General features: G+C 64.6%; 220 protein-coding genes, 5 tRNA genes, 2 rRNA genes, 1 pseudogene and 1 riboswitch (2 of these 229 cut by a window edge). Of the genes and pseudogenes, 129 read left to right on the top strand and 99 right to left on the bottom strand.

Annotation, left to right across the window (positions count from 1 at the left end; genetic code table 11):
• Positions 1-397, bottom strand: the start of a protein-coding gene (gene hemA / locus AAFG50_RS39440) for a 5-aminolevulinate synthase (protein WP_028173690.1). Its footprint begins 833 nt before the window's first position; only the first 397 of its 1,230 coding nucleotides appear in the window; the start codon lies at positions 395-397; its stop codon lies off the left edge, out of view.
• A gap of 270 nt (positions 398-667) precedes the next feature.
• Here hemA and aroQ point away from each other — a divergent pair, with 270 nt between their 5' ends.
• The gene (gene aroQ / locus AAFG50_RS39435; RefSeq protein WP_028173689.1) at positions 668-1,105 is read left to right on the top strand and encodes a type II 3-dehydroquinate dehydratase; all 438 of its coding nucleotides are present in this window, start codon (positions 668-670) and stop codon (positions 1,103-1,105) included.
• Between the two features lie 176 nt (positions 1,106-1,281).
• Here aroQ and AAFG50_RS39430 read toward each other — a convergent pair whose 3' ends face one another.
• From AAFG50_RS39430 to AAFG50_RS39415, 4 genes are all read right to left on the bottom strand, one after another.
• Positions 1,282-2,343 carry an MBL fold metallo-hydrolase gene (locus tag AAFG50_RS39430; protein ID WP_011084020.1) on the bottom strand — a complete coding sequence of 354 codons (1,062 nt, stop codon included), beginning with the start codon at positions 2,341-2,343 and terminating at the stop codon, positions 1,282-1,284.
• A gap of 219 nt (positions 2,344-2,562) precedes the next feature.
• Positions 2,563-4,716, bottom strand: a complete 2,154-nt coding sequence (locus AAFG50_RS39425; protein ID WP_028173688.1) for a HAMP domain-containing methyl-accepting chemotaxis protein — start codon at positions 4,714-4,716, stop codon at positions 2,563-2,565.
• 165 nt (positions 4,717-4,881) lie between these two features.
• Complete coding sequence (locus AAFG50_RS39420; protein ID WP_011084022.1) at positions 4,882-5,607, bottom strand: outer membrane protein; 726 nt, start codon at positions 5,605-5,607, stop codon at positions 4,882-4,884.
• Between the two features lie 223 nt (positions 5,608-5,830).
• Positions 5,831-6,151: a hypothetical protein gene (locus AAFG50_RS39415; protein WP_011084023.1), complete on the bottom strand. Its 321-nt coding sequence runs from the start codon at positions 6,149-6,151 to the stop codon at positions 5,831-5,833.
• A gap of 192 nt (positions 6,152-6,343) precedes the next feature.
• Between AAFG50_RS39415 and AAFG50_RS39410 the strand changes: the two genes are divergently transcribed.
• A complete protein-coding gene (locus AAFG50_RS39410; protein ID WP_028173687.1) occupies positions 6,344-6,631 on the top strand; it encodes a hypothetical protein in 288 nt (95 codons plus the stop codon).
• Between the two features lie 19 nt (positions 6,632-6,650).
• Here the strand turns inward: AAFG50_RS39410 and AAFG50_RS39405 are convergent, their stop codons facing one another.
• The 7 genes from AAFG50_RS39405 to AAFG50_RS39375 all read right to left on the bottom strand — a co-directional run bounded on the left by AAFG50_RS39405 (position 6,651) and on the right by AAFG50_RS39375 (position 12,990).
• Positions 6,651-7,103, bottom strand: coding sequence for a PaaI family thioesterase (locus AAFG50_RS39405; protein WP_053815139.1), 453 nt, complete (start codon positions 7,101-7,103; stop codon positions 6,651-6,653).
• A 132-nt stretch (positions 7,104-7,235) separates the two neighbouring features.
• Positions 7,236-7,445, bottom strand: a complete 210-nt coding sequence (locus AAFG50_RS39400; RefSeq protein WP_011084026.1) for a hypothetical protein — start codon at positions 7,443-7,445, stop codon at positions 7,236-7,238.
• Complete coding sequence (locus tag AAFG50_RS39395; protein WP_166466026.1) at positions 7,442-7,618, bottom strand: hypothetical protein; 177 nt, start codon at positions 7,616-7,618, stop codon at positions 7,442-7,444. Before AAFG50_RS39395 ends, AAFG50_RS39400 begins: the two co-directional genes overlap by 4 nt.
• Before the next feature lie 192 nt (positions 7,619-7,810).
• Positions 7,811-9,430, bottom strand: a complete 1,620-nt coding sequence (locus AAFG50_RS39390; protein ID WP_028173685.1) for an ABC transporter ATP-binding protein — start codon at positions 9,428-9,430, stop codon at positions 7,811-7,813.
• Positions 9,431-9,432: 2 nt separating this feature from the next.
• A complete protein-coding gene (locus AAFG50_RS39385; RefSeq protein WP_028173684.1) occupies positions 9,433-10,272 on the bottom strand; it encodes an ABC transporter permease in 840 nt (279 codons plus the stop codon).
• Entirely contained in the window at positions 10,269-11,240 is a 972-nt protein-coding gene (locus AAFG50_RS39380) for an ABC transporter permease (RefSeq protein WP_011084029.1), read from the bottom strand. Before AAFG50_RS39380 ends, AAFG50_RS39385 begins: the two co-directional genes overlap by 4 nt.
• A 199-nt stretch (positions 11,241-11,439) precedes the next feature.
• Positions 11,440-12,990 (bottom strand): ABC transporter substrate-binding protein, encoded by a 1,551-nt coding sequence (locus tag AAFG50_RS39375; RefSeq protein ID WP_028173683.1) that lies wholly within the window; start codon positions 12,988-12,990, stop codon positions 11,440-11,442.
• Positions 12,991-13,205: 215 nt separating this feature from the next.
• On the opposite strand from AAFG50_RS39375, the gene AAFG50_RS39370 reads away from it, so the two are divergent.
• From AAFG50_RS39370 to AAFG50_RS39360, 3 genes are all read left to right on the top strand, one after another.
• Entirely contained in the window at positions 13,206-13,853 is a 648-nt protein-coding gene (locus AAFG50_RS39370; RefSeq protein ID WP_028173682.1) for a TetR family transcriptional regulator, read from the top strand.
• A gap of 254 nt (positions 13,854-14,107) precedes the next feature.
• Positions 14,108-14,770, top strand: a complete 663-nt coding sequence (locus AAFG50_RS39365) for a DUF3313 domain-containing protein (protein WP_028173681.1) — start codon at positions 14,108-14,110, stop codon at positions 14,768-14,770.
• A 32-nt stretch (positions 14,771-14,802) separates the two neighbouring features.
• Entirely contained in the window at positions 14,803-15,372 is a 570-nt protein-coding gene (locus AAFG50_RS39360; RefSeq protein WP_028173680.1) for a DUF2147 domain-containing protein, read from the top strand.
• 3 nt (positions 15,373-15,375) lie between these two features.
• Here AAFG50_RS39360 and AAFG50_RS39355 read toward each other — a convergent pair whose 3' ends face one another.
• Positions 15,376-15,687, bottom strand: coding sequence for a hypothetical protein (locus tag AAFG50_RS39355; RefSeq protein WP_028173679.1), 312 nt, complete (start codon positions 15,685-15,687; stop codon positions 15,376-15,378).
• A 182-nt stretch (positions 15,688-15,869) separates the two neighbouring features.
• Here AAFG50_RS39355 and irr point away from each other — a divergent pair, with 182 nt between their 5' ends.
• Positions 15,870-16,349 carry a Fur family transcriptional regulator Irr gene (gene irr, locus AAFG50_RS39350; RefSeq protein WP_028173678.1) on the top strand — a complete coding sequence of 160 codons (480 nt, stop codon included), beginning with the start codon at positions 15,870-15,872 and terminating at the stop codon, positions 16,347-16,349.
• A gap of 235 nt (positions 16,350-16,584) precedes the next feature.
• Here the strand turns inward: irr and AAFG50_RS39345 are convergent, their stop codons facing one another.
• Positions 16,585-18,135 (bottom strand): winged helix-turn-helix domain-containing tetratricopeptide repeat protein, encoded by a 1,551-nt coding sequence (locus AAFG50_RS39345; RefSeq protein WP_028173677.1) that lies wholly within the window; start codon positions 18,133-18,135, stop codon positions 16,585-16,587.
• Positions 18,136-18,268: 133 nt separating this feature from the next.
• On the opposite strand from AAFG50_RS39345, the gene mddA reads away from it, so the two are divergent.
• Both mddA and AAFG50_RS39335 read left to right on the top strand, forming a co-directional pair.
• Positions 18,269-19,057: a methanethiol S-methyltransferase gene (gene mddA, locus AAFG50_RS39340; RefSeq protein WP_028173676.1), complete on the top strand. Its 789-nt coding sequence runs from the start codon at positions 18,269-18,271 to the stop codon at positions 19,055-19,057.
• Between the two features lie 230 nt (positions 19,058-19,287).
• A complete protein-coding gene (locus tag AAFG50_RS39335) occupies positions 19,288-19,710 on the top strand; it encodes a GFA family protein (RefSeq protein WP_028173675.1) in 423 nt (140 codons plus the stop codon).
• 50 nt (positions 19,711-19,760) lie between these two features.
• Here AAFG50_RS39335 and phnF read toward each other — a convergent pair whose 3' ends face one another.
• A complete protein-coding gene (gene phnF / locus AAFG50_RS39330; protein ID WP_011084038.1) occupies positions 19,761-20,492 on the bottom strand; it encodes a phosphonate metabolism transcriptional regulator PhnF in 732 nt (243 codons plus the stop codon).
• A 107-nt stretch (positions 20,493-20,599) separates the two neighbouring features.
• Between phnF and phnG the strand changes: the two genes are divergently transcribed.
• The 11 genes from phnG to AAFG50_RS39275 all read left to right on the top strand — a co-directional run bounded on the left by phnG (position 20,600) and on the right by AAFG50_RS39275 (position 29,298).
• The gene (phnG, locus tag AAFG50_RS39325) at positions 20,600-21,064 is read left to right on the top strand and encodes a phosphonate C-P lyase system protein PhnG (protein WP_028173673.1); all 465 of its coding nucleotides are present in this window, start codon (positions 20,600-20,602) and stop codon (positions 21,062-21,064) included.
• Between the two features lie 4 nt (positions 21,065-21,068).
• Entirely contained in the window at positions 21,069-21,677 is a 609-nt protein-coding gene (gene phnH, locus AAFG50_RS39320; RefSeq protein ID WP_028173672.1) for a phosphonate C-P lyase system protein PhnH, read from the top strand.
• Positions 21,678-21,680: 3 nt separating this feature from the next.
• Positions 21,681-22,784: a carbon-phosphorus lyase complex subunit PhnI gene (locus tag AAFG50_RS39315; RefSeq protein ID WP_028173671.1), complete on the top strand. Its 1,104-nt coding sequence runs from the start codon at positions 21,681-21,683 to the stop codon at positions 22,782-22,784.
• Entirely contained in the window at positions 22,781-23,677 is an 897-nt protein-coding gene (locus AAFG50_RS39310) for an alpha-D-ribose 1-methylphosphonate 5-phosphate C-P-lyase PhnJ (protein ID WP_011084042.1), read from the top strand. The genes AAFG50_RS39315 and AAFG50_RS39310 overlap by 4 nt, the downstream gene beginning before the upstream one ends.
• A complete protein-coding gene (phnK, locus tag AAFG50_RS39305) occupies positions 23,670-24,467 on the top strand; it encodes a phosphonate C-P lyase system protein PhnK (protein WP_011084043.1) in 798 nt (265 codons plus the stop codon). The genes AAFG50_RS39310 and phnK overlap by 8 nt, the downstream gene beginning before the upstream one ends.
• Positions 24,468-24,475: 8 nt before the next feature.
• On the top strand, positions 24,476-25,174 hold the full coding sequence (phnL, locus tag AAFG50_RS39300) for a phosphonate C-P lyase system protein PhnL (protein WP_028173670.1): 699 nt from the start codon (positions 24,476-24,478) through the stop codon (positions 25,172-25,174).
• Positions 25,175-25,185: 11 nt separating this feature from the next.
• Positions 25,186-26,343, top strand: coding sequence for an alpha-D-ribose 1-methylphosphonate 5-triphosphate diphosphatase (locus AAFG50_RS39295; RefSeq protein ID WP_028173669.1), 1,158 nt, complete (start codon positions 25,186-25,188; stop codon positions 26,341-26,343).
• Positions 26,340-26,936 (top strand): phosphonate metabolism protein/1,5-bisphosphokinase (PRPP-forming) PhnN, encoded by a 597-nt coding sequence (gene phnN / locus AAFG50_RS39290; RefSeq protein ID WP_028173668.1) that lies wholly within the window; start codon positions 26,340-26,342, stop codon positions 26,934-26,936. Before AAFG50_RS39295 ends, phnN begins: the two co-directional genes overlap by 4 nt.
• Positions 26,937-26,962: 26 nt before the next feature.
• Positions 26,963-27,574, top strand: a complete 612-nt coding sequence (locus AAFG50_RS39285; RefSeq protein ID WP_028173667.1) for a pyridoxamine 5'-phosphate oxidase family protein — start codon at positions 26,963-26,965, stop codon at positions 27,572-27,574.
• A 515-nt stretch (positions 27,575-28,089) separates the two neighbouring features.
• On the top strand, positions 28,090-28,323 hold the full coding sequence (locus AAFG50_RS39280; protein WP_028173666.1) for a hypothetical protein: 234 nt from the start codon (positions 28,090-28,092) through the stop codon (positions 28,321-28,323).
• Between the two features lie 21 nt (positions 28,324-28,344).
• Positions 28,345-29,298, top strand: coding sequence for an aliphatic sulfonate ABC transporter substrate-binding protein (locus AAFG50_RS39275; RefSeq protein WP_342714107.1), 954 nt, complete (start codon positions 28,345-28,347; stop codon positions 29,296-29,298).
• Positions 29,299-29,305: 7 nt separating this feature from the next.
• On the opposite strand, the gene AAFG50_RS39270 is transcribed toward AAFG50_RS39275, so the two are convergent.
• The 3 genes from AAFG50_RS39270 to AAFG50_RS39260 form a co-directional block, all read right to left on the bottom strand.
• Positions 29,306-30,088 (bottom strand): alpha/beta hydrolase, encoded by a 783-nt coding sequence (locus AAFG50_RS39270; protein WP_028173665.1) that lies wholly within the window; start codon positions 30,086-30,088, stop codon positions 29,306-29,308.
• Positions 30,089-30,092: 4 nt separating this feature from the next.
• Complete coding sequence (locus AAFG50_RS39265; RefSeq protein ID WP_011084053.1) at positions 30,093-31,388, bottom strand: O-acetylhomoserine aminocarboxypropyltransferase; 1,296 nt, start codon at positions 31,386-31,388, stop codon at positions 30,093-30,095.
• A 301-nt stretch (positions 31,389-31,689) separates the two neighbouring features.
• Positions 31,690-32,499 (bottom strand): IclR family transcriptional regulator, encoded by an 810-nt coding sequence (locus AAFG50_RS39260; RefSeq protein WP_028173664.1) that lies wholly within the window; start codon positions 32,497-32,499, stop codon positions 31,690-31,692.
• A 128-nt stretch (positions 32,500-32,627) separates the two neighbouring features.
• Here AAFG50_RS39260 and AAFG50_RS39255 point away from each other — a divergent pair, with 128 nt between their 5' ends.
• From AAFG50_RS39255 to AAFG50_RS39230, 6 genes are read left to right on the top strand one after another with little or no spacing between them, the layout of a single operon-like run.
• Entirely contained in the window at positions 32,628-33,593 is a 966-nt protein-coding gene (locus AAFG50_RS39255) for a tripartite tricarboxylate transporter substrate binding protein (RefSeq protein WP_028173663.1), read from the top strand.
• A 3-nt stretch (positions 33,594-33,596) separates the two neighbouring features.
• A complete protein-coding gene (locus tag AAFG50_RS39250) occupies positions 33,597-34,214 on the top strand; it encodes a flavin reductase family protein (protein ID WP_028173662.1) in 618 nt (205 codons plus the stop codon).
• A gap of 51 nt (positions 34,215-34,265) precedes the next feature.
• Positions 34,266-35,126 carry a fumarylacetoacetate hydrolase family protein gene (locus tag AAFG50_RS39245; protein ID WP_028173661.1) on the top strand — a complete coding sequence of 287 codons (861 nt, stop codon included), beginning with the start codon at positions 34,266-34,268 and terminating at the stop codon, positions 35,124-35,126.
• Between the two features lie 3 nt (positions 35,127-35,129).
• Positions 35,130-35,933, top strand: coding sequence for a 2-oxo-hept-4-ene-1,7-dioate hydratase (hpaH, locus tag AAFG50_RS39240; RefSeq protein ID WP_028173660.1), 804 nt, complete (start codon positions 35,130-35,132; stop codon positions 35,931-35,933).
• A gap of 25 nt (positions 35,934-35,958) precedes the next feature.
• Positions 35,959-36,342, top strand: coding sequence for a RidA family protein (locus tag AAFG50_RS39235; protein WP_011084059.1), 384 nt, complete (start codon positions 35,959-35,961; stop codon positions 36,340-36,342).
• Between the two features lie 13 nt (positions 36,343-36,355).
• Positions 36,356-37,231, top strand: a complete 876-nt coding sequence (locus AAFG50_RS39230) for an amidohydrolase family protein (RefSeq protein ID WP_028173659.1) — start codon at positions 36,356-36,358, stop codon at positions 37,229-37,231.
• A gap of 30 nt (positions 37,232-37,261) precedes the next feature.
• Here AAFG50_RS39230 and AAFG50_RS39225 read toward each other — a convergent pair whose 3' ends face one another.
• Positions 37,262-37,990, bottom strand: a complete 729-nt coding sequence (locus tag AAFG50_RS39225; RefSeq protein ID WP_028173658.1) for a LuxR family transcriptional regulator — start codon at positions 37,988-37,990, stop codon at positions 37,262-37,264.
• Between the two features lie 171 nt (positions 37,991-38,161).
• Positions 38,162-39,169, bottom strand: coding sequence for an LLM class flavin-dependent oxidoreductase (locus tag AAFG50_RS39220; RefSeq protein WP_028173657.1), 1,008 nt, complete (start codon positions 39,167-39,169; stop codon positions 38,162-38,164).
• A 262-nt stretch (positions 39,170-39,431) separates the two neighbouring features.
• Here AAFG50_RS39220 and AAFG50_RS39215 point away from each other — a divergent pair, with 262 nt between their 5' ends.
• The 4 genes from AAFG50_RS39215 (at position 39,432) to AAFG50_RS39200 (ending at position 41,660) form a co-directional block, all read left to right on the top strand.
• A complete protein-coding gene (locus AAFG50_RS39215) occupies positions 39,432-39,608 on the top strand; it encodes a hypothetical protein (protein ID WP_166466027.1) in 177 nt (58 codons plus the stop codon).
• A gap of 234 nt (positions 39,609-39,842) precedes the next feature.
• Entirely contained in the window at positions 39,843-40,346 is a 504-nt protein-coding gene (locus tag AAFG50_RS39210; protein ID WP_028173656.1) for a twin-arginine translocation pathway signal, read from the top strand.
• A 35-nt stretch (positions 40,347-40,381) separates the two neighbouring features.
• Positions 40,382-41,002 carry a ferric reductase-like transmembrane domain-containing protein gene (locus AAFG50_RS39205; RefSeq protein ID WP_028173655.1) on the top strand — a complete coding sequence of 207 codons (621 nt, stop codon included), beginning with the start codon at positions 40,382-40,384 and terminating at the stop codon, positions 41,000-41,002.
• A 181-nt stretch (positions 41,003-41,183) separates the two neighbouring features.
• Entirely contained in the window at positions 41,184-41,660 is a 477-nt protein-coding gene (locus AAFG50_RS39200) for a cyclic nucleotide-binding domain-containing protein (protein WP_028173654.1), read from the top strand.
• 1,026 nt (positions 41,661-42,686) lie between these two features.
• On the opposite strand, the gene AAFG50_RS39195 is transcribed toward AAFG50_RS39200, so the two are convergent.
• Positions 42,687-42,761 (bottom strand) — tRNA-Thr (locus AAFG50_RS39195).
• A gap of 318 nt (positions 42,762-43,079) precedes the next feature.
• On the opposite strand from AAFG50_RS39195, the gene AAFG50_RS39190 reads away from it, so the two are divergent.
• From AAFG50_RS39190 to AAFG50_RS39170, 5 genes are all read left to right on the top strand, one after another.
• Complete coding sequence (locus AAFG50_RS39190) at positions 43,080-43,280, top strand: hypothetical protein (protein ID WP_028173646.1); 201 nt, start codon at positions 43,080-43,082, stop codon at positions 43,278-43,280.
• 40 nt (positions 43,281-43,320) lie between these two features.
• The gene (locus AAFG50_RS39185) at positions 43,321-45,027 is read left to right on the top strand and encodes an FAD-dependent oxidoreductase (RefSeq protein WP_028173645.1); all 1,707 of its coding nucleotides are present in this window, start codon (positions 43,321-43,323) and stop codon (positions 45,025-45,027) included.
• A gap of 125 nt (positions 45,028-45,152) precedes the next feature.
• Positions 45,153-45,461: an EthD family reductase gene (locus AAFG50_RS39180; protein WP_028173644.1), complete on the top strand. Its 309-nt coding sequence runs from the start codon at positions 45,153-45,155 to the stop codon at positions 45,459-45,461.
• Positions 45,462-45,652: 191 nt separating this feature from the next.
• Positions 45,653-46,162, top strand: a complete 510-nt coding sequence (locus AAFG50_RS39175) for a hypothetical protein (RefSeq protein ID WP_028173643.1) — start codon at positions 45,653-45,655, stop codon at positions 46,160-46,162.
• A 124-nt stretch (positions 46,163-46,286) separates the two neighbouring features.
• The gene (locus AAFG50_RS39170; RefSeq protein WP_028173642.1) at positions 46,287-47,111 is read left to right on the top strand and encodes an alpha/beta hydrolase; all 825 of its coding nucleotides are present in this window, start codon (positions 46,287-46,289) and stop codon (positions 47,109-47,111) included.
• Positions 47,112-47,149: 38 nt separating this feature from the next.
• Here AAFG50_RS39170 and AAFG50_RS39165 read toward each other — a convergent pair whose 3' ends face one another.
• Positions 47,150-47,791 carry a TetR/AcrR family transcriptional regulator gene (locus tag AAFG50_RS39165; protein WP_028173641.1) on the bottom strand — a complete coding sequence of 214 codons (642 nt, stop codon included), beginning with the start codon at positions 47,789-47,791 and terminating at the stop codon, positions 47,150-47,152.
• Between the two features lie 88 nt (positions 47,792-47,879).
• On the opposite strand from AAFG50_RS39165, the gene AAFG50_RS39160 reads away from it, so the two are divergent.
• The 10 genes from AAFG50_RS39160 (at position 47,880) to AAFG50_RS39115 (ending at position 55,835) form a co-directional block, all read left to right on the top strand.
• Entirely contained in the window at positions 47,880-48,818 is a 939-nt protein-coding gene (locus AAFG50_RS39160) for an SDR family oxidoreductase (protein WP_028173640.1), read from the top strand.
• Between the two features lie 26 nt (positions 48,819-48,844).
• Entirely contained in the window at positions 48,845-49,504 is a 660-nt protein-coding gene (locus tag AAFG50_RS39155) for an NAD-dependent epimerase/dehydratase family protein (protein WP_028173639.1), read from the top strand.
• A gap of 82 nt (positions 49,505-49,586) precedes the next feature.
• Complete coding sequence (locus AAFG50_RS39150; protein WP_028173638.1) at positions 49,587-50,030, top strand: DUF2948 family protein; 444 nt, start codon at positions 49,587-49,589, stop codon at positions 50,028-50,030.
• Between the two features lie 276 nt (positions 50,031-50,306).
• Positions 50,307-51,602 (top strand): histidinol dehydrogenase, encoded by a 1,296-nt coding sequence (gene hisD / locus AAFG50_RS39145; protein WP_028173637.1) that lies wholly within the window; start codon positions 50,307-50,309, stop codon positions 51,600-51,602.
• The gene (locus tag AAFG50_RS39140) at positions 51,599-52,096 is read left to right on the top strand and encodes a UPF0262 family protein (protein WP_011084075.1); all 498 of its coding nucleotides are present in this window, start codon (positions 51,599-51,601) and stop codon (positions 52,094-52,096) included. The genes hisD and AAFG50_RS39140 overlap by 4 nt, the downstream gene beginning before the upstream one ends.
• A gap of 6 nt (positions 52,097-52,102) precedes the next feature.
• Positions 52,103-52,570: a low molecular weight phosphatase family protein gene (locus AAFG50_RS39135; RefSeq protein ID WP_011084076.1), complete on the top strand. Its 468-nt coding sequence runs from the start codon at positions 52,103-52,105 to the stop codon at positions 52,568-52,570.
• 155 nt (positions 52,571-52,725) lie between these two features.
• On the top strand, positions 52,726-53,355 hold the full coding sequence (locus AAFG50_RS39130; RefSeq protein ID WP_011084077.1) for a Maf-like protein: 630 nt from the start codon (positions 52,726-52,728) through the stop codon (positions 53,353-53,355).
• Positions 53,356-53,521: 166 nt separating this feature from the next.
• Entirely contained in the window at positions 53,522-53,704 is a 183-nt protein-coding gene (yacG, locus tag AAFG50_RS39125) for a DNA gyrase inhibitor YacG (RefSeq protein WP_011084078.1), read from the top strand.
• Between the two features lie 197 nt (positions 53,705-53,901).
• Positions 53,902-53,977, top strand: a tRNA-Phe gene (locus AAFG50_RS39120).
• An 85-nt stretch (positions 53,978-54,062) separates the two neighbouring features.
• Positions 54,063-55,835 (top strand): recombinase XerD, encoded by a 1,773-nt coding sequence (locus AAFG50_RS39115; protein WP_342714106.1) that lies wholly within the window; start codon positions 54,063-54,065, stop codon positions 55,833-55,835.
• 628 nt (positions 55,836-56,463) lie between these two features.
• On the opposite strand, the gene AAFG50_RS39110 is transcribed toward AAFG50_RS39115, so the two are convergent.
• The gene (locus AAFG50_RS39110; RefSeq protein ID WP_342714105.1) at positions 56,464-57,051 is read right to left on the bottom strand and encodes a hypothetical protein; all 588 of its coding nucleotides are present in this window, start codon (positions 57,049-57,051) and stop codon (positions 56,464-56,466) included.
• Positions 57,052-57,653: 602 nt separating this feature from the next.
• On the opposite strand from AAFG50_RS39110, the gene AAFG50_RS39105 reads away from it, so the two are divergent.
• Complete coding sequence (locus tag AAFG50_RS39105; protein WP_342714104.1) at positions 57,654-57,830, top strand: helix-turn-helix transcriptional regulator; 177 nt, start codon at positions 57,654-57,656, stop codon at positions 57,828-57,830.
• Positions 57,831-58,444: 614 nt separating this feature from the next.
• Here the strand turns inward: AAFG50_RS39105 and AAFG50_RS39100 are convergent.
• The 8 genes from AAFG50_RS39100 to AAFG50_RS39065 all read right to left on the bottom strand — a co-directional run bounded on the left by AAFG50_RS39100 (position 58,445) and on the right by AAFG50_RS39065 (position 68,757).
• Positions 58,445-59,737, bottom strand: a complete 1,293-nt coding sequence (locus tag AAFG50_RS39100) for a hypothetical protein (RefSeq protein WP_342714103.1) — start codon at positions 59,735-59,737, stop codon at positions 58,445-58,447.
• 347 nt (positions 59,738-60,084) lie between these two features.
• The gene (locus AAFG50_RS39095) at positions 60,085-60,735 is read right to left on the bottom strand and encodes a hypothetical protein (protein ID WP_342714102.1); all 651 of its coding nucleotides are present in this window, start codon (positions 60,733-60,735) and stop codon (positions 60,085-60,087) included.
• Between the two features lie 131 nt (positions 60,736-60,866).
• Complete coding sequence (locus AAFG50_RS39090; protein WP_342714101.1) at positions 60,867-61,688, bottom strand: hypothetical protein; 822 nt, start codon at positions 61,686-61,688, stop codon at positions 60,867-60,869.
• A complete protein-coding gene (locus tag AAFG50_RS39085; protein WP_342714100.1) occupies positions 61,685-62,098 on the bottom strand; it encodes a hypothetical protein in 414 nt (137 codons plus the stop codon). Before AAFG50_RS39085 ends, AAFG50_RS39090 begins: the two co-directional genes overlap by 4 nt.
• Positions 62,099-62,171: 73 nt before the next feature.
• Entirely contained in the window at positions 62,172-62,882 is a 711-nt protein-coding gene (locus AAFG50_RS39080) for a recombinase family protein (RefSeq protein WP_342714213.1), read from the bottom strand.
• A 357-nt stretch (positions 62,883-63,239) separates the two neighbouring features.
• Positions 63,240-66,872 carry a DNA methyltransferase gene (locus AAFG50_RS39075; protein WP_342714099.1) on the bottom strand — a complete coding sequence of 1,211 codons (3,633 nt, stop codon included), beginning with the start codon at positions 66,870-66,872 and terminating at the stop codon, positions 63,240-63,242.
• Between the two features lie 148 nt (positions 66,873-67,020).
• Entirely contained in the window at positions 67,021-67,437 is a 417-nt protein-coding gene (locus AAFG50_RS39070; protein WP_342714098.1) for a hypothetical protein, read from the bottom strand.
• Positions 67,438-67,818: 381 nt separating this feature from the next.
• Entirely contained in the window at positions 67,819-68,757 is a 939-nt protein-coding gene (locus AAFG50_RS39065; protein ID WP_342714097.1) for a phage exclusion protein Lit family protein, read from the bottom strand.
• A 704-nt stretch (positions 68,758-69,461) separates the two neighbouring features.
• Here AAFG50_RS39065 and AAFG50_RS39060 point away from each other — a divergent pair.
• The 5 genes from AAFG50_RS39060 to AAFG50_RS39040 all read left to right on the top strand — a co-directional run bounded on the left by AAFG50_RS39060 (position 69,462) and on the right by AAFG50_RS39040 (position 72,882).
• On the top strand, positions 69,462-69,947 hold the full coding sequence (locus AAFG50_RS39060; protein ID WP_342714096.1) for a hypothetical protein: 486 nt from the start codon (positions 69,462-69,464) through the stop codon (positions 69,945-69,947).
• The gene (locus AAFG50_RS39055; protein WP_342714095.1) at positions 69,934-70,353 is read left to right on the top strand and encodes a hypothetical protein; all 420 of its coding nucleotides are present in this window, start codon (positions 69,934-69,936) and stop codon (positions 70,351-70,353) included. The genes AAFG50_RS39060 and AAFG50_RS39055 overlap by 14 nt, the downstream gene beginning before the upstream one ends.
• A 12-nt stretch (positions 70,354-70,365) precedes the next feature.
• Entirely contained in the window at positions 70,366-71,058 is a 693-nt protein-coding gene (locus AAFG50_RS39050; protein WP_342714094.1) for a hypothetical protein, read from the top strand.
• The gene (locus AAFG50_RS39045; protein ID WP_342714093.1) at positions 71,051-71,791 is read left to right on the top strand and encodes a hypothetical protein; all 741 of its coding nucleotides are present in this window, start codon (positions 71,051-71,053) and stop codon (positions 71,789-71,791) included. Before AAFG50_RS39050 ends, AAFG50_RS39045 begins: the two co-directional genes overlap by 8 nt.
• A 218-nt stretch (positions 71,792-72,009) precedes the next feature.
• Positions 72,010-72,882 carry a hypothetical protein gene (locus AAFG50_RS39040; protein WP_342714092.1) on the top strand — a complete coding sequence of 291 codons (873 nt, stop codon included), beginning with the start codon at positions 72,010-72,012 and terminating at the stop codon, positions 72,880-72,882.
• Between the two features lie 49 nt (positions 72,883-72,931).
• Here the strand turns inward: AAFG50_RS39040 and AAFG50_RS39035 are convergent, their stop codons facing one another.
• The 8 genes from AAFG50_RS39035 to mdcA all read right to left on the bottom strand — a co-directional run bounded on the left by AAFG50_RS39035 (position 72,932) and on the right by mdcA (position 79,785).
• Positions 72,932-73,552: a hypothetical protein gene (locus tag AAFG50_RS39035; RefSeq protein ID WP_342714091.1), complete on the bottom strand. Its 621-nt coding sequence runs from the start codon at positions 73,550-73,552 to the stop codon at positions 72,932-72,934.
• A gap of 215 nt (positions 73,553-73,767) precedes the next feature.
• Positions 73,768-74,688, bottom strand: coding sequence for an acyltransferase domain-containing protein (locus tag AAFG50_RS39030; RefSeq protein ID WP_028173636.1), 921 nt, complete (start codon positions 74,686-74,688; stop codon positions 73,768-73,770).
• A complete protein-coding gene (gene mdcB, locus AAFG50_RS39025) occupies positions 74,688-75,536 on the bottom strand; it encodes a triphosphoribosyl-dephospho-CoA synthase MdcB (RefSeq protein WP_028173635.1) in 849 nt (282 codons plus the stop codon). The genes AAFG50_RS39030 and mdcB overlap by 1 nt, the downstream gene beginning before the upstream one ends.
• Positions 75,533-76,180, bottom strand: coding sequence for a malonate decarboxylase holo-[acyl-carrier-protein] synthase (gene mdcG / locus AAFG50_RS39020; protein ID WP_028173634.1), 648 nt, complete (start codon positions 76,178-76,180; stop codon positions 75,533-75,535). The genes mdcB and mdcG overlap by 4 nt, the downstream gene beginning before the upstream one ends.
• Positions 76,173-76,913: a biotin-independent malonate decarboxylase subunit gamma gene (gene mdcE, locus AAFG50_RS39015; RefSeq protein WP_028173633.1), complete on the bottom strand. Its 741-nt coding sequence runs from the start codon at positions 76,911-76,913 to the stop codon at positions 76,173-76,175. The genes mdcG and mdcE overlap by 8 nt, the downstream gene beginning before the upstream one ends.
• On the bottom strand, positions 76,900-77,814 hold the full coding sequence (locus AAFG50_RS39010; RefSeq protein WP_028173632.1) for a biotin-independent malonate decarboxylase subunit beta: 915 nt from the start codon (positions 77,812-77,814) through the stop codon (positions 76,900-76,902). Before AAFG50_RS39010 ends, mdcE begins: the two co-directional genes overlap by 14 nt.
• Positions 77,811-78,128 (bottom strand): malonate decarboxylase acyl carrier protein, encoded by a 318-nt coding sequence (gene mdcC, locus AAFG50_RS39005; RefSeq protein ID WP_028173631.1) that lies wholly within the window; start codon positions 78,126-78,128, stop codon positions 77,811-77,813. The genes AAFG50_RS39010 and mdcC overlap by 4 nt, the downstream gene beginning before the upstream one ends.
• 10 nt (positions 78,129-78,138) lie before the next feature.
• The gene (mdcA, locus tag AAFG50_RS39000; RefSeq protein ID WP_028173630.1) at positions 78,139-79,785 is read right to left on the bottom strand and encodes a malonate decarboxylase subunit alpha; all 1,647 of its coding nucleotides are present in this window, start codon (positions 79,783-79,785) and stop codon (positions 78,139-78,141) included.
• Positions 79,786-79,978: 193 nt separating this feature from the next.
• Between mdcA and madL the strand changes: the two genes are divergently transcribed.
• From madL to AAFG50_RS38960, 8 genes are all read left to right on the top strand, one after another.
• The gene (gene madL / locus AAFG50_RS38995) at positions 79,979-80,413 is read left to right on the top strand and encodes a malonate transporter subunit MadL (RefSeq protein WP_028173629.1); all 435 of its coding nucleotides are present in this window, start codon (positions 79,979-79,981) and stop codon (positions 80,411-80,413) included.
• Entirely contained in the window at positions 80,410-81,174 is a 765-nt protein-coding gene (gene madM, locus AAFG50_RS38990) for a malonate transporter subunit MadM (protein WP_011084096.1), read from the top strand. The genes madL and madM overlap by 4 nt, the downstream gene beginning before the upstream one ends.
• Positions 81,175-81,894: a GntR family transcriptional regulator gene (locus AAFG50_RS38985; protein ID WP_028173628.1), complete on the top strand. Its 720-nt coding sequence runs from the start codon at positions 81,175-81,177 to the stop codon at positions 81,892-81,894.
• A 224-nt stretch (positions 81,895-82,118) separates the two neighbouring features.
• The gene (locus AAFG50_RS38980) at positions 82,119-83,438 is read left to right on the top strand and encodes an aminotransferase class V-fold PLP-dependent enzyme (RefSeq protein ID WP_028173627.1); all 1,320 of its coding nucleotides are present in this window, start codon (positions 82,119-82,121) and stop codon (positions 83,436-83,438) included.
• Positions 83,439-83,572: 134 nt separating this feature from the next.
• Positions 83,573-83,752: a hypothetical protein gene (locus AAFG50_RS38975; RefSeq protein ID WP_028173626.1), complete on the top strand. Its 180-nt coding sequence runs from the start codon at positions 83,573-83,575 to the stop codon at positions 83,750-83,752.
• A gap of 218 nt (positions 83,753-83,970) precedes the next feature.
• On the top strand, positions 83,971-84,639 hold the full coding sequence (locus AAFG50_RS38970) for a heme-binding beta-barrel domain-containing protein (RefSeq protein WP_028173625.1): 669 nt from the start codon (positions 83,971-83,973) through the stop codon (positions 84,637-84,639).
• 19 nt (positions 84,640-84,658) lie between these two features.
• Positions 84,659-85,369 carry a dihydrofolate reductase family protein gene (locus AAFG50_RS38965; RefSeq protein WP_028173624.1) on the top strand — a complete coding sequence of 237 codons (711 nt, stop codon included), beginning with the start codon at positions 84,659-84,661 and terminating at the stop codon, positions 85,367-85,369.
• Between the two features lie 10 nt (positions 85,370-85,379).
• On the top strand, positions 85,380-86,651 hold the full coding sequence (locus AAFG50_RS38960) for an NAD(P)/FAD-dependent oxidoreductase (protein WP_028173623.1): 1,272 nt from the start codon (positions 85,380-85,382) through the stop codon (positions 86,649-86,651).
• Between the two features lie 49 nt (positions 86,652-86,700).
• Here the strand turns inward: AAFG50_RS38960 and AAFG50_RS38955 are convergent, their stop codons facing one another.
• The 3 genes from AAFG50_RS38955 to AAFG50_RS38945 form a co-directional block, all read right to left on the bottom strand.
• Positions 86,701-87,021, bottom strand: coding sequence for a hypothetical protein (locus AAFG50_RS38955; RefSeq protein ID WP_028173622.1), 321 nt, complete (start codon positions 87,019-87,021; stop codon positions 86,701-86,703).
• A 164-nt stretch (positions 87,022-87,185) separates the two neighbouring features.
• Positions 87,186-87,755 carry a cysteine hydrolase family protein gene (locus AAFG50_RS38950; RefSeq protein WP_028173621.1) on the bottom strand — a complete coding sequence of 190 codons (570 nt, stop codon included), beginning with the start codon at positions 87,753-87,755 and terminating at the stop codon, positions 87,186-87,188.
• 143 nt (positions 87,756-87,898) lie between these two features.
• Complete coding sequence (locus AAFG50_RS38945) at positions 87,899-88,246, bottom strand: DUF3088 domain-containing protein (protein ID WP_028173620.1); 348 nt, start codon at positions 88,244-88,246, stop codon at positions 87,899-87,901.
• Positions 88,247-88,356: 110 nt separating this feature from the next.
• Here AAFG50_RS38945 and AAFG50_RS38940 point away from each other — a divergent pair, with 110 nt between their 5' ends.
• Both AAFG50_RS38940 and AAFG50_RS38935 read left to right on the top strand, forming a co-directional pair.
• On the top strand, positions 88,357-90,168 hold the full coding sequence (locus AAFG50_RS38940; RefSeq protein ID WP_342714090.1) for an AMP-dependent synthetase/ligase: 1,812 nt from the start codon (positions 88,357-88,359) through the stop codon (positions 90,166-90,168).
• A gap of 268 nt (positions 90,169-90,436) precedes the next feature.
• Positions 90,437-91,996 (top strand): oleate hydratase, encoded by a 1,560-nt coding sequence (locus AAFG50_RS38935; protein ID WP_028173618.1) that lies wholly within the window; start codon positions 90,437-90,439, stop codon positions 91,994-91,996.
• A 41-nt stretch (positions 91,997-92,037) separates the two neighbouring features.
• Here the strand turns inward: AAFG50_RS38935 and AAFG50_RS38930 are convergent, their stop codons facing one another.
• From AAFG50_RS38930 to AAFG50_RS38900, 7 genes are all read right to left on the bottom strand, one after another.
• A complete protein-coding gene (locus AAFG50_RS38930; RefSeq protein ID WP_028173617.1) occupies positions 92,038-93,894 on the bottom strand; it encodes an ATP-binding protein in 1,857 nt (618 codons plus the stop codon).
• 141 nt (positions 93,895-94,035) lie between these two features.
• Positions 94,036-94,614 (bottom strand): hypothetical protein, encoded by a 579-nt coding sequence (locus tag AAFG50_RS38925; RefSeq protein WP_028173616.1) that lies wholly within the window; start codon positions 94,612-94,614, stop codon positions 94,036-94,038.
• Positions 94,615-94,817: 203 nt separating this feature from the next.
• The gene (locus AAFG50_RS38920; RefSeq protein ID WP_028173615.1) at positions 94,818-95,561 is read right to left on the bottom strand and encodes a CoA transferase; all 744 of its coding nucleotides are present in this window, start codon (positions 95,559-95,561) and stop codon (positions 94,818-94,820) included.
• Entirely contained in the window at positions 95,561-96,379 is an 819-nt protein-coding gene (locus AAFG50_RS38915; protein WP_028173614.1) for a CoA transferase, read from the bottom strand. The genes AAFG50_RS38920 and AAFG50_RS38915 overlap by 1 nt, the downstream gene beginning before the upstream one ends.
• A gap of 33 nt (positions 96,380-96,412) precedes the next feature.
• Positions 96,413-97,726, bottom strand: a complete 1,314-nt coding sequence (locus tag AAFG50_RS38910; protein ID WP_028173613.1) for a tetratricopeptide repeat protein — start codon at positions 97,724-97,726, stop codon at positions 96,413-96,415.
• Between the two features lie 15 nt (positions 97,727-97,741).
• Complete coding sequence (locus AAFG50_RS38905) at positions 97,742-98,752, bottom strand: aldo/keto reductase (RefSeq protein WP_028173612.1); 1,011 nt, start codon at positions 98,750-98,752, stop codon at positions 97,742-97,744.
• 338 nt (positions 98,753-99,090) lie between these two features.
• Positions 99,091-99,516, bottom strand: a complete 426-nt coding sequence (locus tag AAFG50_RS38900; RefSeq protein WP_028173611.1) for a PaaI family thioesterase — start codon at positions 99,514-99,516, stop codon at positions 99,091-99,093.
• A 68-nt stretch (positions 99,517-99,584) separates the two neighbouring features.
• Here AAFG50_RS38900 and AAFG50_RS38895 point away from each other — a divergent pair, with 68 nt between their 5' ends.
• Both AAFG50_RS38895 and AAFG50_RS38890 read left to right on the top strand, forming a co-directional pair.
• Positions 99,585-100,214: a CoA pyrophosphatase gene (locus AAFG50_RS38895; RefSeq protein WP_028173610.1), complete on the top strand. Its 630-nt coding sequence runs from the start codon at positions 99,585-99,587 to the stop codon at positions 100,212-100,214.
• Positions 100,215-100,270: 56 nt separating this feature from the next.
• Positions 100,271-101,485 carry a hypothetical protein gene (locus tag AAFG50_RS38890; RefSeq protein WP_028173609.1) on the top strand — a complete coding sequence of 405 codons (1,215 nt, stop codon included), beginning with the start codon at positions 100,271-100,273 and terminating at the stop codon, positions 101,483-101,485.
• A gap of 189 nt (positions 101,486-101,674) precedes the next feature.
• Here the strand turns inward: AAFG50_RS38890 and AAFG50_RS38885 are convergent, their stop codons facing one another.
• Positions 101,675-101,977, bottom strand: coding sequence for a hypothetical protein (locus AAFG50_RS38885; protein WP_028173608.1), 303 nt, complete (start codon positions 101,975-101,977; stop codon positions 101,675-101,677).
• A gap of 196 nt (positions 101,978-102,173) precedes the next feature.
• Between AAFG50_RS38885 and AAFG50_RS38880 the strand changes: the two genes are divergently transcribed.
• From AAFG50_RS38880 to AAFG50_RS38860, 5 genes are all read left to right on the top strand, one after another.
• Positions 102,174-102,653, top strand: coding sequence for a hypothetical protein (locus tag AAFG50_RS38880; protein WP_028173607.1), 480 nt, complete (start codon positions 102,174-102,176; stop codon positions 102,651-102,653).
• A 193-nt stretch (positions 102,654-102,846) separates the two neighbouring features.
• Complete coding sequence (locus AAFG50_RS38875) at positions 102,847-103,794, top strand: TAXI family TRAP transporter solute-binding subunit (RefSeq protein ID WP_028173606.1); 948 nt, start codon at positions 102,847-102,849, stop codon at positions 103,792-103,794.
• A 216-nt stretch (positions 103,795-104,010) separates the two neighbouring features.
• Positions 104,011-106,119, top strand: a complete 2,109-nt coding sequence (locus AAFG50_RS38870) for a TRAP transporter permease (RefSeq protein ID WP_028173605.1) — start codon at positions 104,011-104,013, stop codon at positions 106,117-106,119.
• A complete protein-coding gene (locus AAFG50_RS38865; protein WP_028173604.1) occupies positions 106,116-106,493 on the top strand; it encodes a DUF1850 domain-containing protein in 378 nt (125 codons plus the stop codon). Before AAFG50_RS38870 ends, AAFG50_RS38865 begins: the two co-directional genes overlap by 4 nt.
• A gap of 57 nt (positions 106,494-106,550) precedes the next feature.
• On the top strand, positions 106,551-107,357 hold the full coding sequence (locus AAFG50_RS38860) for a glucose 1-dehydrogenase (RefSeq protein ID WP_028173603.1): 807 nt from the start codon (positions 106,551-106,553) through the stop codon (positions 107,355-107,357).
• Between the two features lie 169 nt (positions 107,358-107,526).
• Here the strand turns inward: AAFG50_RS38860 and AAFG50_RS38855 are convergent, their stop codons facing one another.
• Together AAFG50_RS38855 and AAFG50_RS38850 are read right to left on the bottom strand one after the other, a co-directional pair.
• Entirely contained in the window at positions 107,527-108,297 is a 771-nt protein-coding gene (locus AAFG50_RS38855; RefSeq protein ID WP_028173602.1) for a hypothetical protein, read from the bottom strand.
• A 140-nt stretch (positions 108,298-108,437) separates the two neighbouring features.
• A complete protein-coding gene (locus AAFG50_RS38850; RefSeq protein ID WP_011084124.1) occupies positions 108,438-110,015 on the bottom strand; it encodes a sodium:proton antiporter in 1,578 nt (525 codons plus the stop codon).
• Between the two features lie 70 nt (positions 110,016-110,085).
• Here AAFG50_RS38850 and AAFG50_RS38845 point away from each other — a divergent pair, with 70 nt between their 5' ends.
• The 5 genes from AAFG50_RS38845 (at position 110,086) to AAFG50_RS38825 (ending at position 116,056) form a co-directional block, all read left to right on the top strand.
• Positions 110,086-110,850: a tetratricopeptide repeat protein gene (locus AAFG50_RS38845; RefSeq protein ID WP_028173600.1), complete on the top strand. Its 765-nt coding sequence runs from the start codon at positions 110,086-110,088 to the stop codon at positions 110,848-110,850.
• 230 nt (positions 110,851-111,080) lie between these two features.
• Positions 111,081-112,457, top strand: a complete 1,377-nt coding sequence (locus tag AAFG50_RS38840; protein WP_028173599.1) for a tetratricopeptide repeat protein — start codon at positions 111,081-111,083, stop codon at positions 112,455-112,457.
• A gap of 303 nt (positions 112,458-112,760) precedes the next feature.
• On the top strand, positions 112,761-114,671 hold the full coding sequence (locus tag AAFG50_RS38835; RefSeq protein WP_028173598.1) for a propionyl-CoA synthetase: 1,911 nt from the start codon (positions 112,761-112,763) through the stop codon (positions 114,669-114,671).
• Positions 114,672-114,847: 176 nt separating this feature from the next.
• Complete coding sequence (locus AAFG50_RS38830) at positions 114,848-115,117, top strand: hypothetical protein (RefSeq protein WP_028173597.1); 270 nt, start codon at positions 114,848-114,850, stop codon at positions 115,115-115,117.
• Between the two features lie 192 nt (positions 115,118-115,309).
• Entirely contained in the window at positions 115,310-116,056 is a 747-nt protein-coding gene (locus tag AAFG50_RS38825) for an OmpW family outer membrane protein (protein WP_028173596.1), read from the top strand.
• 69 nt (positions 116,057-116,125) lie between these two features.
• On the opposite strand, the gene AAFG50_RS38820 is transcribed toward AAFG50_RS38825, so the two are convergent.
• Together AAFG50_RS38820 and AAFG50_RS38815 are read right to left on the bottom strand one after the other, a co-directional pair.
• On the bottom strand, positions 116,126-116,311 hold the full coding sequence (locus tag AAFG50_RS38820) for a hypothetical protein (protein WP_027546983.1): 186 nt from the start codon (positions 116,309-116,311) through the stop codon (positions 116,126-116,128).
• A 219-nt stretch (positions 116,312-116,530) separates the two neighbouring features.
• Complete coding sequence (locus AAFG50_RS38815) at positions 116,531-117,223, bottom strand: cell cycle transcriptional regulator TrcR (RefSeq protein WP_028173595.1); 693 nt, start codon at positions 117,221-117,223, stop codon at positions 116,531-116,533.
• A gap of 255 nt (positions 117,224-117,478) precedes the next feature.
• Here AAFG50_RS38815 and ispH point away from each other — a divergent pair, with 255 nt between their 5' ends.
• The 3 genes from ispH to rnhA are packed head-to-tail and all read left to right on the top strand — an operon-like array spanning position 117,479 to position 119,898.
• The gene (ispH, locus tag AAFG50_RS38810) at positions 117,479-118,447 is read left to right on the top strand and encodes a 4-hydroxy-3-methylbut-2-enyl diphosphate reductase (RefSeq protein WP_011084132.1); all 969 of its coding nucleotides are present in this window, start codon (positions 117,479-117,481) and stop codon (positions 118,445-118,447) included.
• A 6-nt stretch (positions 118,448-118,453) separates the two neighbouring features.
• On the top strand, positions 118,454-119,437 hold the full coding sequence (locus tag AAFG50_RS38805) for a homoserine kinase (RefSeq protein WP_011084133.1): 984 nt from the start codon (positions 118,454-118,456) through the stop codon (positions 119,435-119,437).
• Complete coding sequence (rnhA, locus tag AAFG50_RS38800; protein WP_028173594.1) at positions 119,434-119,898, top strand: ribonuclease HI; 465 nt, start codon at positions 119,434-119,436, stop codon at positions 119,896-119,898. The genes AAFG50_RS38805 and rnhA overlap by 4 nt, the downstream gene beginning before the upstream one ends.
• A gap of 119 nt (positions 119,899-120,017) precedes the next feature.
• Here the strand turns inward: rnhA and AAFG50_RS38795 are convergent, their stop codons facing one another.
• The 6 genes from AAFG50_RS38795 to AAFG50_RS38770 form a co-directional block, all read right to left on the bottom strand.
• Positions 120,018-120,503, bottom strand: a complete 486-nt coding sequence (locus AAFG50_RS38795; RefSeq protein ID WP_011084135.1) for a peroxiredoxin — start codon at positions 120,501-120,503, stop codon at positions 120,018-120,020.
• A gap of 108 nt (positions 120,504-120,611) precedes the next feature.
• Positions 120,612-121,166 carry a DUF924 family protein gene (locus tag AAFG50_RS38790; RefSeq protein WP_011084136.1) on the bottom strand — a complete coding sequence of 185 codons (555 nt, stop codon included), beginning with the start codon at positions 121,164-121,166 and terminating at the stop codon, positions 120,612-120,614.
• Between the two features lie 15 nt (positions 121,167-121,181).
• Positions 121,182-122,867, bottom strand: coding sequence for a long-chain fatty acid--CoA ligase (locus AAFG50_RS38785; RefSeq protein WP_011084137.1), 1,686 nt, complete (start codon positions 122,865-122,867; stop codon positions 121,182-121,184).
• 193 nt (positions 122,868-123,060) lie between these two features.
• Positions 123,061-124,524, bottom strand: a complete 1,464-nt coding sequence (locus AAFG50_RS38780; RefSeq protein WP_028173593.1) for a D-alanyl-D-alanine carboxypeptidase family protein — start codon at positions 124,522-124,524, stop codon at positions 123,061-123,063.
• A gap of 190 nt (positions 124,525-124,714) precedes the next feature.
• Positions 124,715-126,523: a glucan ABC transporter ATP-binding protein/ permease gene (locus AAFG50_RS38775; RefSeq protein WP_028173592.1), complete on the bottom strand. Its 1,809-nt coding sequence runs from the start codon at positions 126,521-126,523 to the stop codon at positions 124,715-124,717.
• 85 nt (positions 126,524-126,608) lie between these two features.
• Positions 126,609-127,658, bottom strand: a complete 1,050-nt coding sequence (locus AAFG50_RS38770; RefSeq protein WP_028173591.1) for an ABC transporter substrate-binding protein — start codon at positions 127,656-127,658, stop codon at positions 126,609-126,611.
• A 229-nt stretch (positions 127,659-127,887) separates the two neighbouring features.
• Between AAFG50_RS38770 and AAFG50_RS38765 the strand changes: the two genes are divergently transcribed.
• The 7 genes from AAFG50_RS38765 to AAFG50_RS38735 all read left to right on the top strand — a co-directional run bounded on the left by AAFG50_RS38765 (position 127,888) and on the right by AAFG50_RS38735 (position 133,795).
• Positions 127,888-128,265, top strand: a complete 378-nt coding sequence (locus AAFG50_RS38765) for a hypothetical protein (protein ID WP_028173590.1) — start codon at positions 127,888-127,890, stop codon at positions 128,263-128,265.
• Positions 128,266-128,423: 158 nt separating this feature from the next.
• Positions 128,424-128,828, top strand: coding sequence for a phosphoribosyl-ATP diphosphatase (gene hisE / locus AAFG50_RS38760; protein WP_011084141.1), 405 nt, complete (start codon positions 128,424-128,426; stop codon positions 128,826-128,828).
• 45 nt (positions 128,829-128,873) lie between these two features.
• Positions 128,874-129,476: a YqaA family protein gene (locus AAFG50_RS38755; RefSeq protein WP_161533195.1), complete on the top strand. Its 603-nt coding sequence runs from the start codon at positions 128,874-128,876 to the stop codon at positions 129,474-129,476.
• 128 nt (positions 129,477-129,604) lie between these two features.
• Positions 129,605-130,135 (top strand): hypothetical protein, encoded by a 531-nt coding sequence (locus AAFG50_RS38750; protein ID WP_028173589.1) that lies wholly within the window; start codon positions 129,605-129,607, stop codon positions 130,133-130,135.
• A 36-nt stretch (positions 130,136-130,171) separates the two neighbouring features.
• The gene (locus tag AAFG50_RS38745; protein WP_028173588.1) at positions 130,172-131,572 is read left to right on the top strand and encodes an aspartate ammonia-lyase; all 1,401 of its coding nucleotides are present in this window, start codon (positions 130,172-130,174) and stop codon (positions 131,570-131,572) included.
• Positions 131,573-131,822: 250 nt separating this feature from the next.
• Positions 131,823-132,791, top strand: a complete 969-nt coding sequence (locus AAFG50_RS38740) for a nitronate monooxygenase family protein (protein WP_011084145.1) — start codon at positions 131,823-131,825, stop codon at positions 132,789-132,791.
• Positions 132,792-133,021: 230 nt separating this feature from the next.
• Positions 133,022-133,795, top strand: a complete 774-nt coding sequence (locus tag AAFG50_RS38735) for a thioesterase family protein (protein WP_028173587.1) — start codon at positions 133,022-133,024, stop codon at positions 133,793-133,795.
• A gap of 425 nt (positions 133,796-134,220) precedes the next feature.
• Here the strand turns inward: AAFG50_RS38735 and AAFG50_RS38730 are convergent, their stop codons facing one another.
• On the bottom strand, positions 134,221-135,783 hold the full coding sequence (locus tag AAFG50_RS38730; RefSeq protein ID WP_028173586.1) for an AMP-binding protein: 1,563 nt from the start codon (positions 135,781-135,783) through the stop codon (positions 134,221-134,223).
• A gap of 108 nt (positions 135,784-135,891) precedes the next feature.
• Here AAFG50_RS38730 and AAFG50_RS38725 point away from each other — a divergent pair, with 108 nt between their 5' ends.
• The 4 genes from AAFG50_RS38725 to AAFG50_RS38710 all read left to right on the top strand — a co-directional run bounded on the left by AAFG50_RS38725 (position 135,892) and on the right by AAFG50_RS38710 (position 138,959).
• Positions 135,892-136,857 (top strand): nitronate monooxygenase, encoded by a 966-nt coding sequence (locus tag AAFG50_RS38725; protein WP_028173585.1) that lies wholly within the window; start codon positions 135,892-135,894, stop codon positions 136,855-136,857.
• A gap of 168 nt (positions 136,858-137,025) precedes the next feature.
• Positions 137,026-137,274, top strand: a complete 249-nt coding sequence (locus tag AAFG50_RS38720) for a hypothetical protein (protein WP_028173584.1) — start codon at positions 137,026-137,028, stop codon at positions 137,272-137,274.
• Positions 137,275-137,411: 137 nt separating this feature from the next.
• The gene (locus AAFG50_RS38715) at positions 137,412-138,131 is read left to right on the top strand and encodes a hypothetical protein (protein ID WP_028173583.1); all 720 of its coding nucleotides are present in this window, start codon (positions 137,412-137,414) and stop codon (positions 138,129-138,131) included.
• A 138-nt stretch (positions 138,132-138,269) separates the two neighbouring features.
• Positions 138,270-138,959 (top strand): hypothetical protein, encoded by a 690-nt coding sequence (locus AAFG50_RS38710; RefSeq protein WP_028173582.1) that lies wholly within the window; start codon positions 138,270-138,272, stop codon positions 138,957-138,959.
• A 3-nt stretch (positions 138,960-138,962) separates the two neighbouring features.
• Here the strand turns inward: AAFG50_RS38710 and AAFG50_RS38705 are convergent.
• Both AAFG50_RS38705 and AAFG50_RS38700 read right to left on the bottom strand, forming a co-directional pair.
• Positions 138,963-139,136, bottom strand: a pseudogene (locus AAFG50_RS38705) (GMC oxidoreductase); the annotation flags it as partial.
• A gap of 121 nt (positions 139,137-139,257) precedes the next feature.
• Entirely contained in the window at positions 139,258-139,482 is a 225-nt protein-coding gene (locus AAFG50_RS38700; protein ID WP_028173581.1) for a cysteine rich repeat-containing protein, read from the bottom strand.
• A 233-nt stretch (positions 139,483-139,715) separates the two neighbouring features.
• Here AAFG50_RS38700 and AAFG50_RS38695 point away from each other — a divergent pair, with 233 nt between their 5' ends.
• Positions 139,716-140,006: a hypothetical protein gene (locus AAFG50_RS38695; RefSeq protein WP_028173580.1), complete on the top strand. Its 291-nt coding sequence runs from the start codon at positions 139,716-139,718 to the stop codon at positions 140,004-140,006.
• A 139-nt stretch (positions 140,007-140,145) separates the two neighbouring features.
• On the opposite strand, the gene AAFG50_RS38690 is transcribed toward AAFG50_RS38695, so the two are convergent.
• The 6 genes from AAFG50_RS38690 to AAFG50_RS38665 form a co-directional block, all read right to left on the bottom strand.
• Positions 140,146-142,071, bottom strand: coding sequence for an ATP-binding protein (locus AAFG50_RS38690; RefSeq protein WP_028173579.1), 1,926 nt, complete (start codon positions 142,069-142,071; stop codon positions 140,146-140,148).
• Positions 142,068-142,739 (bottom strand): response regulator transcription factor, encoded by a 672-nt coding sequence (locus tag AAFG50_RS38685; RefSeq protein WP_028173578.1) that lies wholly within the window; start codon positions 142,737-142,739, stop codon positions 142,068-142,070. The genes AAFG50_RS38690 and AAFG50_RS38685 overlap by 4 nt, the downstream gene beginning before the upstream one ends.
• A 112-nt stretch (positions 142,740-142,851) precedes the next feature.
• Entirely contained in the window at positions 142,852-145,578 is a 2,727-nt protein-coding gene (locus AAFG50_RS38680; protein WP_039186634.1) for a DUF2235 domain-containing protein, read from the bottom strand.
• Positions 145,579-145,904: 326 nt separating this feature from the next.
• Positions 145,905-146,138 carry a hypothetical protein gene (locus AAFG50_RS38675; protein WP_028173576.1) on the bottom strand — a complete coding sequence of 78 codons (234 nt, stop codon included), beginning with the start codon at positions 146,136-146,138 and terminating at the stop codon, positions 145,905-145,907.
• Positions 146,139-146,288: 150 nt separating this feature from the next.
• The gene (locus AAFG50_RS38670) at positions 146,289-146,591 is read right to left on the bottom strand and encodes a hypothetical protein (RefSeq protein WP_028173575.1); all 303 of its coding nucleotides are present in this window, start codon (positions 146,589-146,591) and stop codon (positions 146,289-146,291) included.
• Between the two features lie 172 nt (positions 146,592-146,763).
• A tRNA-Leu gene (locus tag AAFG50_RS38665) sits at positions 146,764-146,848 on the bottom strand.
• Positions 146,849-147,004: 156 nt separating this feature from the next.
• Here AAFG50_RS38665 and AAFG50_RS38660 point away from each other — a divergent pair.
• Positions 147,005-147,547 carry a disulfide bond formation protein B gene (locus tag AAFG50_RS38660; RefSeq protein WP_011084158.1) on the top strand — a complete coding sequence of 181 codons (543 nt, stop codon included), beginning with the start codon at positions 147,005-147,007 and terminating at the stop codon, positions 147,545-147,547.
• Between the two features lie 118 nt (positions 147,548-147,665).
• Here AAFG50_RS38660 and AAFG50_RS38655 read toward each other — a convergent pair whose 3' ends face one another.
• Together AAFG50_RS38655 and AAFG50_RS38650 are read right to left on the bottom strand one after the other, a co-directional pair.
• Positions 147,666-148,751, bottom strand: a complete 1,086-nt coding sequence (locus AAFG50_RS38655) for an AbrB family transcriptional regulator (RefSeq protein WP_028173574.1) — start codon at positions 148,749-148,751, stop codon at positions 147,666-147,668.
• Between the two features lie 93 nt (positions 148,752-148,844).
• Positions 148,845-149,132: a PsiF family protein gene (locus AAFG50_RS38650; RefSeq protein ID WP_028173573.1), complete on the bottom strand. Its 288-nt coding sequence runs from the start codon at positions 149,130-149,132 to the stop codon at positions 148,845-148,847.
• A 201-nt stretch (positions 149,133-149,333) separates the two neighbouring features.
• Here AAFG50_RS38650 and AAFG50_RS38645 point away from each other — a divergent pair, with 201 nt between their 5' ends.
• Positions 149,334-149,831, top strand: coding sequence for a hypothetical protein (locus AAFG50_RS38645; RefSeq protein ID WP_028173572.1), 498 nt, complete (start codon positions 149,334-149,336; stop codon positions 149,829-149,831).
• A 147-nt stretch (positions 149,832-149,978) separates the two neighbouring features.
• On the opposite strand, the gene AAFG50_RS38640 is transcribed toward AAFG50_RS38645, so the two are convergent.
• Positions 149,979-150,527 (bottom strand): TetR/AcrR family transcriptional regulator, encoded by a 549-nt coding sequence (locus tag AAFG50_RS38640; protein WP_028173571.1) that lies wholly within the window; start codon positions 150,525-150,527, stop codon positions 149,979-149,981.
• A gap of 111 nt (positions 150,528-150,638) precedes the next feature.
• Here AAFG50_RS38640 and AAFG50_RS38635 point away from each other — a divergent pair, with 111 nt between their 5' ends.
• The 5 genes from AAFG50_RS38635 to AAFG50_RS38615 all read left to right on the top strand — a co-directional run bounded on the left by AAFG50_RS38635 (position 150,639) and on the right by AAFG50_RS38615 (position 153,441).
• The gene (locus tag AAFG50_RS38635; protein ID WP_028173570.1) at positions 150,639-151,067 is read left to right on the top strand and encodes an acyl-CoA thioesterase; all 429 of its coding nucleotides are present in this window, start codon (positions 150,639-150,641) and stop codon (positions 151,065-151,067) included.
• A gap of 3 nt (positions 151,068-151,070) precedes the next feature.
• The gene (locus AAFG50_RS38630; RefSeq protein ID WP_028173569.1) at positions 151,071-151,547 is read left to right on the top strand and encodes a PaaI family thioesterase; all 477 of its coding nucleotides are present in this window, start codon (positions 151,071-151,073) and stop codon (positions 151,545-151,547) included.
• A gap of 44 nt (positions 151,548-151,591) precedes the next feature.
• Entirely contained in the window at positions 151,592-151,975 is a 384-nt protein-coding gene (locus tag AAFG50_RS38625; protein WP_028173568.1) for a CidA/LrgA family protein, read from the top strand.
• The gene (locus AAFG50_RS38620) at positions 151,972-152,694 is read left to right on the top strand and encodes an LrgB family protein (RefSeq protein ID WP_011084166.1); all 723 of its coding nucleotides are present in this window, start codon (positions 151,972-151,974) and stop codon (positions 152,692-152,694) included. Before AAFG50_RS38625 ends, AAFG50_RS38620 begins: the two co-directional genes overlap by 4 nt.
• Positions 152,695-152,781: 87 nt before the next feature.
• Positions 152,782-153,441, top strand: a complete 660-nt coding sequence (locus AAFG50_RS38615) for a DsbA family protein (protein ID WP_028173567.1) — start codon at positions 152,782-152,784, stop codon at positions 153,439-153,441.
• Between the two features lie 81 nt (positions 153,442-153,522).
• Here AAFG50_RS38615 and AAFG50_RS38610 read toward each other — a convergent pair whose 3' ends face one another.
• From AAFG50_RS38610 to AAFG50_RS38600, 3 genes are all read right to left on the bottom strand, one after another.
• Positions 153,523-153,729: a hypothetical protein gene (locus tag AAFG50_RS38610; RefSeq protein ID WP_027544339.1), complete on the bottom strand. Its 207-nt coding sequence runs from the start codon at positions 153,727-153,729 to the stop codon at positions 153,523-153,525.
• An 85-nt stretch (positions 153,730-153,814) separates the two neighbouring features.
• Positions 153,815-154,882 carry a phospholipase gene (locus AAFG50_RS38605; protein WP_028173566.1) on the bottom strand — a complete coding sequence of 356 codons (1,068 nt, stop codon included), beginning with the start codon at positions 154,880-154,882 and terminating at the stop codon, positions 153,815-153,817.
• A 28-nt stretch (positions 154,883-154,910) separates the two neighbouring features.
• Entirely contained in the window at positions 154,911-155,882 is a 972-nt protein-coding gene (locus AAFG50_RS38600; protein WP_028173565.1) for a S1C family serine protease, read from the bottom strand.
• 293 nt (positions 155,883-156,175) lie between these two features.
• On the opposite strand from AAFG50_RS38600, the gene AAFG50_RS38595 reads away from it, so the two are divergent.
• From AAFG50_RS38595 to AAFG50_RS38570, 6 genes are all read left to right on the top strand, one after another.
• On the top strand, positions 156,176-157,594 hold the full coding sequence (locus AAFG50_RS38595) for a M20 family metallopeptidase (protein WP_028173564.1): 1,419 nt from the start codon (positions 156,176-156,178) through the stop codon (positions 157,592-157,594).
• Positions 157,595-157,856: 262 nt separating this feature from the next.
• Positions 157,857-159,647, top strand: a complete 1,791-nt coding sequence (locus AAFG50_RS38590) for a peptide ABC transporter substrate-binding protein (protein WP_028173563.1) — start codon at positions 157,857-157,859, stop codon at positions 159,645-159,647.
• A 29-nt stretch (positions 159,648-159,676) separates the two neighbouring features.
• The gene (locus AAFG50_RS38585; RefSeq protein ID WP_011084172.1) at positions 159,677-160,636 is read left to right on the top strand and encodes an ABC transporter permease; all 960 of its coding nucleotides are present in this window, start codon (positions 159,677-159,679) and stop codon (positions 160,634-160,636) included.
• Positions 160,602-161,519, top strand: coding sequence for an ABC transporter permease (locus AAFG50_RS38580; RefSeq protein ID WP_028173562.1), 918 nt, complete (start codon positions 160,602-160,604; stop codon positions 161,517-161,519). Before AAFG50_RS38585 ends, AAFG50_RS38580 begins: the two co-directional genes overlap by 35 nt.
• Positions 161,519-162,514 (top strand): ABC transporter ATP-binding protein, encoded by a 996-nt coding sequence (locus AAFG50_RS38575; RefSeq protein ID WP_028173561.1) that lies wholly within the window; start codon positions 161,519-161,521, stop codon positions 162,512-162,514. The genes AAFG50_RS38580 and AAFG50_RS38575 overlap by 1 nt, the downstream gene beginning before the upstream one ends.
• A complete protein-coding gene (locus AAFG50_RS38570) occupies positions 162,511-163,479 on the top strand; it encodes a dipeptide ABC transporter ATP-binding protein (protein WP_011084175.1) in 969 nt (322 codons plus the stop codon). The genes AAFG50_RS38575 and AAFG50_RS38570 overlap by 4 nt, the downstream gene beginning before the upstream one ends.
• A gap of 24 nt (positions 163,480-163,503) precedes the next feature.
• Here AAFG50_RS38570 and AAFG50_RS38565 read toward each other — a convergent pair whose 3' ends face one another.
• Positions 163,504-164,094: an HAD family phosphatase gene (locus AAFG50_RS38565; protein ID WP_049832497.1), complete on the bottom strand. Its 591-nt coding sequence runs from the start codon at positions 164,092-164,094 to the stop codon at positions 163,504-163,506.
• A gap of 143 nt (positions 164,095-164,237) precedes the next feature.
• On the bottom strand, positions 164,238-165,257 hold the full coding sequence (locus AAFG50_RS38560) for a helix-turn-helix domain-containing protein (RefSeq protein ID WP_161537180.1): 1,020 nt from the start codon (positions 165,255-165,257) through the stop codon (positions 164,238-164,240).
• Positions 165,258-165,661: 404 nt separating this feature from the next.
• Here AAFG50_RS38560 and AAFG50_RS38555 point away from each other — a divergent pair, with 404 nt between their 5' ends.
• The gene (locus tag AAFG50_RS38555) at positions 165,662-167,767 is read left to right on the top strand and encodes an autotransporter-associated beta strand repeat-containing protein (protein ID WP_028173558.1); all 2,106 of its coding nucleotides are present in this window, start codon (positions 165,662-165,664) and stop codon (positions 167,765-167,767) included.
• Here AAFG50_RS38555 and AAFG50_RS38550 read toward each other — a convergent pair.
• Positions 167,689-169,593 (bottom strand): sensor domain-containing diguanylate cyclase, encoded by a 1,905-nt coding sequence (locus AAFG50_RS38550; protein WP_028173557.1) that lies wholly within the window; start codon positions 169,591-169,593, stop codon positions 167,689-167,691. The genes AAFG50_RS38555 and AAFG50_RS38550 overlap by 79 nt on opposite strands.
• 179 nt (positions 169,594-169,772) lie before the next feature.
• Complete coding sequence (locus AAFG50_RS38545) at positions 169,773-169,994, bottom strand: dodecin (RefSeq protein WP_011084181.1); 222 nt, start codon at positions 169,992-169,994, stop codon at positions 169,773-169,775.
• Positions 169,995-170,456: 462 nt separating this feature from the next.
• On the opposite strand from AAFG50_RS38545, the gene AAFG50_RS38540 reads away from it, so the two are divergent.
• Both AAFG50_RS38540 and AAFG50_RS38535 read left to right on the top strand, forming a co-directional pair.
• Positions 170,457-171,458 (top strand): glycoside hydrolase family 16 protein, encoded by a 1,002-nt coding sequence (locus tag AAFG50_RS38540; RefSeq protein WP_028173556.1) that lies wholly within the window; start codon positions 170,457-170,459, stop codon positions 171,456-171,458.
• 2 nt (positions 171,459-171,460) lie between these two features.
• Positions 171,461-172,921 carry a GH1 family beta-glucosidase gene (locus AAFG50_RS38535; protein WP_028173555.1) on the top strand — a complete coding sequence of 487 codons (1,461 nt, stop codon included), beginning with the start codon at positions 171,461-171,463 and terminating at the stop codon, positions 172,919-172,921.
• A gap of 15 nt (positions 172,922-172,936) precedes the next feature.
• Here the strand turns inward: AAFG50_RS38535 and AAFG50_RS38530 are convergent, their stop codons facing one another.
• From AAFG50_RS38530 to AAFG50_RS38510, 5 genes are all read right to left on the bottom strand, one after another.
• Positions 172,937-173,494, bottom strand: coding sequence for an HNH endonuclease (locus AAFG50_RS38530; protein ID WP_028173554.1), 558 nt, complete (start codon positions 173,492-173,494; stop codon positions 172,937-172,939).
• Positions 173,495-173,709: 215 nt separating this feature from the next.
• A complete protein-coding gene (locus tag AAFG50_RS38525) occupies positions 173,710-174,684 on the bottom strand; it encodes a peptidyl-alpha-hydroxyglycine alpha-amidating lyase family protein (RefSeq protein ID WP_028173553.1) in 975 nt (324 codons plus the stop codon).
• Positions 174,685-174,807: 123 nt separating this feature from the next.
• Positions 174,808-176,586, bottom strand: coding sequence for an NAD(P)/FAD-dependent oxidoreductase (locus tag AAFG50_RS38520; protein WP_028173552.1), 1,779 nt, complete (start codon positions 176,584-176,586; stop codon positions 174,808-174,810).
• 139 nt (positions 176,587-176,725) lie between these two features.
• Positions 176,726-177,811, bottom strand: a complete 1,086-nt coding sequence (locus AAFG50_RS38515) for a DUF2855 family protein (RefSeq protein WP_028173551.1) — start codon at positions 177,809-177,811, stop codon at positions 176,726-176,728.
• Entirely contained in the window at positions 177,808-178,548 is a 741-nt protein-coding gene (locus AAFG50_RS38510) for a DNA-3-methyladenine glycosylase (protein WP_011084189.1), read from the bottom strand. Before AAFG50_RS38510 ends, AAFG50_RS38515 begins: the two co-directional genes overlap by 4 nt.
• 178 nt (positions 178,549-178,726) lie before the next feature.
• Between AAFG50_RS38510 and gluQRS the strand changes: the two genes are divergently transcribed.
• Both gluQRS and AAFG50_RS38500 read left to right on the top strand, forming a co-directional pair.
• A complete protein-coding gene (gene gluQRS, locus AAFG50_RS38505) occupies positions 178,727-179,632 on the top strand; it encodes a tRNA glutamyl-Q(34) synthetase GluQRS (RefSeq protein WP_028173550.1) in 906 nt (301 codons plus the stop codon).
• A gap of 72 nt (positions 179,633-179,704) precedes the next feature.
• Positions 179,705-180,979, top strand: a complete 1,275-nt coding sequence (locus AAFG50_RS38500) for an ATP-binding protein (RefSeq protein WP_028173549.1) — start codon at positions 179,705-179,707, stop codon at positions 180,977-180,979.
• Here the strand turns inward: AAFG50_RS38500 and AAFG50_RS38495 are convergent.
• Entirely contained in the window at positions 180,906-181,799 is an 894-nt protein-coding gene (locus AAFG50_RS38495) for a YihY/virulence factor BrkB family protein (protein ID WP_011084192.1), read from the bottom strand. The genes AAFG50_RS38500 and AAFG50_RS38495 overlap by 74 nt on opposite strands.
• 334 nt (positions 181,800-182,133) lie before the next feature.
• Here AAFG50_RS38495 and AAFG50_RS38490 point away from each other — a divergent pair, with 334 nt between their 5' ends.
• From AAFG50_RS38490 to AAFG50_RS38465, 6 genes are all read left to right on the top strand, one after another.
• Entirely contained in the window at positions 182,134-182,328 is a 195-nt protein-coding gene (locus tag AAFG50_RS38490) for a twin transmembrane helix small protein (protein WP_028173548.1), read from the top strand.
• Between the two features lie 2 nt (positions 182,329-182,330).
• Positions 182,331-182,903 (top strand): cob(I)yrinic acid a,c-diamide adenosyltransferase, encoded by a 573-nt coding sequence (locus AAFG50_RS38485; protein ID WP_011084194.1) that lies wholly within the window; start codon positions 182,331-182,333, stop codon positions 182,901-182,903.
• Between the two features lie 126 nt (positions 182,904-183,029).
• Positions 183,030-183,779: an electron transfer flavoprotein subunit beta/FixA family protein gene (locus AAFG50_RS38480; protein ID WP_028173547.1), complete on the top strand. Its 750-nt coding sequence runs from the start codon at positions 183,030-183,032 to the stop codon at positions 183,777-183,779.
• The gene (locus tag AAFG50_RS38475) at positions 183,779-184,723 is read left to right on the top strand and encodes an FAD-binding protein (RefSeq protein WP_011084196.1); all 945 of its coding nucleotides are present in this window, start codon (positions 183,779-183,781) and stop codon (positions 184,721-184,723) included. The genes AAFG50_RS38480 and AAFG50_RS38475 overlap by 1 nt, the downstream gene beginning before the upstream one ends.
• 207 nt (positions 184,724-184,930) lie before the next feature.
• The gene (locus AAFG50_RS38470; RefSeq protein WP_028173546.1) at positions 184,931-185,812 is read left to right on the top strand and encodes a 3-hydroxybutyryl-CoA dehydrogenase; all 882 of its coding nucleotides are present in this window, start codon (positions 184,931-184,933) and stop codon (positions 185,810-185,812) included.
• 165 nt (positions 185,813-185,977) lie between these two features.
• Complete coding sequence (locus tag AAFG50_RS38465; RefSeq protein ID WP_028173545.1) at positions 185,978-186,172, top strand: hypothetical protein; 195 nt, start codon at positions 185,978-185,980, stop codon at positions 186,170-186,172.
• A 5-nt stretch (positions 186,173-186,177) separates the two neighbouring features.
• Here the strand turns inward: AAFG50_RS38465 and AAFG50_RS38460 are convergent, their stop codons facing one another.
• Positions 186,178-186,843, bottom strand: coding sequence for a TlpA disulfide reductase family protein (locus AAFG50_RS38460; protein ID WP_011084198.1), 666 nt, complete (start codon positions 186,841-186,843; stop codon positions 186,178-186,180).
• 105 nt (positions 186,844-186,948) lie between these two features.
• Here AAFG50_RS38460 and argH point away from each other — a divergent pair, with 105 nt between their 5' ends.
• From argH to lysA, 3 genes are all read left to right on the top strand, one after another.
• Positions 186,949-188,346 (top strand): argininosuccinate lyase, encoded by a 1,398-nt coding sequence (gene argH / locus AAFG50_RS38455; RefSeq protein WP_028173544.1) that lies wholly within the window; start codon positions 186,949-186,951, stop codon positions 188,344-188,346.
• Between the two features lie 94 nt (positions 188,347-188,440).
• Entirely contained in the window at positions 188,441-188,731 is a 291-nt protein-coding gene (locus AAFG50_RS38450; RefSeq protein WP_011084200.1) for a lipoprotein, read from the top strand.
• A 23-nt stretch (positions 188,732-188,754) separates the two neighbouring features.
• Positions 188,755-190,020 (top strand): diaminopimelate decarboxylase, encoded by a 1,266-nt coding sequence (gene lysA, locus AAFG50_RS38445; RefSeq protein WP_011084201.1) that lies wholly within the window; start codon positions 188,755-188,757, stop codon positions 190,018-190,020.
• A 215-nt stretch (positions 190,021-190,235) separates the two neighbouring features.
• Here the strand turns inward: lysA and AAFG50_RS38440 are convergent, their stop codons facing one another.
• Positions 190,236-191,144, bottom strand: a complete 909-nt coding sequence (locus tag AAFG50_RS38440) for an NAD(P)-dependent oxidoreductase (protein ID WP_028173543.1) — start codon at positions 191,142-191,144, stop codon at positions 190,236-190,238.
• 214 nt (positions 191,145-191,358) lie between these two features.
• Entirely contained in the window at positions 191,359-191,742 is a 384-nt protein-coding gene (locus tag AAFG50_RS38435; RefSeq protein ID WP_008567285.1) for a carboxymuconolactone decarboxylase family protein, read from the bottom strand.
• Positions 191,743-191,922: 180 nt separating this feature from the next.
• Between AAFG50_RS38435 and AAFG50_RS38430 the strand changes: the two genes are divergently transcribed.
• Positions 191,923-193,869 carry a TIGR02302 family protein gene (locus AAFG50_RS38430; RefSeq protein WP_028173542.1) on the top strand — a complete coding sequence of 649 codons (1,947 nt, stop codon included), beginning with the start codon at positions 191,923-191,925 and terminating at the stop codon, positions 193,867-193,869.
• Positions 193,857-195,005: a DUF4175 family protein gene (locus AAFG50_RS38425; protein WP_028173541.1), complete on the top strand. Its 1,149-nt coding sequence runs from the start codon at positions 193,857-193,859 to the stop codon at positions 195,003-195,005. The genes AAFG50_RS38430 and AAFG50_RS38425 overlap by 13 nt, the downstream gene beginning before the upstream one ends.
• Before the next feature lie 209 nt (positions 195,006-195,214).
• Here AAFG50_RS38425 and AAFG50_RS38420 read toward each other — a convergent pair whose 3' ends face one another.
• Positions 195,215-195,589 (bottom strand): response regulator, encoded by a 375-nt coding sequence (locus AAFG50_RS38420; RefSeq protein ID WP_028173540.1) that lies wholly within the window; start codon positions 195,587-195,589, stop codon positions 195,215-195,217.
• Between the two features lie 47 nt (positions 195,590-195,636).
• Positions 195,637-196,515, bottom strand: coding sequence for an MJ0042-type zinc finger domain-containing protein (locus AAFG50_RS38415; protein ID WP_028173539.1), 879 nt, complete (start codon positions 196,513-196,515; stop codon positions 195,637-195,639).
• A gap of 179 nt (positions 196,516-196,694) precedes the next feature.
• On the opposite strand from AAFG50_RS38415, the gene ftsE reads away from it, so the two are divergent.
• From ftsE to AAFG50_RS38395, 4 genes are all read left to right on the top strand, one after another.
• Positions 196,695-197,354 (top strand): cell division ATP-binding protein FtsE, encoded by a 660-nt coding sequence (gene ftsE, locus AAFG50_RS38410; RefSeq protein ID WP_027544305.1) that lies wholly within the window; start codon positions 196,695-196,697, stop codon positions 197,352-197,354.
• Positions 197,347-198,315, top strand: a complete 969-nt coding sequence (locus AAFG50_RS38405; protein WP_011084208.1) for an ABC transporter permease — start codon at positions 197,347-197,349, stop codon at positions 198,313-198,315. The genes ftsE and AAFG50_RS38405 overlap by 8 nt, the downstream gene beginning before the upstream one ends.
• Positions 198,316-198,420: 105 nt before the next feature.
• Positions 198,421-199,125 (top strand): YdcF family protein, encoded by a 705-nt coding sequence (locus AAFG50_RS38400; protein WP_011084209.1) that lies wholly within the window; start codon positions 198,421-198,423, stop codon positions 199,123-199,125.
• 22 nt (positions 199,126-199,147) lie between these two features.
• Positions 199,148-199,921 (top strand): lysophospholipid acyltransferase family protein, encoded by a 774-nt coding sequence (locus tag AAFG50_RS38395; RefSeq protein ID WP_028173538.1) that lies wholly within the window; start codon positions 199,148-199,150, stop codon positions 199,919-199,921.
• On the opposite strand, the gene AAFG50_RS38390 is transcribed toward AAFG50_RS38395, so the two are convergent.
• Positions 199,918-200,529: a gamma-glutamylcyclotransferase gene (locus AAFG50_RS38390; protein ID WP_028173537.1), complete on the bottom strand. Its 612-nt coding sequence runs from the start codon at positions 200,527-200,529 to the stop codon at positions 199,918-199,920. The two genes, AAFG50_RS38395 and AAFG50_RS38390, sit on opposite strands and share 4 nt — an antisense overlap.
• A 110-nt stretch (positions 200,530-200,639) precedes the next feature.
• Here AAFG50_RS38390 and AAFG50_RS38385 point away from each other — a divergent pair, with 110 nt between their 5' ends.
• Complete coding sequence (locus tag AAFG50_RS38385; protein WP_028173536.1) at positions 200,640-201,824, top strand: DUF2125 domain-containing protein; 1,185 nt, start codon at positions 200,640-200,642, stop codon at positions 201,822-201,824.
• A gap of 118 nt (positions 201,825-201,942) precedes the next feature.
• On the opposite strand, the gene AAFG50_RS38380 is transcribed toward AAFG50_RS38385, so the two are convergent.
• Genes AAFG50_RS38380 through AAFG50_RS38370 form a run of 3 tightly spaced genes read right to left on the bottom strand, consistent with a single transcriptional unit; the run spans position 201,943 to position 204,853 of the window.
• The gene (locus AAFG50_RS38380; protein ID WP_011084213.1) at positions 201,943-202,878 is read right to left on the bottom strand and encodes a prephenate/arogenate dehydrogenase family protein; all 936 of its coding nucleotides are present in this window, start codon (positions 202,876-202,878) and stop codon (positions 201,943-201,945) included.
• Complete coding sequence (locus tag AAFG50_RS38375) at positions 202,875-203,972, bottom strand: histidinol-phosphate transaminase (protein WP_028173535.1); 1,098 nt, start codon at positions 203,970-203,972, stop codon at positions 202,875-202,877. The genes AAFG50_RS38380 and AAFG50_RS38375 overlap by 4 nt, the downstream gene beginning before the upstream one ends.
• A 32-nt stretch (positions 203,973-204,004) precedes the next feature.
• Positions 204,005-204,853: a chorismate mutase gene (locus AAFG50_RS38370; RefSeq protein WP_011084215.1), complete on the bottom strand. Its 849-nt coding sequence runs from the start codon at positions 204,851-204,853 to the stop codon at positions 204,005-204,007.
• Between the two features lie 203 nt (positions 204,854-205,056).
• Positions 205,057-205,136, top strand: a riboswitch (SAM riboswitch).
• 91 nt (positions 205,137-205,227) lie between these two features.
• Here AAFG50_RS38370 and AAFG50_RS38365 point away from each other — a divergent pair.
• On the top strand, positions 205,228-206,430 hold the full coding sequence (locus AAFG50_RS38365; protein ID WP_028173534.1) for a homoserine O-acetyltransferase: 1,203 nt from the start codon (positions 205,228-205,230) through the stop codon (positions 206,428-206,430).
• A gap of 1 nt (position 206,431) precedes the next feature.
• On the top strand, positions 206,432-207,094 hold the full coding sequence (gene metW / locus AAFG50_RS38360) for a methionine biosynthesis protein MetW (protein ID WP_028173533.1): 663 nt from the start codon (positions 206,432-206,434) through the stop codon (positions 207,092-207,094).
• A 56-nt stretch (positions 207,095-207,150) separates the two neighbouring features.
• Here metW and AAFG50_RS38355 read toward each other — a convergent pair whose 3' ends face one another.
• A complete protein-coding gene (locus tag AAFG50_RS38355; protein ID WP_028173532.1) occupies positions 207,151-208,014 on the bottom strand; it encodes an alpha/beta hydrolase in 864 nt (287 codons plus the stop codon).
• A 215-nt stretch (positions 208,015-208,229) separates the two neighbouring features.
• On the opposite strand from AAFG50_RS38355, the gene AAFG50_RS38350 reads away from it, so the two are divergent.
• Entirely contained in the window at positions 208,230-209,015 is a 786-nt protein-coding gene (locus AAFG50_RS38350) for a TIGR02594 family protein (RefSeq protein WP_028173531.1), read from the top strand.
• Between the two features lie 107 nt (positions 209,016-209,122).
• Here the strand turns inward: AAFG50_RS38350 and AAFG50_RS38345 are convergent, their stop codons facing one another.
• A complete protein-coding gene (locus AAFG50_RS38345) occupies positions 209,123-209,911 on the bottom strand; it encodes an MOSC domain-containing protein (protein ID WP_028173530.1) in 789 nt (262 codons plus the stop codon).
• Positions 209,912-210,150: 239 nt separating this feature from the next.
• On the opposite strand from AAFG50_RS38345, the gene clpB reads away from it, so the two are divergent.
• Entirely contained in the window at positions 210,151-212,790 is a 2,640-nt protein-coding gene (gene clpB, locus AAFG50_RS38340) for an ATP-dependent chaperone ClpB (protein ID WP_028173529.1), read from the top strand.
• Positions 212,791-212,865: 75 nt separating this feature from the next.
• Here the strand turns inward: clpB and AAFG50_RS38335 are convergent, their stop codons facing one another.
• The 3 genes from AAFG50_RS38335 to AAFG50_RS38325 all read right to left on the bottom strand — a co-directional run bounded on the left by AAFG50_RS38335 (position 212,866) and on the right by AAFG50_RS38325 (position 217,062).
• Positions 212,866-213,132, bottom strand: a complete 267-nt coding sequence (locus AAFG50_RS38335) for a hypothetical protein (RefSeq protein ID WP_011084222.1) — start codon at positions 213,130-213,132, stop codon at positions 212,866-212,868.
• A gap of 89 nt (positions 213,133-213,221) precedes the next feature.
• Positions 213,222-214,853: a hypothetical protein gene (locus AAFG50_RS38330; protein ID WP_028173528.1), complete on the bottom strand. Its 1,632-nt coding sequence runs from the start codon at positions 214,851-214,853 to the stop codon at positions 213,222-213,224.
• Positions 214,854-215,007: 154 nt separating this feature from the next.
• Positions 215,008-217,062 (bottom strand): M23 family metallopeptidase, encoded by a 2,055-nt coding sequence (locus AAFG50_RS38325; protein WP_028173527.1) that lies wholly within the window; start codon positions 217,060-217,062, stop codon positions 215,008-215,010.
• 1,012 nt (positions 217,063-218,074) lie between these two features.
• On the opposite strand from AAFG50_RS38325, the gene AAFG50_RS38320 reads away from it, so the two are divergent.
• The 4 genes from AAFG50_RS38320 to AAFG50_RS38305 all read left to right on the top strand — a co-directional run.
• A 16S ribosomal RNA gene (locus tag AAFG50_RS38320) occupies positions 218,075-219,563 on the top strand.
• Between the two features lie 226 nt (positions 219,564-219,789).
• Positions 219,790-219,866 (top strand) — tRNA-Ile (locus tag AAFG50_RS38315).
• A gap of 33 nt (positions 219,867-219,899) precedes the next feature.
• Positions 219,900-219,975, top strand: a tRNA-Ala gene (locus AAFG50_RS38310).
• A 396-nt stretch (positions 219,976-220,371) separates the two neighbouring features.
• Positions 220,372-221,260: ribosomal RNA gene (locus AAFG50_RS38305) — 23S ribosomal RNA — on the top strand (it continues 1,985 nt past the right edge of the window).
• Together the 16S and 23S rRNA genes with 2 tRNA genes alongside form the textbook arrangement of a ribosomal RNA operon.

The following is a 221,260-nucleotide window of genomic DNA, read 5'->3' as shown; positions in this document are numbered from 1 at the left end:
GGCAGTTCGGAATGAGCTTTGCGATCGTCGCGATGCCGGTCTGGTTCGAGACGTAGCCCGAGGTGAACAGCAGCGCGGCTTCCTTGCCGTGGAGATCGGCGAGCTCGGCCTCGAGCTGCACCAGCGGATGATGCGTGCCGGCGATGTTGCGGGTGCCGCCCGCGCCGGTGCCGACGCGCGTTGCGGTCTCGACCATGGCGCCGACGACCTTCGGATGCTGACCCATGCCGAGATAGTCGTTGGAGCACCAGATCACGACGTCGCGCTTGCCCTTGGGCGAGTGCCAGATCGCATGCGGAAACCGGCCCGCCATGCGTTCCAGATCGGCGAACACGCGATAGCGCCGCTCAGTGTGGAGGCGATCGAGGGCGGAATTGAAGAACTGGCTGTAATCCATCGGCAAACCTGCAACGGAACCTGACCAAGGGGCGCATCTTCTTAGAGCTTTTCCAGCTCCAATGTCTATGCGCTATCCCACATTTGGCCCTGGAGGGCATTTGGGCAAAATGCCCTATCGTGCGATTTGAAACTTGATCCCGATCAAAGAACTCACCGGCTTGTGTAATGCTGCTTTGCGGTAAGTACCGGGAGGGGCCGACATGGCAGCCTGGGGCTGCCTGGGCTCGGCAACACAATTCAGCAGATTATCATTCGAAAGGACCCTCCCATGAAGCGCGTGATGATCCTCAACGGTCCCAACCTCAACATGCTCGGCATCCGCGAGCCGCACATCTACGGCACCACGATGCTCGCAGAGGTCAATGCGAGCTGCGAGGAAGCCGCCGCGAAGCTCGGGCTCAAGCTCGCCTTCCACCAGTCGAACCATGAAGGCGTGCTGGTCGACCTGATCCAGTCGGCGCGGCAGGACGCCGATGCGATCGTCATCAACCCGGCCGGCCTGTCCTTCACCTCGGTCTCGATCATGGACGCGATCAAGACATTCGAAGGCCCGGTGCTGGAAGTCCACATCTCCAACATCCACGCCCGTGACGAATATCACCGGCACTCCAAGATCTCGTTCGTGGCGACCGGCGTGATCTGCGGGCTGGGGCCGTTCGGCTACATCGCGGCGCTGCACGCGATTGCGAATATGAATATGAAGTGAAATGCTGCCGCAGCGACGGTCTGCTCCCTCGCTCCGCTTGCGGGGAGAGGGTTGGGGTGAGGGGGAGTCTCCGCACGGACGGTGACAGTCGGACTCGTGGAGAGTCCCCCTCACCCGGGATCCGCGCTACTCGCGAATTCCGGCCTCTCCCCGCAGGCGGGGAGAGGCGAAAAAAATCACGTCGTCCGAAACTGCAGCACGCCGTCCTTGGTCTCCGCCGTCAGCCGGCCCTCGACGATCATGTAGTTGACGTGGGCGACCAGTTCGCCGGCGGCAAAACCCATCTGGTGTTCGTCCAGCACGTGCTTGTTGAACACCACGGGCACCAAGGCGCGCGAGGTCTGCGGCACCTCGCGGCAGGCTTCCGCGATCAGGCGGCAGCGCTCCTCGTGGTGGTCGGCGAGCTGCTTGATGCGGGTCTTCAATCCGTAGAACGGCACGCCGTGGCCGGGCAGCACCAGCAAATCATAGGGTAGCGTCGTGGTGAGGCTGGCGAGCGAAGCCAGATATTCGCCGAGCGAGTTCTGGTCGGGCTCGACAGCCCACACGCTCACATTCGGCGAGATCTTGCTCAGCACCTGGTCGGCGGAAAGGAACAGCTTGTCGTCGGCGCAATACAGCATCACCTGGTCGAGCGCGTGGCCGCCGCCGGTGATCACCTTGAAGCGGCGCGTGCCGATCACGACGTCGTCGCCATGCGAGATGCGGCGGTAGGACGGAGGCAGCACCGAGACGCGCTTGAGATAGTCCTGGCCGCGGCCGAGCAGCTTTTCGGTGAGCGACTCGTCCATGCCGTGGCGGCGGAAGAACAGCCGCTGCGCTTCGCGTCGCTCCTCGGTGCCGCGATTCTGGTGATAGACCGATTGCAGATATTCGACCTGCGACATCACCAGCGGGCAGTTGAACCGCTCGACGATCCACCCCGCAAGCCCGACATGATCGGGGTGGGAGTGAGTGACGATCAGGCGCGTGATGTTGACGCCCTTGAGCGGGCCGTCGAACAGCTTCGTCCAGGCCTCGATCGTCTCCTCGTTGCCGAAGCCGGCGTCGACCATGGCGTAACCGTCGCCGTCGGCGAGCAGGTAGATGTTCACATGGTTGAGGCGGAACGGCAGCTTCAGCCGCGCCCACAATACGCCGGGCTTCACCTCCACGACCTCGTCGGGGCCGGGATGCTGGTCCCAGGGATAACGCAGGGCCTCCGCGGAGGACTGCACGGTGTCGGTCTTCGCGTTCATGCTACCGACTTAAACCCGCCGGGCGCGCCGCGCCAGCCGAAAAAGGACGCGGGGGTGGCTCGCATAGCGGTCATTCCGGGCCGGATTTTTCCGTGACCCGGATGGAGCGCAGCCCAAAAATGCCGGTCATTCCGGGGTGCGCGTGAGCGCGAACCCGGAATCTGGAGGTCGTCGCGCGAGATTCCGGGTTTGGCGCTTTGCGCCGCCCCGGAATGACAATCAGGCCGCTCGCATGCTGTTGAGGAACGCGTCGATCTCCCCGCGCAGCAGGTCGGCCTCGCGGCGCAGTGCGTCGGAGGCGCCCAGCACTTCGCTCGCCGCAGCGCCGGCTTCGGCGGAGGCGGTGGAGACGCCGACGATGTTGCTGGAAACCTCGCTGGTGCCGCCAGCGGCATGCTGGATGTTGCGCGCGATCTCGCGGGTCGCCGCGCCCTGTTCTTCGACAGCCGCAGCGATCGTCGTGGTGACGTCGTTGATCTCGCCGATGATCCGGCCGATGCCCTGGATGGCGCCGACCGCCGAGGTCGTCACGTCCTGCATGCTGGCGATCTGGGTGCGGATCTCCTCGGTCGCCTTCGCGGTCTGGCTCGCGAGGCTCTTCACCTCGGAGGCGACCACCGCGAAGCCGCGGCCGGCCTCGCCCGCGCGTGCCGCCTCGATGGTGGCGTTGAGCGCGAGCAGATTGGTCTGCGAGGCGATGGTCTGGATCAAATCGACCACGACGCTGATGCGGCTCGCGCTGTCGGCGAGGCTCTGCACCGTGGCGTCGGTCGCGCCGGCTTCGTCCACGGCCTTCTTGGCGATCCCGGCCGAGGTGACCACCTGGCGGCTGATTTCGGCGATCGAGGACGACAGCTGCTCGGTGCCTGACGACACGGTCTGCACGTTGACCGAGGTCTCTTCGGCCGCGGAGGCGACCGCGTTGACCAGCGCGTTGGATTGGTCGGCGGTGGTCGACATGCTCTGCGCGGTCGATTGCATCGAATTGGCGGACTGCGCCAGATTGTCGAGCGCGGAGCGCACCGTGCTCTCGAATTCGGCGATCTTCGCCTCCATGCGAGCGGCACGCTCGGCCTTGGCGACGCGGTCCTTGTCCTGTTCGCTCGCGAGCGCGCGGGCCTCGACCATGCTATCGCGGAACACGGTCAGCGTGTCGGTCATCGTGCCGATCTCGTCATTGTGCTTGGCACGCGCGATCTCGGTGTCGAGATCGCCGGCCGAGAGCGACTGCATGGCGCGCTGGAGGCCAGTGATCCGGCGCAGGATGTTGCGGCCGACATAGAGCCAGACGAACAGCGCCGAGCCGACCAGCATCAGCGCGCCCAGCGCCAGCATGACCGACGTCGCGAGCGAGATCTCCTGCCGCGCCTGGAAGGTCGACGCGTTGGTCTCCTTCTGCACGCCGTCGACGAGCTGCTGCACGCTGATGCCGAGGCCGACATTGAGCTTACGCGTCTCGTCCAGGATGGTCTGGCCGTAGTCGATGGAGTCGAGCTCCTTCTCGCGCAGATTGAACACGCCGGTCTTGCCGGTGCCGAGCGCGAGCAGCTTTTCCGCCGTCGCGCGCAGCATCTTGTTGCCCTCATTGTCCGACAGCAGATCGAGGTTCGACCGCAGGCGTCCTTGTGCCGTCTTGAATTCCTTCTGGATGTCATCGAGCTTGTCGCTCGTGTTCGCCGACAGCGCCGCGCTCATGTCGGCGGCTGCGAGATTGCCGCTGGCGACGACGTTGCCGAGCTGGCCGACGGTTTGCGCGGCTTCGGTGGCATCTTCGGCCGACAGGTTGGCCGAGCCGAGAATGGCGTTGACCCGGGTCTGCGCGTCCAGCATCGCCGGACTGGCCGCGCCCACGAAGGCGCCCTGGGCGCTGCGCAGCGCGTCATATTGCTTGTCATGGAGGGCGGCAATGTCCAGCCGTTCGCGGGCGGCCTTGGCCAGGCTCTGGGCCGCCTCGTTGATGCTCTTCATCGTCTCGCTGAGTCCGGAGACGACGGCCTTGTCGCCGCCGAGCTCGATGATCTCGTTGAGTTTCTGCTGCGTCTGCTCCTGCAATTCCCTGAGCTTCTTGGTGCGCTCGTTCAGGGCGTCCTCGCTTTGAGCCGCAAGCAGGGCCGGTCCCTGTGCCGCAAGGCTCGCGCTCAGGGCCGACAATTGCAGGCTGGCGGCGAGGCGCGGAATGTCCCGCCCGCTCAGTTCAGTCATGCGCCCGCCGAGATTCTGCAGCGCCAGGCCGGCGCCGGCCGCGATCACGAGGCCCATGCCCGCGATCACCGCGAAGGCCGTGAACAGGCTGCCGCGCACGCCCCATGTCGGCATCTTGAAACGAGGTCTCAAACGGCCAAGCAAACGGCCAACGCCCAGACGGATCGCCATCGAACTTCCCCCACGCTCTTGCTTCTGTTTTGTGGCGGGCAGTATCGGCGGGGCCGGTTAAAAAAATCGCAATTGGTGCAATTGCTTGCGCTGGTTCCGCAGGGCGAAAAAAGAAGGGCCGGCAACGGGGCCGGCCCTTCGTCAGGATAAGGTTTTGCTAACCGATCAGTAGCGCGCGACCGTCGAATTGGCCCAGTTGAAGCGATAGTTGACGCCCGCCTTGAAGGTGTGGTCGTCGGTGGTGAAGTTGCCGGTGCCCGCCAGCGGGCCCGCGGTGAAGTGCGCGTCGCCGAAATTGTAGTACTGGTACTCGGCCTTGGCCGACCAGTTCGGCGCGAACATGTATTCGAGTCCGGCGCCGACGGTGTAGCCGTTGCGATGATCGCCATCGATGATGAAGCCGGTCGGCACGCCGCCGACGGTGACCTTCTCGTTGTTGTCCGAATAGGCGTAGCCGCCCTTCACGTAGAGGAGGCCCGGACCCCAGGTGTAGCCGACGCGGCCGGTGATCGAGCCGAGGCCGCGCTGGTCGTTGGTGTAGGCGACGCCGCCCGGAAACACCGCGCCGACGCTGCCGGAGAGCCAGGAATACTGGCCTTCGACGCCGACCACGAAGTTCGGGTTGAACTGCCAGTCGGCACCGACCTGCACGCCGCCGAGGAAACGGCCGTTGCCGTTGTTGCCGGTGGAGAGGCCGTTGAAATTGTTGTCGCTGGAGAACGCGCCGCCGACATGGGCGCCGAGATAGAATCCCGTCCAGTTGTAGATCGGCGCGACATAGGCCGGCGCGGGCGCCTTGTAGTAGTTGCGGTTGCCGAGATCGGCGCCGACGGCCGGCGCAGCGGCGCCCACCACGAGCAGCGCGACGGTCGCAAACAGAATCTTTTTCATAGTCCAAACTCCAACACTTAGGTCCCCGGCAGGCGCGCTTTCCGCGCCGTCGTTGGTTTTGCAGATAGCTCGCTTTTGACGAAAATGCTGTCACATCCGTGGCACAGCGGCAGCCAACCTAACGTATTGGGCTGCAAATGATTTTCGTGCTTAATGGCGACTAAAGAAATGCTGAAGGAAGGTTTAACGTCGCCTCTTCCCGGTAACTTGCGTGCGGTTCTTGTTAACCAAGACGCCGCCGTGCTTCATCGCGCATCTGCGCGCGGAATGCCGCGCGCTTTGCCGGCCGGTCTTCCTCGCGCACGTCGTGGCGATCGAAGATGTCGAACTTCTCCAGGATCGGATAGCGCTCGCTCGCCATCGCGAGCACGCGCAGCACCTTGGTCGCCGACGGCGTCGGGCCGCTGACCTCCCAGCGCCGGATGGTGTCGGCGCCGCCGTTCTCCGGCAATCCGCATAGCCTGGCCATGTCGGCCGCAGTGAGCTTGCGCTCGAGGGCATCGGAAAGGTCGGCGCGGAGTTGCTTCAGTTCGGGGCCGGTCATGTCAATCGCGTTCAGGGGAGCTGCTTATGGCAATGCACTAGCGCTGATTCGGGTCCATCCGAAGGCAGCGAGCGCAGCCCCCGGGCTCCGGTACCTTTGTGTGCGCACGGAGTTATGAACGGAGTGCCCATGGAAATCTTCCGGCGAATGAACAGATGACACAGCGGGGCCCTAGCGATGAAGGGATCAGCCATGACAACCGTCAAACTCGCCATTGCCGCGCTCATCACGACCGGACTGCTTGCCGCGCCGTTCGCGGCTGAGGCGAAGAAGCACCGCTCGAGCCGATATTACAGCACCAGTGTGGTGGCCCCGGCCTATGGCAGCGCCGGATTGCCGGCGACGCAGGGCAGGCCCGCTTACGGATCGTCCGGACAGACGGTCGGCACGGTCACGGCGCCGTCGATCGGAACGTACAACTGGCCGTCGGTCGGCGTGACCAATTCGGTCCCGACCTGGAGCAATACCAACCCGCGGTGATGAGCGATTGCATCGCCCGTCAGCTCTCCGCGCCGCCCTTCTCAATGCCGAACACAAGGCAGGTCGTCGTCGCGTGCGCTAGCAGCCGGCCCTTCGTATCGGTGATGCGCGCTTCGGCGGTCGCGACGCGGCGGCCGGCGTTCAGTACGCGGCCTTCGGTGCGGATCACGCCGCTGGCCTCGCTCATGCCGCGCACGAACGAAATCTTGAATTCCAGCGTCGTGTAGCCGGTCCCGCCGGGCAGGGTGGTCTGCACCGCCAGCCCCATTGCGGAATCCAGCAATATCGCGGCGTAGCCGCCATGGACCGAGCCGATCGGGTTGTAGTGACGCAGGCCCGGCACGCTGTGGATCACGACAATTCCAGGTTCGGCCCTGCAGTCGAACGGCTCGACCGTCTGCATGATCGGCGGTTCGGGCAATTCCCCGGAGAAGATCGCGCGGACAAAATCAAGCCCAGACATCGATGCCATCACGTCGATGGGCACGACACCGTATTCGATGGCCGGTTTGCCGGCTTTGTCGTCCTCCACCGAGCGCCTCCAAACCTCATGGAATGATCTATATCATATAATAAGGGATGGAAAAGAGCCAGAAGGCGCACCTCAGGCGCCACGGCCACCCTGTTGCCCGATCACGCAACGCCATCCCGCGAGGCGCTCGGCCGGATGCTGGTTCATCCATTCGGCAAGCTGCGGCGCGCCCATCATGCAGGACTGCATCGAAACGTCGGCGAAGTCCGACGTGGTGACGATCTGCTCGTGACAATTGGCGGGAGAGGAGAGGCTGCAAAGCACGGCAATGATCTTGATCACGACAGATTTTCCACGTTGCCGCCGCCGACGGCGCGCCCGATCGTGGTCGTGTCGTGCCGCTCGCTGACCGGATCAGCGGGCGGGAAGATGCTGTCATAGATCGCGCGTGCCTCCTGGATGAGGCGCAATCGTTCGCGCTCGGATCTCGAGACAAATTGAATAACCTGGCCCATGTTTGGCTCCGAAGAGTTTGGCGACCATCATCAGATGATGGGAATCATTCCAAACCGATGTGGGGTGCGGCCCGGCGCTTTGCAGCTGTGCGGGCGGTCACGAGGAATAAAAAGCGCGTGACCGCGCCGTTGCGGCAGATGCGGTTCGATTCGGTCCAATCGTCTTTGGGGGCGAACCGGATACCGTTTGCGTCACGCCGCCGGCGCGCACTCCTTCCGCCCCGGCACTGCCGCGAGCAGCTCGCGCGTATAGGCGTGCTCGGGCGCGGCGAACAGCTGCGCGGTCGGCTTCAGCTCGACGATGGCGCCGCGCTGCATCACCGCGATGCGGTCGCAGATCTGGGCGGCGACGCGCAGATCGTGGGTGATGAACAGCATGGAGAGGCCGAGGCGCGCCTTGAGGTCTTCGAGCAGCCGCAAGACTTGCGCCTGCACCGAGACGTCGAGCGCGGAGACGGCCTCGTCGGCGACGATGATCTCGGGCTCGAGCGCGAGCGCGCGCGCGATGCCGATGCGCTGGCGCTGGCCGCCGGAGAATTCATGCGGATAGCGTTCGAGTGCCCCGGCGTCGAGGCCCACCATCTTTAGCAGATCGCGGGCGCGCTCGAAGGCGACCTTCGGATCGATGCCGGCCGCGATCGGGCCGTCGGCGATGATGTGGCCGATCTTGCGGCGCGGATTGAGCGAGGCGAACGGATCCTGGAAGATCATCTGGATACGATGGCGCTCGGTGCGCAGTGCCTTGCCCGAGAGTGAGGTGAGATCGGTCTCGCCGATCCGCACCGTGCCGCGGTCGGCTTCGATCAGCCGCATCACGAGGCGCGCCACCGACGACTTGCCCGAGCCGGATTCGCCGACGAGGCCGAGCGTCTCGCCCTTGAGGATGTTGAAGTTGACCGCGCGCGCCGCATCGACGCGGCGGTCCTCGCGAAACCAGCCCCCTGATGTGACGTAGGTCTTGTCCAGCCCGATCACCTCGACGGCCCTGGCCTGGTCGTCGAGGGGCTCGCGCGCCGGCGGATCCATCGACGGCACGGCCGCGAGCAGCGCCTTGGTGTAGTCGTGCTGCGGCTCGTTGAAGACGGTCGCCGCCGGGCCTTCCTCGATCACCTTGCCATGCCGGAGCACCACGACCTGGTCGGCGATGTCGGCGACCACGCCGAAATCGTGGGTGATGAACATCACCGCCATGTTGCGGTTGCGCTGGAGGTTGCGGATCAGCTTCAGGATCTGCGCCTGCGTGGTGACGTCGAGCGCGGTGGTCGGCTCGTCCGCCACCAGCACCGCCGGCTCGAGCGCGAGCGCCATCGCGATCATGGCGCGCTGACGTTGACCGCCGGAGAGCTGGTGCGGATAGGCGCGGACGATGCGCTCGGGGTCGGGCAGGCCGACCTCGCGTGCCAGCGCCAGCGCTCTTGCGCGCCGCTCCTTCGGCGAGAGCAGGCCGTGGGCCTCGAACATCTCGGCCATCTGGTCGCCGATCCGCATCAAGGGATTGAGCGCGGTCATCGGCTCCTGGAAGATCATCGCCAGCCGGCGGCCGCGCAGGTCGCGCCAGCCGTCGTCATCCAGCTTGAGCAGGTCGCGGCCCTCGAACTGGATCTCGCCTGATGTGACCGAGACCGTGTCGGGCAGAAGTCCCATCAGCGCATGCGCGCACATCGACTTGCCGGAGCCGGATTCGCCGACGACGCAGACGATCTTGCCGGGCCGCAAGTCGAGCGAGACGCCGTCGACGGCGAAGGCACGTTCGGCGCCCTTGGGCAATGCGATCTGCAGGTTCTTGATGGAGACGGCGGGCGGGGCGGTCATCGTCAGCGTCCCTCCCGCGACAGGCGCGGATTGAGCGCGTCGTTGAGACCTTCGCCGATCAGGTTCAGCCCAAGCACCGAGATCAGGATGGCGACGCCGGGAAACACCGTGATCCACCAGGCCTGGCGGATCACGGTGCGGCCGGCGCCGACCATGTAGCCCCAGGAGATCAGATTGGGATCGCCGAGGCCGAGGAAGGCCAGCGAGGACTCCAGCAGGATCGCGGTCGCCACCATCAGCGAGGCCAGCACGATCACCGGCGACAGCGCATTGGGCAGGATCTCGCGCAGGATGATCCAGGTGTTGCTCTGGCCGGTGACCACGGCGGCCTGGACATATTCGCGCGTGCGCAGCGAAAGCACCTCGCCACGCACGAGGCGGGCGACCGGCGGCCAGCTCACCACCGCGATCGAGGCCACGATCGAATAGATCGAGGGCTGCAGGATCGCGACCAGCACGATCGCCAGCGCGAAGCTCGGAATGGTCTGGAAGAATTCGGTGAAGCGCATCAGGGCGTCGTCGACCTTGCCGCCGAAATAGCCGGCCATGGCGCCGATCGGCACGCCGACGACCAGCGCCACCAGCGTCGAGACGAGGCCGACCAGCAGCGACACGCGTGCGCCAAAGATCATGCCGGCGAACACGTCGCGGCCGAGCGCGTCGGTGCCGAGCGGCACGGCCCCGAGCGTGAACGGCGGCAGGAACGGCCGCTGTACCATGCGCCAGGGCGAGTTCGGGAACAGCATCGGTCCGAACACCGCGATTCCGATCGCAAGCAACAGGATGATGAGGCCGATGACGCCGCTCGGGCTCTTCAGCATCGATTTCCAGAACTGTTTCATGAGGCGAATTCGATGCGCGGATCGACCAGCCGATAGACCAGGTCGGTGATGAGGTTGAAGATCAGGACCATGGCGGAGCAGATCACGAACACGCCGAGCAGGAGGTTGTAGTCCCGCTGCAGCAGCGCGTCGTACATCAGGCGCCCGATGCCGGGCCAGGCGAACACGGTCTCGGTGATGACGGCGCCGCCGATCAGCGTGCCGGAATGCACGCCGGCGAGCGTCACGACGGGCAGCAGCGCGTTGCGCAGCACGTGGCGGCGCTGGATCACGGCGTCGGAGAGGCCCTTGGCGCGCGCGGTCTTGACGAAGTCGAGCCGCTTCACCTCCAGCATCGAGGCGCGTGTCATGCGGGTATAAGTCGCCATGAAGAACAGGCCGAGCGTCATCGCCGGCATGATCAGGTGTTTTGCGACGTCGACCGCGTGGGCAAGGCCGGTGAGGTTGGCGCCGACCGTCTCGTAGCCGAAGCTCGGCAGCCAATCGAAGGTGACCGAGAACAGGAGGATACCCATCAGCGCCACCCAGAAGATCGGCATGGCGTAGAAGATCAGGGCGAACACGGTGATGCCGGTGTCGAGAAAGGTTCCGGCAAAGCGCGCCGCAAAGCTGCCGAACAGGACGCCGAGCATCAGCGAGATCGCGAAGGCGGTCAGCGTCAGCAACAGGGTCGCCGGCAGCCGTTCGAGGATCAGCTTCGACACCGGCGCCTGCTGGCGGAAGGAGAAGCCGAGGTCGAGGGTGACGACGCCCTTGACGTAGATGAAGAGCTGCTCGGGCAGCGGCTTGTCGAGGCCGAACTTTTCCCGGAGCTGCTTGACGAAGATCTGGTCGCTGGCGCCGGCCTCGCCCGCCATCACGACCGCGGGATCGCCGGGCGCAAGCCGGATCAGGAAGAAATTGAGGACGACGATCGCGAGCAGGACGATCACGCCCTTCACGACACGCTGAGCGACGAAGGAGAGCATATCTATAACGCAGTGAGATTGAGGTGCGTGTCACCGCGATCACGGTGCACTCCCTCTCCCGCTTGCGGGGGAGGGCAGGGGAGGGGGTGCTTCCGCGGAGGGATTGCCAAGAGGAGAGAACCCTCACCCGCTACGCTCTTCGAGCGTAGCGACCTCTCCCGCAAGCGGGAGAGGTAAGGGGAGTTCGGAGCGCCTGCCATCACTTGTCGAGCCATGCGTCCTTGAAGCCGTCATTGACGCCGATGCCGGTGGTGATCAGGTTCTTGACCTTGCAGCGCATGATGGTCGGGAATTGCAGCTCGAGCATCCAGGCCACCGGCACGTCCTCGACCAGGATCTTCTGCGCCTTCTCGTAGATCTCCTTGCGCTTGGAATCCGGGGTCGCGACGGCGCCATCGGCGAACAGCTTGTCGATCTCCGGGTTGGAGTAGCCCTCGACATTGTTGAACACCTGGCCCTTGGCGATGGCGCTGGAGACGTAGTTGCGCCCGACGCCGAGGGCCGGATCGCCGTACTGGTAGAGATAGGTGAAGGCGATGTCGTAGTCCCAGTCGCCGATCTTCTGGTTGCCGCCGGCAACGTCGGTGGCGATCGTCTCGATGTTCATGCCGACGTCCTGGAGGTTCTGCTTCACGGCTTCACCCCAGCGTTGCCAGGTCTCGCCATAGGCGAGCGGCAACAGGCGGATCTTCTCGCCCTTGTAGCCGGCTTCCTTCAGCAGCGCCTTGGCCTTGGCCGGATCGTACGGATATTTCGGCACGTCGTCGGTGTAGTATTTGATGGTCGAGGCGGACGGGCCGGTCGCGACCTTGCCGAGCCCGTTCCAGATCACGTCCTTGGCGAAATCGCGGTCGATCGCAAACATGATCGCCTGCCGCACCCGCTTGTCCGCGAGCGGGCCCTGGCGGTTGTTCAGCCATAGCCAGGCCAGCGGCGAGAAGAACTCCCAGCCGGCGCCGGTGACGCAGGTGTCCTTCAGCTTGGACAGCCGCGGCACGTCGAAATTCTCGACCGAGCCGCCGGGCAGCACGTCGACCTTGCCGGTCTCGTACGCCACCGAGCGCGCGGCGGCGTCGGGAATGACCTGCCAGTAGATCTCGTCGAGATAGGGTTTGCCCTTTTCGTGGTAGTTCGGGTTCTTGACCAGGCGGATGAACGAGCCCTTCTGCCACTCCTTGAACATGAAGGGGCCGGTGCCGACCGGGGCGTTGTTGTAGGGGTTGGTCTTCCAGTCGGTGCCGTCATAGAGATGCTTCGGCACCATCGGCATCGAGCCGACCTCGAAGATACCGAGGAACGGGCCGAACGGCTGCTTCAGCGTGAACACCACCGTGTAATCGTCGGGCGCCTCGACCTTGTCGACCTGCCCGAGGTTGTTGCGGGCGCGCGCGTGGGTCTGCTTCAGCATCTCGATCGAGAACAGCACGTCGGCGGCGGTGAAGGGCTTGCCGTCATGCCAGGTGACGCCCTTCTTGAGCTTGAAGGTGTAGGTCTTGGCGTCCTCGCTCACGGTCCAGCTCTCGGCGAGTTCCGGCTGCGGCTCGAGCTTGGGGCTGTAGCGCAGCAGGCCCTCGAAGATGTTGCCGGACACCATCTGGACCGGGCCGTTCTGGACCATCGCAAGCATCAGGGCGGGCGGCTCGGGCTGGATCACGGCATTGATCACACCCCCCGTTTTCGGCTCTTGCGCCAGTGCCGAGGCCGTGAGGCCGCAAGCCAGGAGGAGACCAAGCAACACTCGTTTTGGCATGTCGTATCTTTCTCAAGCGAGGCCAGCCGTAGACGCTTCGCACGTCATGGCGCGCAAAGCTACGGCCGGCCCATCCCAGTCCCCATCCGGTATCGAGGCTCACATAGTCCCATTCGGCGCCGCAAGATGAAAGTCTCGACAGTGTTCGCACAAAAAATGTACAGCGCGTCCTGTTTTCACTTGATTCATTATCCTGTCGTGGAGACAAGTCGGCCATGGACAATGCCACGCGCTCCGAACGGTCCCGCAACGCTGCGCTCGAAGCGGCCATCGCCATCATCGCGCGCGACGGGCCGGGCCGGTTGACGCTCGATGCCATCGCCCGCGAGAGCGGCCTCAGCAAGGGCGGCGTGATGCATCAGTTCCGCACCAAGGAGGCGGTGCTGAAGGCGTTGCTCGAGCGGCAGATGGCGCATTTCGAGGAGTTCTCGATCCGCTATATGGCAAAGGTGAGCGGGACCTCGGCAAATCCCAATCTGGCGACCCAGCTCGCCACGATCCGGGAAGCGGCGACCTCGCCGAATTCTGCCGCGCTGGCCCTGGTTGCGGCCATGGTCGAAAATCCTGACCTGATGGCGCTGCCGCGCGAACTCGAAATGAAGAGGATGGCGGCGATCAAGGAAGAAGCCGCCGACCCCGACCTCGCGATGCTGCGCTGGGCCGGGGCGCTCGGGCTGCTGCTGAGCTCGCTATTCGGCATGTCTCCGCTCAGCAAGGACGAGCACCAGCGACTGTTCGCGCGCCTGCTCGACGACGCACAGTGGACCGGCCTCGGACAGCCCGCCACGACACGCACCAAGTCCGCGGCCAAGTCCGGAACGCCATCGGCGGCAAAGGCCCCGACCCCGCGCAAGCGCGCCTGATTCACCGTTAACGAATTCCGACCGGCGCCTGCCCAAATCCGCGCCTGCGGCCAAATGTGCCAACGCGTCATTTCCGTATTTTACAAACCAACTGGTCGGTTTTATAAACGGAAACACTGAGACGGCCCAAGGCGTCTGAAATGGCCGCGGACGATGCCTTGGGCCGGCAATGGTGAGCGCCGCAGCCGCGTCTGGTCCCAAAACGCGGCTGCGGTCCCCATCGCCTTTGCTGAAAGCCGCTAGAGGAGTCTGGAATGGATCGCTCGATCGCCCTGCGCGGTCTGGGAACGCTGGTGCTTTGCGCGGCCGCGGCCGGCTGCGCCTCGGTCGCGCCCGTGCCCTATTCGGAGATGGCGTCGTCGGCCTACATGGCCCCGGACAAGTCGGACGCCTCCGGCCGCGTGCCCTACCGCTATTCCACGCCGGTCGACTGGCGCGCATATAATAAAGTGATCCTGGATCCCGTCGTGCTCTACCGCGGCAAGGATCATCAGTTCGGCGACATGTCCGACAAGGACAAGGCAACGCTCGCCGCCTACATGCAGAACTCCTTCGCCGAGCGGCTGCGCGGCCGTTTCGCGCTGGTGCGCGAGCGCGGACCGAACACGTTGCGGATCAGGCTGACGCTCACCGGCGCCGTCACCAACACGCCGGTGCTCGGCACGCTCTCGCGCTTCGACCTCGCCGGTGCCGTCTACAACGGCGTGCAGGCCGCGCGCGACGGCGAGGGGACGATGACCGGCTCGGTCGTCTATGGCGTCGAGATCTTCGACGCCGCCACCTCGCGCCTGCTCTCTGCCTACGTCACCAAGCAATACCCGGGCGCCTACGACATCAAGGCCAGCGTCGGCGCGCTCGCAGCCGCCACCGCCGGCCTCGAGAAGAACGCCGACGCGCTGATGGCGCAACTGAACTGACGCGGCAACCCGCGCAACGAAAGGCATCGCAGATGGACATTCTTCTTCGCTTCGTGCTGCGCGTCGCGATCACGGTCATGATGATGATCGTCGGCGGCCGCGCCGGCGCTGCCGCGCCCACCGATCCCAGCGGCACCTGGCTGGTCGAGGACGGCCGCGCCCGCATCCGGCTCGAACGCTGCGGTCCGTCGCGCGAGCGCATCTGCGGCTTCATCGTCTGGATGAAGGAGCCGGCCGACAAGCGCGGCCAGCCCTATCGCGACAAGGAAAACCCCGATGCGGACAAGCGCGCCCGCGCGCTGCTCGGCCACCAGCTCATCATGGGCTTGCAGGCGACGCCCGAGGGACGGTTTGCCGGCGACATCTACAATGCGGAGGACGGCAAGTTCTATTCGGTCTCGCTGTGGCGCGAATCTCCTGATCGTCTCAAGCTCAAGGGCTGCCTGATCAAGTTCCTGTGCCAGACCCAGACCTGGCAGCAGACCCTCGACGTGCTGCCCGGTCAGCTCGTCGGCCTGACCGGCGATCTCAACGGCCCGCGCGCCGACAAGGAATGGGCGGCGGTGCCGGCACCGAAGCCGATCCAGGTGAAAACGAAATAGCCTTCAGGGCGTCCGCAGCGCCCGTCGCAACTCGTCGAGCGCGTCTGCGAGCTGTTCGCGGTGCGCGATGTCGTCCTTGGGGAGTGCGGCGACGTTGCCGGCGAGCTCCCGCAGGATGCCGGCGAGCAGCCCGAAATTGATGTGCAGGTGCACCGATTTGCGCTCATCGGCCGCGCCCGGATGTTGCAGCACGAGCGCAACGCCGCTGCCGTCGAGCCGCGCCTCGAAGCGCGATGAATGCTCGAAGGTGCCGACATAGAACTTGTCGGGATATTCGAGCGCGATCTCTGCCTTGTCGGGAACCGGCCTGGACATGTGAGCCTCATCGATATCGCTGCATTGTGACCGGGAATAGACCGGGCCGCCTTGCGATAGGTCAGAGGCGACCGCTTCCGGGTTTGATCCGGATCAAAGCCAAGCCGCCGCTTCTGCGATCGAATGGCAACTGGCCGGACGCCGCGTTGCGTGCCCTGGTTCTTTCAGCCGTGAGACGATCGATGGACATGCAGGCCACGAATACCCCCGCGCGCGACGACAGCGGACCTGATGTCGCCCTACCGGAGCCGGATCAGGGCGTGCAGCGCTGTCTGCAATTGCTTGTTGATGCCGGCCTGCGGCCAACGCGCCAGCGCCTGGCGCTCGGCCAGTTGCTGTTCCTGCGCAGCCATCGTCATGTGACCGCCGAGGGGCTTTATGAAGAGGCGCTGGCGGCGAACGCATACCTGTCGCTCGCGACCGTCTACAATACGTTGAATCAGTTCACCGAAGCCGGCCTGTTGCGCCGGATCGCGGCCGACGGCATCAAGTCTTTCTTCGATACCGACACATCCGTGCATCCGCACTTCTACCTCGAAGGCGAGGATGTGCTGGTCGACGTCGCCGATGGCCTCGCCTTCACCAGGATTCCCGAGGCGCTTCCCGGCCACGAGATCGCGCGGCTCGACGTCATCGTCCATCTGCGCCGGAAGCGCGTGTAGCGCCGCCGCGCTCTTACCTTCCCCTGGAGGGGCCTCACCGCACGCCTCGTCCTTCGATACGACCGCTTCCAGCGGCCTCCTCAGGATGAGGCTAGGCAGCACCGTGCCCGTTGGAACTGCTGCCGCGAATTCCGTCCTCATCCTGGGGAGCCCGCCAGGCGGGCGTCTCGAAGGATGGCCGCAGGAACCGCTCTCAAATGCTATTCCCCTGCCGTTCAAGGGAAGGCAAGAGGTGTCACCGCAACCCCGCCCGGCGGAATCCTTCCAGATAGTGCTCGCGATCGGCGTCACTGGCCCATGGCAGTTGCGTCGCGATCCAGTGCAGCGAGATGCCCGGCTGGGTGCGGCGGAGCTCGCCCAGCGCCATCTCGGCAAGCATCCCGTCGCCGGTCATGCCGGCGGAGACGGCGAGCACGCGATAGGCGCCGGTGAGGTCGCCGCGATGGCGGATCGCCTCGCGCGCGAGCGCGATGGCCTCGTCATAGCGCCGCTCGGTGAAGCGCGCATAGCCGGCGATACCGTGATAGATCGCCAGCGACGGGTCGCGCGGTGAGAGCCGGATCGCCCTCTGCGCCGCCTCGAACGAGTCCTTCGATCGCCCGGCATAGGACAGCGCCAGCGCGTAATAGCCCTGCGCCAGCGAGAAGTTCGGATTGAGCGCGAGCGCCTGCTCGAACTCGGACAGCGCGTCCGCAAGCCTGCGCGTCGAGAAGTAGACGCTGCCGAGCCCGGTATGCGCCCAGGCGTCCTCATGATCGCAGCGCACCGCGGCCAGCGCGGCGGCTTCCGCTATTGGCGCCACCCTGGCCAGTTCGACCCAGCCGAGATGCGCGCCGAACATGTGGTTCGCCGCCAGCACCGACAGCGCCTGGCCGTAATTCGGATCGATCCCGATCGCGCGCTCGAGCAGCGCCTGTGCGGCCTCGTGATCCTGCCGCGTCACGCGCCAGTAGTGCGACAGCGCGCGCATCAACAGATCCCAGGCGTCGAGGCTCGCGGGCGGCTTGCGATGGCTGCGAAAATTCTCCGCTGCGTGGATCTGCGGCTCGATCGCCGCGACGATCGCGTTGGTGATCTCGTCCTGCACGGCGAAGACGTCGACGAGCTCGCGGTCATAGCGTTCGGCCCAGAGATGGCTGCCTGACGCCGCGTCGTTGAGCTGGGCGGTGATGCGCACCCGGTTGTGCGCCTTGCGCACGCTGCCTTCGACGATGTAGCGGACGCCGAGCTCCTCGGCGATCTGCCTGATGTGGACCGCGCGTCCCTTGTAGATGAAGGACGAGTTGCGGGCGATCACCATGAACCAGCGCTGCTTCGACAGGGCGGTGAGGATGTCCTCGCTGATCCCGTCACCGAAATAGTCCTGTTCGGGATCGCCGCTCATGTTCTCGAAGGCGAGCACCGCGATCGCTGGGCGGTCCGCAACAGTGCGTGCCGGGGCCGCGGCGGGTTCCGCAGGCGCGAGTGTGACTGCCACATCTTCCCGGACCTCGCCGACGAACCGAAAGCCCTTGCGCGGGATCGTCTTGATCAGCCGCTGAGTCGCGCCGTCGTCGCCGAGCGCCTTGCGCGCGGCATTGATCCGGCTGTTCAGGGCGGAATCCGAGACGATCCGGTCACTCCAGATCTGGCTGATCAGGTCATCCTTGCTGACCACTCGGGCCCGCTGCGCGACGAGGTAGAGCAGCAGATCGAACACCTGCGGCTGCAACGGCACGGCGACCCCGGCGCAGGTCAGTTCGCGCAGGTCGCCGTCGAGCACGTTGTTTTCAAAGCAAAATCGCACGTTTCTGTCGTCTCAAGCAAAAATCAAAGTCGTCTCAGGCGAAAATCAACCGTCCGCAAAAGCCATGGAACGTCCGATCCGGCATGGTGCGAAGACCAAACAGTGCCGATGCCTCGGCACAACGGAGCTTTCCATGTCCCAAATTGATCACCAGGTTCATTCGATCGGCCCGGAGGTTACGGGCTCTCGCATTTTCAAGTTCATCGCCTTTCTGTACGGAATTGCGGCGTATCTCGTGTTTTTCGTCACCATTCTCTACGCTATCGGCTTCGTGATGGGGCTGGTGGTGCCGAAGACCATCGACACCGGAACCGACACGTCGACGGCTGAGGCCGTCATCATCAACCTGCTCCTGATGGCGCTGTTCGCCGTCCAGCACAGCGTGATGGCGCGCCAGCGCTTCAAGACGTGGTGGACGCAGTTCGTCTCCAAACCGATCGAGCGCAGCACCTATGTGTTGTTCGCGAGTCTGTCATTGCTGCTCCTGTTCTGGCAGTGGCGTCCGCTGCCGACGGTCATATGGGAGGTCGAGGACCCGGATCTCGCCGTGACGCTGGTCACGGTGTCCTTCGCAGGCTGGGTGCTGGTGTTCACCTCGACCTTCATCATCAACCATTTCGAATTGTTCGGATTGCATCAGGTGACCAACCATCTCGTCGGCAAGGAAGCGACGCCGCCGCGTTTCAAGACGCCGCTGCTCTACAAGTTTGTCCGTCATCCGATCTATCTCGGCTTCATCGTCGCGTTCTGGGCGGCTCCGGTCATGACCGCGGGACATCTGCTGTTTGCGGCCGTGACCACGATCTACATCTTCGTCGGCATCGCGCTGGAGGAGCGCGACCTCATTGATCTCTTCGGCGACGAATACCGGCAGTACAAACAACGCGTGTCGATGCTTATTCCCTGGCGCCGGTCAGTTTAGTTTTCGCGCTCTGCGCGCGCGTCCGCCGAAAGGAGGACGCGCGGCGGCGCCGAGGCGCGTATCGGACCTTGCCGGACTCTCGCCTTCAACGTCCCTCGGAGTGATTCCCCCTCACTCCGAGGCTACCAACGCGAGCGAAGCTCGTCGCGACCCCGCATCCGCCTTCGCCGAGATCTCGGTGAACCGGAGCGGGGAGAGGATTTCCAACCTTCATCAACGGAGACGACCCAATGAAACATGTCGGACACTGCTTCTGCGGCGCGGTTACGGTCGAGGTCACGGGTGCGCCGGAGGCGATGGGCTATTGCCATTGCGGCTCCTGCCGGTCCTGGTCCGGCGGGCCGGTGAACGCCTTCAGCCTGTGGAAGCCTGACGCGGTGCGCATCACCGAGGGCGCGCAGCACGTCGAGACCTTCGCCAAGACGCCGCTCAGCCAGCGCAAATATTGCAGGAAGTGCGGCGGCCATCTCATGACCAATCACCCGCCGCTCGGTTTGACCGACGTCTTCACCGCCACCATCCCCACCCTGGCGTTCACGCCCGGCGTCCACGTCAACTACGCCGAGACGGTGCTGCCGATGCGCGACGGCCTGCCCAAGCTGAAGGACTTCCCCGCCGAGTTCGGCGGCAGCGGCGAGATGATGCAGGAGTAGCAGGCGCTGCTCTTCCTCCTCCTCTTGCGGGGGGAAGAGCGAGCTGCATCTCAGCCGTTCTCCACCAGAAACTCCACCCGCTCGGCGGCAAAGCGCGAATGCTTCGTCACCAGCGGCTTGCCGTCGAGACCGTGGTCGGTGGCATCGACCACGAGGATCGGCCGTCCCAGCGGCAGATCGAGCCGTGCAGCGTCGGTCGCGTCGACGATGCCGGCGGTGATCCGGGTCGCGCCGCGGCGATAGTCGCGGACGCCGAAGTGTTCGAGCAGTTTCGTCATCGAGCGCGTTGCCGCAAACACGCTGCCCGCGCCCGGAAACAACTCCGCCGACAGCCACGTCGTGGAGACGCAGATCGGGGTGCGGTCGGCGAGGCGTATCGCCTCGATCCGCACCAGCGGGGCGCCGACCTTCAGGCCCAGTTCGCGCGCCAGCTCGCGCGTCGCGACGTCGTCGGACGCCTCGATCAACTGCCCGCGCGGCTCACGGCCGCCGGCGCCGACGATCTCCGAGAAGCGCGTGCGCGAGCGCAGCGGATAGGCGATGCGCTGCGCCTCGACATAGGTGCCGCTGCCACGTTCGGCGCGCACCAGGCCGCGCTCGGCAAGGGCTGCCAGCGCCCGCCGCACGGTGTGGCGATTCACGCGATAGGTCTCGGCGATCTCCATCTCGCCCGGCAGCTTGTCGCCGGCGGCGAAGCGGCCGTCGGCGATGCCGCGCTCGATGCCGTCGGCAACGAGGCGCCATAGCGCGACGCCCGTGGAGGCGGTGTCCTGCATGCTCATATCGCCGGTCAGCCTAGCCCGAAAATCACACGCTTGTCACGAAACAGTCATGGCGCTTCCGTATGAAGTTGTCTACTATCATAGACAACTTGAGTTCGGCAAGTTCGGTGGGTCGGGTGACGCAGCACAACAATCAGCAAGCCCAGCGCAAGGCCGCGATGGCCGTGCTGGCGCACGCGGAGGCGGGCGAGATCGCCGCTCGCCTCCGCGCTTTCGCCCTCCCGGCCCATCAGGATCTGCGCGCGCCGGAAAACGGCCTCGTCATGCTGCGCGGCCGGGTCGGCGGCGACGGCGCCCCGTTCAACCTCGGCGAAGCCACGGTGTCGCGTGCCGCGGTGCGGCTCGCGAGCGGCGAGGTCGGCTTCGGCTACACGCTCGGACGCGACGGTGAGAAGGCGCGGCTGATCGCGCTGTGCGATGCGCTGGTGCAGTCGCGGGATTTTTCCGCATCGGTCGAGCGGGACGTTATCGCACCGTTGCGCGAGCAGCTTACGATCCGGCGCAAGCAGGCGGCGGCCGAGACCGCCGCGACGAAGGTTGATTTCTACACCATGGTGCGCGGTGAGGGGTGAGATCATGACCACGATTGCGGAACTGCCGCCGGGGTTCGCCGACAAGGTGCTGTCGGCGCAATCGACCTTTCGCTCGGTCATGGACGCGATGGCGCGGCCGGGTTCGGTCCAGCGCATCGTGCCGATGGCGGGCACACCCGGGCCGATGATGCGCGGCGCCGCCGCGATCGCGCTGACGCTGTTCGATCACGACACGCCGCTCTGGCTCGATGCGCGGATGTCGGAAAGCTCGGACGTCGTGAAATGGCTCAAGTTCCACACCGGCGCGCCGGTCATTCAGGATTCCTCGATCGCGAGCTTTGCCCTGATCAGCGATGGCGCCTTGCTTCCGGCGCTCGAGCGCTTCGCGCTTGGCACCAGCGAATACCCGGACCGATCGACCACGTTGATCCTCCAGGTCGATAGCCTTGACGCGGGGCGGAGCTTCGAGCTGCGCGGCCCCGGCATCGACGGCGTCGCGACGCTTCGGGCCTCGATCAAGCCCGCCGACCTGTTCGAGCGGCTGCGTGTCAACGAGGCGCTGTTTCCGCGCGGCATCGACGTGGTGCTGGTCGCCGATGACGCCGTGGTCGCGATCCCCCGCACCACGCGGGTCGTGAGCAAGGAAAGCTGAAGCATGTATGTCGCAGTCAAAGGCGGCGAACGCGCCATCGAGAACGCCCATCGCCTGCTCGCCAATGCGCGGCGCGGCGATCAAAGCGTGCCGGAAGTCACGCTCGACCAGATCTCGGAGCAGCTTGGTCTGGCCGTGGACCGCGTCATGAGCGAAGGCTCGCTTTATGACCGTGAGCTCGCAGCGCTCGCGATCAAGCAGGCGCGCGGCGATCTGATCGAGGCGATCTTCCTGGTTCGCGCCTTCCGCGCCACCCTGCCGCGCTTCGGTGCGAGCGAGCCGGTCGACACCGGCGCCATGCGCGTGCAGCGGCGGGTGTCCTCGACCTTCAAGGACATTCCCGGCGGCCAGATCCTCGGGCCGACCTTCGACTATACGCACCGCCTGCTCGATCCCTCGCTCGCGGAGGGATTTGTGCCGGACGCGCCGGCGACGGCCGAAGCCTCGACCGCGACGACGCCGCGCGTGACCGATATCCTGGGCCGCGATGGGCTGATCGAATCCTCGCCGCAGGCCGAGGCCGGCGCCAGCGTCGGCGATCTCACGCGCGAGCCGCTGAACTTCCCGGCCGACCGCGACCTGCGCCTGCAAAATCTCGCGCGCGGCGACGAAGGCTTCCTGCTGGCGATGGGCTATTCCACCCAGCGCGGCTACGGCCGCAACCATCCCTTCGCCGGCGAGATCCGCTTCGGCGAGGTCGAGGTCGAATTCTCCGCCGAGGATGTCGGCTTCGCCGTGCCGCTCGGCTCGATCGAGCTCACCGAGTGCCAGATGGTCAACCAGTTCAAGGGTTCTGCCACGGAAGCACCCTGCTTCACCCGCGGCTATGGCCTCGCCTTCGGCCAGAGCGAGCGCAAGACCATGTCGATGGCGCTGGTCGATCGCGCGCTGCGTGCCCGCGAGCTCGGCGAAGAGGCGCTCGCGCCGGCGCAGGATGAAGAATTCGTGATGTCGCATTCGGACAATGTCCAGGCGACCGGTTTCGTCGAGCATCTGAAGCTGCCGCATTATGTCGACTTCCAGTCCGAGCTCGGCCTGCTGCGCAAGCTGCGTCAGGAGTTTGCCGAGGCCAATGCGCCCGATGCCATGAAGGAGGCCGCGGAATGAACGCGCCCGCCTACAATTTCGCCTATCTCGACGAACAGACCAAGCGGATGATCCGCCGCGCCATCCTGAAGGCGATCGCGATCCCAGGCTATCAGGTGCCGTTCGCCAGTCGCGAAATGCCGATGCCCTATGGCTGGGGCACCGGCGGCGTGCAGGTCACCGCCGCGATCCTCGGTCCTGAGGACGTGCTGAAGGTGATCGACCAGGGTTCCGACGACACCACCAACGCGATTTCGATCCGCAAGTTCTTCGCCAAGACTGCCGGCGTCGCCACCACGACGGCGACCGACGCGGCGACCGTGATCCAGACCCGTCACCGCATCCCCGAGGCCGCGCTGAACGAGAACCAGGTGCTGGTCTATCAGGTGCCGATCCCGGAACCGCTGCGGTTCCTCGAGCCACGCGAGACCGAGACGCGGCGCATGCATGCGCTCGCCGAATACGGCCTGATGCATGTGAAGCTCTATGAGGACATCGCCCGCTTCGGCCACATCGCGACCGCCTACGCCTATCCGGTCAAGGTCAACGCGCGCTATGTGATGGACCCGTCGCCGACGCCGAAATTCGACAATCCCAAGATGGACAATTGCCCGGCGCTGCAATTGTTCGGTGCCGGCCGCGAGAAGCGCATCTACGCGATCCCGCCCTATACGCAGGTTGTGTCGCTCGATTTCGAGGATCACCCGTTCGAGCCGTATCGCTTCAATGCGCCCTGTGCGCTGTGCGGCGCGGATAACTCCTATCTCGACGAGATCGTCACCGACGACAAGGGCGGACGGATGTTTGTCTGCTCCGACACCGATTATTGCGAGGGCCGCCAGGCCGCCGGCCATCACGGCAGCCTGAGCGCTGCGCCGTACAAGGAGAAGGCGCAGGAGACATCAAATGGCTGATCACGACATGCTGGACAATGATGAGCCGCTGCTGGTTGCGAATTCGCTCAGCAAGTCCTACGGCCGCATCGCCGCGTGCCGCGACGTGTCGTTCTCGCTCTATTCCGGCGAGGTGCTGGCGATCGTCGGCGAATCCGGATCGGGCAAGTCGACGCTGCTGCAACTGCTGTCGGGCCAGCTCGCGGCCAGCGGCGGGCACGTCACCTACCGGATGCGCGACGGCGTCACCCGCGATCTCGCCACGCTCGGCGAAGCCGAGCGGCGCTTCCTGTTCCGCACCGACTGGGGCTTCGTGCACCAGGATCCCGCGCAGGGCCTGCGCATGGCGGTCTCGGCCGGCGCCAATGTCGGCGAGCGGCTGATGGCGGTGGGCTGGAATCACTACGGTCGCATCCGCGACACCGCGTCCGACTGGCTCACGCGCGTCGAGATCGACACGGCTCGAATCGACGACGCGCCGCGGACCTATTCCGGCGGCATGCGCCAGCGTCTCCAGATCGCCCGCAACCTCGTCACCGAGCCACGGCTGGTGTTCATGGACGAGCCCACCGGCGGCCTTGACGTGTCCGTGCAGGCACGCCTGCTCGATCTGCTCCGCAGCCTCGTCGCCGAGCTGAACCTCGCCGTCGTTATCGTCACCCACGACCTTGCGGTCGCGCGGCTATTGTCGCACCGCGTGATGGTGATGAAGGGCGGCCGCGTGATCGAGACCGGTCTCACCGACCAGGTGCTCGACGATCCCCGTGAGCCTTATACTCAGCTCCTCGTTTCCTCGATTCTGCCGCCATGAGCCCACTGATGACCGCCATGATCGACGTCACTGATGCCAAGAAGACCTTTACGATGCACCTGCAGGGCGGCATCGAGCTGCCTGTCGTCAGCGGCGTGACCTTCCAGGCGAACCCCGGCGAATGCGTCGTGCTGTCGGGCCCGTCCGGCGCCGGCAAGTCGTCGATCCTGAAGATGATCTTCGGCAACTACCGCTGCGATTCCGGCCGCATCGGCATCCGCCATCGCGGCGCGCTGATTGATCTGGCCACCGCCGAGCCGCGGCAGGTCCTCAACGTGCGCCGCGCCACGATCGGCTATGTCAGCCAGTTCCTGCGCGCGGTGCCGCGGGTTGCCACGATCGACGTCGTCGCCGAGCCTCTGATCGTGAACGGCATGGCCCGAGCCGAGGCCCAGCAGCACGCGGGTGCCCTGCTGCACCGCCTCAACATCCCCGAGCGGCTCTGGCAGCTTCCGCCCGCGACCTTCTCCGGGGGCGAACAGCAGCGCGTCAACATCGCGCGCGGCTTCATCTCCGACCTGCCGATCCTGCTGCTGGACGAGCCGACCGCCTCGCTCGATGCCGCCAACCGCGCCGTCGTGGTCGAGCTGATCGCCGAGAAAAAGCGCCAGGGCGTCGCCATGGTCGCCATTGTCCACGACGACGAAATCCGCCATCTGATTGCCGACCGTATTGTTGACGTTACCAGCTTTGCCGCCGCCGCCTGAAGGAAATTGAAATGAACGCCAAGCCGAAGGACACCGTGATCGCCAACGCCAGGATCGTGCTGGCAGACCGGGTGATCGAGCAGGGCTGGCTGGCTCTTGCGGATGGGCGCGTCGCCGAGATCGGCGAGGGCAGGGCACCCGCGGGTGCGGAGGATGCCGGCGGCGACCTCATCATGCCCGGGCTGATCGAGCTCCACACCGATCATCTCGAGGCGCATTATGTGCCGCGCCCAAAAGTGTTCTGGAATCCGGTCGCCGCCGTCGTCTCCTATGACGGCCAGCTCGCGACCTCGGGCATCACGACCGTGTTCGACTCGCTCCGGGTCTGGCGTGAGGACGGCGCTGAGGAAGTCGACGGCCGCGCCGGCGTGCTCGCCGCCGCGATCACGACCGCGCGCGATGCTGATTTGTTGCGCGCCGACCACTTCCTGCATCTGCGCTGCGAAATCCCGATGCCGAGCGTGGTCGAGGAGGCCAAGGAGCTGATCGACCGTCCCGACGTGAAGCTGATGTCGCTGATGGACCATACGCCCGGCCAGCGCCAGTTCCGCGACGAGGGCAAGCTGCGCGACTATTACCGCGGCAAGAACGGCGGCAAGACCGATGCCCAGCTCGACGAGCTGTTCGCAAAGCGCTTCGAGTATCAAAAGGCTTATGCGGCGACCAACATGCGCGAGATCGTGGCGCTGGCGCATCAGCACAGGATTCCGCTGGCGAGCCATGACGACACCACCGAGGAGAATGTCGCGGACGCCGTGCGCGATCGCGTTTCGGTGGCGGAATTTCCGACGACGCTGGAGGCCGCGCGCGGCCTGCATCAGGCCGGCATCGACATCCTGATGGGCGCGCCCAACGTCGTGCGCGGCGGCTCGCACTCCGGCAATATCGCCGCGGTCGATCTTGCCCGCGAGGGCCTGCTCGACATTCTCTCGTCGGACTACATTCCGTCGAGCCTTCTGATGGCCGCGCTGCAATTGCCTGAGCATGTGCCCGCGATCAGCCTTCCGGCGGCGGTTCGAACCGTAACGAAAGCGCCGGCCGAGGCGGTTGGTCTCTTCGACCGCGGCGAGATTGCGGTCGGCAAGCGCGCCGACCTGATCCGGGTGCACATCGCGGGCAGCGTTCCCGTCGTCCGCAGCGTCTGGCGCGAAGGAGGCCGGGTCGCATGAGCGAGACCGCGACCATGGCGCAAGGCGAGGCGGGTGCGATCGGCCCTGGCCGGCTCGTGCTCGTGGTCGGTCCCAGCGGCGCCGGCAAGGACACCTTGCTGCAGCTGGCGCAGGCGGCCTGCATCGACGATCACGACGTCGTCTTTCCGCGCCGCGTCGTGACGCGTGAGTCCTCCGCGGCCGAGGACAACATTGCCATGAGCCCGGACGAATTCCGGCTCGGAATCGATCACGGGGATTTCGCCGTGCACTGGGAAGCGCATGGGCATTCCTACGCGCTACCGCTCGAAATCAACGACGACATCCGCGCCGGCCGCGCCGTCGTCGTCAACGTCTCGCGCACCGTGATTGCCGCGCTGCGTCAGGCCTATGCCAATGTCGTCGTGGTCGCCATCACGGCGCCGCCGGACGTGCTGGCGCAGCGGCTTGCCGCCCGCGCCCGGCACAGCGACGGCAATATCGCGGAACGGCTGTCTCGCAGCGTCGAGGACGCATCGGCGCAGGCCGATGTCACCATCCTCAACGCCGGCAGCGCGGATTATCACAGCCGCCAGCTCGTGCGCGTGATCAGGAACGAAGGCTGGCGCGAGTAACCGCCGGCGCAAAGGAGAGTGGAAGAATGTCGGTGATCGAAACGGTCGAACAGCTAGAGGCCATCTACGGCGCCACCAACGACGCCTCGACCGTGAAAGTCGCCGACCATGTCACGCCGCTCTATCGCGTCTTCATCGAGAAGGCGCCGTTCGCGGCGCTTGCCACCATCGGGCCCGAGGGTATCGACTGCTCGCCGCGCGGCGATCTGCCCGGCTTCGTCCGCATTCACGACCCCAAGACGCTGATGCTGCCGGATCGCCGCGGCAACAACCGGGTCGATTCCCTGCGCAACATCGTGCGCGACCCGCGCGTGTCCCTGATGTTCCTGGTCCCCGGCTCCGGCAATGCGGTCCGCGCCAATGGCCGCGCGCATCTGTCGATCGATCCCGAGTTGCTGGCGTCCTTCAAGGTCGAAGGCAAGGCGCCGCGCAGCGTCATGGTGATGAATGTGGACGAGATCTACTTCCAGTGCGCCCGCGCCATCGTCCGCTCCGATCTCTGGAACCCCGACAAGCGCATCGACCCGAAGACGCTGCCGACGCCCGGCCAGATCCTCGCCGAGATGAGCCAGAACAAGGTCGGCGGCGAGGAATATGATCGCGGCTGGGCCGCGCGTGCCGCTGCGACGATGTGGTAGCGTCCGCGCTCTCGTCTCCCTCGCCCCGCTCTTGCGGGGGGAGGGCGGGGTGAGGGGCCTCTCTCCGCACGTGAGATCGCTGTGGGACCTGTACCCCCTCACCCGGATCGCGCCGGACGATGCTTCGCATCGCCGGGGGCGATCCGACCTCTCCCCCGCAAGCGGGGAGAGGTGAAGAGGGCGCCAGTGCTGAACTCATCGCGAGATGAATCTGCCTGCGGGCGCTTGCGGCGGGAGAAGCGGCCGAACGTGTCGCTCGTAAATATGGATAGCCATTTCATTGACCAATCGCGCCGATCGCTCGATATTTACAGCATCGAAACTGCTCCTCGAGCCGAAGCCGCAACATGAGAACCGATCACCAGCGTAATCCGGACGACATGCACCCGTGCATGACGCGGCGCTGTTTTTCGGCGGCGACCGGCGCCTGTTGTTGTTGCTGACCGCCACCCTCTCAGCACTCACATCGCAAATCTTAAGCCAGGAACGCCGAGAAATCCGGCGAGCGAGCAGGCATGTCCCAAGCCCAATTCGAAGCCCAGTCCAACGCCTACATCATCGAGATCCACGACCGCGCCGCCGGCATCGTCACCCGAGACGCGCGCGGCTTCCGCTTCTTTTCCTCCGAACGCCTGTTCGACAGCCTCGAAGGCCGCCAGTTCCGCTCGGCGCGCGAAGCCGAGCGGGCCGCACGTGCGGTGTTCTCCGAGCGGAGCCGGTGCGCGAGTTCGCAACTCTTCGCCAACTGATCCCACCGAAAGGACCGCGATATGATCACACGACGCCACATTCTCGCAACGACACTCCTGCTCGCGACAGCCCTGGCTGCACCCGTGCACGCGGAGGACAAGCCTGCGGAAATCCGCATCGGCACCCAGAAGGGCGGCTTCTTCCCGGCGGTGCGCCAGCGCCAGACGCTCGAAAACGCCTTCAAGCCGCTCGGCATCGAGATCAAGTGGATCGACTTCCAGTTCGGTCCACCGCTGCTGGAGGCGATCAATGTCGGCAGCGTCGATTTCGGTTATGTCGGCGACTCCCCGCCGATCTTCGCGCAGGCCGGCGGCGCAAAGATCCGCTACGTCGCCGCGGTGAAATCGGACGGCAACACCCAGGCGATCGTCGTGCCGAAGGACTCGCCGATTCACGCACTGGCCGATCTCAGGGGCAAGCGCGTCGCCTTCGGCAAGGGATCGAGCGCGCATAATCTGCTAGTCGCGGCGCTCGAGAAGGCCGGCCTGTCCTGGTCCGACATCACGCCTGCGCCGCTCGCGCCGGCCGATGCGACGGCGGCCTTCGTGAAGGGCTCGGTCGACGCCTGGTCGATCTGGGATCCCTATCTCGCGCTCGCCGAGCTGAGGGAGAATGCGCGCGTTATCGCCTTCGACAAGGACGTGCACAAGCCGAACGCCTTCTACATCGCCGGCGCCGATTTCGTGGAGAAGTATCCCTCGCTCGTTGCGAAGCTCAACACGGCCTTCGCGTCCGAAGGCGTATGGGCGGATTCGCACCACGAAGACGTGGCGAAGGCGCAGGCCGAGGCGACCGGCGTCGACATCGAGGCGATCCGCCGCTTCGTCGCCCGCTCCAATTATCGCGTGGTGCCGATCGATGCCGAGGTGGTCAAGAGCCAGCAGGCGGTTGCCGACCGCTTCGCAAAGCTCGGCCTGATCCCGAAGCCGGTCAATGTCTCCGACATCGTCTGGAAATGGACGCCGGGGTCTTGAGCCGGGCTCAGCCTTTCAGCGCGGCCAGCAACTCATCCGGGCGCTCGGCCATGATCATGTGGCCGGCGCCCGGCACCACGACGGTCTTCGCATGCGGGATCGCGGCCGCGAGCGCCTTGCCCGCCTTCGCCGGTGTCATCATGTCGCGCTCGCCGAGGATGAGCGTCGCAGGCACCTTGACGCTCGCGGCGGCGGCGAGCGCATTCGCGTAAGCATTGCAGGCCGACAGATCCCTGAACAGCACGCCCGGCTCGCAAGCCTTCAGCACCGCCTGCGCGCCGCCATGCATCCACAGGCCCGGCGCGAGGCTGCCGCCGAGCTCGGCGTTGAAGCCGAGGCCCCAGATCGACACCATGTCGTTGGCGTCCTGCGAGTTGGCTTCGGCCGCCTTCAAGAGATCCGGGCCGACCGTCATGGTCGCGGCGGTGCCGATCAGGCTCAATGCGGAAACCTTGTCGGGGTGACGTGCCGCGGTCTCCAGCGAGATCAGCGATCCCATGGAGTGCCCGATCAGATGCGCCTTCGCAGCTCCTGCCGCATCGAGCAGCGCCGCCGTCCAGTCGGCCATCTCGGCGATGCTCGAGAGCGAGGGGCCGGCCGAGCGGCCGTGACCGGGAAGGTCCGGTGCCAGCACGGAAAACCCGTGATGGGCGAACCAGCGCGTATGCAGGGCCCAGGTCGAATGGTCGAAGCCGGCGCCGTGGATGAAGACCACCGCGGGCAGGGACCTGTCGAATTCGCGGCCGCCGGTCGCGACAAATACCTCGGCCCCGTTGACGGAAAGCTTCATGGTGTCAGACCTTTTGCGAGATGCGCAGTGCTTGATTGAGGTCGTCGATGATGTCGGAGGCGGTCTCGATGCCGACCGACAGCCGCACCAGCTCCTCGCCGATGCCGGCGGCCTTGAGCTGCTCGGCGTCCATCTGCTGATGCGTGGTCGAGGCCGGGTGAATCACCAGCGTCTTGGCGTCGCCGACATTGGCGAGATGGCTGATCATGCGCAATGACTCGATGAACTTGCGGCCGGCAGGGCGGCCGCCCTTGATGCCGAAGGAGACGATCGAGCCGGCGCCGCGCGGCAGCAGCTGCTTTGCAAGCTGGTAGTCCGTGTGGTCTTCAAGCGAGGGATGCAGGACCCAGTCCACCGCCTTGTTGGACTTCAGCGCCTCCAGCACCGAATGCGTGTTCTGCATATGCCGGTCCATGCGGACGCCCAGCGTCTCCACGCCCTGCAAGAGCTGGAACGCGTTGGTCGGCGACAGGCAGGCGCCGAAATCGCGCAGGCCCTCGGTGCGCGCGCGCATGATGAACGCCGCGGTGCCGAACTGCTCGTCGAAGACGATGCCGTGATAGCCGCCATAGGGCTCGGTCAGCACGCCGAACTTGCCGGAGCCGCGCCAGTCAAAGCGGCCACCGTCGATGATGGCGCCGCCGATCGCGATGCCGTGGCCGCCGATCCATTTGGTCGCCGAGTGCATCACGATGTCGGCGCCAAGCTCGATCGGCCGGCTGAGATAGGGCGTCGCAAAGGTGTTGTCGATCAGCAGCGGAATTTTTGCCTCATGCGCGATCGCCGCGACCTTCGGGATGTCGAGCACCTCGAGCCCGGGATTGCCGATGGTCTCGCCGATCACGAGCTTGGTGTTCGGCTTGATGGCGCTGCGGAACGCATCGAGATCGCGCGGCTTCACAAATGTCGTGGTGATGCCGAAGCGCGGCAGCGTATGCGCCAAAAGGTTGATGGTGCCGCCATAGAGCGAGCTCGACGCCACGATGTGGTCGCCGGCGTTGAGCAGCGTCGCGATGGCCAGATGCAGCGCGGCCATGCCGCTCGCGGTGCAGATCGCGCCGACGCCGCCTTCGAGCGCGGCGAGCCGCTCCTCCAGCACGCCGGTGGTCGGATTGGAGATGCGCGTGTAGATGTGGCCGGCGCGCTCCAGGTTGAACAGCGCGGCGGCGTGATCGGAATCCTGGAACACGTAGGACGTGGTCTGGTAGATCGGCACCGCGCGGGCGCCGGTCGCGGGATCCGGATGCTGGCCCGCATGCAGGCTCAGGGTCTCGAAGGCAGGCGGTTTTGGCGCGGGCATGCGTGGCCTCGTTGCTCGGTCGGCGATGGCGGCCCTTGTGCCACAAAACGGCGTGCCAAGTCAGCCCATTGACAGCGCCGTGGGATGGCGCACAGCGGTGACATGATTGAGGCGAACTCTGTCCGCATCGCCGGTGGGCTCCCTCGCCCCGTTCTTACGGGGAGAGGGTTGGGGTGAGGGGCTCCATCCGAGATCATGGTGACAGTCGGACTCGCGGAGAGTCCCCCTCACCCGGATTGCATCTTCGATGCAATCCGGCTTCTCCCCGCAAGCGGGGAGAGGCGAACGGCGCCGCCTTCAGTTAGCCGACATTGCCCCGGATCGCCTGCTCGATGATCCGCGCCTCCCGCAGCAGGATCTCCGCGACCTCCTGCTCGCGGCGCGGGCCGAGCCTCGTCCGAACGGCGGAGACGGTCATCGCAGCAGTGGGCTGTCCGTCCGGGGTCTTGATCCAGGTCGAGATCGACTTGGTGCCCTGCACCAGGCCGATCTCTCTCATGTTGTAGCCTCGCTTCCGCGCGACGATGACCTGGCTCATCACGGCTGCGACGTCGGTCTGGTAGGCCTCGAACCGCTTCTCGTTGGCTGCGACGATTTTTCGCGCGTCCTGCGCCGGCATCGCGGCGAGGATGGCGACGCCGGCGCTGGAGACGCCGAGCGGCCGGCGCGCGCCGACCTCGATCGACAGCACCTGGATCGGATAGACGCCGATCCTGCGATCGACGCACAGCGTGTCGTTGCCGGTCCGCACCGTCAGGAACAGCGTGTCGCCGATCTCGGCGGAGGCGCGCCGCAGCGACGGATTTGCGGCGACCAGCAGCCGCGACGGCCGCGCCCGTGCCAGCGCCAATTCCGGCACTTGGTTGCCGATCGCGTAGCGGCCGGTGCGATCGTGCCGCTCGACGATGCCTTCCTCGATCAGCACGTGGACGATGCGATGCACGGTCGGACGGGTAAGGCCGGTCGCCCGCACGACCTCGGCCAGCGGCACGCCGTCCTCGCGGCCTGCGGCAAGAATGCGCAGTACCGCGAGCGCGCGCCGGATCGCCTGCGCGCCCTGTCGCGGTTCCAGCGCGCTGCGGGCGGCTTTCAAGAAAGGTCTCTTGTCCATAATATGGACAAGAACGCCACAATTCACTCGACAGGTAAAGCGCGCATCTGGAGATTGCGCGGCGATCGAGCGCCGTGCGCAACGTCAAGGCGTTCGAAGTGAATTGGAAGCGCCGCCGGGAGGTTAACATGAGATTAATCGCGATTGCCATAGCCGCTGTCACGACGATGCTGGCGGGGCCCGCATCGGCCCAGCAATGGCCGGCGCGCAGCGTCAAGCTGATCGTGCCCTATCCGGCCGGCGGCAATGTCGACAGCGCCGCGCGCATCGTCGCCGACAAGCTCCAGGAAAAGCTCGGTCAGCCCTTCATCATCGAGAACAAGGCCGGCGCCGGCGGCATGATCGCGGGCGAGGCTTTCGCGAAATCGGCGCCCGACGGCTATACGCTGTTCGTCGGCGCCAACGGCCCGGTGTTGTTCGCGACCGAGATCAACAAGCGCGATGCCTATAGCTGGAAGAAGGATTTCCTGCCGATCTCGACCATCTCGATGACGCCGCTGGTGCTCGAGGTGCATCCCTCCGTCCAGGCCAACAATTTCAAGGAATTCATCGACCTCGCCAAGCGCGAGCCCGGTAAGCTGACGATGGCCTCGCCCGGCCCCGGCACCACCAATCATCTGCTCAGCGAATTGATGCAGTCGAATCTCGACCTGCAATGGGTCACCGCGCACTACCGCGGCAACGCGCCGGCCATCAACGATCTGCTCGGCGGCCAGGTGCAGTTCGCGTTCGACCAGCTCACGGTCAGCCTCCAGCACATCAAGGCCGGCCTGTTCCGCGCGCTCGCGGTCACCAGCCCGCACCGGCTGAAGTCGCTGCCTGATGTCCCGACCTTCACCGAGCTCGGCTACAAGGATTTCGACGGCCAGACTTTCACCGGCCTGTTCGCGCCCGCGGGCACGCCGGCGCCTGTTGTCGACAAGCTGCACGAGACGCTGGTTGCGATCCTGAAAGACCCGGGCGTGGTGGACAAGTTCGAAAAGCTGGGCGGGGAAGCCGTCGCGATGACGCCGGGCGAGTTCAAGGCCTATCTCGAGCGCGAGGACGCCAAGTGGATTCCGGTCGTGCGCAAGGCCAACATCAAGGCGGACTGAGCAATGCGGATCGATCCCACCGAGCTCGGCGCGGAGCGCATCTACCGGCTGATGACCGGCATCGTGGTGCCGCGCCCGATCGCCTGGGTGACGAGCCTGTCACGCTCCGGGGTGCTCAACCTCGCGCCCTTCAGCGCCTTCACCTTCGTCTCGCAGAAGCCGCCGATGCTCGCCATCAGCGTCGGCCGCAAGGGCGCGGACTACAAGGACACCGCGCACAACATCCTCGACACCGAGGAATACGTCATCCACATCGCCGATACCCCGCTGATGTCTGCGGTGCACGACAGCTCGATCGAGCACCCGCCTGAAGTCAGCGAGGTCGCGGAGCTCGGCCTGGAGACGCTTAGCTGCGAGCGCATCAAGGTGCCGCGGCTCGCGGCCGCACCTGTCGCGATGGAGTGCCGCTTCCGGCAGTGCCTCGAATTCGGCGACGCGCGCAGCCGGCTGATCGTCGGCGAGGTCGTGATGTTCCACATTCGCGACGGCCTCGTGGAAAACGGCAAGGTCGAGACCCGGGCGCTCGATCCGATCGCGCGCATCGGCGGGCCGCGCTACGCCCGCCTCGGCGAGATCGTGACGCTGAACACCGTCTTTCAAACTCCCAAATCGACCGACTGAGCGCGCGGCCCATCGCGGCCCTTGTGCCCAAGACCATTGGAGAAAACCACAATGCGACTCCTGAGCTATCTCTCGGACGGCGAGGCGCGCTACGGCGCGGCCGTCGCGGGCGGCGTGGTCGATCTGACCCGGCGGATCGGCCGCGACTTCTCCGACGTGAAGGCGCTGATCGCGGCCAATGCGCTGGCGGACGCGCAGGAAGTGATCGCCGATCAGCAACCGGACTACGCGCTCGATGATCTGGTCCTGCTGCCGCCGGTGCTGGCGCCCGAAAAGCTCTGGTGCATCGGCGTCAACTACGCCGAGCGCAACGCTGAATATAAAGACAATTCGGACCTGCCCAAATATCCGAGCCTGTTCGTGCGCAGCATGTCGTCGATGACAGGCTCCGGCCAGCCGCTGGAGAAGCCCAAAGTCTCGGATCAGCTCGACTATGAAGGCGAGCTCGTCATCGTGATCGGGCAGGAAGGCCGCCACATCCCACGCGAGAAGGCGTGGTCGCACATCTTCGGCATGACGCTGTGCAACGAAGGCACAATCCGCGACTGGCTGCGCCACGGCAAGTTCAACGTCACGCAAGGCAAGAATTTCGACCGCTCCGGCAGCATCGGCCCGTGGATCGTCACGGCGGACGAGCTCGACCCGCGCGGACCTCATGACATCACCACGCGCGTCAACGGCGAGGTGCGGCAGCAGGACACCACCGAGCGGCTGATGTTCCCGTTCGACTTCCTGATCTCCTATCTCTCCACCTTCGCCACCCTGAAGCCCGGCGACATGATCGTGACGGGTACGCCGACCGGGGCGGGCGCGCGCTTCGATCCGCCGCGCTGGCTGAAAGTCGGCGACGTCGTCGAGGTCGAGTCGAGCCGCATCGGCGTGCTGCGCAACACCGTGGCTGCGGAGCAATAGACCATGCTGGATGCCGCCACGATCGAACGCCTTGCCGCGCGCCTGGACGAGGCCGAGCGCACCAAGGCGCGGATCCCGATGTTCTCGAAAGAATATCCCGGCCTCACGATCGAGGACGCCTACGCCATCCAGCGCGCCTGGACGAAACTCCAGCTCGGGCGCGGCCGCGTCATCAAGGGCCACAAGATCGGCCTGACCTCGAAGGCGATGCAGAACGCGGTCGGCATCTCCGAGCCCGACTACGGCGTGCTGTTCGCCGACATGTTCTATGCCGACGCCACGCCCATCCCGTTCGATCGCTTTCACGCGCCACGGATCGAGGTCGAGCTCGCCTTCGTGCTGAAGGCGCCGCTGCGCGGGCCCGACTGCACCATCTTCGACGTGCTCAACGCCACCGACTACGTGACGCCGGCGCTGGAGATCTTGGAGACGCGCATGCACCGCGTCGATCCTGAAACGGGCAAGACGCGAAAGGTCATGGACACGATCTCGGACAACGCCGCGAACGCCGCGCTGGTGCTCGGTGGCCGGCCGTTCCGCCCGATGGATGCGGATCTGCGCTGGATCGGCGCGCTGCTGTTCCGCAACGGCGAGGTCGAGGAGACCGGGCTTGCCGCCGGCGTGCTCAATCATCCCGCCAACGGCATCGCCTGGCTCGCCAACCGGCTCGCGCCGCATGACGAATATCTCAGGGCCGGCGAGGTGGTGCTGGCGGGATCGTTCACGCGGCCGGTGGACATCCGCCGCGGCGACACGTTCCACGCCGACTACGGCGCGTTCGGCTCGGTGTCGTGCCAGTTCGTCTGAACCAACACACAAGAGGGAGCGCACCATGACACGGCGCAAGAGCATCCACATCGGCGGCTTCAAGCACGCCAATCCGATTCCGAACGCTTGCCGCATCGGCAATCTCGTGATGTCGGGCGTCATCCTTGGCCGCGATGCGGCCGGCGCGATGCCCGTGAGTCTCGACGCGCAATGCGCCAACATGTTCGCGCACATGAAGGCGACGGTGGAGGCCGCCGGCGGCACCACCGACGACATCATCAAGATGACGGTGTGGCTGAAGGACCGCTCGCAGCGCGGGCCCGTCAATGTCGAGTGGCTCAAGATGTTTCCGGACGAGCATTCGCGCCCGGCGCGCCACGCGCTGCCGATGGACAATATGGACGGCGGCGCGCTGGTGCAGTGCGACTTCACCGCCGTGATCGACTGAAGGAGATTTGCGCATGCCGACTTATCTGCCGTTCGACCCCAACCCGCGCCGCCCGGTCAAGGCGCCGCCACTGAGGACCATCGACAGCCAGTTCCACGTGCTGGGGCCCATCGAGAAATATCCGGAGCGCCCCGGCGCGGCCTATCGAATGCCGACCGCGACCTGGGAAGCGGCGCTGCGTATGCACAAGGCGCTCGGCATCGAGCGCGGCATCATCGTGCAGACCACGACCTATGGCGCAGATCATGCCGTCGTGCTCGACGCCCTCGCGGCGATGGGTCCGAACTACCGCGGCTGTGCCAACGCGCTGGTGTTTGCCGAGGCGAACGATTCCTATCTCGTAAAGCTGCATGACGCCGGCGTCCGCGGCGCGCGCTTCAGCTTCCGCCAGGAACTCGGCGCCGTGCTGTCGGATGCCGATTTCGCCCGCGCCATCGCCCGCATCCGCGAGCTCGGCTGGTACGTCAAGATCCAGCCGGAGAAGGACGGTATCGTCTCCAGCGTCGCGAAGTACGAGAATCTCGACGTTCCCGTGCTGATCGACCACATGGCGCGCCCCGATCCGCAAGCCGGCAAGGACGATCCGAACCTGCGCAAGATGCTGGAGCTGCTCAAGAAGGGCAATTTCTGGGTGATGCTGTCGCTCGGCGAGAAGACCTCGAAGGCCGGCCCGCCCTACGACGACGTGATCCCGATCGCGCGCGCCTATATCGAGGCAGCAAGCGACCGCTGCGTCTGGGCCAGCGACTGGCCGCATCCGGTCTCCGTCAAGCAGCCGCCCAACGATGCCGACCTGCTCGAGCTGATGTACCGCTACGCGGCGGACCAGGCGGAGTTGGAAAAGATCCTGGTGCACAATCCGGCAAAGCTGTTCGGCTTTGCCGACTGATCGACTCCGGTCGCGATCGGGCCTGGCACCTCAGGGCGAGATGATCCGGTCGCGCATGGCGATCATCACGGCCTGCGTGCGGGTGGCTGCGCCGAGCTTCTTGCAGCAGCTCTTGATGTGCGCCTTCACTGTGCGTCTCGTGATGGCCAGGGCGTCGGCGATCTCATCGCTGGATCGTCCGACGGCCGCCAGCGTCAGCACCTCGCGCTCGCGCAAGGACAGTGCGTGCTGCGGAGCCGCGGGCAGGCCGCGCAGCTTCAGCACCCGGTCGAAGGCGTAAAGCGCCATGAGGTGGAGCGCCGGGAGATCGCGCTCCGGCAGATCGATCTCGGCGCCGCCGAACCACACCTGGCCGGTGCGGCCCGTCGGCGAGATGACCGGGATCACCACGCCATCCACCATGCCGAAGTCGCGGGCGCGTCGCACGAGCTCGACGGCGCGCGGCTCCCGTTCCGGATCGTACGGCGCTTCCCTGAACCAGCGGAACGGCTGAAGTGTTGTCCTGCAATAACGCAGCGCGGGATCGTGCCACACATACTGCGCCTCGGAATACATATCGAGAAAGCCGGCCGGCAACCGTTCGGCGAGAACCGCCTCGCGCGGCGATTCGGTCGACAGCGGGGCGACATAGGAGCTGCAGAAATAGTCGAAGCCGTGCTGGCCGAGCGTGCGGCTCATCGCATCCAGAATGCTCGCGACATCAGGAAGCTGCCGCACTGTCTCGACGAAATCGAATGCTCGACTGCGGACCACGTCCATCGGCAGCCTACGATCAGTCCTTGAGGGATCGGCGCTACGCTACCCTTCCAGGCGCCGAGTGTAGGACGTCAATGCTGTAACTGCAACCTGCGCGAAACTCGCCAGCTTCATGAACGCGATCCGCGAGGCGTGAGGATCGGCCATACCTGGCTCGGCCGTGTGATGCCTTGATCACCGGGCCGGTTGCGCCGCCAGCCGGTCACGCACCTCGGCCGCGATCTCGAACGAGCGCAGCCGGGCGGCGTGGTCGTAGATCTGGCCGGTGGTCATCAATTCGTCCGCGCCGGTCTCGGCGATCAGCGCCTTCAGCTTATCTTCGACCACGGTGGGCGAGCCGACCGCGGAGCAGGACAGCGACTGGCCGACCATGGCCTTCTCCGCCGGCGACCACAGCGCGTCCATGTCGTCGACCGGCGGCGGCAGCGGGCCGGGCGTGCCGCGGCGCAGATTGATGAACTGCTGCTGCAGCGAGGAGAACATGCGCTGCGCCTCGGCGTCGCTCTCCGCCGCGAACACGTTGACACCGACCATCGCATAGGGCCTTTCGAGCTGCGCCGACGGCTCGAAGCGCGCGCGATACTCGCGCAGCGCCGGCATCATCATCTGCGGCGCGAAATGCGAGGCGAAGGCGAAGGGCAGGCCGAGCATGGCCGCAAGCTGCGCGCCGAACGTGCTCGAGCCGAGGATCCAGAGCGGCACCTTGGTCCCCATGCCGGGCACGGCGCGGATCGTCTGGTTTGGCTGCACATCGCCAAGCAGCGCCTGCAACTCCAGCACGTCATGCGGAAAGTTCTCGGAACTGGTGGCGAGGTCGCGCCGCAGCGCCCTTGCTGTGAACTGGTCGGTGCCCGGCGCGCGCCCGAGCCCGAGATCGATGCGCCCCGGATAGAGCGACTCCAGCGTGCCGAACTGCTCGGCGATGACCAGCGGCGAATGGTTCGGCAGCATGACCCCACCGGAGCCGACGCGGATCGTCTTCGTGCCGCCCGCGACATGCCCGATCACGACAGAGGTCGCCGCGCTGGCGATGCCCGTCATGTTGTGATGCTCGGCCAGCCAGAACCGCTTGTAGCCCCAGGCCTCGGCGTGCTGAGCAAGATCAAGCGAATTGCGAAACGCCTGCGCGGCGTCGCCACCCTGGCGGATGGGAGCGAGGTCGAGCACGGAGAAGGGGATCATGCGTGGGGGGCCGAGTGGAGGGCGATATGCGCCGGGGCTCCATATGTAGTACCTGCCAGCCCGAATGTTAGCGTTGCAGTGTCGATCGGACACCGGCGCAACGATGCCATTCGGAATTGTCGCGGGTGACCGGCGAACTGCCAGATAGCGTTTTTGACCCAGCGGACTCCCAGCGCAGGTTTGATTTACGTCAACATTCAAAACCTGGCTTCATTTTCACTTCCGACATTGGTTGCTTCGATTTCCTTCCTGGAGAGGTACGATGGCCAATCCGACCAAGCTCTCGGTTGAGAAAGCGCTCGAAAAGATACGTCAGCGCGACGAGCCGAAATCAGAGAATTCACGCCTTGATGAAAAAACCGACGCTCTCAATGAAGAGATAAAACGTATGAGAGCACAAAGGCTCCGCCTTGAACGACAAAAGGGCAAGCGTGGCTGAATAGCGCGTAGGATGGGTAGAGCACTTGCGAAACCCCATCATGTTTCGTCGTCGAACAAAGCCTCGATGGGTTTCGCTTCGCTCAACCCATCCCACGAGGCTGTCTGAGCGGCCTGCGCCTCCGTTCACAACACTGTTATTGCGACCTATGGCGCCCTTTGTCGCAACTGGGCGTCTCGTGCGTGTTGTTGTATGCTTGGCAGAGCGACTGAACGGTCGCCAGGAGGAATCGACATGACCATGGTCGTACTCAACCGCCGCAACCTCCTCGCCGCCGGTGGCTCCGTTCTCGCAACCGGAGTTTTGGCGGCCGGCGTTCCCGGGCTCCTGCTGCCGGCCCGCGCGGACGGACTCGCGCCGACCGAGACGATGTCGGGCGGGGCGAACAACTACCGCAAGGGCGCGGCGATCGTGGACCGCATCGGCAAGGGCGGCTTCTGGATGAGCGGCACCGTCCGCCGCGCCGGTGACGGCGCTCCGCTGGCCGGGCAGCGCATCCAGATCTGGGCGCACACGGTCGAAGGACAGGAGCACGAGCCGCAGAGCCATGGCGCCACGCTCACCGACAAGGACGGCAAGTTCCGGCTCGAGATGCCTCAGATCATTCCGATCTTCGGCCAGCCGCACGGTCACCTCGCCTATGACAGCGGTGAATTCATGACCGTCTTCCTGCGGCCGGTGATGCGGAGCGCAAAGGAAACCAGCCTCGAGGCGCACTTCGTTCTGCAGCCGGCCTGAGCGAATTGCGAACGACGGGGTGGAAACTGGCCCGGGTGATCCTGATCTGGGGCGCCTTGGCTTCGGCCATTGGCGTGCCGATCGCTGCTGCCGCAGGAAGCGAGCAGCTCGCATGGCGCGGTCCGGTCTATATCCTTGCCGGATTCGCCGGGATCTTTGCCCTCGGTCTCGTGCTGGTTCAGCCTCTGCTGATCGGCGGATATTTGCCGGGGTTCTCGGCCTATCGCGGACGTCGCGCGCATCACTGGATCGGCGGCGCGCTGGCCGCGGCGATCGTGATCCATGTCGCCGGCCTCTGGATCACCAGTCCCCCCGACATGATCGACGCCCTGACTTTCTCGTCGCCGACGCCGTTCTCGCCTTTCGGCGTGATCGCCATGTGGGCCATCTTCATCGTCGCGCTCCTGGCTCTACTGCGCCGGCGGTTGGGACTGCGACCGCGAACGTGGCGCTTCGTTCATATGCCTCTCGCGATCGTCATCGTCGCAGGCAGCGCGGTCCATTGCCTGCTGATCGAGGGAACAATGGAGACGATCTCGAAGGCGGCGCTTTGCGCGCTCGTCCTCGCGGCAACCGTGAAAGCCATGGTTGACCTGCAGGTGTGGCGAAAGCGAAGGGCGCTCCGCGGCAGTGAGCCAAAGCGGCTTAATGCGTAGGATGGGTAGAGCGAAGCGAAACCCATCATGCTTCGACACCGAACAAGCCCTCGATGGGTTTCGCTTCGCTCCACCCATCCTACGAAACTTTGCTGGTCATATTGTTCGAACACGCTGAGCGCCGTCACCGCCGATATCTGCTCTGCTTGTCGGAGATAGCGACGGGGCGTATCCTCGCCCGATGGCTGTCAATGCCCCCGATCTGAAAGCGTTCCTGCTCGCGACGCCGTTCTTCGGCGGTCTTTCGGACACAGGTCTCGACCTCCTGATGTCGATGCTGGTCGAGTGCCGCTTCGAAGCCGGCGCGACTGTCGTGGCGGAAGGCGAGCCGGGACGCTCGATGTTCATCGTCAGATCCGGCCGGCTGGCGGTGAGCAAACGGGCGACTTCGGGAAGCGTCATCCCGATTTCCATTCTGGAGCGAGGGGATTTCTTCGGCGAGATGACGCTGATCGAAATGCAAAACCGCTCCGCCACTGTGGTCGCGGAGAGCTCGACGGTGCTGTACGAGCTGACGGCTCAAAAACTCTACGCCTGCTACAAGGCCGATATCCACGCCTACGTGATCGTCCTGCAGAACATCAACCGCGAGCTTTGCCGCCGGCTGCGCCGTGCGGATGATCGCTTTGCTGGGCATCAGGTGGGTGAAGACAGCTGATCATGCGTAGGATGGGTAGAGCGAAGCGAAACCCATCATGTTTCGACACCGAGCAAGACGCCGATGGGTTTCGCTTCGCTCTACCAAGGCTGGTGCGGCTAGAGCAGCGCCATTGAGTGCAGCGAGTTTCTGTGAAAGCCGAAGGCAACCAAGCCGGACAGAAGCAGCACAGTCCCAGTCACGATCAGGCAACACGCAAACACTATCGGAGCCTCGGGTTCGTTATGAATGACAAAGACGATAATAGATAAAACTTTACCGACAATCGAAAGGAAGAATTAACCTTACTTGCGCGGACCAACAGGTAGGAACCTCGGCATCGGGTCTTTGGGACGCGTCGTCGGGCTTGTGTCTCCATGCACGCCAATTTGCCTGTCGGGCAAAACACCCGCCTCACACCAAAACCCCGTCAATCCCCCGCCGCAAAAATATTCCACTTTACCGAAATTCGGAATTACGGCATTGTCTCGCCATCCCGGTCCTCGGAGAGGGGCGATCGTACGTCGTAACGAACGTGGATCGGGGTGCGGTGGACGCGGCTGCGTCGGGCACGCGAATGCGGGACCAGGGCGAGATGAACCTCGTGAGGTCCTTGCTCGGTGCGGACGGACGGCGCCGAAGTCCGGCGAAGCTGTTAAAGCGAAGCCGGATGAGCTGCGTACGGCAAAAACGCGTGGTCCTGACCGTCGTTGCTACGGTCAAGCCTTGCGGAGATGAATCGGGGCTCGACCGGGTCTCGGGCATCGCCAATTCGCAAGGTGACGGAGGCCAGAAGGAACTCGGCTCCGGGGAGAGCGCGCATACGCCGTCAACCCATCGCGCAGGGAAGGCCGGGTGTTTTCCGGCCCACCTGTTGTCCCGCCTGCGCATTTGCGTGTGCAAATTCTTCGCGCAGCGGATCGTGGGTGCCAGCCGGCACCCGGCCTTCCCTGCGCCCTCTTCACCTAAAGAGGGTCAAGGAGAGAGCAAGACTCGGGCACTGCATGCCGCGAGAATGCCGATCTGTGCGTGATTTGACCCAGAGAATGGTGCTGCCAGACAGGATTGAACTGTCGACCTCTCCATTACCAATGGAGTGCTCTACCACTGAGCTACGGCAGCATGTGCTGGGATCTAGAATCGGCCGCCACGAGGGGCCTACCAAGCGGGCCGATATCTGCCACAAGCCCCCCTCCTGTGCAAGCTTGCAAGCCCTGCCAAAGCGAGAAAATCGGGCCGATATCGGGGCCAAAATGCCTGTTTTGGCTCGAAACGACCGCCTTTCCGTCGATTCGGGTTCCGATTTCCCCACCCAACTGGCCAGTTGGCCGAGCTGCCGGATTCGCCTCATTTGGAATTTCGCACGATCGGATCGCGCGGGCCTCTTGAGCTGCCACGTTCATTGGGCATGTTATCGCCGATCGCTGCAATGGACCGGTGATGGCTGACGAGAGCGACAAGAGCACGAGGCAAGATTCGAGGCAGGGCCGGGCATCCCGGGACGACCGGCTGAAGTCGGCGCTGCGCGAAAACCTGAAGCGGAGGAAGCTGCAGGCGCGCGAACGCGCCGCAAGCGCCGAGCCCTCGCAGAATGACGATGCATCCCTAAATGAGGGGGCCGCCGGCAAGACCGGCGGTTAAAATCCGGCGGCTGGAATTTTTGGAGTTGAGCGACGTGGCAATGGGGCAAGACGGACAGCAACGAAACGACCGTGAGGCGCTGATGTCGCGGTTCGCGCGCCCCGAGCAGACCTTTCCCGCGCTGACATCGGCCGAGATCGAGCGCATCAGGCATTTCGGCGAGCTCCGCACCTATTCGGATCGCGAGCTGCTGTTCGAGACCGGCAAGCCGGGGCCCGGCATGTTCGTCATCCTGAAGGGCCACGTCGCCATCACCCAGCGCGACGGGCTCGGTCATGTCAGCCCGGTGATCGACCAGGGACCCGGCCAGTTCCTGGCCGAGCTCGGCCAGCTCTCGGGGAGGCCGGCGCTGGTCGACGGACGCGCCGAGGGCGATGTCGAGGTGGTCCTGATCCCGCCGGACCGGCTGCGGGCCCTGCTGGTCGCCGAAGCCGAGCTCGGCGAGCGCATCATGCGCGCGCTGATTCTGCGCCGGGTCAGCCTGATCCAGGGCGGCGTCGGTGGCCCGGTGCTGATCGGGCCGTCGAACTCCGCCGGCGTGGTGCGCTTGCAGGGCTTCCTCACCCGCAACGGCCAGCCGCATCATCTGCTCGATGCCGACAGCGAGCACGACGCGGCCGAGGTGATCGCGCGTTATTCGCCGAAGCCGGAAGATTGGCCGCTGGTCGTCACCGCCGACGGCAGCGTGCTGCGCAATCCCAGCGAGATCGAGCTCGGGCGCGCCATCGGCATGATCGGCGGGGCGAAGGATGATCGGATCTACGACGTCGCGATCGTCGGCTGCGGGCCGGCAGGGCTCGCGACCGCGGTCTACGCGGCCTCCGAAGGTCTCTCGGTTGCGGTCGTCGATACGCGCGCCTTCGGCGGCCAGGCCGGCGCCAGCGCGCGCATCGAGAACTATCTCGGCTTTCCGACCGGCATCTCGGGTCAGGCCCTGGCCGGCCGCGCCTTCACCCAGGCGCAGAAGTTCGGCGCCGAGATCATGATCCCGATGTCGGTGAAGTCGCTGGACTGTTCGCGCAGTGGCGGCACCTTCGCCCTCGCGCTGGATTGCGGCGACACATTGCGCTCGCGCGCGGTGGTGGTCGCGAGCGGCGCGCGCTATCGCCGGCCGGAGATCGCAAAGCTCGACACGTTCGAGGGCCGCGGCGTCTGGTACTGGGCCTCTCCGGTCGAGGCGAAGCTGTGCGCCGGCGAGGAGGTCGCCCTGGTCGGCGCCGGCAATTCGGCGGGCCAGGCCGCCGTGTTCCTGTCGGGTCACGCCAAGAAGGTGCTGATGATCATCCGCGGCGGCGGTCTGGGCGCCAGCATGTCGCGCTATCTCATCGAGCGCATCGAAGCGACGCCGAACATCGAATTGATGTTCAACACCGAGATCACGGCGCTCGAGGGCGACGAGGCCTCGCTGCTGCGGCGCATCCGCTGGAAGAGCCGGCTGTCGAGCGACGAGGATTCTGCCGACATCCGCAATCTCTTTCTGTTCGTCGGCGCCGATCCCGCCACCGGCTGGCTCGACGGCTGCGGCGTGACGCTCGATCGCGGCGGCTTCGTCGTGACGGGCGCGCAGTCCGAGCAGAACCAGGGCCGGCTCGTGGCGCCGCTGGAGACCTCCGTGCCCGGCGTCTACGCCGTCGGCGACGTCCGCTCCGGCTCGGTCAAGCGCGTCGGCGGCGCCATCGGCGAGGGCGCGCAAGTCGTCGCATCGCTGCACGGCTATCTCGGCGACGCCGCAAAACCGGCGCTTTAGTCAAGGAGAAGGCAAGGGAATGGCAAGTCGAATCCGGCTTGCCATCTTGCTGCGTCCCACAGACTATCGCCTGGTCGCGAGGCCAATCGCGCGTGGAAAAACAAGGATTCCCAAGGGAGGACTCAATGGCTGAAATCGTCGTGCTCTACAAAACACCCAAGGATGCTGCGGCCTTCGACAAGTACTACGCCGAGACCCACATTCCGCTCGCCAAGAAGCTTCCCGGCCTGAAGAAATACGCCGTCAGCAAGGGGCCGGTCGCATCTCCCGCAGGTCCTTCCGGAATCCATCTCGTCGCCATTCTCACCTTCGACAGCGTGGCCGACATTCAGGCGGCATTCGCCAGTCCGGAAGGCAAGGCGACAGGCGCCGACGTGCCGAAATTCGCCAGCGGCGGTGCCGACCTCTTGATCTTCGACACCAAGGAAGCGTGAACAATCGATTCAATTTTGGTCGAAGCCTGCTGTCGTTTGTGACAGCGATGCAAAAAAAAATCAGCCATGCGTTTGTCGATTCGCACGATGACGCATGGCTTTGCCCATGCGTGTGACGACAACGCATGTGGCAATCTCATGAGGGGCGTAATACTAATCTCCATCTCAATGCAGAGAGTAGGAGAGATGTCATGGTTCTTGGGTTGAGCTTGCCCGTCTTCACGATGGTCCATGTCATCATAAGCCTGATCGCCATCGTCGCCGGCCTCGTCGTGATGTTCGGCCTGCTCGGCTCGAAGCCGATGCCGGGCCTCACCGCGATCTTCCTGCTGTTCACGATCCTCACCAGCGCGACCGGCTTCCTGTTTCCGTTCAAGGAGCTGTTGCCCTCGCACATCATCGGCATCATTTCGCTGGTGCTGCTCGCGATCGCCTGCATCGCGCTCTACGGCATGAAGCTCGCGGGCGTCTGGCGCCCGGTCTACATCGTCACCGCGATGATCTCGCTGTACTTCAACGTCTTCGTGCTGGTGATCCAGTCGTTCCTGAAAGTGCCGGCGCTCGCCGCGCTCGCGCCCGCCGTGCCGCCGGCGCCGCCGTCCGGCCCGGTGTTCGCCGTGGTGCAGGGCATCGTGCTGGTGTTCTTCGTGGTGCTGACCATCGGCGCCTGGCGCCGCTTCAAGCCGATGGCGTTTGTCTGATCGCCCGATTCTCGTGGTCTCGGGCGGTGCGGGGCATCGCCCTTGGAACATCGCGCAACCATCTTGATGTCGCCGGCTCGCGGTTCGCGGGCCCCGGAATGATTCTCACTGAAGGAGCCCCACCATGCCCACCATCACCACCAAAGACGGCGTCGAGATCTTTTTCAAGGACTGGGGCTCGGGCCAGCCGATCGTGTTCAGCCATGGCTGGCCGCTGTCGTCGGACGACTGGGACGCGCAGATGATGTTCTTCGTCGCGCGCGGCTACCGCGTCATTGCCCATGACCGCCGCGGTCACGGCCGCTCGTCGCAGGTCGCAGACGGCCACGACATGGATCACTATGCGGACGATCTTGCGGCGGTCACCGCGCATCTCGACCTGAAGAATGCCATCCACGTCGGCCATTCCACCGGCGGCGGCGAGGTCGTGCATTACATCGCGCGCCATGGCGAGAGCCGGGTGGCGAAGGCCGCGATCCTCTCCGCGGTGCCGCCGCTGATGGTGCAGACCGCAGCCAATCCCGGCGGCCTGCCGAAGAGCGTGTTCGACGACTTCCAGGTGCAACTCGCCGCCGGCCGCTCGGCCTTCTACCGCGACATCGCCGCCGGCCCGTTCTACGGCTACAACCGTCCCGGCGCAAAACCGTCGGAAGCGGTGATCCAGAACTGGTGGCGCCAGGGCATGATGGGCGGCGCCAAGGCGCATTACGACGGCATCGTCGCGTTCTCGCAGACCGACTTCACGGAGGATCTGAAGAAGATCAGCGTGCCCGTGCTGGTGATGCACGGCGACGACGACCAGATCGTGCCTTACGCCGATTCCGCGCCGTTGTCCGCGAAGCTGCTCAAGAAGGGCATCCTGAAGACCTACAAGGGCTTCCCGCACGGCATGCCGACGACGCATGCCGAGACCATCAACGCGGACCTGCTGGCGTTCTTCAAAGAGTAAGTCCGCGCTTACCCTCCCCTCCAGGGGAGGGTAAGCGATCACTTCAATATCGCCCTGATCGCATCGAACGTGCGCTTCACGAAAGCCTCCGGCTTCTCCCGCGCACCTTCGCCGATCCAGCTCTCGCCGCCGACGCGCATCGCGCCGGTGGCGATCATGGCGACGAGCCGGGCCTTCAGCCGGTCCGACTTGCGGCCGGAGCGTTGCGTGAGCCCGTCCGCGAGCGCGCGCTCGAGCTTTTCGTATTTGAGCTGGTCGCGCGCGTGGAGCGCGGGATTGTCGCGTTTGAGCCGCGACATCGCTGCCGCCTCGGTCGGATCGATCCGCTTGACCGCCGCGGCGATCGCATTCTCCGCCGCCGTCAGCATGGATTCGTCCGCAGGCCGTGCGAGAATCTCGGAGACCAGCGCGGCCGCGGCATCCTCCTGCCAGGCGGCGACGACGTCCTCTTTCGAGGCGAAGTAGTGGAAGAAGCTGCGGCGCGACACATCGGCAGCGGCCGCGATGTCGTCGATAGTCGTGGTCTCGAAGCCGCGCTCCAGGAACAGCGCCATCGCCGCGCGCTTCAGCCGCTCGCGGGTCTGCTGCTGCTTGCGCTCGCGCAGGCCGGGCGCCGCCGGGGATTTTTCTCCGGAGGACAAGGGCTTGACGCGTCTGCTAGCCTGCTTCGAAGCCTTCAAATTATTTCACCTCTTGCAAATTTGCACTTAGTGCACATTTAGACCGGTCGCGGGCCTTATTCCACCCCTGCTAGCCTGGAGCTATGGCATGACCGACTGGACCACGGCAGACATCCCCTCCCTCAGCGGCAGGACCGCCGTCGTGACCGGCGCGACGGGCGGGCTCGGCTACGAGACGGCGATGGCGCTGGCGGGCGCCGGTGCCATTGTCATACTCACCGGACGCAACGACGCAAAGGGCCTGCGGGCGATCGAGGGCATTTGCGAGCGGTTTCCCAATGCGCTGATCGCCTACGAGCATCTCGACCTCGCCAGCCTGTCCTCCGTGGCCGATTTCGCCAAGCGCTTTGCCGCCGGCAACGAGCAGCTCGACCTCCTCGTCAACAATGCCGGCGTGATGGCGCTGCCGAAACGGCAGCAGACCGAGGATGGCTTCGAGATGCAGCTCGGTACCAACTATCTCGGCCATTACGCGCTGACGGCGCGCCTGTTGCCGCAGCTTCGCCGGGCGAAAGCGTCTCGAATCGTCAATCTCTCGAGCCTCGCGCACCGCTCCGGCGCGATCAATTTCGATGATCTGCAAGGCAAGCGTTCCTATCGTCCGTGGCGGGCCTATTGCCAGTCGAAGCTGGCGATGCTGATGTTTGCCTTGGAATTGCAGCGTCGCAGCCTCGCCGCCGGCTGGGGCGTGACCAGCGTTGCCGCCCATCCCGGCTACGCGCGGACCGATCTCATTGCGAACGGGCCGGGCGCCAACACGCTCCAGTGGCGCGTCGGCCGTTGGCTGCAGCCGTTTATCAGCCAGTCCGCCGCCGAGGGCGCGCTGCCCACGCTGTTCGCGGCGACCTCGCCGGCGGCCGAGCCCGGCGGCTATTACGGTCCGAACGGGTTCTATGAATTGAAGGGGCCGCCAGCGCCGGCGAAGATCATGCCATGGGCCAAGGATTTCGCCGCGGCGGCCATGCTGTGGGATGTCTCGGCAACGCTGACCGGTGTATCCTTCGACGACATCGCGGTCGCCGCATGAGCCGCGACGCTGTTGGGGACGTCCCGATGCAAGTCATCATCTTTGGCGCGACCGGCATGGTCGGGCAGGGCGTCTTGCGCGAGTGCCTGGTCGATGCCGGCATCGACCGCGTGCTCGTGGTCGGCCGCAGTCCGACCGGCGTGCGCAACGCCAAGCTCACCGAGATCATCCACGACGATTTCACGAACTATTCGGCGATCGAGTCTCAACTGACCGGCTTCGACGCCTGCTTCTTCTGCCTCGGCGTCTCCTCGATCGGCATGAGCGAGGAGCGCTATCGTCATCTCACCTATGACCTCACGCTCGCCGCGGCGACGACGCTGGCGCGGCTCAATCCGCAGATGATTTTCACCTATGTCACCGGCGCCCGCACCGACTCCACCGAGCAGGGCTCGCGGATGTGGGCGCGGGTCAAGGGCAAGACCGAAAACGATCTGCTCAAGCTGCCGTTCAAGGGCGCCTACATGTTCCGGCCCGGCGCGATCCAGCCCCTGCATGGTGCCCGCTCCAAGACCGCCTGGGTGCAGGCCGTGTACGCCGCAACCTGGCCACTCTGGTCGGTGCTGCGCCGGATTTCGCCGCGGCTCGTCACCTCCACCGAGCAGATGGGCCGCGCCATGATCCGCGTCGCCCGGGAGGGGTATCCGCGCAAGGTGCTGGAGATGGAGGATATCAATAGCCTCTAGTCCGCCGGGTCGTTAGTTCTAAGGAAATTTCCGCGGCCGCGCGCGTTGGGCCGTATCCGCCCCCCCAGGAGAAATGCCGGCGATGTCGCCCCAGCTCAAACTGATCGCGCTCGATGCCGACGATCTCGCCGTGATCTCCACCCATGTGCAGGATGCCCGGGTGCAGGCCTCGGACATCATCTGGCGGCAGAGCGAGAAGCGGCTGGTGGTCGGCATGAGCCGGCTGGACTGGGAGCAGACGCTGGACGGCGAGACCGAGCCGCGCCGGCTGGTCGCCGCGCTCCGCTTCGATCGCGTGCTTGCCTGCAAATCGCGCAACATCGACCTTGGAGCCCCGGACGAGGTCCTGGACCTCGTCGGCATCGAGTTTCACCCCCAGGACGGCCACGACGAGGAGCCCGGCGGCAGCGCACTGCTCTTGTTCGCCCAGGGCGGCGCCATCCGCCTCGATGTCGAATGCCTCGAATGCGAGCTGACCGATCTCGGGGCGGACGAACTGGGGACGGGGATCGAAGCGGAGGGGTGAGGAATGGGAATGACCCCACTCCTGCTGTCGTCCTGGCGAAAGCCAGGACCCATTACCACCGGTGGTCGTGATGGAGTGGGCCGGAACCACATCCTGCTTCAATTACAACAAGTTGGGGTAATGGGTCCTGGCTTTCGCCAGGACGACATCGAAGCAGGATGGCGATGGGCGACGACGACGTCTCGCAAGGGTTGACGGCGGGAGGCCGTCGCGCCATTGAGCAGGGGACCTGGTGCGCCAATCGCCCCGAGAAACCATCCAGAAGCCAAGCCAGACATGCCCGTTCGTCTCGACCGCAGCAGCGCCGATTTTGACCAGCGATTCGCGGCCTTCCTCGCCGCCAAGCGCGAGGTCTCGGCCGACGTGGAGGCCGCCGCGCGCGCGATCGTCGACGACGTGGCGAGGCGCGGCGACGCGGCCCTGCTCGAGGCCACGGCGAAGTTCGACCGGCTGACACTGGACGCATCCGGCCTTCGCGTTTCGGCCGCCGAGATCGAGGCTGCGGTGAAGGCCTGCGATGCCGCGACGCTGGATGCCTTGAGCCTCGCGCGCGACCGCATCGAGACCTATCATCGCCGCCAATTGCCGAAGGACGAGCGCTTCACCGACCCGCTCGGCGTCGAGCTCGGCTGGCGCTATACCGCGATCGAGTCCGCCGGCCTCTACGTGCCCGGGGGAACTGCCGCCTATCCGTCCTCGGTGCTGATGAACGCGGTGCCCGCTAAGGTCGCCGGCGTCTCGCGCCTCGTGATGGTGGTGCCCTCGCCGGACGGCAAGCTCAATCCGCTGGTGCTGGCGGCGGCAAAGCTCGGCGGCGTCACCGAGATCTACCGCGTCGGCGGCGCGCAGGCCGTCGCCGCGCTCGCGCACGGCACCGCCACCATCGCGCCGGTCGCAAAAATCGTCGGCCCCGGCAATGCCTATGTCGCCGCCGCCAAGCGGCTGGTGTTCGGCAAGGTCGGCATCGACATGATCGCCGGCCCCTCCGAGGTGCTGGTCATTGCCGACGACACCGGCAATGCCGACTGGATCGCCGCCGACCTGCTCGCGCAGGCCGAGCACGACACGAGTGCGCAATCGATCCTGATCACCGATTCCGCACGCCTTGCCGCCGATGTCGAGAAGGCGGTCGAGGCGCAGCTGAAGACGCTGCCGCGCACCGCGATCGCGAGCGCCTCCTGGGCCGACTTCGGCGCCATCATCATGGTGAAGAATCTCAACGACGCCATCCCACTTGCGGATGCGATTGCCGCCGAGCATCTCGAGATCATGACGATCGATCCCGACGCGCTCGCCGCACAGATCCGCAATGCCGGCGCGGTATTCCTCGGCGCGCATACGCCGGAGGCGATCGGCGATTATGTCGGCGGCTCCAACCACGTGCTGCCGACGGCGCGCTCGGCGCGATTCTCCTCGGGCCTCTCGGTGCACGACTTCATGAAGCGCACCTCGATCCTGAAATGCGGCCCGGATCAGCTTCGTGCGCTGGGACCTGCTGCGATGACGCTTGGCAAGGCGGAAGGGCTGGACGCCCATTCGCGCTCGATCGGATTGCGCCTCAATCTGTCATGACAAAGCCGCCCGAACAGGACGACTCCAACAATCGCATCGTCGCGGTCACCCTCGACGAGGAATCGATCGGCCGTTCCGGGCCCGACATCGAGCATGAGCGCGCGATTGCGATCTACGACCTGATCGAGCAGAACCTGTTCGCGCCGGAGGGCGCCGACGGGAAGGGGCCGTTCACGCTGCATATCGGCATCACCGGCAACCGCCTGATGTTCGACATCCGCCGCGAGGACGGCGCGCCCGTGGTCGTGCATCTGTTGTCGCTGGGGCCGTTCCGCGGGATCGTGAAGGACTATTTCATGATCTGCGACAGCTATTACCAGGCGATCCGCACCGCGACCCCGGACAAGATCGAGGCCATCGACATGGGCCGCCGCGGCATCCATGACGAGGGATCGCGCACGCTCCAGGAGCGGCTGAAGGGCAAGGTGCGGGTCGACTTCGAGACCTCGCGCCGGCTGTTCACGCTCATTACTGTTCTGCACTGGAAGGGGTAAGCGCGGATGGCTGCGCCCCCACGCGCACGCGATCCGCAATCGGTGCTGTTCGCCTGCGCGATGAACAGCGTGCGCTCGCCGATGGCCGAGAGCCTGCTGCGGCACATGTTTCCGCAAGGCCTCTACGTGAAGTCGGCCGGCGCCAGAAAGGGCGAGCTCGATCCTTTCGCCGTTGCCGTGATGGCCGAGCTCGGCCAGGACATCTCCGTCCACAGGCCGCAGACCTTCGAGGAGCTGGAGGACTGGGAGGGGCTGAACTTCGACCTCATCATCACGCTGTCGCCGGAGGCGCATCACAAGGCGCTGGAGCTGACCCGCACGCTCGCGGCCGACGTCGAATACTGGCCGACCCAGGATCCCACCACCATCGAAGGCAGCCGCGACCAGAAGCTCGCCGCATACCGCGAGGTCTGCGACCAGCTGCTGCTGCGCATCCGCCGGCGCTTTGCGAAGGTGGGCGCGGCGAGCGGGTAGCATCCGGTGGGCGTAACACCCGCGTCACAGACTGCAGGCACAGGCATGTCGGACACCTCGAATCAGCAAAGTCCGGGTTCCCGGGTTGTGAAATCAGCCCCCTTCCGATAGGTTCCGCGCGCAATTCACCCCTGCCTCATCCCCAAAATCACCTGATGCTTGGCCGCCCCAAATTCGTACTTGCCTCCGGTTCGCCGCGGCGCCTGTCGCTGCTCAACCAGGCCGGCATCGAGCCGGACGCGCTCCGGCCGGCCGACGTCGACGAGACGCCGAAGCGGGGCGAGCTGCCGCGCGCCTGCGCCAATCGCCTCGCAAGGGCCAAGGCCGATGCGGCGCTGAAATCGGTGCAGCTCGACGACGAACTGCGCGGCGCCTTCATCCTCTCCGCCGACACGGTGGTGGCGGTCGGCCGCCGCATCCTGCCCAAGGCCAATCTCGTGGACGAGGCGGCGCAGTGCCTGCGGCTGCTCTCGGGCCGCAATCACCGCGTCTACACCGCGATCTGCCTCGTCACGCCGCGCGAGGCCTTCCGCCAGCGCCTGGTCGAGACCCGCGTCCGCTTCAAGCGCCTGTCGGAGGACGACATCCAGGCCTATATCGGCTCCGGCGAATGGCGCGGCAAAGCCGGCGGCTACGCCGTGCAGGGCATCGCCGGCTCCTTCGTGGTGAAGATGGTGGGGTCCTACAGCAACGTTGTCGGCCTGCCGCTCTACGAGACCACGACGCTGCTCGGCGGCGAAGGCTTTCCGATCCGCTTCGGCTGGCTCAACGCCACCGCCGTGTGAGCGCGAATGCCGCGCCGGACGGGTCTTAACAAAAATCTCGAAAACAACCCCATGCACAGTAGAATTGGCCCGCGGGACCCGGGCCGCGACGCCTGCGCGTCCGCCCGAGGAACCTGTTTGCGGACAGGCTCTTGAACGTTTTCACCCCGTGTAAGCTGCCGACATCATGGACGACCAGGTCAAAATGCCCACCGGCCCGCTCAAAACCTGCCCGATCTGCGGCAAGCCCGCCGTGCAGGCCACCCACCCGTTCTGCTCCTCGCGCTGCCGCGATGTCGACCTGAACCGCTGGCTGAAAGGCTCCTACGTCATTCCCGGCCGCGACGACGAGGTGGATGACGTTGAATAGAAAAGCAATATCAATTACTTAATTGAGTTTCCAGCGTGCCGCACGCCAGCCGCGGCAACGCCACCCCACCTTGTGCACAGCCGGGCCGCGCCCGGCGTAGCCTTCAGGCGAAGCCGGGTGGACAGGCGGCCTTCAGCCCACTATAAACCGCCCGCTCGATGGGCCTTGACCTTCTCTTTGGGTCCTTCCCTCAGCATGCCCAGGTAGCTCAGTTGGTAGAGCATGCGACTGAAAATCGCAGTGTCGGTGGTTCGATTCCGCCCCTGGGCACCATCCTCTTGAAGGTTCCTTATCCTTCAATAAGTTAAGCCCTTACAGCGACTTGCGCTCGCCCGACTGTGTAACAACGGTGAGCAACATGCTGTATCGGGTGGTACGTCCAATGAAGCGCGATGGCTCGCGGTTTCAGCTCTATGTGCGACGGATTCCGGTGGATGTGCGGGAGCGGCTCGTTGGTCGCACACTGTATTTTCCGCTGGGTGAGGACACGCATGCGGTGACGATCTCGCCCCGTGCTCAGGCCATCCGGTTTTCCCTGAGAGCCGATGAGCCGGCAGAGGTCAAAGCGAGGATCGCGGCGGCCGATCAATACCTTGAGCGCATCCTCCGCGCCTTCCGGGATGATAGTCCTGCCTCCCTCACCAACGCTCAGGCGACGGCCTTAGCCGGACGTCTCTACAGGGCATGGGCCGGGGGCGAGGGACGCGAGCGCACGTATGCAGTGGAGCAGGGCCATGATGGCAAGATGCATCCGGCGCCGCATGATCCCGCGGAAGACGCTGTAATCTTCAAGGCGGCCCTGATGCGTCTCGTGCGGTTGGAGACCATAGGCAAGCATGAGACAAACAAACCGGTACTGCTGCGAGACCCATTTGACCTCGACAATCTCCCACCCGCGGATCAATGCCCGGAGACCTCGGCCCTTGAGATTCACCTGGGGCGCCTTGTTGATCGCTTGCTCCTATCTGAAGGCATTCGACGGGTTGACGCCGCGTCGCGAGGTCTGCTGCTGAGAGCTTTTTGGCTGGCGCTGCGTGATGCGTTTGAGGTCCGCCACCGGAATGCCCAAGGCGACTACAGTCCCGACCCGAGGTCCGAACGCTTCCCCGCTTGGGTCTCGCCGAATGGGAACAGTGCTACCATCAGGCAACCGGTCTTAAAGGGAGGCTCGTTGACTGCGCTGATCGACGGCTGGTGGGCTGAGGCAAGGGCCCGCAACCTCAAGCCAAGCACGCACGAGAGCTATAGTAACTCAATGGCAGCCTTCGTTGCGTTTCTCGGTCACGATGATTGCAGCCGCGTGTCCAAAAGCGATGTGATTGGCTTCAAGGATCATCGGTTAGCCACTCTCAACCCGCGCACAGGGAAGCCGATCTCTGCCAAGACAGTGAAGGACAATGACCTCTCCGGGCTCAAAGCTGTGTTTGGATGGGCGGTATCAAATGGGAAGATGCACAGCAATCCCGCTGAAGGTGTGACGCTTAAGGCTGCAAAGCCACGGAGGCTACGAAGCAAGGCCTTCACGGATGCTGAGGCGAGAGTAATTCTTACGGCAAGTCTCCGGGCCAAGCGTGGTGGAGAGATGCTGGAGACATTTGCAGCCAAGCGGTGGGTGCCGTGGCTCATGGCGTATACAGGGGCGCGTGTCGGTGAGATGGCCCAGTTGCGAAAGGAGGACCTACACAAGCACGGCCGGAGCATCTGGTATCTCACGGTCACGCCCGAGGCAGGTACTGTGAAGACTAACGAAGCAAGGGACGTGGTTCTGCATGCTCACCTGATTGAAATGGGTTTTGTGGAATTCGTAAGAGCCGCACGTCCTGGTCATCTTTTCCTGCGGCCTTCCCAGGATGGCGACGAACAGGGGCGTGTGCTTGGACCATTGCAGGGCGTCAAGAATAGGCTTGCGGAGTTTGCCCGTGCAGTAGTGCCGGATAAGGGTGTTGCGCCGAACCACGGCTGGAGGCACCGCTTCAAGCCCGTTGGCGTAAGAGTTGGCATTGACCGCAGAACGCTTGATGTGATCTCCGGGCACGCTCTTGAAGGTCGCACCGTGGCGGATGGATATCATGGTGTCGAGCTTGAGGATCAAGCGGCTGCCCTCGCCAAATATCCTCGCTATAAGATATGACGTTTAATCATCGGTGATATGGGGAGGATTCAGTGGGGCTGCTTCTGCGCACATCTCTTGCTATTCTAGCGATGCTTCTTCCGAGGCTTGCATCTGCCGAAATCGTTGGAGAAGGCAGGAACGTCATCGATGGAGATACTTTCGAGATCACGTTGCCATCTCACTCGGTCAAGATTCGAATTTGTGGCATAGACGCCCCAGAGGCGGGTGAGCCCGGCTCAAGGGAGGCATGGGAGCAGCTCTCCAAACTTGTCTACCAAAAGACTGTGCGCTGCATTCAAGTAAACCATCAGCCTGGAACGGTCTGTGATGGAAGGTCAAAGCCGACGAACCGCGATAGGATCGTCGCTCAATGTTTTGTCGATAGGATGGACATTGGCGCCGAGATGGTTCGTTCTGGACACGCTTGCGATTGGCGTAAGTACGATGGCGGTTATTATCAACGGATCACTGGCGGGAGGGCATGCCCACGAAACTAGGGCGTGTACTTATAAGGGCGATGTCGGTTCTGATGGCTGAGCGGAAATGGTCTGATCGGTTAGAGCATTCCCGCTAGTGACCCCACAGCGGACCGCGCATAGCTGGCACTCGGCGGAGAAGGTGCACGGGCCATGGTTGCGGATGCTGTTCACGGTTTCTCCGGCGGGGTTTCCGAGAAGTAGATACTGGTCAGATCACCATACCCATGCCGCGGGCTGATAAATTTCACCTCGATGAACTTCAACCGTCCGATCTTAAGGTCGGCTTGCAAAGCCCAGTATGCAGCCTCCGGCAGATAGGCGGAGAACAAACGTCCATCGTTGCCGAGCCGCATGTTGAGTAAGAAAGGCCTTTCCGGAACGGTCTGCCCCTTACCAATGCGCGGCCAGCCCTTTTCATCAGGATCATCGACGCGACCATATTGGCGCGAGCACATTAGCGAGCAGATCACTTCCTTGCCAAGATGCTTGGGCATGTCAGGCGTCAGCGCAACGATGTCGCAAAGCACATCGGTGATGGCTTCGTCGGAGACGCCATCGCCGTGGTTTCCCACGTAGTAACTTACCGTCACCGATTTCACAGTCGCGAGCAGCGTGTGCTCCGGCTCCGGCGGCGGTTTGCGCTTGCGCTCCTTTTTCTTCTTGGTCGTCCTCGCTCTCTCCATCTCATGACTTCTGCATATGGGCCTTAGCCGACCTTCGACGATGCCCGCTTTCGTACCGCTGTTGAAGGCCAAGCTGACATCAGATTAAGTCCGGAGTCGGCCAAACTCCGATGTCTAAACTACATCGGCTGGCAGCACACGGTCTGCCTCCCACTCTATGGCCGATAGGGCGTGTACTCATAATGAGAGTGCCTCGGCTCCAGCTAGCTGCCCGGGAGAGCCCTCAGGCGGCGGTGTCAGGATCGGCCCTTTCTTGCCCGGTGCATCAAGACAAAGGTTGTGAACTGCTCAGTCGCAGCATTTTCGTATCCCGTCACGTAGGCGCGTGATTGCCCTAGCATCGCCCGCTCGAAGAGCTTTTGATTCTCCCTCCTGCAAACGCCGAGGAGTGCTCGCGCAATGATTGGCGCCGATGAGACTCCATCATCGAGGTCTACCATGTGCTGCCCAGCGCAATATTCGAGAGCGGCTCTATACTCAACTGTAGGGGATTGAGCGTAGGAGGAGCTAATCTGCAGAAGGAAGGCGAGCAGGACTAGGCAGCGCATTCTTTGAATGTCCTCTTGATGGATGTGCAATATATTGCGTCGCATTAGATTGCAACAAGTTGTCGCTATGTGCGCATGTCAGAGGACGTGCGGCGCTTGGTAGGTGGCAACGTAAAGAGGCTGCGGATGGCGGCTGGAATTACGCAGGCAGAGCTTGCCGATCTAGTGGGCGTCGACCGGGCCTATATCAGCGGCTTGGAGCAAGGAAACCGGAACGCGACCATTGTTAGCCTTTGGCACGTTGCTCAAGCGTTGGAGACGCCGATCCGCTTCCTTTTCGATGAGTCCAAGAAATCGCGCTGACCGATCGTGCGGGGGACCATTTGGCTGAAACCCGTCCGGTGTCTGCCCGATCACTTTGAGCACCGACTTAAGGGGGGGCGCTGAGGTGTCTCCGATAGTTGCCCGAAGGAATGCCTCTGCGCTCGTAGATAGTCCATGTCCTCTCTCCTCGCTAAGGGCGCTCCTCTGAGGACCCTTGCAGTAGCCGTTAGGGTGATGGGAGCCTATTGGCCGTCAGCCATTCCGGCTTGCCACCAAAGCCCCATGGCGGAGGGCTTAAAGGTCATTCCTTTCGGGGGGGCAAGGCGGTAGGCAGCGGCACATACCCTTCCCTTTAAAGTGCTCCTTCAAGGAGATCTTGTGGTGGTGTGACCAGGTTGGCTTCATCACCCGAAGCCCCCCGGAGTGTGTCGTGAATGGAGGCCATGAAGGTTTGCCCTCAAGGTAGTGATGGTGGAGGTGCTGTGCCTGCTGTGCTCCCTCCCTCTGTAGGTCATCCTTCGGGGGGAACGCTCAGGTGACGATGGTCTGGCTGCCATCGCCGCTTTAAGGAACAGCTTCAAGCTACGCCTCTGAAGCAACCTGCCTAGTTCTCCCCTCCTAGGTCTTTAGCAGAGGCGTAAGCTCGAAAATGCCTATTTTCCGGGACCAACGTCGACTTTTATGAACGCGCGGGATTGGGCCGAGCCAGCGCAAAAGGCATACTTCATAGCAGCCTTGGCGGCTTCGGCATTCGGCTCCGGCACAAGTACGGCGTCATGAAGGGGCAGCGCCGGGATGCCGCTCTCGAAGAGGTGCGTGACCACAGCAATCAACAGTTCGCTTTCGAGGAACATTAGTTCAAAACCGATGCCGGTTCCGAATAGATGGGCAATCGGCTCGTGCTTTTGATCGAGTAGTGCCAACGCTTGCTTGAGGTTCAATCCGGGAAGCAATGGACTGCAATCGCGCGGCCAACGCTTCAAGGGGCCTCGCGTGAACAGCAGAGCATTAAGGAGCAGCTTCCAGCCATCGCGTCCGGTGCCGTCTCCCATCACATCGTAAAGGTCTCCGGCAGGTTGCGGCGCCCTGGCGCGGACGTAGGCGAGACGCGGAAAGAGTTGCTGGTAATCGACATCGGCCACCGGCTTGCCATTCATGCGAATCTGCCGGAATCGATCCTTGCGGGGCATCGTCATCCAGAAGCCGCCGGAAAGCCTGCCGCCCTGTTGCCAGCTTTTGTTATTGAAAGTCCTGCGGACTGTTCGCCGGTAGGACGCGATGATCTCGCCCTCCTTGCCGAGCCGGGCTGAGTCGTGAGTGCCGGTCAATTCAATGTCGGCATCGAGGAGCCAATCATTGATACGTTGAACTCGTCTGCGAAGCGTCCTCGTTTTTGGGCTGTCGGAGTAATTCACCAAGGCCGCGTTGCCGTCTTCATCTCTGCCCGTCTTGAGGATGAGAATTTCCGGCTCTTGCTCGCGACGGAACGAGGCCGGTGTGACCTTCGGAAAGCGCTTGCCAAGATCAGCAACCGCGTTGAACAGCGACGGAGCCTTAGCCGTTTTTGAGAACCGATAGCCTTTCGCGACGCGTTTGAGGAGCTTCAGTCGCTCCAACAGTTCAAGCAGCCCAAGGAAGTGTTGGCCGTAGACTGGGTTCCGGTAGCGATTCGAACCCCACATCATGTTGTTGTCGAGCGGAATGGCGAGTGCCGCATCTTCACGAATGAGACCTTGCATGAGCAGATTGCAGGCAACGGCCTCAACAGCGATGGCGAATTTGCGCCGGTCTTCATCCTTGCGGGCACGAGAGCGGAGGCCGAGCTTGTCTTCCTGTGCGATCAGATGTTGTGTGAAGCGGCCGATGGCTTCCCTTAGCTCCGGGGTTCTCGCCCGCAACTGCGGGTCGAACCGTGCATGAAGCGCGCCATTAATCTGCGTTATCATGAATTCGGCTGAACTTATTGCCTATCTCGTTAGTGAACTCGAACATCAGAACGATGCACCAAGATACTTCCATCCAGTGCGTCGTTAATTTGGTATCCTGGCTCCAACGGTATCCAACTCTTTGCGTGAGCAGAGCCCGGCTGGCCGCGTTTTGCGATAGCAACGCCGTCTAACTTCAAAATGAAATCACTTTCGGTTCGCTCGAATTCTAGTTTTGATCGCTTACTCATGCTGTCTCTCCATTCGATGGCGGGGCTTCCGTGCTTAAAGTGGTCGGCCCGATGCCCCAACATGTGCGTACCGTTATCCGGCCACCTGATCTGACGTGCGAGAGCGTTCACTCCAAATTATCCGACCCCTGCGGCTCTCAGCGTGGGATGGCGTCCATATCGCTTCACCTTCAAGGCGAGGACGGCGGAAAGGTGCTTTTCCACCACCCATTCGCACTGCTGCTCGACGGCCCGCCCGATCAGCCGCAGGACCGGCCCAGACGACCTAGGAAAGGCGTGGAGTTCGGTTTGGTGGTGCCTGCCCTGATGATCTACGAATGGCCAGCGCTTGTGGGTGCCGCTTGCAAGGCGATGTAGGGCCTTTGCGATCTGCACCGTTCGAAACTCTTTGGTTCGGTGTGATCCCGGGTCTTCCTCGATCAGCGCCGAAACGGCCAGTTCGATGATGACGAATCGCTCGGGCTTGACGCCTGCGACACGAAGCCGCGCTAGAGCGATGCGAGCCCGTCTGTTGGCCGACATGCCCTTGAGCCTCGTGGCGATCTCCGTGTGCCCGGCCTCTTCTAGCAACAGCGCGACGGCATTGAGGGCCGCCTTGATGAAGCGATCGGATTCGACCCGGAGCCGAACATACGAGGTCGCGGCAGCAAGGTACGGCTTCAGTTCGGCCGCGCTGTACGTCCCATGCCAGTGCGATCCGTGCCGAGCCTTGTGTTCGACGTGACGGCGACAATGGAAGGCCGCGAGTCCAAGACGCGCAGCCCGCATGGTTGGATTACGGCAGCCGGGAATGGAGCACCTGCCTTGAAAATCAAGGGACGTCGACCTGATCCGGCTCTTTAGGCTGGCCGTCCTTGTTTGGCGTCCGCTGTGCATCCGCTTACTGGACAAGATTGCTTTTAACCTTTGCCGCGAAGATTGCGGCTATCAATCCGAGGGTCGCATGGCAGCCTGTCAACAAGCTCAGACCAATGCCAACTCTCCGCAGTCATAAACAATGACCTGAGCGTGTCCGGTAGCTCACCTAACTCGCTTGAAGCCGGATTGCGAATTATTCGCTCGATCCCTGCAATCCATGTTTCCTGCGTTTGGAATCCCTCATGGCGATTTCTGATCGGTACATACCCGGAAGGTACAACGTAGTGGTGATCCCCTGTCCGGCGCGGGTGCAGAATGGCGTCAGGGGGTGCACTGAAAAGTATCCGATCAAGTTTGGAGCGTTTGGGTAGCCCCAACACCTTAGCGACGGTTGCCTTCAGGCGAATCCCCAAATTGAAGATCAGTTCGTCATCGGATCGCGTAATGCCGCGCTTTCGATCTCGCGATATATGAGCGTCATCGTTCAATCTCACCGTTACGCCGGGGACTAGCTCAAACGCTCGCAATATTGCAAAGTGAATTGGAAGGACATATCGAGTTTTCGTTCCGACATTGGCGCCGCCGGTGATTCCAAAACCGATTACTGCTTGCCCCTGATATTCGCTAAGTGAGGCATCTACCCCTAAGATAGATCGACGCGCCTGCGGCAGTAGGTATCGAAGGGGCTGCACGTCAGGATAATTCGCGGCTTGTACCTGCTCGGCCTTAGTGGCCCAGCTTTTAATGTTCTGAAGTGCGTCGGTGATGCTGATTTCGTTCATGCCCGGTGACTTTGGTGAGTAGTTCCCATTCAGCTTGACTACGTTGAGCATGAGCGGCGCGGCGTTGCTCGGTGCGGTCATGGCTGACTTTCCGTGGGGTCACCTCGGAGACGATCGATCAAGCTGTCAGTGCCATCGTGGCGTCTGTACTTCCAGTTCTGCCAGGAATTTTCGTTCCCAGACACTACCGCCGAACTGAGCTTGTGCAGAGATGCGTAGGTGCTGTGGTCGTTAGCCAGCAGCCAGCGACCATGCGTTGCCTTGGCGCGGAATTCCTTGCCCTTGTAGGTTCGGAAGATTTCGAATCCCTCTGGGAAATCGACGCCGGAACGCTCATCGCGAAACCCCATTACGGCGGTCTGATAGGCTTCTGCCTTGGATGGATCGACCTTCAGAATGCGCCTAAGTATCGCATCCTCCGTTTCCTCCCCCTTCTGCCGAAGAGACCATATGGCCGCGAAAACAGCGGTAGAAACGCCAATTGTTCTCATGAACTACTCCTCTCTAATATCTAGAGATTAGTAGATATGTAGATATAACCCGCAGTCAAGGGGCAAATTGCCTCTAGGTTTCACGCCCTTTCGGCTTCGCAAGCCGCGCTTGAATGAGTGTGACTTGGGGGGCCGACCAGTTAGCCTTGCCCCGTGCCGTCGGGATACCGCTTGCCGTCAACGCTCGCGCGATTTCGGTAGGCGATGTTTTTCCTTCGGCGCGTAATTTACCCAGCAAAGGAGCGAGGTCCCCGGCGCGTCTATCGGCAATCTTGGCTTGGGCATCCCTTCCGAGTGCCCGCGCGGTGCTGGACAGATTTCCCCCTCGATCGCCTCCGAGCCGCTGTCCTCTGGCCTTCGCCGCCGCCAGCGCTGCCTTGGTGCGGGCAGAGATGAGTCCGGCCTCCAACTCCGCCACAGCCGCCATCTGTTGCAACATGAAGCGCCCGGTAGGACCCTCGATGGCGGGAAGGTCAGCGAAGCGAACATCTACCCCCGCCTCTAGCAGCCGCTCTAGGAAGCCCACCGAGCGCGTCAGGCGATCGACCTTCGCGACCACGAGAGTCGCCCGGTGCAAGCGGGCTGTAGTCAGTGCTTCGTCAAGGGCTGGCCTATCGTTGCGACGTCCGCTCTCGACCTCCGTGAACTCCGCTATGATGTTCGCTCGTCCGTCGCCAAGGTGGTTCGCAACGGCGGCCCTCTGTGCATCGAGGCCCAAGCCGGACTGGCCCTGCTTGCGGGTGGACACTCGATAGTAGGCAACAAATCGGCGCTTCACGGTAATTCCCCTTCGATGGTGGCTCGCGAAAAACTTAATCAACGACCGATGCTTATGTTTTTAGCGGCGTCGGATTCGCTCGCCAACGATCGCAGGTGAGTCAAATCGACTCAGGAAGCTGCAGTCTCATCGTGACCTGCAGCCTGAAGCGGCGCCTTGGAGAAACGCGGGACGACCTGCCGAGATGTAAGTGAAGTAGTTTTCAGAAATTGACTAAGGGGACAGGGGGAAAGCTGCAAGCCGCCGCCACGAGGTGAGCTCTGAGATATGGCACCCCATTTTAGATTCTGCCCGAGGTCACCTCGCATGACACGCCACGTTCAGGCCGAGCGATGTTTCGCCACCGGCGCTGGCGGATCGGCATTATCTGGGCAGGAAGTACCGACGCTGTCCTTCGTGCTCGCCTCTTCGGGCAATGCCGGTTGCAACCAGCGTCTCAAGAACCTCAGCGATGCGATCGCGGCGTCCGACGGTGTTTCTGCCGTCAAGTACGCTAGCAATAGCAGCAGGTGCAGCGGGAGCCGGAGCCTTGGAGAGAAGATCAAGCACTAATCTGATCTGCTCCAGGCCATCAGCTGGCCATTTCGGGCGTTCCGTGATGTCGGGCAATTCTACGTCGAGCGTGCCAACGTGTTCTTCTATCCGCATCGGTGCCTTCGCTCCCAGCTTTGCCATCTGATAGTCGGGGCGCAGCCAGCGGACGACGGCCCGCCTCTCTTCCACTGCTCGGTCGTGATTAAGTGCGACAAGCCGAATGAGAAGTTCTTCCTCAATCTGCTCCTGCTCTGGCAGCTTGTGCGATGAGGGAAGCGTCGAGCCAGGCCTGCCGACTAGAGCCGGAATAAGATCTTCCCAGCCATAGGCGGCCAACACGGCGCGATCGATGTCGTCATGGATTTCTTTCAGCACTGAGATCAACCCCGCACGATGCACGTCTCGCTCGGCATCCGTCAACGGCGGCACGTCGCAGCCATTCTCCAATTCGCGTAGACGTTCCAGCGCGTTATAGAGGCCGGTCACGGTAAGGAAGGAATGCTCAGCTATTCGCTTCTTGCGGAAGGTGTCGAGCCTTTCGCCAAGATCGCGCAGCCTGTCGTGCTGGGCGGAGGTGACATCATTAGACAATCGCTTTGGCTCGACCGCGGTCGGGAGCGGGAAAGGATCAAATGTCTGCGTGTGCTGGTATACAGGATCATTTCCGACGCCCTGCCATCCGCCTTTAGCGATAGCGAACAAGACGTGGACTCTGCTGGACAGAACCGCAAGAAGTTCAGGTCGGTCGCTGGAGATTACTCTAATTTTCTGATCGGCTAGAAATTCGGAAGACACGAGCGAGAAAGTTCGATGCTTCGCAGTTTCAGGTGTAGCAATGTAGGTCGTTAAGTCGTTAACAGCCTCTCTTAGGTCGAGTGCAGGTTCCGCGAAGACCCACCACTTATCGCGCCTAGATTTGCGATTGTTTGCCTCGCGTTCCGGCCTCACGTACTCATAAAGATGCGAATAGGCCTTGGGAAAATGCTCCCGAGCCGCCTCCATAGAAAGACCCAAGAAATCGATTGCAAAAATCCCACGCGGCCGCCGTGTTAGATCGGAGCCGTTCAGGTAAGGTCGGATGCGATGAGGAAACGACGGCGTACCTTCGGCACGGAATTCGGTGGCCTTGGTTCCGTTGATCCAAAATCCTTTGCCATACGGCATCATTCCCTTGTGGCCCATGTAGGCGTTTGCGACCAAGGGTTTCGCGGCCGCCAAGTGTGCGCCCATTGTAAGACTGGCGCGGACCTTGCCTTCTCGCGTCTCCAACGCAACCTGCGGAGTATCGGTATTCAATCCCGCTTCGGAGACAACCTCTGCCAGACGACCATCACGCTCGCCCTTCTCCGCCACGGTCATGCCGATACGCACGGCGGCCTTATCGGATGCTTTGAGCCACGGGTGATTGGGGATAGCGAATACCAACGACAGCGGCTCCTTCGCAGCCATGTGGCGATCGATGACACGCCGTGAGAAAGTCTGCGTGATCGATTTTGTTGTGATGAAGCCGAAGCGTCTTAGTGGGTTTGTCTGTCCCTTCAGCGGCTTGCGGAGTAATCGTGTGGCGGCCTCATCCCAGAAGTGCATGACAAAATCAGCTCCGCCTGAAATATGAGGGCGCACCGCCCAGCAGGCTTCTGCGTAGCCATCACCAAGCTCAGCACGCATATCTTTGCCGCCGATGAAGGGCGGATTGCCGACAATAAACTCAACCTCTGGCCAAGTCGCGCGTTTCGGGTTCACATAATTGTAGCGTGGCACCCGGGCTTCGGGGTCTGGAATTTCCTCGCCTGTAATCGGGTGGGGCTTCTTCGTTAAGCCGTCCCAACGCGACAACGGTGTTCCGCTATCGTCCCGCAAGAGTTCTTGTCGGTCATAGCCTATAACGGCATCTTGCTGCTTGATGGTGCCGTAGGCGTCAAGGATTGGCTCAGTGATAGATGCCAGGCCAGCGGTCTTCAGCTGCCACTTCAGATAACCGATCCAGAGAACGAGGTCTGCGATAGCCACAGCGCGTGGGTTCAGCTCCAGCCCATAAAATTGGCGTGGGTTGACCGTTTCCCCTTCCATCGCGAAGCGGGCCTGATCTTCACCGAGGTCGTCTAGCGCTTCCAGCACTTCACCTTCCAAGCGCTTCATCAGCTCTAAACTAACATAAAGAAAGTTCCCAGTTCCGCAGGCTGGGTCGAGTACGCGCGTCGTGCAAAGCTTGTGGTGGTACGCCTTGACTGCCGCAAGCGCTTTCGCGTGGTCGCCCTTGTCGCGCAACTCCTTCACCTGAGCCTGAACGAGCTCCCAATCCGTGCGCAAAGGCTCGATGATAGTCGGAACGACTAGACGCTCGACATACGCGCGTGGAGTGTAGTGGGCGCCAAGCTTTGATCGTTCGCGTGGATCGAGGGCGCGTTCAAGCAGCGTACCAAAGATCGCAGGTTCGACATCCGACCAGTTCTTGCCTGCCGCGACATAGAGTTCATTAATGTCGTCCTTTTCGAGCGGCAGAGCTTCGCCGTTCTTAAACAGGGAGCCGTTGAATTTTTTCAAAGTTGCGTTCAGGTGCGGCGCATAGCCACCGCTGTCCATAATGGCCCAAAGGCTCTCTAATGCCGCAACGAAGTGCTCGGGCGTGTCCTTCATCTGCCCGATGAGCTTGTGAAAGCCTTTGTCGGGGATAAGCTTTACGTCTTCCGCGAACATCGTAAACAAGCATCTCATCAGGAACTCTGCCACCTCCTTTGGGTCGTGCTTAACCTCCAGGCGTTTGGCGATTCGGGCTAGGCGTTCTGCTATGTCGCGGGTGACTTCAGCCGATATGCGCGTCGGATCGAGCGAATGAGGGTCGTTCCAAATCGCGCTCAGACGTGCCTGAACGTTGGCGTTGCGAAGATCATCCATGTCGATGCGGTAGGACTGACGATCAGGGAAATGCGCGTAGTTCTTCCCTTGACCGGAGAAGTCGGCATAGACCTCAATGACATTCCCGACATCGACAACAAGTAGGAACGGCGGGTAACCATGCTCGACTGGTAATGCGCGGGCGTAGTCCTCGGCCTGCTTGCGGGCGGCCAGCATTACCTGGTCCCATCCGCGTGTTCCACGCTTAGCTTGTCCAGGCTTTCTCTGCGTCGCATCTTCCGGGATCAAAACAAGCTGGTCACGATTGCGCCTAGCAGCCTGTCGCTTCCCGGACTGCTTGGCCTCGAGAATGAAGCGCCCGCGTCGGTAGCAGTCGATGCGTCCAGCCGTGCGTGAGCCGTCTGGGTGCTTGAAGTCTACTCGTCTCTCGAAAACATAATCATTCAGACTATTTTGCTCCTGCGCCATTGCCGGGCGAGGCAGCCCTAAAGCTATGCACAGCCGTTCAATGAAGAGTTGATAGTTCGCAAGTTCTGACCCGCCCGAGGCTTTCGCTTCGGTGATCAGAGTTTCGAGTTTTTCATTGTCAGTAGACGCGTTCCCCATGCAAACCAAAATATCCGGCGCGAACCAGCAATGGCAATGGTGTTCTGGCTGTTGGCCTCATATTCTTTAGATCGAACATCTCGCTTGTGCGTTGTGGCAATATTGCTTGCGGCCGGCTGCACCGAAGCTCGGTATCCATTGTTCGCATTCAACCAAGTGCCGAGACATCGCTATACAGCTTACGCAAATGCTCGTCCGACATGTCGATGATCGGTTCGTACATGAATGAGTTCAGGTGGATATTCTCGGGGGTCATAAGCATAACCCGCTCTATCGTGGCAATGTTGGCAGACTCTCCACCAAAGCGCTTTTTGTACTCCTTCAGCAGTCGCGGTGTCTGAGTTGATTTGATCTCACTTAGAAATTTGGCGTCATTAATCTTCTCCGCCATAAATCGCTCCGCTTCTAACCGCGTAGCAATTGAGAGCACAACTTTGTTTTCAAAATTCATGCCCTCCTTGGCTTTAAGGCACTGGGCCGCAAGTTCTCTTATTGATTCGATCATCGGGCGTTTGGCGTCGCTGATCGTTACGTTTGCGGCAAACACATTGTTGTAGATGGTCACCAAGTCTGCCTGCGTTATGGCGCTTGTACGTAACACGTCGATGATATCGAGATGGAGGGAAGTGCCTATAGAAAAGGCTTCGGTACATCGAAGGGGCGCAGCGTGGCGCTGTCAAGCATTCAAAGCATTTCGGCGCCTCTCATCATGATGATGAGCAATCCAGTTGGGGGTACGGGGGGAATTCTCGCAGCCGCCTCCCGAGGTGACACCTCAGATAAGGGGGGCCAAGAGAATTGCGGCCGGGGAGGTAACGCGGCGAAGCCGATACTCGTCTCCTATTCAGGAGCTAAATAAGTTTCAAAGACTGCCCAGAATACCGCGGCAAGGGACTGTGCAGGCGCGGGCTCGTTAGCGTCTATCGTCGTGTCGGAGTGGTCCGAGCTACAGATTGTTCATGTGGCGATGGAGGTTTACTACGGCGGTTGCTAGTGCCGATTGGGCAGTGGCGGTTGTCTCATCAGTCGGCACGTCCCAGGCTCCCTCCGGATCAATCCACGCCTTGATGCTGTACGAGAAGATTTCAGCAGCAAAGCTGTCGGTCGGGAGTTCAAATAGATCGAAGGACTTTTGTAGTCGCTCTGCGACAGCGGGATACTCCGGACTTGGTGCACGAAAGGACTCTTCAAACATGCCAACCCACAAAAGTCCGACGCCTGCCGATACGGCCCGGCGCTCCAATTCAAGCTCCTCCGTAGATAGCGCCTGCCCGGAAGGTCGTGACCGATCCGCGACGTGGTTACCTTTGGCCCAACGTGTCGCTGCCTCGTCGGCCTCAACCTCGGCATTATATCTGGAAATTGATTTTGCCTTGAGTCGTGCATGATGGTCGAGATTCAAGTGGGCTAGTTCGTGCCTTAATATCCATCCGAGCGCCTGCAGGAATAGAAAGTTTCCCGCCTCGTCATCCTCATTTGTGGGTTCGCATGTTGGTGAGGGGACCCAATCAACCCAGTGATCGAACTTGTGCTTCGCGAGGCGTCTGCTCAGTTCGTAGAAATAGAGGCCGCGCTCTAACTCTTCGTCTTGTGCCACAAACAGTTTCGAGGTACCGGCTCGCTGAGCGTCGAACATTCGCCGACTAAGACGGGAGATGCCTTGAGCGCAAGCCCAGAGGCTCGTGATGCCGTTCCACGTGACCTGAACGCATCCGGGTGGCATAAGCGCCGCATATTCGGCTTCATGAACGCCGAGGCGCCAGGACTTATCCGCGAAGACGAGCGGTACGGATGTTGGGTCTATACCCGCGTCGTTCGCTGCCCGAGCGTAAGCTGCCAATATCTCGGGCTCGAAGCATTTGAACAGTCCTTCAAGGAAGTTCATTCTCATCTGCCTTCAGGTTTAGCTCCATCTAGGAGAGATGGATTTTCGATAGACGCGCGGCTTGTAGCTTCTGATAGCCCACCAAAATTGCGCTGCTGTTTTCGCCAGCGGGGCGTGGGTCAGTTGCACCTGCATCGTCCAATATTGACTTACTGGAAAGTACTTTTGGGAGCCGGCCGCTGGCCTGTAACAACGCAATCGTGGAAGCATTCGGATCAGCGTGCTCTTTCAGATGGCCGTCGAAGACTATGCTTCGCAAGCAGCTGCCCACTACCAGTTCCATGTCGCGAATGGGGTCTTCATCGTAGAGGTCGTAATACGGAGTGTATTCCTCGGAATCATAAACGTCCGGAGCGCGACCGTGTGGGTGTGAGTGCAGTTGCGAAGGCTATCGGGGGAGGAGTCGTCAAGCTGTGCTCTGCCTCAACACGGGCCCCATAGGGTGCAGAGATTAGTCCGATGACAAGCCGCTGAGGCGGCTCGAATGGGGTAGCGCCGCGAACCGATTTTCGCCTTGCTCCGCTATGATTGAGCGCCGTTTACGCCTTGGAGCGGACCCGCTGTCCGGTAGAGACAGTGCAGCAGCCCGCCACTCCTTGAAATCCCAAAAGTTGTTAAGAATCACAATGCCCGGGTAAGTTACGGAGTAACAACTTGCCTCTAACGAAATGTTGACCTATAAGTCAACAAAAATGTTGACCTAGATGGCTACTTTCGATAGTCTGCTTGCTGAAAAGCAGCTCATTCCAGTGGTTTTGAAGTTGCGCCCCGGACAGTTCCCGGAACGAAAGATTTATGCGTTTCCGGAATGCGTTGATTGGATGAAAAGCGAAGTCCCAAGAATGGCCACGGGCAGAGTGGCGAGCGACTTCACGCCGCACGAACAACTTGTCCTCCGGATACGGCAATGGATTGCGGGCGAGCCAATGGCGTATGGCCCCATGTTTCATGACATGGACCCTCGCGAAGACAACGTCTGGGAACTGAAGACTGCGGACCTTCGCATATTTGGTTGGATGTACCGACCACGCCAGTTCATCGCCGTGAAAGGTGGATACGCCGATGACTACAAGGAGCCGACGAAGACAAAAAATTATGCCGACGACCGGCGCGAAGTAGTTGTCGCCCGGGACACCCTTCCGCTTGATGGCGAGAAATTTGCAGTAGGAGCCTTCGATGACCTCGTTTGAACTTGAACTCGATGAAAAGTCGCGAGCTGGAGCGGAGTTCATGGCGCGTGTAATCGATGAAATTCGGCGAGCCGTGGCGGCAGAGAAGACGCGTCGAAAACTCACGCAACAGGCAATCGCTGAAAAGATTGGTACAAGTCGGGCTGTAGTCAATCGTCAAATTGGCGGCCTAGAAAACCTCACTGCGCGTCGAATTGGAGAGCTGCTTTGGGCCATCGGATGGGAGCCTCATTTTGAGGCCCGTCCTATTCCAGAAGGAAACAATGAGATCATTCGACCGACGGCCACAGCCCCTCGCCAGCCTGCTAACGAGAACCGAGGGGCACGCGCCAGCGCATTGGGTGGAAATACGAACAGAGACGGCGATCACGAGCAAAGGAGCGCGGCGCAGTTAGCGTACGCCTGAGGGTTTAGAGAAATGGAAGTGGTGTCTATCGAAACGGGACGAACTACTTGGCTTTTCCCCACCGAGGAGATTTTGCCACTTGGAGGAACGGACCCAATTGCGATCATCCAAAAGCTTGCCGAGCGATATGATTTTAAGAACTTTCCGGAGAAGCCAACGCGGGAAGAGGTCGATAAAAACGGCCTGAAGTTTGGTACTGGAATATTCAACTCGGACGGCAAGCGAGCCATTATTACCGAGTTTGCCCTCTACACCGATGGCGTTGTCGCGATCGCGAATACGACGGAGCACTCAAGCGCCTTCTTGGACGATTTGATGGACTACCTTATTCGGGAGTTTCAATTCCGGCGCCCAATTTCGCCTGTAAAGAAGGTCTACGTCAGTCTCTTGACCGTCGAGTTCGAGCAAGCAGTGAGTGCAATGTTTGCCGACCATGCGGCCCTGCTGAGCCTCATTGGAGGATATCTCAACGCTCCTCTGGGGACACGTCATGGCGTGGAAGTCACACGGATTGATTTTGCTCTCAATGACTCCAGTGCTCCAACCAGCGCGGGACCAAGGTTCATTTTAGAAGCGCGAGCCAGCGTCCCACTTGCTCGCAAAAGATACTTTTCCAACGCGGCGATGCACACGCAAGAGCATTTGAAACTGCTTAGCGCGATAGAAAAGATGTTTGCGCATCGCGAAGGGGAGCCACATGTTTGAAGATCGAGCCGTAGCATTTCTTGATATTCTTGGCTTTAAGCAGTTGATTGTCGAAGCTGAGAAGGCGCCTAGCGGACTTAACAAATTGCTGGTGCTTAAGACCGTTTTGGAAAGCCACGTGAAGTTTGACAATTCCGGGCTAGACTCAAGTGTCCCGGTGACCGTCCATCCGAAGTACATTTTCATTTCAGATAGCATTATTTTCTCCGCTCCGTTGAAAAGCGGAAAATATGATGGCCTTGATATTGTGGTCACCAAGTGCATTCAAGTTGCCCAAAAGGTGATGGAAGCAGGCCATCTCATCAGGGGCGGTATCTCCGTCGGAAAGGTTTGGCACGAACAGGGGAGCAATGGGAGCAACATTTTTGGCTCCGGTTACATCGATGCCTATCTTACAGAGCAATCTGCGAAGCACCCTTGCATCTTGCTATCAGAACCTGCGGCAGAGCTTTGGAAAAATCAGTCGCGCTCAGTTCCGTCCCTTTGCGTCGGGGACAAGAAGCTGATGGTTGATGTCTTGCATGCGGGTTATCTCCCAACCAATGCTGCCCAACTGCCGTTTGAAGAATTTTTTGATCCGCTCCGTGTCCACATAGAAGCATCATTGCGAAATCTACAACTCGGTTCTGACGCAAGGGCGAAATGGGAATGGATGGCGGGCTTCTTCAACGATGCATTGGTCCGCCATGAAATCTCGACGAAGCGCTTTTCATCATTGCCGCTCCCTGATTGATTTTGCTTTGAAGGCCAACGTTGCCTCCTCCACAGGGCCTAAAGTGTCAAAGGTCGTACAAAGCCTCTGAAGCGGACAGGAAGGGCAACACGGTGGCCATCGTGCTATTGGCACCCCTCCAGGCCCGGGCTTCGCGTGGGCATACGGGGGAAGTTACCGATCAGCTCCCACGGCTTATCCTTAAAATTTGTGAGCCCTGAAATTGGTTCGGATGGAAGATGACCCTAGTTGTCGGTAAGGTAACTCCTCACCAGATCATCATGCTAGCCGACACGCGGATTCAAAGTCCACGCCAAGAGCGAGCGCTACCGGATATAAAAAGCGGCAGCCTAAAGATCACGTTTGTCGCCAGCAACGTTGCGATCGCCTTCACGGGTGATCCGGACATCGCGAGGGCTGCTATCGCAGACATTCGTGGTCACAGCACGGGCTTTCAAGCGGTTATCTCAATCCTCCAAGATTCAAGTCGCGAGAGTGATAACGAATATCTGGTGGGATTCGCAGGGCCCAGGCGGCTCTTCCACATTCGCGAGGGGAGGGCAAATGAGCGACGGGCTGCATTCATAGGAGATTCGGCAGGCTTCGAGCGGTTTCAGTCCGGTCCCCGTGCTGCGTCTGGAGATGGCGCGGCGCAAGCAACAATAATCGGCCCTGACGTTCGAGATCAGGCGCTTGTCATCGACCAATTAGCTCGCCTTCAATCCGTACTTGAGGACCGAACCATTCTAAGCGTTGGCGATTTCTTCACGGTCGCGCTTAGTGATGGAGGCACCTTCAGATTTCCATTCGTCGCGACGATGTTCTTTGATGCTGAGTCTAGGCTCATGGCTCCAGATGGAAGCGCAATACTCAGTTCAACCGGCGAGAAGAGGCATCGATTCACAACATGGTATCCCCGCAAAAAGGGAAGCGCGTCGTCCGCCTTCGTGTTTCCCGACGCGAAGCGAGCGTTTGTATTCTATCAAGCAGAACCCCTTGGCTTTGCGAACCAGTGCGAGATGTTTGACGGCTTCGTTGGAGATCAGCTAGCTGACGAGATTGAGCGCCGCATTGGCATCCGCTTCGAGGTGTTCGAAATTCGACACCCCTAGCCAAGCTCGTAAACTTGGGCCCAGAGGTAGGAGTCGACCCGACTCCGAGTTAGTCAGGGAATAGAAACGGAAATTCGGCCGCGCTACTGGCTCGGAGCTTCTGCATCAGTGCAGCGGACCTGATTGGCCCCTGTGCCTCCTCGTGACGGGCGAGGTCAAGATAGTAGTTTTGTCCGTCGTGCTTGGCGAAGATGATCCAGTCACCCGTAAGGCGGTTGGCGTTTGTGCGTTCGTTCATGCCTTCTATGAATACTCTGTGCGCTAAAGCTCCCGGCCAGACGTCGGGATCATGACCATGTTGCTCGGCGACCGCATTCAAGGCTGCTCCGAGGTCGTCGTTGCCGGGTCCCCTTGCGATGTTCCATCTCTCGCCGATGTTGCGGAGTGTGTGGCGTGAGGTGAAGTAGTGCGCATGCCAGAAGGGGGCCAGCGGCGGATGCTTGAACGGCGAGGGTTCCTTAACCGTTGACCTTGGTTTGCGGCCTTCGAGCGCATCTATCTGACGAAGCACGGGTATCGTGTCGCCCGTCATGACGAGACGGAGAAATAGACCGAAACTGACGCGCGAGGCGTATGGCGCGTCAAGCAGCACTTCCGATTTCAGCTGAATGAGCTGCTCATGGGTGAAGCTCATCTTCCCTGCATCAGGCGGGATAGTCTGATTGGCCATCGGTTCCGCGTCTCTCAAGGCGGATGATCCTACCAAGGAAAGCCACTGAGTAACACGGCTGGTAAACATCTCGCTGCTCTGCTAGAAAATCGCCTTATATTTCAACAGTAAGCTCGTCGGAAAGCGCAATCCGCCCCTGGGCACCATCCGGCTCTTCCAACAGCCCGATATCCAAAGCAATTTTGTAATTTCAACGGCTTCGCGCTGCCGAATGGCTATTCGGCCGCAATCCAGTTTCGCAGACCATCGACCGTGCGGAATCCGTCCGCCGCGTAGCAGCGAATGGAGGGAAGGAAGGCCTGCATCATCTCGGCGAGCGCGTGTCCTGGACCGAGATCCAGCACCCTGCTGACGCCCAGCTCCGCAAGGGCTTCCAGCGTCGCCGACCAGTCGATCGGGCGCGCCACCTGGCAGGCGAGCTTTGCTGTTGCATTGCTCGCGGAGAAGATGCGCTCGCCGTCGCCTCCGGCGAGCAGGACGCGCTGGCTTGCGATAGCGGAGCGTGTGCTGGCGTCGAGCGCCAGTTGAAGGGGGCGACAGGCCTGTTCGAGCTGCCGCGTGTGCGAGGCGATTCTCACGGCGAGAAGACCTGTGCGTGTGGCGCCTTGTCGTATCGCTTCCTCGCAGAGGTCGATCACGTCCTGCTCGGCGCCTCCGACGACAACGAGACGATCGGGGTTCCTGATCGCGATCTCGCAGCGATGCTTCCCGAGCAGGCGTTCGAGCGCGGCCGGGTCGAGCCCGCGGACATAGCCGAGGCGGCCATCGGGGCCGGCGACGCTATCCATCAGGCGCGCGCGAACAGCCGTCAATCGCAAGGCTTCATCGGCGGTCCATATCCCTGCAATGCTCCAGGCGGTCATCTCGCCGACGCTGTAGCCGGTGACGGCCGCAGGTTCGGTCAGGAGATCGGCCATGCAGGCATGGATCGCGAGTGCCGACGTGACGGTCAGGATCTGGCTGACATGGTTTGCGGACAGCTCGTCTGCGCTCTGCGTCCGGACGAACTGCCGCGGATCCTCGCCGAGATGCGCGGTTGCCCCGACGAAAACAGGCTCCGCGGCAGGCTGACCGGCGGCCAGATCGAAGATCTTGTCCGAGAGGGTGCCTTGTCCACCGCAGAGCAGAGCAAGCATCAGGGGTCCAGCCGGTCGACGAAGAGGGCCATGGCCAGCAGGTCCGCGGAGCCGCCGGGACTGAGATTGCGCGCCACGAAGGCCTGATGAATCTCGATGGCCCGCTCGCGCCAGCCGTGACGTCCAACGCCTCCGGCGGCAAGAAATGCGGATGCGCTGGCTTGTGCGAAGTGCAATCCCTCCGCTCCGCCGCGATGCAGGAGGTTGGTGTCGGTGACGTCGGCGATGAGCGTCATGCAGGTCTGGACGCGAACTGCTTCCTCATCGCAAGGCGCGAGCTGTCGTGCCGCATGCAGGGCGGGCAGGGCGATCTCGTAGACCGATGGGAAGCCGCAAGCCGCTTCCGCCCTGGCGCCGCCGGCACCGTAACGCCGCGAGGCCATGGCGCCGTGGCTGCGCAAGGATATGGGACCCGAAAGGATATCTTCGCCCCAGCGCTGCGACACCAGATCGCCGAGCGACTTGCGAATGCCGAGCGCACCGCGATATCCGGCCGCGGCGCAGAGCAGACCCAATCCGAAGATCGCGCCGCGATGCGTGTTGACGCCTCCGGTTTCCGCGAGCATGGCGCGCTCGGCGGCGACCCCGATCGCGCGCAAGCGGCTCATGCCGGCGCCCTCGGCTCCGGCAAGCGCCAGATCACGGAGGAATGGCCTCAAGGTATCGGCGCTGCGGCACAAGAGCCCGGCATCCATGTCGCTGTGCGCGCCATTGTCGACATGGCTGACGAGCCCCGGCTTCGGATGAGTTTCGACTTCGAGCTTCAGGCAACGCGACGCCAGATCACCGAGCTGCTCCGCATCGGGCGCGTTGGCAGGTGTCGATTGCCATCTCAGCGCGACGGTCACGACAGACTCCCCGTCAGAAACGCGGCGCGCGTCGTGCTGATGACGCCGGCGGGGCCTTTCACGAGGACTTCATCGTCGTCAGCACCGATGAGCTCGCGCCATTGGACCCCTCCCGCGCGACCAACGATCTCACCGTCCAGCCGCATCGGCGCCCGGTTCGCAATCCGGCCGATGTCCGACGGCAGCGTGTCGGCTTGCCTTGCCGACGACAGCGGCCAGAGCAGATCGAGGTCCGAACTGTCGGAAAGATAGGGCAGGCCGGTGAGGTGCTGCCAGGCCAGGCTGCCGAAGGTGCGGGTCTCCGGCAGAAGCTGGAGCAGCAGGCCGATCGTCTCCCGCCAGCGCGCAGGTGCCGCGGCGGCCGCATCGGCCAAGGATGGCGGCGGAGCCCATGCGATGATGTCGCCGGGCGCGAGCGCGAACGCGATGCGCCGTTTGCCGTGGCTGGGCGGCAGCGGCAGGCCGAGCGGAATCATGCCGGCGGCATCGCTGCAAGCCGGCCGGCGAACGATGAGGGGGCGGTCGGCGCGCGCCCAGCCGTCGATGATCGGCTCGCTGGCGAGTTCGGGGTGGCGGCTCATCACGGCAGCCCATCCGGCGGCCGAGGCCTTCACCATGGTGTGACGCGCGAGCGCTTCAGCCATGTTGCGCTCCTTGCTGCGATATCGCGGCGAGTGCGACGACCCGATCGGCGATCTCGGCCGCCTTCCGGCGTCCGCCCCGCTCCGCGCCGAGCCGGCTGCGTTCGTCCCGTCCGGCAGGCTGTGCCAGCACGGCCGCAAGCTGCGGCGCCAGGGGCGCAGTTTCGTCCCAGACGACGTGAATGCCGCCGGTGCGGACCATGTTGTCGAGCCCGGGCGCGAAAACGGGTGTCGCTTCCGCCTTGGCCTTCAGCACCTCGATCGGAAGCTTGGTGACCCGCGCCATCGACGGCAGATCCATCACGGCGGGATGCGCGCCGGGAAGCGCCACCAGCGTGCCGGTGGCAAGAGCGGTGGCGATGAACGCGCCGGCCGCGCTGCCGCCGTAGAGCAGGCCGACCGTGCGGTGTCCCTCGGCCTCTGCCAGCAGCAGGGCCTTGGCGAGATGCGATAGATATTCGCTGAGGCCAAGCAACTCGTCGCGCTTGCTCATGCGCTGGCTGGCGGAATCCACCAGGACCAGGATCGGCGCCCGATCGTTGGATTTGATGATCTCGATCACGCGCCCTGCGAGCGCGATCGCCTCGTCCACGCCGAGCGGCTGTCCTTGCGTGATGCCGAGCACGTGGATCGCCCCGCCATCAGGCAGGGTCGCCCGTCCCGCGATCATCGCGCCGGTCGTTTCGATCTTGCGGCCGTTCGGGAACAGGCCGGCCAGGATGTCATCGAGCGTCATCGGCGTTCTCCCTTGTGTCTGCCGCGTGAAGAAAGGCGTCGGTCGGAAGCGCGGGGATCTCGGTCGGCGCGTCGATACCAAGCGCCTGCCAGATCTCGACGGCGTCCTCGGCTTCACCGAAACGCTGCAGGCGCCGCTCCAGGCGCTCCTGCTCGGCTGCGAGAGCGCTGGTGTCGCAGCCACGCTTGATCTTGAGCGCGTCGATCGCGGCCTCGCGAAACGCCAGCGCCTCGTCGTCGACGAACATGTCGGCGCCGCCGATGAGATAGCGGTGCTTGCCGCCCATGGTGCGCCAGACCAGCGCGCGATCGCGCGAGTCGAACTCCTCGATGCCCCTGTTGGTCTCGATCACCTCGGGACCGCTGACGCTGATCCGCCCCTGCTCGGACACGATCAGGCGCGAGCAGGTGCCGGCGATCAGGCTGCCGCCGCCATAGCATCCGGCGCGGCCGCCGATCAGCCCGACGACGCTGGCGCCAGCGCGCCGCAGCTCGATCACCGCGCGCATGATTTCTGCGATCGCGAGCTCACCAGCATTGGCCTCCTGGAGCCGCACGCCGCCGGTGTCGAACAGGATCAGCACGTCCTGGCGAAGGGCGCGTGCGGCATGCAGGAGGCCGGTGAGCTTGGCGCCATGGACCTCGCCGAAGGCGCCGCCCATGAAGCGTCCCTCTTGCGCCGCGACGAGCACCGGCGATCCCTCCAGGCGGCCACGGCCGATGACGATGCCGTCGTCGAACTGCTCCGGCAGGTCGAAGATCGAAAGATGCGGGCTGATCTCGCGCAGCTCGGGGCCGATGTATTCGGAAAAGCTGCCGGCATCGACCAGCGCGTCGATGCGCTGCCGGGCGCTCGCCTCGTACCAGCTCAGCGAAATAGTGTTGGCTGCCGCCTGTGTCATCGTTCCGGCTCCTCGATCTTGCGGACGCCTTGCGCAAGGCGCAGCGCAACCGTGTCGGGCCGGGCGCCGCCGTCATTGATGGAGATGCGCAAGCCGCCGGCAGAGCGGCGGGCGACGAAGTCGCGGACCACGGCGTCCCACACCGCGCCGAAACCGTGAGCTGCGGTTGCGATGTCGATCGTGCACATGTCGGCCGGCGAGGCGCGTTCCAACAGCACCTCGAGATTGCCGGAGGCGACCACGCCGACGATCGCCTGCGCGCGGGTGCCGCCGGCGGATCTGGCTGCGGTCAGCCTGAAGCTGAGCTTTTCCATGCGAAACTCCTCACCAGTTGCGGAAGCGGCTGGGCGGACGGTAGAGGCCGCCGGAGGCCAGCATGAGGTCCTTGATCGAGCGGGCCGCCAGCAGGCGGCGGTCGGCGTCGAGCGGATCGATGCCGAGATCCTCGGGACGACGAATGACGCCGCGTTGCCTGAGCTGCTCGACCAGCTTCGCATCGCGCGCGCGTCCGATGTCGGTGTATCCGGCGACGCCGCGGATCGCCTGCTCGCGCTCGTCCTTGCTGCGGCACATCAGGAGGTTGGCGATGCCTTCCTCGGTAACGATGTGGGTCACGTCGTCCGAGTAGACCATCACCGGCGCGAGATCGAGCTTGAGCTCGCGCGCCAGCTCGAGCGCATCGAGCCGCTCGACGAACAGCGGAGCATTGCGCTCGCCAAAAGTCTCGCCGATCTGCACCACCAGCTTGCGGCCGCGGCGCAGCGCGGCGTTGGCGTGAGGGTCTGCTTCGGCGCCGGCCTTGAGCCAGGGTTCGCTCGGATGGCGGCGGCCATGTGGATCGGATCCCATGTTGGGCGCGCCGCCGAACCCGGCGATGCGGTTCGTCGTCACCGTCGAGCTGTGGCCCTCGAGATCGATCTGCAGCGTCGATCCGATGAACATGTCGCAGGCATAGAGGCCGGCCGTTTGGCAGAAGGCGCGATTGGACCGCAGCGAGCCGTCGGGGCCGGTGAAGAAGATGTCGGAGCGCGCGGCGACATAGTCCTCCATGCCGACTTCCGACCCGAAGCAGTGGATCTGGTCGACCCAGCCGGATTCGATCGCCGGAATGAGGGTTGGATGCGGGTTGAGCGCGAAGTGGGTGCAGACCTTGCCCTTGAGGCCGAGCTTCTCGCCATAGGTCGGCAGCAACAGCTCGATCGCGGCGGTGTTGAAGCCGATGCCGTGATTGAGGCGGCGTACGCCGTAAGGCGCGTAGATGCCCTTGATGGCGAGCATCGCCGTCAGGATCTGGGTCTCGGTGATGGCGGCGGGGTCGCGGGTGAAGAGCGGCTCGACGTAGAACGGCCTGCCGGCTTCGACCACGAAATGCACGAGGTCGCCGGGAATATCGACGCGCGGCACCTTGTCGACGATCTCGGTGACCTGCGCCACCACGAGACCATTTTTGTAACTCGTCGCCTCGACGACGGTCGGTGTGTCCTCGGTGTTCGGCCCCGTATAGAGGTTGCCGTCCTTGTCGGCACTCACCGCGGCGATCAGCGCGACGTTTGGCGTGAGATCGATGAAGTAGCGGGCGAACAGCTCGAGATAGGTATGGACCGCGCCGAGCTCGATCTTGCGGCCGAACAGCATGCGCGCAATGCGCGCCGATTGCGGGCCCGAATAGGAAAAGTCGAGCCGCCGAGCGATGCCCTTCTCGAAGATATCGAGGTGCGCGGGCAGGACCACGCCGGACTGCACCATGTGCAGGTCGCTGATCTCAGCGGGGTCGAGGTTCGCAAGCGCCGCGGCGAGGATGTCGGCCTGCTTCTGGTTGTCGCCCTCCAGGCACACCCGGTCGCCTGATCGGATCACAGCCGCAAGAAACACGGGCAGGCTCGGGAGCGGGACGATCTTTCCCTTCGCGTGCCGCCGGCCGGCCGTCAGGCGCTCTCCCAGAGCGGCCTTTTGCATACCCCAATTGCTCATCTCGGCTCCTTGGCATGCGAGGTTGCCTTCATTTGTGCCGAATGTATGCGTATTGCGTCTTAATGTCAATTAGTGTATACGCAAACTCATAAGCGATGGATATTCGCATACACAGGAGGAGATTTAAGATGCGAATGCATGCAAGGCGTCCAAGTCGCGTGGCCGGAGCTCCGTTCGTTCAGGGGAGGCGCCCGTGACCGTTTCCGGCGTAGCGCTGCTCTCCATCTGCACGTTGCTGGGGGTCTTGCTGGGGGACCTGCTCGGCATCGCCCTCGGCGTTAAGGCCAATGTCGGCGGCGTCGGCATTGCCATGATGTTTCTGATCGCCGCCCGGCTCTGGCTGGTGCGGCACGGCCTGCTCAGCCACGGTCTCAAGACCGGCGTCGAGTTCTGGGGCAGCTTCTACATTCCGATCGTGGTCGCCATGGCGGCGCAGCAGAACGTCGTCGCTGCGGCCAAGGGCGGTCCCATCGTCGTCATCGCGGGGATCGGCGCGGTCGCCGTGTGTTTCGCGATGGTGGCCCTGATCGGCCGGCTCAGCGGCCGTGTCGAGACCATGGACGAGATCGAGGCGCGAGAGGCGCTCGAGGCGAGCGTGCCCCACTTCAAGTCCGGGAGGATCGGATGACGATGATATCGCACATTCTAGCTGCAAACTCGCTGCTCACCGCTTTCGCGGCCGTCGGGATCCTGATGTGGGTCTCCGGAGCGATCTCGAAATACCTCACCTTCGGACGCATCCACGGCTCGGCGATCGCGATCATGCTGGGTCTCGTGCTGGCCTTCTTCGGAGGCCTCGCCACAGGCGGTGAAAAGGGCGTCGCCGACCTGCCGGCGCTGACCGGGATCGGCCTGATGGGCGGCGCGATGCTGCGCGACTTCGCCATCGTCGCGACCGCCTTCGAGGTCGATGTCGTTCACGCGCGCAAGGCCGGGGCCATCGGTGCGGTCGCGCTTGGGCTCGGAACTGTCGTCCCGTTCATCCTGGGCGTGTTCGTCGCCGCGGCATTCGGTTACACCGATGCCATCTCGATGACGACGATCGGCGCCGGCGCGGTGACCTACATCGTGGGGCCGGTCACGGGGGCTGCGATCGGCGCATCCTCGCCGGTTATTGCGCTCTCGATCGCGACCGGTGTATTCAAGGCAGTGATCGTCATGATCGGTACGCCCTTCGTGGCGAAGATGATCGGTCTGAACAATCCGCGCAGCGCGATGGTGTTTGGCGGCTTGATGGGAACGGTCAGCGGCGTGTCCGGAGGGCTGGCGGCGACGGACCGGCGTCTGGTGCCGTACGGTGCGCTGACGGCGACGTTCCACACCGGGCTCGGGTGTCTGGTCGCGCCCTCTGTTCTTTACTTCGCGGTGCGCGCGATCACGGGAGGCTGAATGGCAGGATTGTTGAAAGTCGCAGCCGACGCCGAGGACGATGGCGGGCTGCTCTCCGATCGCATCCGCAACGCGCTCACCGACGAGATCGCCTCGGGTGCGCTGGTCGCCGGTTCCGCTCTGGAAGAGCAGCTGCTGGCCGATCGCTTCGGGGCCTCCCGCACGCCGGTGCGGGAGGCGCTTCGCCAGCTCGTGGTCAGCGGCCTCGTCGAAGTGCGGGGGCGGCGCGGCCTCGTCGTGGCGCGGATGACGCCCGAGCGCATCATGGACATGTTCGAGACCAGTGCCGAGGTCGAGGCGATGTGCGTCAGGCTCGCGACCTATCGCATGACCCCGCTCGAGCGCAGCCATTTGATCGAGCTGCATGACGCCTCGCTGAAGATGGTCGAGGCCAATGACGTCGATGCCTATGACGCGTTCAACCGGGAATTCCACGAATGCATCTACCGGGCAACGCACAACTCGTTTCTGGCAGAGCAGGCGCAGGATGTCCGCTCGCGTCTCAGCGCTTTTCGCCGCACGCAATTGCGGCATGGCGATCGCATTCGCAAGTCCCGCGACGAGCATGACGTCATCATGCAGGCGATCGCCGAAGGCGATGGCGAGACCGCATCGCGCAGGATGCGGGCGCATATGTTGAACGCGGCCGCGGCGCTTCGGCGCTACATCGATGATCGCCTGGGCGGACCGGCCGACGGGCCTGGACCTGACAGCGCCTGACGATTGCGGTTGTGCGCCGTTGTTGCAGCAAGCCAGGCAGATCGGTGCGGGCGTGAGCTGCCAGGAGGGCGCGCGGCTTTCCCGTTTTGACGAGGCCGGTGTGTGCGGCCAACCAGATCGTATTCCCTGCCGGGGCAACGTCCGGCATCATCAGACTGTCACCGCCCTGTCATCGGTGTTCCATTGATCGCTGCTCCTTTCGCCGCGCAGCGCAGAGGGTGGACATGCATCTGATCAAGACAATTTCTTCCGACCGCCGGTCGATCCTGAAGGGCCTCGCGGCCGCAGCTGTCGCGCCGCTGGCGGCGCCGGCTCTTGCCGCCGAGGGCCTGCCGGCACAGCCGACCGGATCGGCGGTCGCAATCGCCACCGACAAGGCCTATTGGACGGCCGTGAAGGGGCTCTATGCCGTGACGCCCGATGTCGTCAATCTGGAGAACGGCTTCTGGGGCATCATGGCCGAGCCCGTGCGGCGCGAGTTCATCCGCCTGTCCGATATGGTCAACTATCAGAACACCTATTACGCGCGGCAGCGCGCGGGGGCGGATTTCGAGGCCGTGCGGGCCAGGGTGGCGGAGGCGGTTGGAGCTGCGCCCGAGGAAATCGCGCTCACCCGCGGCGCGACCGAAGCGCTGCAGCTGCTCATCGGCGGATACAACAAGCTGAAGCCCGGCGACAGCGTGCTCTACGCCGACCTCGACTACGATTCGATGCAATATGCCATGAGCGCGCTTGGGGCGCGCCGCGGCGTCGACGTGGTCAAGTTCGACGTGCCGGAGCCGGCCACCCGGCAGGCCGTGCTCGACGCCTATGCCCGCGCCCTCGAGGCGAATCCGAAGGCCAGGCTGCTCCTCCTCACCCATGTCAGCCATCGCACCGGCCTCGTCATGCCGGTCACCGAGATCGCCCGCATGGCCAAGGCGAAGGGCATCGATGTCATCCTCGACGCCGCTCATTCCTGGGGGCAGATCGACTTCAGGGTGGGTGAGCTCGAGGTCGACTTCGTCGGCTTCAACCTGCACAAATGGATCGGCGCGCCGGTCGGCGTGGGCTTCCTCTACATCAGGAAGGACCGCCTCGCCGACGTCGACCGTGACCTTGGTGACGAGGATTTCCCGGCGACCGACATCCGCTCGCGCGTACACACCGGCACGGTCAATTTCGCGACGGTGCTGACGGTGCCCGCGGCCGTCGAACTGCATCAGCAGATCGGCGCCGCGGCGAAACAGGCCCGCCTGCGCCACCTGCGCGACTACTGGGTCAGTCGCGTTCGCGGCTTCAAGGACATCGAGATCCTGACGCCGGACGAGGCCGGCCTGTATGGTGCGATCACGTCCTTCCGCCTCGCCGGCAAGACGAGCAAGGCCGACAACGACGCCACCGTGGCGAAGCTCAGGGACACCTACAAGGTCCTGACGGTTCGCCGGGCGGGCGTCGCCAAGGGCCAATGCATCCGCGTGACGCCGGCGCTCTACACCGAGGAGGCCGATCTCGACCGGCTCGTCGAGGCGCTTGCCGGCATCACGGGTACGAAAGCCGGCTGAACCCGCGAGGCGGAGTGCAATCGGCCAGCGCATCGACAATCATCGCGTGATCGCCGGCACATATCATTCCAGCTGGCCAATCTAGCTTGATGTCAGGTGGCTCGCAGTGATCCACCAGGCAAAGGACAAGACTCATGCGCAATTACATCCTTGTGGCTCTCGCAGCGATCGCATTGGCAAACGTGGTGACGCCCTCGAACGCGACGACCATCGTCCGCGACCATCGCGACCCGCCCGTCGTGCGCGACCACCGCAATCAGACCATCGTTCGCGACCACCGCAATCAACCGGAGGTCCGCGACCACCGCCACTAGACGTCCTTGCGACGGAGCCGAACCCAATCGGTTCGGCTCCGCTTCGCGGTCCAAGCCATTGAGACCGCGCTTCGTATTTTCCCCCGCGAACTCCCTTGAAGGCCACCGATCGTCTGCGCGTGGCGCGGATGTCCATTCGCGATTGTGAGGCTTGAGCACGAGCCACGTTGCCGTCTCCGTGCTATTGCTGCTCCCCGCAACTTCCCGCGAGGACACTCATGCTTCCCCTTCCCGCCGACATCTTCACCGAGCCCGAGAACGTCTCGCCCGACGGTCTCGCCAATCTCGGCCCGCTGCGCCGTCTCGCAGGCAGCTGGCAGGCCGACAAGGGGATCGACGTCAACCCGAAGGCCGAAGGACCGGAGCGGCGGACCTTCATCGAGCGCATTCGGATGGACCCGATCGATCCGCAGGCCAACGGCCCGCAGCTGTTCTACGGCCTGCGTTATCACATCCACATCAACACGCCCGAGGAGGACATCACCTTCCACGACCAGGTCGGCTACTGGCTGTGGGAGCCCGCGACCGGGCTGATCATGCAGACGCTGGCGATACCGCGCGGGCAGGTGCTGCTCGCCTCGGGCAAGGCCGGACCTGATGACAGGAAAATTTCGGTCACGGCGAAGCGCGGCGACACCGCTTACGGGATCTGCTCGACCGACTTCCTGGAACAGGCCTTCCGCACCGACGCTTACCGCTGCGACATCACCTTCAACGACGACGGAAGCTGGACCTACCTGATCCAGACCGAGTTGTTCGTCCGCGGCGCGCCGTTCAATCATCACGACACCAACACGCTCCAGCTCGTTGCGCCGCCAAAGCTCAATCCGCTCGCGGCGATCGTCAACGATCGCGCCAAGAGCGGCGGCGGCGGAACGGTGGGTTGAGCGCGGTCCGGAGATTTGCATGAAGCCCTACGTCATCTGTCTGATGCATTCCAGCCTGGACGGCCGCACGCACCCCAGCCGCTGGCGTCCGAAGGGCGCGGGCACGGACTGGTTCGAGAAGATCCATGACGAGCTCGGCGGCGATGCCTGGGTCATCGGCCGCATCACCGGCTCGGAGTTCGCCAAGGGCAAGCCCTATCCCGCGACCTCGAGCGAGACGTTTCCGCGTCAGAACTGGTTTGCGCGGCGTGATGCAAAAACCTACGGCGTCGTGCTCGATGCGCAGGGCAAGATCGGCTGGGGCCGCTCCGATATCGGCGGCGATCCGATTGTCGTGGTGCTGACCGAGGGCGTGCCGGATTCGCATCTTGCAGGCCTGCGCGGCGAGGGCGTGTCCTATATCTTCGCCGGCAAGTCGGAGATCGACCTCGCACTGGCGCTGGACATTCTCAACCGCGAGCTCGGCGTGAAGCGCCTGCTGGTGGAGGGCGGCGGCGTCGCCAATGGCGCGTTCCTGCGCGCCGGTCTCATCGACGAATTCAATCTCATCCTCAGCCCCGCGGTGGATGGCGCAAGCGGCGCGCCCTTCGTGTTCTCTTCGACGGAAGCCGACAGCGACAAGCGCGCGCCCCTCGCCGCGATGACGCTGGAGGGGGTGCGGGAGCTCGGCAGCGGTGTCCTGCTGCTGCGCTACCTGATCAAGAACGATCCGCAGGCCGTGGGTAAGTAAAAGCACCGGCATGTCGGACAAGCCACAGCATATCGTCATCGTCGGTGCCGGCGCGGCTGGCCTGATGGCGGGGCGCGAGCTCGCGCGCGCGGGCAAGAAGGTGACGGTCCTGGAAGCACGCGAGCGCTGCGGCGGGCGCATCCACCCGCTGCCGGCGGCGGAGTTCGGCTACCCCGCCGATGGCGGCGCCGAATTCGTCCATGGCGATGCCCCGGTGACACGCGCCCTGCTGCGCGAGGCGGGGCTGTCCCTTCGGGAGATCGAAGGCACGCTATGGAGATTTGACGGTGCAAATTTCTCGCGTGAGGATCGCCATGATCCGCACGAGGCGGAGCTGCATGCCGTGCTCGGGAATTTGAAGGACGATCTCACCGTCGCCGATTTCCTGCGCCGTCATTTTGCCAGACCCGAGTATGACGGACTGCGCTATTCGATCGAGCGGATGGTCGAGGGCTACGATGCCGCCGATCCCGAGCGCGCCTCCACGCTGGCGCTGCGCGAGGAATGGATGGACGGCGGGCTCCACACGCAGGCGCGCATCAATGGCGGCTATGGCGCGCTGATCGATTTTCTCGCCGCCGAGTGCCGCAGGCATGGCGCGGCGGTCCGCCTCGGCTGCGTGGTGTCGGCGATCGAGGACGAGGGCGGCGCGGTGGTCGTTCGCGGTGCCGGCGGCGAGGTGCATCGCTGCGACCGCGTGATCCTCACGGTGCCGCTGCCGCTGCTGCGCGAGATCGCGCTTCCGGCGAGCGTGCGCGCGAAGGCGGCGGCTGCCGACGACATCGGCTTCGGCAACGTCGTCAAGATTCTGCTGCGGTTTGCGCGGCCATGGTGGCGCGAGCGAAAGCCGGATCTTGCGGATATGACCTTCCTGCTGTCGGACCGGACCATCCCGGTGTGGTGGACGCGCCATCCGGATCAGCATCCCGTGCTCACCGGCTGGTTCGGCGGCCCGCGGACGGCGGAGCTGCAAGGCCTCGATCCGCAGGCGTTGATCGAGGCCGGGCTTGGTTCGCTCTCCACCATCTTCGGCCTGTCGCGCGAAGACGTCGCGCGCGATCTCGTCGCGGCCACGGCGACCAATTGGGGGCAGGATCCGTTCGCCCGCGGCGCCTATTCCTGGGCCACGCCGCGGACGCGCGCGGCGCAAACCATGCTCGCGCGCGCCGATGGAGCGGTGCTGTTCTCCGGCGAAGCGCTCTATCGCGGCCGCGACATGGGCACGGTCGAGGCGGCGCTGGCGAGCGGGCTGGAGACGGCGGGGATGATCTTGCGCGGATGAAAAAAGGCCCGCGTGGTCGCGGGCCCTTCGTTCGCAGCCGATCGCCGGCTTACCAGCGGTTGCCGCCGAAGCTGAAGGTCACACCCGGACCGCCGCCACCATAGTATCCGTACGGGCCGCCGCCGTAGTAACCGTGGTGCCGCGGGTAATAGCCGTAGCTCCGGTAGTGCGGACGATAATAGCCATGGTGGTGATGGCGCCATTGATGATGGCGATAGCCATGATGGTGGTGCCTGTGCTGCGCGCTGATGTCGGTCGGCTGGCCTCCCCGCGCGCTTTGCTTCGCGCTTGTGGTGTTGGCCGCGTTCGCCGCCGATCCGCCGGCAAGCGCCGCGGCACCGACGGCCATCGCGACAATGAGATACTTCATGTCATCACTCCAGTTGAATGTCGTGTGACAACACATGGGCGCTGGTTGCGTTCCGGCCAGTGCGGGCGTCGAAACGACGCAGCAGGCGCTGTCCGATTCGGCGCGGATGATCGCGCGGCGTGAGATTTATTGTCGCATCACCGGCATTGATCGCACTGCTGCCATCACTTCGCCGCGAATGATGCGATCACCTCGCCCGCGGTGACGATGCGCGCGAACTCGCCGTTGAGATTCGACAGCGTCATCGCATGGATCTCCTCGGCGGAATGTGCGTCGCCATCGGGTCCGATCCGGTCGAAGGTCCAGGTCGCATCGCGCACGAGCCGCGTGTCGAATCCGAGATTGCCGGCCATCCGCGTCGTCGTCTCCACGCAATGGTTGGTGGTGGCGCCGCAAATGACGAGCGTGGTGATGCCGCTTGCGCGCAGGCGCGTCTCGAGGTCCGTGCCGATGAAGGCGCTGTTGACGCGCTTGACGATCACCGCCTCGCCGTCCTGTTCGCGCGCCTCGTCCTTGACGGCGTAGCCAGAGCGCGATGGCAGAAACGACGAATTTGGCTTCGTGCCCTCGTGGCGGATATGAAAGATCGGCGCACCGTTTGCCCTGAACGCCGCGAGCAGATCGACGATGCGGGCCACCGCGTCCGGATTGTTGCGGCGCTTGCCCGCCGCCTCCCATTCGTCGAACGCGCGCTGGACGTCGATGACGATAAGGGCGGGGAGGGGGTGCGGCATGATCGGACCTTTCGGACGGCTTGTCGGGCCGAGTATGCGAGGCGATCGGGGATGCGCAATGCCAATCTTCCCTCGTTTCGCGACGTCATTGCAGGTCCGTGGCCCGGATTGCGCTGCGCTCCATCCGGGCTACGTCGACGTTCCTACGGATGCGGATCGGGAAAGCCGTGGCGTTCGGAGAGCGCGGCGAGGATGGCGTCCTTGTCGGCGATGAAGGCGCGGCCGCGGTGGGTGCCGGTCTGGTGCCGCGATGTCGCGCCGTCTGCCAGCACGAGCAGCGGCAGCGACTGGTTCTCCTCCCCGACCAGCGCGATCACGGCCTGCCGCGGCTGCGGCCACGCGATGCGCTCGACGTCGAGCTTTTCGGCGAGCGCCGGAAACGAAGCGAGCACGCCCTCCATCAGCGCGCAATGCCAGCAATAGAAGCGCCGGCCCGGATAGGCCGGGTCCTCGAACCCCGGGCGCAGCAGAAACAGCAGGTCGCGCGTCATGGATCGCTCCGAAGCATGGCCGCCTTGCTGAGGATCAAGGCGGCGAGGGCTGGCCGGCCTAGTGTCGAGTCCCCAGATTCATGGGAATCGACGGTGAAGGAAAGGACGCCATGCCGGGGCCGATCAGTCAACCGCAGACGCTCGCCGACGTGAAGACACTGCCTGAGCTGCTGCGCTGGCGCGTCGAGGCGACGCCGGCGGCGGAAGCCTATCGCCATTTCGACGCGCATGCCGGGCGCTGGGTCAGCCAGTCCTGGCACGAGATCGACGCGGAATTCGAGCTGTGGCGGCGGGCGCTGGCCGCGGAGAATTTTTTGCCGGGCGAGCGCGTCGCCATCCTGATGCCGAACGGCATTGCGCATATCGCGATGGACCAGGCGTCGCTGTCGCGCGGTCTCGTGCCGGTGCCGATGCATGCGGTCGACAACCCCGACAGCATCGCCTACATCCTCGCCGATTCCGGCGCGCTGCTGCTGTTCGTCGATACGCTGGCGCGCTGGCAGGCGATCGTGGCCACCGGCCAGCCGCTCGATGCGCTCAAGCGCATCGTCTGTGCCGACATGACCGGACCGGTGCCGGCCGATGCACGCATCGTCGCGCTCGACCAGTGGCTTGCGTCCGCGCCTGGCGCGACCGCGCCATTGTCCGACGTCGCGGTGGCGCCGGACGATCTTGCCGCCATCGTCTACACCTCGGGCACGACCGGGCGGCCGAAGGGCGTGATGCTGTCGCATGACAACGTTGTCGCCAATGTGAAGGCGATCGCGCATCGCATCGCGGCGTCGCCCGACGACGTCTTTCTGTCCTTCCTGCCGCTCTCGCACACGTTCGAGCGCACCGGCGGCTATTACTATCCGATCGCGGCCGGGGCCTGCGTCGCCTATGCGCGCTCGGTGCCGCAACTCGGGGACGACCTCAAGCATGTGCGGCCGACGGTGCTGGTCTCAGTGCCGCGGATCTACGAGCGCGTCTACGCGCTGATCATGCAGCACCGCGCATCGGCCGGAAGCATCGAGCGGGCGCTGCTCGATCTCACGATTGCCGTCGGCGGCCGGCGGTTCGACGCGCGGCAGGGACGCGGCGCACTGTCGCTGCTCGACCGGCTGGCCTGGCCGCTGCTGAAGCAGCTCGTCGCCGACAAGGTGCTGGCGCAGCTCGGCGGCCGGTTGCGCGTCGCGGTTTCCGGCGGCGCGCCGATCGCCGAGCCCGTCATTCGTCTGTTTCTCGCACTCGGGCTCGACATTCTCCAGGGCTACGGCATGACCGAGACCTCGCCGGTGGTTTCGGTCAACACCCCCGAGGACAACGATCCGCGCTCGGTCGGCCATGTGCTCGACGGCGTCGAGGCCAGGCTGGGTGAGAACGACGAGCTGCTGGTGCGTGGCCCAAGCGTGATGCTAGGCTACTGGCACAAGCCCGAGGAGACGCGCCGCGTGAAGGAGGCCGATGGCTGGCTGCACACCGGCGATCAGGCCCGCATCGAGAACGGGCGCATCACCATCACCGGCCGCATCAAGGATATCCTCGTGACGTCCACCGGCGAGAAGATCGCGCCGGTCGATCTCGAGACCGCGATCCTGGCCGATCCCCTGTTCGAGCAGGCGCTGGTGGTCGGCGAGCAGCGCCCGTTTCTCGCCGCGCTGGTCGTGCTCAACGCCAAGGCCTGGGTGCAGGAGAAGGAAAGGTTGGCTGCGAGCGGCAAGCAAGGCGGTGCGGCGGAGCGGGCCGCGCTGCTTGCGCGAATCGCAGCGGCCGTGAAGGCCTATCCGTCCTACGCGACGCCGCGCGCGGTATGGTGGACGCTGGACCCCTGGACCATTGCTAGCGGCCTGCTCACGCCGACGCTGAAGAACAAGCGCCCCGCGCTCGAACACCGCTTCGCCGAGGAGATCGCGCAGATCTACGCGAAGAAGCCGGCCTGATCTTCGCCTCTCCCCGCTTGCGGGGAGAGGCCATATCGCATCGAAGATGCGATATGGGTGAGGGGGAGCCTCCGCGAGTATAACTCTCACCGTCATTGCTGAAGCAGCCCCTCACCCCAACCCTCTCCCCGTAAGAACGGGGAGAGGGAGAAGAAAGCGCTCACATCCTCTTGAACGCCGTGTCCATCGCGCTTGATCCAGCGCAACTTCGCTCGCTGGCCCTCATGCAATGTCGCCGCGAAAGTTCGAATTGCAGTCGAGGCAAGTCATGAAGGCGTATTTCATCGGTGGTGGCATCGGATCGCTCGCGGGCGCGGCGTTCCTGGTTCGCGACGCGCAGCTGCCGGGTCGCGACATCGTGATCTACGAGGCGCAGCCGCTGGTCGGCGGCAGCCTCGACGGCGCACTGCTCGCGAACGGCGCCTATTCGCTGCGCGGCGGGCGCATGCTCACCACCGACCATTACGAATGCACCTGGGACCTGCTGTCGAGCATCCCCTCGCTCGAGCGTCCGGGCCTGAGCGTGCGCGACGAGACCGTCGCGTTCAACGAGGAGAACCCGGCGCATTCGCGGGCGCGGCTGGTTGACCGCAACCGCTTCAAGATCGACGTCTCCCACATGGGCTTTTCCGCGCGCGACCGGCTCGAGCTGCTGCGGCTCACCGAGGCCTCGGAGGAGACGCTCGGCAACAGCCGCATCACCGACTGGCTGTCGCCAAAATTCTTCGAGTCCAATTTCTGGTACATGTGGCAGACCACTTTCGCCTTCCAGCCCTGGCACAGCGCGGTCGAGCTGAGGCGCTATCTGCACCGCTTCATGAGCGAATTCCCGCGCATCGAAACCCTCGCCGGGGTCAAGCGTACCGTCTACAACCAGTATGACGCGATCGTACAGCCGCTTGCCGACTGGCTGAAGCGGCAAGGCGTGCAGTTCGTGCGCGGCACGGCCGTCACCGACATGACGCTCGAAGACGAGGGCGGACGCGTGCGCGTGCGCCAGCTGGTGCTCGATCGCGACGGCCGCACCGCCAACGTCCGCATCGAGGACGGCGATCTCGTGTTCTTCCAGAACGGCTCGATGACGGATGCTTCGAGCCTGGGCACCATGACCGAGCCGCCGCCGCACCTGACCAAGGCCGACAGCCAGGGCTGGGCGCTGTGGGAGACGATCGCGCAAGGACGTCCCGAATTCGGCAATCCGTCCGCGTTCAACAGCTCGATCCCGGAATCGTACTGGCTGTCCTTCACCGTCACCTGCCGCGATCCGCGCTTCTTCGACAAGATGGAGGCGTTCTCGGGCAACAGGGCCGGCACCGGCGGGCTGGTGACGTTCCGGGATTCCAACTGGTTGATGTCGGCGGTGCTGTATCATCAGCCGCATTTCGCCGGCCAGCCGAAGGACGTTCAGGTGTTCTGGGGCTATGCGCTGCATCCGGACCGCATCGGCAATTTCGTCGGGAAGCCGATGTCCGAGTGCGGCGGCGCCGACATCCTGAACGAGCTGTGCGGGCACCTGAATTTCGATCGCGACGTGTTCGAGACTGCGACCTGCATTCCCTGCCGCATGCCCTACATCACCAGCATGTTCATGCCGCGCAACGTGACCGACCGGCCGCTGCCGGTGCCCAGGAATTCCGTCAACCTTGCCTTCGTCAGCCAGTTCGTCGAGATCCCCGACGACGTCGTGTTCACCGTCGAATATTCGGTGCGCGCGGCGCAGATGGCGGTCTATCAGCTCATGAAGATCGAGCGCCCGGTGCCGCCGGTGACCCGCCATGACAAGTCGCTCGCGGTGATCTTCGCGACCCTGGAGAAGGCGTTCGCTTGAGGCTTTCGCCGGGATGACGTCGCCGGCGCACGCGACGGCGCCTATCGCGGCGCTGCCAGCGGCAGGCTGACGTGAAAAACGACGCCCCCTGACGGGACGTTTTCGGCCCAGATGCGGCCGCCATGCGCCTGGACGATGGTATGCGCGATCGAGAGGCCTATGCCCATGCCTTGCGCCTTGGTCGTGAAGAACGGCTTGAAGATCTCGGCGACTTTCTCCGCGAGGATGCCGTCGCCCTTGTCGGCGATGGAGACAAGGGCGAGGTTGCCCTCGGTGAGACTGGTTCGTCCGACGACGCGGCGCCGCTCGTCCGGAAGATGGGCCACAGCCTCCATGCCGTTCACGACGAGATTGAGGATGGCCTGCTGGAGCTGAATCTTGTCGCCTTTCACGCGAATGTCTGCGGACGACGGTTGCATGACGAGTTCAACATCGTGGGTCAGGGCCTGCACGGAGAGGAATCGAAACACCTCGCCGACAGTGGCATTGAGGTCGAGCTCGCGCCGTTCGGCCGGGTCTCGCTTCAGAAACGAGCGCAGCCGGCCGATGACTTCGGCGGCCCGCTGATCGTCACGGCGGATGTGGTCCAGGATGTCCCTGATCTCGCCGAGGTCGGGCGCCGGACTCTGTAATATCTGCTGGGCCGTCTCGGCATTGATCAGAATGGCGGCGAGCGGCTGGTTCAGCTCGTGTGCGAGCGAGACGGACATCTCTCCCGCGGTCGCGCGGCGGTTCATGTGGGCGAGCTCCGACATGCGCTGGCGCGCCTCGACCTCGGCCACGAAGCGCAGACGGCGCTCGCGCAGCAGAATGGTGATCATCAGCGCCTGCACCAGCACCACGCCCGCGACGATCGCGGAGTGCCAGTAATACTGCTCCCAGAAGGTCGGTTGGCGGAAACGCACCTCGCTGCCGGGGGGCAGATTGGCTTCGTCCACATTCCAGCGTTTCAGCTGCCGCCAGTCGAAGATCGGCCTCACGTTGTTTCCGCTGAAAGGTGCGATGCTCGAGGGCGCTTCGCCGTCGAGGATCCGCATCGCCACTTCGCCGGCTTCCCGCCCGATGATTTCGGGCAGCAGCAGGAAGCCACCCACGCCCGACCGTCCGAGGAACGTATCGGACGTTATGATGATCGGGCGGTTCGCACTCTCGGCAACGCGTGCGAGCGCCGAGGCCGGGGCGTAATAGGTGCCTTCGCCGTCGGAATACATCGCCGAGGTCAGGATCGCGGAGCGGTCGGGCAGGGAAGCGACGCGACTGCGGACCTCACGCAGCACCGCGCCGGACAGATCGATGACTTCGAGATCGGGCATTGCGGCCGCGAAGTCCTGCTTCCAATGTCCGTACACCAGCGGATTCTTCCAGGCCTCGCCCACCAGGACGACACGCGTCAGGTCGGGAACGATTGCGCGCGCTGCGGTCAGGAGGTGTGTCGGCCTCACTCTGGCGAAGACGGCCGTCGTATCGGGCAGGAACAGCGCGCGCGTCTCAGGCAGGTCGGGAACGAAGCCGTATACCACGGGCGCGGCGGGCCAGATGTCCTGCTTCCGCTTCTGAAGGAATTTCGCCGATGCGACGCCGATCGAAACGATGACGTCGATCGGCCGCTGCGCATATTTGGTCTTGAGGTGACCGACCAGGCTCAATTCATAGTCCGGTCCCGGGAAGCGGGCGAGATCGAGGCTTTCGCCGTAGATCACCGTGTTGCTCTTCCCGTTCTGCTTCGCGGCGGTGCGGATTCCGGCAAAGATCTCCGAATAAAAGGGCGAGCGAAAATCGGCTTCTTCCAGAACCAGGACCGAACGCTGCTGGGGGCCGTCGGCTGCGACGCATTCATGCGAGAGGCCAGCGAACAAGCAGGCGATCAGGATGCGCGCGAGCCCGCGGATCACACGCATTGCCGGACTCTCGGCCTCGCCTCTGGATGCAATCGGGTCTCCTCAATGAGGATGCACGCGAGAGCATAACCGCCTGACCTGGAGTTTCAACGGAAGGATGCGTGCTCACCCCGGTGACAAGCAGGGCGACACAAGGGGCCGCTACTTGAACGGATCCTGGATCGACGGCGACGATTGCCTGATGCGGCGCACGCTTACCGGCGTGCCGTCGGAGACGAACAGGAGCTCGTACTTCCTGCCCTCGCTGTCGGTGGCGGAGCAGGTGACATCGGTCACCTTCCGGGCGGCGAAATTGCCGGTCTGGCGGCAGATTCCGGTGGAGGTCTGCTCCGCCGGCACCGGCAGGCCGTCGACCTTGGGCCGGTCCTTGGAGTTGAGCAGCATGCGGTCGATCGGCAGCTCGTAGGAGTTGTCGTCGGCCCGCTTGCCGTTCTCGCCGGAGAACGACACGACGTGGTTCGCATCAGTGGGGTCGTCGACAGCGACGGCGAAATTGACCCGGCCCGTGTCGCCATGGGCGTAGGCCACCGTCTTGCAGGCAAGGGTACGCCCCGCGACCTTGAGCGTCTTGCAGTGGCCGGACATCAGCGCCAGCAGATCGATGAAGGCGGTCTGCTGCGCCGGCTGATTGTTGACGGGAATCGGCCTGGAAGACTCAGCAAAACAAGGGCTTGCGAGGACAACGAAGGCTGCTGCGAGGGCCGGTCGGCAGAGGCGCATCGTGAGGCTCATAGGCCAGGGGACCGCGGAAAGGTTCCGCTCAACAACCATCGAACCGCAAATTGGTTGCGATCCCGTTTGTGCCGCCAAGCCCGTCTGGAATACCACCGCGCCACCCATCGGCGATTCGCCCAAAATCGCCCAACCATCCCGGCAGGCACTTGCCGTCAGGCCAGTGTTTTTTTCGTGGCAGAACCGGAGGGTCACGCCGCCTGCTTCATGGTCCTTGCAAAGGCCGGGTAAGTCTCGGCGAGCTCGTCGAAAATCCGGCCGCGCAGCAATGCCAGGGTTGCGGAATCGGGCCGCGCGGTTTCCCGCACGACCTCCGGTTCTTCATAGGTGAAGCCGGTATTTTCCCTGATGTCGGCCGGCGTGAAGGGCGGATGCACCGAGCGCAGGGCGAAGCCGCCTGCCTCGCGGTCGAAGTCGAACAGCGCCATGTTGGTCAGGAGCGCGTATGGCCCGCCGCGGCGAGGGACCTCCGGTGTGGTCGCCCGGGCGCTGACGAAGTCGACCTTCGGCACGAACACGCGCGGGGTGTGCTCCTCGCGAAACAGGATCACGCGCGGAATGAGATGGTAGAGATAGGCCGAGCCGAACGAGCCGGGCCAGCGCACATCGGTCTTCGGGTAATCGCCGGTGCCGACGAGGTTGATGTTGCCCGCGCCGTCGATCTGGCCACCGCCGAGAAAGAAGGCGTCGACCCTTCCTTGCGCGGCGCAGTCGAACAGCTCGATGCCGCCATTGGTGAAGAAATTATGCCGCTGCGATCCCAGGATCGAGATGCGCACCGACGGTTTGCCACAGAGTTCGTTGCGTGCGCGCAGCAGCATCGCACCGGCCGCCGGGATCGGCGACGATGCGCCGACCGCGACGTGACGGATGCCGTCGAGCAGGTCGGCGATGGTGGCGATCAGGATTTCGCGCCGTTCGCGTTCCGATGACATCAGGCCACCTGCTTGCGATGCGTCAGGAAGCCGGAGAGATAGGCGCGGAAGCCGTCTTCGCTGCGCGCCATCGCCGCATAGCGCGCGATCTCGGCCTCGTCGGCGGGATATTCATTCCACAGCGCCAGCGGCCAGGCGCCGCGCTCGGCAACCGCGATGGCGTCGACATAGAGCGAGGGCAGCACGCCGGCGGCGGAATCCTCCGTCTCGAACAGATCGCGGTCGACGATGCGTTCGACGGTGACCAGCGTGCGCTTTGCGGCATAGGCCATGGTGGCGAGCTCACGGAAGCGGCCGATCCTGATATTGCCGGCACGGTCGGCCTCCGGCGCATGGAACAGCGCAACGTCGGGCTTGATCGCCGGCACCACCACGACCTTGCGCGCCTCGCCGACCGGGCTGTCGATCACCTTCCAGTCCGGCCGCACCTCGAGCAGATCGCTGCCGATGATGCCGGCGATCGGCATGAAGGGCACGCCGTGTTGCGCCGCTATCAGGCCGGCGTGAATTGCGGGGCAGGTGGCATCGCGCAGCGTTACGCTACCCGCCCGCACCGCGGCGCCGAAACGCGGCGCGCCGCCGGCTTCGCCGAGCGAGATGGCGCTGGTCTCGAGCGTCTTGACCGCACCGGCACCGATCAGGAGATCGGCCTGCATGCCGCTGATGGGGACGCAGACCAGATGAAGATTGTCGATGCCGGCCGCGATGATGGCGGCGGTCGCGGCCATCGCGACGCCGGAGCGGTCCACGGGGACGGCCAGCGATTGCCCCGATGCAACGCGGCTGGCCAGCGCCTCCAGTGCAACGATCTCGGTCATGGGCGTCCTCCGCTTTGTTTTTCTTATCCTGCCTCAAGCCATCGCCGCCTGCCAGCGCGTATCGCGCAGGGAGGGGCGGCGATGCAGGCGGGCGTCGAGCATGCTGCGGGCGCGCGCCAGCTCGCCGCCGCGCATGAGGGCGACAATAAAGGTGTCCTCGATCAATTCGCGCTGGGCATGGCTGCCGCCGATGCGGACGACGTCGGCGAGCACGGGTGCGAGCGTCCGCACGCAGGCCGCATAGTCCGCGTCCGCAAAGGCCGCCAGCGCGCGGCAGATCGCCGGCACCACGGGGCCGGCCGGCAGCTTGCCCTCGGCGACCCGCTGCTCGATCACGGCAAGGCGCGCGGCGAGCGCGCCGCGGTTTTGCGTTGCGGCGGCGAATAGCGCCATGTGGACGTCGGCGAACGGCAGGCTCGATTTCGGAAACAGTTTTTGCGCGGCGGAGTCGGCGTCGAGCCAGAGTTCCTGCGGCACGGCGTGGCCATAAGCGGACAGGCGCCAGAGCAGCGAGGCGCCGTCGGTGACGACGTTGAGCGGCGGCGCCTGCGTCGCGGAGGGCTGCAGCACGTCGGCATAGATCGCAAGTGCGCGTGCGGCGTCGCCATGCTCGAGCGCGCCGAGCGCCTGGTGCCAGCGGATGTGGCCGTGCAGGATTCCGGCGCGGTCGTAAGTGGGAATCCACTCGTCGACGAGACGGTCGGCCGCCTCGATCGAGCCGTCCTCGAACATCGCATGCAGCACGGCGTGCGCGGCATGGGCATTCTGCCGGCGCAGGGCGAAGCCGCGCTCGGTGATGCCGCGGCCGCGGGCTACGTCGCCGTTCTCGGTCATCGCCCAGCCGGACATGGTGAGGAACCACCAGTCTTCGCCATAATGCCGCGCGACGCGCTCGCACAGCTCATGCCGCGCGCGGTCGTGATCGGCCATGCCGGAGAAGGCGAACAGGCCGAACGCGCCGAGCGGCAGCGACAACACCACGGCATCGCGCGGCCATGCCTCGACGTGTTTCAGCGTCGCCGCAATCGCCTCGGGCAGCCGTCCCTCGATCGCCAGCGCCAGGGTCTCGACATGCGAACGCTCACGTTCCGTGCCGCGCTTTGCAACGAGCTCACGCGCGGCCGCCGCCTTCTGTCGCGCGAGGTCGCCCTGCTGGTAGAAGGCATGCACGCGGGCGCGGGCGATAAGGGGAAGCGCAAAGTCCGGATCGGCGGCGATGGCGCGCTCCAGCGTCTCCGCCGTACCGGTCCAGCCCGCCAGCATGAGGTCGACGCCGTCGCGATAGGCGGATGCCGCTTCGTGCGAGTTGGTGGAGAACGGCAGGCCGTATCGGTCTTCATGCGCCATCGTCGCCTCCCGCTGTTATGCCGTTCGCGCGCGGCGGCCTTCGATCGGATAGGCCGGATCGTTGTAGCCCGGTGTCGAGGGATGGCCCGGCGTCACCAGGCGGTCGATCAGGGCTTCGTCCTCGCTGGTGAAGCGATAGTCGAGTGCGCTGATGTAGCCGTCCCACTGCTCCTCGGTGCGCGGGCCCGCCACAATCGAGGAGACGAAAGCGGAGTTCAGCACCCAGGCGACCGCGAACTGGCCGGCGGTGATGCCTTTCTTCTCGGCGTGGCTCTTGATCTCCTGCGCGAGCTGGAGCGACTCCGGCCGCCATTCCGTCTGCATCATGCGGGTGTCGTTGCGTCCCGCACGCGTCTCCTTGTCCGGGGCTGCATCCGGCTTGTACTTGCCGGTGAGCACGCCGCGCGCCAAGGGGCTATAGGGCACGATGCCGAGGCCGTAGTAGGCGCAGGCCGGAAAGTGCTCGACCTCGGGCATGCGGTTCATCGCGTTGTAATAGGGTTGGCTCACCGCGGGCCGGTCGATGCCGAGCCGGTCGCAGATGTTGCAGATCTCGGCGACGCGCCAGGCGCGATAGTTCGAGACGCCGAAATAGCGCACCTTGCCCGCGCGGATCAGATCGCCCATCGCGCGCACCGTCTCCTCCAGCGGCGTCGCATGGTCCTCCTTGTGCAGATAGTAGATGTCGATGTGGTCGGTGCCGAGCCGCTTGAGGCTTTCGTCCGCGGCCTGCAACACCCAGCGCCGCGACAGGCCGACGCGGTTGGGATCGTCGCCCATGGGGTTGGCGAGCTTGGTCGCCAGCACCCAGGCATGGCGGTTGTTGCCGATCGCGCGACCGACGACCTCTTCGGAGCCGCCCTTCGAATAGGCGTCGGCGGTGTCGATGAAATTGATTCCGGCATCATGCGCCTTCGCGATGATCCGCGTTGACGCGGCTTCATCGGTCGGTCCGCCGAACATCATGGTGCCCAGACAAATCGGCGAGACTTTCAGGCCAGTGCGGCCGAGCTGGCGGTATTGCATGGGCGGATCCTTGCTGCCTCTTGTGGGAGCAGCATAGCCATCCCGCTCCGTCATTGCGAGCGCTGCAAAGCAATCCAGAGATGCGTCCGCGGAACGCGTCTGGAGTGCTTCGCTGCGCTGGCAATGACGAGGTTGGGGGAGCGCCGTTGCTTCCCCATCGTCGTCCTGGACAAGCGAGCGCTTGGCAACGCGTAGCGTTGTCCAATTGCGAGCGCCGATCCAGGACCCATTACCCCAGGAATTGGTTTTGCGAAGATTCGCGGTTACCGGTTCGCGCTGCAATTTCTCTCAGGGGTAATGGGTCCTGGCTTTCGCCAGGACGACGGCGGAACGCGCCGCTACGCCGGCCCCTTCAAGATCTTGAACACGCCGTTGGCCATCACCACACAGCGGTGGTCCACGCTGACTTCGGTGCTCATGAAAATCAGACTGCGCGTCGCGCGCACCACGCGCGGGCGGGAGATCAGGATGTCGCCGATCTGGCCGGCCTCGACGAAATGGGTGTCGAGCTGCACTGTCGCCATGAACTCCTTGCCGGAGACGTAGCGGGCGGTCATGCCGCAGGTGCGGTCGGCGAACGTCATCATCACGCCGCCCTGGACCATGCCGCGGCGGTTGTGATGCTTGTCCTCGGTGGCGAGTGCGAATTCGTAGCGACCGTCGACCTTGCGCTGCCACAAGGGGCCGATCAAGTGCAAGAAGCCCGTGGTCTCGAGGATGGTCCAGCCCTCCGATTTGAGCCTTGCGGCGGCCTTGTTGGTCATCTCGTCGTCCATTCCTCTGCGGGCCTTGCGATCTCATTTCATCGGGGGCGGACGTGGTGTAGTCAAGCATGATGAGACCGTTCGACGATGCCACACGGCGGAATATCGCGGCCGCCTGCGCGGCCTTCACGCGGCTGCCGGAAGACGGCGCAGCGCCTTCGCTGAAGCGCGCCGCGGTGGCGGTCGCGCTGACCGCGGCGGGCGAGGGGGACGACACCGCGTTCCTGCTCACGCTGCGCGCATCGCACCTGCGCGCTCATCGCGGCCAATGGGCCTTGCCGGGCGGACGCTGCGATGCCGGCGAGACGCCGGTCGAGGCGGCGCTGCGCGAGCTCGACGAGGAGCTCGGCCTTCGCCTCACCAGCGCGGAGGTGCTCGGCACGCTCGACGATTATCCGACCCGCTCCGGCTATCTGATCACGCCGGTGGTGGTCTGGGCCACGGTCGCCGCCGCCATCCGTCCGAACCCGGACGAGGTCGCCTCTGTTCATCGCATCGCGCTCGCGACGATCGAGCGCGACGACGCCTTTGATTTCACCGCGATCCCCGAAAGCAGCCGCCGAGTGATCCGCTTTCACGACCAGATGAGCCTGATCCACGCGCCGACGGCGGCGTTGATCTACCAGTTCCGCGAGGTGCTGGCGGGGCGGCAGACCCGCGTGACCGAGCTGGAACAGCCGGTGTTCGCCTGGAAGTGACGATGGTAAACGGCGCGTTAACGTGACGGTTACCGGATGCCTGTTAAGAGAGCGGCATGCATCATTCGATTCGAAAGAGCCTTGCGCTGGTTCCATTCGCGCTCGTCCTGCTCGCGCCCGCCGCGCGTGGCGGCGCGTCCGACGCGCTGCCGCCCGCCGTCCGCGATGCCAAGGCCCAGCTCCTGTCGCAGTTTTTTGCCCAAGGCGGGGCGTCGCCCGCCGTGCTCGAATATCGCCGCAAGCTCGGGGAATATCAGGCCGCGCGCGCGGCCTTCGACGAGGAAGCCGGCGCCTATTGGAGCCAGATCTCCGAGAAGCGAAAGACCCGCAATGCCAAGCGGCGCGGCGGGCAGCAGATCACGCTCGACGATTACGTGCTGGAGCATCCGCCGCTGTATAACGGGCCGAAGCGGCCGGTGAATCCGGAGCCGGAGGAAACGCCGGAGCGCCCGACCAAAAAGCCGATCCCCGTCGTCGCCGATCTGCTGCGTGCGGCGCAGGAGCTCTACCAGTTCACGCCGCAGCGCCCGTCCAGCGAGGTCGAGTTCAAGCGCGCCTATGCGCGCTACGCGCTCGCCTCCGGGCTGACGCGCGAGCAGGCCGTGCGGGTCTATTCGTTCGAGACCGGCGGCACCGGCAGTTACGACGTGCAGGCGGGCATCGAGCATGGCGGCAAGCGCGCGATCTCGACCGCGATGGGCTACAACCAGCTCCTGACCACCAACAGCGTCGAGCTGCTGGCCGAGCAGGGCCATGAATTCATTCGCGCGCTCTCCGACAAGGTGGCGCGGACCTCGGGCCCGGCGCGGCAGTCGCTCGAGCACAAGCTCACCGTGCTGAAGAAAATGGTGGCGCATGCGAAGTCGGTGCCGGACACCTGGTCGGAGCACGAGAAGATCGGCAACACCGCGCAGGGCTGGGCGATGCATGCCATGGTGCTCGACGTCGATATCGGACCGATGCTGCAGACCCACAAGCTGCTGACGTCGGTGCTGTTCGCGCGCGCAAAGGGCTACGCGCGTCCGCTCACGGCGGCCGAGCTCGAGATGATGAACCTCACCGGCGACGGCACCGGCCTCGACATGGTGACGATGCCGCAGGCGATGCGCGACCAGGTGCCGACCTCGAACTTCTTCCAGCGCGGCGGCTACGAGCGCAACCCGGTCGCGATCCGCCACAACACGGTGGCGAAGCTGCTCGCGGTGACGGATACGCGGATGGACAGCAACAGCAACAATGCCGGCGCGCGGGAGCTGGCGGGGGCGTTTTAGTCGTAGGCGAGCTGCCTTTTCACCTCGCCCCGCTTGCGGGGAGAGGTCGGATTGCATCGTCAGATGCAATCCGGGTGAGGGGGACTCTCCGCGAGTCCAGCTCTCACCGTGATTGCGGAAGCAGCCCCTCACCCCAACCCTCTCCCCGTAAGAACGGGGCGAGGGGGCGACCTCGGGTGCGGCGAGCGCTTACTGATCCGGCCCGAACTTGAACTTGCCGTCGCCTTCCAGATACGGGCCGCTGCGCATGTAGAGCTGGCCGTTGTGGCCGATGAAGAACAGCGTGCCCTTCGGCACCTTCTTGGCGCCCTTCAGCAGCTCGCCGGCGTTGCTGGTGCCCATCTTGTAGGAATAAGTCTTGCCGTCCCTGTCATAGGCGTAGCCCATGTCGGGCTTGAGCTCCCAGGGCGTCGCCTCGGTCTGCGCCAATGCGGGTGCTGTGAATGCGCCGAGCGCGGCTGCGATTGCAAATGCCTTCGTTGAAAATGCCATGATCCTATCCTCCCCCATCGTCGGGGTGCCCGGCTTGAACAAATCACGAACGGCATTTTCGGGTCAATTCGCGAAAGCGCCGCGGCGCATCACGTCTTGTCCAGCAGTTTGTGATTTTCCCTTCGTCCCCTCGCGACTATGTTCCGCTTTCCGTCTAGAACGCAATTCGACAAAAATATTGGTGGGGATGATTCGAATGAACCATGTCATTAAAGCCTGCTCGGCTGCCGCGCTGTTGCTTACGGCGCTGGCACCGGCCGCCCGGGCCGATGATTACCAGCTCAGCCACAACCAGCGGATCTCGTGCAGCCGCGGCCTTGCCCCGGGCAAGCTGAACACGGCGACCTGCAAGTCCTACACCTATCTCTTCAACACCAGGACCTCGGAATATTTCCGCTGCCAGGTCTCGCTGGCGCTGACCCGGGACAACAAGGAAGTCATCAACGTCCAGACCGACGGCGGCTGCACCAAGAAGCCGCGCATCTTCGAGACCGATGGACATTACGACTTCGACGCCACCGAGACCGAGCCGCCGAACACCAATTCGTTCTTCGGCCCCGGCGGCTACTCGGTCTGGGCGGCTGACGTCACCGCGCAGAAGGTGCGCGGCTGCATCATCATCTCCTCCGGCCTCGGCTCCGACATCTCCAAGTGCCTGGACATGACGTTCCAGTGAGCAGATAGCGCGCTCGAACACGATGCGTTCGGGCGCGCCGCGATCCGGCTGCGCCACGTCGCCGCACCCGCCGGGTTCCTCAAAAGTCGAGCCGGAACGGCTGTTTACCGCAGTCCTGTTTTGCCTATTGGATGGGTTGACCCGCCCCCCTCATCCGGCCAATTTCCCCGCCGGTTTGGGGAGTACAGAAATCATGAAACGGACGATTTTCGGCGTGGCCGCGGCTCTTGCTCTGGCGGCGTCGGCGCCTTGCGCGCATGCGCAATCCTTCATCAACGTGCTGACCGGAGGCACCTCCGGCGTCTACTACCCGCTCGGGGTCGCGATCGGGAAGATCTACGGCGACAAGATCCCGAACGTGAAGACGCAGGTGCAGGCCACCAAGGCGTCGGTCGAGAACCTGATCCTGCTCCAGCAGGGCCGCGGCGAGCTCGCGTTCACGCTGGGCGACTCGCTCAAGGCGGCCTGGGACGGCGACGAGGAAGCCGGCTTCAAGACCAAGCTCGACAAGCTCAGGACCATCGGCGCGATCTATCCGAACTACATCCAGATCGTCGCGACCACCGAGAGCGGCATCAAGACGCTGGCCGACCTCAAGGCCAAGAGCCTGTCGGTCGGCGCGCCGAAGTCGGGCACCGAGCTGAACTCCCGCGCGATCCTCAGCGCGGCCGGCATGAGCTACAAGGACCTCGGCAAGGTGGAGTATCTGCCGTTCGCCGAATCCGTCGACCTCATGAAGAACCGCCAGTTGGGTGCGACGCTGCAATCGGCCGGGCTCGGCGTGGCCTCGCTGAAGGATCTCTCCACCTCGAGCCCGATCACGGTGGTGTCGGTGCCGAAGGAGACCGTCGACAAGATCGGCCCGCCCTTCATCGCGGCGACCATTCCCGCCAACACCTATACGGGCCAGGACAAGGACGTGCCGACCGCGGCCGTGGTCAACTATCTCGTGACCAGCTCGGCGGTGTCCGACGATCTCGCCTACCAGATGACCAAGCTGGTCTACGAGTCGCTGCCGGAGTTGCAGAATGCCCACGCGGCCGGCAAGGAGATCAAGCTCGAGACGGCCGCCACCGGCAGCCCGGTTCCGCTGCACCCCGGCGCGATCCGCTATTACAAGGAAAAGGGGCTGATCAAGTAATTCTCCGCTGTCATTCCGGGGCGGCTCGCAAGAGCCGAACCCGGAATCTCGAGATTCCGGGTTCGATGCGTCGCATCGCCCCGGAATGACGGAGTGAGCGTGGATGCCCGGGTCATCTGCGCGAAGACGCTTCGCGCTTCTGCCCGGGTATGACGTATTCAGGGCGCAGCGCGAATGCTGTAAGAACGCACCTAATCAGGGCGCGGGGAAACATCGATGTTGCAGGCAGAGGGCTCTGAGGCGCCCATCAAGGTCGAATTCGACAATTTCGAGCACGGCTTCCCCGAAGGGTTTGGCCCGGGCTGGTGGGGCCGGCTCGCCTACTGGATCGGCATCGCCTTTGCGACCTTCCAGCTCTATGTCGCCGCCTTCAACTATCTGCCGAGCCAGGTGGTGCGCGGCGTCCATGTCGGCTTTCTCGTTCTCCTCACCTTCGGCCTGATCGCGAACTTCACTGCAAGGAGCGATGTCGGCCGCGCGCTCGGCTGGGTGATCGGCGGCGCCGGCTTCTTCTGCGGCCTCTACCAGTGGATTTTCTACGCCGATTTGATCGCGCGCGACGGCGATCCGACCAGGCTCGATCTCGCCGTCGGCACGCTGCTTGCGGTGCTGATCTTCGAGGGCACGCGGCGCCTGATGGGCGCGGCGCTGCCGCTGATGTGCGGCGCGTGCCTGCTCTACTGGTTCTTCGGCCAGTATCTGCCATCGCCGCTCAACCATCGCGGCTATGATTTCGACCAGATCGTCACGCATCTGTCGTTCGGCACCGAAGGCTTTTACGGCGTGCCGATCTACGTGTCGGCGACCTACATCTTCCTGTTCATCCTGTTCGGCTCGTTCCTCGAGCGCGCCGGCATGATCCAGCTCTTCACCGACGTCTCGCTCGGCCTGTTCGGCCGCACCCGCGGCGGACCTGCCAAGGTCGCGGTGTTCGCCTCGGGCATGATGGGCACGATCTCGGGCTCGGGCGTCGCCAACGTCGTCACCGTCGGCCAGTTCACGATTCCCTTGATGATCAAGTTCGGCTATCGCCGCGCCTTTGCAGCCGGTGTCGAGGCCACGGCGTCGATGGGCGGGCAGATCATGCCGCCGGTGATGGGCGCGGTCGCCTTCATCATGGCGGAGACGCTCGGCGTCCAGTATTCCGAGATCGTGAAGGCAGCGGCGATCCCCGCGATCCTCTATTTCGCATCCGCGTTCTGGATGGTGCATCTGGAAGCCGGCAAGCACGGTCTCGTCGGCATGAAGCGCTCGGAGATCCCGAGCGCCTGGAAGGCGCTGGTGACGCGCTGGTACCTCGTGCTGCCGCTCGCCGCGCTGGTCTACATGCTGTTCGAAGGCTTTACGCCGCTCTATGCCGGCAGCATGGGCCTCGCGCTCACGGTGACGCTGATCCTGGGCGCCAGCATCACGGCCGGTGCGTCCTCGATGGTGATCCGCACCATCTTCTGGGTCGGGCTCGCGCTCGTCGTCGCCGCATTGTCGCGCGACGGCCTTCAGATCGTGCCGGTCGCGAGCGTCGTGGCCGGGCTGATCGTGATCACCGCTTTCATCCGCGGCGGGTTCAAGGCCCTGCGCGAGTGCCGCGACGCGCTGGCCGAGAGCGCCAAGTCCGCCATCACCGTCGGCATGGCTTGCGCCATCGTCGGCGTCATCATCGGCATGATGTCGCAGACCGGCGTCGGCACCATCTTCGGCGGCTGGGTGATCGGTCTCGGCGAGAAGAGCCTGTTCCTGGCGCTGATCATGACCATGCTGCTGTCGATCCTGCTCGGCACCGGCATTCCGACCATCCCGACCTACATCATCACCGCCGCGCTCGCGGCGCCCGCGCTGGCGAAACTCGGCGTGCCCCTGATCGCGAGCCACATGTTCGCGTTCTACTACGGCATCATGGCCGACCTCTCGCCGCCGGTCGCGCTCGCCGCGCTCGCGGCCGCGCCGATCGCGAAGGAAAATCCGGACAAGATCGGCTGGGAGGCGATGCGCATCGCGCTCGCCGGCTATGTCATCCCCTTCGTCTTCGTCTATTCGCCGGCGCTGATGCTCCAGGCCGGCGATCCCATGGCGGCCAAGCTCGGCTTCTACGGCGCGGTCGCGCTGGCGACCTTCAAGGCGCTGGTCGCGATCGGCCTGTTCGGCATGGTGGCGATCGGCTTCCTGTTCACGCGGCTGACGCTCGTCGAACGCCTGGTCGCGCTCGGTGCCGCGTTCTGCCTGCTCGGCGACTTCCCGTTCAGCGACACCGCGGGCTTCGTGCTGTCCGCCGCGCTCGTGCTGTGGCAGTGGCGGCAGCGCCCGCCGGCAGTGGTCGAGGCGGTGTGAGCCTCTGCTTCGCCACAGCATCGGGCGTGAAGGCGCTGGCGCTGTCCGCCTTCACGCTGGTGTGGACGCATTCGATCGAAAAGGTCGACTGGCAGGAGGACTGGCGCGTCACGCCGGCGGGGCTCGAACTGGTGCAGGCGCGGGTCAAGGGCAGCGGTGCCGGCATGGAGCCGCCGCCCGAAGCGCGGCTCGTCGATGGCTGGTTTCAATGGCAGCCGCAGCGTGCGCCGATGCAGGAGGTCGTGCTCGGCAATTCCGGCGCGGCCGGGGAATGGCGGCTCTGCCATGACGGCGCGTGCCGGACATTGTCGGAGATTGTCGGGCATCCCATAGGTGCTAACGTCACGACGATGAAGGTCTGCAACGATCCGTAGCCCGGATTGCACTTCGCTCCATCCGGGCTACAAGAACAACAACAAGGGAGACACGCGATGGATCGGCTCAAGGGCAAGGTTGCGATGGTGGTGGGCGCGGGCTCGATCGGGCCGGGCTGGGGCAACGGCAAGGCGACCGCGGTGACCTTCGCGCGCGAGGGTGCGCAGGTGTTCTGCGTCGACCGCAACGGCACTGCTGCGGAGGAGACCGCGAAGATCATCAATGACGAAGGCGGCAAGGCGACCGCGTTTACCGCCGACGTCTCGCGGTCAGCCGAGATCGAGGCGATGGTCGCGGCGTGCCTGAAGGCCTATGGCCGCATCGACGTGCTCGACAACAATGTCGGCATCGCCGAGATGGGCAGCGTGGTCGAGGTAACCGAGGAGAGCTGGGACCGCGTCTTCAGCGTCAACCTCAAGAGCGCCTATTTCGCCATGAAGCACGTCATCCCCGTGATGGTGAAGCAGGGCGGCGGCTCAATCATCAACATCTCTTCGATCGCCTCGATCCGCCACATGGGCATCTCCTACGTCACCTATGGCACCTCGAAGGCGGCGATGAACCAGATGACGCGCACCACCGCGATCGAGTTCGCGCGGCATCATGTGCGCGTGAATGCGATCCTGCCCGGCCTGATGAAGACCCCGATGGTCGAGCATTCCGCCGGCCTTGCCGCCAGCTACGCCAAGGGCGACGTCGAGGCGATGTGGCGCGCGCGCGATGCCCAGGTGCCGATGGGTCACATGGGCGATGCCTTTGACGTCGCGAATGCCGCGCTGTTCCTGGCGTCGGACGAGTCGAAATATGTGACGGGGATCGAGCTGGTGGTGGACGGCGGGATCACGTGCAAGGCGGGGGCGTAAGCGCTGCCTCACACTCCGCCGTCGTCCTGGACAAGCGAGCGTAGCGAGCGCTGATCCAGGACCCATTACCATAGGGACAGGTTTGGCGAAGGCTGGTAGCTCCAGCCTTCTTCAACAATCGACATTCGGGGTAATGGGTCCTGGCTTGCGCCAGGACGACATCGGAGAACTACTGCGCCAGCGCCAGAATCCCGCCGGCGAACGCATGCCATGCCGCGCTTTCGCTGATCGGCCAGTTCAGCACCTTCACCGCCAGCATCGCGAGCGTGCCGGTGATGTAGACCGGATGCACGCGGCGCTCGGTGCGCCAGTCGCGCACCATGGCGACGACGAGCAACAGCGAGGCGACCACGGCCGGCGCGATGGTCACCGGCACCGGCGGCGGGCCGGGCGGTCCGGGAGGGGCGAGGAAGGTCAGAAACCAGCGTGCGATCGCGGCGTCGAGGATCGAGACCGCGGCGAGCAGCATCAGGCGCTTGTGGATCTCGGGCCTGCGGGTGTTCGCGATGCCGAGCACAAACAGCACCGCGAAGAACGCGATGCCGCTCATCGGCACGATCGAGAAGGCGATGCCGGCTTCTTTCTGCCCGAGCGCGGCGGAGTGCTGCATCACGTGCACGGAGGCGAGGAAGCCGAAGATCGTCATCGCGGTCGCGAGCGAAACGCCGACGATGCCGATCGCGCGGTGATTGACCACGCGGCCTGAAGCCGCCAGCCAGGTCTGGATCACAAAATAGAGAGACCAGGTGAAGAACAGGAGGCCGTGAAAGTGAATCACGGGGCTTGCGGAGAACGTCCGGTGGGCGAGCGGCACCCAATAGGTCGGCGCGAAGCCGAGAAAAGCGGTCGCCGCGCAGGCCAGGGCCATGTGGAGGTAAAAATATCGTGCAGGCGACGCATCACGCGCGCGAACACGACGGTCGTCGATCAGGGTCGTCATCTGGAGTGTGTCTGAAGAGACGGCGTTTGGTTCAATGCCCCGCTGTCGTCCCCGGATCGGCGCTCCGCTCCAGTCAACGCTGCGCGTTGTCTGGAGCTTCGCTCGTTCGGGACGACAGCGGAGTGTGCTGCTCTTGAGGCTTATCCCCCCGCGCTCAATTCTGCGCGATCGAGCTCCTCCTCGAGGCGGTGAAAGGCGTCGTCGCCGATCACCTCGGTGGCGCGCAGGTCGAAGATCGATTTGCGCGCAGCCTCGATGGCGCGGCGGCGCAGCGGATCGGCCGGTAATTCGCCACTGGCAATGCCGCCGTTCGGATCGTCGTCCGCCTGCATCAGGATAGCGCGATATTCGAGCCGCAGGATTTCCGCCTCCTCCGACGGGTCGCTCTCGATCGCATCGAGCGCCGCGCGATAGGCGACCGCGCGTCCGCGCGCGACCTCGATGCCGACGGGATCGTCGTCCTTGAGCCCGAAGGCCAGGATCAGCGGCCGCAGCGTCAGGCCCTGGATGACGAGCGATCCCAGCACGACGGCAAAGGCGATGAAGACGATGAAGTCCCGATAGGGAAAGTTCTCCGGCAGGGCGAAGGCGGTCGCGAGCGTGACGAGGCCGCGCATGCCACACCAGGAGATGATGAGGCCGCCCTTCGGCGAGGCCACCTGTTTCGGATCCTTGGGATGATAAAGTCCGTGGGCAATCAGCGCGCGCAATGTCGTGCGGTAGAACGTCACCCAGAGCAGCCGCACCAGGACCACCGTGAGCAGGATCCAGGCTGCCGCCACGCAATACTCCCAGCGCACGTCCGCGTCCAATCGCGTCCAGATCGGCCGCATCTGCATGCCGATCAGCATGAAGGCGAGCACGTTGAGCACGAACACCATCGTCTCCCACACCGCATAGGACGGCACCCGCAGCCGCGCCGGCATGTGCGCCCCCGCCGTGCGCGCCATGGTGATGGCGTAGACGACGATGGTGAGGATGCCGGAGAGGCCGAGATGCTCGGCGGCGATCCACACCATGAAGGTGGTGGCGAATTGCAGGATGATCGCGCTGGGCGCTTCCTTCACGCGTTGGAGGAACAGCGGTATGATGCGCCCCGCCAGCAGACCGGCGAGGACGCTGCCGACCAGCGCCAGCGCGATCGTCGGCGCGACCTCGCTCCATTTCAGATGCTGCATGACGACCGCGCCGACCGCGATGCGATAGATCAGCAGCGAGGTCGCGTCGTTGAGCAGGCTCTCACCCTCCAGCACCTTCACCATGCGATGGGGCAGCTTGACCTGGCTCAGGATCGCGACCGCCGCCGCGGCATCCGGCGGCGCCACGATGGCGCCGAGCGCGATCGCGGCGGCCCAGGGCATGTCAGGCATCAGCCGGTGCGCGACGTAGGCAACTCCTACCGTGGTCAGGCCGACCGCGGCCACGACGAGGGTCGAGACCGGAACCCAGTTGTTGCGCAGGTCCCGCAGCGAGGTGTCGAAGGCCGCATCGAGCAGGACCGGTGCGACAAAAAGCGCCAGTGCCAGGTCCGGCTCCAGCGTCCAGGTCGGACTATTCGGAACGAAAGCGATCAGGGCGCCGCCGATGGCGAGAAAGGTCGGGTAGGGGACCTTGATCCGCCGCGCCAGCGCCGATAAGGCAACGGCGCCGAGCAGCAGCGCGATGATCCATTCGAATGTCGACACGATAATCCCCGAAACCGATTTGAGCGGCGCCACAAGCTAGCACCAATCCGGCCGTATGATGGATAGTACGGCCTCAAGGCAAGACCTCCTGACTGCAGCAAGCATGCGTTTTCAAAATCTCATTCAATGGTCCGGTGCCGTACTGCTCTGCGCGCTCCCGCTCGGCGTGGCCCTGGCCGCGACCGGTGGCGAGCCGGCCGCCGTCACGCAGGTCGACATCGCGCCGTGCCTTGCGGCTGCCGCTGGCGACGACATGGACAAGGCCAATTCCGCCTGCGCTGACGTGATCGACAATGAGAAGACGGCGAAGGGGGACCTGATCAAGGCGCTCGTCGCGCGCGGCGCGCTTTACGCGCGGCACGATCAGGTCGACCGCGCGATCGCCGACGACAGCCGTGCTCTCTTGCTCGATCCCACCCTCGCGGATGTCTTCAACGCGCGGGGCGAGCTCTGGTTGAAGAAAGGCGACAAGCCCAAGGCGGTGCAGGATTTCGGCGCCGCGTTGAAGCTCGATCCGAACCACGAGAAGGCCAAGGCCAATCACAAGGCTATGGCGCGCGAGCTCGAGCGGATCGGCGCGCAGATGGCGGTCGCGGGCAAGCCCAGCTTCAATTGCGCCCGCGCGGCCCGCGCCGTGGAGAAGGCGATCTGCGGGAATCGCGAGCTCGCCGATCTCGACCGCGAGATCTACGGATCGCATTTGCGCGTCATCCGCGAAGCCCAGAGCCCGGCGGAGGCGCGCAAGATCCAGCGCGAACAGGACGATTTCATCGCGCGCAGGAATAGCGGGTTTGGCCGACCGGGGTATGATCTGAAGAAGGCGATGCAGGACAGGCTGCAACAGATCAACGGGGTGGACGGGTATTGAGTTCTTCGCCTCTCCCCGCGTGCGGGGAGAGGCCGGAATTTGCGGAGCAAATTCCGGGTGAGGGGGACTTTCCGCGAGTCTCACTGCTGCCGTCCCCGCTGAGGCTCCCCCTCTCCCCGCAAGCGGGGCGAGGGAGTGCAGGTGCCGGTGCGTCGCTTGCTGGGCGCGCTTGAACCCATCGCCAATCCACCGCGACAATGGTGAAAACCTGACGTCACGGAGCCTTCCTCATGTGCGGCACGCGCTCTTCCGCGCAAGCATCCAAAACCTCGCTGTGCGCCCTCCTGCTCAGCGCCGCCATGAGCCTTGTCCTCGCCGCGCCTGCCTCGGCCGCCGCCGATTGTATCGCCGGCAGCAAGGCTGCTCCCGCCGAGCTGATCACGTCGTGCAGCGCCATCATCGACCAGGCGGCCAATTCGAGCTCCGATCGCGCTGCGGCGCTGCTGGTCCGTGCTGACGCCAATGCGCGCACCTCGGGTGGTCTCACCCAGGCCCTGCGGGACATCGATCGCGCGATCGCACTCGACGGCAAGAACGCAAAAGCCTGGCGCCTGCGCGGCGATCTCCTGCGCGAGGCCGGCGGCGATCTCAACCGCGCCGCGGCGGACCTCAGCAAGGCGATCGAGCTCGATCCGCAGGATGCGGAGTCCTACGAGCTGCGCGGCGTCGTCTACACCAGTCAGCGCCGGCTCGACCGCGCGCTGGCCGATTACGACCAGGCGATCAAGCTGAAGCCGGATGACGCGCAGGCCTGGTCCGACCGCGGCGTGACCTACTATCTCGGCGGCGACAACGAAAAGGCGATCCGCGATCTCAGCGAGGCGCTCCGGCTCGATCCGAACCGGCCGCGCACCTACACCAATCGCGGCGCGGCCTACAAGAAGCTCGGCCAGCTCGACAAGTCCGTCGCCGACGCCGGCGAGGCGATCAGGCTCGATCCGAAGGTGCCGGAATATTACGACAATCGCGGCCTGTCGCTGGCCGCGATGGGCGATTACGACAAGGCGATCGCCGACTACGACCAGGCACTGCGGCTGGCACCGAAGCCGAACTTCTTCACCAACCGCGGCGATTCCTACCAGTTCAAGGGCGAGTTCGGGGCGGCGCTGAGCGACTACGAGTCCGCGCTGAAGCTCGATCCGAATTTCGCGCAGACCTACAACAATCGCGCCGTGCTCTACAAGAAGATGGGCGAGCGCAGGAAGGCGCTGGCCGATTACGAGACCGCGCTGAAGCTCGACCCCGGCAACGACAACGCGGCCAACGGCCGCCGCACCATGATCGCGGAGATCGCGAAATTCGGCGATGAGCCGCGGCGTCCGCTCGCGGCGAATTCCGGCAACGGCCCCTCGTTCGATTGCGCGACCGCGAAGCGCGAGGTCGAGAAGGTGATCTGCGCCGATCCGGAGCTGGGCGTGCTCGACCGCCAGATCGCCGAGACCTACGAGCGCGTGCTGAAATCCGCGAACAAGCGCTCGGCCGGCGACCTGCGCCGTACCCAGCGCGATTTCCTCGCCACCCGCAACTCAAGCTTTGGCCGGCCCGGCTATGATCTGAGGAAGGTCATGCAGGAGCGGTTGCAGCGGCTGAACGCGATGGAGGGGTAGGCGGGATTCTTCTCCTCTCCCCGCGTGCGGGGAGAGGCCGGAATTTGCGACAGCAAATTCCGGGTGAGGGGGACTCTCCGCGAGTCCAGCTCTCACCGTCCCCGGGGAGACTCCCCCTCACCCCGACCCTCTCCCCGCAAGCGGGGAGAGGGGGAAGGACATCATCCTTTTCAGCTTGAACCGCGGCCCGATCCCGGGAAAATACCTCTCAAACAAGGCCGGCGATTGATCCTGGTCATGGCGGGACGGCTGTCCTGTCGTCAGGTCAAGGCTAGGCAAATAAGGGAAACGGGAGCGCGGGACATGAACATCCAGGGCAAGAGCAGCTATCACGAGGTCCATGCACGCTCGCTGGCTGATCCCCAGGGCTTCTGGGCCGAGGCGGCCAGGGAAATCGACTGGATCGAGCCGCCCAAGACGATCTTCGACGCGTCGCAAGGAACCTACGGCCGCTGGTTCACCGGCGGCGTGGTCAACACCTGCTATAACGCGCTCGACCGCCATGTCGAACGCGGCCGCGCCGACCAGGTCGCGCTGATCCATGATTCGCCGCTGACGAACTCGATCACCAAGCTCACCTATGCCGAGCTGCTGAACGAGGTGCAGGCGCTCGGCGCCGTCATGCAGGATTTCGGCGTCGCCAAGGGCGATCGCGTCATCCTTTACATGCCGATGGTGCCGGAGGCGGTGGTCGCGATGCTCGCCTGCGCGCGCATCGGCGCGGTGCATTCGGTCGTGTTCGGCGGCTTTGCCGCGAAGGAGCTTGCCACCCGCATCGACGATGCACAGCCGAAGCTGATCCTGTCGGCGAGCTGCGGCATCGAGCCCGGCCGCATCGTGCAGTACAAGCCGCTGCTCGACGAGGCGATCAGGCTTGCCGGCAGCAAGCCGAAGGCCTGCATCGTGCTGCAACGTCCGCAGCTCACCTGTGACCTGGCGCCGGGCCGCGATTACGATTGGGCGAGCCTGCGCCGCAAGGCGATGAACGACGGCAAGAAGGCGCCTTGCGCGCCGGTCGCCGCCACCGATCCGCTCTACATCCTTTATACTTCGGGCACCACGGGCATTCCCAAGGGCGTGGTGCGCGACAATGGCGGCCATCTGGTCGCGGTGAAGTGGTCGATGTTCAACCTCTATGGCGTCAAGCCGGGCGAGGTCTGGTGGTGCGGCTCCGACATCGGCTGGGTGGTTGGCCACAGCTACATCGTCTACGGCCCGCTGCTGCACGGCGCGACCTCGATCATGTATGAGGGCAAGCCGGTCGGCACGCCCGATGCCGGCGCATTCTGGCGCGTCATCTCCGAGCACAAGGCGGTGGCGCTGTTCACCGCGCCGACCGCGTTCCGCGCGATTCGGAAAGAGGATCCGGAAGGAAAGTTCATCCGGCAATACGACCTGTCGACATTCCGCACGCTGTTCCTCGCCGGCGAGCGCGCCGATCCGCCCACGGTGGAATGGGCGGAGCAGCAGCTGAAGGTGCCTGTGATCGACCATTGGTGGCAGACCGAGACCGGCTGGTGCATCGCCGGTAATCCGGTCGGCCTCGGCATGCTGCCGGTGAAGCACGGCTCGCCGACGGTGCCGATGCCGGGCTACCAGGTCGACGTGGTCGATGAAGCGGCCAAGCCTGTCGGTCCCAACACCATGGGCTCGATCGTCATCAAGCTGCCGATGCCGCCGGGCTGCCTGCCGACGCTGTGGAAGCAGGACGAGCGCTTCAAGGAGGCTTACCTCAGCGAATTCCCCGGCTATTACAAAACCTCGGACGCCGGCTACAAGGATGAGGACGGCTATGTCTGGGTGATGGGCCGTACCGACGACATCATCAACGTCGCCGGGCATCGCCTGTCCACCGGCGGCATGGAGGAAATCCTGGCCTCGCATCCCGACGTCGCCGAATGCGCCGTGCTCGGCGTCAAGGACGCGATCAAGGGCGAGGTGCCCTGCGGCTTCCTGGTGCTTAAGGCCGGCGTGCAGCGCGCACCCGCCGAGATCGAGAAGGAGATCATCGCGCTGGTGCGCGACAAGCTCGGCCCCGTCGCCGCCTTCAAGCTCGCCATCACCGTCGGCCGCCTGCCCAAGACGCGCTCCGGCAAGATCTTGCGCGGCACCATCAAGAAGATTGCCGACGGCGAATCCTGGACCATGCCCGCGACGATCGAGGACCCCAAGGTGCTGGACGAGATCGGGGCGGCACTGAAGGGGCGGGTGTGAGGTTTCGAACCGTCGTTCCGGGGCGATGCGAAGCATCGAACTATGGTGCGCGATTGCGCACCTGAGAATCTCGAGATTCCGGGTTCGGTCCTACGGACCGCTCCGGAATGACGGTGTTGCCGACTTACAATCTCCTCATTCCGGGCTAAACAGGGCCCGCCAACAGGGGACCTCGTATGCCACTCGCCACCGCGCCGCGCCTGCTTGCAGCCTTAGCTCTCGCCATTGTGCTCTCCGCCTGCTCGGCGCGCTACCAGACGCCCGTGGCTGTGGGCGGCGACGATGACGACGCGGTGTGCCAGAGCCGCGGTTATGCGGCGGGCTCGCCGGAATATGTGGCCTGCCGCAAGGACCGTGACGTCCAGCGCAGCGCCGCCACCGCCCGCGCCGACCGCCGCCAGCGCGATCTCGGCGAGTACATGCTGAACCATCCCGAGCGGCCGTGATATCGGGTGCGGTATAATCCTGCCTGGCCACTTGCTCGCATTCGCGTTCCTCGTGACACATCTGCAACGCCGCGGCACAAATCGTGCCGCGTTTCGCCGGATTTGATCGGCGTCAAATCCTTCACCATCCCCTTTCTGCTCTGACGCTGGTGTCGCGCAACGATGCGCGAGAGACGGCTGAAGGGGATTGAAATGCAGAGAACGACAAGACACTTGGCGCGGATCGCGATGGTCGGTGCGATGCTCGCGGGGACTTTTGCCTCGGCGCAGGCCGCGGACCTGCCGGTCTACAAGAAGGCGCCGCCGCCCGTGGAGGCGTTCAATCCCTGGATGGTGCGCCTGCGCGTGCTCGGTGTGTTGCCCGATGCCGGCGGCTCGACCGTCAACGTCGCGGGCGTGCCGTCGCTGTCGTCGCCGAATTCCGGCCTCTCGATCAGCGACCAGGTCGTGCCCGAGCTCGACATCAGCTATTTCTTCACCAGGAACATCGCGGCCGAGCTGATCCTCGGCGTGACCAGGCATTCGATCAGCGGCACCGGCTCGCTCGCGAATTTGCCGATCGGCAAGACCACGCTGCTGCCGCCGACGCTGACGCTGCAATATCACTTCGACAATTTCGGCGCGTTCAAGCCGTATATCGGTGCGGGCGTGAACTACACCGTGTTCTTCAACAATTCCGCCGCCAATGCGCCGGCCGCCATCGTCGGCCCGCCCGCGATCGTCGCCACCACCACGAGCCTGCACGTCAGCAATGCGTGGGGCGGCGCCGTGCAGTTCGGCTTCGACTACATGCTCGACCGGCATTGGGGTCTCAACGTCGACGTCAAGAAGCTCTGGCTGCGGCCGGACTACAGCGCGACCGTCAGCGGCCTGCCTGTCACCGGCAACGCGCATATCGACCCGTGGCTGGTCGGCGGCGGCGTCACCTACAAGTTCTGATGACGTCTTCGCGGCGCCGGGCGGGGGGCCCGGCGCCGCGTCGATCTGCTCGACCAATCCTGTATCCTGTCAGTCCGAATGCACGGTGCGGGGATGCCGATCATGCAGGAGCTTCGCGAGCGGGTCGCGATCCTCGGGGTGCCCTTGTACGGCGATCTCGAACAGCGATTCCTGAATGTCCCGGGGCATCTCACCCCAGACCGACAGCGCCGCGTGACCAAGCATCAAGGCAAAGCGTTCTTCGTTGACTTGCATCTCTGATCCTCCGCGCGGGAACAATGCGACATCATACGCATCGTTCCAGATTGCGGCCACGTGCGCCTCGCCGGCTTGCTGCCGAGATCATGCAGTCTCGCCCTGGCCTCCGCGAATCTGCCAGGCAGGCATCGACACACGCCCGCGCGCCCAAATAAAAACGCGGCGGGGGGCCGCCGCGTTCAAATCCAGCTTGACGGTAAATCGGAGGAGGGGGAATTACTCCTCCTCGTCCTGCTTCTTGCCGCCGAGGGTCTTCAGCTTGGCGAACACGGCGTCCACGTTGAGGTCGTCGCTCGATCGCTCGGCCGGCTCGAACTCGTCCTTCTTGGTGGTCTCCGAGGCCGGCAGCAGGGTCGCGCCGCCATAGGCCGCGTCGATCGGCTTTTCCTTGGCCGCGCGGGCCACCTCGAAATCGAGCTCGATCTGCGAGCAGAGGCCGAGGGTGACCGGATCGATCGGGGTCAGCGAGGACGTGTTCCAGTGGGTGCGGTCGCGCACGCTGGCGATCGTGCTCTTGGTGGTGCCGACCAGGCGCATGATCTGGGCGTCCTTGAGCTCCGCATGGTTGCGCAGCAGCCAGAGGATTGCGCTCGGGCGCTCGTGGCGGCGCGAGACCGGGGTGTAGCGCGGGCCCTTGCGCTTGGGCTGCGGCGGCAGCACGACCTTGCTCTCCTGGAGGCGGAGGCGGTAATCCGGGTTCTTCTCACCCTTCTCGATCTCCTCGCGGGTGAGCTGGCCGTTGGAGAGGGGATCCATGCCCTTGATGCCCTGGGCGGCGTCGCCGTCGGCGATCGCGCGCACCTCGAGGGGATGCATCTTGGTGAAATCGGCGACCTGGTCGAAGGTCAGCGCGGTGTTGTCGAGCAGCCAGACGGCGGTCGCCTTGGGCATCAGAGGTGCGTTGCTCATGGCAAATCTCCTTTGTGCTTCGCCCACCCCTTTGGAGGCGAAGCCGGTGGTCATCAGCGATGACTGGGAATTCGCGCTATATAAGCCCGGAGGGGCTAGCCACGCAATGGTTCTGCTATAGATAGTGCCTTGACAGCGCCCGAAAGGGGGCCCAATTCCCTCTGAAGTCGCTGTAAGCCCGTACCCTAAGCCCTATTCATCCATCGACCGCTTCCCGCCCCATTCGGCGAGGTGATTCGGTCCCGAGATCGCTCAATGTCAGCCAAACCAGACCTGAAGATCGTGCTTTGTTCTCCCCGCGGCTTCTGCGCCGGGGTGGTCCGGGCGATCGACACCGTGGAACGGGCGCTCGATAAATACGGCGCCCCCGTCTATGTTCGCCATGAGATTGTGCACAATAAATACGTCGTCGATGGGTTGAAGAAGAAGGGCGCCATCTTCGTCGAGGAGCTGGCCGAAATCCCGGAAAGTACCACCGCGCCGGTCGTATTCTCGGCCCATGGCGTGCCGAAATCGGTTCCCGCCGACGCCCAGTCCCGCAATTTGTTCTCGCTGGACGCGACCTGCCCGCTGGTGACCAAGGTCCACCGCGAGGCGGCGATCCACTTCAAGCGCGGCCGCGAGATCTTCCTGATCGGCCATTCCCATCACCCCGAGGTGGTCGGCACGCTCGGCCAGCTCCCCGTCGGCGCCGTCACCCTGATCGAGACCGCCGAGGACGCCAAGACCATCACCCCGAAGGACCCCAACAACCTCGCCTTCGTGACCCAGACCACGCTGTCGATCGACGACACCGCAGAGATCGTCGCGCTGCTCAAGGAGCGTTTCCCGAACATCAACGGGCCGCACAAGGAAGACATCTGCTACGCCACCACCAACCGCCAGCTCGCGGTGAAGAAGGTGGCGCCGGTGGTGGACGCCCTGATCGTGGTCGGCGCGCCGAATTCGTCGAACTCGCAGCGCCTGCGCGAGGTCGCCGAGCGTGAGGGCTGCCCGATCGCGGTGCTGGCGCAACGCGCCGCCGATCTCGACTGGAAGCGGTTCGAAAACATCACCAGCCTCGGCATCACCGCGGGCGCCTCGGCGCCGGAAGTGATCGTCGAGGAGATCATGGACGCGTTCGCCGAGCGCTTCACGCTGCATGTGGAGACGGTCTCGGCCGCGGAAGAGAACGAGTTCTTTCCGCTGCCGCGCCAGGTGCGCCCCGAAGCCGCCGCCGAGTAGACCTCTATGGCGGTCTACACCGACGTCGCCGCCGACGAGCTTGCGGATTTCCTGAGCCAATACGATCTCGGCGAACTGCTCTCCTACAAGGGCATCGCCGAGGGCGTCGAGAACTCCAACTTCCTGCTGCACACCACCAAGGGATCGTTCATCCTCACGCTCTACGAGAAGCGCGTGGCGAAGAACGATCTGCCGTTCTTCCTCGCGCTGATGACGCATCTCGCCGAGCACGGCGTCAATTGTCCGCTGCCGGTGAAGGGAAGAGACGGCGAGGCGCTGCGCGAGCTGTCGGGCCGCCCCGCCGCGATCATCACCTTTCTCGAAGGCGTCTGGCCGCGCAAGCCGAACGCGGCCCATTGCGCCGGCGTCGGCGAGGGCCTGGCCAGGATGCATCTGGCCGGCGCCAATTTCGCGATCAGGCGCGCGAACGCGCTCTCGGTCGCGGGCTGGCGACCGTTGTTCGATGCGGCCGCAAGCCGCGCCGACGAGGTGCAGCCGGGCCTGCGCGCGTTTCTCGCAGCCGAGCTCGACTATCTCGCGAGCGGGGTCTGGCCGACCAATCTGCCCGAGGGCGTGATCCACGCCGACCTCTTCAACGACAACGTCTTCTTCCTCGGCGACAAGCTCTCGGGGATCATCGACTTCACCTTCGCCTGCAATGACATGCTGGCCTATGACGTCGCGATCTGCCTCAACGCGTGGTGCTTCGAGCCGGATCACTCCTTCAACGTCACCAAGGCGCGCGCTTTCCTCAACGCCTATGGCCGCGTGCGCAAGCTCTCGGAGGCGGAAGAGGCCGCGCTGCCGCTGCTGGCACGCGGTGCCGCGATCCGTTTCCTGCTGACGCGGCTGGTCGACTGGCTCAACGTGCCGCCCGGTGCGCTGGTGAGGCCGAAGGATCCGCTGGAATATGTCCGCAAGCTGCGCTTCCACCAGAGCGTTTCGAGCGTGCGCGACTACGGGCTGATGCCGTCAGGACTGGTCGCGTGAGCGAGCTTCCCGTTGTCACGATCTATACCGACGGCGCGTGCTCGGGAAATCCCGGGCCCGGCGGCTGGGGCGCGATCCTGAAGTTCGGCAACAAGGAGAAGGAGCTGAACGGCGGCGAGCGTCACACCACCAACAACCAGATGGAGCTGATGGCGGCGATCTCGGCGCTCGAAGCGCTGAAGAAGCCGTGCACCGTCGATCTCTACACCGACAGCCAGTATGTCCGGCAGGGGATCACGGGCTGGATCCACGGCTGGAAGCGCAACGGCTGGCGCACCGCCGACAAGAAGCCGGTCAAGAATGTCGAGCTTTGGCAGCGCCTCGACGCCGCGCTGAAGGCGCATCAGGTCCGCTGGCACTGGGTCAAGGGTCACGCCGGCCACCCCGAGAACGAGCGCGCGGATCAGCTGGCGCGGGACGGGATCGTGAAGGCGAGGTTGCAGCAGAGGGTGGCGGAGTAGCAGTTTGTTCCGTCATTCCGGGGCAGTGCAAGGCACCGAACTCAGGTGCGCAATTGCGCACCCGAGAATCTCGTGATTCCGGGTTCGCCTCTGCGAGGCGCCCCGGAATGACATCTATCTCAGAGCTGCCCGAGCAGCGTATCGCCGCCTGACACCTCGACCTTGCCGGGCATCGCCTCGAGGTTCAGCTTCTTCACCACGCCGTCCTCGACCAGCATCGAATAGCGCTTGGAGCGGATGCCGAGGCCGTTGGCGGAGGCGTCGAGCTCCATGCCGATCGCCTTGGTGAAGTCGGCATTGCCGTCGGCGAGGAAGACGGCCTCGTCGCGCTGGTCGGTGTCGCGCTTCCAGGCGTTCATGACGAAGGCGTCGTTGACGGAGATGATGGCGATGGTGTCGACGCCCTTGTCCTTGATGGCGTAGGCGTTGAGGAAGATGCTCGGCAGATGCATTTTGTGGCAGGTGCCGGTGTAGGCGCCGGGCACCGCGAACAGCGCCACCTTCTTGCCCTTGAAGATATCGTCGGTGGTCTTCACCTGCGGGCCTTCCGCCGTCATCACGCGGAATTTCGCCTCGGGCAGCTTGTCGCCAGTCTGGATCGCCATCGTCAGTCTCCCTGAAAATCGATCCCGCTTTTTAGACTGTGCGGCGGGCCTGCACAATATTGCCGGCAGGGAAAGCGGCGAAGGTTGCGGCCCTTCACCTTGATGTCATCAGCCGGAAAAGCCGCCATTGTCGAGGAAGGCCTGTTCTTCCTCGGTGGTCGGGCGTCCGAGGACGCGGTTGCGGTGGGGGAAGCGGCCGAACCGGCGGATAATGTCGGCGTGCTCCCGCGCGTATTTCAGGTTCTCGGCATTGTCGGCGTCCTGAAACAGCGCAATGCAGTGCAGCTGGTCGGGCAGGTGCTCGGAATGCATGAAGGGCATGTAGAGGAATTCGAGCAGGGCAGGATCGATCCGGCGATCCGCGCCCCGATCGATGGCGCGGCGGGCAATTTCGCGCGCCAGCGCATCGCTGGAGAAGGTCCTGGGATCGCCGCGAAACATGTTGCGGGGGAACTGATCGAGCACGATGACGAGCGCGAGTGCGCCGTCGTCGCTTGCCTCCCATGACGCGAGCTCGCCGGCGGCCGCCTGCTGCCAGAGGGCGAGAAAGCGGCGCCTGACCTCCGCGTCGAAAGCCTCGCTGCGCTTGTACCAGCGTTCGCGGCCGGCCTCGCGCCAGAAGGCGAGAATGCCGGCCGGCTTGATGTCGCCGACCTCAGTCATGACTCAAAGGCAGCCTTACGCCGCCTCCGCCTTCTTCTCGTCGCGGAGCTGCCGGCGCAGGATCTTGCCGACGTTGGTCTTCGGCAGGTCGGTGCGGAATTCGATGTGCTTGGGCACCTTGTAGCCGGTGAGCTGCTCGTGACAGAACTTGATCACGGCTTCGGCGGTGAGGTTTTGGTCCTTCTTCACCACGAAGGCCTTCACCGCTTCGCCCGATTTGGAATCGGGGATGCCGATCACGGCGCATTCGAGCACGCCCGGATGGCTCGCGATCACTTCCTCGATCTCGTTCGGATAGACGTTGAAGCCGGAGACCAGGATCATGTCCTTCTTGCGGTCCACGATCTTGGTGTAGCCCTTCTCGTCCATCACGCCGATGTCGCCGGTGCGGAAATAGCCGTCCGCGGTCATCACCTTGGCGGTCTCTTCCGGCCTGTTCCAGTAACCCGACATCACCTGCGGGCCCTTGGCGCAGATCTCGCCCGCCTGGCCGAGCGGCACTTCATTGCCGTCGTCGTCGCGGATGGAAATATAGGTCGAGGGCACGGGGATGCCGATCGAGCCGGAGAAATCGTTCGTGGTTGCCGGATTGCAGGTCAGCGTCGGTGAGGTCTCCGACAGACCATAGCCTTCGGCGATGAAGCAGCCGGTCACCGCCTTCCACTGCTCGGCGACGGGGCGCTGCACGGCCATGCCGCCGCCGTTGGAGATCTTCAGCTTGGAGAAGTCGAGCTTCTTGAAGTCCGGATGGTGCATCAGGCCGTTGTACAGTGTGTTGACGGCCGGGAAGCTGTTGACCTGGTACTTCGCCAGCTCCTTGACGAAGCCCGCGATGTCGCGCGGGTTGGGGATCAGGAGATTGCAGCCGCCGGCGCGCACCGCGAGCAGGTAGCAGGCCGTCAGCGCGAAGATGTGATAGAGCGGCAGCGCGCAGACGATCATCAACTGGTCGACATGCGGAGGCGCGGCGAGCGCCGGCTGGAGCCAGGCATCGTTCTGCAAGACGTTGGCGACGATGTTGCGGTGGAGCAGGGTCGCGCCCTTGGAGACGCCGGTGGTGCCGCCGGTATATTGCAGGAAGGCGACGTCGCCCGGCGACAGTTTCGGCTTGTTGAATGTCAAGCCGCGGCCGGCCGACAGCGCGTCGTTAAAGGACACCGCGCCCGGCAGCGACCAGGCCGGTACCATTTTCTTGACGCGGCGGACGACGAGGTTGACGATCACGCCCTTGAAGCCGAGCAGGTCGCCCATGCTGGCGACGATGACGTGCTTTACCGATGTCTTAGTGATCACCTGCTCGACGGTGTGGGCAAAGTTCTCCAGCACGATGATGGCTTCGGCGCCGGAATCCTTGAGCTGATGCTCGAGCTCGCGCGGCGTGTAGAGCGGATTGACGTTGACCACCGCAAAGCCGGCCCGCAGCACCGCGGCGGTGGCGATCGGGTATTGCAGCACGTTCGGCATCATGATGGCGACGCGAGCGCCGCGCTGGAGTCCGCGGCCTTGCAGATAGGCGGCCAGCGCAACCGACATCTGGTCGAGGTCGCGGTAGCTGATCGACTTGTCCATGCAGATGAACGCCTTGCGGTCGGCGAACTTGGCGAAGCTCTCCTCCAGAAGGTCGACCAGCGATGCGTATTGCGTCGGCTCGATATCGGCGGGCACGCCGGGCGGATATTGCTTAAGCCAGATGCGCTCCATGGAAACTCCCCTCTCCTACACCAGAGCCCGTTGTATCTCGGGCTTGCCTCATTACCGCCAGTATCGAGCCTGCCGGAACGGGTGGCAAGCCGTCGAGGCTTAGGGCAAAGGCCGGAGAGTGGCTACTGGAATCGTCGCAAAACCGCGCTGCCGCAGGTGCGAAGCGCCGGCTTCGGTTTAATTCGCAGGGGCGTTAACTGTTGTTGGCCGGCTTGGCGGGAGGCTTGGTCGCGGCCTTGGGCTTGGCGGGTTTTGCCGGCTGATCGCTATTTGCGGCGGGTTTCGCCGCATCGGGCTTCGCCGCGGCATGCTTGGTCCCCGCGGGTTTGGCCGCGGTCTTGGTGTCAGCCTTTGCGTCACTCTTCACATCACCCTTGGCGCCTGGCTTCGCTGCTGCCGTCTTGGTGTCCTTCGGCTTATCAGCCGCCTTGTCGGCTGCGTCCGGTTTCTTGGCGACACGCGACTTCTTGCCACGCGCCTTCGGCGTGGCCTGCTGGTCGGCATCGGCTGCGACCGCGGCGATCAGGGCAGTGCCGGTGCGGGTCGGGCCGGTATAGACCAGCACGGGCTCGGCTGCCGCCGGCGCCGAGGCCATCAGCTCGGAGGCCTTCATCAGGGGCGGCTGAAGCCCGGCGGTGAAGAAGGTCACCTGGGCTTCGCCGCCGGTGGCGGAGGCCGATCCGGTCGTGCCGCCATTGGCCGCGATCAGGGCATCGTCGTCGTCGCTCGCCGGCCGCTTGCGATGGCCGCCGCACATGTCGTCGCGCAGGTTCGGCGGCGAGGCGTCGACCGGCACGAGGTTTTCGACGGTGCCGAGCGAGGGACGCAGCCACGACAGATTGTCCTGGCTGAAGCCGCGCTCCAGGAGCTGCGCCGCCTTCACCGCGCGCGCCGTTCCGGAATTGGCGCCGAGCACAACGGCGATCAGCCGGCGGCCGTTGCGTGTGGCCGAGGCGACGAGGTTGTAACCGGAAGCGCAGATGAAGCCGGTCTTGAAACCATCGGCGCCGGGATAGCGGCCGATCAGCTTGTTGAAATTCCCGGTGACGCGCTTGCCGAAACGGATCGCCGGAATGTGCACGAAGTATTCGTATTCCGGCAGGTCGCGCAGGAACGAGCGTGCGAGAATGCCGAGATCCCGCGCGGACGTGATCTGACCATCGGCGGGCAGGCCGTTCGGATTGACGTAGCTCGTCTGCGTCATGCCGAGCTTCTTGGCGGTATCGTTCATCATGACGGAGAAGCCGTCGATCGATCCGCCGACGCCTTCGGCGAGCACCACGGCCATGTCGTTCGCCGACTTGACCATCATCATCTTCAGCGCGTTGTCGACGGTGAGCTGTGTTCCGGGGCGGAACCCCATTTTCGACGGCGACTGCGAGGCCGCGGTCGGCGACACCGTGAGCAGCGTGTCGAGCGTGAGCCTGCCGTCCTTCACCGCCTTCAACGTGACATAGGCGGTCATGATCTTGGTGACGGATGCCGGATACCAGGGAATGGTCGCGTTATCCGCCTGCAACACCTTGCCGCTGTCGGCTTCGATCAGCAGCAGCGCTTCGGCGCTCGCCGCGCGCGGCGCGAGCAGCGCGGCGCATGCGACGGCCGCGGCGAACAGGTTGAACAGGGATTTGCGAAGCAGCGGGCGAAAGGCGTGCACTATCCGATTCCGGTCCTTGGAGATCCGCCGGTTCCGGACGGTTCTCGTGATCTGAGTTTCGGGTTTTGAATTCCGGCGCCGCCGCTTGCGGCGTCGCAAACCTATACCGGCTCCTGCGTCGAGAATAGGGGTTTCGGCGCGGTATTCCGCAATGAAATAGGCCGAATTTCGGCGGTCCTGCGGGGACTTGCTAGGGGGATTTGGCTGCAGTCGCGATAGTCTCGGCCGCCGTCACGCTGGCCCGTGTGTTGGCTTGTGACTGTTCCTGCACCATGAACTGGGCCCTGGCGAGCTCGGCAAAATGGCCGCCTTTGGCCACGAGTTCATCGAAAGTTCCGCTTTCGGTCACGCGCCCGTTCTCGAATACCAGGATCCGCGTGGCGTTGCGGATGGTGGCGAGGCGGTGGGCGATCACGAAGGTGGTGCGGCCCCTCATCACTTCGTCGAGAGCGGCGTTCACCTTGACCTCGGTAACGGCGTCGAGCGCACTGGTCGCCTCGTCCAGGATCAGGATCGGCGGGTCCTTCAGCAGCGCACGCGCGATCGACAGCCGCTGCCGCTCGCCGCCGGAGAGCATGCGGCCGCGCTCGCCGGCATTGGTCTCGAACCCGCCGCTGCGCTCGATGAATTCGAGCGCCTGTGCGCGCTCGGCCGCCTTGCGCATCTCGGCTTCGGTAGCATCCGGCTTGCCGACGCGCAAATTCTCCGCGATCGAGCGGTTGAACAAGAGCGCTTCCTGGAATACGACGCCGATGTTCCGCCGCAGCGAGGTCAGCGTGACGCCGCGCACGTCCATGCCGTCGATCCTGATGAAGCCGGATTGCGGATCGAAGGCGCGATGCAACAGCGCAATCGCGGTGGACTTGCCGGCGCCGGTCGGGCCGACCAGCGCGACGGTCTGCCCGGGCAGCGCGGTGAAGGAGAGGTCCTCGACCGCCGGCCGCTTGCCGTCATAGGAGAAGGTGACGTCGTTGAACTCGACGAGGCCGGACAGGCGTCCGGCATCGATCGCGTCGGGACGGTCGTGGACCGCCGGCACGGCATCGAGCACGTTGAAGAATTCGCGCAGGCGCGGCGCTTCCATGAACACGTTGTTGATGAAGCTCACGACCTGCTCGAGCTTCTGGATCAGCAGCGTCGCAAAACTCACGAACATCACGATCTCGCCGACCGAGGTCAGCCCCTGGTCGTGCAGGGCGATGCCGAGCGTGAAGATCGCGAGCACAGTGATGGTGGTGGAGGCGCGCGTGATGACGGTGACGAGCGCCCACCAGGACAACACCGGCATCTGGGCTTCGAGCAATTGATTGGCGACCGAGCGCAGCCCCTGCACCTCGGATTCGACGCGCACGAAGCTCTGCACCAGCGCGACGTTGCCGAGCGCGTCGGAGGCCCGCGCGGAGAGCTCGCTGTAGTGCTCCTCGACCGCCATCTGCATGCCGAAGGTCCGGCGCACGACGAAAGTCGTCAGCGCCGTGAAGACGATGCAGAGCACGAACAGCAGGATCGCGAGCCGCCAGTTCAGATAGAGCGACAGCGGCAGCAGCACCACGACCGAGAGGATTGCGGCAAAGTGCTCGCGGAAGAAGCCGAGCCACAGCCGCCACAACGCGTCGGTGCCGTTGAGCATCACCTTCATCAGCCGGCCCGAATGGGTGCCGGAGTGGAAGGTCAGCGGCAGTTGCAGAATGTGCTCGAAATAGTCGGTCAGCACCGCCTGGCGCTGGCGGTGGGACAGCCGGTCGGCTTGCAGCGCAACGAGCGCGCTGCATGCGATGGTGAACAGCCCGAACGCGACCCAGGCAGCCAGGAAGGGCCATGCCGAGCTCGAACCGGCGACTGACTTGCCCGAGAGCACGTCGACGATGCGGCCGAACAGGACGGGCTCGGCGAATTGCGAGGCGGCGAGCAGGAGATTGGCAAACGCCAGCAGCCAGCCCAGCCGCGCCTCCTTGCCGAGCAGTTCGAGAACGCGGGTGTAAAGGCTGAAAATGGACATGCGGACCGGCAACTCGGGCGGATAACGGGGCCCGTATTCTAAGCAGGGATCGCTCGCGAGATACAGCGGAAGCTAGCGGTTTTGCTCAATTGATCAGCCGCCCTGCGACCGGCGGCAGGAACCGGTCGTCGAAGATGTCGCCCGCGGCCGGCCGCTTGCGGAATTTGAAGTCCTGGGCGATCTGGTCGATCGAGCGGTCCAGCCGCGCCGGGTCGATGCCGCCGAGGCCGTTGCGCTTGACCTCGTCGGTCAGGATGTTGTCGACGAGCACGGTGCGCAGGCGCTCCAGTTCGAGGTCGCGGTCGCCGTCGTCGATACGGCTCGCGGCCTCGTCCGCCGCACGGGCGGGCTCTTTGACGGTCGCGTTGATACCCGCGATCAAGGCGCGGACAAATCCCTTAAGCGCGTCCGGCTTCGCCGCGGCGAAAGCGGGGTTGGCCACCACGGCAAAGCCATAGGCTTCGCAGCCATAGTCGGCGTAGCGCAGCACCACGAGATCGTCGCCGGGCACGCCGCGGTCGCGCAGGTTCACCGCCGAGAGATAGCTGAAGCCGGCGACGGCATCGACTTGCCCTGCGGACAGGATCGGCTCGCGCACCGCCGCGCTCATCTTGTGGAATTTGATGCGCGACACGTTGATGCCGTTCTGCTGCACCAGTGCCGGCCACAGCCGCATCGACAGATCGCTGTCGGCGACTCCGACGGTCTTGCCGTCGAGATCGGGCAACAGGTGGATGCCGCGGCTCCTGCGCGCGACGATCGCGTAGGGCGCGCGGTTGAACAGCACGAACACCGCCTTGAGCGGCGCCGCCTCGTCCTTGTCGCGAAAGCGGATCAGCTCGTTGATGTCGACGAGCGCGAGCTCGCTGTCGCCCTTGGCGACGCGCGCGAGCGTCTCCGGGGACCCGGGCGCGGTGTTGAAGGAGACGTTGAGGCGCTCGGCGCCGAATTTGCCGTCCTTCGCGGCAAGGAAGAACGGCGCCATGCTCGCATCGATCGGGCGGTCGAAGGTGAAGTGGATCGCGACGGAGGGCACGGCGGTCTCGGCCGCGGTGACGTCGCGTGCGGTCAGTGTCGCAAGCGAGATCGAGAGCGCCAGCAGGCAACGAGAAATGATCGTCTTGAATTCTGACATCAGTTGCGCCGGTCCCGCATTGTTGTGGTTTCGTGACGCTCGCAGCGCCGGCCGGCGACGAGCCTGCGCGCGCCAATATGAACGGCGGATGAGCGGTGGTTGCGTCACGATTACGCAACCCCGTTCAGCTTGTGTTGGGGTTCGGGAACCCAACATGGGACGTGGGTGTTTGAAAGACATGAGCCTGTCTGCGCAGGCACCATTCGAGGTCCCAAGGAGGGTCCAGGACATGTTCGACCGATTTTCGAGACTGGCCGGCCGCAAGGCCGTTCTCGCCACCGCTGCGGTGCTGGCGCTGACTGCGGTCGCTCCGACCGCCTCATACGCCGGCGGCCGTCACTGGCGTGGTGGTGGTGGCGCAGCGGCTGCCGCAGCCTTTGCCGGCATCGTCGGCACCGGCCTTGCCATCGCCGCGACCCGCAATGCCTATGCCTACGACAACGGGCCCTATTATGGCGGTTATGGCGGTCCGGCCTATTACAGCGGCCCTGCCTATTACGGCGACGGCCCCTATTACGGTCCGGGCCCGAACTACCAGTATCAGCGCTACGGCGGCACCGCCCCCTCCGAGCTCTGCGGCCAAGGCTATTACACCAACTGCTACTAGCCTTGACGACGAGCCTTGAAGACCAGCCCTGGCGACCAGACTTTGGCTACCAAGGGTTGACCAAAACAGGCCGTCGCACTTGCCGCGTCGGCCTGTTTTTTGCTTTAATTGCCGGGCGTTAACGCGTTCGCCATTGGTTTAGAGTAGTTTTGAGTACCATGAGTGATTCGCTTGAGCGGCTATATCTGGCTGTGCTCGCGGCCAGAGACCTTGATCCGGCAACATCGCGCACCGCCCGGCTGTTTCAGCGTGGCCCCTCCAAAATGGCGAAGAAACTGGCCGAAGAGGCCATTGAGGTCGTCATCGATGCCGTCAATGGCGACACCGATGCCGTGGTCCGGGAAAGCGCCGACCTGCTCTACAACCTCACCGTGCTCTGGGCCTCGGCCGGCGTGCGCCCCGAGGACGTCTGGCGCGAGATGACGCGGCGGGAAGACATGCTCGGCATCGCCGAGAAGCTGCCGAAGTCGGCGATGAAGCTGCCCAAAGTTGCGTCACCGCGCGTTGCCGCGAGGCGGCCAATTGTCGCGCTCGAGGGCCGTACGGCGCGCAAGCGCCACTAGAACCGTCATAATTCGCCTCAATCTCGGCATGGACAAATCCGTCCCATGGTGCTTCATCGCGGCGCCATGCTGAAACGTATCTACGACTGGTGCATCGACGCCGCCCACAAGCCCTACGCGCTCTGGATCATGGGAGCCGTGGCTTTCGCCGAAAGCTCCTTCTTTCCGGTTCCGCCGGATGTGATGCTGATCCCGATGTCGCTGGCGCGCCCGCAGCGCGCCTGGGTCTACGCGGCGGTCTGCACCGCGACCTCGGTGCTCGGCGGCCTGCTGGGCTACGCCATCGGTGCGCTGCTGTTCGACTCGGTCGGCCACTGGCTGATCCAGGTCTATGGCCTCGGCGACAAGGTCGATGCCTTCCGCGCCTCCTATGCGGAGTGGGGTGCGGTGATCATCCTGCTCAAGGGGTTGACGCCGATCCCCTACAAGCTCGTCACCATCACCTCGGGCTTTGCCGGCTACAATATCGGCCTGTTCGTCCTGTGCTCGATCGTCGCGCGCGGCGGACGCTTCTTCATCGCCGCGATCCTGCTCAACCGCTATGGCGACTGGATCCGGGTTCGGATCGAGAAGCATCTCGGTCTGTGGGTTGCGCTCGGTGCCGCCGTGCTGGTGCTCGGCTTCGTGGTGGCGGTCAAGCTGATCTAGAGAATGATCCGGACCCGAAGGGCCGCGTCAGCGCAAAGCGTGAAGCGGTTTTGCGGATAGATCATGCTCGACGGATAACGCATCCGCAGCGCTTTGCCGCTGCGCCGGCTTCGGCTACGGTTGCCGTCATGATGGTTCGATCCGGCAATCCGGCCGTGCGGCTTGGGACGCTGACGTCAGCAGTGCTGCTGCTCCTGCTGGGTGCGGGCGGGACTGGATGGCCGCAATCCGCGCCGCCGGCGCTCGGCTTGCAGGAGCAGGGGCCGCAGGCTGCGCCGCCGCCATCGGCGCCTGCCCCGCCGGCGGGCGGGGAAAATCCTGGGCTGATCAACGAAATGGGCAAGCTGTTCGACAAGCTGCCCTCGATCCTGCCGCCGATCAAAAGTCCGAGCGAGACCATGAATGACCTGTCGCGGCTGGCCACGCCCTCGACCATGGTCTCGGGGCGCGTGGCCTGTCCGGTCTCGTCGAACGGCGCGCCGGATTGCAAGCAGGCCGCCGACCAGCTCTGCCAGGGCAAGGGCTACAAGCAAGGCAAGAGCCTCAACGCCGACTCCGCCGAGAAATGCTCGGCCAAGGTTCTCATCCCGGGCAGGCAACGCAAACCGGACGACTGCCGCACCGATACTTTCGTGACCAGCGCGCTGTGCCAGAACTGACGTGACGACGCCGCGCGCGAGCAACCAGGAGCGCCCATGAGCCGTACGGAGCAGGATTTCCTCGGACAGCGTGAGATCGCCGACGATATTTACTACGGCGTCCAGACCATCCGCGGGAAGGAGAACTTCCACATCACCGGCATTCCGATGAACCAGGAGCCTTACTTCGTGAAGGCGCTGGGTTACGTGAAGAAGGCCGCGGCGATGGCCAATCGCGATCTCGGCGTGATCGACACCAGGGTGGCCGATGCGATCATCCTCGGCTGCGACCGCGTGATTGCCGGCGACATGATGGATCAATTCGTCACCGACTTCATCCAGGGCGGCGCCGGCACCTCGACCAACATGAACGCCAACGAGGTGATCGCCAACCTCGCGCTGGAATCGCTGGGCTTCAAGAAGGGCGACTATCAGCACGTCAGCCCGAACGATCATGTGAACTACGGCCAGTCGACCAACGACACCTATCCGACCGCCTTCCGCCTCGCGCTGATCCTGCGGCTCGAGAGCTACATGACGGCGCTGCGCCAGCTCCAGGAGGCGTTCTTCGCCAAGGGCCGTGAGTTCGACCGCGTGCTGAAGATGGGCCGTACGCATCTTCAGGACGCCGTGCCGATGTCGCTCGGCGCCGAATTCCGCGGCTGGGGTACCACCATGGGCGAGGAGGTCGATCGTATCTCCGAGGCACGGGCGCTGCTGCGCGAGATCAATCTCGGCGCGACCGCGATCGGCACCTCCGTCACCGCGGCGCACGGCTATCCCAAGCTCGCCGTCCGGCATCTGAGCGCGCTGACCGGCATCGACTTCATTCTCGCCGGCGACCTCGTCGAAGCGACCTCGGACACCGGTGCCTATGTGCAGCTCTCCGGCGTGCTCAAGCGCACGGCGAGCAAGCTGACAAAAATCTGCAACGACATCCGGTTGCTGGCTTCGGGCCCGCGCGCCGGCTTCAACGAGATCAACCTGCCGCAGCTCCAGCCGGGCTCCTCGATCATGCCGGGGAAGGTCAATCCCGTGATCCCCGAGGTCGTCAACCAGACCAGCTTCCTTGTCATCGGCCTCGACACCACGGTGACGCTTGCCGCGTCCGCCGGCCAGCTCCAACTCAATGTGATGGAACCGGTGATCTCGTTCGCGCTGTTCTTCTCGATCCGCACCATGGAGCGCGCGGTCAACAGCCTGCGCGAGAACTGCGTCGTCGGCATCACCGCCAACGCGGAGCACACCCGCAACATGGTGCTGAACTCGCTCGGTATCGTCACGGTGCTGAAGCCGCTGCTCGGCTACAAGCAATGCGCCGAGATCGCGCGCGAAGGTTACAAGAGCGGCAAGTCGCTGCACCAGATCGTGGTGGTCGAGCGCAAGCTGCTGACGCAGGAGAAGTGGGACGAGATGTTCTCGTTCGAGCGGCTGATCAATCCGGACCTGATTGCGTGATGTCTCATGGTCATTCCGGGGCGCGCGAAGCGCGAACCCGGAATCCATTTCGCCACGCGTGCGGAGGTCAGATGGATTCCGGGCTCGCGCCTTTCGGCGCCCCGGAATGACGGAAGAGGAATTCCGCGGCTTGGAATTGCGGTAACGGCATCTTCCGCGGCGGCAAAACGCAATACTTGACAGTGGAAAGATTGCCTTGTTGGTATGGCTCCCAACTTCGATTTGACCGCCAATAGAGGATCGTTTCGCGATGTCCATGCCTGCCTTGTTCAAAGGGCGCCTGTCGATCCCCGTGATCGGCTCGCCGCTCTTCATCATCTCGGTGCCCGATCTCGTGATCGCGCAGTGCAAGGCGGGTGTCGTCGGCTCGTTTCCGGCGCTGAACGCGCGGCCGCCCGAGCTGCTCGACGAATGGCTGGCGCGGATCACCGAAGAGCTCGCGGCCTATGATCGCGCGCATCCCGACAGGCCGTCGGCGCCGTTCGCGGTCAACCAGATCGTGCACAAGTCGAACAACCGGCTCGATCACGACATGCAGCTCTGCGCCAAGTACAAGGTGCCGATGATCATCTCCTCGCTCGGCGCGCGCGAGGAACTGAACCAGGCCGTGCACGGCTGGGGCGGCATCGTCTTCCACGACGTGATCAACCAGAAATTCGCGCACAAGGCGATCGAGAAGGGCGCCGACGGCCTGATCCTGGTCGCGGCCGGCGCCGGCGGCCACGCCGGCGTGATCTCGCCGCTGGCCTTCGTGGCGGAAACGCGAAAGTGGTTCGACGGCCCGATCGCGCTGTCGGGCGCAATCGGCAACGGCAAGGCGATCCGCGCCGCGCGCATCCTCGGCGCAGACTTCGCCTATATCGGCTCGGCCTTCATTGCGACCAAGGAAGCCAACGCTGTCGAGAAGTACAAGGAGATGATCGCGGGGTCGACGGCCGACGACATCGTCTATTCCAACCTCTTCACCGGCGTGCACGGCAATTATCTGAAGCCCTCGATCCTCGCCGCCGGCATGGATCCGGAGAACCTGCCGACGTCCGATCCGTCCAAGATGAACTTCGGCACCGACGCCTCCGGCGAGCGCGCCAAGCCAAAGGCCTGGAAGGAGATCTGGGGCTCGGGCCAGGGCATCGGCAGCGTCGACCAGGTTCTGCCTGCCGCCGAGCTGATCGCGCGCTTCAAGAAGGAATACGACGAGGCGATCGATCCGCCGTTGTGAACGGCGGCTATTGCGTATTGCAGCGCGCGTATCTTTCCTCCGTCGTGCTGGACAAGCGCAGCGGAGCGGAGCGCAGATCCAGGACCCATTACCCCAGGGAGTAGTTTGGCGAAGACTCGGAGTTGAGAGTTGCGCGCCACAACTTCTCCCTGGGGTAATGGGTCCTGGCTTTCGCCAGGACGACACTGTCATTGGAACTCCGAGCGTCTCAGCCAACAGAGATCTGCACCATGCCCCCGATCTACCGTGTCGACGGCAACAGTGTCGTCACCAGCCCTGACGCTGCGGGTCCGTGGGACCGGCGCATGCAGCATGGCTCGGCGCCGGCATCGCTGGTGACGTGGGCGGCCGAGCGTATTCCGACGCCTGTTACGATGGACATCGCGCGCGTCACCATCGATCTGATGCGCCCGGTGCCGGTGGCGCCGCTCACGATCGAGACCGAGGTCTTGCGCGAGGGCCGCAAGATTCAGCTCTGCGAAATCAAGCTGCTCGCCGACGGCGTGCAGGTCGTGGGCGCCACAGTGCTGAAGATCAGGCGTCAGGCGCAGGCGCTGCCGGATGACGTCAAGGAAGTCCCGCTCACGCTGCCGTCACCGGAGGATTCGCTGGTCGAGGACGGTCATGCCGCCACCAGCCCGTTCGTGCGCTCGGTCTCGATGCGCGCCGCGCGCGGCCGCTTCGGCCAGGCCGGTGCGGGCGCGATCTGGTTTCGCGTCGACCATCCCCTGATCGAGGGCGAAGCGATCTCGCAGGCCATGCGCGCCGTGGTCGCCGCCGACTTTTCCAACGGCACCGCCTCGACGCTCGACTTCCGCGCCTGGACCTACATCAACGCGGACCTCACAGTGAGCCTTGCGCGCCAACCGGTCGGCGAGTGGATCCTGCTCGACGGCGACTCCTGGATCGGCCCTGATGGCGCAGGACTCGCCATGTCGCGGCTGGCGGATCGGCAGGGCTATTTCGGTCGCGCGGTGCAGAGTTTGGTGATCGAGAAGCGGTGAGCGTGACGGCAAGCGCCGTGATCGCTCCTTGAGCCGAAGGAACGGCAGACTTCCGCCGCCGCGGAAGGGATGCCCTGGTCGCGAGCCTCTTCTCTCTTGTCCGGAGGTCTCTGTTCGACGCCAGCGTCCTGCCTGTTCAACTGCCGTAGACGATCTTGATCTCCCACAGCAGGACAACAATAGCCGTGATCAACGTGATCGCGGCCAACGCACTTTCCAAGGAAGCGACTCTCATTTGATACTCCGCTTCCCAGCCCCATCAGCGGTCTAGTTGATTCGTTGATTCGCCCGCAATCGCTCGGACGGCGTGCCTGAAAAGTCCCTTCCGCGCTGTTGTTCGCCGGTCACAGCGACACCGTAAAATCCCGGGGGCGGGCGCGGGGGCCTGCACGGTGCCGCCTGCCACAAGTTGCAGATCGAGACGACTACCCCACCATCCGGTCCCGCCCGCTCCAGAATCCCGCGCGCAGCACCTTCTTGTCGACCTTGCCGACGCCGGTCATCGGCAATTGCTTGACGAACTGGATCTGCTTTGGCGCATGCGCCGAACCTTTCCGCGTCTTCACGAAATTGATCAGCTCGTCCGGATCGGGCTTTGCGCCTTCGCGCGGCACCACGATGGCGGTGACGGCTTCGCCCCATTTCTCGTCGGGGATGCCGACGACCGCGACCATCGCGACATCGGCGTGCTGCGACAGCACGTCCTCGACCTCGCGCGGAAAGATGTTGAAGCCGCCGGAGACGATCATGTCCTTCTTGCGGTCGAGGATGAACATGTAGCCGCGCTCGTCCTTGCGCGCGATGTCGCCGGTGTGGACCCAGCCGTTGTTCAGCGTCTCGGCGGTGATGTCAGGCCGCTTCCAGTATTCCGCCATCACATGCGGGGCGCGCACGCAGATCTCGCCGGCCTCGCCCGTCTTCACCTCCTGGTCATTGTCGTCGAGGATCCTGACCTCGCAGGCCGCGATCGGGAAGCCGCAGGACAGGAACAGTTCGGGCGTCCGGGGATCATGGTCCTTCTTGCGCAGTACCGAGATCGGATAGCATTCGGTCTGGCCGTAGAGCTGCGAGAACACCGGCCCGATCCGTTCGATGCCCTCGATCAGCCGGCTCGGCGACATCGCGGACGCGCCGTAGAGCACGAGCTCGAGCGAGGAGAGGTCGGTCCTGCTCAGCGCGGGATGGTCGAGCAGCACATAGATCATGGTCGGCACGAACAGCGTGAAGTTGATGCGCTCGCGCGCGATCGTCGCCAGCACGGCCTCGGGATCGAAACCCTTCAGCATGTGCACGGTGCCGCCGCGCATCAGGGTCGGCAGCACCTTGGTGCCGGCGACATGGCTGATCGGGGCGACCGCGAGATAGCGCGCATCTTCCGGGATTTCGAAGTCGGCGAGGATCGCGGCGGCAGCCCCGGCATTTTCGCGGTGGTAGCGCAGCGCGCCCTTGGATTTGCCGGTCGTGCCGCCGGTGTAGTTCAGCGTGGAGAGATCGTCAGGGCCGGCGAGGCAATGAGCGCTGGCATGGCCTTCGATCTCGATCGCCTGCAACAGGTCGACGCCATAGCCGGCCGGGCCCGTGGTGAAGACCGCCTTGAGCCGGCTCGCACTCGCGGCAAGCTCGCCGCCGCGATCGCGGAACGCGGCCGCATCGACCACCAGCACCTCGGCCTCGGAATCCTCGAGTTGGAACAGCTGGTCTCCCCGCGATCCCAGTGGATGCAGCCAGGTGACGCAAAACCTCGACAATTGCGCTGCGACACCCGCGCACCAGGTGTCGGCGCGGTTCGCAGTGAGGAAGGCGACGCGCGCGCCGGGCTGCACTCCAAGCCGCATGAACACGCCCTGGATGCGCCCGATCAGGTCGATGGTGCCCTGATAACTCAGCGATCCGCCAGGCCAGGCGAACGCGGTGCGGCCGGGATAGCGCGCCAGCGCCCGCAGCGCCTGTGCGCAAGTCGGGGACGATGCGTGGAGCGGATCGGACATATGTTTCCTCGCTGCTTTGTCATCGGCTTCTGGCGTGCCAATGTTTGCCGTAACGCTAGCACAGGGAATGCGGGATGGAACGACACAGCCCGCGCGAGGGAGGCATGCGTGACGTCTGATCGGCTGCAACGTTTCCGCGATCGCCTGGCGCTGCCGCTGATCGCCGCGCCGATGTTTCTGGTGTCGGGCGTCGAGCTCATGGTCGCGGCCTGCCAGAGCGGCGTGATCGGCAGCTTTCCCAGCGCGAATTGCCGTAGCGCGGAACAGCTCGACGAATGGCTCCGCGAGATCGAAACGGGCCTGCGCCGGCATGAAGATCAAGCCGGCCGCAAGGCGGCGCCGCTCTGCCCAAACCTGATCGTGCACCGCTCCAATGCGCGGCTGGAGCAGGATCTCGCGGTGCTGCTGCGGCACAGGCCGGAGATCGTCATCACCTCGGTCGGCTCGCCCGCGCCAGTGCTCAAGCCGCTGCATGACGCCGGTGCGCTGGTGTTGGCGGATGTCGCCTCGATCCGCCACGCCGAACGTGCGGCGGAAGCAGGTGCCGATGGACTCGTGCTGCTCACGGCGGGCGCGGGCGGGCAGACCGGCTGGCTCAATCCGTTCGCCTTCGTCCGCGCGGTGCGCGCATTCTACGATGGCATCATCGTGCTCGCGGGCGGCATCAGCGATGGCCGCGCGCTGCATGCCGCGGAAGTGCTCGGCTGCGATCTCGGCTACATGGGCACGAAGTTTATCGCGACGCGCGAGAGCATGGCGGATGATCGTTACAAACGGATGCTGGTCGAGAGCAGCGCCGACGACATCCTGCTGACCACCGCGTTCACGGGGCTTCAGACCAGCATGCTGAAGCCGTCGATCGTCGCTGCGGGGCTTGATCCCGACGACCTGCCGGCGCGCGGGGCGATCGACATCGCCAAGGACATCGACGTCAACGCGCGCGAGAACCGGCCAAAGCGCTGGCGCGATATCTGGAGCGGCGGGCACTCGACATCCGGCGTGACCGATGTGCTTGCGGTTGACGATCTCGTCGCGCGGACGGTCGCAGAATATCGCGCGGCGGGTGGGCGATAGGTTCCTTTCCCTCTCCCCGTATGAACGGGGCGAGGAAGACCAGGCGCCGTCGCATCGATCACAGTTAATCCAGCACGGCTGCATTTCCCCCTCACTTAACGGCAGATTAACCATCGCCCGCCCAGAATCCCCCTCAAGGCCGCCAATCAGGACCGAGAGGGACAGGCGATGGATTTCGATTTTCTCAACTCCAAGACGGCGGCTTCGCTGGACGAAATCCGCGTCCGCGTGGCCCATGCGCTGGCCCGCCACCCGCTGTGCCGCAATGTGCGCTTCGATATCGTCAGCGTCCCCCGCACCCGCCGGGGCGGCAACTGGACGGTGACGCTGCAATCGGTCGAGCCGCGCGCGGTCTGGGAGGCCTCCGAAATCGTCGCGGACATCCAGGATGCCTACGATCTGGCCTCAGCTGCTTGATTTTACTCGGCTTTTTAGTCGTGTCGCCATAGGCATGGTGATTGTCGCCGCAAAGGCACACTCAAGCCTTAATTCGTTCCTTTTTCCCGGGCACCGTTGACAACATCGTGAACCGCCCCTCCCCCTCGGAGAGACGTTTGTCCAAAGCCATCACCATCGTCGTTCTGACCTGTTTCCTCGTCCTCGGTGCCGCCACCACCGCCATTGTCGGACGCGACAGCGTGCCCAGCGTTAGCGCCGAGATGATAACCCAGGCCCCGCCGAAACCGCTCGCGACCAACCGCGCCGCCAAGGCCGACCGTCTGGTTCCGACCCTGGCGCTTGCCTCGGCCGCGATCGAGCCGGTCCAGGTGCCCGCCGACAAGCTTGCGCAGGCGCCGGTGCTGACCGAGCCGCTGCGTCAGGCCTTTGCCGCCGCCACTCCGTCCGATTTTCCGATGTCCAAGACGGGTTCATCGGCGAGCGTGAACGAGGCGCCCACGGCGGAAGCTCCCGCCGTCGAAGTCCCGGCCAAGCCGAAAGTCGTCGCCAAGCCGCAGCCGCAGAAGTCCTATTCGCTGCTCTCCGACGTTCAGATTTCGGGCATCAAGGATCGTCTGAAGCTGTCGTCGTCGCAGGAATATTACTGGCCTTCGGTCGAGACGGCGCTGCGCAACGTCGTCCGCAGGATCCAGGCGAACAAGCTGTCGAATCCGAACGCGCCGCCCGGCGCGCAGATCGATCCGAACTGCGACGAGGTCCAGCAGTTGAAGTCGGCCGCGATGCCGCTCCTGTTCCAACTGCGTGACGACCAGAAAGAGGAAGTGCGCAAGCTCGCCCGCATCATTGGGCTCGAGAAGGTCGCGCAGCAGATCTGACGCGCGGTTTCCCGAAGAGATCATGCTCAAACAATGAGCTGAGGCGCGGTGGCAAGCCATCGCGCCGAGGGAACCGTCGATATCAGGAACATCCGGCAATCTCCAGGCGTTGCCCGCTCCAAAAGAGGGAGTGGACCAATGCGCGCCTCGACAGCCTATTTCGTCGGTGCCGGAACCATCGTCGCGGCCATCGCCATTGGTCTCGGTGGCGGCATCGTCGCCGGCAACATCATGAATCCGATCGCGCCCAAGCAGGGGCCGGATGCCGGCAAGCTGGCGCAGCGCACGGAAGCGGCTATCGCGCCGGTCCAGAGCAATGCGCCGTCGGAGCGCGTGCAATATCTCACCGGCTCGCAAGCCTTCGGCGCGATGATCGCCGCGCCCGCGCAGGCGCGGGACGACGCCAAGCCTGAGACAAGGCCCGACACGCAGGTCACTCCGGCGAACGCCGAGCTGCCTGCGCCACAGCCGTCGCAAGCGGCCGCGGTCGAGCCGCCGAAACCGGCATCGCCATCGCCTCCGCAGGCCGCAAAGCCCGTCGAACAGCAGGCTTCGACAGAGCCGTCCTCCTCACCTGACAACGCCTATGCCAAGGCGAGGGATTTTGACGTGAAGCATGCCGCGTCCGAACGGCGCCGGATGGATCGGCGCGAGCGTTGGTCCGAGCGTCACCGCTATGAGTCCCGCGATCCCCGCGGCATGCGCGACCGGACCGATTGGGACGACGTGGCCCGCAACATCCGCCAAGATTCAGACGCGCGCGATTACGCGGGCCGGCCGCGCGGCAGCTTCCCGCAGATCAGGCTGTTCGGCCCCGACGACGACTAGCACCTAACCCAGGATCGCGGTCGCTGCGCGCTCGGCAATCAGGATCGTCGGCGTCTGGATGTTGCCGGAGATCATGATCGGGATCAACGAGGCGTCCGCGATATGCAAGCCGTCAATGCCTCGCACCTGCAACCGCTGCGGATCGACGACGGCGAGATCGTCCGTGCCCATCCGGCAGCGCCTCGTCATTTCGGGATGCGCGCGCAGCACGCAGGCCCGGAATCCATTTATCCGCGGTGACCGCAGCGCGATGGATTCCGGGCTCGCGCCGTTGGCGCGCCCCGGAATGACCGCTAGCTCAGCCCCCGTGCGACTCCACCACCTTGCGGCAGCCGTCCGAAAGCTTCGACTTGTTCTCGCGCAGGCAGGCGTTCATCTGCGGCGGCTTGCCGACATGTTCGGCGCAGAATTTGCTGGCGTCGCCGCGGCAGGCCATCTGCTCCTGCAGCGTCGGACCGGATTGTGCCGCGGCGGGCAGGGCGGTGGCGGCAAGCAGCAGCGCGGCAAGGATCGAAATCTTCATAAAACACCTCTTTGGGCTTGTCGGTGGTCCCGTTCGGGATCAAGCGGGCGGACCATCTCGCGGAGGCCTGGTGCCGGTCCATGCCATGTTCATGGCATCGGATCGCGCTTCTGGCCTGCGTACCCCCATCTTCATGGCATGTATCCGTACGCCGTCTTTTGCCATTCAGACTGCACGTCGGCTGCGAACCCGGTGATTGCACCGGGACGCCGAACGGGAAGCAGGAGAGCAAGATGTCGAAAAGAGCGGGAGTGCTGAGCGCCGGGCTGACGATCATGGCGCTGGCGGGTGCGGCGATGGTGTCGCTGGGCACGAGCCCGGCGCAGGCGGTGGTCTATTGCAAGACGGTCGGCGTGCCCAAGGGCTGCGTGGTGCGGCCGACGGCGGCGGTGGTGGTCGCGCCGGGAGCCCCGGTCGCGGCGGCTGCGGTCGCGACGCCCGGCGTCGGTGCGCCCGGTGTCGGCGTACGTGCCGGCACGCCGATGAATCGCGGCGGCCCGGTCAATCGCGTCGGTGTTCGCTGACGATCTCGTTCGATTGAGTTGATTGCATCGCTTCGGGCGACGTGATGACCCTGCGGACGAACCCCCCGTCCTCCGCATGAAGATCATCCGGCCCGTTCCCTCTCTCCGTACGTCCCACACGTTCGGGGAGGGGGGCTTTTCAGCCGGCAGCGGCGTCGCTGTCGGGAAAGATTTGCGGCAATTGCAGCCGCACCCGCGTGCCCGAGGCATCCGAGCTCAGATCGAGCACCGCGCCGCAGCGCGCGGCGCGGCTTCTCATGTTGCGCAAGCCCCGCGCGGTCTGGCTCGCGCCCGCGGCCTCGCAATTGCCGGCCAGCGCAAAACCGCGGCCGTCGTCGGTCACGCTGATCACGCCGCACGGCCCCTGGTCCGCGTCGAGCGTCTCGATCATGACCGCGATATTGCCGGCGTGCGCGTGCTTGACCGCATTGGTCACGGCCTCGTCGAGGATGCGCACGATCTGGATGACGTGCCATGGCCTGAGCTCGGGATGCAGCGGCAGGCCCTGCGGCATCGCCACGCGCCAGTCGAGCGCGATGTCGTGCGGGCGCAATTGCATCGCCGCGCGCTCGCGCCAGGAGCCGAGCGCGAGCATGAGGTCGCCGCCGATGTCGTCCATGGAGTCGATGACGAGACGGAGATCCTTCAGCGCCGCGCGGGCGGCGTCCGTGATGGTCGCACCCTCATGGCCGCGCTCGGACAGCGCGACGATGCTGACGAGCTGGCCGCCGAGGCCGTCATGCAGGTCGCGCATCAGCCGCGTGCGCTCGTTGGCGAGCGCGGCGGCCCGGGCGCGCGCCTCCTCGCGGGCAAAGCTCGCCTTCAGCCGCTCCTCGGCCTCGCGCACGCGCGTCACGAGCTGGCCGGCAAAGCTGTCGACCTGGTTCAGCGCGCGGGCGAAGCGCCAGGTCAGGCCGGCGCCGATCGCGACCAGCATCGCCGAATAGGACAGGCGCGAGACGAAGATGCGTTCGTTGGTGACGATCTCGGACACCGACAGCATGTCGTGGACCCAGCAGGTCAGCACGATGCTCACCGCGCAGCCGAGCGTGAAGCTCGCGGCATCCTGCCGCCGCACAACCGCGGCCGCGGAGACGCAGGCCATCAGGAACAGGCAGACCCCGACCGTGGGGATGCCAAGCAGGAGAAACAGAATGCGCGGCAGTGGCGGCCCGGCGATCAGCCCGACCACGAACACGACGATGCCCGGCGCGAACAGCAGCGCGCCGTAACGCGGCCAGCGCCAGCCGAAGAACAGCACGCCGAACACGACGATCAGCGCGCTCTCGGTCGGTGCCGATGCCAGCAGCACCGCGGCAAGCCGCGACGTGGTGGCCGGCGGCACCGGCGGCGGAACGAACGCCTGCAGCACGCCGAGCACCATCGCCGCCGCCAGCACGCCGTAGACCGGCTCGCGGCGCCGCATCAGCCACATGATCGCAAGGATGACAGCGAGGATGGACTGCCAGGCGGAGAACACCACCGGCAACGTGACGAACAGCAGCGTGCGTGTCTCATAGGCGGGACGCAAGGCTGCATCGGGACCGACATAGACGGTGTCGAGAAAACCCTTCAAGGGTCCCCATACGAACAGCCGTACCGTGATCTCGTTGCCGCCGTCACGCAGCAGCGATGCGGGAATGAGCGCGATGAGCGGCGTGTTACGGTCCGGCCGGTTGGCGTTGAAATCGCGGCGGGAATCGAGCACGACGACACCGTTGACGGCGACCTCCACCGCATTGCTGAAACGCGGCAGGAACACCGACCATCCCGTCGCCGCATCGCCGCGCCCAACCGTGAAGGCACCGGTGTAGAGCGGCGGATCGGCCAGAGAGTAACGCGACGAGGTGAAGTGCGGCAGCGTCACGGGACGGCTCGCGCCGTCCTCCCGCAGCGAAAATCCGCTCAAGGCAAAATCGTCGGGGTCGCTCGGCTGGAGCAGCCGCAGCCCGAGGATGGTGGCGATCACGATCAACGCCTGGAGCAGCAGGTAAGGCACGAGGCGCGCGGCCAGCAGCCGGCGCCGCGCGGGTTTGGCCGGTGCCTTCGCCGCGATCTCGCTCACAGCTTGATCAGGCCCTGCTGGACGGCCTCGAACACCGCTTCGCTGCGCGTGTGGACCTCGAGCTTGCGATAGATGTTCTTGATGTGCCCGGGCACGGTCTGCCTGGACAGGCCGAGATGGCTTGCGATCTCGGCATAGCTGAAACCTTTGGCGATGCCCCAGAGGATGTCGATCTCGCGCGGGGTCAGTCTTGCGGTGTTGAGTGCGGGGCCCGGGGGCGGCTCCGCCGAATTTTGCGTTCGCCGCACGATGAAACGTGCGATCGAGGCCGAGATCGGGGAATGGCCGGCGACCAGATCGCGCACGGTGGTGGCGATATCGGTGGGGAAAGCGTCCTTGAGCAGGTAGCCGGTGGCGCCGACCGTGATCGCGGAGATCACACTCTCCTCGTCGCCGAGCGCCGAGATCACCATGATCTCGGTGTCGGGAAAGCGCTGCCGGACCTCGCGGATCAGCTCGACGCCATGGCCGTCGGGAAGCTTGAGATCGGTGAGCAGCACGCGCGGTGCCGCCTCGCCCAGCGCTGACCGGGCCTCTCCCAGCGTGCCGGCGCTGCGCACCTCGTAGCCGGCCTTGACCAGCGCATCCTGCAGCCGCCAGCAGGTCGGCGCGTCATCCTCGACGAGGAGGATGGTGATGGCGTCACCCGTCTCGCCCTGTTCGCTCATGTCCATCGTCCCGCACCGCGTGTCCCCCGCGGCGCACGGCAAGTTTACCCGCAGCAGGCACGCCGCGACACCCATAATCATGGGGGCCGCAATGAGGCGGCGTCCCGGACGCCTACTGCTTCGTCGCGGCCGGTTTGTCCGTCGGCATCGGCAGGCTCGGCAGTCGCTGCACGATGATGCGCGCGGTGCCGGCATTGTTCTTGTAGAACTGCTCATAGGGCCCCTGGACCGCGTCGAGCATCGCCGGCCGCAACGCTGCCGGCAGCAGTGCTGGGTAAATCTGCACGGCGTCGTTGACGTAGAAGAACAGATCGCCGGCGTCGGGCGCGACGAATTCGGCCACCAGCCGTCCCGACAGTTTCTGGTCCTCCCAGATCGTGCGCGCCGTGGGATCCTTCGGCACCGGGTCGAAAGGTCCGAGCTTGCTGACAGCGAGCTTGAGCGGATTGTTGTCGGGGAGTGCCTCGAACTCCTTCGTCTTGTCCAGCTGGGTCGGATACCTGCCCTTGCGCTTGTCCGCATCGTCCTCGGCCGGAATGGTCGGATTCATCCGGCGCGGCAATTCCTCGGCCGGCATGACGTTGACGGCCTGCAGCGGAATGTCGCTCATTCCCTTCGTGCCGATGCGCACCACGGGCTGGAACCAGGCGGCGCCGAACTGACGGAGCGTCGGCAGGGCGAGGTAGTGAGGCGTGAAATAGGTCATGAAGCCGTTCGTGCCGCTCATGATGGTGCGGTCGAACCAGGGATCCTCGATCTCGACCCAGACGCGGTATTTGCGGCCCTTCTCGACCGCAAGGCCGCTCCACCAGCAAAACTCCCTCGTCGCGAAGCGGCCGGGCGCATCGACCGGCTCGTCGGGCACCGGCGTCCCGGCCTCCGGCCCGGGCGTCGCGCAGATATTTCCGGTCGCGGTGCGGGCCGTGAAGACGCTGGTCGCTCCGATTAGCAGTGCGGCGTAGAAGATGATGAACAGGAAGATGCCCGGCAGCACGAGCCTGACGAAGAACCAGCGGGCCGGCCCCGCATTCAGCCGCATCCATCGGGCGAAGCGGAGCAGCATGCCGGGCTCGTCGACATGCCGCCGGCTTGCCATGCGGTGCGGCCTGCTCCAGGCCAGCCGCGCGCGTTCCTGGATGGTGTCGCGCAGCACCGTGTTCCTGCGCCAGATCAGGTAGGTGATGGCCAGGACGGTCGAGGTGGCGAACGGGTAATACAGCGTGATGTCGAGCCACGGCGCCGCATAGGATGGCAGAACGTTCCTGACGAGATTGGCGAGCGGACCCAGCACGGCGCCAACGAGCCAATCGATGGTGGCGATGACGTGCAGCACCACCGTGCCTTGCAGACCGTTATCCTTCGACACCCCGATCAGGCTGCGGGCGATCCACGGCCAGACCGCGATCACGCCGACCATGAACAGCAGCGAGAAATAGGCGACGCGCCGCCACCACACGGTGTCGCGCGTGAGCCTGGCCATTTCGGCGCTGGGCGTGCTCATGCGCGTGAACGCTTCGGCCTCGCTTTCGCGCCGCGGGCCCTTGGCTTTCGCCAGATAGGCCTGCTTCATCACCCCGCGGGTACTGTCCGCGATGAGGTTCAGCTTGCTGCCGTCCGGCATCAGCACCAGCGCGTCCGCCGGCAGCATGATCGGCGCGTAGTCGTCGCAGCCGAACAGCATGCGTTCGATGACGGCGAAGTGCACCACCGGCAGCCCGCCATTGACCTCACCGGCGAGGACCGGGCGTGGTCCGTAACGATAGAGCACGGCGGCGCCGCTGCGCGAATCGTGCTTCGGTCCGATCGCCGATTGGTAGTCCCTGAAGTGCTCGATCTCGCCGTCCTGGAAACGGAGCCGGCCTTCGAGCTGATCGGTCATCCAGACCAGCGGCACGAAGGACAGCGTGGAATCCGGATAGCCGCCGCCGACGTCGGAATGGACGCCGGTGAACCACACCTCCTTGACCGTCTGGTCGGCCGCCAAATGGCTCTGGTCGATCCGCAGCGGATGGAAGGTGGTGCGCTCGTCGTCCAGCGCCAGCGCATGACAGATGTGCTTCACCTTGCGCGAGGGCCGGTGATTGCGGAACGAGATCGGCCAGATCGCCCAGTCGATCGCGACGCGCAGCTCCTCGATCGGGACGCCGAAGGCCTCGACCGTGTCGAACAGCCCCATGAATTCGATGTCGACGTCCTTGCGACCGTTCATCGCCGCCCGGACATCGGCGTAGGAACGGTGACCGCAGATCGAATGATAGAGATAGAGCAGGAAATCGCGGATGAAGCGCGCGATCCAGATCGTCGGCAGGCTCTTCTTCCATGGCACGGTGTCGCGGCGGTATTCCCGCCACGCGGCCATGGCGTTGCGCCCCATCTCCTCATGCGACACCGGCGTGCCTTCGATCTCCGCCGGCACCAGGCCCTGGCTCGCGATCATGGACGCCAGCGTGCGCGCGGTGAAGGCGCCGCGGCTGAAGCCGAAGATGTAGATCTCGTCGCCCTCGCGCCAGTTCCAGCACAGGAAGCGGTAGAGCTTGCGGACGTTGGAGGGCACGCCGAAACCGGTTGCGCCGTCGAGCGCGGCGAGCGGCGCCCAGCCGGCGGTGCCGACACCCTTGATGTAGTGGGTGATCTGGTCCGGCTGGGTGTGGTCGAGCGCCTCGTAGAGACGCCAGACGCTGGATTCCTGGGCTGTGAACGCATTGCCCGTGCCGTCGGCGAACAGCACCAGCTTGCGTTTCGACCGGGCGGCGTCGGCCGTCCCGCCGGCATTCATCCTGCTATGCGGGTGTTCCGGTCCGGCAGTATCAGCGGTCCGCGCGCCATCCTGATCTGGCATGGGCTCCTCCGGCAATTTCACGAGGAAGCGCTTCAGGCCCGAGCCGGCACTCCTCGGACTCAATCAACGATTGCGTTATAAAATGGGATGTATTCTGCGCATAGTCCCGCTGAGGTAGCAAGCAGGAACGCGCGGTCTCGCCGCGGTCGGACGTCGCGGAATGACGGTCGCGAAAAGCATTTGGTTTTGCTGGTCGGCGTGCCGGACGGCGAGGGGAAGCGATGTCGCTCTTCGTAGGGTGGGGTAGCGTCAGCGTAACCCACCTCTTCTGCTTCGGCGGATAGGGAAGTGGTGGGTTACGGCTTCGCCCAACCCACTCTACAAGCCTACAATGTCTCCACCCGCGGCGGCGGATAGCGCCGCGCCAGTGCCGACAGCGGCAGGTGCCGCTCGCCTTCCGGCAGCTCCAGAAAGGCCAGCACGAGTGGCCGCTTCCAGTCGCCGATGCCGAAATCCATCGCCGTCCATTTCTGCGGCTCGGGGCCTTCGAGGCCCCGGACCCAGACGAAATAGCGGGGGAGGTCGTCGATGTCGGCTTCCGTCGTGCGTCTCCTGGCCATCAAAGCTGCTCGCTGCAACACCACGTTGCTGCAGGATATAGGTATCGACTTGGCGAAGTCGAACGCGCCGACGATCGTTCGTACCGGCACGCACGCGGCCTTCTGCCGGCACAGCGCGTCCGGGAGGCCGAGGCGAGTCGACGTTTCTCGTCACTGCCAGAGCCGACTCTCCGCAACCCGGTTGATGTCGGCGAGCCGCCGGTCCGCGTCGGCATTCAGATCGATGCTTGCGACCAGCGCCAGCAGGCGGCGATAGGCGCCGTCGGCAATTTCGACCGGCAGCGGGGCCTCGTCAAAGGCCTCGACATAGCTGCCGACGAGACTGCTCAACAGGCGGCACAGGCCGCGCTGGGATGGATGGTCCCGGCCGAGCATCTCGAGCTTCTGCTGAAAGATCCGGAAGGTGCGCAAACCGTGGTGCTGCTGCGAAAGCCACGTGTGCAGGTCGTTCATGTGAGCCTCTTCGAATGACGGAAGAAGCTACCGGTTTATAAAGTGGGGACGGGAGGATGGGAAGGGATTGAGCTACGTTGAGCCAGTCCGTCTTCGCCAAGAGGCTTCGCCGGACACGCTTCGCCCTTCGGTCTCGCATGGCTGCGCCACGCGAAGCCCGAAGGGCGAAGCGTGGTGCCCCTGGCCGGAATCGAACCAGCACTCCTTGCGGAACTCGATTTTGAGTCGAGCGCGTCTACCAGTTCCGCCACAGGGGCCCTCGGTCGGCCCCCAAAGCGAGCGTCGCGAAGCCGGCGGACTATAGCCATGGACAAAGCGGGGTCAACCCGCGCCAAAGTGATCCCGGCTGTTCTCGACAGCCGCTTGGGCCGGGGTTAGAGGCTAAGGAAAGCGACCGACCGGAAGAGGCTGCCGTGACGACCCAGAGTGCCGCAATACCTGCATTCAAGCCGGCGGCCACGAGCCCCGCCCTGATCGCCTCGCTGCTCGTCACGCTGATTGCGGCAGCCACGATCGCGGGCGCCTGGTTCTTCCAGCTCGTGCTGGGGATTGTGCCTTGTCCGCTCTGCCTGGAGCAGCGCTACGCCTATTATCTCGCGATCCCGCTCGGCGCGCTGACCGCGCTTGCGGCGAGGAGCGGCGCGCCGCGACCACTGCTGCTCGCGGGGCTTGCGATCCTCGCGCTGGCGACGCTCGCCAATGCCGGGCTCGGCACCTACCATTCCGGCGTCGAATGGGGGTTTTGGAAGGGGCCGACCGACTGCTCCGGCCCGGTCGTCAATCTCGGCAGCGCCAATGATCTGCTCTCGCGGCTCGACACCGTGAAGGTGGTGCGCTGCGACGAGGTGCAGTGGCGCTTCCTCGGCCTTTCGCTCGCCGGCTACAACGTGCTGATCTCGCTGCTGATGGCCGCCATCGCCGCTTGGGGTTTTGCAGCGACGGCGAAGCGTACGTAGCTGCCGTAGGGTGGGCAAAGGTGCGCTCCTTACGCGCCGTGCCCACCATTCATCAACATTCACGCCAGTTGTTGGTGGGCACGCTGCGCTTTGCCCACCCTACGCGAGCTGCGTCCGCTCAATCGTCCACGTCGTCCTGCGTGCGCCCGAACAGGTGCACGATGCCGGGCGTCGCGATCGTCACGAACACGAAGCGCGACAGGTGATGGGCGCCGACGAAGATCGGGTCGATGTGCAGCGTCAGGGCCAGGGCCAGCATGGCGTCCATCGCGCCCGGCGCGAAGGCGACGACGACGTCCGAGAACTTCACCTGCGTGGTGAGGGCGACGATGCCGACGAAGATCGCCGAGACGGCGATTGCCACGGCAAATGATCCCAGCGCCGCGTTGATGTGGCCGGCGAGGGTCTTGATTCGCATCCGCGCGAAACGGCTGCCGATCAGGGCGCCGATGCCGATCAGCGCCACGCCGCGCACCCAGTTCGGCAGGCCGCCCTCGACCCAGCCGGCGCCATGCAGCACGCTGGAGGCGATCATCGCGCCGAACATCCAGCTCGCCGGAAACCTGATCAGCCGCAGGACGAGCGCCGCGGCCAGCGAGGCCGCGACCAGCTCCACGAGATCGAGCGGCGAGGCAATGGCCGTCGTCAGGGACGGCGCAGCGGAAGGCGCCACGCCCGCGAGCGCCAGCACCATCGGCAGCGCGGCGGTGAGGATGATGACGCGCATGGTCTGCACCACCGCGATGCCCGGCAGGTCGGCGCCGCGCTCGACCGCCAAAATCGTGATCTGCGACAGCGCGCCGGGGCTGCCGGCGAGGAAGGCCGAGGTGCGATCCCAGCCATGGACGCGCTGGAGGTAATAGCTCGAGCCGAAGGTGGAGCAGAAGGTCGCAAGTGCGAGCAGGCCGATGGTGAGGGGATAGGCGCTGACTTGCTGGATCAGGTGGCGCGAGACGACCGAGCCCAGCGAGATGCCGAGCAGCACCAGCACGGTCTGGGTCAGGATCGGCGGCAGCGTCAGCTGGCGGCCGGCGATCGCGGCGATACCAACCGCGATCATCGAGCCCGAGATCAGCCCACCGGGGAGATTGGCGACGAGAAACACGAGGCCGCCGGCAGTGCCGATGACGAGTGTCTCCACCGTGCTCAATATCTTGGCACGGCTCGGCCATTCGAACGGCAGGGAGGCGGTGATTTGCTTCACGCCACCTTATCGCAAATCGGCGAGAAGCGCACAATTGCGGCTAGGTCATGCCGCAATGCGCACGCGTCTCGCCGAAGCCGGGGGGTGACTGATTTACTTTTTGTCCGCGGCAGCCGGCGCGGCCGAGCCGGCCTTGGCGGTCTTGATGCATTCGGAGCGGAATTTCTTGCGCTCCTTGCCATGCAGCCCCTTGGCATCCGCCTGCTTGGAGCATTCGAGCGACTCGGCCGAGTGCTCCTTTGGTGCCTTCTTGTCCGTGGGCGCGGCGGTTGTGGTCTTGGTGTCGGTCTTGGCGGCCGGCGCGGCGGTCTGCGCAAAGGCGGTGCCGGTGGCGAGCAGGGAGGCGAGGGCGACGGCGGCGAGGCGAGAGGCGAGGGTCATGGTGTTGCACTCTTCTTGGGAAAATGGCGAAGGGCTGGAACGTCGGCTCGCGTTGCTGAACGCGACATGAATGAGCCGAGTGACGGGATCACTATATTTTGGCGGCGAAAGCCATCGCATCCTTGTCGCAAGCGACCGGCACGCTAGGATAGCAATCCTCGTTTAACTTCCGTCGGGGAAGACCAAGGAGGAGACCTAGGGATGACCATTCAGACAAAATTGTTGTGTGCGATCGTGGCGTCGGGTGTCGCGGCATTGGTGGCCGCCGCGCCGGCACAGGCGCTGACCTCGCAGGAGTGCAGCGCGAAATATCAGGCGGCCAAGAAGGACGGCTCGCTCGGCACCATGAAGTGGAATGACTTCCGCAAGGCCCAGTGCGGCGCGGACGCGACGCCTGCCGCTGCGCCGACCGCGGCTGCTCCGGCTGCGCCCGCCGCTCCTGCAGAGCCGAAGCAGGCAAAGAAGGAGGCAGCCCCCGCCGCCGCGCCGGCGCCGAGCCTGCCTGCCGGTCCCGCGATCTATCCGAACGCGATCGATCCGAAATACGCCAAGGAAACTGCCGGCAAGGCCCGCCTGCACACCTGCGTCGACCAGTACAACGCCAACAAGACCACCAACGGCAATGGCGGCATGAAGTGGATCGAGAAGGGCGGCGGCTATTATAGCGAATGCAACAAGAAGCTGAAGGGCGCCGCCTGAGCTTCGACTTGACGCGATGGCCGGAGCAAGGCTCCGGCCATCGCGTCTGAGGCATGATCCGGAAAACTGCACAGCGGTTTTCCGGAAAGATCATGCTCAAACAATGGTCTAAAGCGCGATGGCGATTCGTCCTGATCGCATCGCGCTTTAGATCAGCAGCTTCTCGGCCGATTTCGCCACGAGCTGTGATCGCTTGCGCGGACCGCGCTCGACGAACAGCAGGCTCTGGCCGAAGATGAAGCAGTAGAACAGGAAGGCCTGCGCCTCGGCATCCTCGGCCTCGAGGCCGGTCGCGCGATAGAGCTCGGCGACGTGCTTGAGCCGCGCCGCATCCACGCTCGCCACCGCCGCCGCGGCGTTCTCGTCCGAACGGGCCCATTGCCGGATCGCCAGCTCGATCGCCATGCCTTCCGGGTTGAGCCGCTCGGAGTAGAGCTGGATCACCGCCTTCAGCCGTTCGCGGGGCGCCTGCCCGTCGAGGCTCGTCTGCTGCGCGATCGCCGCCGTGCGCCCCTCGCGCCAGCGCTCCAGCATGGCCGCGAGCAACGCGGCGCGGTCGGCGAAGCGGCGGTAGAAGCCGCCCTTGGTGACGCCGAGGTTCTTGGCGAGCACCTCGACCCGCACCCCCTCGACCCCCGAGCGGGCGAGCTCGGTAAATCCCGCCTCGACCCAGACATCGCCCTTGCCGTCGCTCATGAAGAAAGCCCATCCGGTTCTTGATACGGTACCGTATTGCTAACGCGGCGAGGCCCTGATACGCTACCGTATCAACAATCAAGGGGCAGAAAAGCGCAGGGAGAAATTGCGATGGAGCAGGAGGCAACCTATCGCGGCACGGTCTATCCGTGGCAATGCGATCATGTCGGCCACATGAACATCATGTGGTATGTCGGCAAATTCGACGAGGCCAACTGGAATCTGTTCGCCCGCCTTGGGCTGACGCCGAGCTACTTGCGCAGCTCCGGTCGCGGCATGGCCGCCGTGCAGCAGAACATCACCTACAAGCGTGAGCTGCTGGCCGGCGACATCGTCGAGATCCGCAGCCACCTGCTCGAGGTTCGCGACAAGTCGATCCGCTTCCGGCACGACATGACGAACGCCGAGACCGGCGAGATCGCTGCGTTCTGCGAGATCACGGGCGTGCATATGGACCGTGAGCTGCGAAGGTCCGCGCCGTTCACCGATGCCATCCGCGACGCCGCTTTGAGGCATCTTGCCGAACCGGCCGAGGCTTGAGCCATGACCGCGTTCGAGCCGAAAAACCCGGGCTATCGCGCCGCGGCCATCGCCATGTTCGACGGCCAGCCGGCGATGCGCACGCTCGGCATCACGATCGTCCGCCTTGGGCCGGGCGAGGTCGAGCTGGCGATGCTGCATTCGCCTGAATTCACGCAGCAGAACGGATTTATCCATGCCGGCATCATCACGGCCGGGCTCGACAATGCCTGCGGCGTTGCCGCCTTCACCCTGATGCCGCACAAGGCCGATATCCTCACCGTCGAGTTCAAGACTACGCTGCTCGCACCTGCCCGCGGCACGCGCTTCGTCTTCAAGGCCGAGGTGGTCAAGCCCGGCCGCACGCTGACCTTCTGCGAGGCCAGGGCCTTTGCCGAGCACGAGGGCAAGACCACGCTGATCGCCACCATGACCGGCACCCTGATGGCGATGCTGCCCCGCGTTGCGGCTTCGCCCGAGGTGCGTGCGTCCCGCGCATAGCGGCGATTGACAAGCCTGCCGGCGCATCCCTTGATGCGTTCGTCATGCTCGCAAGCCTCGGCCTCATCCTGCTCTGCCAGTTGATCGGCGAAGCCGTCGTGCGCGGCCTCGGCCTGCCGCTGCCGGGACCCGTGCTCGGCCTGCTGCTGCTGCTGATCCTGCTGCTCGCGCGCGACCGCCTTGCGCTGTTGGCGCGCGGGCCGTTGCGCAACGGCGGCGTGGAGACTGCTGGCAAGGGATTGCTGGCTCATCTGTCGCTGCTGTTCGTGCCGGCCGGCGTCGGCGTCGTCCAGGAGCTCGATCTGCTCGCATCGCACGGCGTCGCCATCATCCTCGTGCTCGCGCTCTCTGTGGTTGTCACGCTGCTTGCGACGGTGCTCACCTTCCGCCTCGTCAGCCGCCTCCTGAGGCAACAGGACGCCCGATGAAGGACAACCCGTTCTCGCTATGGGTCTATCTCTCGCAGTCCCCGCTGCTGTGGCTGACCGTGACCCTGCTGGTCTATGCGAGCACGGATGCGGTGTCGCTGGCGAGCCGGCGCCATCCGCTCGCCAATCCCGTGCTGCACGCGATGTGGATCATCGGTGTGTTCCTGCTCGTAACGGGCACCTCCTACACTACCTATTTCGCCGGTGCGCAGTTTGTGCATTTCCTGCTGGGGCCCGCCACCGTCGCGCTCGCCGTGCCGCTCTACGAGAACCGCAAGCGCGTGGTCTCATCCATCGTGCCGATGCTGGTAGCGCTCGTTGCCGGCTCGGTCACGGCGGTGGTGTCGGTGGTGCTGCTGGCCGAGCTCGCCGGGCTGCCGCGCGACGTCGTGCTGTCGCTGGCGCCGAAATCGGTCACGGCCGGCGTTGCCATGGGCATCGCCGAATCCCTGCACGCCGATCCCTCGCTGGCGGCGGTTGCGGTCATCCTCACCGGCATCATGGGCGCGATCATCGTGACGCCGCTGATGAACCGCACCGGCGTCACCGATTTCAGGGCGCGCGGATTTGCCGCCGGCCTTGCCGCGCACGGCATCGGCACCGCGCGCGCGTTCCAGGTGGACGAGATCGCCGGCGTCTTTTCCGGCATCGCCATGAGCCTGAACGCTTTGGTGACCTCGTTCCTGGTCCCGCTGGCGGTCACGCTGCTGGTGCGATGACATCGCCGCTGCGACACTCTATATGAGGCGTAACACTTCCCGGTCCCCAACCGTATTTGGGGGGATGGGACCGAAATGGGACGAGATATGGCTGGATTCAGGAATAAGGGCCTTGTGCCGACGCGGCGCGCCGCGCTGACGCTGATCGGGGCGGGCGCCCTCGCGGCGGGCGGCATCACCTCGGCGCTGGCAGCCGCCGCCGATGACGAGGTGCTGACCGAAACCAAGGTGCTGCGCGATCCGGACACGCCCGTCGCCGGCAATCCCGAGGGCAATATCACCATCGTCGAATGGTCCGACTACAATTGCCCCTATTGCCGCAAGCTCGAGCCCGAACTGCGCCAGGTCGTCCAGGACGACGGCAAGGTGAGGCTGGTGATGAAGGACTGGCCGATCCTCGGGCCGGTGTCGGTCACGGCGGCGCGGATCGCGCTCGCGGCGAAATTCCAAGACAAGTACCATCAGGCCCATGACGCCATGATGGGCGTCAGCTCGCGCCTGACCGAGCCGCGCATCAATGAGCTTCTGGCGGCTGGCGGCGTCGACATGGACCGGCTGAAGCGCGATCTCACCGACCACGCCAAGGACATCGACGCCATCCTCAAGCGCAACAACGAGCAGGCCGAAGCCTTCGGCTTCCGCGGCACCCCGGCCTTCATTGTCGGCAAGTACCGCGTGCCCGGCGTGCTCAGCATGACCGAATTCGAGCAGGTCATCGCCGACGCGCGCAAGGCCAAGATGAACTAAGGCGCTCGCCGCAACTGACACGCCCAATACGAAGGCGCCGCCGCGGACCGCGACGGCGCCTTGTTCATGATGTCAGCGAGGTTACTTCGACGAGATGCGGACCCAGTCCTTGTGCGCGCGATCGCGCAGAGCATCCCAGTCGGCCTTTGCGACATCCCAGTTCACGATGGTGCGATTGGTGGTCGCGACCTCGCCATTGGCGACGGATGAGGTCTGCATGGAGTCATAGACATAGACGCCGCCCGCGAGAAGCAGCGCGCCCAAAATCATTCCGAAAAAAGTCTTCATAGCGAACCTCCGGTGTCGCGCCGATAACGTCGGCACGGCGCGATGGTTCCGCGGCCATGCGGCGCATCTAAGGAGAGGTTGTTCATTATCCGTTCAGCCACGCCAGCAGCTCCGCATTGATCTCGCGCGGATAGGTGTGGCTGAGATCGTCGATCTCGCGATAAACGACGTCGGCGCCGGCGGCGGAGAGCGCCGCTTGCGTCTGTCGCGCGGTCTGCACAGGAAACATCCAGTCGAGCTTGCCGTGGGTGATGAAGATCGGCAGGCGCTGCAGGCGCGCAGCATCCGCCATCTCCGCCATCAGCGGGTGGAAGGTCGCCGACACCGGCGCGAGATGCGTAAAGGGCGATGCGCCATCGAGCCCGCTGACGTAGCAGAAGGTGCCTCCGTCGCTCATGCCGGTCAGCAGCATGCGCGAGCCGTCGATGGACCAGCGGCTGCGCACAGTCTCGAGGATGCGCATGAGGTTGGGCGTATCAGTGTCGTCGCCCGTCAGCGCCCAGGTTTGACCGGTCGCAGTCGGCGCCACCAGGATCGCACCGAAGCTGCGGGCATCGCGGAGCCAGCTCCACAGGAATCCACGGCCATTGCCGCTGCCGCCATGCAGCGCCATCACCAGCGGCATCGCGCGCTCCGGCGAATAATATTCGGGGACATAGACCGAGAAGCCGCCGCGGCTGCCGGGCTCGTTGTGATCGTGGAAGATGCCACTGTGCTCGCCCGCGCCAGCCTCGAGCCGTGCCAGCAGAATTTCGTCCTCGCGCCTCGCGGCGTTGAGGAAGAAGCTGCTGACCGGCGGAAACTGCAGGGCAAGCGGATAAAGCGCCTCCAGCGCGCGCGGCACGTGGCGCAGTGCGCGGAAGACGGCGACGAGATCGCCGTTGCCGCGCTCGACCTCGCGAATGCCGGCAAAGGCGGCGAGCGTCTCGTTGCAGGCACCATCGAGCCGGTCGCGCAAGCCGGCGAATTGTTCAGGCCAGGTGCCGATCGCCGCATGTGCGGCTTGCAGCGCGTCGTCCGGCGCGCCGATCGCGTTCATCACGGACGCGAAGGCTGGCGGATGCAGGTGACGGGTGAAGGAGCCGAGCGCCTCCAGCGCGTTCAGCAGCGGCGGCAGCACGGCCACGATGTCGTCAACGACGGCCTCGGTCATCGCCGCTTCCTTGATTCAGTTCGGCCGGTCAGTGCAGCTTCGGCGCCTTCAACAGCTTGAAGCGGTCGGTCGAGGTCACCGTGACGTCGAAGGTGACGCCTTCATGATGCACGGTGAGCGGCACGTCGACACCGGCGGCGCCGAGCGCCCACATCTTCTTGTAGAAGGCGGTCTGGCTGATGATCTTCTCGCCGTCGACGGCGAGGATGACGTCGCCGGTCTTGAGCTCGGCGCGGGCGGCCGGCCCGTTAGCGGAGATCCCGATCACCACCACGCGGTTGTCGATCTCGGTTGAATAGAGCCCGAGCCAGGGCCGCGACGGCTTGTTGACGCGGCCGAACTTGCGCAGATCCTCCAGGATCGGCTTCAACAGGTCGATCGGCACGATCATGTTGACGTGCTCGGCCTTGCCGTCGCGTTCGCGCTCGAGCTGGAGCGAGCCGATGCCGATCAACTCGCCGCGCTCGTTGAGCAAGCCGGTGCCGCCCCAGTTCGGGTGCGCGGGATGTGTGAAGACGGCCTCGTCCAGCAGATATTCCCAGTAACCGGCGAATTCCTGCTTGGCCACGATCTGGCTCGCAACCGATCGCGTGCGGCCGCCGGCGCCGCCGACCACGACGCGGTCGCCGACCCGGGTCTCCGCCGAGCTGCCGAGCGGCAAGGGTTCGACGTCGAGCTCACCCAGCGCCTGCACGAGGCCGAAGCCGGTGACCGAATCGAAACCGAGGGCATGTCCCTCGACGACGCGCCCGTCGGCGAGGTGCAGCCACACCGATTCCGCCTCGGTGATGAGATAGCCGATGGTCAGCACCAGCCCGTCGTCGATGACGACGCCGTTGCCGGCGCGCTCGGTGCCCAGCGTCTCGGCGCTGAACGCGTCCGGCGGGATGATGGCGTGCAGGCCGACGACGGACGCGAGCGCGCGGTCGAGATCGAAACCGTAATCGCTCGCACGCGGCTGATTGGCCGGCGGCACTCTCCATTCGGTCAGGGCGGGCATGGAGTTCTCCTGGCTGAGTGCATCGCTCCGCCGTGGCTAGCGGAACGACGCGCGAAGCATGGATAATTTAGGCCGGAGAAGGCCGTCTTGAAAGCCTCGTTTCCCAACTATTCCGCAGAACGCCGTGTGAAATCTTCGAAAGGCGCGGGACCGTTTCGCGCGCGGTCGGCGGCCCGGCGGTCCTTCGATCCGGCATCCGCCGCATGGCTGCTGTCCGGCGAGGTGCTAGGCGCCGTGTAATGAAGCTGCTAACCATTGCCGCTTCGTTTGACCAAGAGATCACGGACCGAAACATGGACAACCGCAGCGACATCTGGCGTGGCGTCGACACGATCAAGGCGCGTTTCATCGACCTCAGCGACAAGGTCTGGGGCATGCCGGAGGTTTGTTACACCGAGGCGCGGTCCGCCGCCGAGCATCTCGCCGAACTGCGCCATCAGGGCTTCCGTATCACCGAGAACGTCGCGGGCATCCCGACCGCGCTGATGGGCGAGTGGGGCGAGGGCGGACCGGTCATCGCCTTCATGGGGGAATATGACGCGCTGCCGGGCCTCAGCCAGGAGGCGGGCGTGGCGGAACATCGTCCGGTCGAGACCGGCGGCCATGGCCATGGCTGCGGTCATAATCTGCTCGGTTCTGCGGCGCTGCTCGCCGCGACCGCGGTGAAGGACTGGCTCGACGAGAACAAGGTGCCGGGCCGCGTGCGCTACTACGGCTGCCCGGCTGAAGAAGGCGGCGCGGCAAAGGCGTTCATGGTGCGCTCCGGCGCGTTCGAGGATGCCGACGTCGCCATCACCTGGCATCCGCACAGCTTTTGGGAAGTGGCGGTGACGCCGTCGCTCGCGAACACGCGCGCCGACTTCATTTTCACAGGCCGCACCTCGCATGCGGCCGCCTCGCCGCATCTCGGCCGTTCCGCGCTCGATGCGGTGGAGCTGATGAATGTCGGCGTGAACTACATGCGCGAGCACATGCCGAGCGACGCGCGGGTGCATTACGCGCTGCTCGACACCGGCGGCATTGCACCCAACGTGGTGCAGGCGCATGCGCGCGTGCGCTACTCGATCCGCGCCCGCGATCTGCCCGGCATGAACGAGCTGGTCGGCCGCGTGAGCAAGATCGCGGACGGCGCGGCGCTGATGACCGAGACCAAGGTCGAGATGAAGATCATCTCCGCGGTCTCCAACATTCTGCCGAATACGCCGCTGGAGCAGGCGCTGCATCGGGTCATGGAAGAGCTCGGACCGCCGCATTTCGACGACGCGGACAAGGGGTTTGCCACCCAGATCCGATCGACGCTGACCGACAAGGACATTGCCTCGGTTTACTACGCGATCGGGATGGAGCCGACCGATCGGCCGCTGGCCGACTTCCTGGTGCCGCTCGATGCCAAGCGCAACCCGCTGGTCGGCTCGACCGACGTTGGCGACGTGAGCTGGGTGGTGCCGACCGTGCAGGTTCACGCACCGACGGTTGCAATCGGCACGCCGTTCCACACCTGGCAGGTGGTGGCGCAGGGCAAGAGCCCGCATGCCCACAAGGCTATGGTGCAGGCGGCCAAGGCGATGGCGGGTATCGGCATCAAGGCGCTCACGGAACCGGAGCTGATCAAGGCCGCGAAAGCCGACCTTGCGAGGCGAACAGCCAAGACACCTTACGTCTGTCCGCTGCCGGACCACGTCGCGCCGCCACTGGATATGTCCGTGGTGTAGAATTTCGTCTCGATACTTCGTCTGATCCGGCGAACAAATTTTCCGCAGTGCAACGTGAATTCCGGCTTGTTTTGACGCCGGATTGCCGAACGCTTGGGCTGCGGAACGCAGTTTTGCCCAACGGACAGCCAGAACACCGTTTGCATACACACAGTCGCAGTTGACGGGCGGCCTATTCGGTGTGCCATCTACGGCCAGACAAAACCCGGCGGTCGCATCGCGGCCGCCTGCATCCATTCGGGAACCAGACGGGGGACAAACCATGCTGGATAAAGAACTGCGTTCGATGATCGGCCAAGTGAAGGACGGACGGATGGATCGCCGTGCCTTCATCCAGCGTCTTGCCGCTGTCGGTCTGACCGCACCGCTGGCCAACCAGATCCTCGCGCTGGGCGGCGTCGCCATGGCGGAAGGCGTTTCGACCTACAAGCCGACCAAGCGCGGCGGCGGCGGCGCACTGAAGCTGCTGTGGTGGCAGGGGCCGACCCTGCTCAATCCGCATTTCGCCACCGGCACCAAGGACCAGGACGGTTCGCGCCTGTTCTACGAGCCGCTTGCCTGTTGGGATCCGGACGGCAACATGAAGCTGGTTCTGGCCGCCGAAATCCCGTCGATCCAGAACGGCGGCCTCGCCGCCGACGGCAAGTCGGTGACCTGGAAGCTCAAGCCCGGCGTCAAATGGCACGACGGCAAGCCGTTCACCGCCGACGACGTCGTGTTCAACTGGGAATACGCCAAGGATCCCGCGACCTCCGCGGTCACCATTGCGACCTATCGCGACATCGTCGTCGAGAAGGTGGATGACCTCACCGTCCGCATCCTTTTCAACAAGCCGACGCCGTTCTGGGCCGATGCTTTCGTCGGGGCTCCGAACACCATCATCCCCAAGCATCTGTTCGCGGATTACAAAGGCGCGAAGTCCCGCGAGGCGCCGAACAACCTCTCGCCGGTCGGCACCGGCCCGTACAAATTCCTCGAGTTCAAGCCGGGCGATCTCGTCCGCGGTGAGCTCAATCCCGACTATCACATGCCGAACCGTCCGTATTTCGACACGCTCGAAATGAAGGGCGGCGGCGATGCCGTCTCGGCGGCGCGCGCGGTGATCCAGACCGGCGAATACGATTTCGGCTATAACATCCAGGTCGAAGACGACGTGCTGTTGCGCCTGGAGAAGGGCGGCAAGGGCAAGGCCATCTACGCCGTGGGCGGAGACACCGAGTTCATCGCGCTGAATTTCACCGACCCGAACACCGAGGTCGATGGCGAGCGCTCTTCGATGAAGACGAAGCACCCGCTGTTCTCCGATCCCGCCGTACGCAAGGCGCTGGCGATGCTGGTCGATCGTGAAGCGGTGAAGAAGGTGATCTACGGCCGCGCAGGCCGCACCACGGCGAACTTCCTCAACGGCCCCGAAAAGTTCGTCTCCAAGAACACGAGCTGGGAATTCAGCATCGAGAAGGCGTCGAAGATGCTGGATGACGCCGGCTGGAAACCGGGTGCGGACGGCATCCGCGAGAAGGACGGCAAGAAGCTGAAGCTTCTGTACCAGACTTCGATCAACGGCCCGCGCCAGAAGACCCAGGCCATCGTCAAGCAGGCCTGCCAGAAGGCTGGCATCGACGTCGAGCTGAAGTCGGTCGTCGCCTCGGTGTTCTTCTCCTCCGACGCCGGCAATCCCGACATCTACCCGAAGTTCTATGCCGACATGGAGATGTTCCAGATCCCGATGAGCCAGCCGGATCCGTCCCAGCACATGCGGCGCTATATGTCGGCGAATGTGGCGACCAAGGAGAACAAGTGGCAGGGACAGAATTTCCCGCGCTACGTCAACAAGGAGTATGACGACACGATCCTGGCCGCGGAAGGCGAGATGGACCCGGTCAAGCGCGCGGCGCTCTACATCAAGGCTAACGATATCCTGATCGGGGACACCGTGTTCATCCCGGTGCAGCATCGCCTGAAGGTGGAGGCCGCTGCTAACAACCTGGTTTGCGTGGTCAGCGGTTGGGCGAACGAGACCGACAACCTGTTCGACTGGTACCGGGAGGTATGATCGCGCAGGCCTAGGCGGGGTCTTTCCCTATGAGTCAATATGTCCTGCGTCGCCTGCTGATCGCCATTCCGAGCCTGCTCGGCATTTCGCTCGTGCTGTTCGTCGTGCTGGCGCTCGCCCCCGGCGATCCGTTTTCGGAACTGGCGACCAATCCGAACGTACCGCCCGAAGTCGCTGCCGCGCTTCGGGCGAAGTTCGGCCTCGACGATCCGATCTATCTGCGCTACCTGCACTGGCTCTCCGCCATGGCGCATGGCGATTGGGGGTTTTCCTTCGTCAGCCGGATGAACGTCGATGCGCTCATCCTCCAGCGCCTGCCGGCGACGCTCTATGTGATCGGCTCGGCGCAGATCCTGGCGCTCCTGATCGCGATTCCGGTCGGCGTCTACGCGGCGACCAAGCCGTATTCACTGTTTGACCAGATCGCCAACGTGCTGGCCTTCGTCGGTTTCTCGCTGCCCACCTTCTTCACCGGCATCCTCTTCATCCTGATCTTCTCGGTCACGCTGGACTGGCTGCCCTTCGTCTATTCCAGCGACATCAAGGCCACCGGCATCCGCTGGGTGCTCGAGATGATCCGGCAGGCGATCATGCCGGTGGCGGTGCTCGGCCTGTTCCAGGCGGCGTCGATGACGCGCTTCGTGCGCTCGGCGATGCTGGACGTGATCCGGCTCGACTACGTCACCACGGCGCGCGCCAAGGGACTCGGGCAGGCCAAGGTCATCGTCAAGCATGTGATGCGCAATGCGATGATCCCGGTCGTCACGCTGATCGCGCTCCAGATGCCGGCGGTGTTCGGCGGCGCCATCGTCACCGAGCAGATCTTCCGCATCCCCGGCATCGGCTCGCTGCTGATCTCCTCCATCCTTTCCAACGACACGCCGGTGGTGATGGCCGTCACCTTCGTCTTCGCGTGCCTTGTGGTCCTGTTCAATCTCATCGCGGACGTCCTGTATGGCTGGCTTGACCCTCGCATCTCCCTCCGCTGAGCGGCGCGTCTACTCGCCCTGGCGCGAGACGTGGCGGCGCTATAGCCGCCACAAGCTTGCCGTGGTCAGTGCGTTCCTGCTCCTCATTCTGGTGCTGGCGGTGGTCGCCGGCCCCTTCGTCTGGCGGGTCAAGATCGACGACATCGACATCGTGGCGGGCATGCAGGGGCCCTCGCTCGCCCATCCCTTCGGCACCGACGATCTCGGGCAGGACATCCTCGCCCGCATGATCTATGGCGGGCGCATCTCGCTCGCGGTCGGCCTTGCCGCGATGCTGGTCTCGGTGTTCGTGGGCACGCTGATCGGTGCGCTTGCCGGCATGTCGCGCGGTGCGGTCGGTCACGGGCTGATGTGGCTCACCGATCTCTTCTTGTCGCTGCCGCAGCTGCCGCTGCTGCTGCTGCTGATCTATCTGTTCCGCGACGGGCTCAAGGCCGCGTTCGGCCCCGAAGGCGGCATCTTCATCCTGATCGTGCTCGTGATCGGGGGCCTGCGCTGGATGCCGGTCGCCCGCCTCGTGCGCGCGCAGTTCCTGTCGATCCGCGAGAAGGAGTTCGTCGAGGCCGCGCGCGCGCTCGGCGCCAGCCCGGTGCGGCAGGTGGTGCGCCACATCCTGCCCAACGCGCTCGGTCCGGTGATCATCGCCGGCACCATCGACGTCGCCGCCGCCATCATCGCGGAATCGACATTGTCCTTCCTCGGCCTCGGCTTTCCGCCGGACACCCCGACCTGGGGGCGGCTGCTGTACGACGCCAAGGACTTCCTCGATATCGGTCCGCACTGGGCGCTGTTTCCGGGCGGCGCGATCTTCATCGCGGTGGTCGCCATCAACTTCATCGGCGACGGCCTGCGTGACGCGCTCGATGCGCGACGGGTGATCTGATGGCGCCGCTGCTCGAGATCAAGGGCCTGAAAACCCATTTCTCCACTGACGACGGCATCCTGCAGGCCGTCGACGGCGTCGACATCTCCATCAACCGCGGCGAGACGCTCTGTGTCGTCGGCGAGTCCGGCTGCGGCAAGACCGTGACGGCGATGTCGATCCTGAAACTGATCGCGATGCCGCCCGGCCGCATCGCCGCCGGCCAGATCATCTTCGAAGGCCGCGATCTCGTGCCGCTGACGAGCAATCAGCTCGACGAGATCCGCGCCAAGGAGATCGGCTTCATCTTTCAGGAGCCGATGACCTCGCTCAACCCGGTGCTCACCGTCGGCGAGCAGATCGCCGAGAGCCTGCGCCGGCATGAAGCGGTGACGAAGAAGCAGGCGCTCGAACGCACCATCGAGATGCTCAAGCTGGTGCAGATCCCCAACGCCGAAGGCCGCGTGCACAACTACCCGCACCAGTTCTCCGGCGGCATGCGCCAGCGCGTGATGATCGCGATGGCGCTCGCCTGCAAGCCGAAGCTGATCATCGCCGACGAGCCCACCACCGCGCTCGACGTCACCATCCAGGCCCAGATCCTCGACCTCTTGCAGGACATGAAGGAGCGCTTCGGCATGGCGGTGATGCTGATCACCCATGCCATGGGCGTCGTCGCCGAGACCGCGCAGCGCGTCGTCGTGATGTATGCCGGCAAGGTGGTGGAGGAGGCGAGCGTCGACGATCTCTTCGCCGATCCCCGCCATCCCTATACGCAAGGCCTGATCCGCTCGATCCCGCGCATCGACCTCGACAGCGAGCACAAGACGCGGCTGGAGGCGATCGGCGGCTCGGTGCCGATCCTGATCAATCCGCCGGTCGGCTGCCGCTTCGCGCCGCGCTGCAAGTTCGCGATGAACGTCTGCACCGAGAAGGAGCCGCTGCTCCGCGAGGTCTCGCCCGGCCACCGCATGGCCTGTCACCTGGGGGATACGCAGTTGGGAGCCGCGTCATGAGCGAACCCTTGCTCCGCGTCAGCGGTCTGAAGAAGCATTTCCCCGTTCTCGGCGGCTTGCTGTCGCGCCAGGTCGGCAGCGTCTATGCGGTCGACGGCGTGTCGTTCTCGGTCAATCGCGGCGAGACGCTCGGTCTCGTCGGTGAATCCGGCTGCGGCAAGTCGACGACGGGGCGCTGCGTGCTGCGCCTGATCGAGCCGACCGACGGCGAGGTCACCTTCGACGGCCAGGACGTGCGCCAGCTCGGCGGCAACGATCTGCGCGCGATGCGGCGGAACATGCAGCTCGTGTTCCAGGATCCGTTTGCCTCGCTCAATCCGCGCATGACGGTGGGTACGATTCTCGGCGAGGCGCTCGTCATCCACAAGCTCGGCTCATCGGCCAAGGAGCGGGAGGAGCGCGTCGCGAGCCTGCTGGTCAAGGTCGGCCTCAAGGCCGAGCACATGCGCCGCTACCCGCACGAATTCTCCGGCGGCCAGCGCCAGCGCATCGTGATCGCGCGGGCGCTCGCGGTCGAGCCGAAGCTGATCGTCTGCGACGAGCCGGTCTCCGCGCTCGACGTGTCGATCCAGGCGCAGGTCATCAATCTGCTGGAGGATCTCCAGGCCGAGCTGAACCTCACCTATCTCTTCGTCGCGCACGACCTCTCGGTGGTCGAGCACATCTCCGACCGCGTCGCGGTGATGTATCTCGGCCGCATCGTCGAGCTGGCGAAAGCCAGCGACCTCTACCGCAACCCGCAGCACCCCTACACCAGGGCGCTGTTGTCAGCGGTGCCGGTGCCCGATCCCAAGCTCAAGCGTGAGCGCATCCGCCTCAAGGGCGACGTGCCGAGCCCGATGAAGCCGCCGTCAGGCTGCCACTTCCACACCCGCTGTCCGATCGCCCAGCCGCGCTGCGCGGAGAGCGCGCCCGAGCTGAAGGAGGGCGCTGGCGGTCACTTCGTGGCGTGCCATCTCGCCTGAGGCCGGGCAAAGCGGAAGGCGTATTCATTCGCCCTGAAGCACGCCGTGCGCCGAGAGGGCCTGCCTGAAAGCCTCCACCGACGTGTGGTGATGCGCGAACAGGCCCGCCTCGCGCGCGCCGGCAACATTGGCCGGGAGATCGTCGACGAACAGCACGGTCTGCGGCATCACGTCGAGCTCGGCCAGGCAGCGGCGATAGCAGCGCGGGTCCGGCTTTGCCGTCTTGAACTGGGCCGAAGTGTAGATCCGGGAGCCGAACAGCGGCCGCAAGTCCGGCAGCAGCGTGTCGATGTGGTCGGCGACCAGCGTGGTATTGTTGGTCAGGACGGCAATATCGACGGTCTTGCGCAGACGTCGGGCAATCTCCAGCATCGCGTGATCGGGCTGCATCGAGCGGCGCCGCGCCTCCACCCACTCGTCGAGCGACAGCGGATAGCCCATGCGTTCGCCAAAGCCCCGCAGATAGTCAGGGGCGTCGAGAGCGCCGGAATCGCCGAGCAGCTCGAATCCGCTGTCCCAGATTGCCTTGTGGACGAGCTCGCTGGTCGATCCCGCGAGCTCCGCCAGGCATGCCACACGCTGTCCCCTGTCGTAGTTGCACAGGACATTGTCCATGTCGAAGAGGACGAGCTTGATCGCGTCAGTCACGGTAGCACTCTCGGATTGGCTTAAATGTCCGGTCGATTCGTAGTCATATCCCGCTGGAACGTGGACGACAAATCCAGGCCGGGCCGAGCTCCGAGATGAGCGCGACACCTCTACGATCGTGATGCGCGGCGGCGGGCCAGCTGGTGCAACACTGTATCGAAAGCCGGGATCGCTCCGGTCTCGCGGAGCCACGTGTCGGTCAGCTCCCTGAGCTCGCCCGGCGTCAGGCCGAACTTGCGGCGAAACGCCCGGATGAAGGTGGAGTCGCTGCTGAACCGCAAGCCGACAGCGAGGTCGATTAGACGTTTGTCCTGCGCCGCCGGCGACAACAGCCGCTGAAAGGCGAGATTGAGCCGCTGCTCTCTCACGTAATGCGCCAGCCCGCCATCTGCCTCGAACAGCCGGTAAAGCGTCGCGCGCGAAATCTGGAAATGGCGGCAGAGCTCGCTTACGCCGAGCGCGTCGGTCTCGAGATTGTCCGCGATGCGGCGCTTGATCATTGCCAGATAAAGATGTCGCTCGGCCCGCTCGACGCCTTCGGCGATGTCGGCCGTACCGCCCGCAGCCGCGGCAACGATGTCGGCGATGGCCTCGATCGTGGCCTCGACGCTGCCCGCCTCTGGCTCAGGCGGCAGCGCAAGCGCTGCGTAATGGCTTGCGAGCAGGCGCGCGTGAGGGTGGTCTGACGGCAACAGGGTAGCCGTCGCCGAATCCGGATGCGCGAGCCGTGGCGCCAGCATCGACCGTTGCACGATGATTGCCATCAGGTGGGTGCGTCCGCTACCGCCGCGAAACACCGTCCGGTTCGGCTGCGCCATGTCGAGCAGGCAAATGTCACCGGGCCGCAACGTCACCTCGCGGCGACCGGAGCTGAACCGCATCTCGCCTTCGATGCAGAGGGTCATCTGATAGTGGTCGAGGCCGCCGCGTGCGATGTGCGCAGGCGTCCGGTCGTATTCGAGGTCAGTGGCGCGAGAATCGACCAGCAATGCGTTGCCGGCCATCACTGTCGTGGTGGTGATGTGGAAATCGTTCTCGTCGGTGAGCGCAATGACATCGCAGATGTCCACGGTCATCGCGCGCAACTGTCTCAGCGCGCTCGGCCCGTGTTCGGGGTCGTCCGCCAGCATCGTCTTGTTCACCGCCGTCTCGTCCGCATCACGCCTCGACGAGGTCGCGCGCCTTAATGTTCTGAGCCCGGCAGCAGACCAGCATCGCCCCCGCATGTAGCGGTTCGGCAACGAGGACGCAAGCGACGTCGGACGATGAGGGCGTTCGACGAGGCTGCGGGCGCGCGGCCTCGATGTGCCGCACATGCATCACTGTTCACCGAAATCCACGCCTGAGACACCGGGCACATTGTGCAGGTGTCCAGTCTGCTAACGACGCGTCGAGATCACCAGCGTTGCCACGCAGCTTGCGTCCGAGGCTCTTCGTGACGACCAGATTGCGTCCGCCCTCGTGCCTGTCGATCGGGCAGACGAGCCTTCGGCTTGGTGCACGCCGGTGTGCAGCGCTCGCAAGTGTTGCGGTCATGGCATCGTTCTTCGGCCTGTCCGGTGCGGCGCGCGCAGCGACGCTGGTGGTGACCTCTACGGCCGACAGCGGCGCCGGCAGCCTGCGGGGGGAGATCGCCAGCGCCACGAGCGGCGACACCATCCTGTTTCAGGTCAGCGGTACCATCACGCTCCTGAGCGAGCTGCCGATCATCACCAAGAACATCACCATTGACGGCAATGGTAACAACCCGACCATCAGCGGCGCCGGCACCTACCGGCCGTTCTTCATCGGCGATGCCGGGACCACCGGCTCGACCTATTCGGTGACACTGAAGAGCCTGACCATCGCCAATGCGGTGGCGCAGGGCGGAGCCGGTTTGGGCTCCGGTGCCGGCGCCGGACTCGGCGGCGCGGTCTTCGTTTCCAGCAACGGCGCATTGACCTTGTCGAACGTCGCCGTCTCGAACACGCAGGCCAAGGGCGGCGGCGTCGTGGACAACTTCGGAGAGGTGGGCGGCGGGGGCGGCATGGGCGGCAAGTCCTATCCTCTGACTCCGGCTGGAGGCGGTGGACTATTCGTCGGCTCGGACGCCAACAGCTCGGGCACTGCCGGCGGTTCGAGCGGTGGGGTGCATAACGGCGGTAGTGGTCCCCAGACCGGAGGCGCCGGTGGTTTCGCCAGCGGTGGCGGCGGTGGCTCGTCCGGCGGGGGGCCCGTGGCTGGAGGCGCGGGCGGTTTTGGCGGTGGCGGTGGCGGTGCCAATGCGGGCGGAGCAACAACGGGCGGTTCGGGCGGCTACGGCGGCGGAGGTGGCTCGGCAGCCGGATTGTCCACCTCGACCGGCGGTGCCGGCGGCTTCGGGGGAGGCGGCGGCGGCGGGATCACGGCTGCCGGGAGCGGCGGCTTTGGCGCCGGCAATGGCGGCAGTGGTGGGACCGGATCCAACTCCGGTGGTGGTGGCCTCGGTGCCGGCGGTGCCATCTTCGTGCAGAGCGGCGGGACGGTGGCCGTTCAGGGCGATCTTTCGCAAACGACGAGCAGCGTTTCGGGCGGCACGGGCCTCAACGGCGGCGGCAACGGCTCGGCCTTCGGCTCCGGCATCTTCTTCCAGGGCACCGGCGGGACGAGCACCGTGCTCGGCTTTGGCTCTGGCAACCAGTCCATTGCCAATGGCATCACCGACTATATCGGCTCCGGCGGCAGCAATCCCGGCGGCGGGACCAACGCCGCCGACCAGGGCGGCAGTGTCGCGATCACCAAGAGCAATGGCGGCACGCTGACGCTCTCGGGCGCCAATACCTATAGCGGCGGCACCACCATCAACGAGGGCACGACGCTTGTCGTCGGCAATGGCACCGCGCTTGGCAGCGGCGCCTTGACGCTCAATGGCGGCACGACGGGCGTGACCGTGAACTTCAACGGCAGCTTCAGCGTCGGCAACAACATCGTCGCGACAGGTGATCCCACCTACAACGTTCTCACCGGCAACACGGTGAATCTCACGGGTGTTCTGTCCGGCTCCGGCGACGTCGTCGTCAACGAAGCGAACGGTTACGCCGGAACGCTGATCCTGTCCGGGGCCAACACCTACAGCGGGCCGACCATTGTGGACGCGGGCACGCTGCAGGCCGGATCGACCAGCGCTTTCGGCAGCAATTCCGCGGTCACGGTCGCCGGCGGCGCCGTGCTCGATCTCGCCGGCTTCTCGAATGTGATCGGCTCGCTCGCAGGTGCCGGCACGGTCAGCAACAGCGGCGGCGCCGCCACGCTGATCGCCGGTGGCGACAACACGTCCAAGATCTTTTCGGGGACGATCCGCGACGGTGCGGGATCGCTCGCGCTGACCAAGACCGGCGACCTTCCAGGCGCTGCCGGGCGCGAGCTTCGTCGTCAACGGCGCTGCGCAGGCTCGCGACTCCGCGCTCACCACGGCTTCCGTGGAGATGAGCTGGCTGAGCGGCTGGTCCGCGGCGGCGAGCTTCGAAGGCGAGTTCTCGAACGTCACCCGCAGCTACGCCGGCAAGGGCAGCGTTCGCTACGCCTGGTAGGCCGGCGACTGCGTCACGCGCTCCTCGCGGGCCAGGGCACGACCTGTCCCGACATCACCAGCCGGTCGCGGCCGCTGTCCTTGGCGGCATAGAGCGCGCGGTCGGCGGCCGCCACCAGCGCGCTGGAGTCGGTCGTGGTCTCGGATGGAAACGCCGTCGCGCCGCCCACACTCGCGGTGACGAGCCGCGAGGGCGGATTCTGTGCATGCAGCATGGCGAGGTCGCGCAACGCACCGCGAATCTCCTCGCCGACCCTGGCGCAGCCGTCGGCGTCGGTGTTAGGCAACAGCACGGCGAACTCCTCGCCGCCGTAGCGCGCCGCGAAGTCGGCCGGCCGCCGGGGATGAGCGGACAGGATCCGCCCCAGCGCACGCAGGCAGCCGTCGCCGGCCAAATGTCCGTAATGGTCGTTGAACGCCTTGAAATGATCGACGTCGATCAGCAGGAGCGAGAGTTGGGTGCCATCGCGGCGGGCGCGGGCCCATTCGTCCGCGAGGCGCTCATCGAATGCGCGCCGGTTGGCGAGCCCGGTGAGGCCGTCGGTCGCCGCGAGCGAGGCGAGCTTGTTCTGCAAGTCCTTCTGCTCGGTCATGTCGCGCACCACCGCGACGACGCCGTCGATCTCGCCGCTGTCGGACGCCCGGGTCACGTGCAGGGCCGACTCGGCCCAGATCTCGCCCTTGTCGCGATGGCGCTGACGGTAGACGAACCTCGCCTCCTCGGCCTCGCCATTCTTCAGCGCGGCAATGGCCTGCTCGACCCGTTCCATGTCCTCCGCGTGAACCCCGGCCACGGCCGACGTCCCCAGGAGTTCGTCGGAAGACCAGCCGATGATGCGCGCGCATGACGGAGAAACGTAGATCAGCCGGTTATCCAGCCCGATCCGGGTCACCATGTCGCTGGATTGCTCGGCCAGCAGGCGGAAATGGGCTTCCTTGGCGATCAGAGCCTGTGCCATGCGCTGCCGCTGCAAGAGCTGACGGACCAGGTAAAAGCCGATCGCCGCGATCAGCAGGACGAGGCCGACGACAACGGTCATGCGTGCGCCCGCCGCGCGGCGCCAAGGGGCCAGCACGTCGTCCTGCGACTTGCTCGCCAGCACCATCAGGGGATAGCGGCTGCTGCGCTGGTAGTAGCTGAGCCGCTGCATGTTATCCAGCGGCGACTTGAAATAGTAGACTGCCGCAGCCGGACGGCTTTTCCATTGCTTGAACAACGGCGCGTTGGACAGGTCGCGTCCGACGAAGGCGCCGCTCTCGTCGTGGCTGCGCGCCAGCATGATGCCGTCGTTGTTCAGCAGCGACGCCGAGCTGTGCGGACCGAGGTCGAAGCGCTCGTAGAACTTGACGAAATAGCTGACGTCGATCGTGAGCAGGGCAACGCCGGCGAAGCTGCCGTCGGGATGGTTGACCCGGCGCGACGCAGTGATGATCCACTGGCCCCCGGCCCGGCTCTTGACGGGGCGTCCGATCAGTGTGCCCGGATCCGGCGAGTCGCGATGACGCTGGAAATATTCGCGGTCGCTGTTGTTGAATTTGGAGAAGTCGACCTGCTCGGTCGTGGCAAGCCAGCGGCCGGTCTCGTCATAGACGAAGATGCCGCGGATGCGGTCCGATGATTTGCGGGTCGGCAGATAGGTCTGGAGCTTTGCGATCGTGTCCGGACCCGTTCCATCGAGCTCGAGCCGATGGACCAGCCCGACGAGGATGGTATCGACGAGTTCGAACGTGTCGTCCGCATGCTGGATCAGCGATTGCGCGAGGTTGGTCACGTCGATTTCGGCGGTCCTGAGCTCGGCATTGCGCGTTTCCCATTCGCGCCAGCCGCTCAGGCCCAGGATGGCGAAGCAAGTCAGCATGACAAAACCCGCCGCCCAGAGCGGAAGACGCGTTTTCCCGAGGTCGCGGCCCGTATTCATCAGGCTTGCTCCATTTCGGTGCAAACCTCTCACTTTCGCCTTAACGGCCTGTTGCGTCATCCGCGCTGATTGTGCGAATCCCGTACTCGGCCGGAACCGGTCCTCGATGTTTCGACGGGTTATCGTCGGCTGATGTTAACCACGCTGACCTCACGCCGGATCCGCCCGGCGTTCCTGCCTCACTCCTCCAGCGTAAACCCGACGCGCAGCGTCACCTGGTAATGGCGCACGGCGTTGTTCTCGATGTGGCCGCGCGTCTGCACCACCTCGAACCATTTCATCTCGCGGATGGTCTTGGCGGCGCGGCTGACCGCGTTCTTGATCGCATCCTCGATCGAGGTCTCGGACGATCCGACCAGTTCCAGGATCTTGTAGACGTGATCTTTCTCGGCTGTGGGCATGGCGCGTCTTCCCCTGTGCTTTGACGGGCCCGGATACCGCTCCCGCAGTGTATTCGAGAGCGTTGGGCCTCCAGATTGAACGGACGCCCGCGCTTCGGGTTCCGTGCTCCGTGATGGCCCGCATGCGCCAGCCAAGGTGGAGCAGGCCGCGCCCGCGAGTGTTGCCGCGGTGAAGAAGAGATAGCCGATGCCGACCGACAGAAATGCGAGCGGCGCCGTCAGCAGTCGTATTGCGGTGGATTGGTCCAGGCCCTGAAGCCATATGCCGCCGGCGACCTCGAACCTGACGGAGCGCCGGCCCGCCCACACCGCTGGTTCCCGGTTTGTGCAAGTGCACGAAAATATGGCTCCCGCCTGCGGGCGGTACCCTCAAATTCGTGCGCCGCCGCATGGCCGCTCTTGCTCGCGCCAATGCGGGCGCGTTAGCCTCAATCCGCTTCCTTATACCTTCGATGTGCAGCGATGATCGGCCGTTGGACGAAGAGCGCTTTGGTCGCAATCAGTCTGTCCGCCGTGCCCGCGATCGGCGCAGTGCAGGACGATCTCGACGGCGCGCCCGGCACCATGTCGCTGCAAGTGACGACCGATCCGTCGATGATCGAATGCCGCAAGCTCGAAACGGTCAATCCTGCCTCGCTGATGTTCCTGCCGTTGCGGCGGACGTTCAACGAGGATTTCGACGAGCACCCGCTGTCGGGCGGACGCTGGGTGCCGCACTATGCCGGCGGTGCGGCGTGGCCGGAGGCGCGCTATTGGGGCGGCGACGGCTCCGACTTCAAGCGCAAGACCAGCGCCAATGGCGAGCAGCAGATCTATGTCGATCCGCGCTACACGGGGCGCGCATCGGCGCCGCTCGGGCTTGATCCGTTCAAGGTGAAGGACGGCGTGCTCTCGATCGTCGCGAGCCGCACGCCGCAGGAATTGAAGTCCGTTCTGTTCAACAACGAGTACATCTCCGGGATCCTGACCACGCAGGGCAGGTTCGCGCAGAAGCACGGCTATTTCGAAATCCGCGCCAAGGTCCCGGTCGGTCATGCGGTGTGGCCTGCGTTCTGGATGCTGGCGGACGACGGCGGCTGGCCGCCGGAGGTCGATGTGCTGGAAGGCCGCGGCGAGCGGCCTGGCGATCTCGTGATGACGACGCATTGGCGGATTCCGTCGACCCAGAAGATCCAGTCCTGCGGCTTCGACTTCGCGGTCGGCGACGCTTCGAGCACATTCCACAATTACGGTGTGCTGTGGGAGGAGGATCGCCTGGTCTACTTCATCGACCGCAAGCCGGTCTCCGACATCAAGGTGCCGATCGGCTTTGACGATCCCATGTACCTGATCGTCAATCTCGCGATCGGCTCGAAGTTCTTCGTCGGCGTCGGTCCCGTCGATGCGCAATCGCCGCCGAGCGTCGCATTCGAGATCGACCGGATTTCCGCCTATCAGATCGACATGGAGCAGGCGCGGAGATAGATATGTCGGCGGATTTCTCGCGGCGTCGTTTTGCCAAGCTGGCGGGCCTTGCCGCGCTGGGAGGCGCGACGGGCGTCCGCGCTGCGGAGAGCGAAACGCCATCGGCCGGGCGCGGTGCGCCTTTCCCGAAGGATTTCCTGTGGGGCACGGCGACCTCTTCCTACCAGATCGAAGGCGCCGTCAACGAGGACGGCCGCGGCAAATCGATCTGGGACATTTTCAGCCACACCCCCGGCAAGATCGAGGACGGCTCCACCGGCGACCGCGCCAACGAGCACTATCACCGCTACAAGGAGGACGTCGCGCTGATCAAGGCGCTCGGCGTCAAGGCCTACCGCTTCTCGATCGCATGGCCGCGGGTGTTTCCTGATGGGACGGGTCAACCCAATCCCAAGGGGCTCGATTTCTACAACCGCCTGGTCGACGAGTTGCTCGCAAACGGCATCGAGCCCTACGCCACGCTCTATCACTGGGATTTGCCGCAGTCGCTCCAGGCCCGCGTCGGCGGCTGGCAGTCGAGCGACACCTCGAAGGCCTTTGCCGACTACGCTGCGTACGTCGCCGCACGCCTGACCGATCGCGTCAAGAACGTCTTCACGGTGAACGAGGTCGGGCGCTTCGTGAATTTCGGCTATGGCTGGGGCATCGACGCGCCCGGCCTCAGGCTGCCGGCCGCGCAGCTCAATCAGGCCCGCCATCACGTCGCGCTGGCGCACGGGCTTGCCGTGCAGGCGATTCGCGCCTCGGGGCGCGCCGGCACAAGGGTCGGCGCAGCCGAGAATATCGCGGCCTGCGTGCCGGTGATCGCAACGCCCGAAAACATCCGTGCCGCCGAGATCGCCACGCGCGAGCTCAATGCCGGCTTCCTCGGCGTGGTGCTGGAGGGCAGATATACCGACGGCTTCCTCGCCTATGCCGGCGCGGACGCGCCGAAATTCACGGCCGAGGAATTGAAGATCATCGGTGCGCCGAACGACTTCGTCGGCCTCAACATCTACGCGCCGCAGTTCTATGTCACCGCCTCCGACCGCGCGCCCGGCTTCCACGTGCTGCCGTTCCCCACCTCGTTCCCGCACATGAATTCGGAATGGCTGCGGGTCGGCCCCGAAGTGATCTACTGGGCGCCGCGCCTTGCCGCGAAGATCTGGAACATCGAGACCATCTACATCAGCGAGAACGGCACCTCGTCCGAGGATAGGATCGCCGCCGACGGCCAGGTCTACGACCTCGACCGCATCATGTTCCTGCGCAACTATCTGACCCAGATGCAGCGCGCCGTCGCCGAGGGCGTGCCGATCCGCGGTTATTTCCTCTGGAGCCTGATGGACAATTTCGAGTGGATTTTTGGCTACGGCAAACGCTTCGGCCTCTACCGGGTCGACTTCGAGACGCAGGCGAGGGTCGCGAAACTGAGCGCGGCGTTCTATCGCGACGTGGTGGCGAGGAACGCGATCGGGGTTTGAGGTTGCGCGCCGACCCTACGGATCCAGTTCGGTATCCCAGTAGAGATAGTCCAGCCAGCTGTCGTGCAGGTAGTTCGGCGGGAACATGCGGCCGTTGCGGTGGAGCTGGTGCACGGTCGGCGCGAAGGCGCTCTGGCGCGGAAACATCTTGGCTTGCGCAGGCGTAAGGTTGCCCTTGCGCAGATTACAGGGCGAGCACGCCGCGACCACGTTTTCCCAGGTGGTCTGGCCGCCCTTGCTGCGCGGGATGATGTGATCGAAGGTGAGGTCTTCGGGCGAGCCGCAATATTGGCAGGCGAAACGATCGCGCAGGAAGACGTTGAACCGGGTGAAGGCGGGGTGGGTGGTCGGCTTGACGAAGGATTTGAGCGAGACCACGCTTGGCAGCTGCATTTCCAGCGTGGGACTTCGGACCGCCTGATCGTAATGCGCGACGATGTTGACGCGGTCGAGGAACACCGCCTTGATCGCGTCCTGCCACGACCACAGAGACAGTGGATAGTAACTCAGCGGCCGGAAGTCCGCATTCAGCACCAACACCGGCCAACTGCCTTGCGAGACATGTGCGTTCAAGTAACGCTCCCGGCCTCCATGTACGCTGCGAAGCAGCATGTATTGACATACTACATGCAGCGTGACGGGATTGTGAAGCCCGTTGAGCGACTTATTCAGGCGCAGGCAATGCGGCGGCGGGGTGGCAAAAGCGCTCAAAAACGCCGCGATTCGGGGCGGGGCCGGCAACTGGCGCGGAACCGCCTTTGGCGGCGCGTCGTGGCTTGCCGCGGCGGCTACTCCCGTACCCGTTCCAGCTTCTGCAAGCACCGGGTTGCGCGCACGACGGCCGGCATCTCCTGGTCCGGGAAGCTTGTCGCCCAGTTGGTGACACCGACCTCGCCGACGTAGATGTCGCCCTTCGAGTCCAGCGCGATGCCGTGGGGGGCCAGGAATTTGCCGCTGGCCACACCCGGACCTTCCTCGCCGCCGAGCCGCGCGATGTGATTTCCCTTGGCGTCCACGATCGACAGCCGCGGGCCGAGATTGGGCACATTGCGGTTGATATCGAGGCCGGGGCCCAGCTCGCCGATCACGAAGGTCGGGCTCCTGCCGCCGCAGCAGCACAGCGCGCAGGGCCGGTGCAGGTTGTTCCACTGCGTCTCGTATTTGCCCTCGCCATTGAACACCTGCACGCGATGGTTCTCGCGGTCGGCGACGTAGACCCAGCCATCGGAATCGGTGGCGATGTTGTGCACGATGTTGAACTGGCCGGGGTCGGTGCCGGGCTCGCCCCAGCTCTTGATCAGCTTGCCGTCCGGCGTGAACTTGTGCACGCGCGCATTGCCATAGCCGTCGGAGACATAGATCTCGCCTTTCGGCGACAATGCGGTGTGGGTGCAGCGGTGGAACGGCTCGCCGCTCATGAACGGCGCCGGCTTTGCGGGGATCCCGATCGTCAGCAGCACCTTGCCGTCGCTGGTGCATTTGCGCACGGTATGGTCGCCGTCGTCGGTGCAGTAGAGATTGTCGTCGGCATCGATGTGCAGGCCGTGCGCGCGCGAGAACAGGCCCTCGCCCCAACTGCGCAGGAAATTGCCCTCGCGATCCAGCACCACCATCGGATGGGCGCCGCGGTTGAAGACATAGACGCGGTCGAGGCTGTCGACCGCGACCGCGGCGACGTCGGTGAGCTGCCAGCCGTCCGGAAGTTTCGCGAAGTTTTCGACGACGCGGTAGCGGTGCTCGCCGGTGCCGAGAATGGCTGGCATTGGGTTTCTCCTCTTGTCATTCCGGGGCGCGCGTAGCGTGAACCCGGAATCCATCGGGCCGCATATCCCGGGGGTAGATGGATTCCGGGCTCGCGCTACGCGCGCCCCGGAATGACGTGTGTGTTACCTTGTATCCACCTCACGCCCCAAAATCCCTTCCTCGATGGCCTTGATCTGGAGCGCGAGATATTTCGAGTTGATCCGGCACTGCGCGAGGCTGCCGGCGATGAACCAGAGGCCGGGCTGCTTCGTGCGCGCATACATGTTGCGCAGCTCGAAGCCTTCGCCAAATCCCCAGACCGGGCCGACGCGATCGGCGACGCCATCGCCGAACAGCTTTCGCACCAGATATTCCTGCGGCTTGTAGCCGGTCGAGAGCACGATCAGGTCGGCCGGAATGGTCGTGCCGTCCTTCATCCGAACGCCCTCGGCGACGAAGCTTTCGATGTCGGAAAACTGCCTGAGCTTGATCGCCCCCTCGGCGATGAGGTTGGAGCAGCCGACGTTGAAATAATAACCGCCGCCGCGGGTGAGGTATTTGAACTGCCAGCCGGTGCCGGCCTCGCCGAAATCGAGCTTGAAGCCGACGCGGGAGAGGCCGTCGAGCAGCTCCCTGTCGAGCTCCTTCGACTGCTCCGTCAGCATCACATGGGTCTTCTTCGCCAGCGGCGTCGGCATCGAGGTCGCGATCAGATCGTTGTCCTCGAGCGTGCCCTCATTGTAGGTCGCATAGGCCAACTGCGCCGACGGCTCGATATTGGTGACCAGCGTCGGCGAGCGCTGCACCAGGGTCACCTCGGCGCCGCTGGAGTGGAGGTCTTGCGCGATGTCGTGGCCGCTGTTGCCGGTGCCGATGACGATGGCGCGCTTGCCTGTCCAGTTTTCGCCGTCCTCGTAGCGGCTGGAATGCACCAGCGTACCCCTGAAATTCTCGAGCGTTGGGATGTGAGGAACATTGGCGATGCCGCTGACGCCGGTCGCCATCACCACATGGCGCGGATACATGGTGCGCTTGCCGCCGTCCGCGCGGCGCAGCGTGACGGTCCAGCGGCCTTTCGCCTCGTCGTAAGCGCCGCCCTCGAACTCGGTGCCGGTCCAGAAGTTCAGCTCCATGGCATCGACATAGGCTTCGAACCAGTTGGCGAGCTTGTCCTTGGGGATATAGACCGGCCAGTTCGCAGGGAACGGCATGTAGGGCAGGTGATTGACCTGCACTTGGTTGTGCAGGGTGAGCGCGTGATAGCGCTTGCGCCAATTGTCGCCGATCCGCGCCTCGCGATCGACGATCAAGGTATCGACCTTCAACTGCTTCAGCCGTGCCGCGATGGCGAGCCCGGCCTGGCCGCCGCCGACCACCAGCACGGCCGGGTCGCGATCGGCGTAGTCGCGCGACGTGTTGCGCTGGTCGAGCCAGTTCGGCCCGCGGAAATCGCGCGAATAGGCCTGGCCGCGCGGCCGTGACGTGCCGAGCTGTTCCTCGAAGCCTTTGAGTTCGTCGAGCGCGGTCAGCAGCGTCCACGCCTTCAACCGGTCACCGTCGGTGCTATCAGGCACGAGCCGCAGGATGCCGCTGCCGCGGCCGAGCGCGGTCTCGAAATTGAAGATGGCTTCGATGTTGCTGGTGCCGGCGCGCGTCACCCAGCGCGGTGGCGCACGGTTCGGTGCGATCTCGAAATGGGTCGGTGCAGCCCCGGACGCGAGCGCGGCCAACGCCTGCGCGATTGCGCTGCGGCCGGCCAGCGTTTGCAAGTTCCAGCTCAGCGCCAGCACATCGCGCCAAAAGCTGTCGGGGAGGAAGAGGAGGTCCAGCGCGGTGGCGGGTTCCGGGTTGCCTAGCGCGCCCGCGAATTCATCGAGCCAGGCCTGCGCGGCGACGGAAATATCCTTCGTCCTGTCCAGCATTCGCGACCTCGTGGCCGTCTTCGCGGCGTTTCCTCTGGAGCATGATCCGGAAAAGTGTGTAGCGGTTTTCCGAAGAGATCATGCTCCAATAATAATAGAGGTCGAACGCTATACTGGATCAGCCGATGTCAAAAGCGCTTTACCCGAGCAGCGAGAGCATATGGCCCTGCTCGGGCGGAATGCGCCCCTTCAACGTGTCGAGATAAATGCGCTGCACCGCCTCCGGCCCGCGGCTCTCGATCACACGCAGGCATTTCTCCAGCAGCGGCGCGAAGCCCGACCATGCCGCGCCAAAGCGCTGCTCGATGCCGCCAGGCCCCCAATCCTTCGTCCGCTTGCGAATATGGTCCGGCGCGAAGAACCAGCGCGGTTTTGCGCCGGGCAGGGCTCCTTCGTCGGCCTCGGTGGCGCGATGTGTCAAACCGACGCGCACCGAGCATTTCATCTGGTCGCCAAAATGCCGGTGCAGTTCGGCGCGCAGGGCGCTGCTGCCGGCCATGTCGACGAAGGCGACCGGCGCATTCGATGGCAAGGACGTCACGCGGTCATAGGTGACGACCTCGTCGTAACATCCGAGCGACGTCACGAAGCCGGTATTACCGGCTGAGGTCAGGCCGATCACCTTGCGGCCGCGTGTGTGCAACAGATGCGCAAGGCCGAACGCGGTCTTACTCGAGGCGCTCGACAGCAGCACGGTCCGCGCGCCAAAATCATCGTTCTCGGCGAGGAAGTCGTCGACCAGGAACGACAGCATGAACAGCGGTCGCAATAGCGCCTGGTAGTCGCCCTGCCGGCCTGCGTAGGCGGGGTCGCCGGTGACGCGGGAGTAGAGATTGTAGACCGGCGCCACGCCTTGCCGATGCGCAGCCCCGTCGCGCAAGCCGCGCTTGCTGACGTCCGTGGCTTCGATGACGAGATGTGTCGCCATCGGAAAATAGCCGAACAACCGCTCGCCGGCGGCGACGCCGGGATGTTTCGAGGCGATCACCTCGCCAAAACCCCATACCGGAATGTTGCCAAAACCCTGCGGCGCCGGAAAGATCTGCCAGTATTTCAGCTCGTCGCCCATCACGGCATAGGTGATGTTGTTGGCGGTGAGCGCGAAGCGCTCGACCTTCACCAGCAGCGCATCCGCCGGCAGCGCGGCTGCATCCGGAATGGCGGTCTCGATCAGCTTGCACTGCTCGAGATCGTTGCGCGCAACGACGAAGTCGGTCGAGGTCATGGCGAAGGTCCCGGCTTTTTTCGTGCCGGCATCTTCTCTTTCACCTGTGAGGGCTTTGCAACAGCAACATTGTTTAAAACGGCGTTCGCCTCGCCCGCGAGCACGCCCTCGCGTTTCTTCACCGCGCGGTAATAGCTCCACCACAGATGCGCCGCCGCGCCGCGCAGCGGACGCCAGGGTTCGGCGAGCGGCACCATCTGCTTCTCCGTCGGCCGTGCCTGAAGGCCGAGGCCGATCTTGATGCCCTCCTGCACCGCGAGGTCGCCGGCCGGCCAGGCATCGCCATGGCCGAGGCAAAACAGGAGATAGACGTCCGCCGTCCACGGTCCGATGCCGGGCAGCGAGATCAGCGTGTGATGCGCGGCGTCGGCATCTTCCTCGGCGAGCACGTCGAGGTTCAGCCGCTCCGCCGTGATCTCGCGCGCAAGATGTTTCAGCGTCTTGATCTTGGCGGCGGACAGGCCAAGCCGTCCCAGCCGGTCGGTGCGCGCGCGGCCCACCGCCTCATGATCGAACGGATCTAACGCGGCCGACAGCCGTCCCCAGATCGCCGCGGCGCTGGCGGTCGAGAGCTGCTGCCCGCAGACGATATGCGCGAGCCCGGGGAAGCCCGGTTCGCGTCGCCGCAAGGCCGGCATGCCCGCAGCCGCAAGCACGGGCTTGAGCCGAGGATCGCGCTTCACCAGCGCGTGGACGGCCTCTTCGAGATCGGACTGGGTTTCGAGGTGGATGGTCATTGTGGCCTAACTCGTCATGCGCGGGCTTGCCGTCTCTGCTAAAGCTGCGCTGGCCCAATACCGAAAAGCCCGTTGATGCCTTCGGCGTAGGCGGGACCCGCGCATCCATCTCCCATCGTAACAGAGTCATGGAAGATGGATGGCCGGGTCAAGCCCGGCCATCACGAGATCCTGTCATATGTCGCCACCCGTTTTCCGATTTGCTCCGAGCCCGAACGGCTTCCTGCATCTCGGCCACGCCTATTCGGCGTTGCTCAACTTCGACCGCGCGCGGGAGGCCGGCGGGCGGCTGTTGCTGCGGATCGAGGACATCGATGCGACGCGCTGCCGGCCTGAGTTCGAGGCGGCGATCTACGAGGATCTCGCCTGGCTCGGCATTGCCTGGGAAACACCGGTGCGCCGGCAGTCGGAGCATCTTTCCGATTACCGCGCCGCGCTGGAAAAGCTCTCTGCGCTCGGCCTCGTCTATCCCGCCTTCGAAAGCCGCGCCGAGATCGCAAGACTTGTGGCCGCGCGCGAGGCCGATGGGCCGTGGCCGCGCGATCCCGACGGCGCGCCGCTGTATCCCGGAGACGCCAAGTCGCTGTCCGCCGGCGAGCAGGCGCGGTTGATCGCATCCGGCGCGCCCTATGCGCTCCGGCTCGACATGGCGGCCGCCTGCCGGCGCGTTGCCAGTCTGGCCTGGAATGAGCTCGGCGAGGGGCCGGAGGGCGAGAGGGGCGTCGTTCCCGCGCGGCCGGAGGCCTGGGGAGACGTGATCCTGGCTCGCAAGGAGACGCCGACCAGCTACCATTTGTCCGTGGTCGTCGACGACGGCCTCCAGGGGATCAGCGAGGTGGTGCGCGGCCAGGACCTGTTTCACGCCACCTCCGTCCACCGCCTGCTGCAAACCCTGCTTGGCCTGCCGGAACCCGCCTACCGCCACCACGCCCTGATTCGGGATGAAGCCGGGCGGAAGCTGTCGAAATCGAGCCGCTCGACCGGCTTGCGGGAGTTACGCGACGCCGGTGCATCGCCCGTCGGCATCCGCGCTCTGGTGGGATTAGGTGAAGTTTCTCTGGGGTTTAGCCAAACACCGCCGTGACTCCAGGGGTTCCGCCGTGCCATGCTCGACTGACGGCCCGGGGGTTCGAAGGGGATACTTCGAAGGGGAATTATGGCGGCGAAAACGCGCCCAGCGCGCACTACGCGGACGTCCAGGCGATTGCCTCGGAAGCGGTCCGGGGCGGCCGGAAAGGTGCGCAAGCGCACCACCAAAGTGGTCGCGCCGGACGTGGTCCAGGCGGCGCTTGCCGCCTTTGCCCATGAGGTCCGCACGCCCCTGACCGGCATTCTCGCGATCAGCGACCTGCTCGCGACCTCGGATCTCGGGGAGCGGGAGCGGCGCTGGGCTGACACCATCAAGGCCGGTGCCGAGCATCTGGCGAGCCTCGCCACCCTGTTCGTGGACGCCGCCCGAACCGGCAAGGGGGCCGGGAAGGGTGGCGGCGCGCTGCGGCAGGATCTGTTCGACCTGCGGGCGCTGGCCCGCAGCGCCGGCGATTCGCTCGCCGGGCGCGCCGCGGCCAAGGGCCTCCAGGCCCAGGTCGAGCTCTCCGAAAAGCTGCCAGGGCTGGTGGTCGGCGATCCCGTCCGCCTGCGCGCTGCACTCGAGAACCTCATCGACAATGCGGTGAAGTTCACCGACCAGGGCGGCGTGGCGCTCGTGGTCGCGCCTTGGCGTCCAGCCAAAGGCAAGAAAAACGACAAGATGAAGGGCAGGGTCGGCGTCGCCTTCGCGGTGTCCGACAGCGGCATCGGCCTGACCATGGCCGAGATCAAGCGGCTGTTCCGCCCGTTCACCCAGGCCAATGTCACCATCGCCTCGCGCTTCGGCGGCGCGGGCTTGGGGCTATCCTCGGTGAAGCAGCTGGCGCGCGGGATGGGTGGCGACATCTCGGTCGCACCGCGGCGCGGCGGCGGCGCCACCTTCACATTGACCGTGACGCTGGACGCGGCGGGACCGGCCAGGTCCCGCAAGGCGAAGGGCGAAGCCGAGGCCGATGCGGCGGCCGCGCTGCGCGTGCTCAGCGTCGAGGACAATCCGTTCGGTCGCGTCGTGCTCAACACCATTTTGACCGAGCTCGGCCATCATGCCGAGTTCATCGGGCGCGGCGAGGACGCGGTGAACCGGCTGGCACAGGGGGCCTTCGACGCGGTGCTGATGGACATGGTGCTGCCGGGCATCGACGGCGTCGAGGCCATCCGGCGGATCCGCACCATGCCGGCGCCGCTCGCTCAAATACCCATCATCGGCGTCTCCGGGCGCGGCGAGGACGAGGCGGCCTCGCGCGAGGCGGGCGCCGACGCCTTCCTGGTCAAGCCCGTGTCTCCGCGTGCTTTAGCGACTGCGCTGCTTGAAGCGACACGCCGTGAGGTAGCCGCGACTTGATGATCGCGGCGTTGAGCTCGCCGCCGTAGACGAAGATCGCGGCGATGAAATACAGAAACACCAGCGCGATGATCACCGAGGCCAGCCCCGCATACATCGTCACGTAATTGTTGGCGAAGCGCGCCAGATATTGCCCGAACACGATGCCCGAGATCAGCGACGCCACCATGGTGAAGACGATGCCGGGCAGGATCTGGAGGAAGCTGCGCCGCCCCGCCGGCACCCACGCATGCAGGATGATCAGCGCCACCACCAGCGCGCCGATGGTGATGCCGTAGCGCAGCCAGGTGAGGATGCTCTCGTTGGACTCGACGAACAGCGGGATGTGGCGTCGCGTCGCCTCGATGATGAGTGGGCCGAGCACGATCAGGAACGCCATGGCAAGCGCGGTGAAGGCCGCAACCAGCGTATAGCCGATCGACTCCAGCCGCAGCCAATACCAGCGCCGCATCTCCACCACCGCATAGGCGCGGTTGAGCGCGACGCGGAGCGCCTCGACTCCGTTCGAGGCGAAATAGACCGACAGCGCCGCGCCGATGGTCAGCACGCCGGTGCGGGTCGTGGTCAGCACGTCGTGGATCTCGCCGGAAAGGCTGTCGGCGACCTGCTTGGGCCAGACCTCGAGCATCAGGCTGGCGGCCTGGTCGGCGAGCTCCTTGGAACCGAAGAAGCCGGCGAGCGAGGTCAGCACGATCAGGAACGGGAACAGCGCCATCAATGTCGACAGCGCGATGTGGCTCGCGATCGCCCAGCCGTCGTCGGCCAGGAACGTGTAGAACGCATCCATCACGACGACGTAGATGTAGCGGATGGCTTTCACGGCTTGCCCCGGCGCATACCATCTCCCCGCTTGCCGGGAGAGGCAAAGAAGACAGGCGACCTATGCAGATCAGAAATCATCCAGCTAGCTTCTGATATTATTGGCTTAAAAGCCAGATCGGCGACCAACCCAGTCGTCATTCCGGGGCGATGTGACGGGACCGCGCAAAGCACGACCCGGAGCATCGAGCCCGGAATCCATTTCGCCGCGCGTGACGCAGCTTGATGGATTCCGGGCTCGCGCCACCGGGCCGCGTTGCGGACCCGTTGGCGCGCCCCGGAATGACGGGTGGGGGGAGATAGCGGACCGGCGCGCACGGTGTTATCTACCCCCGATGGCATTTATCCTGAGTACTTTCATCCTGCCGGCGGCAGCCGGTGCCGTGGCGTTGGTGCTGCTGCTCGGTCTCGTCAACATGATGCGCGGCGGCTCGCCCAACACCTCGCAGAAGCTGATGCGCTGGCGCGTGCTGCTGCAGTTCGTGGCGATTGTCATTGCCATGATCGCGGTCTGGGCGATGGGGCGTTGAACATGGTTGTGCTGAATCGCATCTATACGAAGACTGGTGACGACGGCACGACAGCGCTCGGCTCGGGCGAACGCCGTCCGAAGTATGATTTGCGCATCGAGGCCTATGGCACGGTGGACGAGACCAATGCCGCGATCGGCGTCGTGCGTCTCCATACCCATGATGCGCCCGAGTTCGATGCGATGCTCGGCCGCATCCAGAACGACCTGTTCGATCTCGGTGCCGACCTCGCCGTGCCCGAGCGTGAGGGCAAGGTGGAACGGCTGCGGGTGGTGGCAAGCCAGGTCGAGCGGCTCGAGCACGACATCGACGCGCTCAACGACAAGCTCGCGCCGCTCACTTCCTTCGTGCTGCCGGGGGGAACGCCCGCTGCCGCCTACCTCCATGTCGCACGCACGATATGCCGCAGGGCGGAACGCGTGATGGTGGAACTGGCTGCCCAGCCGGGCGAGCCGGTCGGCGCTGCTGGTATCCAGTATATGAATCGCCTGTCGGACTTCCTGTTCGTGGCCAGCCGCGCCGCCAACCATAACGGCGCCGGCGACGTGCTCTGGGTTCCAGGCCAGAACCGCTGACCCATTGGAGCGGCGCATTTCTAAGGTCTAAAATTTGGCCCCTTCGCGCGTTGACCGGGCCGGGTCAGGCCTTTAGGTTCCGCGCCAGTTGATAACCCCCCTCCCAAATTGAGTGAAAGAGGATCGATGAAGGTCTTAGTGCCGGTAAAGCGGGTGGTCGATTACAACGTCAAGGTCCGCGTCAAGGGCGATGGATCGGGCGTTGAACTCGCCAACGTCAAGATGTCGATGAACCCGTTCGACGAAATCGCGGTCGAGGAAGCGCTGCGCCTGAAGGAAGGTGGCAAGGCCACCGAGGTCGTGGTGGTTTCCATTGGACCGGCGCAGGCGTCGGAGACGATCCGCACCGGTCTTGCCATGGGCGCCGATCGCGGCCTCCTGGTGAAGGCCGAGGGCACCGTCGAGCCGCTCGCCGTCGCCAAGATCCTGAAGAAGGTCGCTGAGGAAGAGCAGCCGGGCCTGATCATCCTCGGCAAGCAGGCGATCGACGACGACAGCAACCAGACCGGCCAGATGCTGGCCGCGCTGCTCGGCTGGTCGCAGGCGACGTTCGCCTCGAAGCTCGAGGTCGAAGGAAGCGACTTCAAGGTCACCCGTGAAGTCGACGGCGGTCTGCAAACCGTGAAGCTGAAGGGACCGGCGATCGTCACCACCGACCTGCGTCTCAACGAGCCGCGCTACGCCTCGCTGCCCAACATCATGAAGGCGAAGAAGAAGCCGATCGCGGAGAAGACCGTCGCCGATTACGGCGTCGACGTCACCGCGCGCCTCGAGGTTCTCAAGACGACCGAGCCGGCGGGCCGCAAGGCCGGCGTCAAGGTCAAGGACGTCGCCGAGCTGGTGTCGAAACTCAAGAACGAAGCCGGGGTGCTCTGATGACGACGCTTCTGATTGCCGAACACGACAACGCGTCGTTGAAGGATGCGACCAACAAGGCCCTGACCGCGGCCGCCGCGCTCGGCGCGGACGTCGAGGTCCTGGTGGCCGGCGAGGGTGCCAAGGCTGCGGCGGATGCCGCCGCCAAGCTCGCGGGCGTGAAGAAGGTGCTGCTCGCCGATGGCGCGCTTTACGCGCACGATCTTGCCGAGCCGCTGGCCGCGCTGATCGTCTCGCTGGCCCCGTCCTATGACGCGATCGTCGCGCCCGCGACCTCGCGCTTCAAGAACGTGATGCCGCGCGTCGCAGCCCTGCTCGACGTCATGCAGGTCTCGGAGATCATCAAGGTGGTCGCCCCGGATACCTACGAGCGTCCGATCTATGCCGGCAACGCCATCCAGACGGTGAAGTCGAAGGACGCCAAGAAGGTCATCACGGTGCGGACCTCCACCTTCGCCGCAGCGGGCGAGGGCGGCAGCGCGCCGGTCGAGAGCGTTCAGGCTGCGGCCGATCCGGGCCTGTCGTCGTTCGTTGGCGAGGAGGTCGCCAAGAGCGACCGTCCCGAGCTGACCTCGGCGAAGATCATCGTCTCCGGTGGCCGTGCCATGCAGAGCCGCGAGAATTTCGCCAAGTACATCGAGCCCCTCGCCGACAAGCTCGGCGCCGGCGTCGGTGCCTCGCGCGCGGCGGTGGACGCCGGCTATGCGCCGAACGACTGGCAGGTTGGGCAGACCGGCAAGGTCGTGGCCCCCGAGCTCTATGTCGCGGTGGGCATTTCCGGCGCGATCCAGCATCTGGCCGGCATGAAGGACTCCAAGGTGATCGTGGCGATCAACAAGGATGAGGACGCGCCGATCTTCCAGGTCGCCGATTACGGCCTGGTCGCCGACCTCTACCAGGCGGTTCCGGAGCTGACGGCCGAACTCGGCAAGCTCGGCAAGTAAAAGCCGTTCAAAACACCGGCCGGAGGTATACACTCCGGCCGGTGTTTCATTTTTGAGGCGTTTTCTTTGGCGTGGGGCACGCCGGGGGAGCGATCCAATCTAGGTTTCGAGCCAAGGTTCTGATTAAATCAAGGCTCTGATCAATCAGACCTCCCGGCTTGGGGGATAGGCAGGCGCGATATGCGCGCCGTTCCGGTGGATGACATTATGGCGGCAGTGATCAAGAAGGTCGGCGTGATCGGCGCGGGGCAGATGGGCAATGGCATCGCGCATGTTGCGGCGCTGGCGGGCTTCGACGTGGTGCTCAACGACGTTTCGGCCGATCGCCTCAAGTCGGGCATGGCCACCATCAACGGCAATCTGGCCCGCCAGGTCTCCAAGAAGGTCGTCACCGAGGAGGCCAAGACCAAGGCGCTGTCGCGCATCGTGGCCGCCGAGAAGCTCGACGACCTCGCCGACTGCGATCTCGTGATCGAGACCGCGGTCGAGAAGGAGGAGGTCAAGCGCAAGATCTTCCACGAGCTCTGCGCCGTGTTGAAGCCCGAGGCGATCGTCGCCTCGGATACGTCCTCGATCTCGATCACGCGCCTTGCCGCCGCCACCGACCGGCCCGAGCGCTTCATCGGCATCCACTTCATGAATCCGGTGCCGCTGATGGAGCTGGTGGAGCTGATCCGCGGCATCGCCACCGACGATGCGACCTTCGAGGCGTCCAAGGAATTCGTCGCCAAGCTCGGCAAGCAGGTCGCGGTCTCCGAGGATTTCCCGGCCTTCATCGTCAACCGCATCCTGCTGCCGATGATCAACGAGGCGATCTACACGCTGTACGAAGGTGTCGGCAACGTCGAGGCGATCGACGCGGCGATGAAGCTCGGGGCGCACCATCCGATGGGTCCGCTCGAGCTTGCCGATTTCATCGGCCTCGATACCTGCCTGTCGATCATGCAGGTGCTGCACGAGGGCCTCGCCGACTCCAAGTACCGTCCGTGCCCGCTCCTGGTGAAATACGTCGAGGCCGGCTGGCTCGGCCGCAAGACCCAGCGCGGCTTCTACGATTATCGCGGCGTCAAGCCGGTTCCGACGCGCTGACGTCGTAGGGTGGGCAAAGGCGCGACGCGCCGTACCCACCATGTCTCCGCAACTAGGATGCTGATTGGTGGGCACGCTTTGCTTTGCCCACCCTACGGCTCCGTGACAATTCATGTCGCGTTAACCCCTCGCGCCTAGGTTACGGCCGGTACGAGGGTTCGCGTAATGGACATGATGGCAATGGTCAGCACCATGCTGGCCGCTCAGCAAGGCGCGTTGCAGTCGAATATCGCGGCGACGCTGACCAAGCAGAACATGGATATGGAGAAATCCACCATCCTGACGCTGATGGGCGCCGGTCAACCCTCGCTCGCCAATGTCGGCCCCGGCGTCGGCGGCAATCTCAACGTTGCGGCCTGAAACCCTTAAAGCGCCGCGGCGGCCTTGCCCGTCGCAGCCCGGATCAGCTTGAGCGCGTCCTCGCTCGCCCATTCCGCCGGTCCCGCGATCGTCGCGATCTCGCAGCCCTGCGGGTCGACCAGCACCGAGGTCGGCATGCCGAGCGCCCGGCCTATGGCCTTAAGATCCTGGAAAACCTTGGCTTTCTGATCGTTGAAATAGCCGAGCCGGGTCAAATTGGCCTCTTTCAGGAAGGTCTTGGGCTTCTCGGGGTCGCGGGTGTCGATATTGATCGCGACCACCTCGAAATTCGGGCCCGAAAGCTTGCCCTGGAGCTCGTCCAGCGCCGGCATTTCCTTCCGACAGGGCACGCACCAGGTGGCCCAGAGGTTCACCAGCAGCGTCTTGCCGCGGAAATCGGACAGCTTTTTCGGCTTGCCGTCGGCGTCCTCGAAAGCGAGGTCGGGCAGCTTCAGGGGCGCGCTCGCCATGGTCAGCGCCGCCACCTCGCCATGGGCGAGCGGGGCGATCTTTTGCGCCGTAGCCACTGCCGCCCGGCAGGCCGGATCGCCGGTAGGCGCCCGGCTCAGGCCCAGCCCGTACAACGCAGCGAAGCCGGCCAGCCCGCCGACCGCCACGGTGGCGATGACGAGAGGGATCCGGCGCGTGGCGGAGGGCTTCGTGTCGAGCATATCGTTTGTCATCCGGTCGCAGATATGGCTATCAGGGGCCTCTTAATACGGCTGGCGGCGGCCAGCAAACGTGACCAGCGACAAGCAAGGCGTGAGCAGGGGATCATGAGCAACAAGATGTGGGGCGGCCGGTTCTCGGAACGTCCCGATGAGATCATGGAAGAGATCAACGTCTCCATCGACGTCGATCGCCACCTCTATGCCCAGGACATTGCCGCGTCCAAGGCCCACGCCGCGATGCTTGCCACGCAGGGCATCATCACGGCCTCTGATGCGAAAAATATCGGCAAGGGTCTAGACACGATTTTGTCAGAGATCGGCAAGGGCGGCTTCACGTTCAAGCGCGCGCTCGAGGACATTCACATGAATGTCGAGAGCCGCCTGTCCGAGCTGATCGGCCCCGCCGCCGGCCGGCTGCACACCGCGCGCTCGCGCAACGACCAGGTCGCCACCGACTTCCGTCTCTATGTCCGCGACGTTCTCGACGAGACCGATACCGCGCTCGCCGCGTTCCAGCAGGCTCTGGTGGAACGCGCATTGGAGCATGCCGGCACCGTGATGCCCGGCTTCACGCATCTGCAGACAGCGCAGCCCGTGACCTTCGGCCATCATTTGCTCGCCTATGTCGAGATGGCCGCGCGCGACCGCGGCCGTTTCCAGGACGCCCGCAGGCGGCTCAACGAATCGCCGCTCGGCGCCGCCGCGCTCGCCGGCACCTCGTTCCCGATCGATCGCCACGCGACCGCAAAGGCGCTTCTGTTCGACCGGCCGATGGCGAACTCGCTCGACGCGGTCTCCGACCGCGACTTCGTGCTGGAGACGCTGTCGGCGGCTTCCATCTGCGCCGTGCACATGTCGCGCTTTGCCGAGGAGATCGTGATCTGGACCTCGCCGCTGGTCGGCCTCATCCGCCTCAGCGACAAGTTCACCACCGGCTCCTCGATCATGCCGCAGAAGCGCAACCCGGATGCCGCCGAGCTCGTACGCGCCAAGACCGGCCGCGTCATCGGTGCGCTCAACGGTCTCCTGATCGTGATGAAGGGCCTGCCGCTCGCCTACCAAAAGGACATGCAGGAGGACAAGCAGGGCGCGATGGAGGGCTTTGCCGCGCTGTCGCTCGCCATCCGCGCCATGACCGGCATGGTCCGCGACCTCGCGCCCGATGAGGCCAAGATGAAGGCCGCCGCCGGCGAGGGCTATTCCACCGCGACGGATCTGGCCGACTGGCTGGTGCGGACGCTGAAGATGCCGTTCCGCGAGGCGCACCACGTCACCGGCCGTATCGTGGCCAAGGCTGCCGAGGGCGGCGTGGCGCTGCATGAGCTGCCGCTGAAGGAGATGCAGGCGATCGAGCCCAGGATCACCAAGGACGTGCTCGACGTGCTCTCGGTCGAATCGTCGGTGAAGAGCCGGACCAGCTTCGGCGGTACCGCGCCGAAGAACGTGGCGTCGCAGGCAAAGAGCTGGGCGAAGCGGCTGGAAAAAGAGCGAAAATTGGGCTGAGGGGCAAAATTTCGCTTATGTTTCATGGTCATCCGGCTCTCGCCAGAGCGCGCCAATCTCTGTATGGTGCGCCCTGCGTAGTGGGGAATTCGTCGTGACGTCAAAGTTTCGCCCGGCCGGCTCGGGGTGGGCCATCATTGTCTTGAGCCTGACGGCGCTCGCGCTTGCCGGCTGCGGCCGCAAAGGTCCCCTCGACCTGCCGCCGACCGCCTCCGGCGCGTCCACGGCCAACGTCGCAGCTCCAACCGACACCGAGACCGCAGCCCAAAAGACGCCGAGCCTGTTCAACCCCAGCTCCGCCGCCGACGCCGCCCCCGCGGCGTCCAAGGGCAAGAAGAAACCGTTTATTCTCGACCCGCTCCTGGACGACCAACCCAGCAAATAGGCTGGGGCAACTGAGCCAACGCCATGAACCATTTCGACTACCGCAACGGCGTGCTGCACGCCGAGGCGGTGAACCTGTCCGAGCTGGCCGCAACCGTCGGCACGCCGTTCTATTGCTATTCGACCGCGACGCTGGAGCGGCATTACCGCGTCTTCGCCGATGCTTTCGCCGGCGAGAAGGTGCTGGTCTGCTACGCCATGAAGGCGAACTCCAACCAGTCGGTGCTGCGTACGCTCGCTAGGCTTGGCGCCGGCGCCGACGTGGTCTCCGGCGGTGAATTGAAGCGTGCTCTGGCCGCGGGTATCCCCGCACGCAAGATCCTGTTCTCCGGCGTCGGCAAGACGGAAGACGAACTGCGCGCTGCGCTCGCCGCCGACATCCTCTGCCTCAACGTCGAATCCGAGCCGGAGCTCGAGCTGTTGTCGCGCCTTGCGACCGAGATGGGCAAGACCGCGCGGATTTCCGTGCGCGTCAATCCCGATGTCGACGCCGGCACGCATGCCAAGATCTCCACCGGCAAGTCCGAGAACAAGTTCGGCATCCCGATCGCGCATGCCCGCGAGGTCTATGCGCGCGCGGCGAAGCTGCCCGGGATCCAGGTGACCGGCACCGACGTGCATATCGGCAGCCAGATCACCGATCTGTCGAAGATGGAGACGGCGTTTCGCATCCTCTCCGAATTCGTGCAGACGCTGCGTGCCGACGGCCACGACATCTCGCATGTCGATTTCGGCGGCGGCCTCGGCATTCCCTATTACATGGACCGCGAGGCGCCGCCGGCGCCCGATGCCTATGCCGCCATGGTCAAGCGCGTCAGCCATAATCTCGGCTGCACGCTGATGTTCGAGCCGGGCCGCATGATCGTCGGCAATGCCGGCATCCTGGTTGCCAAGGTGATCTATGTGAAGCACGGCGACGGCAAGAATTTCGTCATCATCGACGCTGCGATGAACGATCTGATCCGCCCGACGCTGTATGAGGCCCATCACGATATCCTGCCGGTAACGCAGCCGGCCCGGGACGCGGCCACGATGGTGGCCGATGTCGTCGGGCCGGTCTGCGAGACCGGCGACTATCTCGCGCTCGACCGCACGCTGCCGACGCCGAAGGCGGGCGATCTCCTCGCCATCATGACCGCCGGCGCCTATGGCGCGGTGCAGGCCGGCACCTACAACACGCGGCCGCTGGTGCCCGAGGTGCTGGTGAAGGACGACCAGTACGCCGTGGTGCGCCCGCGCATCGATGTCGAGCAACTGATCGCGATGGACACGCCGGCGCCGTGGCTGTGAGGCGTGTCGTGATCTCATCGTGAGACGCGACGTAACCTCGACAATTTCGGTGTCGTCCTGGCGAAAGCCAGGACCCATTACCCCAGGGAGTACTTTGGCGGGAGGCTGGTAACCACGAGTCTTCGCCAAACCTCGCCCTGTGGTAATGGGTCCTGGATCAGCGCTTGCTACGCTCGCTTGTCCAGGACTACCTGGAAAGGGGATGCGCGAGAAAACTACTTCCCCGCCAAACCGCCCGTCTTTCCCCCAACCACAACCCCCGCCTTCTTCTCGATCGGCTTGATCGCCGCGGTGAAATCGGAATCGGCGCCTTCCGCGCTGATCACGGTCTCCCACAGGCGCCCCACGGCGTCCGCGACCTCCATCGACAGGCCGAGCTGCTTCATTTCCTCCAGCGCGAGGCGCACGTCCTTCACCATCAGCCCCGTGGCGAAGCCGAAATCGAACGTGCGCGGCAGCACCGAGCGCGGAAACTTGTCGCGGCTCGCAGTATTCATGCCCGAGCCGGCATTGATGACGTCGATCATCACGGCGGGATCGAGCCCGGCCTTCACACCCATGACGACCGCCTCCGACGTCGCCACGATCGCGGTGGCCGAGAGGAAATTGTTGGCGAGCTTCATGGTCTGCGCGGCACCCGGCTTCTCGCCGATGAAGAACACTTTTCCGATCACATCGAGCGCCGGCTTGAGCAGCTCGAACTCCGCCTTCGGCCCCGACACCATTACCGCCAGCGTGCCCTTCTCGGCGCCGCCGACGCCGCCGGAGACGGGGCAGTCGATCTGTACGATGTCGCGCTTGGCGAGCAGGCCGTGAATCTTCGAAGCCATCGTCGAGCCGACGGTGGACAGATCGATGAAGCGCTTGACGCGGCTCCCCTCGATCACGCCGTTCGTCCCCGTTGCAACTTCGAGCGAAGCCTGCAGCGAGGGCAGGCTCGCCATCACGGTCTCGACCTGATCGGCAACGTCCTTTGGCGACGTCGCCGGCGTCGCACCGCGCGCCACGAGCTTGTCCACGACCTCCTTGCGCGTGTCGAACACGACGAGCCGGTTGCCAGCCTCGATCAGGCGCCGCGCCATCGGGAAACCCATGTTTCCGAGGCCGATGAATCCGATGTCCATGGTGTTTCCTTGTGTTGATCTTCGTTGTTGGTTGATCGGCGCGCGCCCATCCTCAGTGTCGTCCTGGCGAAAGCCAGGACCCATTACCCCAGGGAGGAGTTGTGGCGCGAAGAGGTCACTCCGAGTCCCCGCAGCCACATTGGTTGGTGGTTATGGGTCCTGGCTTTCGCCAGGACGACGTGGTGAGGGAGTTGCGTCCCTCACTCACACGCCCTCACGCCTTCCCATCAATCTCCGCGAACACCTCGCGCGCGATGCGAAAGCTGTCGACTGCGGCCGGCATGCCGCCGTAGATCGCGACCTGCATCAGGATCTCGCGGATCTCGTCGCGGGTGACGCCGTTGGTGAGCGCGCCCTTCAGATGCGCACGGAATTCGTGCTGGCGGTTGAGGATCGCGATCATCGCGATGTTGAGCATGCTGCGGGTCTTGCGCGGCAGCTCCTCGCGGCCCCACACCGTGCCCCAGCAATATTCGTTGAGCATCTCCTGGAACGGACGGTTGAAGTCGTCGACGTTCTTCAGGGCGTTGTTGACATAGGCTTCCCCCAGCACCGCTTTGCGGACTTCCAGGCCCTTGTCGTGCATCTTCTTGTCCATGGCGTTTCCTTCGTTTCCCTTTGCATGTCCCTTGGATGGCGGCGCGGAAATTACGGGGTTGCGGCGGGCCAGTCACGTCCTCGTGTTATGCGGGAAAAGGGGTGTCTCCCGTACAGGAACGGATGCCTCAGTGCTGCCGTTGTGATACGCTCTTCTCCACCGGGCAACCTGGAGAGCTTATTGAACGGCGTCACCCCTGACCCGTCAGACCCGATCCGCGATGGCGACGCTCTGTCGCGGTTGAAGCTGGCGCAGGCCCTCGATCGGGCGAGATATGCCATCGCGTGGGAGCGTGCCTGGCCGAATCTGGCGCGGCTTCTGACCGTCGTCGGCCTGTTCCTGGCGCTGTCCTGGGCCGGTCTCTGGCTGGCGCTGCCGTTCCTTGCCCGCGCCATCGGTCTCGTCGTTTTCGCCGGCATCGCGATTGCCGCCCTGTTCCCGCTGGTTCGCTTCCGCTGGCCGAGCCGCGAGGAGGCTTTGGGCCGGCTCGATCGCGGCTCCGGCATCCGTCACCGCCCGGCCACCACGCTCACGGACACGCTGACCTCGCAGGACCCGGTTGCGAAGGCGCTGTGGCAGGCGCAGCGTGAGCGCACGCTGGCCTCGCTCAAGCGCATCCGCGCCGGTCTGCCGCACCCGCGGCTCGCTCTGCACGATCCCTGGGCGCTGCGTGCGCTGGTCATGGTGATGCTGGTTGCGACCTTCTTCGCCGCCGGCGACGAGCGTGCGATGCGGCTAGGGGCGGCCTTCGACTGGAACGGCGTGCTGGCGCCGACCAATGTTCGCGTCGATGCCTGGGTCACGCCGCCGCTCTACACCGGCAAGCCGCCTGTGATCCTGTCGGCCGCCAACAGGGAGGCCGCGGCGCTGCCCGCCAGCGGTCCGCTCGCCGTTCCCGCCGGCTCGACCCTGATCGTGCGTTCCTCCGGCGGCAGCCTGGATGTCGCCGTCTCCGGCGGCCTCAAGGAGGTCGCCCCCACTGAAGCCACGCCCAAGGGCACCAACGAGAAGCATTTCGCCATCACCGGCGACGGCACCGCGCATGTCCGCGCGCCCTCCGGCCAGCCGCAATGGGCGTTTGCGGCAACGCCGGACCGCGCGCCGACGATTGCGCTGGCCAAGGATCCGGAGCGCCAGGCGCGCGGCGCGCTTCAGCTCTCCTACAAGATCGAGGACGATTACGGCGTCACCGGCGCCGAGGCGCACATTGGCCTGCGCGCCGCCGACGCCAAGGACGGCGCGAAGGAAGCCACCAAGGACGCCGATACCAAGGCGGCCGCACGGCCGCTGTTCCAGCCGCCGCAATTCCCGCTGGTGCTGCCGAATGCGCGCACCCGCAACGGCGTCGGCCAGACGGTGAAGGACCTCAGCGAGGACCCCTATGCCGGCGCCGACGTCACGCTGACCCTCACCGCCAAGGACGAGGCCGGCAACGAGGCTAGAAGCGAACCCTTCAACATGCGCCTGCCCGAGCGGCTGTTCACGAACTCGCTCGCGCGCGCACTGATCGAGCAGCGCCGCATCCTCGCGCTCGACGCCAACAAGAATTCCGACGTCTATGCCGCGCTCGACGCGCTGATGATCGCGCCCGAATTGTTCACCCCGGATGCCGGCTGCTATCTCGGTCTCCGCAGCCTCGCGCTCCAGCTCGAGGCGGCCCGCACCGACGACGCGATGCGCGACGTCGTGGCGAGCATGTGGGCGTTCGCGGTCACCATCGAGGACGACGGTGTCGCCGGCAGCGTCAACGCCGCGCTGCGCTCGGCGCAGGACGCGCTCAAGCGGGCGCTGGAGCGCGGTGCCGGCGAGGACGAGATCAGGGTGCTGACGCAAAAGCTCCGCGAGGCCATGGCCGGCAAGGTGCGCGACCTCGCCCGGCGTGCGGAGCAAAATCCGCTGGGACCCCGGCAGCCGTTCCCCGCGGAAGTCCAGCTCATCCTCGACAAGGCCGTCGAGCTGCGACAGAAGACCCAGCACGCGACGCCCGAGCAGCTCGAGGAGCTGGCGCAGCAGCAGGACGCATTGCGTCAGCAGCTTCAGGCCTATCGGAAGTCGGCGAGCAACCGGGCCAAGGCGGGGGACGACGGGGCCAATCAGTTTACGCGGGACCGGAAATGCGGAAGCTAGCGCGCGTGCCAGTCTTGAAGGCGATCTCGATCGCCTGCCTCGCCTTCCTGTTGGGAGGCCTTCCGTCCGTCGCTGCCCAGCAGGATCAGGATCCCGATGCGCTGCTCGATGGCGCGGAAAAGGCGATGCAGGATGCCGGCGATAACCTCCGGCAGAAGGAATCCGGGCGCAGCCTGAACAATCAATCCGATGCCATTCAGAAGCTCGAGGAGTACAAGCGCGCGACGGAAAGGAACCAATCCTCCAATCGCGATCGCTCCGTCATCACGCAGCGGGATCTGGAAGATCTTCTGAAGCAGATCGAGAAGGCGGCGCGCGAAGGCAATCGCGAGGCGGCGCAGCGCATGCTCGAGCAGCTGGCGCAGATCATGGAAAATCTCCAGATGGCGCAGCCCGGGCAATCCGGCGACAGCGACATGGAGCAGGCGCTCAACGAGCTCAGCGACATGATCCGCAAGCAGCAGCAATTGCGCGACAAGACCTACAGGCAGGGCCAGGACTCCCGGCGTGACCGCTCGCGCGGCAAGCAGCAGGGCGATCAGTCGATGTCGGACCTCCAGCAGGACCAGCAGGCGCTGCGCGACCGGCTGAAGAAGCTGCAGGACGAGCTCGCCAAGCGCGGCCTCACGCAGAAGGGACAAAAGGGCCAGAAAGGGCAGCAGGGGCAGAAGGGCCAGCAGGGCGACCAGGGACAGCCCGGTCAGGATGGCGATCAGGACGGTGACGATGACGACGGCAGCCTGGACACCGCCGACGGTGCCATGGGCGATGCCGGCTCAAAGCTCGGCGAGGGCAATGCGGACGGCGCCGTGGACTCGCAGGGCAAGGCTCTCGACGCCTTGCGCAAGGGTGCGCAGAAGATGGCCGAGGCGATGCAGCAGGGGGATGGCGAGGGGCAGGGCGATGGTCCGGGCAACCGGGCCGGCCGCCAGCAGAGCGGCGGCAATCAGACCGATCCGCTCGGTCGCCCGCTTCACGGTCGTGAGTTCGGCGACGACTATACGGTCAAGATCCCCGGCGAGATCGACGCCCAGCGCGTCCGCCGCATCCTCGAAGAACTCCGCCGCCGCTTAGGGGATACCTCGCGTCCGCAGATCGAGCTCGATTATATCGAGCGGCTGCTGAAGGATTTTTGAGGCGAGAACCCGGTTATCTCCCCAATGTCGTCCTGGCGAAAGCCAGGACCCATTACCCCAGGGAGTGGTTTGGCGAAGACTCGTCGTCCGGTACGGCTATCGATTCCTAAAAGATAGACCTCGCGGTGTGGGTCCTGGCCTTCGCCAGGACGACACCGTGTATGAGGGACGAGGATCGCGTAACAGCAGTGCTACAAGTGCGGCGCGCGCTACCTCTTCTTCGCCGCCAGCGCGTCTGCCACCGCGGTGCGGATGTCGGCGACCGAGAACGGTTTTGTCACGACGTCATGCACCAGCGCGTTGAGGTTCGAGGCGCGCTCGCGCTGGTCGGCAAATCCGGTCATCAGCAAAATCGTCAGGTCGGGGAAATCGCGCGCGGCGGAGAGCGCCAGCGCGATGCCGTCCATGACCGGCATCTGGATGTCGGTGAGCAGCAAATCGAATGCGCCGTCCTCGCGGGTCAGGATCTCCAGCGCCTCGGCGCCGTCCTGCGCGGTCACGGTCTCGTGCCCGTCCATGGCGATGGCGCGCGCCACCAGTTGGCGCATCGAATCCTCGTCGTCGGCGATCAAGATTCTTGGCATGGGACCAACCTTGGGACCAACCTCCCGTGCGGACCTTGCGAGCCTGATTACACGCTGCCGCCGGCAATGTCGCGCCGGTTGAAGAAGCGAACGTCGATATTGCGGCCCTCCGGCGGCGGGGAGGCCAGGCGCGAGCGGAAGAAGGCGCGCTCGCCGGGCCGCAGCACGGTCTGCTCCAGCACCGTATTCCAGGCATAGATCTCCGCGCCCTGCGCGTCGCGCACCGCGAAGCGCAGCCGCGGGATATCGAGCGGCTTCTTGCCCTCGCCGACGATGACGCCCTCGATCACCAGCACCTGCTTACCGTCAACGGTCTCGCTGGACAGCTTGACGTCCTTGAAGGCCAGCCCGCGCAGGTTAACGTCGAGGCCGACCATCTTGTAGAAGGCCGCGGTCTGCGGCAGCAGCCGAACCATGTCGCCGCGCCAGACGATCAGGGCCAGCACCAGCGCGCCCATGGCGGCGCAGGCGGTCGGCAGGCCGAATTGGGACTTTCGCGGCGCCGCCGTGGGGGCCTGACGCCTCACCCGTGCCCCGCGCCGGCTGAACAGGCCGCGGAACCAGGACTGGTGCTGCGCGCCGGCGACCTCGTCCTCGGCGTCCCGGGCCGCCGCCGACCACTCGTCCTCGGTCTCCTTGGCGTCCTCGTCCGGCCAGTCGCTGGCGATGGAGGGGCTGTCGACCACAGGCGTGTCGGTGGCGCCGTCGTCCTTGGCGTAGGAGTTCCACTGCTCGGCGAGGTCGGACTGGTCGTCGGCCTGGCTGGCGGCGGCCATGGCCGGGACGGACGCCTCCTCGATGGCATCCTCGGCATAGGCGACCCAGGTCTGCTTGCACCGGGAGCAGCGGACTGTCCGCCCGTTCGCCCCCAGGCTTGCAAGCTTGATGGCGTAGGATGTCGTACAATGGGGGCAGGCGATATGCATGGACGAGCCTTGATGCATGAACGAGTCTTGACGATGCCAAGGTCGCGGAGACCCGGGCGTACTGGATGCTACAGGGCGACCGTTAACGAACCGGAAACCATAACGGTCGCAAAAACCGTTGATCGCGTGTGGCGGAGCGTCGCGTCGCGGCCATCGCCCCCTCTCGAACGGAGCTGAGCTTGGTTCGGTTCGAAAATGTCGGATTGCGTTACGGCCTGGGGCCGGAGATCCTGCGCGACCTCAATTTCCAGATCCCGGCGCACTCCTTCCAGTTCCTCACCGGCCCGTCCGGCGCCGGCAAGACCTCGCTCTTGCGCCTGCTGTTCCTGTCGCACCGGCCGACGCGCGGCCTCGTCAACCTGTTCGGCCACGACATCTCGCAGCTCGGCAAGGACGAGATCGCCGACTTGCGCAAGCGCATCGGCATCGTGCTCCAGGATTTCCGCCTGCTCGACCACATGACGACCTACGAGAACGTCGCGTTGCCGTTTCGCGTCATGGGCCGCAGCGAGTCGAGCTATCGCAAGGAGGTCATCGACCTCTTGCGCTGGGTCGGACTCGGCGAACGCATGGATGCGCTGCCGCCGATCCTGTCCGGCGGCGAGAAGCAGCGTGCGGCGATCGCGCGCGCCGTGATCTCGCGGCCGCAGCTTCTGCTCGCGGACGAGCCGACCGGCAGCGTCGATCCGACGCTCGGCCGCCGGCTGCTGCGCCTTTTCATCGAGCTCAACAAATCGGGCACCGCCGTCATCATTGCGACCCACGACATCGGCCTGATGGATCAGTACGAGGCGCGGCGGCTGGTGCTGCATCAGGGACGGCTGCACGTCTATGAGTAAGCCCGACGAGCGCGGCGTGCTGGTCGACCTCGGACAGGAGCGTCCGCAGCTTCCGGCCAAGGCGCGCAACATGTCGCCGATCGTGCCGCGCGCCTCGATCCACGGCCGTGCGCTGGTTGCCGTCGTCGCCATCATGACCTTCCTCGCTTCGATGACCACGGGCACGGTGCTGCTGGTCAGCGCCTCCGCCGCCGAATGGCAGTCGGACGTCGCGAGCGAAATCACCATCCAGGTTCGTCCGCAGTCCGGGCGTGACCTCGAGCGCGACACCGCCGCGGTGACCGAGGCGATGCGCGCGCAAGCCGGTATCGTCGAGGTCAAGCCGTTCACCAAGGACGAGAGCGGCAAGCTGCTCGAGCCCTGGCTCGGCACCGGACTGTCGATGGACGATCTGCCGGTTCCGCGCATGATCATCGCGCGCGTGCAGCCCGGCACGGCGCTCGATCTTGCCGCCTTGCGCGCCCGCGTGACGCAAGTGGCGCCAAGCGCCAGCGTCGACGATCACCGCGCCTGGATCGAGCGCATGCGCTCGATGACCAACGCAACCGTGCTCGCCGGTCTCGGCATCCTCGCGCTCGTCATCATCGCGACGATCATCTCGGTCTCGTTCGCGACCCGCGGCGCCATGGCGGCGAACCGTCCGATCGTCGAGGTCCTGCATTTCGTCGGCGCCGGCGACCGCTACATCGCCAACCGCTTCCTGCGCCATTTCCTCAGGCTGGGCCTGGAGGGCGGCGTGATCGGCGGCGGCGCCGCCATGCTGGTGTTCGGCTTCTCCGAGTCGATCGCCGGCTGGTTTTCGGGGACGCCCGTCGGCGACCAGTTCGCCGCCCTGCTGGGCACCTTCTCGCTGCGGCCCTCCGGCTATGTCGTGCTCGCGGTGCAGGCGGTGCTGATCGGCGCCATCACCGCCGTCGCCTCGCGCCAGACGCTGTTCGCGACGCTGAATGATGTGGATTGAGGTTGTGCTTCTTCCTTCCCTCTTGTGGGAGAAGGTGAATAAACCGGACTCCACTTCGCCTCAAAACGTTTTAAAATCATCCGGGGAAGGGATTACCGACATCGCATGACCTCGCCGACCGACGATCGATCGCCGAAATTGCCGCGCGGCTGGCTGCGCGCAGCCGTGGTGTCGACGATCGCGTTCGCCTTCGTCGGCGCGGCGGCGGGCTTCATCGCGTTCCTGTCGCAGTTGCGCGGCGCCGAGATCGCGCCGGACCGCAAGGCGGACGGCATCGTGGTCTTGACCGGCGGCTCCTCGCGGGTGTCGGATGCCATGGAGCTGCTGGCTGCCGGCTACGGCAGGCGGCTCCTGATTTCCGGGGTGCATCCGACCTCGACCGCAAGCGACATCTCGCGGACCCTGCCGGAGAACCAGTCCTTCATGACCTGTTGCGTCGACCTCGACCGCACCGCGCTCTCGACCCGCGGCAACGCCGCGGAGGCGCGGCGCTGGGCGCAGGCGCGCCGGTTCAAATCGCTGATCGTGGTGACCTCGAACTATCACATGCCGCGCGCGCTGGTGGAATTCTCGCACGCGATGCCGGAGACGATTCTGATCCCGTTCGCCGTGGTCGGCGACAAATGGCGCGAGGAGCCGTGGTGGGCCTCGGCGTCCACCTTGCGGCTGCTGCTGTCGGAATATGTCAAATATATCGCGGCCGAAGTCAGGGTGCGGCTGGAGGATTTCGGGATTGACCTTTCGCCCGAAGTATCGGAGCAGCCTCCCGGGATGCAGCCGAAGCGGCCCGCCACTGCACAGGCCAATTGATCGGCAATTGATCGGATCGTCGATGTTCTTGATTTTCCTGCGCTCGCTCGTGTTCAACGTGCTGTTCTACGCCGTGCTGGTGTGTCTCGCGATCGTGGCGCTGCCGACCTTTGCAATGCCTCCGCGCGCGATGCTGACGGTCGCGCAATGGTGGGCGAAGGCGACGCTGGTCCTGATGCGGGTGATCTGCAACATCAAGGTGGAATTCCGCGGGCAGGAGAAGATCCCGCAGGGGCCGCTGGTGATCGTGGCAAAGCATCAGTCGTTCTGGGAAACCTTCGTGCTGCCGGGATTCTTCGACCGCCCGATCTTCATCCTCAAGCGTCAGCTCATGCAGATCCCGGTGTTCGGTCAGTTCCTGGTCAAGACCGGGATGATCGCGATCGACCGCAAGGCCGGCGTGAAGGCGCTGCTGGACATGACGCGGCGGGCGCGCGACGCGGTGCGCAGCGGCCGCCAGCTCGTGATCTTTCCGGAAGGCACGCGCCGCGCGCCGGGCGCGCCCTCCGACTACAAGACCGGTTTTGCGCAGATCTATTCGTCCTGCGGCGTGCCGTGTCTGCCGATTGCGCTCAATTCCGGCCTGTTCTGGCCGCGCCGCACCTTCATGCGCTATCCCGGCACGCTGGTGGTGGAGTTTCTCGATCCGCTGCCGCCGGGCCTGCCGAAGGACGAGTATCTCTCCCGCGTGCAAACGGCGATCGAAGAGGCGACCGACCGCCTCGTCGAAGCGGGCCGCAAGGAGCAGGAGCAGCTGATCGGTTCGGCGCCGAGCTACGCGCCGACTGGCAGCTAGCGGCTTTCGCGATCTTCGCTCGGAGCCGGCGCGTGCAGGGAATGCGCTTCCCCATGCAGCATCGTCGCGAGCTGATGCAGTTGCGTGTCGCGAAAGCCTTCGGCCTCGATCGCCTTCACCGTCGCCGTCACGTAGTCGCGGTTGGCCCCGGACTGGCCGTGCCCCTGGAGCACGTGGCGATGCTGATCGGCGAGCGACAGCCGGCCGGCATATTGCACGTGGCCGCGGTCGACGACATAGGCGAGTGCGGAGACGCGCTGCCGCGCATCGTTCTCCAGCCACACCGAGCGCATCACCTCGCGGTAGACCGACGTCACCTGCTCGCGTTCGCGCAAATAGGCGACGACGTCGGCACGGTTCTTTTCGGCGACGCGGAACGCGATGCCGCGACAGGCGCCGCCGCGATCGAGCCCGAGCACCAGGCCCGGCTTCTCCGGCGTGCCGCGATGCACGAAGGAATAGACGCAGAGCGCACGATGCTCGCCGACCAGCCGCGCCGGGACGCGCTCCTCGAATTCGAAGCCCGGCCGCCACATCAGCGAGCCGTAGCCGAACACCCAGAGGTCGCCGTTGGCTGTCGTGACGGAGGGGAGGGTGATTTCCGACATGGCGGGCACGGCTACCAGAACCGCGCCCCCAAGCGAAGCGAATTCTCCGCCTTTCGGAGCAAGCCAACCTCGCTTACATTTGACAAAATCTGAGGCCAAAGGGTCGCCGCATGTCCAATCTGACCGTTGCCGCAGGCCGCCGCCCCCGTTGGGGCCTTTTCATCGCACCCATTCTCCTCCTGATCCTCGCCGTCGCGTGGAGCTGCTTCTGGTTCTACGCCGCTTCGCAGGCCGAAATCGCCGCAGACGCCTGGCGCGCGCAGGAGGCCAAGTCCGGCCGCATCTATGATTGCGCCAAGCGCTCGATCGCGGGCTTCCCGTTCCGCTTCGAGGTCCAGTGCTCCGGCGCCAGCGTCGCCCTGGTCTCGCAGAACGCGAGCAAGACGCCGTTCACGGCGAGGCTCGACAACATCCTGGTCGTCGCCCAGGTCTACGATCCCAAGCGCGTCATCGCCGAATTCTCGGCGCCGGCGACCCTCACCGACGGCGTTACGCAAAACACCTTCGTGGTGAACTGGAGCAAGGGCCGCAGCAGCGTGGTCGGCCTGCCGGCGGTGCCGGACCGCGCCTCCATCGTGTTCGACGATCCCGTCATCAACCGGCTCGACGGCAGCGTGCAGGTGCCGCTCGCGCGCGCCAAGCAGGTCGAGCTGCACGGGCGCCTCGCGGACGGATCGCCGTCCGATCATCCCGTGATCGAGACCGTGCTCCACGTCGCGCAGGGCAGCATCCAGGGTGTTCACCCCTTGCTCGCCGAGCCGTTCGAGGCGGACACGCGCGCCAAGGTCACCGGGCTCTCCGACCTCACCCCAAAGCCATGGCCGCAACGCTTCCGCGAGATCCAGGCCGTCGGCGGCCATATCGAGATCGTGCAGTCGCGGATCCAGCAGGGCGAGATGATCGCGGTCGCGGCCGGCACGCTCGGGCTCTCGGCGAATGGCCGACTCGACGGCGAATTGCAGATGACGGTGACGGGCCTCGAGCGCGTGATCCCGGCGCTGGGTATCGAGAAAATGCTGGAAGAGGGTGTGCCGCAGGCAACCCTCGACCGCGTCGCGCCCGGCGTGAAGTCGCAGGATCTCAACAATCTGTTCGGCGCGCTCGATCGCGCCGTTCCCGGCCTCGGCAAGGTCATCAAGCAGAACGCCAATGCCGGCGTCGCCGCCGGCATCAATTCGATCGGCACCGAGAGCACGCTGGAAGGCAAGAAGGCCCGCAGCTTCCCGCTGAAGTTCGTCGACGGCGCCGTGCTGCTCGGCCCGGTCAAGGTCGGCCAGATTCCGCCGCTGTATTGAAACCTCTCTCGTCATTCCGGGGCGATGCGTAGCATCGAACCCGGAATCTATTTCGCCGCGTGCGCTGTGGCCCAATGGATTCCGGGCTCGCCCTTCGGGCGCCCCGGAATGACAGGAGCTACGGCTTCTTCAGCGCCGCATGCGGCCGGCCGAAGTCCGGCGCCGCCGAATCCTGGCCGATCTCGACGATGCCGCGACGGATGGCGCGGGTGCGGGTGAAGTGGTCGAACAGCGCTTCGCCGTCGCCGCGCCGGATCGCGCGGGTGAGTTTTGCCAGATCCTCGGTGAAGGTGCCGAGCATCTCCAGCACGGCTTCCTTGTTGGCGAGGAAGACGTCGCGCCACATCGTCGGGTCGGACGCCGCGATGCGGGTGAAGTCGCGGAAGCCGCCGGCGGAGAACTTGATCACTTCCGATTCCGTCACCTGCGCCAGCTCGTCGGCGGTGCCGACGATGGTGTAGGCGATCAGATGCGGCAGATGGCTGGTGATCGCGAGCACGAGATCATGATGATCCGGCGTCATCACCTCGACCTTGGCACCCATCGCAGCCCAGAAGGCGCGCAAGCGATCGGTGGCCGACGCGTCGACGCCTTCCGGCGGGGTGAGGATGCACCAGCGGTTGATGAAGAGCTCGGCAAAGCCGGAATCCGGCCCCGAGTGCTCGGTGCCCGCCACGGGGTGCGCCGGCACGAAATGAACGGTCTTCGGCAGATGCGGCGCCATGTCCCTGACGATCGCGCCCTTCACAGAGCCGACGTCGGAGACGATCGCGCCGGGCTTCAGATGCGCGGCGATCTCCTGCGCCACCGGTCCGCAGGCGCCGACGGGAATGCAGAGGATGACGAGATCGGCATCCTTCACCGCTTCCGCATTGGTCGCCACGACCTGATCGACGATGCCGAGCTCGAGCACGCGCGCGCGCGTCTTCTCCGAGCGCGCGGTGGTGACGATCTCGCCGGCCAGGCCCTGGAGCTTCGCAGCGCGCGCGATCGAGCCGCCGATCAGGCCGAAGCCGATCAGGGCGATGCGCTGGAAGTGCGGCTGTACGCTCATTTGCCGGCCATGAAGTCGCGCAAACCGTCGACGACGAGGCGGTTGGCCTCCTCGGTGCCGATGGTCATGCGCAGGGAATGCGGCAGGCCGTAATTCTTCAATGCCCGCAGCACGAGGCCTCGCTTCGTGAGGAAGGCGTCGGCGTCGTCCGAGGTCCTGCCCCTGTCGGTCGGGAAGTGGATCAGCACGAAATTGGCGACGCTCGGCGTTACCTTCAGGCCGAGCTTGCCGATCTCTTCGGTCAGCCAGTTGCGCCAGGTCTCGGTGAACTGCTTCGACATCGCCTGATGCGCGGCGTCCTCGATCGCGGCGACCGCGGCGTACATTGCCGGCGTCGACACGTTGAACGGACCGCGGATGCGGTTGACCGCGTCGATGATGTGCTCGGGGCCGAACATCCAGCCGATGCGCAGCGCGGCGAGGCCGTGGATCTTGGAGAAGGTGTGCGTCACCACGGTGTTCTCCGTGGTGGCGACGAGCTCGATGCCCATCTCGTAATCGTTGCGCGAGACGTAGTCGCAATAGGCGGCGTCCAGCACCAGCAGCACGTGCGAGGGCAGGCCGGCGCGCAGGCGCTTGACCTCGTCGAACGGAATATAGGTGCCGGTCGGGTTGTTCGGATTGGCGAGCCACACCAGCTTCGTCTTCGGCGTCACAGCCTTGAGGATGGCGTCGACGTCGCAGGTGAGGTTCTTCTCCTGTGCGATGACGTTCCTGGCGCCGACCGCCATGGTGGCGATCGGGTAGACCAGGAAGCCGTGCGTGGTCGAGATCGCCTCGTCGCCCTGGCCGAGATAGGTGTGGGCGAGCAGGTTGAGGATCTCGTCCGAGCCGGCGCCGCAGATGATGCGGTTGGGGTCGAGGCCGAAGGTGCGGCCGATGGCTTCGCGCAGCACCCGCGAGGTGCCTTCCGGATAGTCTTCCAGATGATCTGCCACCTTCTTGAAGGCCTCGATCGCCCTGGGCGAGGGGCCGAACGGCGTCTCGTTGGCCGAGAGCTTGAACACCTTGCGGCCCGGCTCCGGCACCGGGCTCTTGCCGGGCGTGTAGGGCGCAATATCGAGAATGCCGGGGTTCGGCACGGGGCGGGACATCTTCAACTCCGGAATGGCAGGCGGCTCGTAACTTACGATTTCGACCCGGTCGGGGGCACCGTATAGCGCGTCGCGTGGCTGCCGACGAGGGCCGTGGAGCGCACCGAGGCCCCCGCCTCGATCAGGGCAGCCTTGATCTTGTCGATGCTGCTCGCGCTCGTGACCGAGACCAGCAGCGCGGCGCCATCGAAGGCGGTATCGGGCACCGCCACGATGTCGGCGAGCGGCGACAGCGCCCGCGCGATCTCGGCATTCCACCCCGAGACGCGCACGCTGAAAGTCTCCACCTCCGTCACCAGGGCACTGTCGGCGACGCGCGAGATCGCGAACACGGGCAGCGCGGCCGGATGGTCGGCACGCTCGACGAAGGGCAGCCGCGCGATGATCTTCGGTGCGCCTTCTGCTTCCAGCTCCAGCCACCACGGGGTGCGGCTGGAAGTCGCCGAGACCAGCGCCAGATCGCCCTTGGATTTCGCGACCGCCTCGACCGCGGCCTGCGCGCTGAAATGCGCGACGTAAGGCACGGTGAAGCCGAAATGGAATCGCACGGAATCGCGCATCGCGGGCTCGCTCACCGAGATGTCGGCATGCACCGCGAACGGCGCCTGCACGTAAGTGAACGTCGCGATGATGACGCGCCAGATGCTCTCGACCGTGTCGAGCGGCAGGATGCCGCGATGGCGCTCCACGATCCGCCGCATCATGTCGGCCTCGCGCGCAGGCCGGAACGCCGAGCCCACCTCCTGGGTCTGCTTCACCTGGATCAGGCGGTCGATGATGTCGCCGCGCTGCATCAGGAGGCGATGCATGCCCTCGTCGATCGCGTCGATCTCCTTGCGCAATTCCTGCAACGATGGTGGCGCGGGCGGACGTTGGGACATATCTGGCAAGTGCTGTTGAGAGGCGTTCCAATGCGGGTCCATCAGGTCGGACCCGCCGCGGTCGATGTCTTGATTAGGCAGTCGGAGCGGCGAAAGCAAAGAGAAATGCAAAGGGAAATCGGGCCTTTTCGGCTGACGCGACGGGGACGAATTTGGTCAATCAGGACCGTATCTTGACGAAAACCGTCCAAGCCGTTAAGTTTTGCCTGTTCCGTGGTCATTTGAGCCGGCCGGCTTGCAGCCACGTTAAAAAACTCGCTAAACAGGCCGGGGACGCTTCCGATCCCGGCCGAACCTATCGTTCAGGCCGGGTTTTTTATGGCCTGATGCAAGTAGCGGTCTGAAGTCCGATCGCAAACGAGGTCGATGGTCAGATGGTTGGCGTCACGTCGATATCCAATCCCGCGATCAGTGCCGATGAGCGGTCGCATGAGGTGGATCATCCGAGCTCGCTCGTCGCGCATTTCGGCGCTGATCAGCCGTTGCCGCTCGACTGCGGCATAGATCTCACCCCGTTCCAGATCGCCTACCAGACCTATGGAGAGCTCAACGCCGATCGCTCCAACGCGATCCTGATCTGCCATGCGCTGACCGGCGACCAGCATGTCGCCAATGTGCACCCCGTCACCGGCAAGCCCGGCTGGTGGGAAACCCTCGTCGGTGCGGGCCGTCCGCTCGATCCGAGCCAATACTTCATCATCTGCGCCAATGTGATCGGTGGCTGCATGGGCTCGACCGGGCCGGCCTCGATCAATCCCGCGACCGGCAAAGTGTGGGGCCTGGATTTCCCGGTCATCACCATCCCTGACATGGTTCGCGCGCAGGCGATGCTGATCGACCGGCTCGGCATCGACACGCTGTTCGCGGTGGTCGGCGGCTCGATGGGCGGCATGCAGGTGCTGCAATGGACGGCGGCCTACCCCGAGCGCGTGTATTCCGCGCTGGCAATTGCCTGCTCGACGCGGCACTCGGCGCAGAACATCGCCTTTCACGAGCTCGGTCGCCAGGCTGTGATGGCCGATCCCGACTGGCACAATGGCGGCTACGCCGATCGCGGCATCCATCCGCATCGCGGCCTTGCGGTCGCACGGATGGCGGCGCACATCACCTATCTCTCCGACGCGGCGCTGCATCGCAAGTTCGGCCGGCGCATGCAGGACCGCGACCTGCCGACCTTCTCGTTCGACGCCGACTTCCAGGTCGAGTCCTATCTGCGCTACCAGGGCTCGTCCTTTGTCGAGCGCTTCGACGCCAACTCCTATCTCTATCTGACGCGCGCGATGGACTATTTCGACATCGCCGGCGACCATGGCGGCGTGCTGGCGAAGGCGTTCGCGGGCATCAAGACGCGCTTCTGCGTGGTCTCCTTCACCAGCGACTGGCTGTTCCCGACCTCGGAATCGCGCGCGTTGGTGCATGCGCTGAATGCGTCGAGCGCGCGGGTATCGTTCGCCGAGATCGAGACCGATCGCGGCCATGACGCCTTCCTGCTCGACGTGCCCGAATTCTTCGACATCGCCCGCGCCTTCCTGGAATCGGCCGGCAAGGCGCGCGGACTCAACGGCAGGGGTGGCTAGGATGTCAGTGCAGGAAGTGCTGCCGCTGGGCGGCCTTAGCGCGGAACAGTCCGGTCATTTTCGCGCCGACCATCTGCTCGTCGCCGAGATGGTCAAGCCGGGCTCCAAGGTGCTCGATGTCGGCTGCGGCGACGGTGATCTGCTCCAGCTTCTGGAGACCCGCGGCATCGACGGCCGCGGCATCGAATTGTCGCGCGAGGGCGTCAACCGCTGTGTCGCCAAGGGCCTCGCGGTGGTGCAGGGCGACGCCGATACCGACCTCGTGAACTATCCCGATGATGCCTTCGACTACGTGATCCTGTCGCAGACGCTCCAGGCGACGCGGCAGCCGCGTGTGGTGCTGGAAAATCTCCTGCGCATCGGCCGCCGCGCCATCGTCTCGTTCCCGAACTTCGGCTTCTGGAAGATGCGGCTCCAACTCCTGATCGGCGGCCACATGCCGCGCACCGAGAACCTGCCGGCGACCTGGTACGACACCGCCAACATCCACTTCTGCACCATCAAGGATTTCGTCGAGCTCTGCGACGAGATCAACGTCAAGATGGAACGCTCGGTGGCGCTCGATCTCTATGGCCGCCCGGTGCCGCTGAACCTGCCCTGGTGGGTGTGGAATATGTTCGGCGAGCAGGGCGTGTTTCTGCTCACGCGCGGGCAGGGGAAGTGACGCCGTAGGCGTCATTCCGGGTTCGCTCTTCGAGCGCCCCGGAATGACAGGGTAAACTATTGCGCCGCCACCGACCTCGGATCGCGCGCCGGCCAGCGACCTGCTTCCACCAGCGTGACGAACCGCTCCACGGTCTCGTTGAACAGCGCGGGCTCCTCGAGGTTGAGCACGTGCCCCGACTTCGGAAACATCGCGAGGCCCGCGGCCGGAAGATGCTTCTTCAGGAACAGGCTCGGCCCGACGCAAGGGTCATCCTCGTCGCCACAGATGATCAGCGCCGGCGTCGCGACGCCCCTGATCGCGTCCGTCATGGTGTAGATCGAGGGACGGCCGCCCTGGAAGCCGCGCATCGTGCGCGCCGATCCCCTGGCATCGTGCCGCGCCAGCGCGGCGTAGAAATCGGCGTGGCCGCGTGGGTCCTTGACCAGGAAGGGAATCCGGCTCGGCGCCTCGCGCGTGACTTTTGCCACCTCCGTGGAGCCGAGCGTCTCGAATTGCTCGGCATTGGCGCGGCATTGCCTGCGCCAGGCGTCGAGATTCTCGATCTCCGAACCGGAGCCGACGCCGGCGAGCGTCATCGACAGCGCCCGCTGCGGCGCGTTCAGTCCGATCTGGAGCGACGAATAGGCGCCCATCGAGAGCCCGACGAGATGCGCGCGGTCGATCCTGAGATGATCGAGCACCGCGAGCGCGTCGGTGTAGAAATGCGTGTAGGTGTAGACCTCGCCCTCAGGCACGTCCGACGGCGTGTAGCCGCGCGCCGAATAGGTGATGCAGCGGTGGCCGCGCGAGAAGTAGCGCATCTGCGGCTCCCAATTGGTGTAGTCGGCCGCGAACTCGTGCAGGAAGATGATCGGCGTTCCCTGGCCCGCTTCCTCGAAATAGATGCGGACGTCGTCCCTGGTCGTGGCGTGGGGCATTAACCGTTTCCCTCTCTTCTAGCCGCAGATGGAGGATCGCAGTTAATGCTGTTGTCCGCAATGCGGCAGCGTCAGGCCGGCACCGACACAAAATCAACCCAGCTATTCACCGGCACGGTGTCTTTTTCTCGCCACATGGGGCGGCTTAACGGCCCGAGGGATGTCGGCCACGCACGGGCCGGCTGGGAAGTGGGGGTGTCAACGAAGGATGACTAATGTTCGAGTTGTTTGCGTCTCGCCTGTCGCGTTGTGTTGTCGCGCTGGCGCTGTTCTTCGCGGCGGTCGCCGCGTTCTCGTCTCCGGCCTCGGCACGGCCGCATCGTCATAGCGCAGAGCGGCACGCTTACGCGCATCACGCCAGCAGATATCATCATTACCGGCACCAGGCCCGCAGTTCGCGCTTCGAGCGCAGCGCGGCGCAGTTGCAGGCCGGCGGCTTCATGGACACGCAGGCCAGCTACGATCCGAACGCCAATAGCGGCGGCATGGGTGACACGCGCTATCTGGGCGGCGGTGAAATGGGCATCGGTGGAAACGTGAGCCGCGCCGGCAAAGTGAGCCGCGCCCGTAACATGAGCCACGCTGTCAACAAGAGCAGCGCTGGCGACAATGGCAACGCCGGCAACATGGGTATGAGCAGCGGCTTCGGCGGCGGATCGGGCCTCGTGTCCGAGGCGCGCCGTTATCTCGGCGGCAACCCGACCGGGCGTGGCAGCCTGTGGTGCGCGCGCTTCATGAACATGGTGCTTGAGAAGACCGGCCACCGGGGCACCGGCTCGGACATGGCGAATTCATTCGCGCGTTACGGCACGCGTGTCTCCGGCCCGCAGGTCGGTGCCATCGCGGTGATGTCGCGCGGCGGCCGGGGCGGCCACGTTGGCATCATCACCGGCGTCGACGCGCAGGGAAATCCGATCATGATCTCCGGCAACAACGGCAACCGCGTCCGCGAGGCGCCGGTCTCGCGCGGCCGCATCTATGCGTATGTGATGCCGAACTGAGGTGAGGGAGCGTAGGGTGGGCAAAGGCGCGTTAGCGCCGTGCCCACCATCTCGCCCCGCAGAGATAAAGTTGGTGGGCACGCTTCGCTTTGCCCACCCTACGAAGCTCACACCAGCTTCGGCTCTTCCACCGCGACCGCATCCCCCACGCCGATCTCGCCGCCGGCGATGACCTCGGCATAGATGCCGCAGTCCATATGTCCGAGATGCCGCGAGAGCGTCGGCGGAATCTCGAGATCGCGCTTTGCCGTCTCCGGATCGACATTGGTGGCCGGGCAGCGGACGATGCGCTTGACCACCTTCAGCCGGGCCTGACCGATCGCGAGCGTCTGGCCGACGAGGTCGAGCTCGGACCAGGCCGGCCAGCCCTTCATGTAGAGATTGGCGCGGAAGCGCAGGGGATGCACGGCGGTGCCGCCGAGCATGGTCTCGATCGCGCGGACGCTGTCCAGATTGATGATGGAGACGACCTTGCGGGCGACGTCGGAAAAGCTGTGGTCGCGGCCCGACAGGACTTTCGGTGGGCCCTTCAACTCCGGCTGGAAGTTCTCGGTGAAATAGCGCTCGATGGCGGCGCGCCCGGCGGCGGTCTCCAGATCGCCGCTGGCGACGATCTGGCCGTCCTTGCGGATGGTCAGGCGGTTGGTCGCGTCCTCGAACCGGCTGTCGAGCGAAGCCAGCCGCTCATTGCGCGCCAGCATCAGAAACTGGATTTTCGGCTTCCAGGCCGGCGCCTCGGGATCGAACCCGCTCGGGCCGTTCTCGATGGCGTAGCGGCGGTCGGCGGGCAGGGTCTGGCCGACCCGCAAGGCAACGCGGGGCAGGGGTTCCGGGGTGAGGCCCTTGATGGGATAGCGGTAGAGGCCGGTAATCTCGGCGGTCTGGCTGGCTGTCATGGCGCTACTTAGGGGATTCGGCCACGCCGCGCCAAGCGGGCCGATGCGCGCACGAAATTGTGAAGACGCCTCTTTCGCTCCCGCAGCCCGCTTCCCACATCTGCCTCAGGCCGGCGGCAGCGTCGGTAAATAACGACCGTTACCGGTTGAGAAACGTCAATGCGGTAATCGGAAACCCAATGAAGATGCCGTTTGGAGTGCCTTAGAGGGCTCCATGGGCAGGCCGAGGGAAAGAAAAGATGAACATCGAGAAGTATACCGAACGCTCCAGGGGCTTCATCCAGTCCGCGCAGTCGCTTGCGGTGCGCGAGGGGCACCAGCAGTTTTCGACCCTGCACGTTCTGAAAGTGCTGCTGGACGACAATGAGGGGCTCGCTGCCGGTCTGATCGACCGTGCCGGCGGCAACTCCCGCGCAATTTTGAAGGCGACCGAGGACGCCCTGAACAAGGTGCCGAAGGTCTCCGGCGGCGGCGCCGGGCAGATCTATCTGGCGCCCGAGCTCGCACGCACCTTCGATGCCGCCGAAAAGGCCGGCGAGAAGGCCGGCGACAGTTTTGTCACCGTCGAGCGGCTGCTGCTCGGCCTCACGCTGGAGAAGACCAGCGAGGCCGGCACGATCCTCAGCAAGGGTGGTGTCACCCCGCAAAACCTCAACGCGGCGATCGAGGCCCTGCGCAAGGGCCGCACGGCCGACTCGGCGACCGCCGAGAACGCCTATGACGCGCTGAAGAAATATGCCCGCGACCTGACCCAGGCCGCGCGCGACGGCAAGCTCGATCCGGTCATCGGCCGCGACGAGGAGATCCGCCGCACCATCCAGGTGCTCTCGCGCCGGACCAAGAACAATCCCGTCCTGATCGGTGAGCCCGGCGTCGGCAAGACCGCCATCGCCGAGGGCCTCGCGCTGCGCATCGTCAACGGTGACGTGCCGGAGAGCCTGAAGGACAAGAAGCTGCTCTCGCTCGACTTGGGCGCACTGATCGCCGGCGCGAAATACCGCGGCGAGTTCGAGGAACGGCTGAAGGCCGTGCTCCAGGAGGTGACCGGGAGCGAGGGCACCTTCATCCTGTTCATCGACGAGATGCACACGCTGATCGGGGCCGGCAAGGGCGACGGCGCGATGGACGCATCGAACCTGCTGAAGCCGGCGCTCGCCCGCGGCGAGCTGCACTGCATCGGCGCGACCACGCTCGACGAGTACCAGAAACATGTCGAGAAGGATGCGGCGTTGGCGCGGCGCTTCCAGCCGATCTTCGTCAGCGAGCCCTCGGTCGAGGACACCATCTCGATCCTGCGCGGCCTGAAGGACAAGTACGAGCAGCACCATGGCGTGCGGATCACCGATTCCGCGCTTGTTGCCTCCGCGACGTTGTCCAACCGCTACATCACCGACCGCTTCCTGCCCGACAAGGCGATCGACCTCATGGACGAGGCCGCCGCGCGCCTGAAGATGCAGGTCGATTCCAAGCCGGAAGAGCTCGATTCGATGGATCGGGAAATCATCCGGCTGAAGATCGAACAGGAAGCATTGAAGAAGGAGAGCGACGCCGGTTCGAAGAGCCGCCTGCAGACGCTTGAAAAGGAACTCGTCGAGCTCGAGGAAAAATCCGCGTCGTTGACGGCGCGCTGGAGCGCGGAGAAGAGCAAGCTCTCCGATGCGCAGAAGCTCAAGGCCGAGCTCGACGGCTTGCGTGTCGAGCTCGCCAATGCCCAGCGCCGCGGCGAATTCCAGAAGGCCGGCGAGCTGGCCTATGGCCGGATCCCCGAGCTCGAACGGCAGCTCGCGGACATCGAGGCCAAGGAGAACTCCGGCGAGATGATGGAGGAGGCGGTCACCGCCAATCACATCGCGCAGGTGGTCTCGCGCTGGACCGGCGTGCCCGTCGACAAGATGCTGGAGGGCGAGAAGGACAAGCTTCTGAAGATGGAGGACTCCCTCGGCAAGCGCGTCGTCGGCCAGGCCGAAGCCGTCCATGCGGTCGCAACCGCCGTGCGCCGCTCCCGCGCCGGCCTCCAGGACCCGAACCGGCCGATGGGCTCGTTCATGTTCTTGGGCCCCACCGGCGTCGGCAAGACCGAGCTGACCAAGGCGCTCGCGGAGTATCTGTTCAACGACGAGACCGCGATGGTCCGCCTCGACATGTCCGAGTACATGGAGAAGCATTCGGTCTCGCGGCTGATCGGCGCGCCTCCGGGCTATGTCGGCTATGACGAGGGCGGCGCGCTCACCGAAGCGGTGCGGCGCCGGCCCTACCAGGTCGTGCTGTTCGACGAGATCGAGAAGGCGCATCCTGACGTCTTCAACGTCCTGCTGCAGGTGCTCGACGACGGCCGCCTGACCGATGGCCAGGGCCGCACCGTCGATTTCCGCAACACGCTGATCATCATGACCTCGAACCTCGGTTCGGAGTTTTTGGTGAATCAACCCGAGGGCGAAGATACGTCGGCCGTGCGCGAGCAGGTGATGGGAATGGTGCGGGGACATTTCCGCCCCGAATTCCTCAACCGCGTCGACGAGATCATCCTGTTCCACCGCTTGCAGCGGAGCGAGATGGGCCGGATCGTCGAGATCCAGTTCGCCCGGCTGCAGAAGCTGCTTACCGATCGCAAGATCGTGCTGACGCTCGACGGCGCGGCCCGCGACTGGCTCGCCGCCAAGGGCTGGGATCCCGCCTACGGCGCACGGCCGCTCAAGCGGGTGATCCAGCGCTACCTCCAGGACCCGCTCGCCGAGATGATCCTGGCCGGCGACGTCAAGGACGGCGACAACGTCGCGATCTCGTCCGAAGGCAACGTGCTGACCTTCAACGGCAAGGCCCCGCAAACCGCGGAGATCGCCCAGTTCGAGGCGCCGGCGTCGAAGCGGAAGTTGAACTGAGCGTCATCGCTGCCTGAAACGACAGATCGCCCCGGAGAGGTTCACTTCTCCGGGGCGAATTGTTTTGGGCTGATCCTAGCCGACGGCGGACGCGGAGCCGGGCTCGGCCGGTCCGGCCTCGTCGTCTTCTTCTTCAAGCTCGGACAGGATATCGACCAGCTCGCGCACCCGTCCCTGCGCCAGCGGTCGCAAATCGTTGATCAACGGCTCGTCATTGGCGAGCCAGGCCTGGGCTTCGGCGAGCTCCTCGACGGTCGCGCCGGTCCCGATAATCTGGGCAATGGTGACCTCGTCGGCTCGATCCACGGCCTTGACGACATCGTCGCGTGAGAGGCGCGTCATGGGGCGATCCTCCTGCTGGTCGGTCCCGTTAGCCTCTAACCGGGAACCCGCGCGCCGGTTCCCCCGCAGCCGGATCCCGCTGGCAGACGCTACTTCTTCACCGCCTTGTAGATCGCATTCTCGATGTCGGAGGAAAAATAGATGACGCCGGTGGCGCCGATGGCGACGCCGGTCGGGATGTGGGTGGGCAGGCCGCCGGGTGCGCCCGCAAGGCCGATCGGGAGATCGGCCGCGATCTCGGTGATCTTGCCGTCCTCCGGCGTGATCTCGATCAGCCGCCTGGCGCCGACTTCCGCCACGATCAGCTTGCCGTCGCTGGTGCGCGCGAGGCCCTCGGGCATCTTCAACTCCTTGGCGAGCACGGTCTTCTCGCCGTTTTGCTCGATCTTGGACACGACACCCGCGAAGGCCTCGGTGACATAGACGTCGCCATGCGATCCGGCGACGAGCCCCACCGGACCCTCGAGGTCGCCGATCAGCGTGGTGCGATCCTTGCCGTGCTCGCCGCTGACGCGGACCAGCGATTTGGTGCCGAGCTCGGCCACCAGGATGCTGCCGTCCTCGAGCACGATCGCATCATGCGGCGCCTTGAAGTCATGCAGCATGTCGCGCGTCGCGCCGGTCTTGTTGTCGATCACCTGCACCGTGCCGGTGAACCAGCTCGACAGGATCACGTCGTTGCCCTTTGCCGTGGCGCTCATCGGATACTCGAGCGTGACGCCGGCGGCATGCATGCGCGCCTTCTCGGTGACCTCGCCGGTCGTACCGTCCACGGCGCGATAGGCGAACACGTCGGCGACGTGGATCGTATCCTTGCCATTCTCCGAGGTGACGCCGATGCCGCCGGGCAACGCGAGCTTGCCGATGATGATTTGCTTGGCCTGGCCGCTGGCCGGATCGACTTCCTGGATGCCGTTGTCGGCCATGTTGGAGACGTAGATGCGGTCCTTCTCGTCGATCGCGAGGTTGTCCAGCGACAGCTTCAGCTGCGCGACCATGGTCTTGGCGCCCGACTTGGGATCGACCCGAACGAGCTGGCCGAGCGCGGTGTCGACCACCCACAGATTGCCCTTGGAATCGAAATTCACCGCGGCCGGGACCTTGAAGCCGTCGGCAACCACCGTCAGCTCGGCCCTGTCGACGTCGACCTTGGCGACCTGTCCCTTGAACCAGAGCGGGCCGTAGAGCTTGTCGTCGGGACCGAACTCGAAGCCGTTGAGGCCGCCCATCTTCTCCATGATCTGACGCGGCGGTTTGACGCCTTCGACGTCGATCTCGTAGAGCGTGTCGCCGAGGAAGACCGTCGTGGCGTAGAGCCTGCCGTCCTTGCGGAAGGCCAGCGAATTGATGCCGGGAAGGCCGGAGGCGAGCTTCTTGATCGGGCCGTCGCCCTTGCGCGAATAGAGATCGCCGGCCAGGAAGCCGGTCCAGGCCATGGTGCCGTCGGGCGCGAATGCGATGTCGTCGGCCATTCCGATCGGAGCCGGGATTGCAACCTTGGCGGTACCGCTAGCGATATCCACCTCGTAGAGCATGGCGCCGGCGACGCTGCCGGCAAACAGATGGCCGGCCTTGTCGATCCCGAGCCCATGCACGCCATGGAACGCCGAGCCGGGGACGAGTTTCGTGACCTCCCAAGTCTCCGGTAATTTCTGGGCTGACGCGCTCGTGGTGCAGAAAATCGCAGCAACGACGGCCGTGCAGGCAAGCCTGTTCTTCATGGCGTGACCTCCCATTTTTGGAAAGTATTCGCCCGTCATCCGGCTTTGGCAAACGAAACTTGACGTTGTGTCGCCGTAAAGCGGCGTCGCTTCGAAAGCGTCCCATTCAACCGTGTTGGTGAAGATGTCCGGTCGATGTCGGCCGGTTGCCGGCCTACCGGTTGGTGACCTGCAACGGTCCTCCGGTCGCATCCGAGATACGGGCGATGGCGCCGCCCCGGCCGCTCATCATGCCGTCGAGCCGGTCGCGCTCCTTCTCGAAGCCGGCCAGCATCGGGCCTTCCAGCGATCGGCCGCGCGGCAGTTTCACGCGCAGCGGATCGACGAAGCGACCGTTCACGAGGATTTCGTAGTGCACGTGCGGGCCGGTCGACGCGCCGGTCGAGCCGACGAAGCCGATGACCTGGCCCTGGCGGACCTTCTTGCCGGCTTCCATGCCCTTGGCGAAGGCCGACATGTGGCCATAGGCCGTCTCGTACCCGTTGTTGTGCTTGATGCGGATGTATTTGCCGTATCCGCCCTCAGTGCCGGCCTTCTCGATCACGCCGTTGCCGGAGGCGAAGATCGGCGTGCCGTAGGCGGTGGCCCAGTCGACGCCGGTGTGCATCTTCACATAGCCGAGGATCGGATGGCGGCGGCCGCCGAAGCCGGAGCGCATGATGGCGTTGTTGACGGGCTTCCTGACCAGGAACTTCTTCGCGCTCTTGCCGCTCTCGTCGTAGTAGTCGACGACGCCGTCGTCGGGACTCTGGTAGCGGTAGTATTTCTTGGTCTCGCCGCCGACCGTGAGGGAAGCGAACAGAACGTCGTTCTTTTCGTTCGACGTCACGCCCTCGTCTTCGCCGGCATAGAACACGTCGAAGGAATCGCCAGGCTGCACCTTGCGCTGGAAATCGACGTCGTAGGAGTAGATCTTGATCATGTCGTCGATGACCGGCATCGGCACTTTGTTGCGCATCGCGGTCTCGTAGATGCTTTGGTAGAGCCGCACGCCGGTGCCGTCATCGTCGTCATCGTCGTCGCTGTTGGCGTTGGCCGTGGCATCAGCGACGGTGTTCATGCTGGAGACGTCGACCGCGACGTATTTGCCGAGGTCGGACAGCGCCGCGATCGCCTCGACCATGGTGTCGTTTGCAATCACGACGCGATAGGGCTGGAGCCGGGCGCCGGGGCTTGCGGGCGCCATCAGGATGCGGAGCTTCTCGCCTTCCTTCAGGCCGCCGTCGCGGCCGCGCGGGCCGAGTGTCGCGGCGATCGCCTTGATCTCGTCCGCTGTGGCGCCGAGATCGCGCAGGACGGAGGCGACGCTGTCGCCCTTCTTGACCAGATGGACGCGCTCGCCGTTGGGATTGCCGCCGGTGATCTGCTCCTTGGTCTTCGGCAGCAGCGTGACGTTTTCCGGCACCACGCGCGTCTCGAAGCCGGCATAGGGATCCGACGGCGACACTTCGGTGGCGTAGGCCATCTTCATGTCGGACGCGCCGGAAACGTCGGCGGTGGCATTGGCGAGCGAGGCGTAGCGCACCCCGCCATTGCCGCGCCAGTTAGCGGCATCGCGGACCCGCATCAGGATGTCGTCGAGCGCCACCACCGCGGAAATCTTGGCCTTCGGCAGCACCGGCGACAGGTCCTTGGTGACGAAGGAGACCTCGGCGTCGGGTTCGACCGCTTCGGGGTTGTTGGGATCGTCGGCGGCGGTTTTCGGATCGGAGCCGACGTCGGTGAGAAGGCGCTGGGCGTTGAACGGCGGAATTTTCGCCGACAGGTCGCTCGTCGTCATCGACAGATTGCCGGCGATCCGGACGAAGGGACGCACCCGCATCACGTCGCGATTGCCGACGCGGGCCACCGTGGAGACGCGCACGATGTTGCGCGATGCGGTGGATTCGTTCGGTGGCGGCAGGCGGTCGCTCTTGTGCAGCGTGGCGGCGCGATCAGCTGCGCCAAACGCGCCACGCAGCGCGCCTTCGACCCGCTCCGGCACCTTGGCGAAGGTCATCTCGCCGTCGAGCGAAGCGAAAACGGCGCCGCCGATCAGGGCTGCGCCGCAAAGTCCGGTCAGAATTGTCCCGCTGAACCATTGGACCGAAACACGACGGCGGTCGATGACGGCGGCTTCGGAACCATCGACGGAAAGCGGCGGCTCGTGGCCGAGATCGATGATCCCGGTCTCACGCCCGTAAGCGCCGCGTGACGTCCTGTGGTTCAACCCAAGTCCCCCAATCAACGACCCAAGAGGCCCATACCAGCCCGGTTTCGAGCCCCTCCCTGGTCGCCCTCTTGGAGGGGCATCGCAGGAAACGGCAAGCCGCACAGGCGCTCGCGGTCAGAAGGCCCTGATGACGGGCCGGCCGAAATTACGAACAGCTAAGCGGAAAAAGATCTCTCGATGTCTCTCGAATGTCTGAAGAAGGCCGCTTCATCGTATGATCGCCTTCCTCTGACCCCACGCAAACCGCCGGCAGCCCCCACTGGCATCCCCGCGATTCAAGCTTGTCTCTTATCAGAACGCCGCGGGATTGTGGCTCTAGTACGGCGCCTAATATGGAAAAAGTTTCCTGAAGGGGCGACCGGCCGAGCCCGTCCGGGGAGGGCGCCCGAAGCCGCTTCCGGAGCCCCTCCGAAGCCCTTCCGGAGCTCCCTGGGGCGCAAACTTTTTTTGAGATTTTTTGCGGCGCGGCCGCGGTCGGCGCGCTCATACCCTCTCTAATCGACTGGAATCACTGGATTTTTTTCAACAATCCACTGTGCGACGATTTGTTGACGATTGGCGTTGACAGCCCGGAAGGTGGGGCCTATAACCCCAACCACTGAGCGCGGCGCCGCCGGGTCACTGACCAAGGCGAGCGAACGCGCCACTGATGCTCCTCACCTTGTTGAGTGACACAACAGCCGACACCAGTCGGTTGGAGTTCATCCATCGTCGGTAAGGGTGTCGGAACCCTTCCTCTCAGGAAGGTTGGGGCCTCTCCGGTCCCGGGCTGTTTGACAAGTGAAGATGAAGAAAGAGAAACGTGGACGGCGGAGTCCTTGCGGGTCTCGGCTCTGAAAAGCTTCGGCTTTTCTGATCGAGACCGGACGAAAGACTTCGGCGGTACACGTTTTAAAGGAAACACCATCGTTGCCAGCGATGTGAATCGCAGGCAGCTCGTCGATTTCGGTCGATGAAAAATGGTGGGACCTCGTCAAACGTTGTGATCAGCCGGTTCAAAGTTCAAGTCCAACTTGAGAGTTTGATCCTGGCTCAGAGCGAACGCTGGCGGCAGGCTTAACACATGCAAGTCGAGCGGGCGTAGCAATACGTCAGCGGCAGACGGGTGAGTAACGCGTGGGAACGTACCTTTTGGTTCGGAACAACACAGGGAAACTTGTGCTAATACCGGATAAGCCCTTACGGGGAAAGATTTATCGCCGAAAGATCGGCCCGCGTCTGATTAGCTAGTTGGTAGGGTAACGGCCTACCAAGGCGACGATCAGTAGCTGGTCTGAGAGGATGATCAGCCACATTGGGACTGAGACACGGCCCAAACTCCTACGGGAGGCAGCAGTGGGGAATATTGGACAATGGGGGCAACCCTGATCCAGCCATGCCGCGTGAGTGATGAAGGCCCTAGGGTTGTAAAGCTCTTTTGTGCGGGAAGATAATGACGGTACCGCAAGAATAAGCCCCGGCTAACTTCGTGCCAGCAGCCGCGGTAATACGAAGGGGGCTAGCGTTGCTCGGAATCACTGGGCGTAAAGGGTGCGTAGGCGGGTCTTTAAGTCAGGGGTGAAATCCTGGAGCTCAACTCCAGAACTGCCTTTGATACTGAAGATCTTGAGTTCGGGAGAGGTGAGTGGAACTGCGAGTGTAGAGGTGAAATTCGTAGATATTCGCAAGAACACCAGTGGCGAAGGCGGCTCACTGGCCCGATACTGACGCTGAGGCACGAAAGCGTGGGGAGCAAACAGGATTAGATACCCTGGTAGTCCACGCCGTAAACGATGAATGCCAGCCGTTAGTGGGTTTACTCACTAGTGGCGCAGCTAACGCTTTAAGCATTCCGCCTGGGGAGTACGGTCGCAAGATTAAAACTCAAAGGAATTGACGGGGGCCCGCACAAGCGGTGGAGCATGTGGTTTAATTCGACGCAACGCGCAGAACCTTACCAGCCCTTGACATGTCCAGGACCGGTCGCAGAGATGTGACCTTCTCTTCGGAGCCTGGAACACAGGTGCTGCATGGCTGTCGTCAGCTCGTGTCGTGAGATGTTGGGTTAAGTCCCGCAACGAGCGCAACCCCCGTCCTTAGTTGCTACCATTTAGTTGAGCACTCTAAGGAGACTGCCGGTGATAAGCCGCGAGGAAGGTGGGGATGACGTCAAGTCCTCATGGCCCTTACGGGCTGGGCTACACACGTGCTACAATGGCGGTGACAATGGGATGCTAAGGGGCGACCCTTCGCAAATCTCAAAAAGCCGTCTCAGTTCGGATTGGGCTCTGCAACTCGAGCCCATGAAGTTGGAATCGCTAGTAATCGTGGATCAGCACGCCACGGTGAATACGTTCCCGGGCCTTGTACACACCGCCCGTCACACCATGGGAGTTGGCTTTACCTGAAGACGGTGCGCTAACCAGCAATGGAGGCAGCCGGCCACGGTAGGGTCAGCGACTGGGGTGAAGTCGTAACAAGGTAGCCGTAGGGGAACCTGCGGCTGGATCACCTCCTTTCTAAGGATGATCCTTCAGCGAGCTTCGGCTCACTATCGGATCGTTTTAGAAACATCAGTGGCCAACAGTCGTCAGGATTGTTGAGCTGCATTGGCGGGATTTCGCCGTCTTCGTTTCTCTTTCTTCGCGGACGAACACGCGCCGGGGCTGCGCTGTGCGATTGCATTTGGCGCTAGTCGCCGGTTGCTGCACGCCAAGACCCTAGTCCTTGATAGGATAGCGTTAGGGGCTTGTAGCTCAGTTGGTTAGAGCGCGCGCTTGATAAGCGTGAGGTCGGAAGTTCAAGTCTTCCCAGGCCCACCACTTTCATCGAGTGAGCATTCGTCTTCTGGTTACGGGGCCATAGCTCAGCTGGGAGAGCGCGTGCTTTGCAAGCATGAGGTCGTCGGTTCGATCCCGTCTGGCTCCACCAGATGGTTTGATCATCGACTGATCGTGCACCTAAATCGTCCGCGAAACATCACTTCGCACTTGCTAGTCCGGATGGACAGCAGGCTGCGTGATTTCTGACATCGTAAAGAGGAGATCGATCCGAGTTGGATCGTGCAGAGGATTTCTGCGCGATACTTCATTATCTCCGGATCATTTCGGCGCTCACGCGTCCTTCAAGGTCAAACTTGAAAGACGGGCGAGTTGTAAATGATCCTTTTAGCGAAGCTTGACCGCCTCGCTATCGGAACGATCTTACGAAGCAAGCTGGTCTTTCTAATCATTGTCCGGCTGCAGATAGCGTTCATCGAGGGCGCGTGCCGCAAGGCAGTTCTGCAGACAACATTCTGCCGAGTGTGTGGACATTGATAATGAGAGCAATCAAGTGCCTTAAGGGTGTTCGGTGGATGCCTTGGCGCTGAGAGGCGATGAAGGACGTGCTACGCTGCGATAAGCCGTGGGGAGCTGCGAAGAAGCTTTGATCCGCGGATTTCCGAATGGGGAAACCCACCTTCGATAGCCGGAACTCCAAGACCTTTGTCGAAAGACATCGGTGTGGGGTTCGACCAGATGATGGAAGATGCCTAGGCCTTTAGATTTCGATCGAAGAGGTTTTGGATTTCCGGTTATCAAGAGAAGGTATGAGACTTCTGAATACATAGGAGGTTTCAAGCAAACCCAGGGAACTGAAACATCTAAGTACCTGGAGGAAAGGACATCAACAGAGACTCCGTTAGTAGTGGCGAGCGAACGCGGACCAGGCCAGTGATACATCAAAGACAATCGGAACCAGTCAGGAAAGCTGGGCCTCAGAGGGTGATAGCCCCGTACGAGTAATGCGATGATGTATCCACGAGTAAGGCGGGACACGTGCAATCCTGTCTGAACGCGGGGGGACCACCCTCCAAGCCTAAGTACTCCTCAGCGACCGATAGTGAACCAGTACCGTGAGGGAAAGGTGAAAAGCACCCCGACGAGGGGAGTGAAATAGACCTGAAACCGGACACCTACAAACAGATGGAGCCCAAGATTCGTTCTGGGTGACATCGTACCTTTTGTATTATGGGCCAGCGACTTAATTTAACGAGCAAGCTTAAGCCGATAGGCGAAGGCGTAGCGAAAGCGAGTCTGAATAGGGCGTCAAGTTCGTTGTATTAGACCCGAAACCTAGTGATCTAGCCATGAGCAGGTTGAAGGTGAGGTAACACTCACTGGAGGACCGAACGGGTGCCTGTTGAAAAAGGCTCCGATGACTTGTGGTTAGGGGT

The organism is Bradyrhizobium sp. B039 (assembly GCF_038965675.1).
Lineage (GTDB): Bacteria > Pseudomonadota > Alphaproteobacteria > Rhizobiales > Xanthobacteraceae > Bradyrhizobium > Bradyrhizobium diazoefficiens.
This window is presented reverse-complemented; position numbering and strand designations above follow the sequence as displayed.

What these genes read in the sequence shown, in the direction of transcription:
- AAFG50_RS39215 (WP_166466027.1), top strand. Translation starts at nt 39,432, where the DNA reads ATGGCCAATCCGACCAAGCTCTCGGTTGAGAAAGCGCTCGAAAAGATA.
- AAFG50_RS39160 (WP_028173640.1), top strand. Translation starts at nt 47,880, where the DNA reads ATGACCGACTGGACCACGGCAGACATCCCCTCCCTCAGCGGCAGGACC.
- AAFG50_RS39235 (WP_011084059.1), top strand. Translation starts at nt 35,959, where the DNA reads ATGACACGGCGCAAGAGCATCCACATCGGCGGCTTCAAGCACGCCAAT.
- AAFG50_RS38425 (WP_028173541.1), top strand. Translation starts at nt 193,857, where the DNA reads ATGCGGAAGCTAGCGCGCGTGCCAGTCTTGAAGGCGATCTCGATCGCC.
- AAFG50_RS39425 (WP_028173688.1), bottom strand. Translation starts at nt 4,716, where the DNA reads ATGGCGATCCGTCTGGGCGTTGGCCGTTTGCTTGGCCGTTTGAGACCT.
- AAFG50_RS39295 (WP_028173669.1), top strand. Translation starts at nt 25,186, where the DNA reads ATGAACGCCAAGCCGAAGGACACCGTGATCGCCAACGCCAGGATCGTG.
- AAFG50_RS38645 (WP_028173572.1), top strand. Translation starts at nt 149,334, where the DNA reads ATGACCATTCAGACAAAATTGTTGTGTGCGATCGTGGCGTCGGGTGTC.
- AAFG50_RS38440 (WP_028173543.1), bottom strand. Translation starts at nt 191,144, where the DNA reads ATGGACATCGGATTCATCGGCCTCGGAAACATGGGTTTCCCGATGGCG.
- AAFG50_RS38735 (WP_028173587.1), top strand. Translation starts at nt 133,022, where the DNA reads ATGCCCCCGATCTACCGTGTCGACGGCAACAGTGTCGTCACCAGCCCT.
- AAFG50_RS39310 (WP_011084042.1), top strand. Translation starts at nt 22,781, where the DNA reads ATGAACGCGCCCGCCTACAATTTCGCCTATCTCGACGAACAGACCAAG.
- AAFG50_RS38605 (WP_028173566.1), bottom strand. Translation starts at nt 154,882, where the DNA reads ATGACCGAGGCCGTCGTTGACGACATCGTGGCCGTGCTGCCGCCGCTG.
- AAFG50_RS39375 (WP_028173683.1), bottom strand. Translation starts at nt 12,990, where the DNA reads ATGCCAAAACGAGTGTTGCTTGGTCTCCTCCTGGCTTGCGGCCTCACG.
- AAFG50_RS38825 (WP_028173596.1), top strand. Translation starts at nt 115,310, where the DNA reads ATGCAGAGAACGACAAGACACTTGGCGCGGATCGCGATGGTCGGTGCG.
- phnL (WP_028173670.1), top strand. Translation starts at nt 24,476, where the DNA reads ATGACCGCCATGATCGACGTCACTGATGCCAAGAAGACCTTTACGATG.
- AAFG50_RS39380 (WP_011084029.1), bottom strand. Translation starts at nt 11,240, where the DNA reads ATGCTCTCCTTCGTCGCTCAGCGTGTCGTGAAGGGCGTGATCGTCCTG.
- AAFG50_RS38335 (WP_011084222.1), bottom strand. Translation starts at nt 213,132, where the DNA reads ATGACGCGCCTCTCACGCGACGATGTCGTCAAGGCCGTGGATCGAGCC.
- AAFG50_RS38600 (WP_028173565.1), bottom strand. Translation starts at nt 155,882, where the DNA reads ATGCCCGCCCTGACCGAATGGAGAGTGCCGCCGGCCAATCAGCCGCGT.
- aroQ (WP_028173689.1), top strand. Translation starts at nt 668, where the DNA reads ATGAAGCGCGTGATGATCCTCAACGGTCCCAACCTCAACATGCTCGGC.
- AAFG50_RS38630 (WP_028173569.1), top strand. Translation starts at nt 151,071, where the DNA reads ATGACCGCGTTCGAGCCGAAAAACCCGGGCTATCGCGCCGCGGCCATC.
- yacG (WP_011084078.1), top strand. Translation starts at nt 53,522, where the DNA reads ATGGACGACCAGGTCAAAATGCCCACCGGCCCGCTCAAAACCTGCCCG.
- AAFG50_RS38540 (WP_028173556.1), top strand. Translation starts at nt 170,457, where the DNA reads ATGATCGGCCGTTGGACGAAGAGCGCTTTGGTCGCAATCAGTCTGTCC.
- AAFG50_RS39185 (WP_028173645.1), top strand. Translation starts at nt 43,321, where the DNA reads ATGGGGCAAGACGGACAGCAACGAAACGACCGTGAGGCGCTGATGTCG.
- AAFG50_RS38970 (WP_028173625.1), top strand. Translation starts at nt 83,971, where the DNA reads ATGCTTCCCCTTCCCGCCGACATCTTCACCGAGCCCGAGAACGTCTCG.
- AAFG50_RS39220 (WP_028173657.1), bottom strand. Translation starts at nt 39,169, where the DNA reads ATGATCCCCTTCTCCGTGCTCGACCTCGCTCCCATCCGCCAGGGTGGC.
- AAFG50_RS38895 (WP_028173610.1), top strand. Translation starts at nt 99,585, where the DNA reads ATGATGAGACCGTTCGACGATGCCACACGGCGGAATATCGCGGCCGCC.
- AAFG50_RS38565 (WP_049832497.1), bottom strand. Translation starts at nt 164,094, where the DNA reads ATGGACAATGTCCTGTGCAACTACGACAGGGGACAGCGTGTGGCATGC.
- AAFG50_RS39075 (WP_342714099.1), bottom strand. Translation starts at nt 66,872, where the DNA reads ATGGGGAACGCGTCTACTGACAATGAAAAACTCGAAACTCTGATCACC.
- AAFG50_RS38460 (WP_011084198.1), bottom strand. Translation starts at nt 186,843, where the DNA reads ATGCTCGACACGAAGCCCTCCGCCACGCGCCGGATCCCTCTCGTCATC.
- AAFG50_RS38380 (WP_011084213.1), bottom strand. Translation starts at nt 202,878, where the DNA reads ATGAGCGTACAGCCGCACTTCCAGCGCATCGCCCTGATCGGCTTCGGC.
- AAFG50_RS38770 (WP_028173591.1), bottom strand. Translation starts at nt 127,658, where the DNA reads ATGTCAGAATTCAAGACGATCATTTCTCGTTGCCTGCTGGCGCTCTCG.
- AAFG50_RS39250 (WP_028173662.1), top strand. Translation starts at nt 33,597, where the DNA reads ATGCGGATCGATCCCACCGAGCTCGGCGCGGAGCGCATCTACCGGCTG.
- AAFG50_RS38515 (WP_028173551.1), bottom strand. Translation starts at nt 177,811, where the DNA reads ATGACCTCGACCGACTTCGTCGTTGCGCGCAACGATCTCGAGCAGTGC.
- phnF (WP_011084038.1), bottom strand. Translation starts at nt 20,492, where the DNA reads ATGAGCATGCAGGACACCGCCTCCACGGGCGTCGCGCTATGGCGCCTC.
- AAFG50_RS38730 (WP_028173586.1), bottom strand. Translation starts at nt 135,783, where the DNA reads ATGTCCGATCCGCTCCACGCATCGTCCCCGACTTGCGCACAGGCGCTG.
- AAFG50_RS39170 (WP_028173642.1), top strand. Translation starts at nt 46,287, where the DNA reads ATGCCCACCATCACCACCAAAGACGGCGTCGAGATCTTTTTCAAGGAC.
- AAFG50_RS39395 (WP_166466026.1), bottom strand. Translation starts at nt 7,618, where the DNA reads ATGGGCCAGGTTATTCAATTTGTCTCGAGATCCGAGCGCGAACGATTG.
- AAFG50_RS38830 (WP_028173597.1), top strand. Translation starts at nt 114,848, where the DNA reads ATGCCACTCGCCACCGCGCCGCGCCTGCTTGCAGCCTTAGCTCTCGCC.
- gluQRS (WP_028173550.1), top strand. Translation starts at nt 178,727, where the DNA reads ATGTCGCCACCCGTTTTCCGATTTGCTCCGAGCCCGAACGGCTTCCTG.
- madM (WP_011084096.1), top strand. Translation starts at nt 80,410, where the DNA reads ATGACGATGATATCGCACATTCTAGCTGCAAACTCGCTGCTCACCGCT.
- AAFG50_RS38915 (WP_028173614.1), bottom strand. Translation starts at nt 96,379, where the DNA reads ATGACCGAGATCGTTGCACTGGAGGCGCTGGCCAGCCGCGTTGCATCG.
- AAFG50_RS38535 (WP_028173555.1), top strand. Translation starts at nt 171,461, where the DNA reads ATGTCGGCGGATTTCTCGCGGCGTCGTTTTGCCAAGCTGGCGGGCCTT.
- AAFG50_RS38435 (WP_008567285.1), bottom strand. Translation starts at nt 191,742, where the DNA reads ATGGACAAGAAGATGCACGACAAGGGCCTGGAAGTCCGCAAAGCGGTG.
- AAFG50_RS39155 (WP_028173639.1), top strand. Translation starts at nt 48,845, where the DNA reads ATGCAAGTCATCATCTTTGGCGCGACCGGCATGGTCGGGCAGGGCGTC.
- AAFG50_RS38470 (WP_028173546.1), top strand. Translation starts at nt 184,931, where the DNA reads ATGGCGGCAGTGATCAAGAAGGTCGGCGTGATCGGCGCGGGGCAGATG.
- AAFG50_RS38740 (WP_011084145.1), top strand. Translation starts at nt 131,823, where the DNA reads ATGTCCATGCCTGCCTTGTTCAAAGGGCGCCTGTCGATCCCCGTGATC.
- AAFG50_RS38490 (WP_028173548.1), top strand. Translation starts at nt 182,134, where the DNA reads ATGGCATTTATCCTGAGTACTTTCATCCTGCCGGCGGCAGCCGGTGCC.
- AAFG50_RS38695 (WP_028173580.1), top strand. Translation starts at nt 139,716, where the DNA reads ATGTCGAAAAGAGCGGGAGTGCTGAGCGCCGGGCTGACGATCATGGCG.
- AAFG50_RS39410 (WP_028173687.1), top strand. Translation starts at nt 6,344, where the DNA reads ATGACAACCGTCAAACTCGCCATTGCCGCGCTCATCACGACCGGACTG.
- AAFG50_RS39045 (WP_342714093.1), top strand. Translation starts at nt 71,051, where the DNA reads ATGTTTGAAGATCGAGCCGTAGCATTTCTTGATATTCTTGGCTTTAAG.
- mdcG (WP_028173634.1), bottom strand. Translation starts at nt 76,180, where the DNA reads ATGGCTGAAGCGCTCGCGCGTCACACCATGGTGAAGGCCTCGGCCGCC.
- AAFG50_RS39150 (WP_028173638.1), top strand. Translation starts at nt 49,587, where the DNA reads ATGTCGCCCCAGCTCAAACTGATCGCGCTCGATGCCGACGATCTCGCC.
- AAFG50_RS38985 (WP_028173628.1), top strand. Translation starts at nt 81,175, where the DNA reads ATGGCAGGATTGTTGAAAGTCGCAGCCGACGCCGAGGACGATGGCGGG.
- AAFG50_RS38930 (WP_028173617.1), bottom strand. Translation starts at nt 93,894, where the DNA reads ATGCGTGTGATCCGCGGGCTCGCGCGCATCCTGATCGCCTGCTTGTTC.
- irr (WP_028173678.1), top strand. Translation starts at nt 15,870, where the DNA reads ATGGACATGCAGGCCACGAATACCCCCGCGCGCGACGACAGCGGACCT.
- AAFG50_RS39335 (WP_028173675.1), top strand. Translation starts at nt 19,288, where the DNA reads ATGAAACATGTCGGACACTGCTTCTGCGGCGCGGTTACGGTCGAGGTC.
- AAFG50_RS38870 (WP_028173605.1), top strand. Translation starts at nt 104,011, where the DNA reads ATGTTGCAGGCAGAGGGCTCTGAGGCGCCCATCAAGGTCGAATTCGAC.
- AAFG50_RS38595 (WP_028173564.1), top strand. Translation starts at nt 156,176, where the DNA reads ATGGACAACCGCAGCGACATCTGGCGTGGCGTCGACACGATCAAGGCG.
- AAFG50_RS39370 (WP_028173682.1), top strand. Translation starts at nt 13,206, where the DNA reads ATGGACAATGCCACGCGCTCCGAACGGTCCCGCAACGCTGCGCTCGAA.
- AAFG50_RS39010 (WP_028173632.1), bottom strand. Translation starts at nt 77,814, where the DNA reads ATGACACAGGCGGCAGCCAACACTATTTCGCTGAGCTGGTACGAGGCG.
- AAFG50_RS38610 (WP_027544339.1), bottom strand. Translation starts at nt 153,729, where the DNA reads ATGAAGACTTTTTTCGGAATGATTTTGGGCGCGCTGCTTCTCGCGGGC.
- AAFG50_RS38345 (WP_028173530.1), bottom strand. Translation starts at nt 209,911, where the DNA reads ATGACAGCCAGCCAGACCGCCGAGATTACCGGCCTCTACCGCTATCCC.
- AAFG50_RS39430 (WP_011084020.1), bottom strand. Translation starts at nt 2,343, where the DNA reads ATGAACGCGAAGACCGACACCGTGCAGTCCTCCGCGGAGGCCCTGCGT.
- AAFG50_RS38405 (WP_011084208.1), top strand. Translation starts at nt 197,347, where the DNA reads ATGAGTAAGCCCGACGAGCGCGGCGTGCTGGTCGACCTCGGACAGGAG.
- AAFG50_RS38935 (WP_028173618.1), top strand. Translation starts at nt 90,437, where the DNA reads ATGAAGGCGTATTTCATCGGTGGTGGCATCGGATCGCTCGCGGGCGCG.
- AAFG50_RS38795 (WP_011084135.1), bottom strand. Translation starts at nt 120,503, where the DNA reads ATGGCGATCCAGACTGGCGACAAGCTGCCCGAGGCGAAATTCCGCGTG.
- AAFG50_RS39315 (WP_028173671.1), top strand. Translation starts at nt 21,681, where the DNA reads ATGTATGTCGCAGTCAAAGGCGGCGAACGCGCCATCGAGAACGCCCAT.
- AAFG50_RS39180 (WP_028173644.1), top strand. Translation starts at nt 45,153, where the DNA reads ATGGCTGAAATCGTCGTGCTCTACAAAACACCCAAGGATGCTGCGGCC.
- mddA (WP_028173676.1), top strand. Translation starts at nt 18,269, where the DNA reads ATGTCCCAAATTGATCACCAGGTTCATTCGATCGGCCCGGAGGTTACG.
- AAFG50_RS39225 (WP_028173658.1), bottom strand. Translation starts at nt 37,990, where the DNA reads ATGGACGTGGTCCGCAGTCGAGCATTCGATTTCGTCGAGACAGTGCGG.
- AAFG50_RS39190 (WP_028173646.1), top strand. Translation starts at nt 43,080, where the DNA reads ATGGCTGACGAGAGCGACAAGAGCACGAGGCAAGATTCGAGGCAGGGC.
- AAFG50_RS39210 (WP_028173656.1), top strand. Translation starts at nt 39,843, where the DNA reads ATGACCATGGTCGTACTCAACCGCCGCAACCTCCTCGCCGCCGGTGGC.
- phnN (WP_028173668.1), top strand. Translation starts at nt 26,340, where the DNA reads ATGAGCGAGACCGCGACCATGGCGCAAGGCGAGGCGGGTGCGATCGGC.
- lysA (WP_011084201.1), top strand. Translation starts at nt 188,755, where the DNA reads ATGAACCATTTCGACTACCGCAACGGCGTGCTGCACGCCGAGGCGGTG.
- AAFG50_RS38950 (WP_028173621.1), bottom strand. Translation starts at nt 87,755, where the DNA reads ATGCCGCACCCCCTCCCCGCCCTTATCGTCATCGACGTCCAGCGCGCG.
- AAFG50_RS38545 (WP_011084181.1), bottom strand. Translation starts at nt 169,994, where the DNA reads ATGCCCACAGCCGAGAAAGATCACGTCTACAAGATCCTGGAACTGGTC.
- AAFG50_RS38790 (WP_011084136.1), bottom strand. Translation starts at nt 121,166, where the DNA reads ATGACTGAGGTCGGCGACATCAAGCCGGCCGGCATTCTCGCCTTCTGG.
- AAFG50_RS38860 (WP_028173603.1), top strand. Translation starts at nt 106,551, where the DNA reads ATGGATCGGCTCAAGGGCAAGGTTGCGATGGTGGTGGGCGCGGGCTCG.
- AAFG50_RS38525 (WP_028173553.1), bottom strand. Translation starts at nt 174,684, where the DNA reads ATGCCAGCCATTCTCGGCACCGGCGAGCACCGCTACCGCGTCGTCGAA.
- AAFG50_RS38520 (WP_028173552.1), bottom strand. Translation starts at nt 176,586, where the DNA reads ATGCTGGACAGGACGAAGGATATTTCCGTCGCCGCGCAGGCCTGGCTC.
- AAFG50_RS38965 (WP_028173624.1), top strand. Translation starts at nt 84,659, where the DNA reads ATGAAGCCCTACGTCATCTGTCTGATGCATTCCAGCCTGGACGGCCGC.
- AAFG50_RS39420 (WP_011084022.1), bottom strand. Translation starts at nt 5,607, where the DNA reads ATGAAAAAGATTCTGTTTGCGACCGTCGCGCTGCTCGTGGTGGGCGCC.
- AAFG50_RS38560 (WP_161537180.1), bottom strand. Translation starts at nt 165,257, where the DNA reads ATGCTGGCGGACGACCCCGAACACGGGCCGAGCGCGCTGAGACAGTTG.
- AAFG50_RS38355 (WP_028173532.1), bottom strand. Translation starts at nt 208,014, where the DNA reads ATGCCCCACGCCACGACCAGGGACGACGTCCGCATCTATTTCGAGGAA.
- AAFG50_RS38590 (WP_028173563.1), top strand. Translation starts at nt 157,857, where the DNA reads ATGCTGGATAAAGAACTGCGTTCGATGATCGGCCAAGTGAAGGACGGA.
- AAFG50_RS39405 (WP_053815139.1), bottom strand. Translation starts at nt 7,103, where the DNA reads ATGGCATCGATGTCTGGGCTTGATTTTGTCCGCGCGATCTTCTCCGGG.
- AAFG50_RS38640 (WP_028173571.1), bottom strand. Translation starts at nt 150,527, where the DNA reads ATGAGCGACGGCAAGGGCGATGTCTGGGTCGAGGCGGGATTTACCGAG.
- AAFG50_RS38945 (WP_028173620.1), bottom strand. Translation starts at nt 88,246, where the DNA reads ATGACGCGCGACCTGCTGTTTCTGCTGCGCCCGGGGTTCGAGGACCCG.
- AAFG50_RS38475 (WP_011084196.1), top strand. Translation starts at nt 183,779, where the DNA reads ATGACGACGCTTCTGATTGCCGAACACGACAACGCGTCGTTGAAGGAT.
- AAFG50_RS38745 (WP_028173588.1), top strand. Translation starts at nt 130,172, where the DNA reads ATGAGCCGTACGGAGCAGGATTTCCTCGGACAGCGTGAGATCGCCGAC.
- AAFG50_RS39065 (WP_342714097.1), bottom strand. Translation starts at nt 68,757, where the DNA reads ATGAACTTCCTTGAAGGACTGTTCAAATGCTTCGAGCCCGAGATATTG.
- AAFG50_RS38845 (WP_028173600.1), top strand. Translation starts at nt 110,086, where the DNA reads ATGCGTTTTCAAAATCTCATTCAATGGTCCGGTGCCGTACTGCTCTGC.
- AAFG50_RS38820 (WP_027546983.1), bottom strand. Translation starts at nt 116,311, where the DNA reads ATGCAAGTCAACGAAGAACGCTTTGCCTTGATGCTTGGTCACGCGGCG.
- AAFG50_RS38555 (WP_028173558.1), top strand. Translation starts at nt 165,662, where the DNA reads ATGGCATCGTTCTTCGGCCTGTCCGGTGCGGCGCGCGCAGCGACGCTG.
- AAFG50_RS38720 (WP_028173584.1), top strand. Translation starts at nt 137,026, where the DNA reads ATGGATTTCGATTTTCTCAACTCCAAGACGGCGGCTTCGCTGGACGAA.
- AAFG50_RS38900 (WP_028173611.1), bottom strand. Translation starts at nt 99,516, where the DNA reads ATGACCAACAAGGCCGCCGCAAGGCTCAAATCGGAGGGCTGGACCATC.
- AAFG50_RS38680 (WP_039186634.1), bottom strand. Translation starts at nt 145,578, where the DNA reads ATGCCAGATCAGGATGGCGCGCGGACCGCTGATACTGCCGGACCGGAA.
- AAFG50_RS38875 (WP_028173606.1), top strand. Translation starts at nt 102,847, where the DNA reads ATGAAACGGACGATTTTCGGCGTGGCCGCGGCTCTTGCTCTGGCGGCG.
- AAFG50_RS38575 (WP_028173561.1), top strand. Translation starts at nt 161,519, where the DNA reads ATGGCGCCGCTGCTCGAGATCAAGGGCCTGAAAACCCATTTCTCCACT.
- AAFG50_RS38840 (WP_028173599.1), top strand. Translation starts at nt 111,081, where the DNA reads ATGTGCGGCACGCGCTCTTCCGCGCAAGCATCCAAAACCTCGCTGTGC.
- AAFG50_RS38960 (WP_028173623.1), top strand. Translation starts at nt 85,380, where the DNA reads ATGTCGGACAAGCCACAGCATATCGTCATCGTCGGTGCCGGCGCGGCT.
- AAFG50_RS38890 (WP_028173609.1), top strand. Translation starts at nt 100,271, where the DNA reads ATGCATCATTCGATTCGAAAGAGCCTTGCGCTGGTTCCATTCGCGCTC.
- AAFG50_RS38815 (WP_028173595.1), bottom strand. Translation starts at nt 117,223, where the DNA reads ATGAGCAACGCACCTCTGATGCCCAAGGCGACCGCCGTCTGGCTGCTC.
- AAFG50_RS38510 (WP_011084189.1), bottom strand. Translation starts at nt 178,548, where the DNA reads ATGACCATCCACCTCGAAACCCAGTCCGATCTCGAAGAGGCCGTCCAC.
- phnH (WP_028173672.1), top strand. Translation starts at nt 21,069, where the DNA reads ATGACCACGATTGCGGAACTGCCGCCGGGGTTCGCCGACAAGGTGCTG.
- AAFG50_RS39355 (WP_028173679.1), bottom strand. Translation starts at nt 15,687, where the DNA reads ATGTCCAGGCCGGTTCCCGACAAGGCAGAGATCGCGCTCGAATATCCC.
- AAFG50_RS38955 (WP_028173622.1), bottom strand. Translation starts at nt 87,021, where the DNA reads ATGAAGTATCTCATTGTCGCGATGGCCGTCGGTGCCGCGGCGCTTGCC.
- AAFG50_RS39415 (WP_011084023.1), bottom strand. Translation starts at nt 6,151, where the DNA reads ATGACCGGCCCCGAACTGAAGCAACTCCGCGCCGACCTTTCCGATGCC.
- AAFG50_RS38635 (WP_028173570.1), top strand. Translation starts at nt 150,639, where the DNA reads ATGGAGCAGGAGGCAACCTATCGCGGCACGGTCTATCCGTGGCAATGC.
- AAFG50_RS38465 (WP_028173545.1), top strand. Translation starts at nt 185,978, where the DNA reads ATGGACATGATGGCAATGGTCAGCACCATGCTGGCCGCTCAGCAAGGC.
- AAFG50_RS38500 (WP_028173549.1), top strand. Translation starts at nt 179,705, where the DNA reads ATGGCGGCGAAAACGCGCCCAGCGCGCACTACGCGGACGTCCAGGCGA.
- AAFG50_RS38905 (WP_028173612.1), bottom strand. Translation starts at nt 98,752, where the DNA reads ATGCAATACCGCCAGCTCGGCCGCACTGGCCTGAAAGTCTCGCCGATT.
- AAFG50_RS38805 (WP_011084133.1), top strand. Translation starts at nt 118,454, where the DNA reads ATGGCGGTCTACACCGACGTCGCCGCCGACGAGCTTGCGGATTTCCTG.
- AAFG50_RS39115 (WP_342714106.1), top strand. Translation starts at nt 54,063, where the DNA reads ATGCTGTATCGGGTGGTACGTCCAATGAAGCGCGATGGCTCGCGGTTT.
- AAFG50_RS38570 (WP_011084175.1), top strand. Translation starts at nt 162,511, where the DNA reads ATGAGCGAACCCTTGCTCCGCGTCAGCGGTCTGAAGAAGCATTTCCCC.
- AAFG50_RS39130 (WP_011084077.1), top strand. Translation starts at nt 52,726, where the DNA reads ATGCTTGGCCGCCCCAAATTCGTACTTGCCTCCGGTTCGCCGCGGCGC.
- AAFG50_RS38385 (WP_028173536.1), top strand. Translation starts at nt 200,640, where the DNA reads ATGTCCAATCTGACCGTTGCCGCAGGCCGCCGCCCCCGTTGGGGCCTT.
- AAFG50_RS38350 (WP_028173531.1), top strand. Translation starts at nt 208,230, where the DNA reads ATGTTCGAGTTGTTTGCGTCTCGCCTGTCGCGTTGTGTTGTCGCGCTG.
- hpaH (WP_028173660.1), top strand. Translation starts at nt 35,130, where the DNA reads ATGCTGGATGCCGCCACGATCGAACGCCTTGCCGCGCGCCTGGACGAG.
- AAFG50_RS39270 (WP_028173665.1), bottom strand. Translation starts at nt 30,088, where the DNA reads ATGAAGCTTTCCGTCAACGGGGCCGAGGTATTTGTCGCGACCGGCGGC.
- AAFG50_RS38400 (WP_011084209.1), top strand. Translation starts at nt 198,421, where the DNA reads ATGACCTCGCCGACCGACGATCGATCGCCGAAATTGCCGCGCGGCTGG.
- clpB (WP_028173529.1), top strand. Translation starts at nt 210,151, where the DNA reads ATGAACATCGAGAAGTATACCGAACGCTCCAGGGGCTTCATCCAGTCC.
- AAFG50_RS38975 (WP_028173626.1), top strand. Translation starts at nt 83,573, where the DNA reads ATGCGCAATTACATCCTTGTGGCTCTCGCAGCGATCGCATTGGCAAAC.
- AAFG50_RS39390 (WP_028173685.1), bottom strand. Translation starts at nt 9,430, where the DNA reads ATGACCGCCCCGCCCGCCGTCTCCATCAAGAACCTGCAGATCGCATTG.
- AAFG50_RS38700 (WP_028173581.1), bottom strand. Translation starts at nt 139,482, where the DNA reads ATGAAGATTTCGATCCTTGCCGCGCTGCTGCTTGCCGCCACCGCCCTG.
- AAFG50_RS39260 (WP_028173664.1), bottom strand. Translation starts at nt 32,499, where the DNA reads ATGGACAAGAGACCTTTCTTGAAAGCCGCCCGCAGCGCGCTGGAACCG.
- AAFG50_RS38585 (WP_011084172.1), top strand. Translation starts at nt 159,677, where the DNA reads ATGAGTCAATATGTCCTGCGTCGCCTGCTGATCGCCATTCCGAGCCTG.
- AAFG50_RS38755 (WP_161533195.1), top strand. Translation starts at nt 128,874, where the DNA reads ATGGTGCTTCATCGCGGCGCCATGCTGAAACGTATCTACGACTGGTGC.
- AAFG50_RS38390 (WP_028173537.1), bottom strand. Translation starts at nt 200,529, where the DNA reads ATGTCGGAAATCACCCTCCCCTCCGTCACGACAGCCAACGGCGACCTC.
- AAFG50_RS38910 (WP_028173613.1), bottom strand. Translation starts at nt 97,726, where the DNA reads ATGGCGCATGAAGACCGATACGGCCTGCCGTTCTCCACCAACTCGCAC.
- AAFG50_RS38480 (WP_028173547.1), top strand. Translation starts at nt 183,030, where the DNA reads ATGAAGGTCTTAGTGCCGGTAAAGCGGGTGGTCGATTACAACGTCAAG.
- AAFG50_RS39030 (WP_028173636.1), bottom strand. Translation starts at nt 74,688, where the DNA reads ATGCTTGCTCTGCTCTGCGGTGGACAAGGCACCCTCTCGGACAAGATC.
- AAFG50_RS38885 (WP_028173608.1), bottom strand. Translation starts at nt 101,977, where the DNA reads ATGGCATTTTCAACGAAGGCATTTGCAATCGCAGCCGCGCTCGGCGCA.
- hisD (WP_028173637.1), top strand. Translation starts at nt 50,307, where the DNA reads ATGCCCGTTCGTCTCGACCGCAGCAGCGCCGATTTTGACCAGCGATTC.
- AAFG50_RS39385 (WP_028173684.1), bottom strand. Translation starts at nt 10,272, where the DNA reads ATGAAACAGTTCTGGAAATCGATGCTGAAGAGCCCGAGCGGCGTCATC.
- ispH (WP_011084132.1), top strand. Translation starts at nt 117,479, where the DNA reads ATGTCAGCCAAACCAGACCTGAAGATCGTGCTTTGTTCTCCCCGCGGC.
- AAFG50_RS38365 (WP_028173534.1), top strand. Translation starts at nt 205,228, where the DNA reads ATGGTTGGCGTCACGTCGATATCCAATCCCGCGATCAGTGCCGATGAG.
- AAFG50_RS39140 (WP_011084075.1), top strand. Translation starts at nt 51,599, where the DNA reads ATGACAAAGCCGCCCGAACAGGACGACTCCAACAATCGCATCGTCGCG.
- AAFG50_RS39285 (WP_028173667.1), top strand. Translation starts at nt 26,963, where the DNA reads ATGTCGGTGATCGAAACGGTCGAACAGCTAGAGGCCATCTACGGCGCC.
- AAFG50_RS39245 (WP_028173661.1), top strand. Translation starts at nt 34,266, where the DNA reads ATGCGACTCCTGAGCTATCTCTCGGACGGCGAGGCGCGCTACGGCGCG.
- AAFG50_RS38580 (WP_028173562.1), top strand. Translation starts at nt 160,602, where the DNA reads ATGGCTGGCTTGACCCTCGCATCTCCCTCCGCTGAGCGGCGCGTCTAC.
- AAFG50_RS38980 (WP_028173627.1), top strand. Translation starts at nt 82,119, where the DNA reads ATGCATCTGATCAAGACAATTTCTTCCGACCGCCGGTCGATCCTGAAG.
- AAFG50_RS38880 (WP_028173607.1), top strand. Translation starts at nt 102,174, where the DNA reads ATGAACCATGTCATTAAAGCCTGCTCGGCTGCCGCGCTGTTGCTTACG.
- AAFG50_RS39105 (WP_342714104.1), top strand. Translation starts at nt 57,654, where the DNA reads ATGGCGGCTGGAATTACGCAGGCAGAGCTTGCCGATCTAGTGGGCGTC.
- AAFG50_RS39050 (WP_342714094.1), top strand. Translation starts at nt 70,366, where the DNA reads ATGGAAGTGGTGTCTATCGAAACGGGACGAACTACTTGGCTTTTCCCC.
- AAFG50_RS38550 (WP_028173557.1), bottom strand. Translation starts at nt 169,593, where the DNA reads ATGAATACGGGCCGCGACCTCGGGAAAACGCGTCTTCCGCTCTGGGCG.
- AAFG50_RS38685 (WP_028173578.1), bottom strand. Translation starts at nt 142,739, where the DNA reads ATGAGCGAACAGGGCGAGACGGGTGACGCCATCACCATCCTCCTCGTC.
- AAFG50_RS38620 (WP_011084166.1), top strand. Translation starts at nt 151,972, where the DNA reads ATGAAGGACAACCCGTTCTCGCTATGGGTCTATCTCTCGCAGTCCCCG.
- AAFG50_RS38675 (WP_028173576.1), bottom strand. Translation starts at nt 146,138, where the DNA reads ATGGCCAGGAGACGCACGACGGAAGCCGACATCGACGACCTCCCCCGC.
- AAFG50_RS38855 (WP_028173602.1), bottom strand. Translation starts at nt 108,297, where the DNA reads ATGACGACCCTGATCGACGACCGTCGTGTTCGCGCGCGTGATGCGTCG.
- mdcC (WP_028173631.1), bottom strand. Translation starts at nt 78,128, where the DNA reads ATGGAAAAGCTCAGCTTCAGGCTGACCGCAGCCAGATCCGCCGGCGGC.
- AAFG50_RS38670 (WP_028173575.1), bottom strand. Translation starts at nt 146,591, where the DNA reads ATGAACGACCTGCACACGTGGCTTTCGCAGCAGCACCACGGTTTGCGC.
- AAFG50_RS39175 (WP_028173643.1), top strand. Translation starts at nt 45,653, where the DNA reads ATGGTTCTTGGGTTGAGCTTGCCCGTCTTCACGATGGTCCATGTCATC.
- AAFG50_RS39230 (WP_028173659.1), top strand. Translation starts at nt 36,356, where the DNA reads ATGCCGACTTATCTGCCGTTCGACCCCAACCCGCGCCGCCCGGTCAAG.
- AAFG50_RS38650 (WP_028173573.1), bottom strand. Translation starts at nt 149,132, where the DNA reads ATGACCCTCGCCTCTCGCCTCGCCGCCGTCGCCCTCGCCTCCCTGCTC.
- AAFG50_RS39135 (WP_011084076.1), top strand. Translation starts at nt 52,103, where the DNA reads ATGGCTGCGCCCCCACGCGCACGCGATCCGCAATCGGTGCTGTTCGCC.
- AAFG50_RS38370 (WP_011084215.1), bottom strand. Translation starts at nt 204,853, where the DNA reads ATGTCCCAACGTCCGCCCGCGCCACCATCGTTGCAGGAATTGCGCAAG.
- AAFG50_RS39280 (WP_028173666.1), top strand. Translation starts at nt 28,090, where the DNA reads ATGTCCCAAGCCCAATTCGAAGCCCAGTCCAACGCCTACATCATCGAG.
- AAFG50_RS39040 (WP_342714092.1), top strand. Translation starts at nt 72,010, where the DNA reads ATGACCCTAGTTGTCGGTAAGGTAACTCCTCACCAGATCATCATGCTA.
- AAFG50_RS39035 (WP_342714091.1), bottom strand. Translation starts at nt 73,552, where the DNA reads ATGGCCAATCAGACTATCCCGCCTGATGCAGGGAAGATGAGCTTCACC.
- AAFG50_RS38625 (WP_028173568.1), top strand. Translation starts at nt 151,592, where the DNA reads ATGCTCGCAAGCCTCGGCCTCATCCTGCTCTGCCAGTTGATCGGCGAA.
- AAFG50_RS39090 (WP_342714101.1), bottom strand. Translation starts at nt 61,688, where the DNA reads ATGACCGCACCGAGCAACGCCGCGCCGCTCATGCTCAACGTAGTCAAG.
- AAFG50_RS39255 (WP_028173663.1), top strand. Translation starts at nt 32,628, where the DNA reads ATGAGATTAATCGCGATTGCCATAGCCGCTGTCACGACGATGCTGGCG.
- AAFG50_RS38750 (WP_028173589.1), top strand. Translation starts at nt 129,605, where the DNA reads ATGATGGTTCGATCCGGCAATCCGGCCGTGCGGCTTGGGACGCTGACG.
- AAFG50_RS39360 (WP_028173680.1), top strand. Translation starts at nt 14,803, where the DNA reads ATGGACATTCTTCTTCGCTTCGTGCTGCGCGTCGCGATCACGGTCATG.
- AAFG50_RS39060 (WP_342714096.1), top strand. Translation starts at nt 69,462, where the DNA reads ATGGCTACTTTCGATAGTCTGCTTGCTGAAAAGCAGCTCATTCCAGTG.
- AAFG50_RS38925 (WP_028173616.1), bottom strand. Translation starts at nt 94,614, where the DNA reads ATGCGCCTCTGCCGACCGGCCCTCGCAGCAGCCTTCGTTGTCCTCGCA.
- argH (WP_028173544.1), top strand. Translation starts at nt 186,949, where the DNA reads ATGAGCAACAAGATGTGGGGCGGCCGGTTCTCGGAACGTCCCGATGAG.
- mdcE (WP_028173633.1), bottom strand. Translation starts at nt 76,913, where the DNA reads ATGACGCTCGATGACATCCTGGCCGGCCTGTTCCCGAACGGCCGCAAG.
- mdcA (WP_028173630.1), bottom strand. Translation starts at nt 79,785, where the DNA reads ATGAGCAATTGGGGTATGCAAAAGGCCGCTCTGGGAGAGCGCCTGACG.
- AAFG50_RS38710 (WP_028173582.1), top strand. Translation starts at nt 138,270, where the DNA reads ATGCGCGCCTCGACAGCCTATTTCGTCGGTGCCGGAACCATCGTCGCG.
- AAFG50_RS39055 (WP_342714095.1), top strand. Translation starts at nt 69,934, where the DNA reads ATGACCTCGTTTGAACTTGAACTCGATGAAAAGTCGCGAGCTGGAGCG.
- AAFG50_RS39100 (WP_342714103.1), bottom strand. Translation starts at nt 59,737, where the DNA reads ATGATAACGCAGATTAATGGCGCGCTTCATGCACGGTTCGACCCGCAG.
- AAFG50_RS38330 (WP_028173528.1), bottom strand. Translation starts at nt 214,853, where the DNA reads ATGAAGAACAGGCTTGCCTGCACGGCCGTCGTTGCTGCGATTTTCTGC.
- AAFG50_RS38395 (WP_028173538.1), top strand. Translation starts at nt 199,148, where the DNA reads ATGTTCTTGATTTTCCTGCGCTCGCTCGTGTTCAACGTGCTGTTCTAC.
- AAFG50_RS38375 (WP_028173535.1), bottom strand. Translation starts at nt 203,972, where the DNA reads ATGTCCCGCCCCGTGCCGAACCCCGGCATTCTCGATATTGCGCCCTAC.
- metW (WP_028173533.1), top strand. Translation starts at nt 206,432, where the DNA reads ATGTCAGTGCAGGAAGTGCTGCCGCTGGGCGGCCTTAGCGCGGAACAG.
- AAFG50_RS38415 (WP_028173539.1), bottom strand. Translation starts at nt 196,515, where the DNA reads ATGCATATCGCCTGCCCCCATTGTACGACATCCTACGCCATCAAGCTT.
- AAFG50_RS38420 (WP_028173540.1), bottom strand. Translation starts at nt 195,589, where the DNA reads ATGCCAAGAATCTTGATCGCCGACGACGAGGATTCGATGCGCCAACTG.
- AAFG50_RS39095 (WP_342714102.1), bottom strand. Translation starts at nt 60,735, where the DNA reads ATGCGGGCTGCGCGTCTTGGACTCGCGGCCTTCCATTGTCGCCGTCAC.
- AAFG50_RS39265 (WP_011084053.1), bottom strand. Translation starts at nt 31,388, where the DNA reads ATGCCCGCGCCAAAACCGCCTGCCTTCGAGACCCTGAGCCTGCATGCG.
- AAFG50_RS38940 (WP_342714090.1), top strand. Translation starts at nt 88,357, where the DNA reads ATGCCGGGGCCGATCAGTCAACCGCAGACGCTCGCCGACGTGAAGACA.
- AAFG50_RS38775 (WP_028173592.1), bottom strand. Translation starts at nt 126,523, where the DNA reads ATGTCCATTTTCAGCCTTTACACCCGCGTTCTCGAACTGCTCGGCAAG.
- AAFG50_RS39200 (WP_028173654.1), top strand. Translation starts at nt 41,184, where the DNA reads ATGGCTGTCAATGCCCCCGATCTGAAAGCGTTCCTGCTCGCGACGCCG.
- AAFG50_RS38765 (WP_028173590.1), top strand. Translation starts at nt 127,888, where the DNA reads ATGTTCGACCGATTTTCGAGACTGGCCGGCCGCAAGGCCGTTCTCGCC.
- AAFG50_RS38485 (WP_011084194.1), top strand. Translation starts at nt 182,331, where the DNA reads ATGGTTGTGCTGAATCGCATCTATACGAAGACTGGTGACGACGGCACG.
- AAFG50_RS38615 (WP_028173567.1), top strand. Translation starts at nt 152,782, where the DNA reads ATGGCTGGATTCAGGAATAAGGGCCTTGTGCCGACGCGGCGCGCCGCG.
- AAFG50_RS39275 (WP_342714107.1), top strand. Translation starts at nt 28,345, where the DNA reads ATGATCACACGACGCCACATTCTCGCAACGACACTCCTGCTCGCGACA.
- AAFG50_RS39085 (WP_342714100.1), bottom strand. Translation starts at nt 62,098, where the DNA reads ATGAGAACAATTGGCGTTTCTACCGCTGTTTTCGCGGCCATATGGTCT.
- AAFG50_RS38920 (WP_028173615.1), bottom strand. Translation starts at nt 95,561, where the DNA reads ATGTCATCGGAACGCGAACGGCGCGAAATCCTGATCGCCACCATCGCC.
- AAFG50_RS38835 (WP_028173598.1), top strand. Translation starts at nt 112,761, where the DNA reads ATGAACATCCAGGGCAAGAGCAGCTATCACGAGGTCCATGCACGCTCG.
- AAFG50_RS39365 (WP_028173681.1), top strand. Translation starts at nt 14,108, where the DNA reads ATGGATCGCTCGATCGCCCTGCGCGGTCTGGGAACGCTGGTGCTTTGC.
- hisE (WP_011084141.1), top strand. Translation starts at nt 128,424, where the DNA reads ATGAGTGATTCGCTTGAGCGGCTATATCTGGCTGTGCTCGCGGCCAGA.
- phnK (WP_011084043.1), top strand. Translation starts at nt 23,670, where the DNA reads ATGGCTGATCACGACATGCTGGACAATGATGAGCCGCTGCTGGTTGCG.
- AAFG50_RS38785 (WP_011084137.1), bottom strand. Translation starts at nt 122,867, where the DNA reads ATGGAGCGCATCTGGCTTAAGCAATATCCGCCCGGCGTGCCCGCCGAT.